The sequence below is a fragment of the Nocardia sp. PLKS1-43 genome, from assembly GCF_059510335.1.
Window position 1 is genome coordinate 56026 of the sequence record NZ_JCAJZQ010000009.1, and the last position, 229027, is coordinate 285052.

Genomic DNA, 229027 nt, shown 5'->3' on the forward strand with positions numbered 1-229027 from the left:
AGAAATTGTAACACGGAATTAGCGCAATTCTTCCGCCTGATACGCAATTAATATGATAAGGAGGGATAGGTGAGTAACTGATTTGCAATGAACGCGCTTGTTGTTCATTCCACACGAGGTAACTATTGCCTCGAAATGGAGATTGTAAGAAAATAAGATAAAGGAGCACGAAGCGCATGAGCAATAATTCACACGACAACATGATGGGATCAGAGACGACCCCGCTTGGAGTATTGCTCAAGACGCTGCGCGAAGAGCGTGGGCTGACCCATTATGCTTTGCAAGAACGCTCCGGCATCGACCGAACCAACCTTAGGCGGATTGAATCGGGTATCCTCGCGCACGTTAAACCAGCCACGCTGGAAAGGCTTGCCGACGCGCTCGACGTCGATGTCGAAGATTTCTATGAAGCCCACTGGGAGACAACAGGCCAGCCACTCCCGAGCATACCGACGTACTTTCGCACCAAACACCGCCACCTGACCGACGGCGACATTGCCAAAATCGAAGACTTCGTGCAACGCACTGAAGAAGAACGAATCAGGACCAGCGGGACATCCCAGTAGCGCCCGGTAGCAGGCCACCCTGAGCCCACCGATACCCCTTCTTTCTTACATTCTCATACTTCTCACTATCGCGACCGGAAAGGAGGTCATTATGAACCGTGCCCATATTCCACCAACTCTGACATCGCTAAGGAGACTGCTGCCACGGCGCGACGTCACTTACGGCGAGGCAATCGTTATTGCCGAGCAGCAAGCCAACCGCCTCGCTGCCGCGTGGGGTCATCGCCCTATCCAAGAACTCGACATTCTCAACCTGACACGGCTCGATATCGTCCGTGAGAATTTTGGCCACCAGACAAAGCCTGGCGGCACTGTGCATTCCGGCGCCAGCCGTTACCACAACGGCCGCTGGATGATCTGGCTCGAAGCTACCGAATCTGAAGCACGCCAACGTTTTACGATCTGCCATGAGCTCAAGCACATACTCGATTGGCCGCACCAGTCGAGTTACAAGAACCTCAGCCAACGAGAAATTGAGCGGATATGCGACCACTTCGCCGGTTGTCTGCTCATGAGTAAAGTGTCCATCTATCAGCTGTGGGGTGATGGCCTGCGTACTCCCGAAGCATTGGCCGCCACTTGCCGAGTCTCCCTGGCCGCCATGAAAGTTAGGCTGCGAATCCTCCGTCTCCCCATAAATAGTGGCACAAGCCATTCACATCTTTGTCGTACTGACCACGGGCAGTACATACAACTGTCGCCAACTTACAAGCAAATGGAGGTAGCCGCATGACTATGAAGAAACGAACCTCAGCTGATCTGCTACGCGGCCTTGCGCCGCAACGGAGCGATGAAACCGATCCTACTCGCAGGCACAAGGCGATCTCACTGTTGCGGGTGTCCACCGAACGTCAGACACATACGGCGACAGATATTGATGAAGACGGGCTCTCGATTGCAACTCAGCGCGATCATAACAACAGCAAGGCGGAAGCCCTAAACGCTGACGTAGAAAAAGAATTCATTGAACCTGGCTACTCTGGCAAGACGATCGACCAGCGCCCGATCATCCGGGAGATTATGGAGTATCTGCAAGAGCATCCGGAAATTGAGTACTTGATCGTATATATGCGCTCGCGTGCCTTCCGAAATCACTTCGATGCCGCCATCTTGCAGGTCCAACTGCAAAAGATCGGCGTCCGGCTCGTGTCCGCCAAGGAGGACTTCGGCGAAGGCCCGCACGCTGTGGCGATGGAGGGCATGCTCGACATCATGAACGGGCTGCAAAACACTTTGCAGGGTCTCGACATCTCCACGAAGATGCGCCACAAAGCCATCAACGGCGGCACCCTCGGGCAAGCACGACTTGGCTATCTCAATGTGACGGTCGAGCATGATGGCAAGAAGATCAACACCGTTGATATTGATGAAAAGCGTGCGCCGCTCGTCAAGAAAGCCTTCGAGCTGTACGCCAGCGGTGACTACACGTTGGAGCGTCTCGAAGCGACCATGGCTGACCTCGGCTTGACCGCCAGAGCCAACAGCCGGTGGCCGGAGCGGCCCGTGACATTCAAGTGGCTGCATCGAATGCTCCGAGACCCGTACTACATCGGGTACGTCACGTACAAGGGTGAGGTCTATCAAGGCCGCCACGAACCGCTCATCGAGCCAGAGCTGTTCTACCGGGTGCAAGACGTCATGAACATCCGCAGCGCCAACGGCCAACGTGATCGCGTCCTTCAGCACTACCTCAAGGGGGCTCTGTTCTGCGACCGCTGCGAACGCAACGAGCGCACCAGCCGGCTCATCTACACCGAGGCCAAGGGGCGGGGTGGCGGCGTCTACAACTATTTCCTCTGCCGTGGCCGCCAAGATGGTGTATGCGACTTGCCGTACCTCCCTGCCGAAGAGGTCGAGGCCGCCATCGTCGCCCACTACCGAACTCTTGCCCTGCCACAAGAGTTCATCGCTGACGTGACTCGCATGCTCGACGAGGCTGTGGCTGATCGTCAGGGAAGCGTCCGTGCGATGAACGCCCGACTGAACAAACGACTTAAAGAACTGGATGTCAAGGAGGAGCGCCTGCTCGACCTCGCTGCTGACGGCGAGCTTCCGCAGGGCAAGATCAAGGCACGCCTCCGCAAGATCGAGATGGAACGCCATAGTGTCCAATCCGGTCTTCTCGGCACCACGGCCGAACTCGCAACCGGCGTCGAAATCGTCAAGACGGCGCTCGAACTCGTCACCGACCCCCACGGCCTCTACGAGCGCTCACCGGATGACACCCGTCGCTTCATGAACCAGACCTTCTACGAAGCCTTCTTCCTCGATGAGAACGGCGTACGTGCTGACAAGCTCAACCAGCCGTTCGACGACTTCCATCGGGCCGCCAGGCTCCACGCCGCAGGCCAGACAACGAAAAAGGGTTCCCGCGCTGCGGGAACCCCTGATCATGATGTGGATTCTTCTTCTGGTGAGACTCGTACCTTGACCGGCATCTTTTCGGTTTCCGGTTCGAGTACGGCCTCTATGGTGGAGCTAAGGGGAATCGAACCCCTGACCTTCTCGATGCGAACGAGACGCGCTACCAACTGCGCTATAGCCCCGTGGTTCGTTTCCGAACCGACGTTGGAGAACTGTAGCAGGTAGGTGGGGGAGACTCCGAATCGGCTGGTGGGGAGGGGTTCGAAGGGGGTGACGCCGGAGGGGGTCGTAGCGTGGGATGTGGGCTGGGGTGGGGAAATTGCCGATAATTTGCGACTCGGGTGGTAGTGGGGTGTGGCAAACGTTGGTGCGCGGGGGCGGGGTCGTGTCGGATATGTCTCACAGGGCGGGTTGATAGCATGACGGTTCTGGGCGGACGGGTCCGGCCGCGCATGCGCTGCCTGCGCGAATACTTCGAAAGAGTTGTCATCCATGCAGTTTGAGATCGTCGAGCGGGACGAGACATGGGTTGCCGGGCTGCCCGTGCGGAGCCCCAAGCGCGCGCTCGGGGAACTGCGTGACCGGGATCTGGACGCGGCGTGGGGCGCGGTTCTGCATCAGGAGCTCGGCGGGCCTCTGGCCTGCGCTTATACGGACTATTCGGCGGATATGAGCACGTTCAACACGCAGATTGTCGGATATCAGTGCAGTTCGTTCGACCAGGTCACCCGCGGGCACATCGTGGCGCGGCTACCGCGGGGAGTGTATGCCCGGTTTTCCTCGGTGGGGAACTTTCCGCAGATCATGACCGATCTGTGGACTCAGATCGCTTACGCCGAGGAGCACAACCAGATCAAGCGCACTCACACCGGGGATCTGGAGTGCTATCCACACGCCTACAAGATCGATCTGTATCTGGCGGTCCACCCGCGATGAGTTACACGATCGTACTGCGTGACCAGGCGATCTACGGTGGCCTGGTGGTGCCGCGGGTGCGGCCCAGCTTCAAGGTGAGCAACAGCGAGCTGATCGAATTCCTGCGCGACCGGCTGCGCGATCGTGACGACGGCGCCGACCGGGCGTTGTACACCGTGTACGTCCCCGATCCGGCCGGAAACTACAACGTTCTGGTCAGCTACGACTATCCGGCGGTGGACGCGATTCCGGCCGGCGATGTGCTGGTCCGGGTTCCCAAGGGCGTCTACGCGCGGTTCGAGCCCAATGGCGACTACCACGATCCGGTCGAGGATGTGTGGGCCCAGGTCGACGACGCGACCGCCTCGGCCGAGATCACCCGGGCCTACCGGGAGGAGATCGAGATCTGGCGCGGGCCGAAGGTCGAGCTCTACATCTCGATCCTGGTGTAACCAGCGGAGATAGCTACCGAGTAGCCATTTTGGAACCAACCGGTCTTCTCATTCCGTCCGATTACTAAAGTCACCGTCTTGACCAGGGACAATTCAGGACCTTATGCCCCGGTTTCGGAAGATTTGCCGGATGTCTGGTCAATTCCTGCCCGATGACGGATACTGCCTTAGCGACCAACCCCGGACACCGGCCGCGATCCGGCCGTCACCGGGGAGGGTCTCGGTAGGGCGCGGGATCGCGCAGCAACGGAGTAGGAATTCATGAGAGTCGAAGCGGCCCGTCACCCCGTGTTCGCAGGGATTTCCCCGGAGTTCGCCGATACACTAGCGTCACTTCGGTACAGGTTCCAGGGCCGACCGGACGGGCCTGTCCATGAGATCATGGCGTTGGTGTTCCGTCTGAGGTATGCCGCCCGCACTACGGTCCGCAGCAGGCGGTTCCCGGTGCCGGGTATGAGTTCCCGCAGCTGACGCGATCGGAGATAAGGTGCCTCGGCGGACACTCGACTCACTGGTGACACAGGTCGCCTCGGAGTTGATGGGTGTCGACGCCACCACCCTGGTGGCGGCGACGGAGCGTGTGCTAGCAAGCCTGATCGAACATTTCGACGTGGACTTCTGTTATCTGCGACGGACCGACCGGGAGCGTCGCGCCACCATCCTGGTCGCCGAGTGGCCGCCGCGACAGTGTGTGCCCGACCCGGACCCGCTGGGCATCGTGTACTTCGACGATCCGGACCCCGCCTTCAAGGCTTTCGAACACGCCACCGAGCCGGTCATCGTGCGCCCCGGCAAGGCGTTCACCCCCTATCGCGACCTCGCCCGCCGGACGGCGGGCATCACCGATCTGACCTCCGCGGCGGTCCCGCTGCTCTCCCGCGGCGCGCCGATCGGCCTGTTGGGTTTCATCAAATTGGGCGACCGCGAGTGGAGTACTCGCGAACTCAACGTGCTCAAGGCGATCGCCTCGCTGTTCGCCCAGTTGCAGGCGCGGGTGGAGGCCGAGGAGCGGCTGCGCTACATCGCCATGCACGACGATCTGACCGGTCTGGCGAACCGCAGGGCCCTGCTGGAGTACATGGAGGAGCGGCTGCAGCCGGGCAACCCGGGGCCGGTCGCGGCGTTCTTCCTGGATCTGGACCGGCTCAAGGCGCTCAACGACTTCCTCGGACACACCGCGGGCGACAATTTCATTCGCACGCTGTCCACGAGACTGCGCGAACACCTGGATCCGGCCGATATGATCGCGCGCCTCGGCGGCGACGAATTCGTCATCGTGCCGGCCAAACCCATGGAGGCGGTCGAGGCCGAGCTAGAGGGCACCCGGTTGCAGCAGCTCATCGCCCGGCGGGTCACCGTGGGGGAGGAGTCGGTCAGCCGCGCGGCGAGCGTCGGAGTGGCGGTCGGGATTCCCGGTGAGGCGACCGTCGCCGATGTGCTGCGCCGGGCCGATCACGCGCTGCTGTCGGCCAAATCCGGCGGCGGCAACGGGGTCGCGGTGTTCACCGACGCCATGCGCGCCCAGTTCGAACTCCAGGACGACGTCGAACTCAACCTGCGCAGCGCGGTCTCGGACGGCTCGCTGCTGCTGCACTATCAGCCCGAGGTAGATCTGCGCACCGGCCGGATCGTGGCGCTCGAGGCGTTGGTGCGCTGGCAGCATCCCACCCGCGGGCTACTGCCGCCGGGGGCGTTCGTCGGGGTCGCCGAGGCGACGAACCTGGCCGGTGAACTCGGGCGCTGGGTGATCCGCACCGCCTGCTCGCAGTTCGCGCAGTGGCGGCGGCAGGGGCTGGCCTCCAATGTCGTCATCCGGATCAACGTCTCGCCGGTGCAGCTGGTGAGCCTGGATTTCGTGGAGTCGATCGAGGACACCCTGCGCAGCAACGGCATCGACGGCAGTTCGGTCTGTCTGGAGATCACCGAACACGTCGTGGTGCAGGATCTGGCACGCACCCAGCTGACCCTGCGCGGGCTCAAGCGGATGGGCGTGCAGATCGCGATCGACGATTTCGGCACGGGCTACAGTTCGCTGTCGCACCTCAAGGCCCTGCCGGTGGACGCGGTCAAGATCGATCGCGGATTCGTGCAGCGGCTCGGGGTGAGCACCGACGATCTGGCGATCGTGAAATCCATCGTCGGCCTGGCCGGGTCGTTCGGACTCGGCGTGGTCGGCGAGGGTGTGGAGACCGCGGTCGCCGCGCGCACCCTGGTCGGGCTGGGTTGCTATCGGGCCCAAGGCTTTCTCATCGCACGGCCGCTGCCGCCCGAGGCCGTGCAGACACATCTGTCGGCCGGGCGGATTCCGCTCGATCTCGAGCTTCCCCGGGTGTCCCGGGCCGCGAAACGCTAGCATCACGGGCTGCCCGCACCAGCCGGTCGGCGATACTTCCACCCCTGTTCACGCGCCGTTGCCCCGCAGGGCCGGCTGCCGCTGGACGATCGGCGCGTGCGCATCGTTCAGCTGGCCAACTTCTACGGGCCGCGGTCGGGGGGACTACGTACGGCGCTGCATCATCTCGGCTCGGGATATGCGGCCGCCGGACACGAGGTGGTGTTGATCGTGCCCGGACCGCGGCGGGACGAGCAGATCCTGCCCGGAGGAGTGCTGCGAATAACCCTGCCCGCCTTGCAGATTCCCTGGACGCGCGGATACCGGGCGGTCGATCCGCGGAAGGTGGCCGATGTGCTGACCGGCATCCGGCCCGATGTGCTCGAGGTTTCGGATCGGCTGACGCTGCGCGGCTTCGGGCGCTGGGCGCGGCGGCGGGACGTGGCCGGGGTGATGATCTCGCACGAACGTCTGGATCGGCTGCTCGGCCAGGCGCTGCCCGGACCGATGGCCCGCCGCGCCGCCGACGTGGCCAACCGGCGAACCGCCGCGGATTACGACATCGTGGTGTGCACGACCGAGTTCGCGCGGGCGGAGTTCGCGCGGATCGACGCGCCGAACGTCGAATTGGTTCCGCTGGGCGTGGATCTGGAGATGTTCGCCCCGCATCGCCGCGACGGTCTGCTGCGGGCGAGTTATGCCGCCGCGGGCAATCCGCTGCTGGTGCATTGCGGCCGGTTGTCGGTCGAGAAGCGGGTGGATCGCAGCATCGAGGCGGTCGGCGCGCTGCGTCGCGAGGGCGTGGACGCGCGGTTGATCGTGGCCGGGGACGGTCCGCGCCGCGAATCGCTGGAGCGCCGGGCCCGCGGCCTGACGCCGCTGCCCGATGGACGTCCGGCGGTTCACTTCACCGGCTTCATCGCCGAACGCACCCGGCTGGCGACCCTGCTGGCCAGCGCCGATGTCTCGCTGGCTCCCGGACCGCACGAGACCTTCGGCCTGGCCGCGCTCGAGGCGCTGGCGGCCGGGACGCCCGTGGTGGCCAGCCGGTCCTCGGCGCTGGCCGATATCGTGACCGCCGAATGCGGTGCGGTCGCGGCGAACGATCCGGCGGATTTCGCGCGCGCGGTGACCGAGGTGCTCGCGCGGCCCTCGGCCGACCGGCGGCGGGCCGCGCGCAGCCGCGCGGAGCAGTTCACCTGGCCGGCGGCGGTTTCCCGCATGCTGCACGTCCTGGGCGGATAGCAGCGGATCCGGCCCGCGCGCGGATCTACCCCGTATGCTCCTGGACAGCACGGCAACAGGTCGGGCGCGCCGAGCGCCGGTCAGCGGATCGGTTCGGCGTCCGCACGAAGCATTGAAGGAACGGTGTGCACGATCGCCTGAAATCCGTGAGCGGTAAGAATGTCCTGATCACCGGTGCCGCCAGTGGTATCGGCCGGGCGACGGCGCTGGCCGCCGCACGGGAGGGCGCACAGCTGGTGCTGACCGATATCGACGCCGACGGGCTGGCGGATACGGTTCGGGCCATCGGCGACGGCGGCGGCAAGGTGCTGCTCTCCGAGGCCCTGGACCTCACCGATTACGACGCGGTCACCGCTTTCGCCGCCGAGGTGCACGATCGGCACGGCAGTCTCGACGTGGTGATGAACATCGCCGGGACCTCGGCCTGGGGCACGGTGGAGAATCTCGAGCATCGGCACTGGCGGCGGATGGTCGATGTCAATCTGATGGGCCCGATCCACGTCATCGAGAATTTCGTGCCGCCGATGGTGCGGGCCGGACGCGGCGGCGCGCTGGTGAACGTGTCCTCGGCCGCGGGCCTGCTGGCCCTCCCGTGGCACGCGGCCTACAGCGCGTCCAAGTTCGGTGTGCGCGGGCTGTCGGAGGTACTGCGTTTCGATCTGGCGCGGCACGGGATCTCGGTGCGCCTGGTCGTGCCCGGCGCGGTGGACACGCCGCTGGTGCGCACTGTGGAGATCGCCGGGGTGAATCGCGACGATCCGCGAATCCAACGGTATATCAAGCAGTTTCAGCGCCATGCCAAGACGCCCGAGCAGGTGGCCGCGATCATCCTGCGCGGGATCGAGCGCAACAGTTTCCTGGTGCACACCTCGTTCGACGTGCGATTCGGGTACTGGTGGGCGCGAAAGTTCGCCTGGCCGTACGAGATCGTGATGCGCCGGGCCAACGACGGGTTCAACAGCATCTACGAACGCGTCGGTCGCGGGGACGCGCGGTAATTTCGGCCGCCGCTCCGGCGGTTCGCGGCCCTCGAAGTCTCACCGCTCGGCCCTGTGTCGGGCACTCGTTCCTCGCACCCGCCACGCGCCCGATCGGCGGGACGGGCCGCGAACTGTGTCTGATCGTCTCCGCTCCGGCATGTTCGCGGCCCGGGGGTCTCACCGCTCGGCCCTGTGTCGGGCGCTTGTTCCTCGCACCCGGCACGCGCCCGATGGGCGGGACGGGCCGCGAACTGTGTCCGATTGCCTCCGCCCGGCATTTTCGCGGCCTTGCGGGTCTCACCGTTCTAACCGTGGTGTTGGCCTTGTCCGGGGCGGGTGTCCGGGCGTTGTGCTCGTGGTATCGAGGTCGCTCAGGCGCCGGCTTGCTCGCCGCAGGCTTCGGTGTGCTCGTCGCAGGACGGGCCGCATTCGCTGTTCAGGTTGACGTCCAGCACCCGCGCGCCCGGCCCGTGGTCGCCGAGCCGGTCGTGGAAGTTGACGATGCGGCAGCTGGCCAGGGACAGGCAGCCGCAGCCGATGCAGCTGCTGACGCTGTCACGCAGGCGGACCAGCTGTTCGATGCGTTGATCGAGATCCTGCCGCCAGATCGTGGACAGCCGTTCCCAGTCCTTGCGATTGGGGGTGCGGCTCTCCGGTAGGGTGTGTAGTGCCTCGCGAATCTCGCTGAGCGGTATGCCGACTCGCTGCGAGATGCGGATGAAGGCGACTCGGCGCAACGTCTCCCGTGGATACCGGCGTTGATTGCCGCTCGTGCGGCGGCTGCTGATGAGGCCCTCGCGTTCGTAGAAATGCAGCGCAGACACCGCGACTCCACTACGTTCGGACAGTTGCCCGGGGGTCAGCTCCTTGGCCTGCCAGGTGGTGTGCTGCATACCTCAACAATACTCGAGGTATACGGCGTCCGGCCCGGAATCGCGCGGGTGATTCCACCCGCTGTCGCAGCACCCGCCCAGCCAATTCCGTGCCAATGACGCTGTGGCCTACTACGGTCGAATCATGGGAACCGATGGTGTGCCGGAGGGGCGACCGTTTTCCGTGACATCCGAGGTCGGGACGCTGCGTTCGGTACTGCTGCATCGGCCCGGCGACGAACTGCGGCGGCTCACCCCGCGCAACAACGACCAGTTGCTGTTCGATGCCATCCCGTGGGTGGAGCGGGCGCAGCAGGAGCACGACATCTTCGTCGAGGTGCTGCGCGGGCGCGGCGTCGAGGTGCTGCTGCTGGCGGACCTGCTGACCGACACCCTCGCCGTCAGCGGTGCGGGCCGCAGCATGGGCATCGCCTCGGCGGTGGACGCGCGCCGGATCGGATTCGCCCTCGCCGAGGAGCTCAAGGCTCATCTGCGCGGAGTGCCCGCGCCGGAACTGGCCCGAATCCTCATGGCGGGAATGACATTCGACGAACTGCCCTTCGCGCCCGACGCCACCTCGCTGGTGCGGCGCATGCATCACGGCACCGATTTCGTCATCGATCCGCTGCCGAATCTGCTGTTCACCCGGGACTCCTCGTTCTGGGTCGGCCGCAAGGTGGCCATCACCTCGCTCGCGCTGCCGGCTCGCGCCCGCGAGACCACCCTCACCGATCTGATCTACGCCTTCCATCCGCGGTTCCTGGGCGTGCGCCGGGCGTACGAATCGCATACCGCGCCGATGGAGGGTGGTGACGTCCTGCTGCTCGCTCCGGGCGTGGTGGCCATCGGCGTGGGGGAGCGCACCTCGCCCGCGGGCGCGGAAGCGTTGGCGCGCAGCCTTTTCGAGGACAATCTCGCCCACACCGTGCTGGTCGTGCCGATCGCGCAGAACCGTGCCACCATGCATCTGGACACCGTCTGCACGATGGTCGACTCCGATGCGGTGGTGATGTATCCGGCGGTGCGGGATTCGTTGCGCGCCTTCACTATCGCCGTCCGCGACGACGGTTCGGTGGATATGCGCGGACCCGAGCCGTTCCTCCCGGCCGCCGCCGAGGCGATGGGGATCGGCAAACTGCGCGTCATCGATACCGGTCTGGATGGCATCACCGCCGAGCGGGAACAGTGGGACGATGGCAACAACACCCTGGCCCTCGCGCCCGGGGTGGTCGTGGCCTATGAACGCAACGAGAATACGAATGCCCGACTGGCCGACGCGGGGGTCGAAGTGCTCACGATCCCGGGTTCGGAACTGGGGTCCGGCCGGGGCGGCCCGCGCTGCCTGTCCTGCCCGCTGGCCCGGGACGAAATGTAGAGGCGCCATGGATATCCCGGTCGACCACCATTCGGCGGTCCCACCCTACGAACAGCTCCGGCAGGGCATCGTCGCCCGCGTCCGCTCGGGCGAGCTGACCGCCGGAACCAAGATCCCGACCGTGCGAGCCCTCGCCGTCCAACTGGGCCTGGCCCCCAACACCGTCGCCCGCGCCTACCGCGAACTGGAACAGGACGGCGTCCTGGAGACCCGGGGCCGCCTCGGCTCCTTCATCGCCTCCTCCGGCGACCCTACCCAGGATGCCGCGGGCCGCGCCGCCACCGACTACGTCGCCGTCATCCGGCGGCTGGGCCTCGACGACGAGGCCGCGTTGCGCTATGTCCGGGCGGCCCTGGCGGAATAGTCCGGCCTGTTCGCTGCCGGGCGCCCTATTGCCCGGCGATCCGGCTCGTCGGAGAATCGAGGGCAAGATCATCGGCCCCGGTACGTTCCGGGTGTCGTATTGGTTCTGCTGCGATCGGCGGTGATCGGTCTTGCTGATTCGAATGTCGATACTGCGAGTCTTCTCGGCGATCATCGTGACGATCGTGCTGCTGTTCGGGGTATCCGCCGCGTCGGCCGTGGCGAGCAGCGTGGTCGCCGGCCGCGCGGTGAACGACCTGAACGACCGGGTGTTCGTGGCGCAGCGGTCCGCACTGGCGTTGTTGCGCGCCTATGTCAATCAGGAGACCGGGCAACGCGGTTTCCTGCTGACCGGTGACCCGGTATTTCTCCAGCCCTATACGCAGGGGCGGGCCGACGCCGCGCAGGCGCAGGACCGGCTGCGGCAGGTTCTGCGCGGTGACGCCCATGCCATGGCGGCACTGGATGCCGTAACGGCCGCCGCGAACGCCTGGGAGACGACGGCCGCCCAACCGGAGATCGCCGCTCGAACGACCGGCCCGGTGCCCGAGGGGCAGATCGAGTCCATGGCACTGCAGGGTAAAGGGCTGTTCGACACCCTGCGCGCCGAGATGACCCGGCTGCAGGCGGCGACCAACGATATGGCCACACGCCAACTGCAGCGGGTGTCCTCCACGCAGCGGATCGCCAGGATCGCGACCTACGTCTCGATCGCGCTGCTGCTGGTGATCGTGGCGACGGCCTTCACGCTGCTGCCGCGACTGGTGAACCGGCCCGTCACCCGTCTGATCGAGCAACTGCGGGCAGTGTCGGACGGGAACTACGCCCTCGAGATCGAACGGAACGGGCCGCGCGAGATCGCCGCGATCGCCGACGCGGTCAATCACATGCGCGCCAGCCTCCTCGCGAGCATCGATCACCGGGTGGCCGCGGAGAACGCGCTGACCCTGTACGACGAGCATGCCCGGATGGCCGCCGACCTGCACGACCGCACGATCAACCGGGTGTTCGGGCTCGGGCTCCTGCTCGCCTCGGTGGCGAGCCGGCACCCCCTCATCCGGTCGAAGGTGGAGCCACTGATCGCCGAGACCGACGAGATCATCAGCGAATTGCGCACGGTCATCTTCGACTTGAGCCGATCCGCGAATTCCGCACCCGGGGCAGACGACCGGCCCTCGAGCCTGGATCGTGACCCGCACTGACCGAAACCGCGGCGACGCACCCGTCCGCCCTCGACCGGCCGGGCGGCGCCGGTTCTCAGCGCCAGCTGGGCAGCAGCAGGTGGTTGTGCCAGCTGTCCACCGTGATCGGCAGGGCGGTCATGATGGGCCAGAGCCATGCGTAGTTCGCTATCACGATGGCGACGTAGAGGCTGACCAGGAGCAGGCCCAGGCTCTGGCGTTCGCTGGTGAGCAGGAAGCGGTGGCCGTTGGGGGCGCGGGCGAAGGGGGCGGGGCCGAGGATCTCGCCGAGGGCGATGGCCAGGCCCATCACCAGGAACGGGGCCATCGGAACGGCGTAGAAGAAGTACATCTGGCGATCCAGGTCCATGAACCAGGGCAGCAGACCGGCCAGGTAGCCGACCAGCATCGCGGCATAACGCCAGTCGAACCGGGTCACCGTGCGCCACAGCGCCCAGGCCAGCATGGGCAGCGACAGCCACCACATGGCGGGTGTGCCGATCAGCATGACCGCCTTCACGCACACCGACTGGCCGCAGCCGGAGACGCCGTTGTCGGCGTAGTAGTACAGCATCGGCCGCAGGCCCATCGGCCACGACCACGGCTTGGACTCCCACGGATGATGATTGCCGGCCGAATTGGTCAGTCCCTCATGGAATTTCAGCGATTCGCCCTGGTTGTGCCAGAGCGAGCGGAGTGCGTCGGGTATCCAGGACCAGGTTCCGCCCGTGCCGATCGCGTTGCCGACCGCGTAGCGGTCGTAACCGTCCTCGCTGGCGAACCACATGCCCCAGGTGCCCAGATAGACCAGCAGCGCGATCGCGACCAGGGCGTACAGCGCCGGGATCACATCGCGCACGATGGTGCCGACCCACGGCCGCACCACCCCGTAGGCGCGCCGCGCGGCCACGTCGAAGAACACCGACAGCAGCCCGAACGCGATGATGTAGTACAGCCCCGACCACTTCACACCGGTCGACATGCCCAGCAGCAGGCCCGCGCCGAACCGCCACCACCGCACGCCCAGCCGCGGACCCCACTGGCCCAGGGCGATGCGGCCCTCGGCGTCGGCGCGCGCGAGACGTTCGCGCACCACGTCGCGGTCGACGATCAGACAGCCGAACGCGGCGAGCACGAATCCGGCCTGGAAGATGTCCAGCATGCCGATGCGTGAGGACACGAACGTGACGCCGTCGCAGATCAGCAGGATCCCGGCGATCGCGCCGACCAGCGTGGAGCGCGTCATCCGGCGGGTGATGCGGATGACCAGCAGCACGATCACCGATCCGAACACCGCCGCCGCGAACCGCCAGCCGAGCGGTGAATAACCGAACAGCGCCTCGCCGAGCCCGATCATCTGCTTGCCGACCGGCGGATGCACCACCAGGCCGAAACCGGGATTGTCCTCGATGCCGCCGCCGGTGACCATCTGCCAGGCCTGCGGTGCGTAATGCTTCTCGTCGAAGACGGGCGTGCCCGCATCGGTCGGATAGTTCAGCATCGTGAACCGGGTGATCGCCGCGATCGCGGTCAGGAATGCGGTGACGATCCAGCCGCGGGCGCGATCGAGCGGGCCGAAATCGGCGGATGGGCGCCGCGGCGCCGGACTCGAGGGGCCCGCACCGAGCGGCGGTCGCACGTCCGTCAGCTGGGTCACGCAGACGAGTCTAGGTGGGGTGGGGCCTAGGGTGACGGAGTGGATACCAGTGTGGGCACCGGGCGGTTGATGCTGGCGGCGACGCCGATGGGGGAGATCGGCGATGCCTCACAACGGCTGCGCGACGCCCTCGGTTCGGCCGATGTCGTCGCCGCGGAGGACACTCGCCGCACCCGCGCGCTGGCCAAGGCGCTCGGCGTGGAGATCACCGGACGGGTGGTGAGTTTCTACGATCACGTCGAGGCCGCCCGCATTCCGGCACTGCTGGAGGAAATCGCAAGTGGGCGAACGGTTCTGCTGGTCACCGACGCGGGCATGCCGTCGGTGAGCGATCCCGGCTACCGGATGGTCGCGGCCTGTGTCGAGCGGGATCTGCCGGTGACCTGTCTGCCCGGCCCGTCCGCGGTGACGACCGCGCTGGCCCTGTCCGGACTGCCGATGGAACGTTTCTGCTTCGACGGCTTCGCCCCCCGCAAGAGCGGACCGCGCAAACAGTGGCTGACCAGTCTCGTCGCCGAGCCGCGCGCCGTCGTCTTCTTCGAGGCCCCGCACCGCCTGGCCGCCTGCCTGGCCGATGCCGTCGAGGTGCTCGGCCCGTCCCGCCGCGCCGCGGTCTGCCGCGAGCTGACCAAAACCTACGAGGAGGTCGTGCGCGGCACCCTGGCCGAACTCGCGGACTGGGCCGAAGTGGGGGCGCGCGGCGAGATCACCGTCGTCCTGGAGGGCGCGCAACCGGTGCCGGCCGAACCCGCCGACCTCGTGGACCGAGTGGAAGCCCTTGTCGCCAAGGGACTTCGACTCAAGGATGCCTGCGGGGAAGTCGCCGCCGCCAACGGTGTCTCGCGCAAGGAGCTCTACGACGCGGTTCTGGCTGCCCGTTCGAGCTGATCGGCCCGGCCGAGGTGCGAGCCCGCCTTCGCATACCGGGAGCCGACGGGCACGCGGTGCTCGAACGCCTTGCAGGTGAGCGCATTCCGAGCGATCGGCCGGGGCTCGTGTCCCGACGCCCGGAACCGCTCGCCGCGCGCGACAGGTTGCGCCCTCGTCGTTGCGCGACTGAGAGTGCTTGTGCGGCAAAGCAATAGGGCGCAACCTGCGATGTCCGCGACTGCGCCCTACCGTTGGATGCCCGATGATGCTTCCGCGGGACGGCGTATCGCCGCCCGGACAGCTCACTCCTTGGGTTCGACGTATTTCGGGAAGACCGGTTCGGGGGCGGGCAGGGGTAGGCCCGCCTCGATCGGGGTGGCGAGGTCGGCGAAGGTGCGGCCGGTCTGGCCGAGCAGGTCCAGGATCCGGCCCGCCGAACCCGGAATGACGGGCTGGACCAGGATCGACACGATGCGCAGCACCTCGAGGGTCACGTACAGCACCGTCGCCTCGCGCGCCAGATCCTCCGGCGTGCCCGATTTGGCCAGGGCCCAGGGCTGCTGAGCGGAGAAGTAGCGGTTCGTCTCGCCGAGCGTCAGCCAGATCGCCTCGAGCGCGAGATGTATCTGCTGCTGGTCGAATTCGGCGCGGCAGCGCTCCAGCAGACCGTTCGCGCGGTCGAGCAGTTCGCGATCGTCGGCGGTGAATTCGCCGGGTGTGGGTACCGCCGAATTGCAGTCGCGGGCAATCATTTTCAGGCTGCGCTGAGCGAGATTGCCGTATTCGTTGGCCAGATCGGAGTTGATCCGCCCGACGATCGCCTCGTGGCTGTAGGACCCGTCCTGCCCGTAGGAGATCTCGCGCAGCAGGAAGAAGCGCACCGCGTCCAGGCCGTAGCCCTCGACCAGGGCGAGCGGGTCGACCACGTTGCCGACCGACTTGGACATCTTCTCGCCCTTGTTGTACAGGAACCCGTGCACGAATACGCGTTTGGGCAGTTCGATCCCGGCGGACAGCAGGAACGCGGGCCAGTACACCGTGTGGAAACGGGTGATGTCCTTGCCGATGATGTGCACGTCCGCGGGCCAGAACCGTTGGAACGCAGCGGAATCGGTGTTCGGGAACCCGGCGCCGGTGAGATAGTTGGTGAGCGCGTCCACCCATACGTACATCACGTGTGCCGGATCGCCTGGCACCGGGACGCCCCAGTCGAAGGTGGTCCGCGAGATCGACAGGTCCTTCAGCCCGGCCTTGACGTAGCTGACGATCTCGTTGCGCCGCGTCGCGGGCGCGATGAACTCCGGTCGCGTCTCGTACAGCTCGAGCAGCTGGTCCTGATACTTCGACAACCGGAAGAAGTAGTTCGACTCCTCGGTCCACTCCACCGGCGTGCGGGTCTCGCTCGACACTCGCGTGCCGTCGTCGAGGACCGTGGTCTCCTCGTCGGTGTAGAACGCCTCGTCGCGCACCGAGTACCAGCCCGCGTAGGTGTCCAGGTAGATGTCGCCGCGCGCCTGCATCCGCTCCCAGATCGCGACGGACGCGGCATGGTGATCCTCGTCGGTGGTCCGGATGAACCGGTCGAAGGAGATGTCCAGCGTCTTGTCCATGCGCTCGAACACGTCCGAGTTGCGCGAGGCGTACTCCTGCACCGGAACGCCCGCCGCACGCGCGGCCTGCTGCACCTTCTGGCCGTGCTCGTCGGTGCCGGTCATGAAGAACACCTCGTACCCGTCGAGGCGTTTGAACCGGGCCAGGGCGTCGGTCGAGATGTACTCGTAGGCGTGCCCGATGTGCGGCGCACCGTTCGGGTAGGCGATGGCCGTGGTGATGTAGAAGGCGGGGCGTGAGGATGCGCTCATGGTGGCTCTACTCTAATGCGCGTGCCTTCGACCCCTCGCGTGAATATCCCCCGCAGTCATGTCTAGCTCCAGGCCCGCACCCGAACCGCCCGAACCGCTCTCCCCGCTGGTGGACGCGCACACCCATCTCGACGCCTGCGGTGCGACCGATGCGGAATCGGTTGCCGCCATGGTGGATCGGGCCGCCGCGGTCGGCGTCGGGCGGGTCGTCACGATCGCCGACGACCTCGATGCCGCGCGCTTCGCGGTCCGTGCCGCGCACTGGGATTCGCGGGTGTACGCGGCGGTCGCACTGCATCCGACCCGCGCGAACGCCCTGGACGACGCGGCCATGCGCGAGTTGGAGACGCTGGCCGCCGATCCGCGCGTCGTCGCGGTCGGGGAGACCGGCCTGGACTACTACTGGCCGGGCAAACTCGACGGCTGCGCCGGGATCGAGGAGCAGGTCGAGGGCTTCCGCTGGCATATCGACCTGGCCAAACGGCTCGGCAAGCCGCTCATGATCCACAATCGCGAGGCCGACCACGACCTGCTGGCGGTGCTGCTGGACGAGGGCGCTCCCGAGACGGTGATCTTCCACTGCTTCTCCTCGGCCGCGAACATGGCCCTGGCCTGCGTGGAAGAGGGATATGTGCTGTCCTTCTCCGGCACGGTCAGCTTCAAGAACGCGCGCGAGTTGCGCGAGGCTGCCAAGCTCGTGCCCGACGAGCAGATCCTGGTCGAGACCGATGCGCCGTTCCTGACCCCGCACCCGTTCCGCGGTGCTCCGAACGAACCGTATTGCCTGCCGTACACCGTGCGCGCCCTGGCCGAGGCGCGCGGGCAGGATCCGGCCGAGCTGGCCCGGCAGACCACGGCGAACGCCGAACGCCTCTATCGCCTCGGCGACTGACCGCTACAGCACGATCAGTGGGATGTGTCACACCGACACGCCTCGAGATGCGCGATTGTGTCCGGTGTCACTACGATTGCGACACCTGTTACACCCCAGCGTTGTCGATATTGCTTCGTGATCTGGAAATCGCCTGGTCGGCTACATGTAGCGACCGGGCCCTGACCTGCTCGTTATCGTATTGTGACCATGCCGGAGCTTCGGATGTCCGCACTAGCGCGGATCAACTCGTCACGATCGCCGATGCTCTACACGGCGATCGCCGCGCTGTTGATCACTTTGATCCTGGGCGCGGCTCTGGCCATCATCGACCGCAAGACGATCACCATCGTCGTCGACGGGCATGCGACGACGTTGACGACCATGGCGGGCAGCGTGCGCGGTGTGCTGAAATCCGCGGGCTACCGGATCGGCGGTCATGACGCGGTGACCCCGGCCGCCGCCTCCACCGTCGCGAACGGCGCCACCATCACCTTCGACCGCGGACGCCAGGTCTCCATGGTGGTCGACGGCACCCCGCAGATGGCGTGGACCACCGCCAGCACCGTCTCCGACGCGTTGTCCCAGCTGAAGATCCCCGACGACGTATTCGTCTCGCCGTCCCGCCCGACCTCGCTACCGCTGAACGGCGGAACGCTCTCGATCACCAGCCCGCACACCGTGCTGCTCGCCGACAACGGCCGCAAGGCGAAGTACGTGCGGCTCGCCGCGCCGACGGTGGGTCAGTTGCTGCAGGTGCAGGGTGTGCCGCTGGTCGAACAGGATTCGGTCGAGCCCGCCGCGAGCACCCCGCTGACCGACGGGATGACCGTCACCGTGACCCGCAAGCGGATCGTGAACCGGGTCGAACGGGTGCCGTTGCCGCCGACGGAGAAGGACGTCGACGATGTGACCCTGAATATGGATCGCACGGTCGTGGAAAATCCCGGCAAGCCCGGCGTGCAGGACGTGACGTATGCGGTGTCCATCGTGAACGGCGTCGTCGCGGGGAAGAACCAGGTCTCCAGCACGGTCGTCGTCCCGTCGCAGCCCAAGACCATCCGCAAGGGCGCCAAACCGGGCACCGAGGTGCCGCCCGTCCGCGACGGTGCGATCTGGGACGCGCTGGCCAAATGCGAATCCGGTGGTAACTGGGCGATCAACACCGGCAACGGCTACTTCGGCGGCGTCCAGTTCGATCAGAACACCTGGGCGCGCCAGGGTGGCCTGAAATACGCCCCGCGTCCCGACCTGGCGACCCGCAACGAGCAGATCGCCATCGCCGAGAAGACCCGCGCCCGCCAGGGCTGGGGCGCCTGGCCCACCTGCACCAGCCGCCTGGGCATCGGGTGACTGTATTTTCTGCCTCCGCTTCGCTGCGGCGTGTTCGCGGCCCCCGAAGGTCTCACCGCTCGGCCCCGTGTCGGGCACTCGTTCCTCGCACCCGCCACGCGTCCGACCGGCGAGACGGGCCGCGAACCTGTTGTCGGCGTTGTCCGGGGCCGGTGGAACCAGGTGGGTCGGATACTGTGAGTGATCCTGTCGAGTGATGGGGCCTACATCAAAGCCCCGCCGTCGACGCGGATCTCGCTGCCGGTGATGTAGCGGCCTTCTTCGGAGGCGACCATGGCGACGACGCCGGCGATGTCCTTCGGGTCGCCGAGGGCGCCGTTGTTGAGCCAGCCGGTGAGGCGGGCCATCAGGTTCCAGTCGGCGTCGGGCGGCAGTTGCAGGCCCGAGGTGATGCCGGTGTTGATGCCGCCGGGCACGATGTTCACCGCGCGCAGACCGTGTTTGACGTATTCCAGTGCGAGCGAGTGGGTCAGCGCGTTCACGCCGCCCTTCGAGGCGGAATAGGCGGCCATGTAGGGATTCGAGCCGAAGGCCGCGGTGGAGGAGAAGTTCACGATCACCGGGTGGTCGGCCTCGATCAGGCGCGGCAGCACCGCCTGGCACATCAGGAAGGTGCCGGTGAGATTTACGCCGATGACCCGGTTCCACTCCTCGAACGGCATCTCGTGGGTGTGTGCGCTGCGCATGATGCCCGCCGCGTTTACCAGCACGTCGATCCCGTCGAGGGTGTCGAGCGCTGCCGCGCAGCCCGCGCGGACCGATTCGGGGTCGGCGATGTCGATGCGGGCGGTGTGCAGCCGATCGCGGTCGGCGGCCGCCGCTGCCTCCGCGGTTTCCTTCAGGCCGGTCTCGGCGATGTCGGCGGCCACCAGCGTGGCGCCCTCGGCGAGCAGTCGCAGGGCGACGCTCCGCCCGATACCCGAACCCGCACCCGTGACGATGATCCGACGTCCCTCATGCCTGCGCTGCATTGTGTGCCAACCTCTCGACCACGGGTGAGCCGCACCGTTTTCGATGCGATCAGTCAGAAAACTAGAACCTGTATCAGTCTGAGTCAATGCGCCGAAACGACACGCCGGGAGTTCCACAATGGCTGAGTACGAGCGATCGCTACGATCGCCCCGGACTTTGTCCGGTGCGACGGTGAGGGGTTCGGGATGCGGTGGCGGGGCTGGGGACGGCTGATCGGTGCGGGCGCGGTCGCGGTGAGCGCGGTGTGGACGATGACCACGCCCGCGCACGCCGCCGTGCCGGGGAGCGTCGTCGACGTACTTCCGCAGGCCGCCGGCTGGCGGGGCATTCCCGGCGGTTCCGTCGTCGACTACTGGATGACCGGGTCGGGCGGAACGCCGCAGCGGGCCAGCGGGGCACTGTTCGTCCCGCCCGGCCGCGCACCGGCGGGCGGGTGGCCGATCATGGCCTACGACCACGGCACCTCCGGACTGGGGCCGGGCTGTGGCGGGCAGAGCGCCGCGACGAGCACGCCCGGACAGCAGGACGACAACCGCGTCGTGCGGTACTTCCTGGACGAGGGATTCGCGGTCGTGGCGCCGGATTATCTCGGCCTGGGCCGCTTTCGCACCGGCCCGCACCCGTATCTGGAGCTGAGCACCGAGGCCACCGCCACCATCGATCTGGTCCGGGCGGCCCGTGCGTCGCATCCGGAGCTGTCCCGCAGCTGGGCCGTCATCGGTGGGTCGCAGGGCGGCCAGGCGGCCCTCGGGGCCGCGCACCTACAGCATTCCTATGCGCCCGAGCTGGATTTCCGCGGCACGATCACCCTCGATCCGGAATCCGATCTCGAGTCCGTCCTGCCCGTGGCCGGCCCGTGGGTACCGAACGTCAAGGGGGTCAGCGACACCGGGACGACCGCGTTCATCGCGATGGTCCTGGTCGGGCTGCGTGAGACGCATCCCGAGGTCGAGGTGAACAGCTATCTGAGCCCGCGCGGCCGCACCCTCGTCGACGGCATCGGGGATCTGTGCCTGGGCGCCATCATGCGTCGCGCGAACGGCGCCACGGTCGGTGATCTGCTCTCCCGCCAGTTGACCACCGATCTCCTGCGCACCGCACTCGTCTCGTACATGGCCGTGCCCACCAGCGGATACGACGCCCCGATCCTGCTGCTCACCAACGCGAACGACACCACGGTCCCCGCCCCGCTGCACGCCACCCTCGCCGCGCAGCTGGCCGCCGGCGGCGTCGACTTCCGAACAATCGTCGGCCGGGGTAGCCACTGCCAGATGAACCCCGAGATGTGGTCTGCCATAAACGATTTCGCCGCCCGTATCAAGTCGGCCCCGACCCGGCCGTAACCGTTCGCCCTCCGGCATCGGCAGTTCCGGCCGAGTGGCCCGGAGCCGCGGGTAGCCGGGTCATCGCGGGCGCTGCCCTCGATGGGTGGCTGTTGGACGGGCATTGCGTGCTTTCGGGGCGTGGTCGGTGGGGTGTGTGTGAGTTCATTGGGTGGGTGTTGGACGCGCGCTGCGTGCTTTCCGGATCGTGGTCGGTCGGACGCGCATGAAGGTGAGTTCGATGGGCGGGGTTGAACGGGGGTCTTCGCGTCGGCGTTGTCCGATTCGCTGGTCACGGTAACGGCGACGGTCTCGATGACTCTGCGGCTGCCGCTGGATTCCGGCCGGTGGATGAGTGTGCACGCGCCCGGCGATGAGCGGCGGGTTGAGCCTGGGGGCGGTCTTCGATGCCCGGCTGCCGTCCGGACCTTGCTTGCTTCGGGGGCGCGGCCGGTTGGATGCGCGTGAGTGCGGCCGCTGATGGCGGGTGAGCGCGGGACCTTGCTTCGGCGTGAGTTCGATCAGCGGACGCGGCGATCCGGGTGGTCCGTGCGGCGGTGAGCGGGGCGGATGCGGGGTGTCGGGGCCGGTGCTTGGTAGGTTGACGGGCGTGTCCGAATCAGAGGTCGTTGCCCGTGGTCAGGCCGGATTGCTCGGTCCGGCCGAGGTGCGGGTGCTGGCGGAGCGGTTCGGGGTGCGGCCGACCAAACAGCTGGGGCAGAACTTCGTGCACGATGCGAATACCGTGCGGCGGATCGTGGCGGCCGCCGGGGTCGGGCGCGATGACGTGGTGCTCGAGGTCGGCCCGGGCCTGGGTTCGCTGACGCTGGCGCTGCTGGACGTGGTGGACCGCGTGGTCGCGGTGGAGATCGATCCGGTTCTGGCGCAACATCTTCCGGAGACCGTCGCCGATCGGGCGGCAGAGCTGGCGGATCGGCTCTCGGTGGTGCGGGCCGATGCGCTGCGGGTGCGCGCGGCGGAGCTGCCCGCGCGGCCGACCGCGCTGGTCGCGAATCTGCCGTACAACGTCGCGGTGCCGGTGCTGCTGCATCTGCTGGCCGAATTGCCCGGTATCACAACGGCTCTGGTGATGGTGCAGGCCGAGGTCGCCGACCGGCTCGCCGCCGAACCGGGCTCCCGGATCTACGGCGTGCCGAGCGTGAAGGCCGGCTTCTTCGGCACCGTTCGCCGGGCGGGATCTGTTGGGCGGCAGGTGTTCTGGCCGGTTCCGCAGGTCGAGTCCGGGCTGGTCCGGATCGATCGTTTCGCGCGGCCGCCGTGGCCTGTGGACGCGGACCACCGCACCCGGGTCTTCGAGGTCGTCGACGCGGCATTCGCCCAGCGCCGCAAGACCTTACGTGCCGCACTCGGCGGCTGGGCGGGCTCGCCCGCGGAGGCCGAACGCCGTCTGCTCGCCGCGGGCATCGCCCCCACGGCCCGCGGCGAAACTCTCGACACGGCCGCTTTCGTCCGCCTGGCGAACCAGGGCTGATCACTCGGCAAGCGGACGACGAAGGTGACCGAGCGTCGTATCGGCCCGGCTCCGTTGTCGTGTCACCCATGACATTCGTGACGTGCGCTCTCACTCACCCCGCACGGCGCGAGCCTTCGAGCGACGTTCGCGGCCGGCTCGGGGCCGCGAACACGCCGGAGCGAAGCGGAGGCCAATTACGCAGCCGCAGGCTGTTGCTCACCACGAAGACGCTGGACAACGCCATGGCCGCGCCCGCGAGCATCGGATTGAGCAGCCCGGCCGCGGCCAGCGGGATGGCGGCGACGTTGTAACCGAAGGCCCAGAACAGATTTCCCTTGATGGTGCGCAGGGTCCCGCGCGAGAGCCGGATGGCGGTGCCGACGGTCCGCAGGTCGCCGCGCACCAGCGTGATGTCGCCGGCCTCGATCGCGACGTCCGTGCCGGTGCCCATGGCCAGGCCCAGATCGGCCTGGGCGAGCGCGGCCGCGTCGTTGACGCCGTCACCGACCATCGCCACCACCTTGCCCTGATCCTGCAACCGCTTCACCACGTCGAGTTTGTCGCTGGGCAGAACCTCGGCGATGACCTCCTCGATGCCCACCTGATCTGCGACCGCGCGGGCGGCGGCGGCGTTGTCGCCGGTCAGCAGGACCGGGGTCAGGCCGAGAGTGCGCATATCGGCGATGGCGTCGGCGCTGGTCGGTTTGACCGCGTCGGCGATGACCAGGACGCCGCGGGCCGCGCCGTCCCAGGCGACCACGATCGCGGTCCGCTCGGCCGATTCGGCCTCGGTCTTGGCCTCGGCCAACGCCTCGGGCAGCGCGATCGACCAGTCGTCCAGCAGTTCGGTGCGACCGATCACCACCGCTCGCTCACCGACCAGGCCCTGGACGCCCTTACCGCCGTGACCGACGAACTGCCGCACCGGATCCGGGCTCAGCCCCCGATCGGCCGCGCCGGCCACGACCGCCCGCGCCACGGGATGTTCCGAGCCGTGCTCCACCGCCGCGGCCACCGTCAGCAGCTCGTCGGGATCGGTGCCTTCGGCCGCGATCACCTCGGCGAGCGTCATCGTGCCGGTGGTGACGGTGCCGGTCTTGTCCAGTACGACGGTGTCGACCCGCCGCGTGGATTCGAGCACATGCGGGCCCTTGATCAGAACGCCGAGCTGCGCGCCGCGGCCGGTGCCGACCAGCAGTGCGGTGGGCGTGGCGAGTCCGAGCGCGCACGGGCAGGCGATGATCAGCACCGCGACCGCGGCTCCGAAGGCCACCGCGACCGGTGCGCCGGTGACCAGCCAGCCGATCAGCGTGGCCGCGGCGATGGCGAGCACGATCGGCACGAAGATCCCGGCGACGCGGTCGGCGAGCCGCTGCACCGGAGCCTTGCCGGTCTGTGCTTGCTCGACCAGCGCGGCCATCTGCGCCAGCTGGGTGTCCGCGCCGACGCGGGTCGCGCGCACGGTCAGCATGCCGCCCGCGTTCACCGTCGCGCCGACCACGTGATCGCCGGGCGCGACCTCCACCGGCACCGATTCGCCGGTGAGCATGCTCATATCGATGGCCGAATTGCCTTCCACCACAACGCCGTCGGTGGCGACCTTCTCGCCGGGGCGGACGAGGAACACCTCGCCGGACCGCAATTCACCCACCGGAACGCGGATTTCGGCGCCGGACCCGCCCGCAGCGCCCGGCCGCAGCACGGACACCTCCTTCGCGCCCATCTCCAGCAGCGCCCGCAGTGCGGACCCGGCGCGCTCCTTCGCGCGCGTTTCGAAATACCTTCCGGCCAAAAGGAATACGATGACCCCCGCGGCCACCTCGAAGTAGATGTTCGAGGCCGCGGCGCCGCGCTCGACCGACAGGCTGAAATCGTGCCGCATCCCGGGCATTCCGGCGTCGCCGAAGAACAGGGCGTAGACCGACCAGCCGAAGGCGGCCAGGGTGCCCAGCGAGATCAGCGTGTCCATGGTGGCCACGCCGTGCCGGGCATTCGCCCAGGCCGCGCGGTGGAAGTCCGCGCCGCCCCAGAACACCACCGGCACGGCCAGCGCCAGCGAGAGCCATTGCCAATTGCGGAACTGCAGCGCCGGGACCATCGCCGACACGATGATCGGCACCGCGAGCGCGAGGGTGAGCAACAACCGGTTGCGCAGCCGAGCGACCGGAGACAGCGGCGAATCCTGCTGCGGCGCAGTGGCATCGACCGGCGCGTGCAGCTGTGCGGTGTACCCGGTGTCGACCACCCGCTCGATGAGTTGCGCCGGGCTCACCGAGTCCGGGAAGCTGACCGTCGCCTTCTCGGTGGCGTAGTTCACCGAGGCGGTGACGCCCTCGATCCGGTTGAGCTTCTTCTCGATCCGGGCCGCGCAGGACGCGCACGTCATCCCGCCGATCTCCAGTTCGATCGACCGCTCGGACACCGGTGCGCTCATCGCCGCGCCTCGTTCATGCTCGTGCTCTCCTGTCGTGATGGTTCTCGCACCGCGTGCCGCTTCGCGCCGCCGCGGGGTGTGGTCAGCTCGCGAGCTGGTATCCGGCCTCGTCGACCGCGGCGGCCACGGCGGCCTGGTCGACCGGACCGGCCGACTCCACCTGGACCCGTCCGCTGGCCAGGTCCACCTCGACGCCGGTGACGCCGTCGATCCGGCCGATTTCCTGCTGTACCGACGCCACGCAGTGGCCGCAGGTCATCCCGGTGACGGTGTAGGTGCTGCTCGCCATGGTCTCGACTCCTTCGAATCATACGGTGAGGGGGTATACCCGGACGACCCCGAAGATACCCCCTACGGGTATCGCGTGCAAGTGGTTCGAGCGGTGTGACCGGCGCGGCGGCGCGCTGGCGATAGCGCTGTGACCGCACATGTCGGCCGCGCCCATTACGCTTGGGGCTCGTGCTTTCTGTTGTACCCAGCCCCGTGGTCGTGCGGGCGTCCTCGAAGGTGAACCTGCACCTCGGGGTGGGTGACCTGCGTCCAGACGGGTATCACGAGCTCACCACCGTATTCCAGGCGCTGTCGCTGAGTGACGATATCGAGATCACTCCGGCCGCCTCGCTCTCGGTGCGGGTGAGCGGTGAGGGCGCCGAGCAGGTGCCGACCGATCGGATGAATCTGGTGTGGCAGGCCGCGGTGCGACTGGCCCACCGCGCCGGCCGCGCGCCACTGGTGGAGATCGCGATCCGCAAGGGTATCCCGGTCGCGGGCGGTATGGCGGGCGGCAGCGCCGACGCCGCCGCGGCGCTGGTCGGGTTGAACGAACTCTGGGATGTCGGCCTCACCCGCGACGAATTGGCCACGCTGGCCGCCAAACTGGGCAGCGACGTCCCGTTCGCGCTGTACGGCGGCACGGCGCTGGGCCGCGGCCGTGGGGAGAAGTTGCTTCCGGTGTTGTCGCGCAGCGCTTTTCACTGGGTATTGGCGCTGTCCCGGGACGGCCTGTCCACGCCGACGGTATTCCGCGAACTGGACCGCCTGCGCGAACAGGGTGATCCGCCCCGCCTGGGGGAGCCGCAGGCGTTGTTGCAGGCATTGGCCTCCGGTGATCCGGCCCAGCTGGCCCCGCTGCTCGGTAACGATCTGCAGGCCCCCGCGCTGTCCCTGCGACCCGATCTGCGCCGTACCCTGCGCGCGGGCACCGGTGCGGGCGCCCTCGCCGGTCTGGTCTCCGGCTCGGGTCCCACCTGCGCATTCCTGTGCGAGAGCGAGGAAGCCGCCATCGAGGTGGCCGCCGAATTGTCGGGAGCGGGCGTCTGCCGCAGTGTGCGCACCGCGAGCGGCCCGGTCCCGGGCGCCCGCGTCGTCGGCGAGCATTGAGCGCCGGTGCGGGGTATACCTGCTGGTCCAGGGGCGATTCGGTATTTGCGCGCAGCCTCGTGTAGTGTTGGAGACACGACGCGGGATGGAGCAGCTCGGTAGCTCGCTGGGCTCATAACCCAGAGGTCGCAGGTTCAAATCCTGTTCCCGCTACTAGCGAAAGTGGCTCGGAGGCAAAGCTTCCGGGCCACTTTCGTATCTGCGTGCCCGTGTGCTCCGGATGCGCTGCGCCGGTGCGCTCGGGGGGAGATCGGGGACTGAGCGGCGGCGTGAGAACATGAGGAGCTTGCCGAGCGCCCCGGGACGGGCTGCCACCGCGGCAGGCGATCCGATGACGAGCACACGCCACTCACACTGTTTGGCCTGAATACGGAGAGGCGGACGAGCCCATGGTGAACCTGGTCAACCTGGAACAGGTCGGCAAGAGTTTCGGGATCGAACCGCTGCTGGATCAGGTCTCCCTCGGTGTGCAGGAGGGCGAGCGGATCGGTGTCGTGGGCTTGAACGGCGGCGGTAAGACGACGCTGCTCGAGGTGATGACCGGCATCGAGGAGCCCGACAGCGGGCGGGTGAGCCGGATGAACGGGCTGCGGATGGCGGTGGTCACCCAGCGCGGCGCCCTGCCCGAGGACGCCACGGTCGGCGACGTGGTGCTCGCGGGCCTCGCCGACGCGGCGGCCGGTGGCGAACCCGTTGTGGCGGAACACGAATGGGCCGCCGATCCGCGTATTCGCAATGTCATCGAGGGGATCGGCATCGCCGGGCTGGGCATGGACGCCCCGGTCGCCAACCTCTCCGGCGGTGAACGGCGTCGCGTGGCGCTGGCCGCGGCCCTGGTGCGCGACCTGGACCTGCTTGTGCTGGACGAGCCCACCAACCACCTCGACGTCGAGGGAGTGCAGTGGCTGGCCGAACATCTGCTCGCCCGGCGCAGCGCGCTGGTGGTGGTCACGCACGATCGCTGGTTCCTGGACACCGTCGCCACCCGCACCTGGGAAGTGGTGGGCGGCAAGGTGGAAAGCTACGAGGGCGGCTACAACGACTGGATCTTCGCCCGCGCCGAACGCGCCCGCCAAGCCGACGCCACCGAAGCACGCCGCCGCAATCTGGCCCGCAAGGAACTGGCCTGGTTGCGTCGCGGGCCGCAGGCGCGCACGTCGAAACCGCGCTATCGGGTGGAGGCCGCCGAGGCGTTGATCGCCGACGTGCCCGCGCCGCGCGACAACGTGCAGCTGGCCGCCTTCGCCCGAAAACGGTTGGGGCGCGTGGTGATCGAACTCGAGGACGCGACGTTGACCACGCCCGACGGCCGCGAACTGGTGCACGATCTGACCTGGCGGCTGGCCCCGGGCGAGCGGGTCGGCCTGGTCGGGGTGAACGGTTCGGGCAAGACCACGCTCTTGCGTGCGCTCGCCGGTGACATCGACCCGGCGGCCGGCCGCAGGATTCAGGGGCAGACCATCCGAATCGGCTGGCTGCGTCAGGAACTCGACGATCTGCCGACGAATATGCGTGTGCTGGAAGCGGTATCCGATGTGGCCGAGCGAATCATGCTGGGCGACAAGGAGGTCAGCGCGGGCCAGTTGGCCGAGCGACTCGGCTTCACCCCGGCCAAACAACGCACCCCGGTCGGCGATCTGTCCGGCGGTGAGCGCCGGCGGCTGCAACTGACCCGCATCCTGATGAGCGAGCCGAACGTCCTGCTGCTCGACGAGCCCACCAACGACCTGGACATCGACACCCTGCAGCAGCTCGAGGACCTGCTCGACGGCTGGGCGGGCACGCTGGTGGTGATCAGCCACGACCGCTACCTGATCGAGCGCATCTGCGATTCGACCTGGGCGCTGTTCGGTGACGGGAAACTCACCAATCTGCCCGGCGGCATCGAGGAGTACCTGCGTCGGCGCGCCGCGCTCGCCGCGCCCGGCCGGCCCGCGCCCGCCCAGCGCGACGCCACCGGCGGACCATCGAATTCCGCTGTGCCCGCAACGGATTCGGCCGCCTACCGAGCCGCGCGCAAGGAATTCGGCCGTCTGGAACGCGCGTTGGAGAAACTCACCGAGCGCGAACAGCGCCTGCACGACGCGCTCGCCGAGGCCGCGACGGATCCGGAGAAGCTGGTCACCCTCGGCGTCGAGCTGAAGCAGGTTCAGGCGGACAAGGAGTCGACCGAGGAACGCTGGCTCGAACTCGCCGACGAGGTCGGCTGAGCGCGGCCGGCGCTACAGTGCCTTGTCCACCGGCGGCACCGGCAGACAGCAGCCCACGAAATCTCCGCCGAATCCGGTGAGAACGATGCTGCAGTAACGGATCTTGGCACGTGGGCGGCTGCGCGACAGCAGCGCACGGGCCCGCGGCTGGGCCTCGAGCAGCTGGTAGCGGGCCGGATTGTCGAGTGGTTCGGTGGTGAAGCCGATCAGGCCCAGGCGGCTCAGATTGGTCAGATAGTGGGCGGTCCGGTCGGGGGAGTTCAGTGCCGCCTCCTCGCCGATCAGGTTGAGCCCCATCTCGATTCGTTGCGTTCCGGGGCTCAGCGCGCGGCCGGTGCGCACGTCCAGGGTGGGCTGCGGGCCGTCCAGGTACAGGAACCGCAGAATCCGCGCCTCGTCGGGCGCGAGCTCGGACAGGATGCGGGCATACGCCGGGTGATCACCCTCGCCGCTGTGCACCCGGGCCGAATGCCGGAGCAGTTCCGCACCGCGCTCACGCAGATTCGGGGCCGAGTCGGCGCCGGAATCCGCCTGCGGCGCGGAGATGCCCAGCGCCTGCCGGACCGATTCGCGCATCTGCTCGCCGGCCTCGCTGAGCAGCTCGCGCGGCGGGCGGCCCGCCATGCTGCCGCGCACGACGGTCCCGGTGATGTCCCGGGCGGTGTCCACGCTCCACGAGGTCGCTTCCGCCGCGGCCGATGCGGCCACCTGCACCAACCCGGCCGCGGCGCGCACGGGGTCGCTCAAAGCCATGTTCTCGCCACTTCCGTTCCGAAGATCAGAAGATGAGCGTAACCGGCCAGGAGCCCCAGCGCGCCGCCATGGACGAACAAAAGCCATTCGTCCTGTTTGATCGCCGCACGCAGCATATCCACGAAACTCGGCGGGGACAGCGCCGCCATCTGCTTGGCGATATATCGGCTGACCTGCGTACTCTGCTGCGCGTTGAAGGCCGGATCGGCGAACGCCGCCGGCGCCAGGCTCTTGGCCTTGTCCGCGAAGGAGTCCTGCAACGTCGCGTAGTCCCGAGTGCCCATCATGAACTTCACCGGCCCGCGCGCGGGGCCCAGGGCCTTGTCGGTGGCCGGGCGCAGGGTGTCCTCCAGGACCTGCATCGTGCGATCCGCGCGCGGCCCGTTCAACAGTTCGTCCCCGACGTTGGCGACCGTGATGATCTGGGTGGCAACCAATTCCGCGTACCCCTCGGTGATCTCGGACTGCCGCTTGATCAGCAGGCCCTGCCGCCACGGGCACCACCACTTCGGATAGGCGGGCGCGAAGATCATGTTCAGGCCGATCCAGTTCACCACCCAGCCGATCACCACCCCGCCCACCGGCAGCACCACCAGGGCGGACCAGTCGGTCAGATGCAGGATGGCCACCAGCACCACACCCATGGGCGCGCCGAAGTAGAAGCCGAAGTTCTGCATGAATCGCAGCTCCTTGGCTCCCAGCACCTGAAAGACCGTGTTGAGCAGCTGCGGCCGGGACTGGAAATAGCGGATCACCATCTGCTTGACGTCGAGCAACTGCTCGATATTGTCGCCCAGCTCGACGGTGAGATCGCGCAGCACCTCGGGCAATTGCTGGCGCACCCGTTCGTGCACCACCTCGCGGACCTGGGTGGGCAGGTTGTACCAGAGTTGAGGATGTTCCCGGATCGCGATTTCCTCGACGATGTCGCGGATCTGCCCCTGCGCCAACGTGGTCAAGTGTTCGGCCAGGGCGTCGGGCTCGAGTTCGCGATAGAAATCGCTGACGCTGCCCAGTTTCGACAGACCCTTGTCGACGGCGATGGACGCCATCTTGTCCGCGCGCGAGGGGACGATGCCCTGCCAGCCCATCCGCCCGTCGTAGCGCAGCAGCGGCAGCACCTGAATCCGCTTGGGCAGGAAGTGGAACAGCCATTTGAGGCCCGGCACCGAAATGCCGTGGAAGTAGATCGGCTTGAACAACATCAGGACGCCGGTCCAGTTGGTGATGTAGCCGATGATTCCCGTGAACAGCGGGATCGTGATCAGTTCCAACAGAATGGATGGGTGGATATGAAAATAGCTGCCTAGCACGACACCCTCCTGCAAAACCGTACCGGTGATCGCCGCCTCACCGGTACTCGAAGGTACCCGTCGGCATGGGGGACCTTACTGCGGAATTGCCGAGATGGTCGAATTTGCAGCCGGATGTGGTCCGTGGCGTCCGAAGTGGGAGACTTCTCGGTAGCCGGTCGTCGTGATTGCCCGGTAGTCTTCGCACGGCCCGCCGGGCCGAGGCGCCCGGTGACCGGGTGGTGGCGATAATCTGTGAGCGGTTTCGTTCACCTGGCGAGTTTCGGAGAAGGACGTGGCAGACGACAGGAGCGGACGCGACGTCGTCCGTCCGGGCCCCCGTTCCGTGGAACGCACCTCGGACGTGGAGCAGCGACAGATCAGCAATGAGGCCCGGCTCATCCGCGGGGTGTTCCGCGCGGCCGGGCTCGCCGCGGGGACGGCGGTGCGCGGCGGACAGTGGGCGGTCGGCACCACCTACGAGGTGACCCGGCAGATCACCCAGGCGGCCCTGGACGGGGAATCCTCGACCGAGATCGCCGAGCGCGCCGGGCAGGCGCTGCAGTCGGTCGCCCGCAGTGTGCTGGGCGTCACCGAGGGGTCGGTGCGCGAGATCGTCAGCTATGTGCCGACCGCGAACGGGCATACCCCGCAAGCCATTACCGGCGGTTACGTCCGTTCCACCACCATGGACGATCTGCGTCGGCGCGGCGATGCGCTGCTGGCCCGCTCGGCCGATGTGTACTTCACCGAGGAGGTCCACCCGGCCTACGACCGGATCCTCGATCAGCTCGCCCCCGACGAGGCCCGGATTCTGCGGTTCATGGCGCAGAACGGCCCGCAGCCCTCGGTGGACGTGCGCACCAACCGGCCCCTGGGCATCGGTTCGGAACTCGTCGCCGGTGATCTGACCTCGGTGCCCGAACAGGCCGGCGTGCGCTACCCGGACCGCTCCCGGCACTACCTGATCAACCTCAACCGCCTCGGCCTGCTGATGAACTCCGACGACCCGGTTCTGCTGAGCCGTTACATGGTGCTGGAGGTGCAGCCGATCGTCGAGACCGCCCTCAAAGCGGCCGGACGCGTCCCCAAGATCGTGCGAAAGAGCTTGCGCCTCACCGAATTCGGCGAGGATTTCTGCCGCACCTGCTTCACCCTCCCGGTGGAGGTCACCCCCACCCGGCCCACAGGCAAGTAGCCGGCCGCCCGCGGCACGTGATAGCGATTCGGTACAGATCTGCCAAATCACGCGCAAGCCGGTGTCCGGATGGGATTGTTGAGGTATGGACTCCGATGCCGTCTCCGCAATCAGTCGGCTGAAGTTCCGCTACCTGCGGGCACTCGACACCAAGGCCTGGGACGATTTTGCCGACACCATGGTCCCGGACGCCACCGCGACCTACAGCGAGTACCTGCAGTTCGAATCGCGCGACGCCTTCCTGGCATTCATGCGCAATACGCTCGGCCCGCACGTGATCACCGAACATCGCTGCGATCACCCGGAGATCGACGTCGACGGTGACGAGGCCACCGGCACCTGGTATCTGGCCGATACGGTGCTCATCCCCGGCCACAACATGCTGCTGCGCGGCGCGGCGTTCTATTCGGACCGCTACGTCCGCTGTGAAGACGGCCACTGGCGCATCGCGCACACCGGCTACGAACGCACCTACGAGGTGGTGCTGTCGCTGTCGGACCTGCCGAGCCTGCGTCTCACCTCGAGCCGTTGGGGCCTGATCGGGAACGAACCGGAGCCCAGCGGCGTCGCCGGTGGTGACGGGAAGTCCCCCGATTCACCCGAAGAGACGATGGGCTAGCCGCCCCTTCGCGGGGTGCATACCCATCATCTCGCCGGATACGTCGAGGTGTTCCGCGAGTTCGGGCGGCGGCTAGTCCGCGGTCGCGACCAGGGGCTCCAGGGTCAGTTCCGGCATTTCCTTCTGGATGTACTGCAGGCGCCACTTGTCGCTGAACAGGGCCAGAATCGCGCCGTCGGTGCGGGTGAAGACCTCGACGCCGCGCTGGCGGTCGAGTTCGGGTGCGGATTGGGCGTCGGTGCGGCGGGCCAGTTGGTAGGGCAGGAAGTCCAGTTGCGTCTCGACCGTGAATTCGGCCTGCATGCGGGCAGTGACCACCTCGAACTGCATGGGACCGACCGCGGCGAGCACCGGCGAGGCGTCGCCGCGGGTGTCGTTGCGCAGCACCTGTACCACGCCCTCGGAGTCGAGCTGATCGATGGCCTTGCGGAACTGCTTGTACTTACCCGCGCTGCGGGCCCGCAAGGTGGCGAAATGTTCCGGCGCGAAGGACGGGATCGGCGGGAATTCGACCTTCTTGTCCACGAACAGGGTGTGCCCGGGAGCGAGCGCGGTCGCGTTCACCAGACCGACCACATCGCCGGGATAGGCGGTATCGACCGTGGAACGTTCGCGGCCGAAGACGGTCAGCGCGTATTTGGTCGCGAACGGGCGTCCGGTCTGGGCGTGCGTGACGACCATGCCGCGCTCGAACTCCCCGGACACGATGCGCATGAACGCCAGCCGGTCGCGGTGCGCGGTGTCCATACCGGCCTGCACCTTGAACACCACCGCGCTGAACGGGTCGGTGGTCTGCCGGGGCGAGCCCTGCACGTCCGCGCGCGGGCCGGGCGCAGGAGCAAGGGACACAAGGGTTTCCAGGAGCTGACGCACCCCGAAGTTCAGCATCGCCGAGGCGTAGATGACCGGTGAGGTCTGTCCGGCGAGGAACAGTTCCTGATCGTGGTCCTGGCCGGTGGCCGAGAGCAGTTCGCTCTCCTCGGCCGCGGTGGTCCACGCCTCGCCTTCGCGCTCGCTCGCCTGCGCGACGTCGTAGGACTCCTCCGGCGCGATCGTCGCACCGCCGGCGGTGCGGGTGAAGTGGATGTATTCGGTCGCCGCACCCTCTTCGCCGCGGCGCAGCAGACCGCGGAAATCGCCCGCGATGCCGACCGGCAGGAACAGCGGGGTCGGGGTCAGGCCGATGCGCTCGCTGATCTCGTCGAGCAGTTCCAGCGGTGCGCGGCCGGGGCGGTCCCATTTGTTGATGACGGTGATCACCGGAATGCCGCGGTGGCGGCACACCTGGAACAGTTTGAGCGTCTGCGGCTCGAGGCCCTTGGCGGCGTCGATGAGCATGACCGCGGCGTCGACGGCGGTCAGCACGCGGTAGGTGTCCTCGGAGAAATCCGAGTGACCGGGCGTATCGACCAGGTTGATCACGCAGTCGCCGTATTCGAATTGCAGCGCGGTCGAACTCACCGAGATACCGCGCGCCTTCTCCATCTCCATCCAGTCCGAGACGGTGGATTTGCGCCCGGATTTGCCGTGGATCGCACCGGCCTCGGCGATCACCTTGGCGTGCAGGGCCAGCGCCTCGGTGAGGGTGGATTTACCAGCGTCCGGATGGGAGATCACCGCGAAGGTGCGCCGCCGCGCGACTTCCTGTGCCAACCGCCCGGACGTGGACGTGCCGGAAGACGGGGAATTCACGCAGGGCTCCTGTTCACGGGGATATGCAACTCGTCAAGGTTACGTGACCCGCCATTGCCCGCATGTCCCGGTCCGGTTCAGCCGCCACCGGCCGCGACGACTCATTCACTCGAAGCCGCGTCGAACCGCTTCGCCGCGGATGCGTGGGCGTGGCGTTCCGGGGCTTCGATCCGAAGGGTTCGAAACCCTGTACATCGGCGCGCGGAACGGTAGTGTGACGGATGCGCGGTGCCCCGGTTGGGGCGCGGGGTCCGGTTCGGGGGTATTCCGGCGTGCGTGTTATTCTCTTCGGGTTGTCTCGGCGAGGGTGTGAGGCACAGATGTGCACACACCGTGATCGACGCGGCTCGGCTTTTCCGCCGTTCTCGTTCGTTCTTTCGCCCGACGAGCAGACCCTTTGCCAGGGCAGCCCCTGGCCAGTTAGGTAAACCCGCCCCGGAAAGCCGTAGGAGAAGTTCCCGCCATGTCCGACACCAGCCTTCTCGAAGCCACCGTACGCACCGAATTCGGCAAGGGCGCCGCACGCCGCACCCGCCGTGACGGTAACGTCCCGGCCGTGCTGTACGGCCACGGTGAGGCTCCCAAGCATCTGGCCGTCAACGCTCAGGCATTCGCCGCCATCCTGCGCGAGCACGGCACCAACGCCGTGGTGAACCTGGAGATCGAGGGCACCAAGCAGCTCGCGCTGACCAAGTCGGTTGTCGTGCACCCGATCCGCCGCTACATCGAGCACGCCGACCTGCTGATCGTCAAGCGCGGCGAGAAGGTCGTCACCGACGTCCAGGTCGCGCTGGTCGGCGACGCCGCCGCGGGCACCCTGGTCACCCAGGAGGCCACCACCCTCTCGGTCGAGGCCGACGCGCTGAACATCCCGGAGCAGATCGAGGTTTCGGTCGAGGGCGCCGAGGCGGGCACCCAGATCACCGCGGGCGCCATCGCGCTGCCCAAGGGGGTCACGCTGGCCGGTGACGCCGACGCGCTGATCGTGAACGTCATCGTCGCCCCGGCCGCCGAGGTCACCGAGGAAGCGGGCGAGGAAGAGGCCGAGGCTGCCGAATAAGGCTGTCCCCCAACGGTTTTCCTGACCAATCGAATGCCTGAGATGCCCGGTAAGTCGACGTCCGCCACGGAGACCGCGACCGGACCCGCGCTCGTGGTCGGTCTGGGTAATCCCGGAGCCGAATACGAGCGCACCAGGCACAATGCGGGTTTTCTGGTCGCCGACGTGCTCGCCGGGCGCGTCGGCGGCCGTTTCACAGTGCACAAGAAGTCCGGCGCGGACCTGCTGGAGGCGCGCCTGGACGGGCGCAAGGTGCTGGTGGCCAAGCCGCGTTCGTACATGAACGTCTCCGGCCGCCCGGTCGCCGCGCTGGCTCGCTTCTTTTCCGTTCCGCCGACCGAGGTGATCGTCGTCCACGACGAGCTCGATCTGGAATTCGGCGTGATCCGCCTCAAACGCGGCGGCGGTGAGGGCGGCCACAACGGCCTGCGCTCGATCTCGAACGCCCTGACCACCAAGGACTATCTGCGCGTCCGATTCGGCATCGGCCGCCCGCCGGGCCGCCAGGACCCGGCCGACTACGTGCTCAAACCGTTCGCGAGCACCGAGCGCAAGGAACTGCCCGTCATCGTCGAACAGGCCGCGGACGCAGTGGAACTCCTGCTCCGCGCGGGTCTGGAAGCCGCGCAGAATCAGCTGCACTGACGGGTCGGCGCAGGTGCCGCGAAGTCGCCGATCCGGTTCTTCCGCTCGGCGACAGCCCGATTCGAACTCCGGGTCGGCACGCCGCGCATCGCCTGCGGTGCCGCAGGCGGGAACCGCCTCTGAGTCATCGCATGCCGGCGTCGATTGCGTTGTGCCAGACCCGGATTGCGGACTGCTCGGGTGAGATCGCCGGTGGGCTGCCATGATCGGATGCGTGCAGGAGTACACGAAACTTGTCGATCGAGTCCGTGGGTCACTGCTCGGCGGGGCTGTCGGTGACGCGCTGGGGTGGCCGATCGAGTTCTACGAGCTGGACGCGATCCGGGAATTCCACGGGCCGCAGGGCGTGACCGGCTTTGTGCCGATCGGGCACGATCCCGGTGCGCCACAGCAGATCACCGACGACACCCAGATGACGTTGTTCACCGCGGAGGGGCTGTTGCGGCTGCCGCCGGGCGCCGACCCGGCCCCGGTTCTGGCGCGCGCCTATCTGCGCTGGCTGCGAACGCAGCGCGAGGACGGGCCCGGTCTCGCGCCGGACGGCTGGTTGGCGAGCCGGGCGTTTCTCTATGCGCGGCGCTCGCCCGGAAACGCGTGCGTCAGCGGGCTGGACCGGCAGGACCGGGAGTACTGCGAACCGCGTCCGCTGGGTGTGCCGGGTCCGGTCAACCCGGATTCCAAGGGCTGCGGAACGGTGATGCGGTCCGCGCCGTTCGGCCTGGCCCGCCTCGGTCCGGATCTGGCGTTCACCATGGCCGCGCGCTGTGCCCAGCTCACGCACGGCCACCCGACGGGCTATCTCTCGGCGGGCATCTTCGCCGCGCTGATCGATCGGGTGGTGGCGGGCGTGCCGTTGCCGGATGCGGTGCAGCAGAGCATCGCTCAGATCACCGGCGGCCCCGGCGCCGAGGAGACGGTGGCGGCGCTGCAACGCGCGGTCGGCGTCGCGCAGGAGGGTGAGGCCACGGCCGAACTCGTCGAAAAGGTGGGCGCCGGGTGGATCGCGGAGGAGTGTCTGGCGATCGCGGTGTACTGCGCCCTGGTGGCCGATCGGACCGCGGATCCCCGTGCGGCGCTGCTGCTTTCGGTGAACCACTCCGGCGACTCGGATTCCACCGGAGCGGTCGCGGGCAATCTGATCGGGGCCGCGCACGGCTTGTCCGCGTTGCCGCTGGACTGGGTCGGGCGGGTGGAGGGACGGGACGAGCTGGTCCAGGTCGCCGACGATCTGATCCTGGCCTTCCACGTCGGCGACCGCGGGCACCTGCCCGCCCGCTACCCGCTCGACGCGCCGGTGCACTGACCCGGCCCGGCCGGTTCAGCGCCCGGTCGCCAAACCGGTGACGGCCTCGGTGAAACGCTCCAGCTCGTCGGCGCTGACGAAGCAGTGCGGCGAGGCGCGCACCACCGAGTCCAACCGGCGGGCGGACATGTCCAGCAGCGTGGATCCGCGATGGCTCACGGTGACCGTGATGTCCTGGGCCAGCAGCCGATCGCGGATGTCCACCGGAATCCAGCCGTCGATGGTGAACGAGACGATGCCACTGTGCCGGGCGCCCAGATCGCGGACGGTCACCTCGGGAATCTGCGCGAGGGTCTTGCGCAACTGCTCGGCGTTGGCCGAGATCGCGGCGTAGACCTCGTCGGGACCGTGGTCGAGCAGGTAGCGCACCGCGGCGCCCAGGCCCAGCCGGGCGGCGACGTCGCATTCCCAGAATTCGAAGCGGCTGGCGTCGGCGGCCAGGCGGTATTCGTGCGGCCCCACCCACGCGGCGCTGTGCAGGTCCAGGCGGGTCGGTTCCATCGTCGCCGCCAATTCCGGCCGCACGTAGAGGAATCCGGTGCCGCGCGGTCCGCGCAACCATTTGCGGCCGGTCGCCGACATCGCGTCGACGTCCAGTTCGGCCACGTCCAGCGGGAGCTGACCGGCGGACTGGCAGGCGTCCAGCAGCACCAGCGCACCCACCCGGTGGGCGATCCGGGCCGCCTCCGCGACCGGGTTGACCAGGCCGCCGTTGGTCGGCGCGTGCACGAGCGAGACCAGTTTCACCCGCTCGTCGAGCATCGCGGCCAGGGCGTCGAGGTCCAGCTGGCCGAATTCGTCGCTGGGAATCCGCTCGACCACCGCGCCGGTGGCCTGTGCGCGTTGCAGGGCCGCGATGGCGTTGCTCGCGTAGTCGGCCTCGGAGATCAGGATGCGGTCACCGGGCGCGAGCGGTACCGCGTAGAAGAAATCGGACCAGGCCCGGGTCGCGCTGTCGCTCAACGCGATACCGGCCGGATCGGCGTTGACGAGTGTGCCGATCGCGGTCTTGACCGATTCCAGATCGTCCAGCCGTTCGTTCGCGGCGCGGTATCCGCCGATCTCGGTCTCTCTGCGCAGATGTCCGGTCACCGCGTCGAGCACCGGTCTGGGCGGCAGCGACGATCCGGCGCTGTCCAGGAAAACCGGTGTCGGCCAGGTGACGTTGTCGTAGGCCGGGATGTCGGCGCGAAGGCGAGTCAGATCGAGCACCCAATCGACGATAGAAGATGCCGGGCGCCGGATGTGCGGCCAACTCGCGGATTGCGGCGCGGCGAACGCGGGTGCCGGGCATGTCGTACGGCCGATCCGCGAACGGCCCCTCGTTCGGTTCCGGACGATTTGCGCTGGTCCGGTGGGGTGGTCGCGGACCCGTTATCGTTTCGTCAGATTTCTTGTCGGTGCCCGCCGCTACTCTGGTTCGGGTCGGTGAAACGAGTCCCCGGGCGCTCGCCGAAGTGCGCCCCGGCTGGATGAGGCATCCGGCTACACAGCTAGGAGCAGCACGGCTGCCGCGGCGCGAGCACAGCCCGCGGCGGAGCGGAGGTTGACATGGCAGTCACGGCGGTTCGGGCCGCGGTCGGAGCGGGGGCTGAATTGACCTCACGCGCCGCGGCCGAGGCATATATCGGCGGCGTCTGTTTCAAGCAGGGCCCGCCCTGTCTGATCGGCGCCGAGCTCGAGTGGCTCACCGAATCCGGTGAGTGTTCGGCGCCCGCCCCGCGTCCCGAGCCGACGGCGCTCGCGGAGGCACTAGGCCCCTATGCGCCGCCGACCCTGTCGCCCGAATCTCCCGCTCTACCCCTGCCCGGAGGCAGCCGGGTCACCGTCGAACCCGGTGGTCAGGTAGAACTCTCCAGCGCCCCGTTCGAATCCGCCGCCGAACTCTGTGCGAATCTGCGGGCCGATGTCCGCCATCTCGAACGCTTGCTCGAATCCCGTTCCATCCGAACGTTCTCCGCCGCGGCCGACGGCCTGCGCCCGGCGCGGCGCGTGTTGCAGTCTCCGCGTTATCGGGCCATGGAACGTTCCTTCGCCGGAATCGGCCCGTTCGGCAAACTCATGATGTGCAATACCGCGGCGACGCAGGTCAGCCTCGACGCCGGGGCCGATCGGACCGAGATAGCGGCCCGGTGGACCGCGCTCAACACCGTCGGCCCGGCCCTGCTGGCCGCCTTCGCCTGCTCACCGGACCTGCACGACGCACCGGCCGGTTCGTGGGCGTCCCAGCGGATGCGCACCTGGCTGCGTCTGGACCACGCCCGGACCAGGCCGCCGGTGCTGGACTGGCCCGATCCGGTCACCGCCTACGCCCGCTGGGTGCTGGACGTTCCGCTGCTGTGCGTGCGACAGCCGGAACAGGACGCCGACTGGGCGGCCCCACCCGGCGCGACCTTCGCCGACTGGCTGTGCGGCGCTCTCGACGACGAGATCGGCCGCCGCCCCGATGCCGCCGACCTGGACTATCACCTCACCACGATGTTCCCGCCGGTGCGGGCCGCGGGATATCTCGAGGTGCGTTATATCGACGCTCAGCCCGGCCAGGACTGGTCGGTGCCGATCCACGTGCTCGAGGCGCTGATGTCCGCGCCGGAGGTGGTCGCCGAGGCCACCCGCGCGGCGGCCCGGGTCGCGGATCGCTGGCTCGAGGCCGCCCGCTGTGGCCTGTCTGATCCCGAAATCCGTTCCGCCGCAGTCGATCTGCTGGAAATCGCCGCGGCAGCCGCGGCGCCGGAGGCGGTCGACGAGGTGCACGCCGCGGTGCGCCGATGTCGTGCCGGACTCATGCCCGGCGCGCGTTGAACCGTCTCGCGCCGGTCCAGCTTCACCCACACCTCACCCTCGGAGTTCTTCGATGACCGTTCATCTTTCCGGAACCGACCACGCCGATGCCGAGCGATTACGCGAGCGGATCGCCGCCGTGCTCACCAGGGCGCGCGAACGCACTGCCGGGCTCACCGATTGCGTCGACGAGGCCGAACTGGTCGCCCAGCATTCGCGGCTGATGAGCCCGCTGGTGTGGGATCTGGCCCATATCGGCAATCAGGAGGAACTGTGGCTGGTGCGCGAGGCCGGCGGACGGGAGCCGGTGCGCGCCGATATCGATCGGCTCTACGACGCGTTCCAGCATCCGCGTGCGGACCGGCCCGCGCTGCCGCTGCTGAACCCCGACGAGGCCCGCGACTACACCGGCACCGTGCGCGGGAAGGTGTGGGATGTGCTGGCGGACAGCGATCTTCGCGGTGATCGGCTGACTTCCGGCGGTTTCGTCTTCGGCATGATCGCCCAGCACGAGCAGCAGCACGACGAGACGATGCTGGCCACCCATCAGCTGCGCACCGGCCCCGCGGTGCTCTCGGCCGCGCCCGCGCCCACCGCGGCGGTCCCGGTGTCCGGCGAGATCGTCATTCCCGCGGGCGAATTCACCATGGGCACCTCGACCGATCCGTGGGCGCTGGACAACGAGCGGCCCGCGCACCCGGTGCGGCTGCCCGGATTCGCGATCGATGCCGCGCCGGTGACCAACGCGCAATATCTGGAGTTCATCGAGGACGGCGGTTACCGGCGTCCGGAACTGTGGTCCGAGCGCGGCTGGGCGCATCGGGTCGAGGCGGATCTGAGCGCGCCGCAGTTCTGGGAGCGCGATGGTGGGAACAATTGGTGGCGAAGGGTTTTCGGCACCATGACGCCGCTGCGTCCGGCGCAGCCGGTGGTACACGTGTGCTGGTTCGAGGCGCAGGCGTACGCCAACTGGGCCGGTAAGCGGCTGCCCACCGAGGCGGAATGGGAGAAGGCGGCCCGCTTCGATCCGGTCACCGGCCGTTCACGCAGGTATCCGTGGGGTGATGCCGATCCCGACGCGAACACCGCCAATCTCGGTCAGCGTCATCTCGAACCGGCCGATGTGGGCGCGTATCCGGCGGGTGCGTCACCGGCCGGGGTGCATCAGCTGATCGGGGACGTGTGGGAGTGGACGTCCTCGGGTTTCGAGTTGTACCCGGGTTTCGAGGCTTTCCCGTATCGCGAGTACTCCGAGGTCTTCTTCGGCGGGGACTACCGGGTGCTGCGCGGCGGCAGTTTCGGCACCGACGAGGTCGCCTGCCGCGGTACGTTCCGCAACTGGGATCACCCGATCCGGCGCCAGATCTTCTCGGGTTTCCGGCTCGCCCGCGATCTGCGATCGGACGAGCGCTGATGTGCCGTCATCTCGGATATCTCGGCCCTGTCGCGCCGGTCGGCGAGATCCTCACGCGCGGTACGCATTCGCTGTACGAGCAGGCGTGGGCCCCGCGCGATATGCGCGGCGGCGGCACCATCAACGCCGACGGTTTCGGGGTCGCCTGGTGGCTACCCGGCGGGGAGGTGAGCCGGTACCGCAACGCCGCGGCGATCTGGACCGATCCCGCGGTGCGCGAGGTGCTGCCGCAATTGCGTTCGGCCGCGGTGCTGGGTGCGGTGCGTTCGGCGACCAATGCACTATCGGTGGAACGCAACGCGTGCGCGCCGTTCCTGGGCGGGCGCTGGGCGTTCAGCCACAACGGGCGGATACCGGACTGGCAGCCGGTACTCACCCGGCTGGCCGTGGAATTCGGCTCACCGTCGCTGATCGAGGCCGAATCGCGCACGGACGCCGCGACATTGTGGGTGATCGTGCGCGATCTGCTGGAGAAGTCCGGCGATGCGGGCGAATTCGGCTCGTCGGCCGCGGACCCGGCCACGGTTCTGCCGCGGGTGATCCGGGCCGTGCTGGAACTGTCACCCGAATCGCGCCTGAACCTGCTGCTCGGTGATGGCGAAACCCTGTGGGCCACAACCGTTCACCACGCGCTTTCGGTGCTGGTCACCGAGGAGATCGCGGTGGTGGCCTCCGAACCGTACGACGACGATCCGCGCTGGCGGGCGGTAGCGGACCGGCACCTGGTGACGCTGCGGCCCGGCCACCTGTCGATCGTCCCGCTCGATACCGAAGATGCCGAAAGGGCGTTGTGATGACCGCACCGACGTTGGAAATCCACCTCACCGATGCCGATCTCACCGAGGCGTTGCGCGCGGACGCGCGGCGCGGGCTGACCTCGGACCCGAAAACCTTGCCGCCCAAGTGGTTCTACGACGCGCGCGGCAGCGAACTGTTCGAGGAGATCACCCGGCTGCCCGAGTACTATCCGACCCGCACCGAGCGGGCGCTGCTGGAACGGGTCGTCGGCGAGATCGCCCGGATCGCCCGGGCCGAGGTCCTGGTCGAGCTCGGCGCCGGATCGGCGGCCAAGACCCGTCTGTTGCTGTCCGCGCTCGATTCTGCCGGGCCGTTGAAAACCTATGTACCCCAGGATGTCTCGGAATCCGCACTGCGCGGCGCGGCCGCGGAGATCAACGCGGAGTTTCCCGGTCTGGCCGTGCACGGCGTGGTCAGCGATTTCACCGATACCCTGCACAATCTCCCCGGCGGTGGCCGCCGGATGATCGCCTTCCTCGGCGGCACCATCGGCAATCTGGTCCCCGCCGAACGCGCGGAATTCCTCGCGGGCGTGGCCGCGGTGCTCGAGTCCGGGGAGCAGTTGCTGATCGGCGCGGGCCTGGTGATCGACCCCGCGGTCCTAGTCCCCGCCTATGACGACGCCGCCGGGGTCACCGCCGAGTTCAACCGGAATGTGTTGCACGTGTTGAATTCTCGTCTGCGCGCCGATTTCGACACCGATGCCTTCGACCACGTCGCCCTGTGGGACGCGCGGAACGAGTGGATCGAGATGCGCCTCGAAGCCACCCGGGACATGACCGTCACCGTTCCCGATCTGGACCTCACCGTCCACTTCACCCGCGGCGAACAGATACGCACCGAAATCTCCGCCAAATTCCACCCCGAGGGCCTCGGTGCCGAACTCGAGACCGCGGGTTTCGACACCGAACACATCTGGACCGATCCGGACGACCGCTTCGCGCTCGTCTTGGCCGCCCGTCGCTGACGAGCGGGCGCACTCGCTCGATACCGAACTACGGCGTCAGGCCGGGGGTTTCCGGCCACGGTCCCAGCACCGGGTCCGCGGCCGGCCAGCGCCGGGTCGGTGAGGACATGGCCGCGTACATCGCGCACCGGCGGCAGCCCGAGGGCGGCTCGGCGGGCACGGCGTTCAGCGCCTCGCCGAACTGCGCGTTCCAGCCCAGGGCGTCGATCTGCCGCTGCAGTGCGTTCCCCCTGGTGAGGTGGCTCCGGCCCGGGTCAGAGCATGCCGGTGAAGACCCGCGTGATCACCAGGGCGACCTGATCCACGGCGTGCTCGATCGGGCCGATGGGCTGGAACAGGTGGCTCAGGGTGAGGCGGACGAGTATTTCGACGAGGGTGGTCAGGTCGTCGTCGGAGAGGGCGGGCAGGTCGTAGCGTTCGCGCATGGCGGCGATGAGGGCGGTGAGGGCGCGGCCCAGCACCGGTTCGGGTTCGGTGACCAGCGCGGGGAGCAGGGTGGTGTCGCCGCTGTGCCGGCCGGACAGGACGGCCTTCAGCAGGGTGTTGTCCGCGCCGGTGCGCAGGGTGTATTCGGCCGCGCGGGTCATGCCGGTGATCGGTTCGTCCGGATGCTCGGCCAGGGTGTCGACGATGCCGCGCAGGAAGGCGCCTAGTTCGCGTTCGATCAGCGCGTCCGCCAGGGCTTGGCGGGTGCCGATCTCCTTGTAGAGCACCGGCCGGCTGATCCCCACATCTTTGGCGATGCGGGACATGTTCACCGCACCCCAGCCCTCGGTGCACACCACCTCGCGGGCGGCGTCCAGAGCTCGTTCGCGCAGGAGAAGGCGCATTTCGCTCTGAAAATTCGGCGCGTCAGCCACGGCGATCATCGTACATCAGTCCCTTCAGTGACTCAGTCATTGACAACCAGCTACTAGTTGTATTCACTAGATACACATTCTGGAATTGTGTAAACGGAGTGCGATATGACGACATCACGGAGCGGCGAATCCGGGGCCGGCACGGCCGTGCCCCGGCAATGGCGCGATCGCAAGCGATACCTGTGGCTGCTGGGCCTGGTCGCGCCGACCGCGCTGCTGGTCGCGGCGGCGCTGGTCCGGGCGTTCAACTGGTTGGGCTGGCAGGCGGTCAGCCCGGTCTGGTGGTGGGTCGGGCCGATCCTGGTCTACGTGCTGCTGCCGACTCTGGATCGGTTCTTCGGCCCCGACGGGCAGAACCCGCCGGAGGAGGTCATGCAGGAGCTCGAAAACGATCGGTACTACCGGTACTGCACCTACGCGTACATCCCGTTCCAGCTGATCAGCCTGGTCTTCGCGAGCTACCTGTGGACCGCGTCGAACCTGTCCTGGCTGGGCGTCGATGGTGGTCTGAGCGTGGTGTCCAAGATCGGCCTTGCGCTGAGCATCGGCACCATGGGCGGGGTCGGCATCAACACCGCCCACGAACTCGGGCACAAGAAGGACCGGCTCGAACGCTGGCTGTCGAAGATCACCCTGGCGCAGACCGCGTACGGGCACTTCTACATCGAGCACAATCGCGGCCATCACGTCCGTGTCGCCACTCCGGAGGACCCCGCCAGCGCTCGCTTCGGCGAGAATTTCTGGACCTTCCTGCCACGCAGCGTGTGGGGGAGTCTGCGCTCGTCGTGGGAGCTGGAGAAGACCCGGCTGGGTCGAATGGGCAAGGGCCCGTGGACGATCCGCAACGACACCCTCAATGCCTGGTTGATGACGCTCGCGCTGTGGGGCGTGCTGACCGCGGTCTTCGGGCCGGCGATCCTGCCTTATCTGGTCCTCCAGGCCGTCTACGGCTTCTCGCTGTTGGAGACGGTGAACTATCTGGAGCACTACGGCCTGCTGCGGCAGCGGACCGCGGCCGGACGCTACGAGCGCTGTACCCCCGAACACAGCTGGAATTCCGATCACATCGTGACCAACATCTTCCTGTACCACCTGCAGCGGCACAGTGATCATCACGCGAACCCCACTCGGCGGTACCAGATCCTGCGCAGTATGGACGGTGCGCCGAATCTGCCCAGCGGGTACGCCAGCATGATCACGCTGGCCTATTTCCCGCCGCTGTGGCGCAGGGTGATGGACCACCGGGTGCTCGAGCATTACCGGGGCGACATCACCCGGGTGAATATCCAACCCGCACAACGCGAACGGGTACTGGCGAAGTACGGGGCGCGGTGATGGCCGCCTATCGCTGCCCGGTCTGCGATTACGTCTACGACGAGACCGAAGGTGCTGCGCGCGAGGGCTTCCCGCCCGGCGCATCCTGGTCCGACGTGCCCGACGACTGGTGCTGTCCCGACTGCGGCGTCCGGGAGAAGGTCGACTTCGACGCCGTCACCGATACGTCCGGAAGGAAATCCCGATGACCACCGACTACAAGCTTTTCCGTTGTCTGCAATGCGGTTTCGAGTACGACGAGGCGCTGGGCTGGCCCGAGGACGGCATCGCGCCCGGTACCCGCTGGGCCGACATTCCCGAGGACTGGTCCTGCCCGGATTGCGGTGCGGCGAAGGCGGATTTCGAAATGGTCGAGGTCAGCCGCGCATGACGGGCCGGATCGTGATCGCGGGCGCCGGACCGGCCGGGGCGACCGCGGCCCGGACCCTGCGTGCCGAGGGATACACCGGCCGGATCGTGCTCGTCGGCGCGGAACACCATGGGCCCTATCGCCGCCCGATGGTGTCGAAGGATCTGCTCGCCGGTACGCGCAAGTTCGACCGTTGCCTGCTCGAGCCCGAAAACTATTGGGCCGAAGGCGATATCGACCTGCGCACGGCGACAATGGTGGCCGATATCGATACCGACCGCAGGCGGCTGTGGCTCAGTACCGGCGAGGCGCTGGACTACGACGCGCTGCTGCTGGCTACCGGTGCGCGGGCGCGGCGCCTGGAACAGCATCCGCCCGTGCGGGTTCGCTCGCTGCGCGGCGTCGCCGATACCGCCCCGCTGCGTGCGGCGATCGAGAACGGCCCGCTGCTGATCATCGGCGCAGGTCTGGTGGGCTTGGAGGTCGCCGCCACCGCGCGGAGTCTCGGCGCGGAGGCGCTGGTTCTGCACGCGGGCGCGATGCTGCTGAATCGTACTGTGCCCCCCGAGGTTTCGGCCACGATCGCCGATCTGCACGCCGAACATGGTGTGCGGATCGAGAAAGACGTCCGCTTGGCCGAACTCGAGCAGATCGATCGTCGCGGAGTCGTCGCGACCGCCGCCGACGGCCGCACCTGGACGGCCTGCTCCGCCCTGGTCGCGATCGGCGCATTCCCCGACACCGCACTCGCCAGGACGGCCGGAATCGCCGTGGGCGACGGCATTCTCGTGGACGAGCGGTATCGCACATCGGCCCCGGGTGTCTACGCCGCCGGAGATGTCGCCAATCGCTTCAACCCCGCGCTCGGCCGCCACGAGCGCTGCGAACACTGGAACAGCGCACTGGCCGATGGTAAGGCCGCCGCGAAATCGATTCTGGGCCAAGAGCATACCGACATCGACACCCCTTGGGGCTGGACCACCCAGTACGGCGTGAGCATCCAATTCGCAGGCCGTCCGGCGTCATACGACGAACTGGTCGTCCGGGGTTCGATCGACTCCCGCGACTTCACCGCGCTGGCCCTGGAACAGGGCGCACTCGTCGGCGCGGTATCCATCGGCCGCCCCCGGGACATCCGAGCCGCTCGCGATCTCATCGCGACCGGCGTCGTCCGCACCACGACGGCCTGGGCCGACGAATCCACCGAGCTCGCCGTCACCGCCCCGACCCCGGTGCCAACAGCCCGCTGAACCTTCCACCACCCGCTCCCCCAGAACGTCTTCGGCCACTCGAACCTGCACTCCTGCAAGCTGTTCCGAGACCGCCCGCCCGGCTCACGAGTTGTGGCCGCCGGTCCCGGCCGCTCGTTCCCGGGCGCGGCCGGGACCGGAGTTTGCCGCGCATCACCCTGTCGCCACGGACCGCCATTGCCGTGGTGCGGGTGCCCAAGCCGCCACTGCCGCAAGGTGTTCTGCGAGCGGCTGCGTGGTTGTCGTGATGTGGTGCCGGTCCCGGCCGTTCGTTTCCGGGCGCGGCCGGGACCGGAGATTGCCGCGCATCACCCTGTCGCCGGGTGGAAGACTCCGTGGACCGGCCGGTCCTGGTGCCTCGGGTGCCGAATCTGCCACTGCTGCAAGGTGTTCTGCGAGCGGCTGCGTGGTTGTCGTGATGTGGTGCCGGTCCCGGCCGTTCGTTTCCGGGCGCGGCCGGGTCCGGAGATCGTTGCCCATCGCACCGTCGCCCGCTGCGGGCAGGGCCTGCCCGATCCTGGTCCGCCGCATCAGGTCGCAGGGCCGATGGGCGGTCCCGCAGCGGTGGCGACCCAGCCATACCGCAGCATCAGCGGGTGAGCGGGATTCGCCGACGGTGCGCTGCCCGGTCGGTTACGGCCACTCGAATAGCGACGGCTGCAACATGTTTCGTAACCGCTACTGATCTTCCGCGTGGGGCCCGGCTGGGTTCTCGAGTGGGCCGACGCCAGCCGGGCCGAGCGGTGATGTGCACGACGCGTTCGCCCGGACGCCGGTCGTCTCGGCGGTGCGGCGGCCGTGACACGGTGCGACCGGTCTCGATATCAGTTCTGTCCGGCGAGGCCGTGGTACAGCCGGCGTGCTGTCCCGGCGAAGATCTCCTCGCGATCGGCCTGCGGGACGTCGGTCAGCACGGCTTGGGCGAGGGCCAGCAGTTCGGGCAGGGACTGTTCGGCCGCGGGCAGGTTGGAGCCCCAGGCGATGCGGTGTGCGCCGAATGCGCTCAGGACCGGGTCGAGGAATCCGGCCGCCTCCCTGCCGACGTCGCGGAGGGGTTCGAGGTTGCGGTGGGTCAGTTTGAGGTGCAGGCCGGGGTGCTGGGCCAGGCTGGCCACCTCCTTGCCCGCGGCCGTGGGCGAGGAGGTGATATCGGGGTAGCCCATGTGGTCGAGCAGGACGTAGACCGAGGGGAACCGGCGCAGCAGTTCCTCGAGTTGGGCGGTCGCGGGGCCCAGCCGCATCTGCAGGCAGACGGTGACGCCCAGATCGGTGGCCATCTCCCAGAACGGATAGGTCTCCGGCGCGGCGAACCACTCGCCCTGGATCGGCACCGTGCTGCCGCTGGTGAACAGCCGGACCCCGGACAGGCCGCCCGCGCCCACGACGGCGGCGAGGTTGTCCGCGGCATCGGGCCGCAACGGGTCCACGGTCCCCACCGCGATGAACCGATCGGGCCGCCGCGCCCGGCTGTCCAGCACGTAAGAGTTGTCGTAGCCGTACGCGGTGGTGGCCTGGACCAGCACCGACCGGGCGATCCCGGCCTCGTCCATGGCCGCGACCATGCCGTCCGCGGTGACCGGGCGAGTGGACGCCCAGCCGGACTGCTTGCCGCCCAGCGGTGCGCGGGGGTAGCGGTCCGTATCGTCGGAGATGATGTGACAGTGCGTGTCGATGATGTCCATTGCTGATCTTTTCCGTTGTGGGACAGTCTTTTCCGGCGAACGCGCTCAGGCGTCGGGATAGTCGCCGTCGTCGAACAGGTTCGCGGGCTCGCCGGGGAAATCGGGGTCGAGCAGGCCCTGGTCGCGGGAGAACCGCACCAGCGCGCGCAGGCTCGCGTCGTTCGCGTGCAGGCCGTAGGGGATCGGATCGCCGTTGACCCGTTCGGCCTGTTCGCCCAGGCGCGGCAGCGCCGACCACCGCGGGTCCGCTTCCAGCTGCCGGCGCTTGGCCTCGGCGAACGCGGCGTACAGCGCGCTGGGCAGGCCGGGGTCGTTCCGGACGAGTTCGCCGCGGATCGCGATCACCGAATGCAGCGGGTAGATGCCGGTGCGCAGATACCAGTCGGTGGCGAGCACGTCGGCCTCGGGGAACAGCGGGTACGGCCCCTCGTCGCCGGTGGGCTGCTCGGGCGCGGCCTGCCAGCCGGTGCGGGGCGCGCCGGCGCGTCCGGTCCCGGCATTACCGGTGAGCGCGGCGTCGATTTCCCCGGCGCGCAACAACTCTCCGAGCGATCGGCCGTCGGTGACCCGCTCGACGTTCGAGGGCGCGCGTCCCTCGATGTGGTCGTCGTCGTCCACGACCCAGGTGATGGAGTCGGTGTCGACGCCGTATTCGTCGCGCAGAATGCCACGCACCCACACCCCGGTCGTCACGGTGTAGGCGCGCACGCCGATCCGCTTGCCCTCCAAGTCCTTCGGGACGCGGATGCCGGATTTCGCGCCACACTGGACATCGGCGTGGTGGAAGCGGCGGTTGAGGAACACCGGGATCGCGGTGAGAGCCACCTCGGCCTGCAATGCCATCAGATAGGAGGTCGGGGCGAGTTCGCACACATCGAATTCGAGGTCGCGGATCATCCGCCGGTACGCGCCGATGACGGGTTCGACCGTGACCGGTTCCACCGCGTATCCCTCGATCGCGACGTCACCGCTCAGCAGCGGCTGCGCGTGCGCGTACTTCCCCAGGACCACCGAAAGCTTGTTCATGTCTTGCCTTTTCGTTCGGATGTGGATGTGTTCGATGCGACCGCGCGGCTCAGACGTCCTCGCCGTACTGGATGCGCCGATAGGGCACGCTCAGCACGTCGCGGGTGATCCGGACGTCGATCACCGTGGGCCCCGGCGCGCGGACGTACTCGGCCAGCGCGGCGCGCAGCTCGTCGGTGTTGCGTACGGTCGCGCCGTTGCCGCCGAGTGATTTCGCCACCGCACCCAGTTCCGGGGTGGAGATCAGCGCGAGTTCGGCGTCCAGGCCCTTGGCCTTCGATTTGTGGTACTCCGCGCCCAGTCCCTCGTCGTTCATGACGACGACGAGCACGGGAAGCCCATAGCGGCAAGCGGTTTCGAATTCCGACAGGTGCATCAGGAAACTCGCGTCACCCTCGACCACGAACGTCGGCCGACCGGTGGCGACGGCGATGCCGATGGTGAGCAGCGGCGCCTGGCCGATCGCGCCGAACATGCCGTAGTTCGAGGTGATCTCGCGCGAGCGCTGGAACAGCATCGTGCCGAAGTCGGTCTGATGTCCGCTGCCCAGCACCAGTCCGATCTCGCCGGGCAGTTCGGCGTCGATCACCGAGATCGCCTCGCGCGGGTCGAGAAGCCCGTTGCCGCTGCGGTATTCGGCCGGATCGATCAGCGGCGCGGTCAGCCTGCGGTGCACCTCGGCGGTGTGGAAGCCTTCCAGCTCGACGCCGCGGGCGTCCAGGGCGGCGGTCAGTTCGGTCAGGCCGCTGATCGCGTCGGCCTGCACGTAGCAGTCGGCCACCCGGCCGTTGCCCATCACGAGGTGCGGCGCGGTGTCGATCTGCACGAAACTCGCCTCGGGGAACAGATATCCGCTCTCGATCGTGTAGTGGTTCAGGCTCGCGCCCACCGCGATCACGCAGTCGGCCTCCTGCAGCAGTTCCATCGCGACCTTGCTGCCGAACAGGCCCGCGATCCCGACGTGATAGTCGGTCTGGCCGTACAGCCAGTTCTTGGCCTGCAACGTGGTGGCCAGCAGCGCTCCGGTGCGGCGCTGCAAGCCGAGGATCTGTGCTCCCGCATCGGCTCCCCGCGCTCCGCGCCCACCGATGATGACCGGGCGTTTGGCCGCCGCGATCAGTTCACAGGCGCGCTGGATGCGCTCCGGATTCGGCAGCAGCGTCGGGGGCCGGATGAGATCGGTGGACGGGACGTAGTCGTTGAAACCCTCGAACTCCTGCAGTTGCACATCGAAGGGTGCGCTGATCATCACTGGCCGCGATTCGGTCCGCGCGCGGTAGAACGCCTGCTGGACAACGTCTTCGGCCGAGTCCGCCTTGGTCACCTGGAGGAATTCGCATTCGAGCGCGGCGGCGAACCGGCGCTGATCCAGATACTGCACGGCGGAGGTGTCGCCCAGCGACGTCTCGCCGCAGAACGCGACCAGCGGGATCCGGGCCCGGCTCGCCACGATCATCGAGGTGGCCAGCTGCGCGGTGCCGGGGCCGCTGGTCGTGGTCACCACCCCGGGACGTCCTGTCGCACGGGCGAATCCGTGCGCCATACTCAGGCCCGCGCCCTCGTGGCGCACCTCGTACAGGCGCGTCCCGTGCCCGGCCAGGGCGTTCATCCAGTGCATGTTGGCATCGCCCATCATGCCGAAGACGTGGGTCGCGCCCTCGGCGGCGAACGCGTTCGCCAGCGCTTCGTAGACCTTCACCGCGCAACCTCCTGCTGCTTCGTGTTCTGCAATGCCGCCTCGAGACGCGGAAAGACGCGTAATGCGTTGTCGCCGTAGATATCCGCGCGATCCTTCGCGGAGATCGAGTCGATGGAATCCAGAATCGCCTTGGTGTCGTCGAACCGGCGGCCGGTCTCGGGGTCCACGCTGCGCACCGCGCCGATCATCTCCGAGGCGAACAGCACGTTGCGCGCGGGAATGATGTCGGTGAGCAGTTCCAGGCCGCGCTTGTGATAGACGCAGGTGTCGAAGAAGACGTTGTGCAGCAACGCTTCTTCCAGCGGCGGGCGGCCCTGGTCGATCATCATGCCGCGGTAGCGGCCCCAGTGGTACGGCACCGCGCCGCCGCCGTGCGGGATGATCAACCGCAAGGTCGGGAAGTCGCGGAACAGATCCGACTGGCACAGCTGCATGAACACCGAGGTGTCGCCGTTGAGGTAGTGCGCGCAGGTGCCCTGGATCGCCTCGTTGCGGGACATCGCGACATGCACCATCGCGGGCACGTCGAGTTCCACCAGCTTCTCGTAGAGCGGGTAGTAGATCCGGTCGGTCAGCGGCGGCGCCTGCCAATATCCGTCGGACGGGTCCGGATTGAGCAGGCAGCCGACGAATCCGTGTTCGGTGACGCAGCGCTCGAGCTCCATCGCCGAGGTGCGCACGGACTCGGCCAGTGCGTCACCGGGCGACTGCGGCAGCTGGCACGCGCCGATGAACCGGTCCGGGAACAGCCCGCACACCCGCGCGATCAGGTCGTTGCTGACCTGCGACCACACCAGGCTGGTCTGCGCGTCGCCGTAGTGGTGCGCCATCTTTCCCGCGCCCGGCGAGAAGATCGTCAGATCCGTGCCGCGCTCGATCTGCAGCTTCAGCTGCCCCTGTTCGATGGCGGTGCGGATCTCCTCGTCGCTGATCTCGAGTTCGCTGGGCGAGACGCGCGCCCCGGAGTTCTCGAAGGCGGAGATCTGGCGCTCCCGCCATTTCCCGAGCGCCGGTGGGGCCGTGGTGAAGTGACCGTGACAGTCGATGATCATTAAATTCTCCAAATGTGCTGATCAGGAGCGGCCGGTGAGTTTGCGTCCGAGGTCGAGGCCGGGGTAGCTGCGCACCGGTGCGGACATCAGGAAGCGGTAGCCCTCGTCGAGAACCTGTTCCACGTTGGCCGCGGTGACGTGCGGGTGCCCGACCACGACGCCGTGCTCGTGGCAGATCCGCACGATCCGGCGGCGGGCCTCGACCATCAGCGGATGGTCGAGCTGACGCGGCACGCCCAGTTCCTGGCTCAGGTCGCCCTCGCCGATGAGGATGAGACCGATTCCGGGCACCTGCTCGAGGATCGCCGGCAGATTCTCGATGCCGAGCTGGTCCTCGATCTGGATCACGACGAGGATCTCGCCGTCCGGATCCAGTGGCCACACATCGGCTTTCGTGTAGTACTCGGTGTTGGAGACGCCCCAGTAGCGCGCGGCGGCCGCGGGCGCGTCGCCGCGCAGACCGGCCGGTTCGAAACGTTCCCGGCCCGGCAGTCGCGGATACCGGCACGCGGCGACGGCGTTGCGCGCCTCCTCCACGCGGGAGATGTGCGGCCAGACGATGCCGTAGGCGCCGAGGTCCAGGGCCTGTTTCGCATGCCACTGACCGAATTCGGCGCCGTTGACCGGAACCCGGACCAGCGGGGTGGGGGAGGGTGCGAGCGTCCCGGCCTCGAAGATCCGCCGCCGGTTCAGCAGATATTGCAGGCTGTCCCGCAAAGTCGTTGCGTCCCAAGGCTTGTGCTCGGCCTCGAAGACGAGGCCGTCGTAATCGCTGGTGGCGAAGTCGAGTGCGACGGCGGGCTCGGGCGCGGCGAACGCCGCGAAGGCGTGCCCGCCCGCTTCGAGTGCGCCGATCACGCTGTTCAGCCTCGTCATCGCAGGGCCTCCTGCCGAGGCTGCGGCTTGTGCGTGCGGCCGCGCAACCAGTCGCGCAGGCGAAGCCACCAGGATCGCCGTACCGGGACCACGCTGACCTGCTCATCGCCCGCGCAGCGGCGGACGAGTTCGTCGGCGAAGTCCTTGGTCATGCGCGAGATGACCGCTCCGGCACCGGCTTCGATCAGCGGAACGAGCTTGCCGGTGAGGGTGATCTCGCCCCGGACGCTCACGCGCGACGTCCCGGCCGCCGGGCCCTGGGAGACGCCGAAGGTGGCATCGGCCTTGTACCGGGTCGCGCCCTGTCCGTCGTTGCCCCGGGCGGTCAGATGTCCCTCCTGGCTCTCGGTGTCGAGATCCAGGGCGATGCGGGCGCCGAATTTCACCCGCACCGCGCCGAACTTGACCACCAGCGCGCCGTCGAACGAGCCGTCGTCATGGGATTGCCCGAGTTCCGCGCCGCGGATGCAGCCCACGACCTGCGAGGGGTCCGAGACCACCTCCCAGACCCGGTCGGGTGGGCAGGGGACGTCGATGTCTTCTGTGATCGTGATCAAGGCAAGGGACCTCGCTTGGCTCGGTGGCGTCGGACGGGCAGTGCTCGGCTGGACGGACGCCGGAGTCGGTTCTGTGGCTGAGGGAAAAGCTGTCCCAATCGCCTGGATTGAACCGCCTGGATTGTTTAACAACTTTCCATGGCACGTTAGCAGTGGCTCGTTAGATTGGGCAAGATACTTGCCGTGATGCCACAACGATGTTAGCTTGATCTCACATCTTGTTAGACAATCTGCGTTGAGAGCGATGGTTCGACCTCGCCCGCCCTCGAATTCGCATCGAAAACGTCACGCCGCGAGCGGCCACCCCGTTCGGCGCGATCGCGGACGACGGCCGGGCCACGCGCGAAATGCATTGGGAGGCTGGTGGACAGTGAAGACCTACACAGCGGCGGTTCGCGACTACCCGTACACGACGCCGGTGAAGTCCGGCGAGCGTGCACCGCGCGATTGCCGGGTCGAATTCGCGGAGATCGAACCGATCCACCGGGCGTTCGCCCCGATGGTGCGAGAGCTGAAGTTCGACTTCTCCGAACTGGCGCTGGCCACCTATCTCCAGGCCCGCGAGGCCGGTAAGGAACTCAGCCTGCTGCCGTTGTCCCTGCACGGCAACTTCCATCACCGGTCGATCTGCCGGCTGGTCGGCGGTCCGGTCGAGAATCCGAAAGATCTGGCGGGCAAGCGCGTCGGGGTCCGGGCCTATACCCAGACCACCGGGATGTGGGTGCGCGGAGCACTCGCCGAGGACTACGGGGTCGACCCCGACGACATCACCTGGGTCACCACCGAGGGACCGCACGTCGCCGAATACGTCGAGCCGGGGAATGTCGAACGAACCTCCGGATCGCTGATCGACCTCGCCCGTTCCGGTGATATCGCCGCGGTCGTGATGGGCCCGAAGGCGGTGCCCGCCGGCGCCCCGCTCGAACCGCTGATCGAGAACTATCGCGAGGTCGAGAACGCCTGGTACGAGCGGCACGCGACGGTGCCGATCAATCATCTGCTGACCGTGCGCACCGACGTGCTGCGCGCGGACCCCGAAGCGGTGCGCGGCGTCTACGAGGCCTTCGCCGCGCAGATCGACGCGTGGACCGCGAAGGCCGAGCCGGGCCCGCGCGGATTCGGCCACGGCCGCACCGAGAGCATCCGCGAATCGCTGCGACTGGCCATCGACTATGCGGCACAACAACATCTGATCGACCGCAAGCCGAGCGTGGACGAACTGTTCGCGGACTACGACCGTTACCTGGGCGAGCGATGACGGCCGCGACGGCGCCGCGGACGGCGGTGCAACCGGCCAAGCTGGCGGTCGAGGGCGTATCGCGCAGTTTCCGCTCGATGGCCGACCGCAAGCGCGCGAAATTCGTCCAGGTCCTGAAGAACATCTCGTTCGAGATGAACGAGGGGGAGATCGTCTCGGTCGTCGGCCTGAGCGGATGCGGTAAGACCACCTTGCTGCGCATCATCGGCGGACTGCTCGAACCCGACTCCGGAGCGGTCCGGGTCGACGGCCGGGACGTCAGCGGACCCGGCCACGACCGGGCCATCGTCTTCCAGCAGGCCTCGCTGCTGCCGTGGCGCACCACGCTGCGGAACGTGCAGTTCGGTCTGGAGCTCAAGAAGACCGCGAAGGAGGTGAGCCTGGCGCGATCGCGCGAGGCCCTCGAACTCGTCGGCCTGAAGGATTACGAGCGGTACTACCCCAAGCAGCTCTCGGGCGGTATGCAGCAGCGCGTGGGACTCGCCCGGGCGCTGGCGGTGGATCCGCAGATCCTGCTGATGGACGAGCCGTTCTCGGCTCTGGACGCCCAGACCCGCGAGGGATTGCAGGCCGAACTCCTGCAACTGCAGGCCACCACCCGCAAGACGATCATGTTCGTCACGCACGACCTGGACGAGGCGGTCTACCTCAGCAACCGGATCCTGGTGCTGCTACCGCATCCGGGACGCGTGCACAAGATCATCGACGTGCAACTGCCCGGCCCGCGCGGCTCGGTCGACGAGGTGAAGTCCGATCCGGCGTTCCTGGCCGCGCGCGACACCGTAGCCCACGAAATCCGAGCGGGAGGCGACCGATGACGACGATTCAGAACTTGGTTCGCGGATCCGCGGAGGCACCGGGCTCCGATCGGCCGGACCAGCCGACCGCGGAGGAGCGCGAGTGGGCCCAGCAGCAGCGCCGGGCCCGCCTGCGCCGCCTGGGCCTGGTGTGGGCGCTGCGGCTGGCCGTGGCCGCGGTACTGCTCGTCAGCTGGCAGATCGTCGGGCAGAGCAACCCGTTGTTCACCTCCTACCCGACGGCCGTCGCCGCGGCGGCCTGGGAGCAGATCACCTCCGGCACGCTGTTCACCGCCATCGGGCAGAGTTTCCAGATCCTGGCCATGGGGCTGGTGCTGGGGGTAGTCGTCGGTGTCGTGGGCGGTCTGCTGATCGGACGGTACGCGCTGGTCGCGTCCTCGGTGGAGTGGATCATGAGCGCGCTCAACGCGACACCGCTGCTGGCGATCATCCCGCTGGTGATCGTGTGGTTCGGCCTCGGGGTCGAATCCAAGGTGATCACGGTGTTCATGCTGACCGTGTTCTCCATGCTGTTCAACACCGCCGCGGGCGTGCACGAGGTGGATCAGCACGTGCTCGACGTCAGCCGGGCGTACATGGCCTCGGAGGGCCAGGTATTCCGCAAGATCATCCTGCCGAGTGCGGTGCCGTTCATCATGACCGGCCTGCGCATCTCGATCGGCCGTGCGCTGATCGGTACGGTCGCCGCCGAATTCTTCACCGGCATCTCCGGACTCGGCGGGCGGATCCAGACCTACGGCGCGGCCTATCAGACCGATTCCATGCTGGTCCCGGTGCTGACCCTGATGCTGATCGGTGTCGCGCTGACCGGTGTGGCTCGCTGGCTGGAGAAGATCGCCGCGCCGTGGCGCGACTGAACGAGGTAAGGACGACGATGACACTCTTCGATCTGCACACGCACATCATTTCGCCGGACACCGAGCGTTATCCGGCCCGCCCGCTCGGCGGCAACCGATCCACCTGGTCCTCGCAGCGGCCCGCTTCGCTCGACCAGTTGTTGCGGTCGCTGGACGAGGCGGGGATCGAGCGGGCGGCCGTGGTGCAGGCGGCGACGATGTACGGATTCGACAACAGCTACGTCGCCGATTCCCTTGGCGCGCACCATGATCGGCTGATCGGCGTCTGCTCGATCGACCTGGTCGCCGACGATGCCCTGGAGCGGATCGACCAGTGGATCGGCGATCGTGGATTCGCCGGGGTGCGCGTGCGGGCGGCGGATGGCACGACGGCGGTCGCCAATGCGGCGAGCCTGGACGATCCTCGGCTGGAGCCGGCCTGGGCGCGTCTGGCGGCGGACCGGATTCCGGTCTGCATCCAGATGCACTCCGAGCACGCGCCGGTTCTGGCGTCGGTCCTGCGCCGCCATCCCGGGCTGGTCGTCGCGCTCGATCACGGCGCTCGGCCGAATCTGGCCGGTGGCCCGCCGTATTCGGGGCTCGGCGAGTTGTTCGAGCTCACCGCGTTCGCGAACGTCTTCCTGAAGATCACCCCGATCACGATCCGCCGGGCTGCGGCCGAACCGGACGGTGACCCGGCCAAGTTGATCGCCCGGCTGGTCGAGGGATTCGGCTCCGATCGAATCGCCTGGGGTTCCAACTTCCCCGCGTCCGAGGGGGCGCTCCCGGAATTGCGCGCCTTCGTCGAGAACGCTCTCGCCGAACTCGCCCCCGAACAGCGCGCCGACATTCTCGGCGGCACGGCGACCCGGATCTATCCCGGACTCGCCGGCTAGCTGCCGCCCCCTTCTCACCTGGACTCGGAGACAGTAATGAATCATGCAACGACGCATGTCCAGCGTTCGGCCGGACGTCTGTCGCGGCGCGGCTTTCTCGGTCTGGCCGCCGGGCTGGGCGCGGCGGGGCTCCTGGCGGGGTGCGGCAGTGATCCCAACACCATCGCGATCATCAACACCTCCGCCACCGCGGCCGTCGCGCTGAACCAATTGCTCAGCGACGGAAAGTATTTCGACAAGCTCGGGGTCAAGACGAAGATCTCCAACGTCAGCTCCGGCAACCAGGTTCTCGCCGCGGTCGCGTCGGGATCCTCGGACCTGACCATGACCAGCGGGCTGATCGGCATCCTGCCCGGGATCGAGAAGGGAATGCGCCTGAAGGTCGTCGGCGGCACGCAGGTCGTGTCCACCAGCGCCCTGTTCAGCGCCGATCCGAAGATCACCTCCGCCCGCGATCTCGGCGGCAAGACGCTGGGCGTGGGCGCGGTCGGGTCGGAGCTGTACGCCGTATTCGCCGCGCTGCTGGCCAAGTACGGGATCCCCAAGGACAGTGCCACCTTCCGCAATGTCGGCAGCAGCGCGGATTCGCTGAAGGCGGCCCTGGCCGGGCAGGTCGACTGCGGATACGGGCAGGTCGGCAACAAGGCGCTCGCGGAGAAGAAGAACACCCGGATGATCGCCACGGTGAACGAGGAACTTCCGCTGTGGATGAACAACGCGGCGGTGGCTTCGACGCAGGCGATCTCCAGGAAACGCGCTGCACTGGTGAAGGTGCTGGCCGCGTACGCGCAGTTGTTCGGTTACCTGGGGACTCCCGAATCCAAGGACCCGTATGTGCGGGCGTACGTGGGCGCCGGGGGCTCGGCGGCCGAGGGTGAACTGGAATGGCAGTTCATCAACCAGAACGCGTGCTATTCGCCGACACTCGAATTCCCCGAGAAGAAGGCGGAATTCATCCAGCAACAGAACATCGCCAGCGGCACTCAGAAGAAGTTGCTCGAGTACGGCAGCTACACCGACCTGTCACTGCGCACCGAGGCGCTGGCCCTGGCGAAGAAATAAGCGCACGCAGGCGGTCGGGCGCCCGGGACACCGGGCGCCCGACCGCCTGTTGCGTTCGCGAACGACCGTCACATTGTGCAACAATACTGAACACAAGTATCCAGCCGTTCTGATGCGGGCTGGATGATGATCAAGCAATCATAGAGCAACGCTCCAGTGTTGTTGAACAACACGGCATTGTGTGCGCTGTTCTCGGGTCGCGGGGAGGTAGTGCGCCATGGTGGTGTCTCTGGGTAACGAGGTCGGCGCGGATTCGGTCGCCAACCGGACCGCGCAGGCGTATCAGGATCTGCGCACGCTGATCCTGTCCGGTCACTACGCCCCGGACTCCCGCCTCACCGAATCCGAACTCACCACGCAGCTGGGGGTTTCGCGCGGTACGGTCCGGTCGGTGATCGCGCGGCTCGCGCAGGAGGGGTACGTCAGCACCGAGGTGAATCGCGGCGCCCGGACCCGCTCGTTCACGGTGGACGAGGCCGTCGAGATCCTGGAGACGCGCGCGGTGCTCGAAGCCGCGCTCGCGGCCAAGGCCGCCGAACGCGCGACCGACGCGGACATCGCCGCGATGACCGAAACCTGCCGGCGCATGTGGGATCACCAGAAGCCCGGCGGGCGTGACGAATACGTGCGGCTCAATCACCGGTTCCACGAACAGATCCGGCAGGCGGCGCGGCAGTCCACCCTCACCAGATTCGTGGACAGCCTGCTGTATCCGCTCGTCCTGCGCCAGTACAGCAATGCGGACCGCACGAATCCGCGGCTCGATTCGGTCAAGGAGCACGAGGCGATCCTCGCCTCGATCGTCACGCACAATCCGGAGGCGGCCGCGGCGGCCATGCGGCATCATCTGTCGGCGGTCCGGCGGGCGCTGCAGCTGAATTTCACGATGCCGGACGATTCCCCGCACGCCGACAGCTGCTAGCTCGGCGTCAGTCCGGCGATGCGGCGTAATCCGTTGCGGCGGACCACTTCCGCTCGATTCCGGCGAAGCGCCAGATCAGCACGGCGGCCACCCAGGTCAGGACGAACAGGCCGGCGATGGCGTAGCCCAGCAGGTTCAGGTCCAGGCCGCCGATCCAGCCCCAGAAGCCGCCGGTCCAGCCGAACTGCCGGGCGAGCAGGCCGAGCAGTTCGACACTGCCGATGAGCAGCGCGACCACGACCGACAGACCGGTGACGGTGAGGTTGTAGTAGACCTTGCGGACCGGTTCGGCGAAGGCCCAGCCGTAGGCGAAGTTCATGAACGAGCCGTCGATGGTGTCGAACAGCGTCATCCCGGCGGCGAAGAGTATCGGTAGACAGAGGATCGCGTACCACGGCAGGCCTGCCGCGGCGCTGGTGCCCGCGAGTACGAGCAACGCGACCTCGGTGGCGGTGTCGAAGCCCAGCCCGAACAGCACTCCGACCGGATACATCTGCCAGGGCTTGCCGATCGACTTCGTCAACCTGCCCAGCACCCGGTTCATGAATCCCCGTTCGGCCAAAAGGTTTTCGAGTCGCTGTTCGTCGTAGCTCCCGGCGCGCATATCCCGGAAGACCCGCAGGATGCCGATCAGGGCGATGATGTTGACTCCGGCGATCAGGTACAGGAACGTCCCGGACACGCCGGCGCCGATCAGCCCGGTGTAGTGATGCAGTGCCGAGGAGTCGTTCTCCAGGGGACCGGCGAGGGAGCGCACGCCGAGCGAGAGCAGCAATGCCAGCGTGAACACGATCGTCGAATGGCCCAGGGCGAAATAGAATCCGACCGACAGGGGGCGTTGCCGGTCGTTCATCAGTTTGCGGGTCGTGTTGTCGATGGCGGAGATGTGGTCCGCGTCGAAGGCGTGCCGCATTCCCAGGGTGTACGCGGTGACACCGATGCCCATGCCGAATGTCTTGGTGCCCATGCCGAAATGCCGGGGAGCGACCAGGGTGGTCAGCGTCAGCCATCCCGCCAGGTGCAGTGCGAGGATCACGGCGGCCATCGTGGCGACCGAAGCCCACTCCCGCCCGTGCAACGCTGTGGTCACCCCGCGGCGCAGGCCTGCGGTTCGATCAATGGTGTTGTGCGCCAAGGGTTCTCCTCGATCGTCGGGTCGGGGGATCCACCCGCGGACGGGCGGTTGCGGGTGTCGCGATGCGTCGGGCGCCGGCAACGGCGAGACCCGCCCGGTGTGGAACCGGGCGGGCCGTCGCCGGTGGGTCAGCGAAATATGCTCCGCGGCAACCGATCTACTTCGACGGGTGGAACGGTTCGTTGATCGTGGTGAAGTACTGCGCCACGGCCGCGATCACGGTCGGGGCGGTCACCAGCAGCTGGCCCGCGAGGGTGCCCAGCGCGCCGACGGCGATGATGCCGCCCATGCATCCGATCACGGCGGCCGGAATGAACGCGCCGAACAGACCCACGATGGTCGCCGAGGCGACGGTCGCGCCCGCGATGCCGCCGAGCACGCAACCGACCGCGCCACCGCTGAGCCCGCCGACCAGGGTGCCGATGGTGGCGCCGGTGGTGATGGTGTCCTTCATCCGGTTCCAGGCCGCCTGCTCGCGGTCGTACGGGGTCTTCCACGGTGCGCTGTCCTGGTATGGCAACGCGACCGGCTTGTAGACCGCGTGCGCCATGTCGAGCTGCGGGGTGAGCGTCGCGGTGTGGTCGGCGATGTTCGCCGCGATCGGGAACTCGAAGTCATCGACCCGGAACTTCAGCGGCGTTCCGGCCAGCACCTTTCCGTTCGCCGCCTTGATCTCGAAGACGCCGTTCTCGACGTCCATCGAACCGGCGTCGGTTCTGATGATGCTGGAGGTGTTCGTGGTGCTGGTCCGGAAGTCGACCGCGCCGTCGCCCGGGGTGGCCGGGGCCGCGTTCGCGGTACCGGCGGGGATGCTCAGTGCGGCGGCGAGCAGCACCGATGCTGCGGCTATTTTCCTCATCATTGTCACTTTCTTCTCGGTTACCTGCGATACGCGAGATCAGCTTCGAGGGCGGTGATCGGACGATCCGGTCGCCGGTCGAGACGGTCGGCTCGGTGATCGAGCCCGCCGGAGGTGGATGGGGTGGCATCGAGTTGCGCCGCCGCCGCTGACCCGGCATCCGCACGTCGCGGGCGCGGGTGCCGGTATGTCGCAGGTCACATGCAGATTGTCATACAACACTTTGTTGCGCAAGGGGCTGTGTTGCGAAATCCGCAGATGTCATCAGCTATGACCTTGCGATGCTTGTGGTGCAGATCTCGCCGTGCTAGTTTCTAGTCACAAATTGTTAGACAATCTATGAGTGACCGTGTGGGACGTCATCGCGGGCAGTGCCCGAAACGTCCTGCCGGACAGTGCACTCGACGCCAGATACGAGGCTGCGGGATCCCAGTACCCGCGTGCACGTCAAGGAGACAACGATGTCGACCAGTCAGCGCGATCCGGTTGCGGAAGTGCTCCGCTTCGAGGACGTCACACTGGAATTCCCGGGAAGTCATCGACCCGCCATTCGTGATGTGTCGTTCCAGGTCGCCCGGCGGAAGTTCATCGCCGTGATCGGGCCGAGCGGATGCGGCAAGAGCACCGTGCTGGACCTCGCCTCGGGGCTGCTCAGGCCCTCGCAGGGACGGGTCTACTTCGACGGCGAACCCGTCACCACCGTCAATTCCACGGCCGCGTACGTGACCCAGCGGGCCAATCTGCTGCCCTGGCTCAGCGTGCGGGCCAATATCGGGCTGGCGCTGAAATTCCGCAACGTCCCGAAGGACGAACGCGAGGACCGGATCGCCCGCTGGGTGGAACTCGTCGGGCTCACCGGATTCGAGAATCACTACCCGCGGGAGTTGTCCGGCGGAATGCAGAAGCGCGTCTCGATCGCGCGGGCGTTGATCTACGACCCGTCGATCGTGCTGATGGACGAGCCGTTCGGGCCGCTGGACGCGATCACCCGGCTCAAACTCCAGCAGGATCTGCTCGATCTGTGGGAGGAGCAGAACGGCACACTCGTGTTCGTCACCCACGACCTCAACGAGGCGATCTACCTCGCCGACGAGGTCATCGTGATGTCCCGGGGGCCGGGGACGGTTCGCCGGGTCCTGCCGATTCCGTTCGAACGTCCCCGGCACATCGGCTCGCTGATCGAGACGAGTGAATTCGCCGAGCTCTACAACGATCTGTGGAGCCTGTTCAAGGCGGAACTGGACACCGCCGACGCCTCCGTATGAGTAAGCCAGGTCCGGCAGCGCCGAGCGCGGACCGCGAAGGAGAAGTATCAATGGGACTGCGTAAGCGGGGCTCCGCGCCCACCCGGCGGCCGCAGGTGTGGACTCCGGAGCTGCTGGCGAAGGTCGAGTGGCGCAAGCGCGCGGCCGCCGAGCCATTCCGCGGCCTGAGCACCTCGGACGGCGTTGTGCCCGGTTTGTTCCCGGTGCGCGGCACGGGCGTCGACGTCAGCGGGATGCGGCGTGCCGCCGAGAACTATCTCGCCGCACTCACCCCCGCGCAGCTGGCCGAGGGCCGCTTCGCGATGGGCGATGTGTCCTGGCGGCACTGGAACAACGGCGCACGCTATTTCCTGCGCCACGGGCTGTGTCTCGAGGATCTCGACGAGACCACCCGCGACCTGGTGTTGGAGATCCTGCGCCGCAGCCTCAGCGCGGCCGGGTATTCGCAGGTCATCGATCTGATGCACCTCAACCTCACGATCGGCGAACTGCGCGACGAGGTCGATCTGCTGCACGAGTGGATGTACTGGTTCAGCGTCTACGGGGAACCGGAGACCGGCGGCCCCTGGGGCTGGCAGCTCGACGGCCACCACGTCAACGTCAACTGCGTATTCGTGGGCGACCAGATGGTGCTCACCCCGAGTTTCCTGGGCGCCGAACCGGTGCTCGCCGAATCCGGGAAGTACGCGGGCACAAGGGCTTTCGGACGCGAGGAGGCCGTGGGCCGGAACCTGTTCGCCAGCCTGAGCGATCCGCAGCGCAAGCTGGCGACGATCGCGGACGAGTTGCCTCCGGAATTGTTCGTCGGTGCCTTCCGGGACAATTTCGAGCTGAACTACGCGGGCATCCCGTTCGGCGAGCTGACCGCCGAGCAGCATGCGATCGCGCGAGACCTGTTGGGGCTGTACGTCAATCGCGCCAACGACGGGCACGCCGCGGTGCGCATGGACGAGGTCGTGGCGCACGAATCCGACACCCATTTCGCCTGGGCCGGCGATGCCGACGGGGTCTTCTACTACCGCATCCACAGTCCGGTGATACTCGTCGAATTCGAGCATATGGCCGGGGTGATGTTCAACAACGACGTGCCGAGCCGACGCCACATCCACACCATCGTCCGCACACCCAACGGCAACGACTACGGCGTCGACCTGTTGCGCCAGCACCACGAGCGACACCATCACGGGCCGGACGGCCATGAACCGCACAGTCATGGTTCGCACCGCCATGACCCGCACGAGTGAGAACCGAATTCGAATGCTTATCGACGTGGAGGAACGATGAAACTGGTAACTGGTCGTGACGATCTCGCGGCCGCGGCGGAGAAGGCGGCCGCCCGGGCCGGGAACCCGCTGGAAAGGCTCGATGTGAAACCGGTGCACAAGGCGTCGCGCGGTTTCCTGAACGGCGGCTCGCCGGAGATCTGTGAACTGGCGATCGTGACGTTGTTGCAGGCGGTGGCCTACCGCAAACCGGTGGTGCTGCTGCCGATCACCACCCTCACCCGGTTCCAGCACCAGACCCTCGTGACGTGCGCGGATCTGTCGGTCGAGGATGTCGAGGGCCGCAGTGTCGGCATCCGGTCCTGGAGTCAGACCACCGGCGTGTGGATGCGTGGATTCCTGTCCCAGCAGTACGGCGTGGACCTGCGCAAGGTGAACTGGATCGTGTACGAGGGCGGGCACGTCGACGAATACACCGATCCCGAATGGGTCAGCCGCGCGCCGGCGGGCGAGAAATTGCAGCGCGATTTCCTGGACGGCCGGCTCGATTTCGGCATCATGGGCAACGAACTGCCCTCCGACGATCGCATCCGCACGGCCGTTCCCGACGCGCTCGACGTCGCCGCGCGGTGGTCGGCGAGTAAGGGCTTCGCCCCGGTCAACCATGTCATGGGCGTCAGTGTCGCGGCGGCGCGGGCGAATTCCGAGACCATCTGCGCCGTCTACGACGCGATGCGCGACGTCGTGGCCGAAAGTGCGGAATCCGGTGCGGCGCAACGCGATTCGGCGGGCTTCGAAGCCCTGCGCGGCCCGATCACCGAAGCCGCCGCCTTCGCGCTCGAACAGCAGGTCCTGCCCCGGGCCGTCGATTTCGACGAGCTGGTGGCACAGTCGTGCGACGCTCTCGCAGTGCCGCCCGCGCGCCTCGGTGGCTGAGTGTGATGCGTGATTCGACAGTGGCGCGGCGCATCCGGCTCGGTGCGCTCGCGGTGATTGTGGTTCTCGGCGCGGCGCTGGTGACCGCGTGCGGTGACGATTCCGACGGGCGCACAACGATATCGGTCGGCGTCGGCGGAAGTATCTTCGACACGCAGCTGCATGTGGCCGATGCCAACGGCTACTTCCGCGCCGCCGGCCTGAACGTCCAGTTCGTGACGTTGACGGCCTCGATCGGCGCGGCGGCGCTGGAATCGGATTCGGTGCAGTTCTACAACGACAGCCCGACCGACTTCCTGACCGCAGTCGGCCGCAAGATCCCCGAGGTCGGGGTGTCGATGAATGCGGTGGGCAACCCGATCGGCCTGATCGTCAGCAAGAAGTTCGCCCAGGCGCACGGGTTGACCGAGCGGACTCCGCCCGCGACGGTGGCCAAGGCGCTGATCGGTTCGACCGGCGGGGCGAGTTCGGCCACGACCAAGGGGCAGGCCGGAATCTTCATGCGCGCCTATGGTGTTCAGCCGTCCAGCGCACGCTACGTGATGTTGCCGAGTCCGGCCGCGGACAAGGCCGCGCTGAACAACAACCAGATCGACTGGTTCGTCACCTCGGAGCCGATTCCGCTGGCGGTCCAGGCGGCCGGTGACGGTGTGGTCGTCGCGAGTCCGGAAACCGTTCCGGCGTGGTCGATTCCGAAGACCGGATACGGCCAGATCGTGGTGGCCCGGCAGAGCTACGTCCAGTCGCACACCGACATCGTGCGCAGGTTCGTCGGCGCCATCCAACAGGCCACGCAGTACATGCATGCGCACGAGAACGAGTCGCTGGGCGTGGCGAAGAAGGTATTGACCGGGGTCCCGGACGCGGTGTTGCTGCGCAGTCTGAGGCAGGTCGATTGGCCCGAGAGCAACACCATGAACGATTCCGGATGGAAAACCACCATGGCATTCCTCAATGCCGAGGGTGCGCTTCCCAAGGGAACGAAGATCACCCATTCCAACTGGACAAATGAATATCTGCCGCAATGACGTTCAGGGTGGACCCGGAAGGAACCGAAATGGTAACCGCGGAGAGTATCGAACCGAAGACGAGAAAAGCAGAAACCGTCGCACCGGCGCGCAAGCGGCCGAAGGGCGCGGGGTGGAGCAACGGCATGGTCGTGGCCATGCGCATCGTGGTGATCGCCGCATTCCTGGCGGTCTGGCAATTGGTGAGCGGGAGGCTGATTCCGGATTACGCGATCAGCCGGCCGACCGAGGTGGCGGTATCGCTGTGGAATCTGCTGATCTCCGCGAAGGGATGGATCGATATCTGGGCGACCACCGTCGAGGTGGTGGTGGGTTTCGGTCTCGGAATCGCACTCGGCACGGTGCTGGGTTTGGTGCTCGGCTCGTTCAAGACGGCCGGCCGGGTTTTCGAACCGCTGATGGCGGCGATCAACGGCATTCCCAAGATCGCTCTCGCCCCGCTGTTCATGCTGTTCTTCGGAATCGGCGCCTGGTCGAAGATCACGATCGCCGCCATGGGGGTGGCCTTCGTGATGTTCTACAACCTCTATCTGGGGTTGCGGCAGACCGATCATGAACTCGTACAGGGCATTCAGATGATGGGCGGGCGCAGACATCACGTCCTGTTCTACGTGACGATTCCGACGCTCGCCGCGCCGTTCTTCGCCGCGCTCAAAGCGGGTGGCCCGCTGGCCATTCTCGGCGTCATCGGCGGGGAGTTCATCGCCTCGTCCAAGGGCGTGGGCCACGAACTGTTCAATTCCGCGATGGCGCTGGACGCCGCCGGGGAGTTCGCCGGGCTGATCATTCTGGTCGTGATGACGCTGATCCTGAACGGGATGCTCAGCGAACTGGATTCCTACGCGCTGAAGCGTCTGGGCCTGGGTGTCCGGCGTTCCGCGCAACGCACCCGGGCGTGATTTCGCACGCTCAACCGACCACGGCCGCAAGCCATTCCACGATCGGGCGCATCGTCTCCCAGGAACCGCGGATATATTTTGCGGCCCGTGGCGTTTCCAGCCAGGAGGGCGCGCCGAACTCGCGGCTGACCACGAGAGATTTGTGTCGCAGCAGGTCGATTCGGGGATGGTCGGGCGGATAGCCCTTGGGCCGGGTTTTGAGGCGGTCGCCGCCCACGGTGTATCCGGCGGCGGTCAGCGCGGCGAGGATGCCCTCGAGTTCCGGTCCGCGAACCTCGTCGTCGATGGTGCTACGCAGGCGCGAAAGTTGTTCCGGGGATGCGGAATACAGGCCGCCCGCGACGAAAAGTCCGGGGGCGCCGATCTGTACGTACCAGCCCGCGCCCGGGGCGACGTGCGCGACCGCGCCCTGATGGTTCTTGTAGGGCGTCTTGTCCTTCGAGAAGCGCACGTCGCGGTAAGGGCGGAAGATCTTGGCCGGGCCGAAATCCTTTTCCAGTTCGGCTACCAGCGCCGTCATCGGCTCGCGGACCGCGGAATCGTAGATGTGCTTGTGCGCGGTCCAGAACGCCTTCGAATTATCGGCTTCCAGATCCTCGTAGAAGTCGAGTCCGGCCAGCGGGAACCCGATGAATCGGCTCATGGTGTCAACTTAGCGCGACCCGTCGAGGGTCAGATCCCGCGGGGCGAAGTGGTACACGGCCAGGCTCACCACCGTGGCCAGGATCGAGGCCAGACTGGCCCATTTCCCGAGACGTTCGCCGCGCACATGCCCCACCGCGCCCAGGATCGCGCCGATCGGACCGAGCAGCCAGAGGCAGGACAGCAGGGTGAGCCCGGCGCAGACGAAGGCGATCGCGGAGAACAGCCCGGCGACCGGGTGCAGCGGCGACGCGGATCGAACACAGTGCGGCGGAACGGGATCCGGGCCGGGGCGTTTCCAGGTGCCGGTCGCGTCGTCGTCGGGGGAGCCGGGACGCTCGGGCCGGTGGCCGCCCGGGTACTGCCAGCTGGCGTCGGGATTGTCGGATTCCGTTCCCACGCCGCATCCCCTCGCTATCGGTGATCGTCTGTACGTAGTGGTTACCACGACAGCGCGCTGCGCGCGCGGCGACCGGTTCAGTCGCCCGGCTCGTCGACCACTTCCATCGCCGCGAGTTCGGCCGGCCGGTCGTCCTCGGCACGCTCCTCGTCCCGGTGCCGCCGCCGGGTCCAGGACTGATCGAGATCCCGGGCGATCCCCTGCCGCCCCCCGTCCTCGTGATAGTCGATGATCAGATTGCTCGGTGGGTCGGCGATGTATCGCTGGTACTCGCGCACCTCGTCGGCCTGCTCGTCATCCCCCAGGTCGTAATCGAGGTCCACCTCGTCCTCGTCGATATCCAGCACCTCGTCGACCAGTGCATCCCGCTCCTGATCCGGTCCCGATGCCGTGGTCATGGGCACACCGCCTCTCCACCGCAAGCCACCATGGCTGATAGCCCAACGCTACCGCCGATCGCCCCCGGATAGAATGTCGAGACAGCACCCACACCGAACAACAAGCAGGCTCAACACGCGCAATACGACCTCACGCGTCAGACGAGCCGTTACGGGTGAGACCACCCGGCCCCATGACGCTTTCTGCGGCCGAAGCTGTTCACCGGCCAGAGAAGCGAGCCGATACCCTGGCCGACACATCGAGTACGTCAATGTCCCGCGATGCCACAGGTGAGCCCCCGGAAACGTGGGGCCTAATGCTCAGCGGCGAAGCGTCTCTGTCGGGCTGGGAGTGGCCCGCTGAGCGATAGGTTCAGCGACGCCGACTCCAAGGTTTTCGGCGCGGGCTCGGCCTTCGGCCTTCGAAGCGCATGGCCGAAGGCCGAGTCCCGAGGGCTGAACGACGAGCCTTGAAGCGCCGAAAACCCCGCCGGAGCGAAGCGGAGGCCGAAAATCCAGCTCAGGCGTTCCCGTTGAACAGGCCCGTGACAGAGCCGTTCTCGAAAACCTCACGAATGGTCCGAGCCAGCAACGGCGCGATCGACAGCACCGTCAGCGACGGGAACTTCTTGTCCTCGGTGATCGGCAGCGTATTGGTGACGATCACCTCCTTGGCGCCGCAGGAGGACAGCCGCTCGGCGGCCGGATGCGACAGCACGCCATGTGTGGCGGCGATGACCACGTCGCCCGCACCGGCCTCGCGGAGCACCCGCACGGCCTCGGCGATGGTGCCGCCGGTGTCGATCATGTCGTCGATCAGGATGCAGGTGCGTCCCTCGACCTCACCCACCGGCCGGTGCGATTTCACCTGGTTGGGAACCAGCGGATCGCGCGTCTTGTGGATGAACGCCACTGGCGCGCCGCTGAGCGAGTCGGCCCACTTCTCGGCGACCTTGACCCGGCCCGCGTCGGGGGAGACGACGGTGACGTTCTCGGTGGAGTAGTGGGTGCGCACGTACTCCGACAACTGGACCAGCGCGTGCATGTGGTCCACCGGGCCGTCGAAGAAGCCCTGGATCTGATCGGTGTGCAGATCGACGGTGATGATGCGGTCCGCACCGGCGGTCTTGAGCATATCGGCGACCAGGCGCGCGGAGATGGGCTCGCGGCCGCGGTGCTTCTTGTCCTGGCGCGCGTACGGGTAGAACGGCAGCACCGAGGTGATCCGCTTGGCCGACCCGCGCTTGAGCGCGTCGATCATGATCAGGTGTTCCATCAGCCACTCGTTCAGAGGGGCCGGAAAGCTTTGCAGCACAAAGGCGTCCGAGCCGCGCACGGATTCCTCGAACCGGACGAAGATCTCGCCGTTGGCGAAGTCGCGAGCCGTTTGCGGGGTGATGGAGACGTCCAGTTCCTTCGCAACCTGCTCGGCCAATTCGGGGTGAGCGCGCCCCGAGAACAGCATCAGGTTCTTCTGGTTATCGGTCGAGAACGCGGTCACTCTCTGTTGCCATCCTTTTGCTCGGTTGCTTGACTCGCTGTGTCTGCGGCCTCGATCGCCTCGGCCGCGGCCTGTGCTGATGCGGTCCCTGGACGTTTCCGCTGCACCCAGCCCTCGATATTGCGCTGCGCACCGCCAGACACGGCCAGAGCGCCGGGCGGAACGTTTCTACGCAGCACAGTACCCGCCGCCGAATAGGCCCCGTCACCCACCGTGACCGGGGCGATGAACATGGTGTCACTGCCGGTCCGGACGTGTGAGCCGATGGTGGTGTGATGCTTGTTGACCCCGTCGTAGTTGACGAACACGCTGGACGCGCCGATGTTGCTGTACTCGCCGATGGTCGCGTCGCCGACGTAGGTCAGATGCGGCACCTTGCTGTACGCGCCGATCGAGGCGTTCTTGGTCTCCACGAATGCTCCGAGCTTGCCGGAGATCCCGACGATGGTGCCGGGCCGCAGATAGGCGAACGGGCCGATGGTGGCCGCGGGACCGATGGTCGCCCCTTCGGCGTGCGTGCGCACCACCCGCGCGCCGTCGCCGACGATCACATCGGTGAGCGTGCTGTCCGGGCCGACCTCGGCGTCCTCGCCGACGACCGTGTTGCCCATCAGCTGCACCCCGGGCCGCAGCACCGCGTCGCGGCCGATCCGCACGCTGGCATCGACCCAGGTGGTGGCCGGATCGATGACGGTGACACCGGCGCGCATATGCCGTTCGAGGATGTAGCGGTTCAGGGTTCGGGCGGCCGCGGCCATTTGCACCCGGTCGTTGACCCCGGTCACCTTGTTCGCATCGATCAGCCGAGCGCCGTGCACCGGATGCCCGGCCTCGCGGGCGAGCTTGAGCACATCGGTCAGATACAGCTCGTGCTGGGCGTTGGCGGTGGTGAGCCGGCCGATCATCACCCGGAGCACGGTGGCGTCGAAGACGTACACACCCGAGTTGACCTCGTTGATCGCGGCCTGTTCCGGGGTGGCGTCGGCATGCTCGACGATTTCGAGCACCCTGCCCTTCCCGTCGCGGACGATGCGGCCGTATCCGTTCGGGTCCTCCGGCTCGAAGGTCAGCACGGTGACCGCGGAGCGTTCGGTGTAGCTGCGATGTTCGTCGAGCAGCGCCGAGAGGGTGTGCCCGTCCAGCAGCGGCACGTCGGCCGAGGTGACGAGCAGATCGCCGGTGAAGTCCTCCGGCAGCGTCTCCAGTGCGCACTGCACGGCGTGCCCGGTGCCCAGCTGCTGCTCCTGGATGGCCGGGACGATTTCCCGATTCAGTTCCGCCGCAACGGCATTCACCGCGGCGCCGACCTGTTCGCGATCGTGGCCGATGACGGCGACGAGGTAGGTCGGGTCGATCTCGTCGGCGGCATGCAGCGCGTGGGCGAGCATGCTGCGTCCGGCCATCGAGTGCAGCACCTTGGGTGTCTTGGACCGCATTCGAGTTCCGGCTCCGGCAGCGAGAACGACGACGGCGGTCTGCTGTGGCATGGATCTCCCTCGGCTGGCGTCGTCGGGTGTCGTCGTCAGTATCGGATGTCGTCGTGATGTGTCGGGCGCGGACCACCATAGTCACCGCGCTCCCGAGCTCCGCCGCCAGGACTCGAACCTGGACTAACTGAACCAAAATCAGTGGTGCTGCCATTACACTACGGCGGATTGCCACACCGGCGGATCCACGAACCCGCCGCTGCGCCACGGCATGCGCGTAGATCCTCGCATGCGAGACCCCCCATCCGCCACTCTGTACCGCCTCGCTCCCCCGCCTCCCCGGGACTTCGGCGGGTCGTCGGGTGGGTGGAGGCTTGGGCGTCGGGCCGGCGGCTGGGAGCGGGGGCGAGTTCTGGGCGTACCCGGGGAGTTACCAATGTGAGTGCGAAATCAGTCGTTGCGGGGGATCGGGTCGGTTGGCGCCGTGTGATTTGCGTTGCCGGGCGGCGGTCGGGGGCGGGGAGTGGGTTCGATCCGGGGACTGGGTGGGGTGGGTTGCCGGTTATGGGGTGTGGCGCTGAGTTACTGGCGGTTCTCGGGTGGCCGGGGCGTTGCGGGAGGGGTGGGAATGGGAATTCGCACTGGGAATCGGGGGAGGGGATGTGGTGCGGGACAGTGGGGGCGAGAGGGTATGCGAAAGAGCTGCGGGGCGGTCTGCAAGAGTTGTCCAGGCAAGTTGGACGGATGCGCAGGGAGGCGGTGGGGTATGACCTCGGGTGATTCCAACCGGACGGGGCGGGCGCGCATGACCGGAACCCAGCGGCGGCAACAGTTGATCGAAATCGGGCGATCACTGTTCGCCGAACGCGGTTACGACGCCACTTCGATCGAGGAGATCGCGCAGCGGGCTCAGGTGTCCAAACCCGTTGTCTACGAACATTTCGGCGGTAAAGAAGGGCTGTACGCGGTCGTCGTGGACCGGGAGATGTCCTCGCTGCTGCTGATGATCACCTCCTCGCTGACCCAGAACCGTTCCCGGGTCCGCCTGGAACAGGTGGCACTGGCGTTGCTGACCTATATCGAGGAACGCAGCGACGGATTCCGCATTCTGATGCGCGATCAACCCGCCGCTGCGGCCGAGGGCACCTATTCGAGCCTGCTGAACGAGGCGGTCAATCAGGTCGCGCATATTCTCGCGGGCGATTTCGGCCGACGCGGTTTCGACACGAGCCTGGCCACGCTGTACGCGCAGGCGCTTGTCGGTATGGTCGCCACCGCCGCGACGTGGTGGCTGGACGAGCGCGAACCCTCGAAGGAAGTGGTCGCCGCGCATCTGGTCAATCTCTGCTGGAACGGGCTGACCCATCTCGAGGCCGATCCGCAGCTGGCGTCGGAATGGCCGAGCGGTATCCCCGAATCCTCCGGCGGCGCAACACCCTGAGCCGCGTCGCGCATCGGACGGGACGTAATCGGGGGAGGAACTGGACAGTTAACCCAAAATTAGCGACGGAGGCCGGTCTGAATGCTCGATTCCACTGGCGAGGGCCGGTCGGATGGTACGGTTCACCCATCCTTCAAGTGCTGTTCGAGCTGTGATGTCGGTCAACTTCGGGATGTCGGTCTACTTCGGGATGGCTGGATTGAGGACAGGCGGATCTGATGGCTAGGCAAGCGCGCGCGGAGATCACGCGCGATTCCGTCCTTGCGGGCGCGGCCGATGTCTTTCTGCGCCTGGGCTACGCGAACGCGAGCCTGAGCGAGATCATCGCGCAGTCCAATGTCACCAAGGGCGCGTTGTACTTTCACTTCGGCTCCAAGGAGGAGCTGGCTCGCGCCGTGGTGGACCAGGGTAACGAGCGGTTGGTCAGCGCGTGTCAGGGATTCTTCGACCCGCGGGTGCCCGCACTCGAGGCATCCATCGGAATCACCTACGTGGTAGCCGATCTCACCATGAACGACCCGATGGTCGGCGCGATGCTCAAGCTGACCCACCAGATCGGCGACTACCGCGGGGCCAGCGGCGACAACATCGCCAAGACCTGGGGCGAAACCCACCGCCTGCTCGCCGAACGCGCCATCGCCCAGGGGGATCTGAAGCCCGACCTGGATCCCGACACGATCGGCATGCTCCTGCAGGAGATGACCGCGGGCGTCCACATCACCGCCGTCGGCACCGAGTCGATCGACCAGATGGCCGTCCGCATGGAACGCCTCTGGTACTTCCTGCTGCCCTCGATCGTCCCGGAGGAGAAGGTCGCGTATTTCCGCGAGTTCGCCGCGCGGCGTTTACGCCGCTACGTGCCGTAATATCTGCCTCCGCTTCGCTCCGGCGGGGTTTTCGGCGCGCCGAAACCTTTGGGTTGGCGTTGCTGAACCTATCGCTTCGCGGGCGACTCCCAGCGCACCGAGACGCGCTTCGCCGCTGGGCGCGTTGGTCACCGCCTCGCTTCGCTTCGGCTGGTTTCAGGTTTGATGCGAAGGGCGTCGTTGTGTGGTCGAGACCTTGGCGTTCGGCCATGCGCTTCGAGGGCTGAACGACGAGCCCGCGCCGAAAACCTTTGGGGTTGGTGTTGCTGCGCCTTTCGCTTCGACTCCAGCCGCGCATAGGCGCTTCGCCGCTGACCGCGATCGACGTGGGGTGATGAACGGTCGCGCGGGCCACGGTCGGCCCGGCTGCCTGATTCGCGGATATGCTCTGCGACAGAGGTGATCGTGCAGCTGACTGCCGGGGTGGCCTGTCTGCTTCAACGGTGGTTCGGCAGCACGGGGGAACATTGGGAATGCTTTCGAGCGGAGGGATATCTCGGATGGTCATCGATGCCGGAGATGCTCGCGCACAGCTTCTCTCGTTGATCCGGCAGGTCAACGACGACCATGTGCCGGTGTACATCAGGTCTGAGCGCGGGGACGCGGTGCTCGTGTCGGCCGCGGACTTCGACTCGTGGCATGCGACCGCGTATCCGCTTCGCTGATCGGCCGACGCCGGGCGGCTGACGGAGGCGGTCGCTCGCGACCGCGCGGGGACTGGGCTCGGGGTTGTCGGGGGTGGTGACTAGACTCGGTTGGCCGCCGTCTGATGCCCATTTGCGCCAGGAGTCTGTTCATGTCCACCCAACGCCCATCTCTCGCGGGACTGGCCGCGGTGGCCGGTGCCGATACCGCGCTTGCCCAGGTCAGAGGGTTGGTGGGGCAGTCGCCGGTGCAGTTGATCGCGCCCTCGGCGGTGCGGCCGTTCGTGGCTGCGACGCTGGCCGGGGAGCGGCCGTTGGTGGTGGTGACCGCCACCGGGCGGGAGGCCGACGATCTGACGGTGGAGCTGGCCGAGATCGTCGGGACCGGCGTTGCGCTGTTTCCCTCCTGGGAGACCCTGCCGCACGAGCGCCTCTCCCCCAGTGCCGACACCGTCGGGCGGCGCCTGCAGGTGCTGCGCCGGCTGGCCCATCCGGAGGACCCGTACGTCGAGCCGCTGCGGATCGTGGTGACGACGGTCCGGTCGCTGATGCAGCCGATGGCCTCGGGCCTGGGTGATATCGAACCGGTGGTGCTGCGAGTCGGGGCCGAATTCGAATTGGACGAATTGGCCGCCCGGCTGGTCGAATTCGCGTACGAGCGGGTCGACATGGTCGGTAAGCGCGGCGAATTCGCGGTGCGCGGCGGCATTCTCGACATCTTCCCGCCGACCGCGGATCATCCTGTGCGCGTGGAGTTCTGGGGCGACGAGATCAGCGAGCTGCGGCCGTTCTCGGTCGCCGATCAGCGCTCGCTGACCGATGTCGCGGTGGAAATCGTTGTGGCGCAACCATGTCGCGAGTTGCTGCTCACCGAGGATCTGCGCGCCCGCGCGGCCGAGGTGGCCGCCGACCACGCCGCCGACGCCGCGCTGGTGGAGATGCTGGACAAGCTCGCCCAGGGCATCGCGGTCGAGGGGATGGAAGCGCTGCTGCCGGTGCTGCTTCCGCCGGGCATGAGCGGGTCAGGGCCGGAGGCGGCAGCGGAGCGTAACCACGTAGGCCCCCCGCTCATGCCCCATCGACCCGGCCTGCAACTGCTCACCGACGTCGTGCCCGCGGGAACCCATGTGCTGCTGTGTGATCCGGAGAAGATCCGCACCCGCGCCGCCGATCTGGTGCGCACCGGTCAGGAATTCCTGGAGGCTTCCTGGACCGCGGCCTCGTTCGGCGCCGCGGCCCCGCTCGGCGCGCACGGTCTGGACCTGGCGGCCTCGGCCTACCGCGATCTGGATGTCATCCACGCCGGCGCCGACGCCCGCGAACTGCCCTGGTGGACGCTGAGCCCGCTGTCCTCCGGCGATCCGGCCGAGGTCGTGCTGCCCGTCCTGGCCGCACCGGTCGCTCGCGGCTCGGAGGAACTGGTCGCCACGGTCTTCGCCTCGCTGCGCGCGCATGTGAGCACCGGCGGGCGTGCGGTCATCGTGGTCGCCGGACACGGTACGGCACAACGCGTTCTGGAACGTCTCGCCGATGCCGAGGTCCCCGCCGCGACGCTCGAACCCGGTGCGGAACCCGTGCGCGGGCTGGTCGGTGTGCTGTGCGGTTCGTTGCACGACGGGGTGGTCTTCGACGACGCGAAACTGGTCGTCATCGCCGAATCGGATCTGACCGGCAATCGCGTCACCGCACCCGGCGAGGGCAAGAAACTGCCCGCGCGCCGGCGCAACCAGGTCGATCCGCTGGCGCTGAACTCCGGCGATATGGTCGTGCACGATCAGCACGGCATCGGCCGTTTCGTGGAGATGATCGAGCGCACGGTCGGCGGCGCGCGCCGGGAATACCTGGTCATCGAGTACGCGCCCAGTAAGCGCGGCCAGCCCGGCGACCGGCTGTTCGTGCCGATGGATTCGCTCGATCAGCTCTCCCGCTACGTCGGCGGCGAGATGCCGAGCCTGTCCAAACTCGGCGGTTCGGACTGGTCGAATACGAAACGCAAGGCGCGCAAGGCCGTTCGTGAGATCGCGACCGAACTCGTGCAGCTGTACGCCGCCCGCCAGGCCGCCCCCGGACACGCCTTCGCCCCGGACAGCCCGTGGCAGCAGGAGATGGAGGACGCGTTCGCGTTCACCGAGACGCACGATCAGCTCACCGCCATCGCCGAGGTCAAGGCCGATATGGAGAAGGCGGTCCCGATGGACCGGGTGATCTGCGGCGACGTCGGCTATGGCAAGACCGAGATCGCGGTGCGCGCGGCGTTCAAGGCGGTGCAGGACGGTAAGCAGGTCGCGGTGCTGGTGCCGACGACGCTGCTGGCCCAGCAACATCTGCAGACCTTCGCCGAGCGCGTCGCCGGATTCCCGGTGACGGTGAAGGGCCTGTCCCGCTTCACCGATCCGGCCGAATCGCGAGAAGTGCTGGAGGGTATGACAACCGGTGAGGTCGACATCGTCGTCGGCACCCATCGCCTGTTGCAGACGGGCGTGCGGTGGAAGGATCTGGGCCTGGTCATCATCGACGAGGAGCAGCGTTTCGGGGTCGAGCACAAGGAACACATCAAGGCGCTGCGTACGCACGTGGACATGCTGACCATGTCCGCGACGCCGATTCCGCGCACCCTGGAGATGAGCCTGGCCGGCATCCGCGAGATGTCGACCATCCTGACCCCGCCCGAGGAACGCCATCCGATCCTGACCTACGTCGGCGGATACAACGACAAACAGGTCGCCGCCGCCATCCGCCGCGAGCTGCTGCGTGACGGGCAGGTGTTCTACGTGCACAACCGGGTGTCCTCGATCGACAAGGCGGCCAAGCGAATTCGCGATCTGGTGCCCGAGGCGCGGGTGGCGATCGCGCACGGTCAGATGAACGAGGACACGCTCGAGCGCACCGTCCAGGGTTTCTGGGAGCGCGAGACCGACGTGCTGGTGTGCACCACCATCATCGAGACCGGCCTGGACATCTCCAATGCCAATACGTTGATCGTGGAACGCGCTGACGCGCTGGGACTTTCGCAGCTGCATCAGTTGCGCGGCCGGGTCGGGCGCAGCCGCGAGCGCGGTTACGCCTACTTCCTGTATCCGCCGGAGAAGCCGCTCACCGAGACCGCCTACGACCGGCTGGCCACCATCTCGCAGAATTCGGATCTGGGCGCGGGTATGGCCGTGGCGATGAAGGATCTCGAAATCCGCGGCGCCGGAAACGTTCTGGGCGCGGAACAGTCCGGACATGTCGCCGGTGTGGGCTTCGATCTGTACGTGCGGCTGGTCGGGGAGGCGGTGGAGGCATACCGCGCCGCCGCCGACGGCCGTCCGATCGTCACCGACGAGGAGGTCAAGGAGGTGCGCATCGATCTTCCGGTGGACGCGCACATCCCGCCCGACTACATCTCCAGCGACCGGCTGCGGCTCGAGGCGTATCGCAAGCTCGCCGCGGCTCAGGACGATGCCGCGCTGGCCACGGTGGTGGAGGAGCTCGTCGACCGGTACGGCCCGTTGCCGGTGGAGGTCGGCAGGCTGGTGTCGGTCGCCAAGTTGCGGCTGCTGTGCCGCGAGTACGGACTCACCGAGGTCGGCGTCACCGGGACGACGCTCAAGATCTCGCCGATGCAGCTGGCCGATTCGAAGCAGCTGCGCCTCGAGCGCCTCTACCCGACCGCCACCTACCGTCCGACCACCGGCATCGTGCAGTTGGCGCTGCCGCGCGTGCAGGACAGCGTCGGCGCGGCCCGCGTACGCGACGTGCAGTTGCTCCAGTTCATCGCCGACATGCTGCTCGCGCTGGACGGAAAGCCCCAGGGCACAGTCGATCTGCGGGTCGCGACCGAGGTGTCGGCGGCGCGATGACGCGGTGTTGGACAACTGCCCGCAGGGCCGTGACAACGAGGGGCCGGTGACCGCGGCCCGCCGAGACGGCGTGCCGGGGCGCGCGGACGAAACTCGGCCGAATGCGGACAGCGCGGCGGATCCGGCGCACTCGGCCGATTCCGCCCAGATTGCGCACGGCCTCACCGAGGCTGTGCAGGTGATGGACCGGCTGTGGAGTTTCGGTGGCTGGGAGGTCACCCAGACGCACGACTCGCTGCGCCCGTACCTGCTCGAGGAGACCTACGAGCTGCTCGACGCCATCCAGCAGGGCGATACCGGAACCATCAAGGAGGAACTCGGCGATCTGCTGCTGCAGGTGCTGTTCCACTCCCGAATCGCCGAGGCCGCAGGCGAATTCACCGTCGACGACGTAGCCGCTGCCCTGGTCGCCAAGCTCGTGCACCGCAGCCCGCACCTGCGCGACGCCTCGATGGATCCGCGCGCCACGGTCGAGGAGAAGATCGCCGCCCAGGAAAAGGCTTGGGAGGAAAGGAAATCCGCGGAGAAGTCCCGCCGCTCCTGCCTCGACGGCATAGCCATGGCCCAACCCGCCCTCGCCCTGGCCGAGAAGGTCCGCTCCCGCAGCGCCAAGGCCGGTCTGCCCGACGATCTCGTGCCGGAACTCCTGCGGGTGATCCATCTCGGCGCCTCGGACAGCGCCGAGGAACGCCTCCGCAAGGCCACCATGTCCTTCGCCGCCGCCATCCGTACCGCGGAGGACGCCGCCGAACACGCTCGCGGACAACGCCTCCCGCTCGCCCCCGAGGACTGGCACACCTATTGGCCGCGGTGAGGCCGGTCGCGGCACAGTGCGAGAACCGATGCCCGCGACAAGGGGCGGATGCCCGATCGGCCATCACCAGGTCAGTCGCGCGGATCGCAGCTCGGCCAGCGACATGTCCCTTCGTCGGCGGGCGAGGCTGCGTAGCGTGCCGGCGTTGAGATAGCCGACCCTGGTGGCGATCGCATCCACCGTCAACGCCGTGGTGCGGAGCAGTTCCGCGGCCCGTTCCAGGCGGATATCGTCGGCGAAATCCTTGGGGGACATGCCGAGTTCGCTCTGGGTGGCGCGTTGCAGGCTTCGCTCGGTGATGCCGAGTTCGTGTGCGGCCTGGGAGACGCGGAACTGCTGCGAGATGTGTTCGCGGACCCATCGCTCGAAGGCCGCGGTGAGGGAGTTGTCGCGGGCGATGACCTCGGAGACGGAAAAGTTGGCCTGGGTCTTCCGGTTTCCGGCGGCGAGGTATCTGGCGGCCAAATCGGCGAGCGCCGGACTCTTGGCCCCCACCAGTGACAGCGCCAGGTCGAGGTGGGACAGCGACGCCCCCGCCGTCGTGACGTGCCGGCCGCGGCACAACGTGAGATTCTCCTGCAGGCTGACCTGTGGGTACCGGCGCCGGAAGCCCGGTCCCAGCCACCAGCTGGTCGTGGCCGGTGAACCGTCGAGCACTCCGGCCTCGGCCAGGAAGAATGTGCCCGTACAAGCGGCGGCGAGGTGGGCGCCGGCCGCCCGCGTATCCCTGATCCGTTGCAGCACAGCCTGATTACCGGATCCGGATACCAGGCCGATCAGTGACTCGAGGTCGAGGACGTTGACCGCGGGCACCACCATCACGTCGGGATCCCCGGCCAGGTCGTCGAGCCGCACCGTCGGGATGGTATGGCCGTGGCCCGACCGCACACTGGCTCCCAGGGAGACCACCTGCACTTGCCACGAATCCGGTGGCACCGGCAGCTCCGAGCGCAGGGCATTCGCCATGCCGAACGTCTCCAGCAGGGCGGTGAACCCGAAGTCCGCGACGCCGTCGGTCACGAAGATGGCTACACGCATGTCGGAAATGGTACGGAAAGTGTCGTATCCGACACTACTTTCCTGAATTTGCGCGGCATACGGTTTCAAGCACACGAACACCCCGCCCGTTCATCCGTTCATCCACCACCCTTGGAGTGCGCATGCCCGTCCTGGCCACCACCGGCACCCATCACATCCGCCTGACCGTGACCGACATTGATCGCTCACGCGCCTTCTATCGTGATGTCCTCGGGTTCGAGGTAGCCGCGGAGTCGCCGGGCAGCCCGGACGATCCGCAGGTACGTGCGGACCCGTTCCGGTTGTACGGCGGCTGTGTATTCCAGGCCAACGGCATGCTGCTGGGGCTGCGTCCGGTCGCACCGGCGCCGGACCGTTTCGACTCCGAGCGGGTCGGCCTGGACCACCTGAGCTTCTCGGTCGAATCCAAGAACGAGCTGCATCGCGCGGCCACCCGGCTCGAGGAGGCGGGCATCGAGCACGGACAGATCATCGATATGCCGCAGTTCGGGATCTCGATCCTGTCCTTCGACGACCCGGACGGCATCCATCTGGAACTCACAGCACCGCTGTGAACCCTGGAACGAATTCGGTGCCCGACCGCACGGGTATCCGGAAAAGGTAGACCGATGCATCACCGGCGTCCCTACAACGACACCGCCGTAGCTGCGGTATTGCCCGGCCCGAGCGCGCTGCTGCGTGCACTCGCCGGGCAGAACGCCAGTCCAGCGCGGCGGAACGACGCACCGGCACGCCGCGCCCATGCGCACGACGGAGCCGAGCGCCGGCGCGGTGGAGTGATCAGCCAAGCGCTGTGCGGCCTGGCGCGCGAACTGACCGAGGTGCATCGGCAGATGGGCGTTCACCCGAACCTGGTCGATGAGCTCGGCTCCCGCCGTGTCGTGCTGATCGCCGATATCGACGCGTGGACGATCCGGAACCTGCCGAGCCCGGCGGTGGGGGCACGACCGCACGAACACACGCTCGGCGAAACCATCGATGGCATGGCAGCGGTCGCGGCGCACGCCTTCCTGCTCCTGGCGACCGACGGCCCAACCTCCGACCGAGTGCATCGGCAGTGGACTCGGCTCGCCGAATTGGAGGTCGCCTACGGAGATCTGGCACGCGATCTGCGTGACGGCCGCCGCTACCTCCCGGTGGTGCGCGCGCACGGCCCCGATCAGCAGGTGGTAACCGCGCACGGGCCGAACAATTATCGAACCATTCCGAAAAGCCCTGTGGCGGTGGACTACTCATGAGTGCGCTGGCTTTGGATATCGGTCCTGTGACTTTCGCCGCGGGCCGGATCACCGCATGGCCGGGTATCACCGGTACCCGCCGCATTCCGACACCGGCGCACGCGGTGTGGGAGAGCTGCCGCGAACTGTTGCTCGATGTCGCCGGGGACGATGAAATCGCCGCGGTGGGCATCGCGTGTGCCGGGCCGATCCGGCACACCACGGGCCTGATCGCCCCTGCCGGGATACAGTCGTGGCGTCATGGATTCGCGCTCGCGGACGCGGTGCGGCGCATGTTCCCGGCCGCCACGGTCGAAATCGCCACCGATTGCCACTGTCTGATGCTGGCCGAGCGACACACCGGCGCGCGGGTAGATGCCGACACGATACTGGCAGGCGCGGCAATCCTCACCCGGACCGCGGGACGACCCTCTGTCCCGCCCGCATCATGCGCGGCGGGAAAGCTCGGAATCGATCGGGCCGCAACCGGTCAGCACCCGTCGTGGCATATCACGTGCCGGCACCACAGGCCGGGATGACCCGAGGATGCCCGCGCGTGATCTCCGAACCCTGTCGTGCGCGGATGCGATGCGTGGCAACAGGTGTAACGAATCATTCCGCAGTGGTAACGAAAGGCCTTGTGGGAGCGGAAGTTCGAGCGCTGGTGGTGCGGTAGCGGCCGGGAGAGAGGCCGAATTGTCTGGCGAAGGCGTGGGAGAAGGCATACGGGGTGGCGTAGCCGACCTGAGATGCTATGGCGGACAACGGGTCTTCGGTGTCGCGAAGTAGGACCGCGGCGCGGGTCATGCGCCACCAGGTGAGGTATCCCATGGGCGGCCGGCCGGCCAGGGCGGTGAAGCGACGGGCGAGCGTGGCGCGCGAGACGCCGGTCTCGGCGGCGAGGCGGTCGATGGTCCAGGGTGCGGCGGGGTCGGTGTGCAGGGCGCGCAGGGCGGCGGCGGTGATCGGATCGGTCAGCGCGGCCGGCCACAGACCGGTGCGTGATTCGGTCATCCACGCGCGGATCATGTAGATCAGCAGCAGGTCGAGCAGGCCGGGGACGGCGATGCACGAGCCCGGGCCGCGGCGGTCCAGTTCGAGTCCGAGCAGATCGATCGCGGAGCGCAGTTCGATCCGGTCGCCGATGCGGGTCGGCAGGTGGATCAGCTGCGGCAGTTCGGCGACGAGGGGGTGCTGCCCGCGGCGGTCGAGCCGGTACTTGCCGCACAGAACCTCGAAATCGGCAGTGTCCGAGGGTATTTCGGGGCTCTGCCCCGCGCGCCATCGCTCGAACGGTATCGCGTGGGTCGCGGCGTGCTCGTCGAGTGGATGGTCGGCGAGCACATGTTCGGTCCCGTGCGGCAGCAGTACCGCATCGCCGGGGCCCAGCAGCACCGGATCGCCCACCTCGGGAAGGACCCAGCAGTTGCCCCGCAGGACGACGTGGAACCCCGCGCCGTCGTAGGCGGTCAGGCGAGTGGACCAGCCGCGCTCCCGAGTGCGCAGCCGGCTCGACGACGGCTGTCCCAGGCGCATCGCGGCGATCGCATCGCTCAGCACATCCATGCAGCCAGCATAGCGATCAAGCTCATCAGTGAGATGAACACGTATTTTTTCGACGTGAGCGAGCATTGAACGACTCATATGCCCGCCATAGCCTGTGAATATGGAAAGTTCACAGAGCATCGTGCTGGGCGAGGTGGAGATCTTCCGCGTCATCGAGTGGCGGGGACAGTTGATGCCGGGCCCGGCCCTGCTGCCCGACACGACCGAGCGGACCTGGCGAGAGAACGCGGACTGGCTCGCACCGGACCACTGGGATGCCGATACCGAACTCGCCGTGGCCGCGATTCAGACGTGGGTACTGCGCAGCGGCGGCCGCACGATCCTGATCGATACGGGTGTCGGCAACGATCGCGAGCGGCCCGGACGTGAGCTGTTCCACCGGCGGCACAGTGACTTCCCCGAGCGCATGGCACGGGCCGGCGTGCATCCCGACGATGTCGACATCGTGATCAACACCCACGTACACGGCGATCACGTCGGCTGGAATACGCACGACGTCGACGGTGAGTGGGTTCCGGCCTTCCCCAACGCGCAGTACCTGATTCCGGCGGCGGACGAAGCGTACTTCGGCCCCGGCAACAACTACGCCGACGGCCGCCGCCCCGACGACGAATTCATGTACGAGGACAGCATCGCTCCCGTTCATCGCGCAGGTCAGAGCATCCTGTGGGAGAACGCCTACCGCATCGACGAGAATCTCACCCTCGAGTCCGCCCCCGGTCACACTCCCGGTTCCTCGGTGGTCCGCCTGGCATCGGGCGGCGACCGGGCCGTCTTCGTCGGCGATATGGTGCACAGTCCCATGCAGCTGCTGCACCCGTCCTGTAGCAGCTGCCTGTGCCTGAACCCTCGGGAAGCCGCGATCACCCGCCGCCGAGTCGTCGAACGTGCCTCCGACCAAAGGGAATTGGTGATACCCGCCCATCTCGGCGGCTCAGGTGCGGTCGAAGTTCGCCGCGCCGGAGCGGGTTTCGCGCTCGGCGAATGGGCGGCGATGAGCGAACCGCGCTGAATCACCAAGTGCGGCAGAGGGCGCGAAACCGTTGACCACAGCGCTATCTCGATGGATCAGCGCGAATGCTGTTGCCGCGTTGCGACATCGGAGGATTCGCGGGATCAGGCGCCGGCAGGCCTGTCGATTCCGGACAGTGCGTACTCCACGGCCTGCGCGGGGGAGTGCGCCCGGAACGATGGATCCGGCACCGGGTTTCCGGTGCTGTCGAGCAGTTGCCAGCCGCCGAGAGTGACCACGCGCGCACCTCGGCGGTGCGCGAGGGCGAATTCGGACAGTGTGCCCCAGGAACCGCCGATGACGATCACCGCGTCGGCCGAGGAGACGATGACGGCATTGCGTGCCTCGCCCATATTCGTCCGGATCACCGCCGACACACCGGCGCAGACCGCGCCCGGATCGTCGTCCGGCCGGATCCCGATCACCAGGCCACCGGCCTCGCCCGCCCCGGCGGCCACCGCCGCCATCACCCCGGTACCGCCCCCGCACAGCACGGTCGCCCCCGCCTCGGCCAGTAACCCGCCGACGACCAGGGCATTCTCCGCCTCGGCAGCGGTGCACTGCCGAGGACCGCAGACGGCGACCTGGATCGCGGGCACGGCCTACTCCTGCGCGAGGTAGCGCTCGACGCTGGCCACCTTGGCGGTCATCGCATCGCTCACCCCGGGACGCACGTCCGCTTTGATCACCAGGCTGCACCGGGAGGAGACGGCCATGACGGCGTCGGTGGCCTGCTTGATCACGGCCATGACCTCGTCCCACTCGCCTTCGACGGTGGTGTACATGGCGGTGGTCTCATTGGGCAGGCCGCTTGCGCGCACGACGCGCACCGCCTCGGCGACCGCGCGTCCGACTTCCTCGCCGGACCCGATGGGCGTGATGGAGAAGGCGGCGATCACTGCCGGGCCTCGGCCATCGTGCGTAATGTCGCCACCCGGGATTCGAGATAGTGCAGTTCGGAATCGTCCAGCACCTGGCGCTGAATACCCGTGGTGATGGCGAACGCGGACTGGTGGTGATCGTCGATCACGTCGACGTCGATGTCCACGGCGGTGTAATCCTCGGCGCCCGGCATCGGATCGGCGAGCACATGCGCCCGGCCCCGTGCGCACAACGCGACATTGCCGCCGCCCAGAATCAGCAGCGCCACCTCGGGACGCGCCCGCAACCGAGCCAGGGAACCACGATCGGACTTGAGGCTCAACAGGATTCGGCGATCTCCGGCGCGCACCGGCCAGGAGACGGGGATGGCGTGCGGAGCCGGGTCGGTCGTCACGAGAACCGCGATCGTGTCCAGCGGCCACTCCGGCAGGACGTCGAGTTCGGGATGTTCGGTCGAGGACTCGTGACGTTCTCGGGCTCCGGTTACCATCTCTGCTCACCTCACGGTCGGCTATGCGGCGGGCTGTGCCACAGTTAGCAGTGTAAGCCGTTGCGCCGCATGACCGCTGGCCGCGCACACCGGCTGCGGTCCGGTGGTATGCCTATCCTCAATTCATGACCGAGCGGTATGTGCGCCTGAGCCGGCCGCCGAACTTTCGCGGCGTTTTCGTTACCGCTGTGAAAAATGCGTTCGGACCTGCGCGGGTATGGATTGACTAATCGGTCTCGTTCGTTGCATCATTCGTAACAGTTCCTCGTCGAGTCGAGGTCTGGAGAGTTACCGGCCGATGGCCGCCCGGTGAAGTTCGCCGATGCCGCCACGCGTGGTGCATGCACGCGATGTCGGCGGTCGGCACAGCAATCAGCGACGCTCGAATGCGTCCGTCCGTGAGTGAGGTGAGAACGAATGGAATTGCGATCCTCTCGCCATCGGTTATGGGCAGCCTTTCCGAACAGTCTCACCGCGCCGGGACGAATTCGGTTTCTTCCCTAGCGCACAACGGTTCCGCTAGCCCTCCGCCGTCCAGGTGGAGGGCGCTGTGTGTTTGTAGTTCAGGGGTGTGAATGCCCGTATTCCGCCGGTTCGCCCGGCACGGGCCGATGTGGAAAACAGGAGATCGACGATGACGGAATTCGATGCAGTGGACGTGACCGGGTGGACCGACGGCCCCAGCGCGGTGCGCAATCTGTCGGTATCGGCCGCGGTGATCGACGATTTGCGTTATCTGCGTGGTGAATTCGCCGCGGCGGAAGTGCCGTACCTGTTGGTGCGCGATGCGGCAAGTAGGCCGGTGCTGGCCGTGGACTCGACGTATCGCACGGCGTTGCGGCGAGTGCTCGGAGCCTCGATGATCGCCGGATTCTCCTGTAACGAGTTGCGGCACAACGTGGTCAGGCTCGGCAGAGACGCCGATCCGGCGCATCACGTCGATATCGAGCTGTGGGATCACCACGGCGATACCGTCGAGTGCCCGCGTCCGAACGCGTTGACCCGCACCGTTTTCGACCTCGCCGATGTCACCCGCAGCACGGTCCTGCTGTTCGATACCAGCTGGCCGACCCTCGACGGCATGTTCGCGCCGCATCCTACCGACGTCGGCTTCGACATCGATATCGTCTACTCCTGGGTGGACGGCGCCGATCCCGAATTCCGTGCTCGCCGTGCGGGAATGATGGCACAGGTCGTCGTGGGTGAGGGCGATGCCGCCGATGCTCGCATCCGTCAGATCGACGAGCTGCGGTACGCGCTGCGCTCGGTGCACAAGAACGCGCCCTGGATCCGGCGTATCTTCATCGCCACCGATTCGGCCGTGCCCGCCTGGCTGGCCCAGGATCCGAAGGTGACGATCGTGCGCGCGGTGGACCACTTCTCGGATACCGCCGGGCTGCCGGTGTTCAACTCGCACGCCGTCGAATGCCAGCTGCACCACATCGAGGGCCTGTCCGAACACTTCCTGTACTCCAACGACGATATGTTCTTCGCCCGCCCGATCCGGCCTTCGATGTTCTTCACCCCGGCCGGGATCAGCCGCTTCATCGAGGCCGGTACGCGGATCGGTCCCGGCGCCAACAACGAGCGGCGCAGCGGATTCGAGAATGCGGCCCGGGTGAACCGGCAGCTGCTGGCCCGCCGCTTCGGGCCGCTGATCACCCGGCATCTGGAACATACACCGGTTCCGTTGCGCCGCAGCGTGTTGCACGAGATGGAACACGAGTTCGGCGCGGATTTCGCGCGAACCCGGGCCAGCCGGTTCCGTGCGGCCACCGATATCTCGGTGACCAATTCGCTGTATCACTACTACGCCCTGTTCACCGGCCGGGCGGTACCGCAGGAGGCGGCGAAGATGCGCTACGTCGACACCACCAGCCACAGCGGCCTGAGCCTGCTGCCGACCCTGGCCCGACGCCGCAACGTGGACTTCTTCTGTCTCAACGACGGCAGTTTCCCGGAGGTCGCCGAAGCCGAACGGGTCCGGGCGGTCTCGGAATTCCTTCAGGGCTATTTCCCGGACCCGGCCCCGTGGGAACTGATCACCGACGACGATCCGCTCGCCGCCCTCGAACCCGGTGCGGCATAACCGGATTCGATTATTCATCGAACTCGGCGGCGGGCACGGGCATCGGCTCGCCGAAGCCGGGACGCACCCTGGGTGTCACCCGTGCGTGGGCCGGTCGCTGCCCGGCCGGCTCAGCGATTGCACGCCATCGTGTCGGGCAGCCCCGGGCCGTGGCTCAGGGCACCGCTTCGCCGTCGACCTCCGGCGTCGCAGTGCGGCCGGGCAGGACGTGCGGGATGCGCCCGGCCTCCGGGATGACGATCCCGGCCTCGCGTAATCGCTGCGCCGCTTGCTCGGGGGTGACCGGGCGCCCGACGGTCGGGCCGTGGTCGAGCGGGACCACCGAATGTACGACCGTATCCGGGTAGACGTGCACGTAGTTGAAACTCTGCGCGCCGTCGCGGCCGCGCTGACCGCCGTCGGTGACGGCCAGGTCCTGGCTGTAGCAGGCCGATGACGCCACCGAAACCGGAATTCCGGCGAAGGTCGCGGTGGTCGAGAAGTGCAAGTGACCGGCGAGGATGGCGCGCACATCGGTGCCGCGCAGGACCTCGGCGAGGCGGCGCTGGTCACGCAGTTCCACTGTGACGGCCAGATCCTGAATGCACGGCACCGGCGGGTGATGCATGGCCACGATACTGCCGAACGGTGCGGGCTCGGCCAGAACCGAACGCAGCCAAGACAATTGCGCGTCGGTGAGCTCACCGTAGTGCTCACCCGGCACCGTCGAGTCCAGCACCACTATGCGAAGTCCGTCCACGAGGTGCACTCGATCGAGGGGTTCGGCCGAAGCGGACTCGTCGAGCAGGTGCTCGCGCAGTGCGGCCCGGTCGTCGTGATTTCCCGGCACCCACACCACCGGTGCGCCGAGCTGTTCGGCGAGCGGTTCGACCAGTGCGCGCAGCCGGTCGTAGGCGTCCGGCTCACCCTGATCGGTCAGATCTCCGGTGAAGACGATCGCCGCGGGGGTGATCCGGCTGGCCTCGGCCTGGGCGAGCAGCCCGCGCAACCGCTCGACCGCGTCGACGGCGCCGTAGAGCGCACCGTCGCCGACCAGATGGGTATCGCTGAAATGGAACAGAATGTGGTCCGGTCGCGGATACTCCGCGACTCTGTTGCTGGGCACCGGACTCCTCCCCGCGCTCGCTCGTCGTCGTGACGGGCACTGTGGCTTCGTCCTCGTTGCCGAGAATAGCGAAACCCGTCCACTCCACAGTGCCCGTGCCCGGTGACGACATGCTTACGCGCAGATGAGAACTTCGACTCAGCCGTGCCCCGGAAGGCTATCGGCCAGCAGCCGGGGCTCGGCCTGCTCACGCGTGTCCAGATGCGCGAAATACCGGCGCAGCATCAGTCCGGCGGTCGTCGCGAGACCCGTGGCCAGACCCCACCAGACCCCCGCCGGGCCCAGTCGCAGCGGGAAGGCGAGCAGCAGTGCTGTGGGCAATCCCACAATCCAGTAACCGATCAGCGACAGCCGGAATCCTGCCTTGGTGTCGGTCATCCCGCGCAGCAGTCCGTTGCCGATGTTCTGCGCCGCGTCGAAGAATTGCAGCACGATCGCGATCAGCAGCAGGGTGTGCGCGAGATGGATGGTGGCGTGATCACGGCTGGTCAGGAACGGGCGCAGCACGATGTCCGGCATGACGACGTACAGCACTCCCACCAGCCCCGCGACTATCGCCGCATGCCGCAGCGCCAGCCAGGCCAGGGTGCGAGCGCGCCGGTACTCCTCGCGCGCCGCAGTCCGGCTGACCAGTATCGACGCGCCGTGTGAGAGCCCCACCGCCACCTGGAACACGATGTACACCAGTTGATAGACCACGTTGTGGGCGGCCAGCGCGGCCGGGCCGAGGGTGCCCATCACCAGCGCCAGCACCGAGAACAGGCCGGCCTCCGAGCCGTAGGTCAGCGCGATCGGCGTGCCGAGACGCAATTCCGCCATCACGGTCGCCCGGCGCACCGGCCACGGCCGCAGCGGCAGGGTCGCGCCGAGTTCGTCGTCGTGGTGCACCATCAGCCAGAACGCCACGAACATCAGCAGGAACACCAGTGCGGTGGCCACCCCGACACCGGTGAGGCCCATCGCCGGAATGCCCGCCCAGCCGTGCGTGAAGGCAAGGGCCGCAACGAGATTCAGCGCAACCGAGCCGAGGGTGACCAGCAGCAGCGCCTGCGGCCGGCGCATGCCGACGGTGTACTGCCGGATCACCTGGAACCACAGGCACGGCAGCAGGCCGGGCGCGAGCGCCACCATCATCGGCCGGGCCTGGGCGAGTACCGCCTCGTCCTGGCCGAGCCAGCGCAGCGCCCAGCCCAGACCGATCAGCACCAGCCCGCCCAGAATGCCCGCGACGGTCGAGATCAGCAGGCTCGCCCGGACCACCTCGCGAATCTCGGTGTCCGCCGTTGTATTTCGCTTCTCCGCCCGGCTGACCACGGTCGCGACCCGATTACCGGTCGCGGTGATCAGCCCGACGCACATGGTTCGGATCTGGTTGAACAACACCAGTGCCAGCCCGCCGGCGGCGACCTGGTTCACGCCGAATGAGCCCATCAGGGCGATATTGGTGGTCGACACCGCGACCTGGGCCAGCTGTGTCATGGCGATCGGCGTGGCGAGCGCGGTCAGTTGCCGCCCGTCCGACCGCACCGTCGTGTTGCTCATCGTGCCGCCCCATCGGTGAGAATTGCATTCTCACTTAGGTATACCTTACTTCCGCGGTAACTTGGAAACCGTGTTCTCGTCGCGGCGCTCGGGTGACTCGGCCGGGGCGGCGGGAGCGGTGGTGAGATCATCGCGCGCCCACCAGATTCTCCGTGGCCGCGGGGGCGTAGCGGTTCAGGAGAGTTATCACCTCGGCCTCGGCCGATTCGTCGAGCAGGTCGCGCTCGCTCATCCAGGCATCGTCGAAGACCGTGTCCAGGTACTTCTCGCCGCCGTCGCACACGATGGTCACCACCGTGGAGCCCGGCGGGAACTCCTCGAGCCGGGTCAGCGCGGCGTGCACCGAACCGCCCGCCGAACCGCCGATCATGAGCCCGAGCTTGCGCGCGACGGCGCGGGCGGTGGCGAAGGCGGCCACATCGGAGACCTTCAGACCCTCGTCCAGCAGTGAATAATCCACCGCGGTGCCGATCGTCGCGCCCGGCGGGGTGCCGGTACCGGACTGCCAGTACGGACCGCCCTGACCGCCGAAGGCGATCGATCCCTCCGGCTCCACGCCGATCACCCGCGCCGGGCGGCCCAGCTCGCGCAGCCGCCGCGCGGTGCCGAACAGCGACCCGCCGGTGCCGACTGCCGACAGCAGGATGTCGACCCGTTCCAGATCTTCCAGCAACTCATCAGCGACCGCGTAGTAGCCCAGGGCGTTGGCGTCGTTGTTGTGCTGTTCGGTGAAGTACGCGTCGGGCCGGGCAGCGGCCATCTCCTCGGCGAGATCCTCCCGCGCCGAGGTAGCGAGGCCGGGTTCTATGCCGTCTGCGCGGGGGCCCTGCGTGGTTACGCAAGCTGCCTCCTCCGGGCCCTGACCGCCCAGACGGGCGTCGCCGGGGTCGGCGACATACACGAGTTCGGTTCCCATGGCTCGCATCGCGCGCAACTTGTCCTTGCAGGCGTGGTGGTCGACGACCGCGGTGAAGCGATACCCACGTTCGGCGGCCACCACCGCCAGTCCGAGTCCGGTATTTCCCGATGTGGACTCGATAATATGCCCGCCATCTCGCAGCAAACCCCGGCGCTCGGCATCGAGCACCATTTCGCGGGCTATCCGGATCTTGGCCGCGCCGGTGGGGTTGAACTGCTCGAGCTTGAGTAACAGCCGGGTACCGGCCGTGGTCGCCGCCAGTTCGAACAGCGGTGTGTTGCCGATCAGGTCCGTCACACGCGTGACGAGCGGCATTCGGGTCTCCTCGGTCCAGAGTGCGGTGAAATGTTGCGAAGGAATCTGCCGGGCGCTCATCGAGCGTCGAGCGTCCAGCGGAACCGCCCGCCGGACGTGCTGTACAGCACCACTTTCGGCGGTATCGGTAGCTGGTGGAACGCCGACTCGTTCGAATCCATCTGGTAGCCGGCGGTATTGGGGTAGACGAGCAGATCGTCGATCTCGGCGGCTCGGGGCAGCGGGATGCGCCGCCAGCTGAGCATGTCGGATTCCAGGCAGGTGGCCGCGCCGACGCTCGCCGGTGTGGGGGCGCCCGGCCGGGTGGGCCACAGCGCCGGATCGGGTAGGTATTCGCTGTCGAACCATTGCTCGGACAGGCTCAGGCTGGTCCCGTCGACGGTGAGCAACTGGTACGAGTCCCCCTGCGCGGTACGGGTTTTCACGCCCTGCACTCGAAAGACGCTGCTGCCGGCTCGATCGAGCAGGGCGCGTCCGGGTTCGATCGCGAGCCGAATCTCGTTCTCGCGCAGGCGTTGTGCCAAGTTCCGGTGCCGCAGAATCGCGCGCAGCATGTCGGGGCCGGGACAGTCGGTGTGATACGGGTAATAGGAGCCGAACCGCTTGTCCGCGTGGAAGTGTCGTGCGTCCGAGTCGGCCAGGAAATCCCGCCAGGCTGGTTCGCTCAGATAGTCCACCGCGAATCCGCCGCCGATGGAGATGGTGCTCGTGCGATGGCCCTGTTCGCGGGCGGCCAGGCACCGGTCGACCAGTGCGGCGGCCAGCTCCGCTCGGGCGATCGGATCGTAACCGGACAGGTGAAAGCTGAAGCCCGACAGGGCGACCGGGCCGAGGTCGGCGCGACCTAACGCCTCGTCGAGTTCGGTGTCGGTCATGCCGAAGCGGCTGTTCGATCCCGGCGGCAGCATGCGCAGCAGCACCCGGGCGGGCAGGCCCGCGCGCACCAGCTCATCCAATTCGCCCGGCGCGTCGACGGCGATCAGCGCGCCGTGCCGCGCGGCCAGCCACAGCAGCTCCGCGGACTTGGCCGGGCCGGTCACCATCAGGTCCTCGCCCCGGATGCCCTGTGCCAGCGCGGAACTCAGCTCGCCGGCGCTCGCGACATCCACTCCCGCACCGTGTTCGGCGCAGGCGCGAACCACGCATGCCGCCTTGTTCGCCTTCTTGCCGTAGTAGATCGCGCCGTCCACACCGGCCTGCGCGAACGTCGCGTGAAAGCCGTCTATATTGTCGCCGACCCGTTCGGGATACATCACGTGGAACGGCCCACCGACGGCGAATGCGATGTCCCGCAGCAGATCCGGGTCGGCCAGCAGTCGCAGTTCCCATTCGTCGCGATGGGCGGGCATCGCCGGAGCGGCGATCGGGCTCGTGCGCACCGATCCGGCCGCCGTGCCGATGCTCAATCCCACAGAGCCACCTCCGTACCGCGTCCGTCGGCGATCGCCCGTTCGGCGAGGGCGTGCGCGACGGCGATATCGGTGAGTACCAGACCGCTGTTGTAGACGAAGATGTGCTCGTCGTCGCGGGTGCGGCCCTCGACGCGACGGCTCAGGATCTGCGGCAGCTCGGCGTCGACGCCGCGCAGCCGCCCGTCCGGGCCCGCCATATCGGTTCCGGTGAGCGCCATCTGCTGGGCGCTGGTCGCGATCACCCGATCGGCGTCCACGAGCGTGGAGGGGGCCAGGCCGTAGCCGACCAGCACCACCGTGGAACCCGGTGCCAGATCGCTGGATTCGAGTGCGACCGAGGTGCCCGGACCGGCCGTGGCCAGCACGACGTCGGCGCTGCGGGCGGCCTCGCGCGGATCGGCCACATCCTTCAGCTCCAGCCGCGGATCGTGGGCGGCGAGGTACTCGTGCACCGCCTTCAACCCTTCCGGGTGAGTGCCGTAGAGCATCAGCTTGTCCAGCTGCGGATTGGCGGCGAGCAAGTGCGGCAACGCGTTCCGGCCCTGGGTGCCGGTGCCGATGAGCAGTACGCTGCGCGCGCCCGGACGGAGCGTCTCGCGGACCAGCAGCGAGGAGACCGCCGGGGTGCGCAACGCGCCGACCCGGGCGCAGTCCATCATCGCGATAGGCATACCGGTCGCATCGTCGTACAGGGTGATGGTGGTGTAGTAGCGCTTGGTGCTGCGGTCGTGGCTGGGATCGAATTTGTACGAGGTCTTCATCGCGACCACGCGGCGCCGGCCGTCCCGGCCCAGCATGGCGTACGCCACCGACCAGCCGTCCGGATGCGCCACGCTGAGTTTGCGCGGGTTGTCCGACTCCTGTGCTGCCAGAGCCAGATACGCCTCCTCGACCGCGCGCACCACCGCGACGGGCGTGATCGGAACGTCTGCCAGGTCGCTGCGGCTGAGCACACGCAGCGGTGTGGTTCGGGTACTCACGACAATCCTCGGTTCACTGGTCGTCTGCGGCCTCTGTCTGCCCGTGGGCTCGTGTCCCGCGGGTACCGGCCCTCCCGGCGAACGGGGTGACCGTACGTTGTCCATAGCCATTTTCCGCCGACTCGGCGGCCGGGCGATCGCGCGCCAGGCGCACGTTCACCCGTTTGAGCCAGCGATCGGTGCCGTCGTAGCGCGGCGTGAACGGCACCCGGCCGTGCACCACGACGTCGTTGTCGACCAGCAGCAGCTCGCCTGGATCCAGAACCGCTGTGTGGCAAACCCTTTCGAGTTCCGCCCCGAGATGGTCGTAGGCGCTGCGGAATTCGTCGTCGGCGTCGTCGAGCGGGGTATAGGCCGGGTCGTAGCGCAGTGTGGGACGCGACTGGTCACCGCCGACGGTGGCGACCGGTGCGGCGGGATAGCGGTGAAAGTCGGTGCCGTAGGACACATCCGGCAGGATCGGCAGGCGCGGATGGGCGAGCCGGTGATGCTGTTCGCGGCTCAGGCGCACCTGGCGGACCGAGGACACCGTCGTGCCGACCCGGTCCGGATTGCGCAGGCATCCCAGCATGAGCAGATGCGCCCGCTGCGGGTGGAACGCGTCCTCGGTGTGCGGGCACAGCAGAGTGGTGCTGCTCGCGCCGGACTGCTCGTGCTCGTGTCCGGGGGACGGGAGGATGTTGTTGACCAGCCGGCCGCCCTGCTGCCCGTGCCAGCCGAACGGCTCGCCCGCGCTGCGGGCCAGCAGCAACATGGTGATGTCCAGCCGGAACGACGCCTGGCTGCCGGCAGGGTCGCTGCTCCAGGCCGCGGCCTCGCGCCAGTCGCGCGGAGTCGGCCCGAGATCGTCCTCGAGCAGCGGTAATCCAGTGAGTACGGCGGCTCCGGCGCGGGTCGCGGGCGGGCGCACGGCACCGCGCACGGACTCGGGCAACGCGGCGGCGTGCGCGTCGACGAGATCGATCAGTCGCGGATCGGTGAGGGTGCGACAGGCCTCTGCGGACACGTTCGGCAGCGACCGGAATGTGATGACGATCTCGGTCGCGGCGGTGCGCACGGCGTGCGCCGCGGGCGCGGTGAGCGCGCGATGCTCGATCCGGTCGTCGGAGCGATGAGGTAACGCGGTGTCGACGGGGTGGCGCGGGTTACGTTCGCAAAGAACGTGATTCACCAGGGATTCCCTTCTGCGAGGCATGGTGAAGCATCAGGAGGACCACTCGTCTGGGAAGGTAGTCGCTTCAACCTTATTAAGCAAGCCTTACCTAATTTGTGTCGGCAAAGATAGCTATCGGGCATTGCGACAAAGCAGAGAACACCGTAGCTGATCGGTGTCCGATTCCACGCATCTGGATGATGGAGGGGTGCGTAGTGCGGGGACCGGTGGTCGCGTCGTTCCAGCTGGCGCCGTCGGCGGGTTCGCCCTCGTCGCGGCGCTGCTCGTGCTGTGCGGATGTGGTCTTGGAGAACGTCTTCCGCCGATTCCGGACGGGATTCCGCCCGGTCCGGGTGCGGCGGTTCCGGCGATCGATCTCGACGCGCCCGGACGCAGCGCCGCGCAGTTGCACGGCTGGGCCGCCGACCGGTCCGACGCGCTGAAAGTCCCCGTGATCGCTTTGGAGGCCTACGGTTACGCCGCGGCCGTGCTGGCGCGTTCGCGGCCGGACTGCGGAATCGGCTGGACCACCGTGGCCGCGATCGCGTACGTGGAAAGCCGGCACGGCAGTCACGGCGGCGCGCACATCGCGTCCGACGGCCGGGTCACCCCGCCGATCCGCGGTATCCCGTTGGACGGATCACCCGGTGTGGCAAGGATTCTCGACGAGGCGGCCACCGCGCGCACGGGCAGTCCGGTGTACGTACGCGCGATGGGCCCGTTCCAATTCCTGCCCGAGACCTGGCAGCGCTGGGGCGTCGACGCCAACGGCGACGGCGTCGCCGATCCGGACAGCATCGACGACGCATCCCTGACCGCCGCGCGCTACCTGTGCGCCAGCGGCGGCAACCTCACGACCGCCGCGGGCTGGCAGCAGGCCCTGCTGACCTACAACCAGTCCACCGCCTACATGGCCGAGGTCCGCCGCGACGCTGCGGCTTACGGTGTGGGTAGACAGCCGTGATTTCTGCCTCCGCTTCGCTCCGGCGGGTTTTCGGCGCTGTAAGGCTCGTCGTTCAGCCCTCGAGACTCGGCCTTCGGCCATGCGCTTCGAGGGCTGAACGACGAGCCCGCGCCGAAAACCTTTGGGGTTGGTGTTGCTGAACCTATCGCTTCGCGGGCGATTTCCAGCGGGACGGAGACGCTTTGCCGCTGGGGGCGTTGGCCATCGCCTCGCTTCGCATCGGCTGGTTAAGGTTTGGTTGAGGGGGTCGTCGTGCGGTCGAGACTCGGCCTTCGGTCGTGCGCTTCGAGGGGTGAGCGATGAGCCCGCGCCGAAAACCTTGGGGTTGGTGTTGCTGAACATATCGCTTCGCGGGCGACTCCCAGCGCACCGAGGCGCTTCGCCGCTGGGTGCGGTACGACTTGGTTGGTTGGGTGGGGGCGTTCGCCGTTGAGCGTGGTACGGCTTGGCTGGTTGGGGGCGCTTCGCCGTTGAGCGTGGTACGGCCTGGCTGGTTGGGTAGGACGCTTCGCCGCTGAGTGGGGCTTGGGGTGGGGGATTACCTCATGTTTTGGGTGCGGGTGGGAGGCCGCACCGGTTGCGTGGATCCGCATACGCTGTATGGGCTGCTGTGGGTGTTTATGCAGGTAAGGGGTGCTGGTGGGCATGTGGCTCGGGTGGACGTGCATCGCCTGGGTTACGCTCGCTGTCGCACGGGGTCACCGTGCGACCTGCTCATGAACGGCGGTGAGCAGGGCCGTCGTTGCTGCCGAAGGAGTGTCGTTTTCGTGGCCATCATCGAACAGGTCGGAGCTCGCGAGATCCTGGATTCGCGCGGAAACCCCACCGTCGAGGTCGAGATCGCTCTCGACGACGGCACGCTCACCCGCGCGGCCGTGCCCTCGGGCGCGTCCACCGGCGAGCACGAGGCCGTCGAACTGCGTGACGGGGGTGATCGGTACGGCGGCAAGGGGGTGCACAAGGCCGTCGAGGGAGTGCTCGACGAGATCGCCCCGGCCGTGATCGGCCTGGACGCGGTCGAGCAGCGCACCGTCGACCAGGTTCTGCTGGATCTGGACGGCACCCCGGACAAGTCCCGCCTGGGCGCGAACGCGCTGCTGGGCGTGTCGCTCGCGGTGGCCCGTGGGGCGGCGGAATCCTCGGGTCTGGAGCTGTTCCGTTACCTCGGCGGCCCCAACGCGCATGTGCTGCCGGTGCCGATGATGAACATCCTCAACGGTGGCGCCCACGCCGACACCAGCGTCGACGTGCAGGAATTCATGATCGCCCCGATCGGCGCGCCCACATTCCGGGAGGCGCTGCGCTGGGGTGCGGAGGTCTACCACGCGCTCAAGGCCGAGCTGAAGGCCAAGGGCCTGTCCACCGGTCTGGGCGACGAGGGCGGTTTCGCGCCCGATCTGCCCGGTGGCACCCGCGAGGCGCTGGATCTGATCGCCGCCGCGATCGGCAAGGCCGGTTACAAGGTCGGCAGCGAGGTCGCGCTGGCCCTGGACGTCGCGGCTACCGAGTTCTACACCGCCGGCACCGGCTACACCTTCGAGGGCTCGGTGCGCACCGCCGCGGAGATGACCGCCTTCTACAACGAGCTGCTCTCGGCCTACCCGCTGGTCTCCATCGAGGATCCGCTGTCCGAGGACGACTGGGCGGGCTGGGTCTCGCTGACCGACGAGATCGGCGACAAGATCCAGCTGGTCGGCGACGACCTGTTCGTCACCAACCCGGAACGGCTCGAGGACGGTATCGCCAAGGGCGCGGCGAATGCGTTGCTGGTCAAGGTGAATCAGATCGGAACGCTGACCGAGACCCTGGACGCGGTCGACCTGGCCCACCGCAACGGCTACAAGACGATGATGAGCCACCGCTCGGGCGAGACGGAGGACACCACCATCGCGGATCTGGCCGTCGCGGTCGGCAGCGGTCAGATCAAGACCGGCGCCCCGGCTCGCAGCGAGCGTGTCGCCAAGTACAACCAGCTGCTGCGTATCGAGGACGCGCTGGGCGATTCGGCCCGCTACGCCGGGGACGTTGCGTTCCCGCGCTTTGCCGTCGAGGGATAGTACCGTCGGAGTCGTTGTGGCGGCGGAGGTGTGAGAGATGACCGAACGGCGGGCGCGCGGCACCAGTCCGGGCGGACGTGGTGACCGCCGCTCGTCGCGGTCGGCCCACACCCGCCCGGAACGGACCGTCTCCACTCCGCCGGCCCGCACGGCCGCGGGAAAACGCGCCGCGCAGCGGCGGACGACGGGTTCGCGGTCCGAATCCGGCCCGGGCGCGCAGAAGTCCTCGCGCCGCACCGGCGCCCGGAACGCGAAGGACAAGCGCGAGCGCCGGTTCCTAGGTCTCTCCACCGGACGTGCGGTGTTGCTGGCGGCGGTGCTCTGCGCGCTGGCGCTGACCCTGGCGGTGCCGATGCGCACCTACCTGAGTCAGCGCGCCGAGGCGACCCAGCTGGCTCAGCAGCGCCGCGAGCTCGAGGAGAACGTCGCCCGCCTGCGCGATCGCCGTGCCCAGCAACAGGATCCGGCGTACATCAAATCCGAGGCGCGCGAGCGGCTGCGGCTGGTGATGCCTGGAGACACGGCGTACATCGTGCAGGTCCCCGGCATCGAACAACCCGCGGTGCCCGCCCCGACCGCCGCACCCCGCAAACCCGACCCCTGGTACACCGAGCTGTGGCGCAGTATGAACAACCCGCAACCGGCTCCGGCGGCCGCGCCGCAGACCGGCACGCCGCCACCCTCGACCCCGGAAGGACAGCCCCGGTGACCGACACCCCACCCAGCGCCGACGATCTGGAGATCGTCGCCCGGCAGCTGGGCCGTTCGCCGCGCGGCGTACTCGCCATCGCCTACCGCACCCCGGACGGGCAGCCCGCGGTGGTGAAGACCGCGCCGCGGCTCCCGGACGGCACCCCGTTCCCGACCCTGTACTACCTGACCGATCCGCGCCTGACCGCGGAGGCGAGCCGTCAGGAGGCCGAGGGGCTGATGCGCGGGATGACCGAGCGGATCGCCACCGATCCGGCGCTGGCCGCCGCCTACCGTCGCGCCCACGAGAGTTATCTGGCCGAGCGCGACGCCATCGAATCGCTGGATACCGATTTCAGTGGCGGCGGCATGCCCGAGCGGGTCAAATGCCTGCACGTGCTGATCGCGCACGCCCTGGCCAAGGGGCCGGGGGTGAACCCGTTCGGCGACGAGGCGGTCGCCCTGGCCGCGGAGGGGCGTCTGCGCGGCACCGCGATCCCGGCCGACTGGCCGAAATACGATCAGTACCAAGCGGATTCCACAGGAGGCTCGGATGGCGGCGAATGATCGGGTGGCCGCGGTCGACTGCGGCACCAATTCGATCCGTCTGCTGATCGCGGACGTCGCGGCCGGGTCGCCGCCGGACCGGCCGAAGCTGACCGACGTGCACCGGGAGATGCGCATCGTGCGGCTGGGGCAGGGGGTGGACGCCACCGGGGAGCTGAATCCGGACGCGATCGAACGCACCCGCGTCGCCCTGCACGATTATGTGGACCTCATGCGCGAGGCCGGGGTCTCGACGGTCCGCATGGTCGCCACCTCCGCCACCCGCGATGCCGGCAATCGCGACGACTTCTTCGCCATGACCGCCGCGGAACTGGGACGTGTGGTACCGGGCGCGCAGGCCGAGGTGATCACCGGGGACGAGGAGGCCCGGCTGTCCTTCGCCGGTGCGGTCGGTGAATTATCCAGTGCCGAAGGTCCTTTCGTGGTCGTCGACCTGGGTGGCGGGTCCACTGAGGTCGTCCTCGGCGACGCGACGGGGGTGCATGCCGCCTACTCGGCCGATATCGGCTGTGTCCGCCTGACCGAACGCCACCTGCACGGCAACCCGCCGACCCCGGAGGAGGTCGCCGCCGCGCGGTTCTTCGCCGAGCAGCGGCTGGCTCAGGCGTTCGGCGTCGTGCCGGTGGAGCGTGCGCGCACCTGGGTCGGCGTCGCCGGAACCATGACCACGATCGCCGCGGTAGCGCTCGATCTGCCCGAATACGATTCGGAGAAGGTGCATCTCACCAGGCTGAGCCTCGACGAACTACGCACGGTGTGCCATCGGCTGGTCGGTATGAATCACGACGAGCGCGCGGCGCTGGGCCCGATGCATCCCGGCCGGGTCGATGTGATCGGCGGCGGTGCGGTGATCGCCGAGGTGCTGGCCGACGACCTGGCTCGCCGGGCGGGAATCGGCGAACTCATCGTCAGTGAACACGACATCCTCGACGGAATCGCATTATCCCTGTCCTGAGTCCTGTAGTGGGGGAACGGTTTCCGGTTGCCGAGGGGGAGGCGGTAGAAGTTGTCCCGATCGGTGCGGCATGCGTGGCTGTGCGTTTCCCAGCTGGGCCCGAGACTGGTCGACAAGGCGGTCGGAATTGTCCTCGATCGGCCATTACGCTCATCTGTGAGCGTTCACATATGGATCGTTCGAGAAAGCATAATGTTCAGTCGGCCTCCTTGAAGTTTGACCTTGTGCGAGCAGAATGCTCATAGTCTGATCATCTTGCTCGGAAATATCGTCACAGACCCGGCGAACTGACTACTCTTCCTTCGGCGGCGGACCCGACCGGTTCGCATCCTGCGCCGCAACCGTCACCCTGGTTGCTGGAAAATTGCGTGTCATGGAAAGGTCGAATGCATGACGGAGGTGGGCCACCAGCCCGGACGGGCATCCGAACGCACCGTGTTCGGACATCCGATCGGCTTGGTGAATCTGTTCGGGGTCGAGCTGTGGGAACGGTTCTCGTTCTACGGCATGGTCACGATCCTGGGGTATTACCTGTACTACTCCCTGACCGAGGGTGGGCTGGCGCTGGAGAAGACCACCGCGACCGGCATCGTCGGCGCCTACGGCGGCGTGGTGTACATGTCCACTGTGCTGGGCGGCTGGCTGGCCGACCGGGTGCTGGGCATGGAGCGCACGGTCTTCTACGGCGGCGTGGTCGTCATGGCGGGGCACATCGCGCTGGCGGTATTGCCCGGGTTGGCCGGGGTGGGCGCGGGCCTGACGCTGGTCGCCCTCGGCAGCGGTGCGCTCAAGGCGAATGCGTCCTCGTTGCTGGGCACCCTGTACGAGAAGGGCGACCCGCGCTGTGATGGCGGGTTCACGCTGTTCTATCTCGGCGTCAATCTGGGGGCGTTCATCGGCCCGCTGATCACCGGCGTCCTGCAGACCGATCTGGGCTTCCACTACGGTTTCGGCGCGGCGGCGATCGGCATGGCCCTGGGGCTGATCCAGTACGTGGTCTTCCGGCGCAATCTGGGCACACACGGACGTATCGTCCCGAACCCCTTGCCGCGCAACCAGATTCCGATCGTGATCGGATTCGTCGTGGCGGTCGTGGTGGTGGTCGCGATCGCGGGGCTCACCGGAATGGTGAAGTTGTCCGCCGTCGCTTGGTGGATCACCGGTGTCATCGCCGTCGCGTCGGCCGTCTACTTCTATCTGATGCTGACGAGCCCGAAAGTCACGCCGCTCGAGCGGGTTCGGGTGCGTGCGTTCATTCCGCTGTTCATCGCCAACGCGGTCTTCTGGTCGTTGTTCCAGCAGATCTTCACCGTGCTCGCGGTGTACTCCGACGAGCGGATGAACTGGTCGGTCTTCGGCTGGACCGCGCCGTCGAACTGGATCGGGTCGGAGGAGCCGGTCTGGGTGATCGCCCTGTCGCCTCTGTTCGCACTGATGTGGACCCGACTGGGGAACCGGGCTCCGACCACGCCACGCAAATTCGCCTACGGCGTGATGGGGATGGGCGCGGCGTTCGGGCTGTTCGTCCTGCTGGCCGGATTCGAGGGCAGAACGGTGCCCGCGCTGCTGGTCTTCTTCATCCTCGGCGTCTTCGCCGTCTCGGAACTGATGCTTTCCCCGATCGGCCTGGCCGTGACCACGCAACTCGCGCCCGAGGCCTTCCGCGCCCAGATGATGGCCCTGTACTTCTTCTCCGTCGGCATCGGCACATCCATGTCCGGCGTGTTGTCCGACTACTACAGCCCGCACCACGAGGTCGCCTACTTCGGCATTATCGGCCTGGTCACCATCGTGGTCGGCATCGTCGTCCACTTCCTGGCCCCCGGCATCAGCCGCCTGATGGAAGGAGTTCACTGACTCCGTACCACTCAACCTAGGCAGAATTCCGAGACGGACGTACGACTTCGGTACGCTAACCGGGTCGCCCCCGTAGCCCAATTGGCAGAGGCAGCGGACTTAAAATCCGCACAGTGTCGGTTCGAGCCCGACCGGGGGCACCGCGACACCGCGGGTAGGCCGGATTTTCGGTTACCTCGCGGCGGGTTCGGTCCGCTGCTGGTCCGCGGCGTTGCCGAGTCCGGGGCGTCGGCGAATAGGTCTCGGGTGGTTCGGTGCCTTGGACGCCGCGCAGTCCGGCGGGTGAGGCTGTGGGATGCGGTGCCGCGGTGTGCCGGAGCGGTCTGCGGTGTCAGCCGAAGATCTCGGCCAGGAAATCGCGGGCGGCGGCGAAGGAGCGGGTGTCGGCGGCGGGATCGTATGCGACGCCGGGGATGGCGCCCGGTACGGCGTGTCGGTGGGTGAAACCGTGTTGCGCGTTGCCGTAGACGTTCAGCTGCCAGTCGGCGTCGGCGTTGTTCATCTCCTCGACGAAGCTCGCTACATCGGCCTGCGGAACATGCGGATCGGCGGAGCCGTGGCAGATCAGTAGCCGGGCTCGGATCGTGCCGGGCTGCGCCGGGGCAACGGTGGTCAGGCTGCCGTGCATGCTGATCGCCCCGGCGATCTCGGCACCTGATCTGGCGAGCGTCAGTGCGGTCAGGCCGCCGAAACAGAAGCCGACCGCGGCCGCGCTCGTGTTGGTGCCGGGCAGCTCGAGCAGCGTGGCCAGGCCCGCTGTTGTGCGGCGGACCATGAACGCGGGATCGTCCCGGAGCGCGGTGAGAGTGGTGACGACCCGCTCGCGATCACCGGCCGCGTCGCCGAGCAGATCGCATGCGAACACGACGTAGCCGAGCGCCGCATATCGTTCGGCCTGGCCCCGCGCGTGCTCGTCCAGTCCGGCGCCGCCGTGGATCAGCAGGACGCCCGGCCGTTCCCCGGATCGTTCGTCGTCCCAGCAATGCACTCCGGTGAGCTGGGTATCGAGATCGGAATAGGCGATATCGCGCGCATTGATGCTCATGCGCACAACGCTAGCAGAACGAAACCTCACCATAGCACGAAAAGTAAAGTGCCGCAACCGCTCCCGCGTCACTGCGGCCTGACGAAACAATCGACCGAGGTAGGCGCGAAGACCCGTCGCGCTCGCTCGCCGGGATGCGATGAGTGCGCTCCCGCACGTCCGGAACGGACGTCCGGTGAACGGTTCTGACCTGCGGTTTCGCGTCGCAAAGCGGGCGATTCCATTGCCGCTGTCGTGATCGCCGTGTGAGAGTGCCTGCGTGAAACGCCGGCAACACGATGCGTCGGCGCGCCGGAGGGAAATATGACGACCGAATTCGATCTCGACGTCGTTGTGCGATCCAGTGCGGATGGCACATTCAGGAATTACAGCATGTTCGCGATGTGCTCGGCGGTGTCCTGCCCGAACGGCCCGAGCTGTATCTGTGAGCACCGCAGATGACGACGACGGATTTTCGGGTGCGATATCCCGGAACGCGGCGATGTCGCAACATCACGGTGCTCGGCAATCAGTCGGTCGACGGGCGCCGGTACGTCTCGACCAGGACGCTCGAATTCCTGCTGGCCATCGCGCTTGCCGGTGGTGAACGCAGACAGTCGTCGCTGCTTCGCGATCTGTTCTCCGACTGCGCGTCGAAGTCGGCCATACCGACCCTGGCCTATCGTGCCCGGAAATTGGGCATCGACACCGAATTCATTCCCATGCGAGCGAGTTATCGGGTGCTGACCCCGATGGTCATCGATGCGGTCGAATTGCTCGCGGCGCTGCGGGCCGGTGACGTCCGCACCGCGTTGTGGCTCTATGGCGGCCCGTGTCTGGCGAACAGTCGTTCGCCGTTGGCGATCGAAACACGCGAGATGATTGATACGCGCCTGACCCGGGCGGTGCTGGCGACCGGAGACTCGGCATTCATCGACTTCGCGGCGACCAAGCTCGATGCGGTCGAACTGCGGTCGGGGCGGTAGCCGCTGATGCGCGTATCCCCGGTCCTCCCGAACGCGCCCGCGGTCCCGGAGCAGGCCGGACAGCCGGCCCGGCTGGTGGCGGAATCTACTGTCCTGCAACGACTCTGGCAAGGCGAATCGTACGGTGTGGACACCGCGACGACCTTCGCCCAACTGGCGGGACGCGGCATCCGCCCCGCGCCGGGGACCGCTGTCATGCTCACGACATTGCAGCGCCCGGCGCGGTCGGCGCTGCCGGCCCGCTCGCCGGCGGTGATCAGCGGCCGGCCGATGATGTACTGTGTCGGGCCCGGAAGTCGCAACGGGCAGCGTCTGCCGCCTGGTGCGCCGGACCCCGAGCCCGCGGCGCGAACCGCCGCGGCCGCGCTGAATTCCGGACCGTTCCGTTACGGCTCGGCGGCACAGACCATCGCGCGCATGCGCGCATGCGCCCGATGCGGAATCGATGAGATCGCCTTGCGCGTAGTGGCGGCGGCCGGTCACGGTGTCGACGAGGCGTTGAACGACATACGAGAAATACTGTCGGAGTGGAGCATTGCCGATGTCTGCTGATGAACGGCCCCTTCCGGAATCCCTGAGTGAATTCGCCGCGCTGCGCTGCTCGATCGGCGCGGTGGACCGATATCCGGATTTTCCGGCGGAATGGGGTGATATCGAGGCGATCGGCGAGCTGTGGTCGGACCCGACGTTGCGCGAGGCGGTCCTGCTGGCAAGCCCGGTACTCGCCGACCGAACCGCGCGGGCGCTCGAATCCGGGGAATCGGGAACTCCGCTCAAGAAACGGCGGCGAATTCACCGGGGGCTGCTCAAATACGCGCTGCGACTGAGTTCGCGCTGTACTCCGTTCGGCACATTCGCCGGTATGACCATGCTGCCGTTCGGAAATGAGGAACCGGTCCTGGCGAGCGAACATCGCCGGTTGGTGTTCGCGTCCAGGGCGCTGGGACGACGACTGGCCGAGAGCGTCCGCGGCGGTTCCGCGGTCGGCCTCGTCGCCAATCCGGCCGTGCTGGAACGCGGTGGGCGTTATGTCGTCGCGGTGATGCGCGGCAGTGCTTCGCCCCACGACGTCTCGTCGGTGCGGGCAACCGGGCCGGTCACTCTGGCCCGTGAGTTCGCCGCGACGCCGCGCCCGCGCCGCGATGTCGAGGACCGGATCGCGGCTCGCTATCCGGAGGTTCCGCGCGAGACCGTGGAAAAGCTCGTCACCCAGCTGATCGGCGCCGAAGTTCTGCTCAGCACCGCGGATGCCACGTTCTTCGACGTCGACGTGCTGGATCGGCTGCCGGACACCGAGCGGGTGACCGAGATCCGCGCCGCGATCGGCCGCTACGCGAGCGCGCCGCCCACCGAGTCGACCGCCGCCCTGCGAGCGCTGCTGAACGCCTGCGGGTCCGAGCGCGAGGTTCAGCAGGACGTGCGGGTGGACGTGGAACTCACTGCGCGAGGGGGCATTTCACCCACCTGCGCCCAGGACGCCGCCAAGGCCGCGCACGTACTCACCCGCACCGCGCTGTTCGGTGGCCGGGACATCACGCTGGACGAGTTCTGCGCGGAGTTCCAGGAACGCTACGGCTTCACCCTGGTTCCGCTCATGCGGGTGGTGGACGAGGAACTCGGGATAGGCTTCCCGCGCGGCTACGATGACCCCGGCAGTGTGCCCCGGCGTGTCGAGACTCCCGAGCTGCGTGCCCAGCGAGAGTTGCGGGGCCGCCTGCTGGAACGGGCTCGCCGCGCCGGCGCCGACACGGTCGTCATCACCGACGACGACCTGGCCGGCCTGCCCGAGCCCGACCAACTCGCCTCCGGATACGACATCTTCCTTCGGTTGCACCGGGATTCGGCGGGCCCGACCTCGACCGTTGTCGGAGCGAATTTCCCCGGCGGGGCGGCGGTGGGGCGTTTCACTCCCGGAATCGCTCCCGCGGACGTTCATGCGCGCCGGTGTGCGGCGTGGGAAACCCGGTGGTGGTCGACTGAGCGAACCGGCGGGACCGGCCTCGTCGCCGATATCGACTACGCGTGCAGTCGCGACGGCGTCAACGAAGTCGCCGCCACCGGACGGTTCTTCCCCGCCACCCTGGTGGTGAATTCCGATCCCACCGGGCGTTCCGGGCGCACGCTCGGCCTGGCCGACATTCATCTCGGCCTGGTGGGCGAACGCGTGCGCCTGTTCCTCGCGGACGGGACCCCGCTGCGCTGTCAGCAGCTGAACATGGTGGCGGTGGAGACCAGCGCCAAGGTGGTGCGGTTGCTTCGGGACATCTCAAATGACGGAATCGTCCGGCCGTACTGGGGGTGGGGAGATCCGGACGAGACCCTGCATTATTTCCCCGAGGTCCGCTACGGCGGCGTCGTCATCGCCGAACGACGGTGGCGATGCCCGGAAGCGGTTGCCGCCGAATCGGATACGGTGGCCGCCTGGCTGTCGGAAGCGGGTGTGGGCCGGTACCTCCTGGTCGGCGAGATGGACAATCGGCTGCATCTGGACACCCGCCACCCGCTGCATCTCGATCTCCTGGCGGAGGAAATCGCCAAGGGGCGCCGCTGGGTTCACCACGCTCCCGATCCGCAAGCGCTGGGTGTGGTTCGCGACAGCGCGGGGCGGCGGCACGCGACGGAGATCGTCGTCACCGTGGCGAGTTCGACCGAGGCGGTGAAACCGCAACGGGCCGTGCGGTATCCGGTATTCGACAGTCGTTCCGACGCCCTGCGTCTGCTCGCCCCTGGCGGGGAGTGGACCTATCTCACCGTGCGGCTCGCCGCCACGCTGACCGATCGCGTGCTCACCGACTTTCGTGCCGCGGTTCCCGAACTGGATGGGCAGTGGTACTTCGTCAGGTACCGGGAGAACACCAGCGGGCAGCTCAGACTGCGGATACGCCGGCCGCTGTCCGAGCTGGATCGCGCGTTCGAGTGGTTGACCGAGGCCAGGCTCTCGGGCGCGATCGGCGAATTCTGCCTGCCGATCCATCACCGCGAACTGGAACGATACGGCGGTGTCGGCAGCAACCCGAGCTATGAGCGGTTGTTCTGTCGCGAGACCGGCGTGATCCTGCCGTTGCTGCCGGTCATGGGCGAGCCGTCGGCCGAGCGAGCCGGAATCCGCGATGGCATCGAACGGGCCGCTGGAGTTCTGTCCGGCTGGTTGACCGGTATCGCGCCCGAGGCGGAGATGCTGCGGGCCACAGTCGGTCTCGCGGTCGCCGGATATCTCGACGAAATCGAGGGGGCGGCCCACCGCATCAAGAAGGAACTGCGCGGGCGAACCGTCGCCCGTGACGACGCCAGTGCCCGAATGGAATCCGCGGTGCGCGAATTCTGGGCGGCGCCCCCGGCCGGCGCGGTCCGGACGCCGGCGATCCTGCAGAGCGCGAGTCATCTGATGTGCAACCGGCTCGGCCTGACGCGAGCCGAGGAGTTCGCGGCGATGTGGCTGATCAACACCGAGATCACGACGAAGGGACGGAAGAACGATGCCGGGCGATAGATCGGCGACGACAGCGCACTGCCCGGTCGAACGGCTCGCGGTGGAACAGGGCTGGGAACTGCTCGAGCTGTTCCGGTCGAATGCCCAGCGGGCCAGAACGATGTCGTTCCCCTACGGGTTCGACCCCGAATTCGACATCACGTGGCAGCCGCTCGGGGTCGGGCACGGCGACCTCGGACTGGCCCTGGTGTATTCGGCCGCCGATCAATTGGATTCGGAAGGTGGCTGGGATCGCAGCGCCATGGAGCACGTGCGCGCCGCCGCGGACCGCTTCCCGGACACGCCGATGGCCGGTGTCGGATTGTTCTCGGGCACAAGCGCTCTGGCCTTCTGCCTGCGGGCGCTGTCCCGCGACGGCGAACGCTACGGCCGTGCGATCGCCGATGTGGAGGCGGTGCTGGCGACACAGCTGCGGCGCGAACTCCAGCGGGTCGACGCGCACGCCGGTGTGGCGACCGATTTCTACGATGTGATCGTCGGGCTCGCCGGCGCCGTGACGTACGTGATGACCACGGCCGCAAGGGAAACGGCGCTGGCCGAACTCGCGGTGCGGGCGATCGGCGATGTGGCTGCGCTGTCGCTGGTGGATGCGCCGGGCGGATTGTGGACTCCGCCGGAGAAGGTCGGCGAATTGGAGGGACGGCTGCGACCCGAGTTGTGGGCCGGTTATCTGAACTGCGGATTCGCGCACGGGATCGCGGGGGTGCTCAACCTCCTCGGGCAGGCATGTGATCGCGGGATCGGCGGTGATCTCGTCGTCGAGGCCACAGACCGCCTCGCGGATCAGCTCGTCGAGGTGTCCACGACCCCGGCGGCGCTGGACGTCCCGGCGAACGTGCCGCTGCATCGCTTTCACGACGGTGAACGCGAATTCTCCCGTGCGCGAACGCGTTACGCCTGGTGCTACGGCAATCTCGGGGCCGCCCTGCCGTTCCACAACAGCCGGCATCTCGCGGCCCGCCACCCCGGCCTGCTCGCCCGCCTGCTGGACACCTCCGGTCGGACCCCGGAGGACATGGGCCTGGACAATCCCACCCCGTGTCACGGCACGGCCGGAAAGCTGGTGCTCGAGCGGGCGATGCTCGGCCCGGAAACGGTGCACGACAACGTCTCCGGCCTGCTCACCCAACGAAATCCGGAGCGAGTCTTCGGCTTCGACAACGTCCAGCCCAGTTGTCCGACCCTGGATTCACCCGGACTGCTGGACGGAACCGGCGGCGCGGCCGTGGCGCTGCTGTCGCTGGCGGCGCCCCCGGATGCGTTGCATGCGGTGCGCATGTTCACCGGGCGGTGGCCGGAATGAGCGCACTGATCGAGATCCGCGACGCCGGAGTGGTTTTCGCGGGTGACATCCGGGTCCTGCGGGACGTGTCGTTGAGTTTCGAGGCGGGAGACTGTGTGTCGGTCCTGGGCCGCAACGGTTCCGGGAAGACCACGCTGCTGCGCCTGATCACCGGAAATATCCTGCCCGCCTGCGGAACTGTGCGGGTCGCGGGTTTCGCGACCGATCGGCATCGGCGGCAGATCGCCGAACTGATCGGCGTCAGTATGTATTCCGAGCGTGCCTTCTATTTCCGCCTGACCGTGGAGCAGAATCTGCGCTACTTCCAATCGTTGCGAAACCGGTTCGGCGCCGGTGCGGCCCGCGAACGCGCCGACCTGATCGAACAGGTCGGCCTGACCCCGCATACCCGGACCAAGTTCATGGAACTGTCGCTGGGACAACGCAAGCGATTGGGCCTGGCGCGTGCGTTGATCGGGAATCCGCCGGTGATCGTCCTGGACGAGCCGTTCGCCAATCTGGACGGCGCCGGAACCGCTGTCGTCGTGGACGCCGTCGAACAGCGTCGCGCGCACGGTCTGACGACGTTGTTCACCACCCACGAGATGGCCGACGTGCGCGGCGTGGTCAACAAGGTGGTCACCCTCGCCGACGGCGCGGCCGCGATCACGGATCTGGGATGCGCGCACAGTGGGGGCGTCGAGCGGGTGCGCACCGTGACGGTTGTCGGATCGCGCAAGCTGCGATTCGATCCGACCCCGCTGTCGGCCAGATACGTCACGGCGGTCGATGGGCGCAAACTCGCGATCGAGGTGCCGACCGATATGAAGATGTCCGAGGTGGTCGGTCTCGTGGAAGCGACCGGCATGGCGGTGGAACAGGTGGTCGATACCCCATGGATGCGCTAGGTACCGGGCAGAAGATGAACCGGCACAACTGGTTTCGCCAATACGGCGTGTACCTGCTGCGGTTGTACTGGGAGCGGCGCACCTACCGCACGGCCATGGTGCTCGGCGGCGTGACCAGCGTCGTCGGATTGGCGCAATTCGCCTTCATGGGGACATTCCTGCAGCGCGGCAACACTTTTCCGGAGATAACCCGATACGGTGGAAATATCGTCTCGTATTTCCTGTCCGGCACCGTGTTCACCGGATTCGTCGCGGTGGCCCTGCACGGTTTCAGCCGATACGTGCAGGAGGAACAGATGACCGGAACGCTGGAATCGGTGGCGGATTCCCCTCCGGGAATCACCCGGATGATGATCTTCTCCGCTCTCACCGGCTGCGCGGCCACCGCGATCGGGTCGTTCGCGATGATGGGACTTTTCGAGGTGCTGCTGGGATTCCAGCTCGATGTCAACGTCGGCGGCGTGGTGGTGAGCCTGCTCCTGACGTTGATCGCCCTCGGCGGATTCGGCATGGCCGGATGCGGAACCGTGCTGGTCACCAAGCGCGGCGATCCGGTGACCTGGTTCGTGGTGACGACGATGACGCTGCTGTCCGGTGTCCTCTACCCGGTGGAGGCGCTGCCCGGATGGATGCGCGCGGTGGCGCACTTCCTGCCCACCACGACCGCACTGGATCTGCTGCGGGCCGCATTGCTCGGCGGTGCGAGTATCCGCAGTGTGCTGGCCGCAGCGTTGCCGCTTACCCTGTGGGCATGTCTGAGCGTGCCCGCCGGCGCGCTGCTGCTCCGCTGGGGTCTGCGCACCAGCCGGCGACGAGGCTCGCTCGGCCAGTACTGACGTTATTCTTGCGAGCACCGCCGGCCACCGGGCCGGAACTCTCGCCACGAGCCGTACAGGGGGTGTAGTGAGCCCGATCAACGTCGCGGTCGTGGACGATCAACCGCTGGTCGCCTCGGCATTCGAGATGCTGCTGTCCGACGAACCGGATTTCCGGGTCCTCGCCGGTGGGCGGACCGGACGCGATGCGGTGCGGCTGTGTCGCACCGAACCGGTGGACGTGCTGCTGCTGGACATCCGCATGCCGGATATGGACGGCGTCACCGCGACTCGGGAGATCACCCGCGCGGGCCCGCGCCCACGGGTCATCGTGCTGACCACGTTCAACGTCGATGCCTATGTGGTGGACGCGGTTTCGGCGGGTGCCGCCGGATTCCTGCTCAAAGACTGTGAGCCGCAGGAACTTCTGGCCGCGATTCGCGCGGTGCACGCGGGCGGGGCGGTGATCTCCCCGACGGCCACCACCCACCTGTTCGACGCGTATCGGCGCGGCCACACCGCCGCCGAGCAGCCGCCCGCGGGCCGGGACACCGGCACGCATCAGGCCCTGGTCCGGCTGAGTCCGCGCGAACTCGACGTGCTCGGCTTGATCGGTACCGGGCATACCAACACCGAGATCGCCGACCGGTTGTGCATCGCGGAGACGACGGTCAAGACGCATGTCCGCAATCTGCTGGCCAAACTCGGGTGCCGGGATCGGGTCGCGCTGGTGGTGCTCGCGCACGCGGCGGGTCTGGTGCGCTGAGCACTCATCCCGTGGGAGGAGCCGGACGCCGGATTCGTCCCGCCGGATGAAGCGGCGAATCCCGGTGTGCCCAGACACTTTTCGAGTGATAGTCGATATGCAGCGGATAAGCAAGAAGTTCGGTCGCACGCAGGCGCTCGCCGACCTGACCCTGTCCGTCGCGCCAGGAACCGTGTACGGGCTCCTGGGGCCGAACGGTGCGGGAAAGTCCACGACGCTGTCCATCCTGCTCGGGTTGCTACGGCCCGACGGGGGAACGCTGCGGCTGTTCGGCAGGGAGTGGAGCCGGCAGGCACTGGCCGGTATCGGAGCGTCGGTGAACGGGCCCAGCTTCTACGGGCATTTGTCGGCCCGCGGGAATCTGCGGGTGCACGCCCACCTGATCGGCGCCGGGGACCAGGAGATCGATCGCGCACTGGCGCTGGTGGATCTGACCGCGGTCGCGGACCGGCGCGCAAGGGGTTATTCCACGGGCATGAAGACGCGGCTGGCGACCGCGATCGCATTGCTGGGTGATCCGCCGCTGGTGGTACTCGACGAACCGCAGAACGGCCTGGACCCCGCCGGTATCCGGCAGATGCGCGAGCTGATGCGGTCCATCGCCGCCCAGGGGCGCACGGTATTGTTCAGCAGCCATGTGCTCTCGGAGGTCGCCGCGACCGCCGACCACATCGGTTGTATCGTGGCCGGGCGCACCGTCTTTCAGGGCACCCTGGCCGAATTCGCACCTACCGGGAATATCGAGGATTCGTACTTCGAGCTGTGCGGGGTGCGGGCATGAATCCGATGGGTGTGCTTGTTCCCGGCCTCTCCGAGGCACTGCGGTCGCAGGCTCGAATATGGCTCCACTCAACGCTTCTCGCGCTGCCGCTGACCGCGGTGGTCTACGTCGCGCTGGCGGTCGGGTTGCAAATGGCCACCGGCACAACGACCTGGACCGGTTCGCTCACCCATCTGAACATGTGGGTGGTCGCGGTGGGACCGCTGTTCGTGGCCGTCCAGACCGGTGCGATGGCCGCGTTCGACCGCCGTTCCCGGTCGGGCGGAGTCGAATTCCGTGCCGTGGCGCCCTCGACGCTGCGCACCGCCCGGTGGGCGGTGACCGCGGCGTGGTGTCTGCACGCCCATGCCGTCGTGGTGATCACGACCTGTGCAGCGGGCGTGCTGTCGGGGCAGGCGGGCACCGGCACGGCCGTCCTCGACGGCGCGCGGTTGCTGCTCGCCCTGTGGGTGTCCTATCTGGGCTACTGCGCGGTGCTGACCGTGCTCGGCGAAATCGCCGGTATGGCCGGATGCGTTGCGGCAGGGCTGGTCTTCAGCACGTTCGGCACGCTGTACGCCGAGTCGCCGAACTGGTATCTGGTCCCGCCGGCGTGGATCGTCCGCCCGGCCCTGCCGCTCATCGGTACCCACGCGAACGGCGTCGGCCTCGGCGGCGATCGGATAGCCCACGGCTGGATGGCGGTTGTGCTCGGCGTCCTCGGCACGCTGATCGTGCTGCTGCTCGCGCCCGGCGTGCGCGCCACCGCCGAAGCCGTGCGGTATCGCCTGCCCGGACCGTTCACCCGGACACGCCGCCGCAACCGAAACCATCTGCACCACAGCCCGGTTCGCGCGTTGGCGCTGATTCTGCGCAGCGCCTGGGCGGGCGCGCTGGTGGTGGCCGCGGTGCTGGCGGTCATCGTGGCGCAGCAGCGGTATCAGCCCGGCGTGGCATACGAGTTCTTCGCCCTGCTGATCCTGCCGATGGGCTGTGCGGTCCTGCCGGCGATCTGGATTCCTCGCCTGCGCAACGGTTTCCGGGCTCTTGCCAGCCGCCCCTACGATCCGCGCAAGCTGGTCGTCCGGTTGACGGCGATCCTGCTGGCCGCCGAGTCGCTGGTGTGTGTCGCGGTCGGCGCGGGTGCGGTGGTCGCGGGGCAGCGACCCGCACTCGCGGTGCAGTGCACGTTCGTCGCGGCGGTGACCGGAGCGATGCTGGTGATGCTGGGCGCGGCGGTCACCGCGGCAGCCGGGCGGTCGGCCGGGCTGCTGGTCGGCGTCGTGGGAACGGTGTTCGGGGCGCTCGTCGGCGGCAGTGGTCTGGCCGGGCGGCTCGGACTCGTCGTTCCGTGGGCGTGGGCGGTCCTGCCGGCTCGGGCGATCATCACCGTTCCGATCGCGATGGCGATCGCGATCGCCTGCGCGCTGGCGGCCCATCGCGCATTCACTCGGCGGGCGGCCGGAACGTGAAGGGCGTCAACGGTTTCGAATCGAGTATCACCAGGTGTCGACGGGGCCGGCGTCCTGGACGTCAACCGGCAGCCGCGCCGTCAAACGGACCCCGGTCGCGGTGGCGGCCACGTCCAGCGTGCCGCCGACCGAGGCCATCCGCTCGCGCAGTCCCGCCAGGCCCCGACCGGCGTCCAGGTTGTGCGGGACGACGCCCACGTTCTCGATGACCGCGACGCACTCTCCGGACTCCAGTGCCACCGTCACTCGCATGGTGGCCGCCGGTCCGGCATGTTTGATGACGTTGGTGACCGCCTCGCGGACTACGCGCAGAACGGCCAGGCGCGTTGCCGCGGGCCAAGCCCGCTGCCACGTCGTGAGCGTCTCGTCGGAGGGCAGATCGTCCTCGACGGTGATTCCGGCGGCACGCGCCCGCCGGACGGTGTCGCGCAGGTCGGTGAAGGAGTCCGCGGACGCGGTCCCGTCGTGACCATCGCGCAGCAGCCCGACCAGGTGCCGGACGTCGCCGAGGGCGTCCTTGGAGATGTCGGCGACCGTCCGCAATACCTCGGCGGTCGATTCACCGCGGCGCTCGGCGACCACGAGTCCCATGCTGGCCTGCGCCCGCACCGCGGCGAGGGTGTGGCCGAGCACATCGTGCAACTCGGCGGCGATGCGACTGCGTTCGCTGGTCCGGGCGGCCTCGAGTGCGCGCTCGTGCGCGGTGCGCACGGCACGACGGCGGCTGCCCCAGATGTACGCGGCCGACAGCACCACGATGTGGTAGGCCATCGACCACTGATAATTCTCCGTCCTGATGGCGGGACTGCCGAGACTTTCCACGATGCCCACCATCAGCCCCGCCGGACCCCACCACCAGGACCGCGCGTATTCGGTGACCGCCATCAACGAGATCGGGGCGAAGATCAGGATCGGCGGCACGCTCAGATAAACCGGCGACAACTGCGCGGTGAGCGCCATGCCGCCGAACAGTGCGCAGGTGACCACGAATGCCGGAACGGGCCGGATGCGCCGAATGAGGACGGCCGGCGCCACGCCGGTGGCAAGCACGGCAAGACCGACGTACTCGATCGGATGGCCGTGCACGGTCAGGGCGACCAGCAGCCACGACACTCCCGCGCACAGCAGCGCGATGATCCCCAGCACGATGTCCGCGCGCGGGATCGCGCGGTACGCGGCGCCCATCTTCCCCCCGGTTCCGGTGATGAGTTGTTGTCGGAGGAAATGATAAGGGCGGCCACCGATCCGGCAGCCGCCCTCACGCGTCAGCTCACTTGCTGATCGGGCATCCGCAGGTCGCCGTCTGCGCGGGGCAGGTCTGCAGTGCGCCGGTGACACAGCCGGGAGTGCACAGCGAGACGCTGGTGACCTGCTTGGCCGGGCCGTCCAGGCCGATCGAACGCACCTGGAAGTCGAGATCGAAGTCCGACATGATTTTCTCCATCAATTGTATTCGCGGAAGCGCTTTTTCGCTTCGACAACCAGCCTTCCAGCGCTCGTTCGCATCCCGATCACACCGCAATCGCAGATCTCATCCCGCGCTCTGGACCGGGTCGGACCAGGTCTGGATGCGGCCGCCGAAGTTGCTCGCCGTCACGACGCAGACCACGTTCTCGCGCTGTGCGGCATCGGCATTCGGCAGGTCCGCGGCCGTCGCCCCGACAATCGGCGTCAATCCCGGCAGGGTCCCCATCCAGGTGATGGTCGACCAGCCGATGGATGTGCTCGACGGCCGGCGGCCGCGGACCTGATCCCACTGCGGCATATCGCAGTGCAGTGACCCGTTGGTCCGGCGGACGACCGGCTTCGCCACGGGGAACGGTTCGAATTGGCCGAGCCCGCCGAAGATCCAGTCCTGGAACGCGGTCGCGTCGGCGAAGGCCGCGATCGTCGGTCCGCACGGCCTGCCGAGGGTTTCGCCTCCGAAACTGAACAGGCCCGACAGTTCCGGCCGTCCCGCACGGTAAGTCACCGCGGGACTGCCGCTGTCGCGCCAACAGGCCCCGACCGCGTGGAAGGTGCGGTCCTGGGCGCACATCACCGACTTCTCGTCGACCTTCGCCGGTGTGGCGGCCGCGCAGTCGCGCTGCGAGACGACCGTCAGATCACCCCGATTCAGCGTGTCATCGCGGTAGCCCGGATCCTCGAAGCCGACCGCTTTGCCGGTATTGCCGTGAGCGAAGAACGAAACCGCGGTGCCGGGCGCGGGACGACTCGGCGCGATCGGCAGCACGGGCACGCCGGTGACCGGCTGATCGAGCAGAATCACCGCAAGGTCGTTGCGAGCGCTGCCGGAATTGACGGTGGGATCGACCGGGGTCGGCAGGATCTCGTAACCCGGAGCCGTCGCGACACCCCGCACGCCGCGTACGATGCCGGGCTCCTTCGACAACACCCGGGCGTTGACGTGTATTCGCATCCGGCTGGGATCCATATCGGCCACACAGTGCCCGGCGGTGACCACACGATCCGGACTCACCAGCGCTCCACCGCATTCGGCGGTGTCGAACAGCGAACCCGTGCCGACCGGATCGATGGTGGCGACCCACGGCGCCGCGTTCGGGTCGGTCACGGGGGTCCCGTTCGCCATGGCATGCGCGATTCCGGTCGACGGCAGCAGCGTGACCACGGCCGCGAGCCCTACGGTGACGCGCCGACGCGCCGAATTCTTGCGGTTACCGATCCATCCCAGCCTGGTCTTCATGTATCCAGTATCGAAAAGCGCTGCGCCGCAACAGTTCCTCCGGTGGAAGGAAGTTCGGGAACGGGCTCGTCCCGCAGGAGGAGTCCGGCGGGACGAGCATCCCTCCGGCCGCGAGGCGCGCATCCCGGACGGCAGATACGCGAAGTATCCCCGGCAACGAGCGGGCTCGTCGGTGCGGTGGAACCGGAGGTTACCGCGCGGCCGGTTCGATACCGCCGCCACCTCGGCATTCGTCCGGAACGATTCATCCGGATCAGGTGTACGGTCCGGACCGCGCGGCTACGTCAGCGCATCCTCCATGATCAGCGCGCGCAGCCGCCGCCGGTCGAGTTTGCCCGAGGGCAGGGTCGGGATGCGATCGCTCGCGCAGAGGTGCCATCGAGTGGGGACCTTGTAGGCGGACAGTTGTTCGCGGGTGCGAACGCGCAGCGAGTCCAGGTCGATCTCCGGTGTGGCCGGGACGACGACGGCGCAGACCTGTTCGCCCCGAGCCGGGTCCTCGATGCCCAGGACTACGCATTGCCTTACGTCGTCGAAGGATTCGACGACGGCCTCGACCTCGCGGGGCGAGACGTTCGCGCCCGCGGATTTGATCAGTTCGCTGGTGCGGCCGACGTAGAACAGGCGAGGGTCGCCGCTGATGCGGTACACCAGATCGCCGGTGTGGTACCAGCCGTCCGCGTCGAAGACCTCGGAGCGTTCGCGTTTGTTGTATCCGGCCATCACGCCGGCGCCGCGGATGAGCAATTCGCCGACTTTCCCGTCGGGTGCGTCCGCGCCGTCCGGCGTGATGATCCGGATGTCGGTGTACGCGAAGCTGCCCGCGGTCTCGGTCAGGCTGCGGTGTACCGGAAACTGTTCCGGCACACCGGACATCGCGATATCGAGCGGTCCGTCCACGAGCATGGGCGCGCTGGACAGATCGCGTTCGCCGAAGGTGGGGTGCTCGCGCAGCCGCTGAGTGAACGCGGGCCAGCCGATCACCCCGACCGCGCGTTCGCGTTCGATGAGATCCAGTGCGGCGCCGGGATCGAGCCGGGGCAGTACCAGCAGCGTGACCGGTTCGTGCAACGCCCCCGTCGCGGCCAGGACGCCGCCGATCCAGAACATCGGCATCGCGCACAGGACGCTCGGCGTGCCCGGCGTTCCGGTGACGTGCCGGATCGCCGCGGGCCAGGTGCTGGTCTGCCGGACCAGGGTGCCGTGCGTGTGCAATACACCTTTCGGGTCGGCGGTGGAGCCCGAGGTGTGGATCATGATCGCCGGGTCCGCCGGGGACACCTCGTGTTCGACCGCGGCCAGGATCTCCGCCGGCGCCGCGGGCAGCTCGTCACTCCACTCGGTCGCCCAGTCGCGGCCGGGTCCTGCGGTCAGGATGATCTCCCGCAGATACGGCGTCTCGGGTAGTTGCAGTGCGCCGGCCGTGGCCGAGCCCAGTCCGGGCAGTGCCGCCTCGAACGTGTCGGCGGTATCGGTGGCGAGTACGCGCCCGGGCGCGACGAGCAGCTGAACATCAGCCAGCCGCAGCACTTTCCGAATCTCGGCCGGGGCATACATCGTGCTCAGCGGCACCGCCAGCGCGCCGATGCGGCCGACCGCGAGCCACCACGTCACCCATTCGGGGCCGTTGGTGAAGAACAGCCCGACCCGAGCGCCCTTGCCGATCCCCTTGTGCAGCAGGTGACGTGCGATCCGCGCGGAACGTTCGTCGGCCTCGGCGTAGCTGAGCCGCTCGTCCGTGGTCACCACATACGGTTCGGGCCCGACCGCCCGCACGCAGCGCCGAAGCAACTCGGGAATGGTCGGATCCGGCTCGAGTTCTGGACTGGACACCGGCCTATCTTAGAGCAGCATTCTTCTATTTGGAGAATGTAGTTCTAGCAAGAGGTGTGCGCGACGGCATACGTCGGTGCTTGCGGGTGCGTCCATGGACGTGCGGTGATCGCGGCGCAGCAGGGCGCGTGATCCGTACCGCGGCGCCCATCGACGCGGCCGGCGCCTCGCCGATGAGGTCCTGGCCCGCCGGGCAGGTGGGTGGCGATCGCGCCGGCCGGCGGTGGGGGTTATCGCCCCGGACGATGCTCATCGGCAGGTCTCGCGGCGGTGATCGCCCGGGTCGGTGTACTGCGCCACGACCGCGTCGGCGACCTGTTCACCGCGCGGTCGCCCTCGGCGAGTTGAGCTGCCGCAAGCGATTTCGGCGTACGCGACGCCGAGGGGCGCGGCTCGTACTCCCGCGCCCCTCGGCGAATTCCAGCGGTTCGGCTCAGTCCTCGACCAGTGCCGTTGTGGCGAAATCCGATTCGGCCAACTCTTCCAACGGCGTAGTGCCGGAACGGTTGGGCAGCAACAGGGCGGTGACGATCACCAGCACGGACAATCCGGCGGAGACCAGGAATGCCAGGCGCAATCCGTCCAGATTCGCCGAGATCGGATCCGAGCCGTGCGCGATCAGCGAGGTCGCGCGGCTGGACATCACCGTGATCACCAGCGCGGTGCCGAACGCGGCCGCGACCTGCTGCAAGGTCCCGAGCATGGAACTGCCGTGCGAGTACAGATGCTGCGGCAGCGCACCCAGGCTCAGCGTGAACACCGGCGTGAAGGCCGCGGCCAGCGAGAGCATCAGCAGGATGTGCAGGGCCAGCAGCATCCAGTACGGCGTGGTCAGCGACAGTTGCGTCAGGCCCGCCAGCGCGACGGTGATGCCGATCGAGCCCGGAATCACCAGGATTCGTCCGCCGAACCGGTCGAACACCCGCCCGATGCTCGGGCCGAGCACGCCCATCGCCAGACCGCCGGGCATGACCAGCAGACCGGTCTCCAGCGGGCTCAGATGCCGCATATTTTGCAGGTACAGCGGCAGCAGCATGGTCGCGCCGAGCATCGCCAGGAAGGCGACCGACATCAGGATCAGGCCCTTGGTGTACGCGCCGTGCATCAGCGTTCGCAGATCCAGCAGCGGAGTCCCGTTGCGCTGCAACAGGGTCTGCCGCCAGGCGAACGCGCCGATCAGTGCGATTCCCGCGACGACGACCAGCACCGGCTCCGCGACGCTGCCCTGTCCGAACAGGCTCAGCCCGTACACCAGGCCGCCGAACCCCAGCGCGGCGAGCACCACGCTGATCCAGTCGATCGAGCCGGTCTCCGTCTCCCCGATGTTCTCCAGCTTCCGCATCCCCAGCCAGGTGACACTCGCCGCGATCGGCAGCACCAGCACGAAAAGCCAACGCCAGGAAGCGATCTGCAACACCAGGCCGGAGATGACCGGCCCCATGGCCGGGGCCACGGAGATGGCGAGGGTGACGTTGCCCATCACCCGGCCGCGATCGTGCTCGGCGACCACCGTCATCAGGGTGGTCATCAGCAGCGGCATCATCACCGCGGTGCCGCCCGCCTGGACGACGCGCCCGACCAGCAGGAACGCGAAGGAGGGGGAGACCGCGGCGATCGTGGTGCCGGTCAGGAAGACGCCCATCGCGATCGCGTAGGCCCGGCGGGTGCTGACCCGCTGCAGGAACCAGCCGGTCACCGGAATGATCGCCGCCATCGCGAGCATGAACGCCGTGGACACCCACTGGGCGGCGATCTCGGTGACGTGCAGATCCGTCATCAGGCGCGGGATCGCATTGATCATGATGGTCTCGTTCAGGATCACCACGAAGGTCGCGAGCACCAGGAGCCGGATGACGACCGGCGTCCGCCGCTTCGTTGGACGAACGTCTAGTTGGGCGGACATCGGGTACCTCCGGGGCGACAATCGGGCGTTGAACGATGCGTGGCCCGATGCCGGTGATCCGGCGTCGATTTCGGTGCCACAGGAGTACGGACGGGATTGATCCCCACAACTCATCGGTCGCGCGAAAGTATTCCAGCGCTGCCGGACGGAGTCACTCGATTTTCCGGCGCCGCGCTCGGCGCGGTGCGCTGGGAGATTCGACCGACTCCGTTGCCCGGCGATAGCATGGATCTCTGGCTCGCCTACGCCGGACCTTCGACTATCGGAGCAGATTCATGGCCGCAGAGTTCTCCCGGATCTCGGGCTTGGACAGCAGCGTGGCCGAGCGCGGCCCGACCGCGCTGCGCATCGTGGTCGGGGGACAGTTGCGCAAACTGCGCCTCGCGGCCGAGGTCAGCCCGGAGCAGGCCGGCGACCGGATTCGCGGTTCGCATGCCAAGATCAGCCGGCTCGAGTTGGGGCGCACGGGTTTCAAGGAACGTGACGTCCGGGATCTGTTGCATCTGTACGGGGTGAGCGATCCCGCCGAAATCGAGCCGTTCATCGAACTGGTTCGCCGGGCCAACGAACCCGGCTGGTGGCATCGCTACGGCGATCTGATGCCCGCCTGGTTCGAGACCTACCTCGGCCTGGAACACGCGGCGCGATCGATCCGAACGTTCGAGGCGCAATTGGTGCCGGGGCTGTTGCAGACCGAGGCGTATGCCCGCGCGGTGGTCGCGCTCGGCCACGAGAACATCGAGGCGGCTCGCCGCGTCGAGCTGCGCAGGCGTCGTCAGGAGCTGCTCGATCGGGACACCGGGCCGACGCTGTGGGCCGTCCTGGACGAGTCGGTGTTGCATCGCCCGATCGGCGGTGTGAGCGTGATGCGCGCGCAACTCGAACATCTGCTGCGGATGTCGGAGAATCCGCGCGTCACCATCCAGGTGCTGCTGTATTCCGCGGGTGGGCATGCGGCGATGAGCGGTTCGTTCACGATGCTGCGTTTCGCCGAGGACGAACTCCCCGACGTGGTCTACGCCGAGCAGCTGACCAGCTCGCTGTACCTCGACCGGCAGCACGATCTGGAGAACTACCGCCGCGTCATGGACCGGGTGAGCGTCCAGGCCGAGACCCCGGACCGCTCGCGCGAAATACTGCGCGAGGCGGCCGCACAACTCTGAGCCGGTTCACACCGGACGGTTCTCCCCCGAGCGCCGGAACACCACCCACCGCATCGCGCAGTACATGAACGCCGCCTCGCAGGCCCCGGCGACCAGGCGGGCCAGATGATATTCGACGCCGAGGGCCGAAAGTGCCGCGGAAACCCCGAGGATGAACGCCAGATAGTTCAGGACGACGGCTCCGATGTACACCGCGAGCTGCGGTCCCACCGCGGAATGCGAGCGAAAGTTGAGCGTCCGGTTCAGCACGTAGCTCACTGCGAACGCGCAACCGTACGCCACGGTCACCGCGACCGGCACCGGCCACCCCAGCCCGCTCCGCAGCAGCGTCAACAGCAGCAGATCGATTCCGAACGTTCCGCTGTTGATCACCGCGAAGCCCAGAAAAGTCGGCGCCACAAGGGAATTCAGCCCGAACGGGAGCCGCGCGACCACCACCTCGCAGGCTCGGTGGAACCGCTCGACCGCCCGCGCCGTTTCCGGCTTCGCCACAGCGTGCACGCCGCCAAGCTGCCAGTGCGAGGTTGTCTGCGGGTGTCCGGCTCGCGAACGACATCTGAACTGGCGTCCAGGTCAGCCGTATCGCGGGGGATACGACCAGGTCCGGCGAGTCGCACGACTGGCGATGTTCGATGCCTTCGATGGTGAGTTCGAACACCCGCGCGCGGTGATGCCGGGATCGCGGTGGCGCGTGCGCCGCTTCGTCGAGCGAAGGTATGGGATCCGACGCGTCTCGCCGGGACCGGCCGTTGCCGCGAGGCGCTGCTGTGTACTTCGTCGCGATCGGGCCGTTCAGCCGAAAGGCGTTACCAGCAAGGGGATTCGGCGTAGGTCATCGAGGGTGTAGATGCCTGCGAGTGCACTGATCGCGCGCATGCAGACGGCATAGTCGGCGTTGCCCGGGTCGAGGTAGTCGAATGCGACGGTTCCGGCTGCCTCGAACGCGGCGCGCAGGTCGGCCGGCATGTCGGCGAGGTCGGTCTCGAGTTCGAGGTCGTCCACATCGACCCGGACGAGTTCGTCGCCGTCGGCGCAGTAGGTCAGGCTGGCGTCGGCGTTGATGGAGAAGTAACTCATGGCGGCGATCCGCCCTTCGGCCGAGAGTTCCGCTACCTCCTCGGTGGCGCCGAAATCGTCGTAGACGAAGGTCCATTCGCCGATTCGGCCCGCCAGCAGCGCGGCCGATGCACCGTCTCGGGACTCCCCGAGCGCGGCCTGTGGGAGGGACATCCTCGCCGGCTTGTGCTCCGGCAGCTCGCACGGCCGGAACAGGCGCGGCTTCGCGCCGAGTGCCTCCAGCGCGCCGGCCGGATCGAGTCCCTTGACCACGTGCACGCAGTGGTTGGGATCCTCGTCCTCCAGGCCGCTGATCCACAGCGGAAAACCTTCGTCGTCAAGCGTATTCGGCGGGAAGCCGGGCGTTGGCATAACAACCTCATCTCTTGATCGACCGGGACCATACCCGAGGGTTGTGACAAGTTCGGGCCCGTGCCGGGCGGCCCCTGGCCCCGAATGCCCCGCATTCGGCTCGATTCGCTCGGCCTCGGAAACAGCCCCGGAGGCGCGGTCCCTTCGCCGCCCGCGTGCGACGCCGGATGTCCGGCACTGTCTCCAATTGCCTTGCAGGAACGATTATCTCGCAATGCGGTTTCCCCATCGACATTGACGCCGGTGTGTGTTCGCAGCATTCGGCTGGGCGGAAGCTTGCCTCGTCATGTGATCGGGTGGTAGCCGAACGGTCCGGCCAAGGCTTTGGCGGTAGTCGACTATCCGGTCGCGTCGCTCGGGCTCCACGGTGAACTCCGCACTCGCGGCAGATCCGAGCGAGATGTGGGAAGCATCGGTGCGTCGGTGGACCGGTAGGTATCAGCGGTGATGCCGAGTTCCTCGAGCCGTTCAGGCCCCGGGCGACACTCGTGAACGCAGGTTTCGCACCGAAGCGGGCAGGAGTGGTTCGGGGTTGCGGGGGGTGGTCAGGACATACCACGCGACGAGTACCACGCTCAACCACACATAGGTGTCACCGTAGACGTGTTGCCATGCGGTCCAAGCGAATTCGCGGTTGTCGTCGCCAGGCAGCTGGTTCTGGGGACCGATCACGAAGATCGTGGCCGTGCCCAGGACCACGGCATACCAGGCCAGGGCCGTGCGGAGGGGGAGTTTGGTGGCCGCGCCGACGGCGGCCAGCAGGGCGGGGGCGATCCATACCCAGTGGTGCGACCAGGAGATGGGAGAGACCAGCAGGGTGAAGACGGCGTTGAACGACATCGCCAGCGGCGGGTTGTCGATCGCGCGGCGCATCGCCGCGACGACCAGCACCAGCAGGACCAGGCTCAGCACCAGCCACAGGCAGGTGAAGGCCGGTTCGGGGACCCGCAGACGTGCCAGGACGCCCTGGATCGACTGGTTGGTGTGGAACGCGGAACCGCTGAGCCCGGACACGTTGCCCATACCGCCGAACCAGTACCGCATCGATTCGCGCGGCATCAGCGCGAAAGCAAGGGCACTGGCGGCGGCGCCGGTGATGGCGGCGGTGATGGCCGCCTTGTAGTCCCGGCGGACCAGGAAGTAGAGAACGAAGGCGGCCGGGGTGAGTTTGATAGCGGCCGCGAGACCGACTCCGATGCCGCGCTTCCACTTCGGGCGTTCGGTCAGGCAGTCCGCGGCGACGAGCACCATCAGGATCAGATTGACCTGGCCGAAGTCCAGCGTCGAATGGATCGGTTCGAGCAGCATGCCCAGCGGCGCGGCGCAGGCCGTCGCCCACAACACCAGTTCGGTGCCGCCGTAACCCCACAGGCGTCGCGCGGCCAGATAGATCGTGACCGCCATCGCCAGTGTCGAGACGACGAAGAAACTGAGTTGGGCGGCATTCCACGGCAGCAGCGCGAACGGGCCGAGTGCGATCGCCGCGAACGGCGGGTAGATGAACGGCAGGCTGATGTCGAGTGTGGTCTTGGGCAGCGAGCCGTACATGTCGACCCCGTGCATGGCGGCCTGCACACCGAGCCGATACACCTGCAGATCGATGAATCCACGGCTGATCGGCTTCAACGGCCACGACGGAAAGACCAGCCATAGCACCGAAACGGTGAGCAGAGTCGGCGGAGCCAGCCAGGCGACACGACGCATGCGGCGCGTGGCGGGTGGCTGACGAACGGAGGCCGTGACACTAACCATCCGGTAAGAGGTTACCTGCTGTCCACCGGCCCCACCGCACCCCCGTCCGATCGATCGCACCGCTCGAGCGAGCGGGTCGGACCCGTAGCATCGGAATGGCTATGACGATCATCCGACCACGGCGCCGGACCGATGAGGCGCCGCTGGTGCTGACGACCGAGCCGCCGCGCAGCCTGTCCTTCGCCGACCAGACCGCCTTCTGGGCGAACCTCGGGGTGAGCCTCATCGGGTTCACCGGAGCGGTGTACGTATTACAGCCCGCCGGGCATCCGCAGTTGCCGATTCTGGGCGCGATGCTGGCGACGATTCTGGGGACCGTACTCGGCACCGGAATGGTGGTGGCGGCCGGTGCGGTCGGGGCGCGCACGGGTGCGCCGGCGATGGCGAATTTCCGCGGGTTGTTCGGAACGAAGCTGTCCTACCTACCGACCGTGGCCAATATCGTGCAGTGCATCGGGTGGGGCGTATTCGAGTTGACGGTCATCGCGGGCGGAGTTCTCGCGCTGACCCACGGACGGATCGCGCACGCGCCGGTGATCATCGCCGCGGGCGTGCTGTGCACCGCGATGTCGATCTGGCCGCTGCGGGTGCTGCATATTCTGCGGCGATATGTGACCGTGGCAGTGGCGATCTCGATGCTGTACTTCACCGTGCAACTGCTGCGCAATCCGCTCCCGGCGGTGCACGGCACATCGTGGAGCGGATTCTTCCCCGGGGTGGACACCGCGTTGGCCGTTGCCGTGTCCTTCGTCCCGCTGGCGGCGGACTACACCCGGCACGCACGGTCCGCCCGCGCGGCCTCGGGCGCTGCGATGCTCGGCTATTCGGTGGCTCAAACCTGGTGTTATCTGCTGGGGGTCGTCGCGCTGATCCAGGTCGGCGGCGATCCGAACCGGATCTTCGACACCTTCCTGGGCGTCGCGGCGGGGTGGGTGTTCTTCGCGATTCTGGTTCTGCGCGAATCGGATCAGTCCTTCGCCAACGTCTACTCCACGGCGATGTCGCTGCAGAATCTGCTGCCCCGGGTGGACCGCCGGCTCCTCGCGGGGGCGGTCGGCGCGCTGGCGACCGTGCTCGCGCTGGGCGTGCGCGATTTCACCGGATTCTCGAATTTCCTGGGGCTGATCGGCTCGGTATTCGTTCCGCTGTGCGCGGTGCTGGTGGTGGACTACTTCTTCGGGCGCGGTCGGCACGGCTGGGATCTGGACGAGCGCGCTCCGGCCCGCCCGCTCATGCTGCTGCCCTGGCTGCTCGGTTTCGCCGTCTACCAGCTGCTCAATCCCGGATCGGTCAGCTGGTGGGCGCGGCTGTGGACGCATGCGCAGAATCTCCTGCACGTACATCCGGGCTGGTGGTCCTCGGCGTCGCTGTTCTCCTTCGTCGCCGCGGGCCTGTCCACCGGTGCGCTGGCCCTGGCCGAACGCCGGTTCGCCCGTGGCTGAAGGCGGCGATCACCGGGTCTTCGGTATGGGAATGTCCCCGACCGCGGAACCCGACTGGCCGCCGCTGACCGTAGCGGAGATCAATGCTGTTCTGCGGGAATCCGTTTCACGGAAGAATCAGCCCGAGATCGCGACAACAGATCCGTCCGATCACCGCGATCACCCGAGTTCCGCCGACCCTCGACAACACCAACCCAAAGGCCGCGGCCCAGGTCGATTCTGGACTGACGGAGCGGGGGAGCGAAGCGGAGGAGCGGAGGAGGGAAGAATCGGCCCTTCGGGGGCCGCGGCCCGCCGGAGCGGAGCGGAGGCCGAGGACATCGAATGGCACAGTCCGCGTCCGCTGTCGACGACCGCCTTGGTTCGTTTCGCGGACGGTGCGCGGCGGGTGGTCAAGCGGGTACCGGTGGCCCTGCGTGACGCCGATGCGCTCGCCGAGGAACATTCGTTCATGAGATACCTTCGTGCACAACGCATTCCGGTGCCCGAGGTGTGGTCGTACACGGGATCGGAGTCCAGTTACGAATTCCAGGTTCCGGGCGCGGGAGTCGATCGTTATCGGGGGGCGTTCTCCTGGTCGCCGTATCTGTCGGGGGCGCACGCCGCCGCGGCGGGCGCGATGTTGGCCCGGATGCATTGTGCCGCTGCGGGTTACGATGCCCCGGCCCGGCCGCTGCGACCGCTGCAAGCCGCGCTGTGCTGCGATCCGGTCGTCGCGGTCGAACGTCACTGCGCCTCCCGCCCCGCACTCGCCGAGTTTCTGGCCCAACGCGATTGGCGTGCGGATCTGCGCGCGGTCGCCGCACCGGGCGCGGTGGATCTCACGGGCCTGAAACCGCTGTGGACGCACAATGATTGGCACGGCACGAATCTGCTGTGGCGTGGCGACGAGATCACCGCGGTACTGGATTTCGGTCTCGCCGACCGCACCACGGCGGTTTTCGACATCGCCACCGCGATCGAACGTTTCGCGATAGATTGGCTCGCACCGTGCCGAGACGAACCGGTCCGCGTCCACACCGGGCAGCTCGCCGCATTCCTGCATGCCTATCGCGAAGTCCGCCCGCTCTCCGAACGCGAACGTGCGGCCCTGCCCGAACTCTTCCCGCTCGTCCACATCCATTACGAACTCTCCGAGATCGACTTTTTCCTTTCGGTACTGCCCCGGCCGAATCGCGAAAACGCCGAAATCGCTTATCGCAGCTATTTTCTGGGACATCTGCGATGGTCGGCATCGGCTCAGGGCCGGGAATTCCGAGCGCTGCTCGGCGAACTTTCGCGCTGAGCCCGCAGCCGGGCAGCAAACCTGGGAATACGGACCACACCGGCTCTGCTAAGTTCGGGCCTCATGTGATCGTGTCGCGGCGGCGGCGCAGAGGGAGGTAGTGACGTTGGTTGACCAGCCAGAACAGCGGGGGACCTCGAGCGCACCGGCCGGGCGATGGGCGGCGCTGATCCGCACGAAATCGGTCGAACAATCGATCCGCGACACCGACGAACCGGATTCCAAGCTCCGCAAGGACCTCACGGCCTGGGACCTGACCATCTTCGGCGTGGCCGTGGTGGTCGGTGCGGGCATCTTCACCCTCACCGCGCAGACCGCGGGCAGCGTCGCCGGTCCGTCCGTCTCGCTGGCCTTCGTCTTCGCCGCGATCGCGTGCGGGCTGACCGCGCTGTGCTACGCGGAATTCGCCTCGACGGTTCCGGTCGCGGGCAGTGCCTACACCTTCTCCTACGCCACCTTCGGTGAGCTGGCAGCGTGGATCATCGGCTGGGACCTGATCCTGGAATTCGCCCTGGCCGTCTCGGTGGTGGCCAAGGGCTGGTCGCAGTATCTGGGCGAGGTGATGGGCTCCTACAGTCCGGTCGCGCAGTTCGGCTCGGTGTCCTTCGACTGGGGCGCGGTGCTGCTGATCGCGGTGCTCACGGTGCTGCTGGTGATCGGTACGAAGGTGTCCTCGCGGGTGTCCGCGGTGGCGGTGGCGATCAAGCTGGCCGTGATCGCCGTGGTGGTCGTCGTGGGCCTGCGGTATTTCAAGGCGTCGAATCTGAGCCCGTTCATCCCTCGGTCGAAGCCGGGCAGTGCCGGATCGGGCATCCACCAGACGTTGTTCTCCTGGCTGACCGGCGCCGGGAACAGCCAATTCGGCTGGTACGGGCTGCTGGCGGCGGCGAGTCTGGTGTTCTTCGCGTTCATCGGGTTCGACGTCGTCGCCACCACGGCGGAGGAGACCAAGAATCCGCAACGCAATGTCCCGCGCGGCATCCTGGGCTCGCTCGCGATCGTGACCGTGCTGTACGTGGTGGTCTCGCTGGTGCTGACCGGCATGGTGCCGTACACCGATCTGGCCGCGAAGGACGCGACGCTGGCCACGGCGTTCGCGGTGCACGGGGTGACCTGGGCGAAGAATCTCATCTCGGTCGGCGCGCTGGCCGGTCTGACCACCGTGGTGATGGTGTTGTTCCTCGGACAGACCCGCGTGCTCTACGCGATGGCCCGCGACGGACTGCTGCCGCGCGGACTCGCGCACACCGGGAAGAAGGGCACACCGGTGCGGATCACCGTGATCGTCGGTGTGATCTGCTTGCTGCTGGCCGGTTTCGTGCAATTCGGCACGCTCGAGGAGATGGTCAACATCGGCACGCTGTTCGCGTTCGTGCTGGTGTCCGTCGGCGTGCTGATCCTGCGGCGCACCCGTCCGGAACTGCCGCGCGGATTCCGGGTTCCGCTGGTGCCGGTCATTCCGATTCTCGCTGTGCTGGCCTGCGTTTGGCTGATGCTGAATCTGTCGGTGGAGACCTGGCTGCGATTCGTGATCTGGATGATCGTCGGGTTCGCGCTGTACTTCACCTACGGTGTGCGGCATTCCTTGCTGCGCAAAGCTTCTCGATGAGCGGCAAGTGACACCACCTGCCGCCGAGCGTCATCGGGCGGCCGGAAAGCCCTGCCGCGTCGGCGGCCGGCCCGCGCTGCGCTGCGGGACCGGCTCGGCGGCCGCGTACGCGGCGCGGGCCAGTGCGCAGGCGCGGTCGAGCTGATCGAGAATGCTCTCCCAACCGGGGTGGGCGACTTGCGTTCCGGGACTGTCCAGTAGATCGCGATGGATGCGCAGCAGGGTGCGGGTGACCTCGGCGGTATATGCGGCCGCGGCCAGCGGCGGCGGGACCGCGTCGAACTCGCCGTAGAGTTCGGCGATGCGGTCGGTGAGCCAGTACGCCTCGAAATGCGCTTGACCGTACAGATCCTCGCCGCGCACCGCGACCGCGCTGGGACCGGCGGCGCGGGCGCGGTCCTCCAGGCTGCCGACGTCGGGGGCGGTGGCCAGCGAATCCCGCAGGTCCGCGCCGATCACCCGGTACAGCAGTCCCGCCAGCATGGCATGTTCGACTCCGGTGCTGTCCGCGCCGGCCATCGCCCGCTGCCACACCTGCTCCTCGACGGCGTCGGTATCGGCGTGCAGAATCGCCAAGACCGCCCTGAGCTGTCCGTTCGTAGCCATTACTACCTGCCTCCCCGCCGTGTATTGGGCACCACACCATCCGACGGGGCGGGGGGGCCGCCCTGTCGTTTCGAAAGGCTACCTTTTAGCAAACAATTTGCCCATAGGTGCGAGGCGGCAATTTTCGAAGCTCTTCGACTAATGTGCTGATATAGAAGATCGCTGGCCGCTTCGGCGGGATTATGCAGCTTGGCTATCTCGCGTGCTGTCCGATTGCTGACCGCATCGTCGAACTCAGGAAGCGGCGGCTTCGGTCGGCGGGTACATGCGCTGCACGATCAGCGCGGCCGACAGCAGCCGGGAACCGGTGGGTTCATTCGGATCGGTACCCGTAAGCTCGGCGATCCGGCGCAGCCGATAACTGAAAGTATTCGGGTGTACGTGGATTTCGGCCGCGGCGGCCTTGCGATCCGAGCCGTGCCGCAAATGTGCGTCGAGGGTTTCCAGCAGATGCGGGCTGCGCAGCAGCGGGGCCACGCGCTCGGCGAGCCGATCTCGCGCCGCGCCCGGACGGGTGAGCTGGTATTCCAGGAGCAGATCGTCGAGCAGATAAGCGCCGGTGGGGCGCCCCAGTAGTCGTGCCAAAGTTGCCAGCTCGGTCGCCAGCTGCGCCGCGTCCGGCACGGAATCGCGTGCGACGCTGGGGATTTCGGCGATCACGACGTACGTGCCGAATCGCGCGGCGAGTTCTTCGGCCAGTGCTGAGGATGCGTGCCCGGCGCCCTCGGAACCGCCGGGCAGCAGGATCGTGCCGTGCGAGCCGTCGAAGGTGTTCAACACCGCCACCCCGGCGAGTTGATCGAGGGTCTGTTGCAGCAGGCGGATGCGTCGCCGGGTGAGCAGATGCGCCGCCGCGGCGGGGTGATCGTCGGGCGGCAGCTCGATCGCGAGGACCGAATACCGTTCGGCGAGTGCGATTCCGGCGCGAACGGCGAGCTCACCCGGCGCGATTCCGCGCAGCAGGGCACGGCACAGAGCCCGGCGCGCCTCGCGTTCCGCGTGATGGATCGACAGCTCGGCCTCGGCATAGGACTCCACGGTGATCGCGTTGATATGCATCAGCAGGCCGAGCATGCGATCGCCGAAATCCACCAGTTGATCCATATCCTCCGGTTCGCTCAATGCCACCGCTTCCCGCAAGACCTGCCGCGCCGAGGCGTGCACGGCCTCGAGCAGCAGTCGCAGCGGAAGCCGGTCCTGGGCATGGCGTTCCACCACCGGGACGATGAATTTCGCGGCCTCGTCGTGCGTGAATTCCCGCTGTTGATCCACCGAACGCAGAAAGGCGTGCGCACAGCTGTGAATGGCGGGCAGAACCTCGCGGAAATGCCCGTCCGGAAGATCCGTGGCCGGTGGCGTCGCACCCAGACCCGATGCCAGGATTCGCTCGGCTATCAAGGGAAGTTGGTCGAGCATGCGGATGGCGAGGCCGGCGCGTCGAGGCGGGGCGGAGCTGGCGTCGGACATGCCGCCGATTGTTACCGGAAACAGCAGGCCGGGCAAGGTTTCGTCCGCACCGCACGAGATTTTGTATTGCGAGACAATCCTATCCGGATTATCTGTACATATGAGGGCAGTGACAGTGCCCGGTTCCTCGGCATACATTTCGTCCCGAGTTCACGGAAGGGGCGTTATGGAGCGCACATTCGAACGTCGGATATCCGCATCCGGTCGTTTCGGCGCGCGGCGCGCGGCCGAATGTCGTGGTGCCGATCGGGAATCGGCGCCGTCTGTTCGATCCGCGGTTCGCCGGTGAGGGAGCCGGTGGTGCGAGGGCACCGGCCGCTGCGGCCCGATCGTGATCCGTTCTACCGGCCACCCGCCGGATTCGAACATCGACCGCCGGGTGCGCTGCTGCGCAGCCGCGTGGTCGATGTGGCCGTGTTCGGTGTTGTGCCGCTTCGTGTTTCGGCGTGGCAGCTGCTGTATCGCAGTTGCGATCTGAATGGCGAGCCGGAGGCCGCGGTGACCACCGTGCTGCTACCGCGCGGTGCGGCGCCGGATCGGCGGCGTCCGCTGGTGTCCTTGCAGTGTGCGATCGACGCCATAGCGCCGCAGTGTTTTCCGTCGTACGCGTTGCGGCGGGGAGCACGGGCGCTGGGGGCGATTCCGCAGTTGGAGGTGCCGCTGATCGTCGCGGCATTGGCGCGCGGGTGGGCGGTGTCGGTACCCGACCACGGCGGCGCGGGCGGGCGATTCGGCGCACCGCGCGAGCCCGGATACCGTGCGCTGGACGCGATTCGGGCCGCCTTGGCGTTCGAACCGCTCGGCCTGGATTCGAGCACACCGGTTGCGCTGTGGGGTTATTCGGGTGGCGGGCTGGCGACGGTGTGGGCCGCCGAAGTGGCCGCGCGGTACGCGCCGGAGCTGGAAATCGTCGGCGCGGTGGCCGGATCGCCGGTCGGCGACCCGGGTGCGGCATTCGTGCGCTTGAACGGCACGCTGTACGCCGGATTCGCCATGGTCTTCCTGGCCGGTCTGCGGCGCGCTTATCCCGGCCTGGAGCCGCTCGCCCGCACACACCTGCGCACCGGATATCTGGATATGCTCGCGAAAGCCGAGGTGAGTGCGACACTTCCGCTTCTCGCCCGCCTGGCGCGCAGGGATGTCGGCAGATATTCCGAGCACGACGTCGACGCCCTGATGCGATTGCCGGAGATGCTGCCCGTCATCGCGGACATCCGGCCCGGCGCGGTGGCGCCGGATATGCCGCTGCTGATCGTGCAGAGCGTCAACGACGAGATCATCGCCGTCGCCGATATCGACGCCCTGGTCGACCGCTACATCGCGGCCGGAGCCCAGGTGCACTACCTCCGCGACCGCCTGAGCCTGCATCTTCCGTTGCAGTTCATCGCCATTCCCGCCATGCTCGACTGGATCGCCGACCGCTTCGCCGCTGTCCCGGCCACCCCGGGCATCAGCACCGTTCGTTCGGTCGCCGCCACCCGCCGGGCTCTGCGCGGGCACCGCGCCATGGCCCGCCTCACCGCCCGTCTGCTCGCCGCTCGTCCGATTCGCTCCGAAGCCCCCGGCACACAACCTGTCCGGCCGATTCGGCACGCCGACCGGATTCGTCCCACCGGAACGTGACCCCCACCGCGCCGAATCGCCGGGTTCGGTGGGTTCGCGTCGCGGTGCGGCGAGCAAGCGATCAGCCGCCTCGGGCCGTCCGGCGGGCGATTTGGTGTGTCTGCCTGCGCGGCGGCTGGCAAATGCGGTTCAATAGGAGGGATCGACGAGTTCTTCCTGCATGTCCCCGCCGCATCTCTGCGACATTCGGGCGGGTGGTCACGCCAGCATCACCTCAGCATCCGAGAGGACAACGAACGTGAGCATGGTTCTCGCCGCACATGAGATGTACACGACTGTGCTTGCCCAGGTCGGCAACCCCACTCCGGAGACACCGCCGGCGGCGGACAAGCTGCTCAAGATGGTCCGGTATTTCACGTGGTTCGTATTGCTCTCCGGCGTCACGGCCGTCACCTACGGCGGCGGTAAATTCGCCTGGGAGAAGTGGAACGGCGGCTCTCTCGAGTCGCCGAAGCAGGTGGCGGGCGCGATGATCGGCGGCGCCACCGCCACCAGCGCCGGAACCATCATGAACGCCGTCATCGGCAGTTGAACGAGCCGCTCGCGGGAAGGTCCCGGTTGCGGGGGACCTTCCCGCGAGCGTGTGATCAGCTGCGCAACATGTCCTGCATCTGGGTGATCTCCGCCTGCTGAGCGGTGATGATGCCCTGCGCCAGCGCCTTGACCTCGGCGTTGCTGCCCTGGGCCGTTTCGGTGCCGGACATGGTCACCGCGCCCTTGTGGTGCTCGATCATCATCTGCAACCACATCTTGTCGAACGCCGCGCCCGACGCCTGCCGCAGCGCCGTCATCTGACCCTGTGACATCACACCGCCCATCGGGTGATCCATCATGGCCGACGGGGCCGGTTTGCCGAAGCTGTGCAGCAGATCGGCGAATTTCGTCATCTCCGGCGCCTGCGCCGCCTCGATCTTCGCGGCCAGCGCGATGAGCTGCTGATTCTGCGATCGGCTCGGTACCATCTTCGCCATCTCGACCGCCTGTGCGTGATGCGGGTACATCATCTGCAGGAACGTCACGTCGGCGGCGTCGAAATCGGTGCGGGCGGGCGCGGTCGAACTCGCCGAGCTGTGGCTCATACCCGGCATATCGGCCATCGGGGTGGTCGTGCCGGAGGCTGAACTTCCGGAGTCGCTACTGCAACCGGCGACCAGCAGGGCGACGGCGATTCCGGTACCCGCCACGGTGATTCGTGCACGTGAGATGAACATGGTTGTACTCCTGGGGAATTGCGAAGGTCTGAATCGAGGTCTCGGAAAACCCGTGTCCGCGTGCGGGTTGCACGCCGGCACGGCGGTCCGTCAGATCCGCAGAATCGACAATTCGGCCAGTGAGGGCGTCGTCCATGGCGGCGGCCGGGCATACCGGGCCGCCCAGCCGCGCACCGTTCGGGTGGACGCGTCCGGTCCGTCACCGACCCGGCCCAGAAATGCCAAGCCCAGCAGCAGGATCAGTGCGGTGAGGATGAATACGCAGGCATGCGTGCCGCCGGATATCGGGCAGCAGCCGTCGGCGCAGCCGGGCCCCATACCGTCGCCGCGCATCGTCATCGAGGTAAGGGCCGCCATCATGCTCGGCTCATGATGCCCGGTGGCGGGCGCGGCGGTCGTTTCCGGCATCGATGGCACGGCAGCCGCCGCTTCGGTGAACGTCGAGCGCTGCTCATGGGAGTCGAGGGCGCTGTGCGCGGCCATCGGCACCGCGGGATCACCGGCGGTATCGCGTGCGGTCGAACGATGCGTGATCGACTGTGCCGCAAGCTGTTCGGTCGCATGGCCGGTCGTATGGGCGGCGATGAGCACGTGCATCACCGCGATCCCGATCAACAGCGTGAGCAGACCCGCCACCCGGACGTATCCGGTGGCGAGATGTTCGGGCCGACGGCTCACGCGGACAGTGTAGCGGGCCATAGATACCCCCTGCCCGTATACCCCGGATAGGGGTCGCCGACCGCGTTCGTTGCCGCTCGGCGAGGCGAGGCTGCGAGTCGCGACCGGTCGCCGGTTCGGACTCCGCTAACAGCGGACGAAAACGGCGATGGCAGCCGCGAGGAGCCGGAAGAGCCGGGGTTCGGATGTCGGGTGGTGAGCGTTTCGCAGGATCCAGCTTCGCATCAGCAAACCGGCCTCGGCGCAGATCGGCGCACCGCGACGGACGCCCGGCTGGTACTGGTGGGGCGGATGGTGGACGGGTCAACCAAAGGGGTCGGCGTGACGGCATGGCAACGATCTAGCACACTGTAGGTGTGCACGAGGTCGACGACGTACTGGGCCGGCTGCGGCGATACCCCGACGTGGAAGCGGTGAACTTGTATGCGGTCGATGCCGCCGACCGGCTGATTCTCGATGTCGCGGCCGATGCGCTGACTGCGGCGGGCGACGGCCGGGTCGCGGTGGTGGACGACGGTTACGGCGCGCTCACGCTGGGCGCCATCGCCGCGCACGATCTGCGCGGTGTGCGGGTGCATCAGGATCTGCTCACCGGTGAACTCGCGTTGTCGCACAACGCTCGCGCGGTCGCGCTCGCCGACCGCTACACCACCCATGGCCTCGATCGCGACCTGCTCGACGGCGTGCGGGTGGTGCTGCTGCGGTTACCGCGCGCACTGTCCGGTCTGGCCGAGATCGCCGACGCCATAGCCCGTTACGCCGACCCCGAGGTGCGGGTGTTCGCCGGCGCGCGGGACAAGTACCTGACCCCGGCGATGAACGAGGTACTGGCCGAATCGTTTTCGTCGGTTCAGGCCAGCCGGGGGCGGCAGAAGTCACGGATTCTGCTGGCGCGCGGGCCCAGAACCGTCGGCGAGCCGCCGTATCCGATCCGCAAACAGCTCGGCGAACTGGATCTCGAGGTCGTCGCGCACGGTGCGGCGTTCTCCGGTCCGCGCCTGGACATCGGCACCCGATTCCTGATCGAACATCTGCCCCGGATGAAACCCGATGCCCGCGATGCGATCGATCTCGGTTGCGGCACCGGGATTCTCGCGGTGGCGCTGGCCAAGGCGCGGCCGCACGTGACCGTGATCGGTACGGATCAATCCGCGGCGGCGGTGGCCTCGGCGCGGGCGACCGCGACGGTCAACGGCGTCGCGGACCGGGTGCGGGTGGTGCGCGACGACGCGATGTCGGCGGTGCCGGACAACAGTGCGGATCTGGTGCTGTGCAATCCGCCGTTCCACGTCGGGGCCGCCGTGCACACCGGGTCGGCGATCAAGATGTTCACCGAGACCGGGCGGGTGCTGCGGCCGGGCGGGGAGCTGTGGACCGTGTACAACTCACATCTGAACTACCGGGGTGTGGTGGAGCGTTTCGTCGGAATGACCGACGTGGTGGGGCGCAACCGGAAGTTCACGGTGACCCGCTCGGTACGCGGACTCCGGGACGGCCGCCCGGACTAGGTTTCGTGCGCTTCGATTTTCCGGACGGTACAGTCTGATTTGTCCGATTTCTGTCCGGTTGGGAACTTGCCTTCCGCGCGGCACGTTGGATACTCAGAACGGCCACGATCGCCGTGGACCGCGACTTCCGGAAAGGCACGAGAACGGTGCGCACAACAAGCAACCCGATCTTCAGAAACTTGCCGCAAAATCAGCGCGGCGGAGGCTACGCGGGGTTCGGCTCGCCGACTGCCGGCGCCGCGCAATTCGACCAGTACGGCCGGCCCTATCAGCAGCCGTACCAGCAGCAGCCTTACCAGCAGGCCCCGGCCACCCGGCCGATGACCATCGACGACGTGGTGACCAAGACCGGCATCACGCTCGGCGTGGTCACCGTCATGGCGATCATCTCCTACGCCCTGACCTCGATGAACAATGGCCTCGCCGGCCTTTTCGTCGGAGTCGGCGCGCTGGTCGGCTTCGTGCTGGTGATGATCGCGAGCTTCGGCCGCAAACAGGACAACCCGGCCATCGTGCTGAGTTACGCCGCCTTCGAGGGGCTGTTCCTGGGCGCGCTGTCGTTCGTCTTCACCAATGTGAAGTTCGGCGGCGTCGGCGGGGCGAGCCTGATCGGTGAGGCCGTCCTGGGCACCTTCGGTGTGTTCTTCGGCATGCTCGTGGTCTACAAGACCGGCGCGATCCGCGTCACGCCGCGATTCACCCGCATGATGGTCGCCGCCATGATCGGTGTGCTGGTCCTGCTGGTCGGCAACCTGATCGCCGGATTCTTCACCCCCGGCGGCTTCGGCCTGCGCGACGGCGGCCCGCTGTCGATCGTGTTCAGCCTCATCGTGATCGGAATCGCCGCCTTCAGCTTCCTGCTGGACTTCGACGCCGCCGATCAGCTCATCCGCGCCGGCGCGCCGGAGCGGGCGGCCTGGAGCGTTGCTCTCGGCCTGACCGTCACCCTGGTCTGGCTGTACATCGAGATCCTGCGCCTGCTGAGCTACCTGCAACGCAATTAGCGCGAGATCGCACTGATCCGCACAACGGGTGGTCGCCGAATCGGCGGCCACCCGTTGTGATATCCGGCTACTCGAGTGCGGCTCGGCGCTCAGGCCGCCGCCTCCGCGACGAAGTCGTCCGCGTGCCGGCGCGCGAAATCCGCGAATGTGGTCGGCTCGACCCCGAACTCGCGATGAGTGGACAGGTCCACCCGGCACTCCGGCGACGCGTACCGGCCGCGGTAGATCTCCTCCAGCAGATCCACGACCTCCGGCGGCAGCCCCTCGGCGGTGTGCAGCGCGCGCTTGCGTTCGAGCGTCACCTCCTCGTAGCCGAACGTGCGGCCGGTGGCGGCGCTGATCCGAGCGGTGATCTCGGACATGGTCAGCCCCTCGGGCCCGGTCATGTCGAACGCCAGGCCCTCGATGCCGTCGGCTTCCATCATGGCCACCGCCACCCGCGCGATATCGGCGATGTCGACGGGCGCGAGCCGGCTCTGGCCGATCGGCATGACCAATGCCCGGCGCTTCGGATCCACTCCGGTGAGTGTGCCGGGCAGATAGGCCTGCATGAATTGGCTCGGGCGCAGATGTGTCCAAGCCAGTCCCGAATTCTCCAGATAGTTCTCGATCTCCAGATGCCAGCGGGTGCCGCGGAATGCCTGCGGATCGAAGGTGGTTCCCGAGTCCTTGCCGCTGAACTTGACGATATGCCGCACTCCGGCCGCCGCTGCGAAATCGATGAAACGGCATTGGGTTTCGACCATATTGCCGCGCGGCGACGAGATCATCAGCACGCGATCGACGTCGTCGAATGCGGTGGTCAGCGATTCGGCCACGGTCATATCGCCGCGCACGACTTCGACATTCGGCAGCTCGCGCAACCAGGGTGCGGCGTCCGGATCGCGGACCAGGACGCGAACCGGAACCGCCTGTCGGGCGAATTCCCGGACGACGATGGATCCGGACAGGCCGGTGACGCCGGTCAGAAGATACATGGTGTGCTCTTTTCTTGTGGGGGAACGAGATTCGATATGGTGTCGTCCGGCGCCAGATAGGGCAGGCCGACGCGCGGAAACAGGGCGGGGTCGTGGATCATGTCGATTCGCGCGATCCCGCCCGGGCCGACGGTGAGCAGCTGCAATGCGTGGGCGCGGTGAACGCCACCGTGGCCCCGGGTGTACAGGCCGAAGGCCGGTTGCCCGTTCGCGGCGGCGGGTACCAGGATCCGGCCATCGGGTTCGGTGAGCCGGGTCGCCAGAAATCGCCCGATGTGCTCGCGGCCCCGGAACCAGGACGGCACCGGCGGCATCTCGAAAACCGCGTCCTCGGTGAGGATTTCCATCAATCCGTCGATATCGCCGTGGGTGAAGGCGTCGGCATAGCGGTCGAGCAGGTAGCGCCGGCGAGCATCCTCCGGTTCGGCCAGGTCGTAACCGTTCGGTGTGGTCTTGGCCAGTTGTGCCCGCGCGCGTTGCAGTGCGCTGTTGACCGCCGCGGTGGTGGTACCGAGCAGATCGGCGACCTCGTCGGCGTGGAACATCAGCACCTCGCGCAGGATCAGCACCGCACGCTGGCGACCGGGCAGATGCTGTAGTGCGGCGATGAACGCCAACCGCAGCGTGTGCCGGGCCACTGCCACCTCCGCCGGATCCAGCTCGGTATCGGAAACAGGTTCCACCCAGGCGATTTCGAGCCGACGCGGATGCAGCGGCCCGGTCGGGTCGGTCACCGGGCCGCCCAGACCGGACGGATACGCGCGACGCGTTCGGCGCTCGATCGCCCGCAGGCAGGTGCGGGTGGCGATCCGGTACAGCCAGGTCCGCAGCGAGGAACGGCCCTGGAACCGGTCGTAACCCCGCCAGGCGCGCAGGTAGGTTTCCTGAACCGCGTCGTCGGCGTCGTGCGGTGAGCCGAGCATGCGGTAGCAGTAGGCGAACAGTTCGGTGCGATACCGCTGCGCGGCGATATCGAACGGGTCGGTGGTCACCGCGGCAACCGAGCGGTATCGAAAACGACTGTGTCGGAGGTGATCCGACCGCCTCGCACGGTGACGTGGTCGACTGCGCGCAAGCTGCCGAACGGGCCGGTGTGCATGTCGTAGACGACCACCGCCCGGTCGTCGTCGCCGAATGCGTCGATGATCTCGACCCCGGTCATCGCCTCGGCGAACGCCCCGATGGCGGCGGACACATCCGCGACGCCGGTGAGATGCGTTCGGGGACTGTCGAATACCACGTCCTCATGCAGTAGGGCGGTCACGGCCGGCAGGTCCCGCCGTCCGAAGGCTTCGATGTACGTCATCGCCACGGCGACGCTCGCCGGGACGGGACGGTACGCGCCGATCACCGTTGCCACCTGCGCTTCGGGGGCGGTGATCACCCGCGATCCGATATCGCGCTGGAACCGCCGGAAGGCGTCGAGCGCCGACAGCGCGTCGCCGGTAGCGGTCGCGGTGTGCACGAACTGCCCCGACTCTTCCAGCTCGAAGGCGGAGTAGGTCACGCCGGCGGGCTGCTCGCGATGCAACTGCGCGAATACCTCCTCGATCAGCCGCCGATTCTCCGCCCTGGCGTCATCGCGGGTTCGATATCGCACTACAACTGTTCTGTCCACGTCGAACTCCTTCGGATCTGTACCGGTCACCGATATAGATCCGCAGGGGTGCGCAAACTCATCGGCGGGTGCGTTCACGTCTTCGCCGTGCCGGTCGGGACCCCGGGCTGCCTGGGAGATCGGCTGGTCGCCCACAGTAATGTTGACGGTCGGCCGATTTGCGGGCGTGTGAGGAAGGAGTTCGGCGATGCCGTATGCGGAGGCCGCGGACGGGGTGCGCATCGCCTATCAGAGCGAGGGGGACGGATTCCCGTTGTTGCTGCTGGCCGGGCAGTCCAACAATCACCACTGGTGGGACGGCGTTCGCGAGGACTTCGACGGGTCGCATCGCACCATCACGTTCGACTATCGCGGTACCGGTGACAGTGCCAAGCCTGATATCCCTTACAGCACAAGAGGTTTCGCTGACGATGCCATGGCGGTGCTGGACGCGGCGGGAGTCGATCGTGCCGATGTGTACGGCACCTCGATGGGGGGTCGGGTGGCGCAGTGGATCGCGGCGGAATATCCCGGCCGGGTGCGGGCTCTCGTGCTGGGCTGTACCTCACCGGGCGGGCGGCACGGCGTGGATCGCGGAAACGATATCCGCCGTCTGCTCGCCGATCCGGCCACCGCACAACGGACGCTGCTGGATCTGATGTACACACCGGACTGGCTGGCCCGCACCACCGGGCCGTATCAGACGCTCGGCGACCCGGCGATGCCCTCGTACGCGCTGCGCCGGCACCTGATCGCGAGCCATCGGCACGACGCGTGGGACGTGCTGCCCACCATCATCGCGCCGACACTCGTCGTGCACGGCGCGGACGATCGGTTCAACCCCGTGGCCAACGCCCCGTTGCTCGCCGAACGCGTTCCGGGCGCGCGACTCGAGCTGATTGCCGGAGCGAGGCATGCGTATTTCGAGGAATTCCGTTCCACCGCAAGCCCTTTGGTGCGGGATTTTCTCGCCTCGGCCGTCGCGTGAGGGAGTGTTTCCGGACATCCGCCACCCGGCCGGCCCGCACCGGCGCCCCTGGCGGTCGGCGGTGAACCTGGTGTCGCCCAGATTGGCGCAAACAAGTGTTGGTCCTCATCGACAGGGCATGCCAAGCGCGGTGTCGTGCTCGGCGTCGGCAGTGCTGGGCGAGGCCGGGCCGCCGTGGCGGGCGTGACGACGACGGTTGTCGACCGCGCCGATGGATTCTGATCGTGGTGCCGGGTTGCCGGGTTGCTCGAGCGTGGCGAAGGGCGGCCGCACGAGGCGACCGCCCTTCGTCGAACGCGCTTCGCGATCGCGGCCGATCGCCGCGAATCGGCAGGAAGAGCTAGCTCAGGCGCTCGAGCACCATCGCCATGCCCTGGCCGCCGCCGACGCACATGGTCTCCAGACCGAACTGCTTGTCGTGGGTCTGCAGGTTGTTGATCAGGGTGGCGCTGATCCGGGCACCGGTCATGCCGAACGGGTGGCCGAGGGCGATCGCGCCACCGGAGACGTTCAGCTTGTCCAGATCCATCTTCAGCTCGCGCGCCGAGCCGAGCACCTGCACGGCGAAGGCCTCGTTGATCTCGTAGAGGTCGATGTCGTCGATGGTCTTACCGGCGATCTTCAGTGCCTTGCGCACGGCCTCGATCGGACCCAGGCCCATGATCTCCGGCGACAGACCCGACACGCCGGTGGACACGATCCGCGCCAGCGGGGTCAGGCCCAGCTCCTTGGCCTTGGTGTCGCTCATGATGACCAGCGCGGCGGCGCCGTCGTTGAGCGGGCACGCGTTACCGGCGGTGACCGTGCCGTCCGGGCGGAAGACCGGCTTGAGCTGCGAGATCTTCTCGTAGGTGGTGCCGGGGCGCGGGCCGTCGTCGGTGGAGACGACGGTGCCGTCCGGCAGCGTCACCGGGCTGATCTCCCGCTCGAAGAAACCGGCCTTGATGGCCTCCTCGGCGCGGTTCTGCGACCGCACGCCCCAGTGGTCCTGGTCCTCACGGGAGATCCCGGTGTGCTGAGCGACGTTCTCGGCGGTCTGGCCCATCGCGATGTAGATATCGGGCAGCTCGCCGCTCTCGCGCGGATCGGTCCAGCCGCCGGAACCGCCTTCGGCGCGCTTGACCGTGCGGGCCTCGGCCTCGGCGAACTGGCCGTTGTGGGTGTCGGGCCAGCCGTCGGAGGTGCCCTTCGGGAAGCGGGAGACGGTCTCGACGCCGGCGGAGATGAACACATCGCCCTCACCGGCCTTGATCGCGTGCAGCGCCATGCGGGTGGTCTGCAGCGAGGAGGAGCAGTACCGGTTCAGCGTGACGCCGGGCAGGAAGTCGTAACCCAGCTGGGTGGCCACGACCTTGGCCATGTTGAAACCGGCCTCGCCGCCGGGCTGACCGCAGCCGAGCATCAGGTCGTCGATCTGGGTCGGGTCCAGAGCCGGGACCTTGTCCAGGGCGGCGCGGACCATCTGCGCGGCGAGGTCGTCCGGGCGCATGCTCACGAGGGAACCCTTGCCCGCGCGGCCGATGGGGGAGCGGGCGAAGGAAACGATGACGGCCTCTGGCATGAGGACTCCTTTGTCGGGCGAGTGAACGACCGGCCGGTCATTCGGTACTCGAGTGCGGAATTCCCCTCCGAATTTACGTCGCCTGGGTCGAGGGTCCGACACCCGGTATGCGGTAATCGGACCATGCCTGGTCCGGCGTGTCGGCCACGGCGGGCTTACCGTCCGAGACCGTGGCCATGGCGTGGGCCTCGCGATCGGCGATCTCCCGCAGCACCGCGGGAAGCAGATGTCCGGCCGCGAGTTCGTATCCCGCGGCCGACGGGTGGAAACCGTCGGCGGAGAACAGGATCTCGGGGGTACTGCGGAAATCGGGACCCAGCAGATCGCCCATTCGCACGGCACATCCACCCGCGGCCCGGGTCGCCGCCGCCTGTGCGCGGGCGAGCCGGACGCTCCAGCTGTGCACCAGGGTGCGCAGCGGTTGCGGGATCGCCGCCACCGTACCCAGATCCGGGCAGGTGCCGACCACGACGACACTTCCGGCCTTGTACAGGCGTTCGACCGCGCTGCCCAAGCGATGGGCGGACTGCAGGACCGAATGTTTCTTCGTGACGTCGTTCGCCCCGACCAGGATGACCGCCACGTCGGGCGGCGGCCCGGCCACGAACATCGCATCCACCTGTCCGGCCAGGCCTTTCGAGGTCGCGCCGGAAATGGCCTTGGTGCTCAACCGGATTCGCCGCCCGGTCGCCTCGGCCACACCGCGGGCGATCCGCACGCCGAGCACCTCCTCGGCGCTGCGGCAGCCGACACCGGCCGCCGTGGAATCGCCGAAGATCATCAGATGAATGTCGAAAGGTGTTCCGGTGCGCCATGTTTCGGGTGCGATACACCCCGCGGTGTACACGCCGTCGGCCTCCGGAGGTTTGGAGGTGTCCCGCCCGATCACCGTGCGCGCGGCCTGCGCCTGCGACATCAGCAGGCGGTAGGTCGCCCACGAGGCGGTTCCGGCCCCGGAACCCGCCACGACTGTCGCGGCACTCGTCACCGCGAATGTGCGCCAGCCCTTTACCACGGCAGTGCCTCTCCGTCCTCGTTATCCGATTAGTCCCTGTTCATCGGCCCGCTCGACCGTTCGCATCCATGGTGCCCCATCACCCGCCCGCGAGCACCCCTCGAATTGTCAGCCGCACCCGTTACCCGGCTTCGCACATCTTCCGCGCGTTGTATCGGGTGCGGATCGAGCGACCATATGCGCCGGCCTTCTTCCAGCGGCACCGGCAGCAGACCATCCAACGAACTGTTCTGAGCGCTGCCGGATCGACCAGCGGGAACGACCCGGCCCAGAGCGTTGACACCCCGGCCGGTGACGCAGCCCGTCCGACCCACCTGTCCGAAAAGTCGAGAGCACCTCGTCCGGCAAACCGGACGAGGTGCGGAATCTGCGGAAAATCTGCTGGTCAGTGTCCGGGAGGCGCCGGGACGTCGAAGGTGGCGTGGCTGGGGACGCTCAGGTTGTCGGTCGTCACAGTGACGTCGATCCGGCCGGGGCCGGTGTTCTGGTACACGGCGTAGAGAATGCTGCCGTAGATGCCCGAGACGACGTTCACCCGCCACTGACCGGTGGCGCCGGTGTTCAGGTTGCGCCAGGCGACGGTGGTGTCCACATTGCACAGCGGGGCCAGCGGGTACGAGCCCGAGCCGAGGCCCTGGATGGCGAGAGCCTGAACGTTGAACACGGCCCGGCCGGCGTAATCGGGGCTGGTATCGGCCCAGGTCCGGATATTTCCGCCGCAGAGCCCGCCGTGGAACAGGCTGGGTGTCTGCGGGAATTCGACGCTCTGCGCGCCCGCGACGGCGGACGACGCGATCACGGCGGCGGCTCCGAGGGAGCCGAGCAGAATTGCGGCATTGCGGGCAGTCCGGGGCATCCTCACGCCGGAGATGATAGGGCAGGAAGCGGCGCTCCGGGGCGCGAGCGTAAGCCGGGGTCACAGCAGCACTGTCGGCTATCTCTGGAACGATGGGCGTCATGCGCATCGCGAACCATGTCGTCGAGCTGATCGGCAACACCCCGCTCGTTCGGTTGAACTCGGTGGTGGGGCCCGAATCCGGCCTGGTGGCGGCCAAGATCGAATATATGAACCCGGGTGGCAGTTCCAAGGACCGCATCGCGGTCAAGATGATCGACGCCGCCGAGGAGCAGGGGCTGTTGTCCCCGGGCGGCACGATCGTCGAGCCGACTTCCGGCAACACCGGCGTGGGCCTGGCGCTGGTCGCCCAGCAGCGCGGCTACAAATGCGTTTTCGTGTGCCCGGACAAGGTCGGCGAGGACAAGCGGAACGTGCTGCGGGCCTATGGCGCGGAGGTCGTGGTGTGCCCGACGGCCGTCCCGCCCGAGCATCCGGACAGCTACTACCAGGTCTCCGATCGTCTGGTGCGCGAGATCCCGGGTGCGTGGAAGCCGGATCAGTACTCCAACCCCGGCGGCCCGGCCAGCCACTACGAGACCACCGGCCCGGAGATCTGGCGTGATACCGACGGCAAGGTGACGCATTTCGTCGCGGGCGTCGGCACCGGCGGCACCATCACCGGCACCGGCCGGTATCTCAAGGAGGTCTCCGGCGGCAAGGTGACGATCGTCGGCGTGGATCCGGAGGGTTCGGTGTACTCCGGCGGCAGCGGCCGGCCGTACCTGGTCGAGGGCGTCGGCGAGGATTTCTGGCCGACCGCCTACGACCCGGCGGTCCCGGACGAGATCATCGCCGTCTCCGACGCGGACTCGTTCGAGATGACCCGCCGCCTGGCCCGCGAGGAGGGCCTGCTGGTGGGCGGGTCGTGCGGTATGGCCGTGGTGGCGGCGTTGCGCGTGGCCGAGCGGGATCCGAACGCGGTCGTTGTGGTGCTGCTGCCCGACGGCGGCCGGGGCTATCTGTCGAAGATCTTCAACGACCAGTGGATGAGTTCCTACGGCTTCCTGCAGTCCCGTCTGGACGGCAGCACCGCCGAGTCGACGGTCGGCGATGTCCTGCGTGGCAAATCCGGCGCAATTCCCGATCTCGTGCACACCCACCCCCAGGAGACGTTGCGCGACGCCATCGAGATCCTGCGCGAGTACGGCGTGTCGCAGATGCCCGTCGTGGGTGCGGAGCCGCCGGTGATGGCCGGCGAGGTCGCGGGCAGCGTCAGCGAGCGTGACCTGCTCTCGGCGGTCTTCGAGGGACGCGCGCATCTCACCGATCCGGTGTCGAAGCATATGAGCCCGTCGTTCCCGCTGATCGGGTCCGGCGAGTCGGTCTCGGCGCTGACCAAGGAGCTGGAATCCACCGACGCGCTGATGGTCGTCGAGGACGGCAAGCCGATCGGTGTCATCACCCGGCACGATCTGCTCGGCTTCCTGAGCGCCTCCGGGATTCCCGCCGTGCACTGAGTGCGCGATCGCCTTCCGGTTGCCGGATCCTCGACACGGTTCGAGGGTCCGGCTTTTTTCGTTACCTGGCCGTGTCCGAAGCTGCGCGAAAACCGGACAAAACGGGTACGTCCATCACGACACGCTAACTTTTTCTGTGATCTGGCGCACTCGCCGCTACCGGTCAAACTCCCCGCTCAGGGCGTGATAGCGAGAGTTGATCATGCATAAACGCTCGCAGAAACACTATCTGTTCATCTTTAGTTAAGTTTACGGTAACCTACCGCAATCATCCTGTGACCTCGTTGGTTATCGGACCGCATGTCCGGATTACACGAGGAGTTGTCAACGCTATGCAGGTTACGACCGCGCTTGTCGCGCCACTCGGCGCCACAGCCGCAGCGTTTGCTGGGGCTGCGCTCGTCCGCCGCGTAGCCGCGCCACCCGGCAACCGCTGAGGCGCGTCGCATCAGCGGGGAGTCCCGTCTCCCCTCTTCTGAGCCCAACAGCATGCAGCGCTCGGGCGAGCCTACCGAGAAACAACGGTGTTCGCCCTGTTCCGTGCTGCCTGCTGCCAGGCCGGCAACGGCCGAAACCCAGAGTAGGAACCCACTTCGAATGTCCAGCAAGAGCATGAGAGTCAAGTCGGTCGCACGCACCGCCGGTGCCGCCACGCTGGCCGTGGCCGCCCTCGCCGCCATCACCTCGGCGGCCGGTCAGGGCACCGCGCACGTGGAGCCCGTCGCCCTGGCTTCGACGATCGACCGAGCGACCCACCCGGCCGCCGCACCCGCACCTGCCGCGCCCGCCGCGCCGGTGCAGGCCGCGGCCGCCGCCATACCGGCTCCCGCGCCGATGCCGGCACCTATTCCCGCGCCCGCGCCTGCCCCGGTTCCGCCCCCGCCGCCCGCGCCGAGCTATCCGGACAATCTGGACGGCTGGATCCATCAGGCCATGGACATCATGGCCGCGCACGGCATTCCGGGCAGTTACGAAGGCATTTACCGGAACGTCCTGCGCGAATCCAGCGGGAACCCGCAGGCGATCAATCTCTACGACTCCAATGCCGCGGCCGGCATTCCGTCCAAGGGTCTGTTGCAGGTGATCGATCCCACCTTCCAGGCGTATCACGTCGACGGCACTTCCTGGAATGTCTGGGATCCGGTCGCCAATATCGCCGCGGCGTGCAACTACGCCGCCCACCGGTACGGCTCGATGGACAACGTCGATTCGGCCTACTGACCGGTTTCTTTCACTGACATCTGCCGATCGCCGAAGCCGTGCGTTGTAGGGGATCAGCAATATCGGCGCAAATTGCATAACGTGATGATTCACCGGGGTATAACCGGGCATGGAGTGTTTCGGCACCCGGGCTGGGACACGTGATGAGGGGGTGTTCCGTGCAAGCGATGGACACGATGTGGATGCAGGCCGGGGCGTGGTGGCCGAAGGTCGCGAGCGCGCTCGTCATCGCCGGTCTCGCGGTCATAGCGGGCCGCGCGATGATGGCCCCGATCGCGAAACTCCTCCGCCACCCGGCCCGGGGGCGCATGCTCGGCCGATACGCGGCCGTACTCGTCTGGGGCCTCGGTGCGGCCGCGGCGCTGCGGCTGGTCGGCGTGCCGGCGTCGATCACCCTGCCCATCCTGGGCACGGTCCTGGTCTTCGTCGGCGCCGTGCTGGCCCTGGCCATAGGTCCGAATCCGCCCGCATGCCGAGCCGGCGGATCGGCGCCGGCCGGGGAGCGAGTCTCGGCCCGGCACGGAAAGTCCGAGGTGGCTCGACCCGGCCGTGCGAATGCCCTGTCCCAACAGGGGCCGCCGCACGATCGGCGGTAGCGTCAGTCCCGATTCGTGTCGAACAGGCAGATCGCGGCCAGCCGCAGCGGCAGCCAGTCGGCTCGCACCCACCCGGTCAGGTCGCGCGGGGCGATGATCTCGTCCCGGCTGGAATTCTCCACCAGCCCGCGTGCGTATCCGGCCAGCAGGACGGCCGGCGGAACCGTGACGGAATGCTCGGCTCCGCGTTCGACGAGGTCGCGGACGGCGGCGCCGTGTTGATCCAGCGCCGCGCAGACCGCCGGTGATCGTTCGGCCGCGATAATCGCGGGCACTCCGTGCGTTTTGTACAGGCGATTCAAAGTCTTACGCGCTGATACTTCGAGCAACGCGGAGCCGAGCGAAAACACCGGGACAGATTAGCAACTTCCGGGCATTTTCGGCAGCATCGAACGAAATCCGCGACCGGCGGCGATATCACGCCGAAACACGTTGTCAGCGAAATGCTTTCGATCCGGTCAATGCCTCACCCAGGACGAGTTGATGAACCTCGGCGGTGCCCTCGTAGGTGAGAACCGATTCCAGATTGTTCGCGTGTCGCAGCACCGGATAATCCAGCGTGATGCCGTTCGCGCCGAGAATGGTCCGGCATTGCCGGGCGATCGCGATCGCCTCCCGGGTGCTGTTGAGCTTTCCGGCACTGACCTGTTCCGGACGCAGCTCACCCCGGTCCTTCAACCGGCCCAGGTGCAGCGCCAGCAACTGTCCCTTGCCCAGTTCGACGGCCATATCCGCCAGTTTGGCCTGCGTCAGCTGATAGGCGGACAGCGGCTTGTCGAAGACCTCGCGGGTGCGCGCGTAATCGATGGTGGCGGCCAGGCAGTCCGCGGCAGCGCCCAACGCGCCGAAGACGATGCCGAACCTCGCCTCGGACAAACAGCCCAGCGGCGCGGAGAGCCCCTTACCGTCGGGCAGTAGCGCGTCCCCCGGCACTCGCACCCCCGACAGATCGAGTTCGGCGGTGATCGAGGCGCGCAGCGACAGTTTGCGAAGCATCTCGCGCGCGCTGAAGCCGGGGGTGTCCGCGGGAACGAGGAAACCGCGCACCCCCTCCTCGGTGCGCGCCCACACCACCGCGACGTCGGCCACCGATCCGTTGGTGATCCACATCTTCGAACCGTCCAGCACCCAGTCCGAGCCGTCGCGGACCGCGCGGGTGCGCATACCGCCGGGATTGGAGCCGAAATCGGGTTCGGTCAGTCCGAAGCAGCCCAGCGCCTGCCCGGTCGCCATCCGCGGGAGCCAGTGCTGCTTCTGCTCTTCGGATCCGTACTTGTGGATCGCGGTCATCGCCAGCGAACCCTGCACCGAGACCATGCTGCGCACGCCCGAATCCACCGACTCGAGCTCCATGCAGGCCAGTCCGTATTCGGTGGCCGAGGTGCCAGCACAGCCGTATCCGTCCAGATGCATGCCCAGCAGACCGAGCGCGCCCAGTTCGGGCGCGAGTTCGCGGGCCGGGAACGTGCCCTGCTCGAACCATTCGGTCACATGCGGTCGCAGACGCTGCTCGCCGAACGCGCGCACGGTGTCGCGGATCTGGCGTTCGGTATCGGTGAGCAGGGAATCGATGGCAAACAGTTCGTCCACGGTGACCATGCGCTCACCCTATGGCGCGGAGACCTGGGTAACAATGGCACCCGGCCCCTCGTACGGGGAGTTTGCGCACGGATTTAGGCTGGTCGGCATGACCGATCAGCTGGGGTTCTCCACCCGTGCCGTGCACGCCGGATTCGATCCCGATCCGCAGACGGGCGCGGTGAACGTGCCGATCTACGCCAGTTCCACCTTCGCCCAGGACGGCGTCGGCGGACTGCGCGGCGGCTTCGAGTACGCCCGCACCGGCAATCCCACTCGCACCGCGCTGGAGGCCAACCTGGCCGCGCTCGAGTCGGGGCGGCACGGCCGGGCCTTCTCCTCCGGGATGGCGGCCACGGACTGTGCGTTGCGTGCCACGCTGCGGCCCGGCGATCACCTGGTGATCCCCGACGACGCGTACGGCGGCACGTTCCGGCTGATCGACAAGGTGTTCACGCAATGGGGCATCGAATACTCGGTGGCGCCGGTCTCCGACCCGGATGCGGTGCGTAATGCGTTGCGCCCCAACACCAAACTGGTGTGGGTGGAGACGCCGACCAATCCGCTGCTGAACGTCGGCGATATTCCGGCGCTGGCCGATGTCGCACACCGCGGCGGCGCGAAACTGGTGGTGGACAACACCTTCGCCTCGCCGTATCTGCAGCAGCCGCTGCTGCTCGGCGCGGACATCGTGATCCACTCGACCACGAAATACCTTGGCGGACACTCCGATGTGGTCGGCGGCGCGCTGGTCACCGACGATCCCGAACTCGACGCGGCATTCGCGTTCCTGCAGAACGGCGCGGGCGCGGTACCCGGGCCGACCGATGCGTTCCTGACCCTTCGCGGCATCAAAACCCTTGCGGTGCGCATGGATCGGCACTGCGACAACGCCGAGACGATCGCCGAATTCCTGTCCGGGCATCCGGCCGTCGCGCAGGTGATCTATCCGGGGCTGCCGCAGCATCCCGGACATACGGTGGCGCAGAAGCAGATGCGCCGTTTCGGCGGGATGATCTCGGTGCGATTGCGGGGCGGTCGCGATGCGGCGCTGAAGTTCTGCTCGAGCACGAAATTGTTCACCCTCGCCGAATCGCTGGGCGGTGTGGAGTCGTTGATCGAACATCCGGGCGCGATGACGCACGCCTCCACCGCGGGTTCGGCACTCGAGGTGCCCGACGACCTGGTGCGCCTGTCGGTGGGCATCGAGGACATCAGCGATCTGCTCACCGATATCGAGCAGGGGCTGTAAGTTCGGCCTGCGCTCCGCTCCGGCGTGTTCGCGGCCCCCTGAGGTCTTACCCACCAGCGAGACGGGCCGCGAACCACGTGCGGGCGTTGTGCTGGGTCTGCGGACCCGGTTCGCGTTCTGAAAACAGCGGCGGCCGCACCGGTGTCGGTGCGGCCGCTGTGTCGTTCCGCGCGGTCGGCCTGCTGCCGGCCGACCGGGGCTCAGCTGTGGTACGGCTCCGCGCTGACCAGGGTCACCTTCATGATGTTGCCGTTGGGCAGGGTGTACTCACGGGTCTCGCCGACCTTCGCGTTGATGAGCGCGCCGCCCAGCGGGGAGTTCGGCGAGTAGGTCTCGAGATCGGACCCGCCCAGCCCCTCCTCGCGCGTCGCGATCAGGAAGGTCTCGGTATCGGTCTCGTCGCCGTCGTAGTAGACCTTGACGACCGAACCCGGCAGCGCCACGCCCGACTTCGTCGGAGCGACGCCGACCTTGGCGTTGTTCAGCAGCTCCTGCAGCTGGCGGATGCGGGCCTCCTGCTGGCCCTGCTCCTCGCGCGCAGCGTGATAGCCGCCGTTCTCCTTGAGGTCGCCCTCCTCGCGTCGCTCGTTGATTTCGGCCGCGATGACCGGACGATTGGCAATGAGCGCGTCGAGTTCGCCCTTGAGCCTCTCATGCGACTCCGGTGTGAGCCAGGTCACTTGTGTCTCAGTCATCTCGATCACTCCCTAGTAGTTGTTCCCGGCGAACCGGGATTCCCAGATACCCGCAACCGCGCACACCCATGTGGGTGCGCACAGCAACAGACGACGGCTAGAGCGATCCCTGGGGGATTGTCGTCGAACCCCGACAGGCCCTGTTCCCTTGTGGCATTGTGTGCCGGAAACCGTCAGCGCTGGCCGTCAATGCAGCAAACACGGCTCCGAGCGTTCGGAACCGTGTATCGCATCATTTTAGCACGATTTACAAAGATGCAGGTCGGAGCCGTGATTGCAAGGCGTTTCGCCGGGATCGCCCGGTAGGGCGGCTCAGCCGGCGCGCAGGTAGGCGGGTACCTCGCCGCCGCAGCCGTAAACATCCGTCGCCGCCGGTCGGGCCACACTCCGCACGATCGTCTTCAGTTCGACGGTGCCGCTGGTCGAGGGGGCGATCAGCACCTCGCGGCGGCCGACCTCGTTGCCGTCGGTGTCCATCGCCCGCACGAAGCAGAACGCGGCCTTTTCGGGATGGGTCCGGGTCACCTTGAAATGCGCTTCGATGGTCGAATCGTTGACAACCGTATATCCCAGCTGTTCCGGATCGATATCCTTCGGCCCGAACTGCTTGTAACCGATGAACGCGATGACCAGGCCCAGCACGACCACCCCGGCGCTCAGTACGGGAAGTACCCAGCGGCGGCGCGTGGGTATCCGGCCGTAGCGATCGCCGACTGATCCGGACCCTGGCCGAGCCGCGGCGCCGGAACGCTCGGGTGAAGGCTCGTCCGCACTGGTCGTGCGCTCACCGCGCTCGCTCATGATCTGCTCGCTCCCGCAAGTATTTGGCCTACCTCACCTTTGCAGGGGGTAGCTCGGAACAAAAGAGGGTCGGATGGAACTATAGGGAGACAGGTCCGACACCCCCTGCCCGGATGGCGGCGGAGAGCGATGAGGTGAAGACGGTGAGCAACGAGGCGGAGGCGTGAGCGAGATGGTGGAGTCGTGACCGGTCTGCGTCTCATGGCGGTGCACGCTCATCCCGACGACGAGTCCAGCAAGGGCGCCGCGACGACCGCGAAGTACGCCGCGGAGGGCAACGACGTTCTCGTGGTCACCCTCACCGGCGGTGAGCGCGGGTCGATCCTCAATCCGGCGATGGATACCCCCGGCATCCTCGAGCGCATGGACGAAGTGCGCCGCGAGGAGATGGCCGAGGCCGCCAAGGCGCTCGGCGTCCGCCAGCGCTGGCTCGGATTCGTCGACTCCGGGCTGCCCGAGGGCGATCCGCTGCCGCCGCTGCCGGAAGGCTCGTTCGCGCTGGTCCCGCTGGAGGAGGCCACCGAGGCGCTGGTGCGCGTGGTGCGCGAGTTCAAACCGCACGTGATCACCACGTACGACGAGAACGGCGGCTATCCGCATCCGGACCACATCATGTGCCACAAGGTTTCCGTGGCGGCGTACGAGGCCGCGGGCGATCCGGAGAAGTTCCCCGGCGCGGGCGAGCCGTGGACGCCGAGCAAGCTCTACTACGACCACGGATTCAGCATTTCGCGAATGGAGATCTTCGCTCAGGAGTACGAGCGGATCGGCGAGCCGTTCCCGATGCAGGAGTGGCTGGACCGGTTCCGCAAGGCCGCCGAGGAACGCGGCGACATCATGGGCCGGGTGACCACCCAGATCGAGTGCTCCAAGTATTTCCCGCAGCGTGACGAGGCATTGCGCGCGCACGCCACGCAGATCGATCCGAATGGGGCGTTCTTCGCGATTCCGCTGGAGATGCAGCAGCGGCTGTGGCCCACCGAGGAATTCGAACTCGCCCGGACCCGGGTGCGCACCGAGATCCCGGAGACCGATCTGTTCGCGGGTATCGAGGATCCGCAGATCGAGGTCGCGGACCGATGATTCTCACCGTTCTCGCTCAGGGCACCACCACCAACCCCACCGGGCCGGAATTCGGCAAGGCGTCCCCGCTGGGGCTGGTCATCGTGTTGATCCTGCTGGCCGGCACCGTGCTGCTGATCCGTTCGATGAACAAGCACATCAAGGGCCTGCCGGCGGATTTCTCCCCGGAGCATCCCGAACCGGATCAGGCGGCCGACGAGGGCACCGATCCGGGTGCGGCCGAGGCGGAATCCCATACCGACTCCGAATCCCAATCTCCGGCCGAGGATCCCGTCGAGGTCGACGAGTCCGATGCCGCGAGTTCCGGCGGTTCGAAGTCGAAGCCACCACGGAAATCCTGATCCCGCACCGGCGCGCTCAACAGCAGGACATCGATTCGCCTCCGTTTCCGATCTCGGGAAACGGGGGCGAATTGCTGTGTGCCCCGGGGAGTTACGTCTACCGGTTCGTGTTCAGTACGGCCGCTCGTGATGACGGTGATGGCAGATATCGCAGTCACAGTCGAAATAGCCGATTCCGGCACTTCCGTGCGCGCCGCGGCGTTCGGCGTCCTCGAGATCGGCGAACCAGGGCCGGCGTTGCGCCGGACCGGGTCCTGCGGTGTTGCTCATACCGTGGGGATACCCAGCCCGCGGCGTCCGGGGGTCACGGTTTCGGCACGTAAGACCCGACGCGGCGCGGTTCCCCGGCGGCGAGTCGACGAGATCAGTGCCGCAACGGCTTTCGGGGCGGCGAGCCATTCCCGAACGGTATTGCGCACCCATGTCCTGCGAGTGCACTCGCAGTAGGCGTCCACGCCGTTCGCATCGATGCCCGCACCGCGGCACAGGGCGATCGCGCGTGGCGCGTGCTGATTCTGCGTGACGATGATCGCGCGGTCGATGCCGAACAGATCGTGGGCCCGCTCGCAGGTCGCACGGGTGGACAGGCCCTCGGGGTCCGCGCGGATCAGGCCCGGGCGCACGCCGTGCTCGACCAGATACTTTCGCATCGAGGCGATTTCGTCACCGGAGTGCCCCTGCGCATCGCCGGAGATCAGCACCTCGCCGGCCTTGTGCGCGGCGAGCAGTTCGATCGCGATGTCGAGTCGTCCGCGCAGGTACGTCATCGGCAGCCCGTCCGGACCGATCCGCGCCCCCGGCACGATCACCACCGGTGCCCGGGGCACCGTCGACACGGTGAAACGCCGTCCGGCAGAAACCATTCGCAAACACGCGTTCGCGCCGACGACGAACAGGGGCGGTGCCGCCGCCGCGAGCGCGCCCCGCATCGACCACCGTGACCGCTGCTTTCGCACATCGACACTCTGCCAGACGATCGAGCCGGCCGGTCGGCCGGCACGGGACATCTTGCGAGGCAGCGGGTCCGGGCCGACGGCCTCCGCACACTCGGGGTAAACCTTTTCCCCGATTACGGTTTCGTAACGGAATCTCGCAGCCTCTCTCCGTCGTCGCCATGGGTCCGGTTGCATGGCAGGCAGGGCCGAAGTGACCGTCGCGAGCGGTCGGTGCCCCGGTCGAGGCCGGGGTGAGCGTCAGTCGGCCGAAGGAGGGTTGTGCCGTGCGGATTTGGTCGATCGAGGTCTGCGGGGGCGTATAGGCGAGCGTTCGGATGGTCGACATCTCGACCGCTTCCCCGAGTCATGTCGAATGCTCGTCACATTTTGCATGCTTCGCGAACAGATCATCGCTTCGAAGCTTCTTCCCGCAACCGCGGTTCCGAGTATGTGAGTTTCCTGCGGAATAGCGCTGAATTCAGGTCGGCCGGGCTCGTTTTTCCGGACGATCAATTCCTCATGCCTTTTCTGTAATTCATCCGGGTGATTGTTTGAAACGCGTTCTATCATGCTCGAATGCAATAACTTTATTTCCGGATTCATCGGTGCGATATCGTGATCCAACCGATATGCTGTGGCAATGTTCAAACCGAGACTGGGTGTCCGGGCTCGTATTCTGGCCATTGCACTCGTCCCGAGCCTCGTATTGCTCGTCATCGGTGTCAGCGGCGCAGGATATGCCGTGACCCAAGGTAGGCATGCACGGGATTGGTCGAAAGCCCTGGCAGCCGCAACCCCGCAGACCAGGGAATTGGTTACCGCGGTACAACTCGAACGGCAATATTCGGTTGTCCGGCTGGCGAGCGGCGGCGGCGATCCCGGACCGCTCACGCAGGCCAGGGCCCGTTTCGACGCCATCTCGAGTGCGCTCGACCAGACCTCGCCCGAGTTCAGCAAGATCGGGCATTCCGAGGTGACCGGCAACATCGGCGGTATTCAGACCGCGAAATCGCGCTTGTTGTCGGTACGTGCTCAGGTCGACGCCGGAACGCTGCCGATCGCCGACGCGTACAACTACTTCGGCCATTTCCTGGACGCGATCTCGGTCGGCAGCGAGATTGTGGAGGCCGATGCGCCGACGCCCCAGGTGGCGAGCGCGGTGGCGACCGCGCTGACGATCGTCTCCGCCTCGGAAATGCTGTCGCGCAGTGCGGCGCTGGGCGCGGTATTGACCCACAACGAAACGTTGTCCCCGGCGCTGGCCATCGAATTCTCGCGGCTGGTCGGCGGATATCGCACCAGTATCGAATCGCAGGCCGCGCAATCGGCGGAGATCAAAGCGGTCACGACGAGCCAGGACTGGCTGCGATTGGTGATGATGGAGAACACCCTCCTCGCGCGTGCGCTGGACCCGATCACCGCGGCGCCCAGCAAATCCGGTGCGACGCCGACCCCGGCCCCGATGGCGTTCAGCGCCCAGGACTGGGCCGATACCACCGCCCAGGCCGACAACGCGCTGCTCACGCTCTGGGACGGCCAGATGCTGCGTGCGCACAATCTGGCGGCGGACACCGCGGATGCCAAAGCGCGCGACGCACTCTTGGTCGGCGGTCTGCTGCTGGCCGCCGCGGTGGCGGCCTTCGTCGTGTCGTTGCTGCTGGCCAACCGGGTCATCGCGCGCCTGGGCAGGCTGCGTAACGAGACGCTGGCGCTGGCCAACGAGCGGCTGCCGCGGATCATGCAGCGTCTGCGCGCCGGGGAGGCGGTCGACGTGAGCGCCGAGTCCGCACCGCTGGCGTTCGGCAGCGACGAGATCGGCCAAGTGGCGGACGCGTTCAACCATGCCCAGACCGAGGCCGTTTCCGCCGCCGTCACCGAGGCCGGCACCCGCGAGGGCGTGCGCAAGGTCTTCCTCAACATCGCGCACCGCAGCCAGACCGTGGTCCATCGCCAGCTCGAACTCCTGGACGAGGCGGAATCCACGCAGGAGGATCCGACGCTGCTGGATATCTTCTTCCGCCTGGACCATCTCGCCACCCGCGAACGGCGCAACGCGGAGAACCTGATCATTCTGGCCGGCGGCGAGCCCGGACGCGGGTGGCGCAATCCCGTTCAGTTGCTCGAGGTCGTCCGAAGCAGTGTCAGTGAGGCGGTCGACTTCAGCCGGGTGAAGATCGTCCGAGCCCCCGATCTGATGGTCGCAGGCAGTTCGGTGGCCGACCTGGTGCACCTGCTCGCCGAACTCATCGACAACGCCGCCAACTTCTCCCCGCCGCAATCGCAGGTGGAGGTCCGCGCCGGCATCGTGGGCAAGGGGGTCGCCGTCGAGATCGTGGATCAGGGCGTCGGGATGGGCGAGGAACAGCTCGCCCGGCTCAATGCCGTGCTGGCCGATCCGCCCGACTTCGGTGTCGGCACCTTGTCCGAGGACTCGCGACTGGGCATGTTCGTGGTGGCCCAGCTGGCGCGGCGCAACGACGTCGCGGTGCGGCTCGCGGAATCCGATTACGGCGGTGTCCGCGCCATCGTCGTCATCCCCTCGAAACTGGTTGTCGCCGATGCGTTCCCGTCCACCGGAGCGTGGCGGGCCGCCGACGCGAGAGGGTCGGCGGCCGTACCCGAGCTGTCCGGTCAGGTCGCGCAGCCGTTGCCGGCGGCAGCGCGGGCCGGCGACACCGGGATCGGATTCGACGCTCCCGGACAACTCCCGCCGTATGGCGGTTCCGGCGACAACGGCCGCGCCGAATCGGGCGCCCGGCCGCGCCCTTCGCTGCCGCGCCGCCGCCGTCAGGCCAGTCTGGCGCCGGAGCTGGCGAACGACGGCGCCCAGCCGCAGCCGCAGGAGCAGTCCGCACCACCGGTGCGAACCGCCGAACAGGCACGAGACATGTTGTCCGCCATCGAGATCGGAACCATGCAGGGCCGCCGGGCAGACCCCGGCGCACCTGGTTCCGGTAGCCCGACGTTCTGATAGAGGAAGCACCGATGACGAACCCGCAAACCAATGATCTGAACTGGTTGCTGGACGATCTGATCGAGCGACTGGTCGGCTCCCGTTATGCGGTGGTGCATTCCACCGACGGGCTGCTCCTCGGTCGGTCCTCGTCCCTGTCCCGGGACGACGCCGAGCACTTCGGCGCGATGTCCTCGACGCTGTACGGCCTGGGCCGCAGCGCGGGCGCCCGGTTCGACGGCGGCGGCGTCCGGCAGGCCATCATCGAGCTGGATCGCGCGATCCTGTTCGTGACCGCCGCGGGCAGCCATGCCTGTCTGGCGCTGCAGGCCACCGCGGACGCGAAACTCGGAATGGTCGCCTACGAAATGAATCTCACGGTCCAACGCGTCGGAAGTCTGCTGTCCACGACACCGCGCTCGCAGCTGACCGGACAGGTCCTCAACCAGCGACTGCCATGAACCCCGACTCCAGGAGGTGGTTCGACGAGGCGGCCGGGCCGCTGGTCCGCCCGTACGCACGGACCGGCGGACGGACGTCCGGTCGAGTCCACACGCTCGACATGCTCACCATCGTCGCGGTTTCCGCCGCGGCGCCGCCGTTGCGTCGCATCGAACTGGAATACGGTCAGATCGTTCAGTTGTGCCAGCAGCCGCTGGCTGTGGCGGAGGTGTCCGCCGCACTGCGGGTGCCGCTGGCGGTCACCAAGATCCTGATCGGCGACCTGATCGCCGACGGCATACTCGTTTCCCGTGCTCCGGTCGCCGCGCACCATGCCCCGGCCGAGGACCTCGATCTCTTGCGAGCGGTACTAGATGGCATCAGAAAGCTCTGATTCGAACAAGCCCATGGCGACCTCGGTGAAGATTCTCATCGCGGGTGGATTCGGGGTCGGCAAGACCACGATGGTCGCCACCATCAGCGAGACTCCCGCGCTGTGCACCGAGGAGTTCATCACCGAATTGTCCACGGGCGTAGACGATTTGAGTGGGGTAGAGGCGAAGGTCACGACGACCGTCGCGCTGGACTTCGGTCGCGTCACGATCGACGACAGCCTGGTGCTGTACCTGTTCGGTACGCCCGGGCAGGACCGATTCTGGTTCCTGTGGGACGAATTGGCGCGCGGCGCACTGGGCGCCGTGGTCGTGGCGGACACCAGGCGATTGGAAGCGGCCTTCGCCCCGATCGACTACTTCGAACGCCGCGGTACCGCATTCGCGGTGGCGGTCAACGCTTTCGAGACCGCACCGCACTACACGCCCGGCGAAGTGCACGAGGCCCTGGACCTGAACGAGCAGACGCCGGTGCTGCTGTGCGATGCCCGCGACCGGGATTCGTGCAAGCGCGTGCTGATCACCCTCGTCGAACATCTCATCCAGCGGATCAGCGCCGCGCCGACCGCTCATCGAGCTCGATAACGACTGCGCGACAACGTAATAACCGAATACACCCGAACAGAAGGAATTATGAAGCTATCCGTGGACCCCGCACGCTGCCAGGGGCACACCATCTGCGCGATGGTCGCACCCGAGCTGGTTCGGCTGAGCGATCTGGACGGCCACGCCACGGCCGTCGACGGCGACGTTCCGGCCCAGGCCGAAGCCGGGGCCCGGGAGGCCGTCGGCTCGTGTCCCGAACGCGCGATCTCGTTGAGCTGAAAGGGCCTCGACCATGACTGTGGAGAATGTCCGGCCGGAGTCCGACCACCGGCGCAACACCTATCACTTCGACCGGCACACCCCGGAGTACCGGCATCGCTTCGGCGAGATCACCCGGGAGATGCACGAGCGGTGCCCGATCGCATGGACCGAGACGCACGGCGGCCACTGGGTGGCCGCCGGCAACCGGGAGGTCTTCGAGCTGGCCCGCTGTCCGCACATCTCCAACGATCGGGATGTGAAGGGGGAACGGCGGGGTTACCAGGGCATCACCATTCCCTCGGACGGGCAGGCGATGCCGATCCGCAACGGGATCCTCGAGATGGACGATCCCGAACACGGTCAATTCCGTTCGGTGCTGAACCCTTATCTGTCGCCCAGCGCGGTACAGCGCTGGATTCCGTTCGTCGACGATCTGGTGCGGGCCTGCCTGGACGAGAAGATCGAGTCCGGGCGGATCGACTTCGTCGATGACCTGGCCAACGTCGTACCCGCCGTGCTGACGCTGGCGATGCTGGGTGTTCCGCTGCGCAAGTGGTCGATCTACTGCGAGCCTGCGCACGCCTCGGTCTACACGCCACCGGACTCACCCGACATGGACCGGATCAAGGAACTGCACCTGGCGATGGGGATGGATCTGTTCGCCAATCTGCAGGAGATCAGGGAGAACCCGCGCCCCGGCTTGATCGACGCGCTGGTTCGGCTGCGGATCGACGGCGAGCCGGCCGACGACATGGACCTGCTCGGCCAGTTGGCCCTGCTGATCGGCGGCGGGTTCGACACGACGACCGCGCTCACCGCGCACGCTCTCGAATGGCTCTCGGAAAACCCGGCCGAGCGCGAAACGCTCAGCCGCGAACGCGAGCTGCTGCTGAACGCGGCAACCGAGGAGTTCCTGCGCTACTTCACCCCCGCCCCCGGTGACGGCCGCACCTTCGCGCAGGACTGCGAGATCGCCGGACAGCAGTTCAAGGAGGGTGAGCGGCTCTGGTTGTCGTGGGCGATGGCCAACCGGGACCCGGCGGTGTTCCCCGACCCGGACACTTTGGTCATGGATCGAAAAGGCAACCGCCACTTCAGTTTCGGTCTCGGCATTCATCGCTGCATCGGCTCCAATATGGCCCGTATGGTGTTCAAGCGGATGCTCGTCGCGGTTTTGGATCGGATGCCGGATTTCGTCTGCGACCCCGCGGGCACCGTGCACTACGACACCATCGGAACCATCCAGGGAATGCGGCATCTGCCCGCGACCTTCACCCCCGGCCCGCGCCTCGGCGCCGGCCTGGCGGAGACGATCGACGCCTGGCAGCGCCGCTGCGACGAGGAAAACCTGGCTGAACCGGTCACCGCGCGCGGACGCGAGTCGAACTGAGCTCAGCTCTTCCACTTCGCGAACGTGAAGAACAACACCCACATCGCAAGGCCGATAGTCGCTACGACCTGGACTTTCCGGCGAGCGAAGACCGGCGGACCCGACATCATCGGCTGTGATCGCCGACCTGTCGGTTCCGCCAGCCGGGCGACCCGGGAGCGTCCGTACAGGTTGGTCAAGACGTAGAGCGGGATGATCCCGAACGAGACGATCAACCACCACCCGCCGACCAGGGTCTCGGACATCGCCTCCCGGAACGTCGCCAGGCCGCAGGTCCGGCAGTACAGGCCACGCCATTGCTTCACCGTCCAAGTCGCGATGATCCCGGTGATACTCGAGAACCTCGCTTTGGCCGCGGGCGTCGCACCGCACACGCGGCATTCCGGGGCCCCGGCGGGCGGCGGCGCAGCAGTGGCGTACCCGGGCTGCTGGTAGCCCGGTTGCGGCGAATAATGTTGCGCCGCCGCCTGATAGGGCTGGGGCGGCGCTGCGAACCCGCCTTGTGGCGCGAACTGTGCGGGCGGAACCGCCGGTGCGGGTGCGTACGTCCCCGGCGCAGGTTGATAAGGCTGCGGCCCACTGTGCAGCGGTTGACCGGGCTGCTGTGGTTGGCCGGCCCACTGTCCAGGTGTTTGTGTCATGCTTCCCCCTCCATAGCGCGCAAACGTCGCCCGATACTACCGAATCCTCCAGCCGTCCGCCGAACCGCACCGGTGCGGCAGATGGCGCGAGATCGGTTGCTATGCAACTTGTTCCGATACGGCCCCGGTGTGACTACCGCGTACCGGACGCGACGGCACCATCTCTGCGGGCCCTGCGCATGCCCAGGCCGATGGCGCCGACCGGCCGGGAGTCGGCGAAACGCCGAAGACGAGTCTCGATCCGGTCACCGCGCCGGCAGTCGGCTCCCCCTCGTCGCCGGGCAGCCGTACGCCGCGCGCAAGGCGCAAGCCCGGGTGGACAACGTGGTGCCTGGCTGCTTGAGGCAGGCGCGGCCGTTTCGCGCTATCACCTGTCGACCATCTGGCCCGACACGCGGGATGAGCCAGGGCATCGACTGTGGGAGGCTGGCTGTGTGAACCAATTGGCCAGCGCGACCTCGCCTTATCTGCGTCAGCATGCCGACAATCCCGTCGATTGGCGGCAGTGGGGCGCTGATGCGCTGGCCGAAGCGGTGGCGCGGGACGTGCCGATCCTGCTGTCCGTCGGATACGCCTCGTGTCACTGGTGTCACGTGATGGCGCACGAGTCGTTCGAGGATGCGGCCACAGCGGAGTTGATGAATGCCAACTACGTGTGCGTGAAGGTGGATCGGGAGGAGCGGCCCGATATCGACGCGATCTATATGTCGGCCACGGTCGCGATGACCGGGCAGGGCGGGTGGCCGATGACGTGTTTTCTGACGCCGGAGGGGGAGCCGTTCTACTGCGGGACGTACTACCCGAAGGCGCCGCGGGGTGGGATGCCGTCGTTCACGCAGGTGCTCACCGCGGTGGCGGATACCTGGCGGACGCGGCGGGCGGAGGTGGACGAGGCCGCGGGGCAGGTGGCCGACGCGTTGCGGGCGCAGGCGGGCGGGCTGCCGGACAGTGATCTCGCGGTCGGTCCGGAGTTGCTGGATCACGCGGTCGCGGCGGTGCTGCGTGATGTGGATCCGCGATACGCGGGATTCGGTGGGGCGCCGAAGTTTCCGCCGTCGGCCCTGTTGGAGGGGCTGTTGCGGCATGTCGAGCGCACCGGCGACCGGACGGCGCGCCAGGCGGTGCTCGATACGGCCGTCGCGATGGCGCGCGGCGGTATCTACGATCAGCTGCGGGGCGGATTCGCCCGGTACGCGGTCGACGCCGCCTGGGTGGTACCGCATTTCGAGAAGATGCTCTACGACAACGCCCAATTGCTGCGTGTCTACGCACATCTGGCTCGATCCGGCGCGCAGGAGTCTGCCGCGGAACAGCTTTCGCGCGGTGACCTGCCGGCCCGGGTGATGGTGGAGACAGCCGCGTTCATTCTCGACGATCTGGGGACCGAGCAGGGCGGATTCGCCTCCGGTCTCGACGCGGACACCCACGTCGATCCGGACGGGCCGGGAGTCGAGGGCGCGACCTACGTCTGGACTCCCGCGCAACTGAACGAAGTTCTCGGTGCCGACGACGGAGCCTGGGCGGCAACGGTTTTCGATGTGACCGCGGACGGGAATTTCGAACACGGCGCCTCGGTGCTCACCCTGCCGGTGCCCGCGGGCCGCGCCGACATCTCGGGCCCGGTCGATCCCGAGCGTTTCGATCGGGTCCGGACCCTGCTGCGGCAGGCCCGCGACGCGCGTCCGCAACCCGGGCGTGACGACAAGGTGGTCACCGCCTGGAACGGCATGGCGATCACCGCGCTGGCCGAGGCCGGGGCCGCCCACGCACGGCCGGATTGGATCGAAGCCGCGGCCCGGTGCGCGCGAATGTTGTTGTCGGAACATGTGATCGACGGCCGATTGCGGCGCGCCTCGCTCGGCGGTGTGACCGGTGCGGCCCCCGGCATTCTTGAGGACTACGCCTGGCTGGCCGGCGGTCTGCTCGCGCTGTATCAGGCCACCGGCGAACCCGGTTGGCTCGACCGCGCCCAGGAACTGCTGGATATCGCCATAACTCGGTTCGCCGATCCGTCCGCCGCGGGCGCGTGGTTCGACACCGCCGACGACGCCGAATCGCTCATCTCCCGCCCGCGCGACCCGTTCGACGGCGCAACCCCCTCGGGCGCTTCGTCATTCGCCGAGGCTCTGCTGACCGCTTCGGCGCTCAGCGATCCGGATCGCGCGGGCCGCTACCGCGAACTGGCCGAATCCACCCTGTCCCGCAGCGCGATCGTGCTCGCCCGCGCGCCGCGATCGGGCGGTCACTGGCTCACGGTCGCCGAGGCGTCGGTCCAGGGCCCGCTGCAGATCGCGGTCGCGCTCCCCGAGGGCTTGGACCCGGCCACGGCCGAATTGCTCACCGCCGCACGCTGGTCCGCCCCTGGTGGATCGGTAGTACTTGCCGGACAAAAGGATTCGGCCCCGTTGCTGGACAGTCGCCCTCCGGTCGACGCCCGCCCGGCCGCCTACGTCTGCCGCGGCGCGGTCTGCGATCTCCCGGTGACCGATCCGCAGGCACTGCGCGCGTCTCTCGGGTCGAGCGCATCGAGCGGGAAGTGATTCCTCACCCCATGTGGTGACCGGCCGGCCGCGCGATCGGCTCGGTGACGGTGGCCCGGCCTGCGACATCCCGGTCGATGACAGGCAGCCTCTGCGCTCATCCCGGGCGCCTCGGCCGTCAGGTGATCTCCCTGGTGCGTGGGATGTGCCGGGCTCGGCTCCGAGCGGTTCGGACGGCGATTCGGGATGCGGTCTGCCGGTCGTTCCCGTATGTGCCGCGCTCGCCGGGCGCATGGGCCGACCACCGACCGATGCCACGGGATCGGCCGCGTTTCCCGGGTCGGCCGCGGATCACCGTAGCGCCCGGGGCGTGGTCAGGGATGCCCGGGTGACGCGCCGTGCTCGAGAAAAGCCTGGCAGCGGGACATGTATAGCATGTGGCTATGAAGTCTCACCAGGTTGGCCGAGGAGGCTTGCCGACTGCGGCGAGTCCTTGCAGGATGGCGTGCAGAAAGCGGTCGTCGGGGTCCGGATCGACCGCTTGGACAGGGAGTTCATGTGACCATGCAGCCTCGTAGGAACCGTTCGTACCGACCGTCCGGACGCGGTGCACTGGCGCTGACCGCCGGCCTCGCCGCAGTGGTATTTGCCACTGTAACGGGCGCGGGCCCGGCGGCGGCGCGGCATATCGGGGCCTTCGACGTCGGCGGCGCCATCGAGAAGGCATACGATCGCGCGGGCGGCACGAACTTCTTCGGCAATCCGACCACCGCCGAATCGGCCGCGCAGGGCGGCCGGTTCCAGGTCTTCGAGCGCGGCTGCTCGATCTACTGGTCCGTCGGCACCGACGCGCACGACGTCTGCGGTCTCATCCGCGACAAATACGCCGCGCTGGGTTGGGAGCGCAGCCCGCTGGGCTTCCCGGTCTCGGACGAGTCCAAGGCGGGTAACGACGGCGCCGGACGCTACAACCTGTTCCCCGGCGGAGTGATCTACTGGTCCGAGGAGACCGGCGCGCATCCGGTCTGGGGCAATATCGCCGGAGTGTGGCAGGGCAACGGCGCGGAGAAGGGCCGCTACGGCTACCCGACCAGCGACGAATACGACTACCGCGGTGGCAAGGCGCAGGACTTCCAGGGCGGCAGGATCACCTGGCACCCGTGACCTTGCATCGAAAGTGGTTGCGGCGCAGCAGGTTCGGCGGAAAGCGGCGGCTGGCCGGTGTTCGATCGCGAGCCGTACGGCCGTCGCGATTCAGCGAACCGTGCGGCCGTCGGGATGCGGGGACGACCACCGCGTCGATGCCGATGGCCGCTGTAGCGGTCCCGCCCGCTACGTGTTGAGCTGCACATTCGTGACGTTACGTCGGCGCCGCACCCCGGCGAGGTCGCGCCTGGCAACCTAATCGGCCGCTCTCGTCGCGGCGTCCGATGTGGCCGAGGCCGAGGCAGGTGAGGCGCCGTTGCCGTCCGCGGCGCTCTTGTTCCGGCCGCCGCCCGGCACGGCAGGGGCGATATCGGTCCAGCAGTCCGTCGGCTCCTTGCGGCCGCGCAGGTGGATGGTCTCGTGCAGTTCCCAGGCCGCGCTCTCGTTACCCGAGGCGGCCTCGACGACGTTCTGGCTCACCAGGATTCGCCGGGCCACATGTTTGGCCTCGGTGGTCAGCCGGGACGCCTCGTTCACCGCGTCGCCGATGACGGTGAATTCCAGGCGGGTGTCCGTGCCGACGTCTCCGGCGAACACCGATCCGCGCGCCACGCCGATGCCGATATCGAGCTCACCCCCGGCGGCCACCTCGTCGCGGATCCGGCGGGCCGCGCGCAGTGCGGGAGTCGCGTTGTCGCGCAAGGCGATCGGCGCGCCGAAGATGCACAGCGCGGCATCGCCCTCGAATTTGTTCACCAGTCCGCCGTTGTCCTCGGTGGCCGAGACGACGATCGACAGCAGCCGGTTCAATTTGGCGACGAATTCGCGCGGCGCGAGTTCGGTGGACAATTCGACCGAACCCACGACGTCCACGAACAGTGCGGTCACCACGCGAACGTCGCCGGTGAGGTCCATGCTCCCGGCCAGGGCGCGTTCGGCGACCTCGGTGCCGACATGGCGGCCGAACACATCGCGCAGCCGTTCGCGTTCGGACAGGTTCTCGGCGAGCTCGTTCACCGAATGCTCGAGCCGGCCGATCTCACTGGCGCTGCCGACCGGCACCCGCACCTCGAGATCGCCGTGCGCGATGCGGTCCAGGGCGCGGCGCAGCATCCGCACCGGCGCGGCGACCGCTCGGGCGAGCGTGGCGGTGGCGATCGCGCCGACCAGCAGCCCCACCAGGGACATGTACAGCGCGGTGTGGATGCGGTCGCCCGGTGCGGCGACCGGATCGGCGAGCACGGTGATCAGCATCAGCAGCGGCATCATCCCGGAGACGGTCCAGGACAGCACGACCCGGTTGAGCACCGTGGAACTCCAGTGCATCGTCCCGCCGAGCACCGTCGCGACGAGCGGGATCGCGGGCCGGATCAGCCGGTCGACGATCAGCAGGGTGAAACCGGCCGATTCGAACGCGCCGAGGGCGAACATCGCGCCGACCACCGCGATCGCCCGCGACGGCACGACCTGTGCGAACAGCAGCGTCACGATGATCACGCCGGGCAGCCAGATGGCCAGGGCCCGAAGTGTGGTCGCCATCGGCAGGTTCAACAGCCGCCGCGCCTCGGCCTCGGTGGGTTTGCGGCCGGTGTCCAGCCAGCCGAAATAGTGGCTGCGATCGCGCACGGCGATCGCGACGCCGACCAGCGCACCCAGGATCGGGTAGATCGCGGTCTGCGCCAGCGCGCTCATCCAGTCCGGTCCGAGCCGCCCGAGGAAACCGCTCAGCCACAGTTCGATGATGATGACCGCGAGCCCGCTGACGTGGCACAGCAGCACCACGCTCGACAGCCCCCAGCGCATCCGCAGCGCCCACAGGATCAACCGATTGATCATGGCGTGGAACTTGTGCGGCAGCGCGATATCGATTCGTAGAGCACGAACGAGGAGCATAGAACCCGAGCGCGCGGCGTCGTCGGTTTCGACCGGATCGTGTCCGGTACGTCACAGGTGCGCCGTGCGATCCGGGCGGTTATCCCAGCACGACCAGCCACACCGCGACGTAGTGGCACAGGGCCGCGAGAACCGTTGCGGCGTGGAAGAATTCGTGATGTCCGAAGACGGTCGGCCAGGGGTCGGGCCACTTGGCCGCGTAGAGGATCGCGCCGATGCTGTAGGCCAGCCCGCCGACCAGCAGCAGGATCATCGCGGGCACGCCGACGTGGTGCGTCATGGGCGCCGCGACCGGCACGATCGCCCAGCCCAGCAGCAGGTACAGCGGCACGCCGACCCAGCGCGGCGCGGTCGGCCACAGCAGTTTGAGCGCGACCCCGGCCAGCGCGCCCGCCCAGACCACGGCCAGCAGTGTGGTTCCGGTGCGACCGGGCAGGCCCAGCAGTGCGAACGGCGTGTAGCTGCCCGCGATGAACAGGAAGATCATCGAATGGTCTGCCCGCTTCATACGGATGCGGGTCCGCGCGCTGGTCCAGGTCACCCGGTGGTAGGTGGCGCTGACCCCGAAGACGCCGCAGACCGTGAGCCCGTAGACCAGCGTGGACAGGCCCGCGGTCGCCGAGACGGTCGCGGACACCGCGGCCAGCGCGATTGCGGCGATGGCGGCGATACCGACCGCCCAGGTGTGTATCCAGCCCCGCATACGCGGTTTGACCGGGATGTTCGCCGCGAGCCCGATTGGGCCCAGGGCGGCGGGCATGGGCGTCACCGATTCGGACAAGGCTTACCTCCTGAGTAACCTACGGTACCGTAAGTTACCGATCTCGCCATCGCGATGCCGATGACACGTCAGCGGTCCGGTTCCCCCCGATGTACGCGGCGTGCCGATATCTCCGGGGCGTAGGGTTGCTCTCCGTGAAGCTTGCAAGTCAGGTGCGTGAGCTGCCGTATCGCATCTATCAGGCGCGGCTGTCCAAACAGCTCGCAGGCAAACAACATCCGCGTCACGTGGCCGTGGTGTGTGACGGAAATCGCCGCTGGGCGCGGGAGAACGGCTTCACCGACGTCAGCCACGGGCATCGCGTCGGTGCGCTGAAGATCGCCGAACTCGTCGGCTGGTGCGAGGCCGAGGGCATCGAGATGGTGACGGTGTATCTGCTGTCCACCGAGAACCTCAACCGCGATCCGGACGAGCTGGAAACCCTGTTCGAGGTGATCACCGACGTCGTGGAGGAACTCTCCGCGCCGGAGCTGAACTGGGGTGTGAAGATCGTCGGCTCGCTCGACGGACTGCCGGAGGACGTCGCGCGCCGGATGCGCAAGGCCGCCGACGAGAGCCACGGCCGCACCGGCGTTCACGTCAACGTGGCGATCGGATACGGCGGCCGCCAGGAGATCGCCGATGCGGTGCGCTCACTGGTCCGGCAGGAGATGGCGGCCGGCGAGACGGGCGAGGACCTGGTCCAGTCGATCACCGTCAACGCGATCGGCCAGCATCTGTACACCTCCGGGCAGCCCGATCCGGACCTGGTCATCCGCACCTCGGGCGAGCAGCGGATGTCCGGATTCCTGTTGTGGCAGAGCGCTTATTCGGAGATCTGGTTCACCGAGGCGTACTGGCCCGAATTCCGCCGGGTCGACTTCCTGCGCGCACTGCGCGATTACGCCGCCCGGCACCGGCGTTACGGCGCCTGAACCCGGGTTCGGGGCATTCGGGTTTGGGCCGGCGAATAACGGCTCGGCCCAGGATATGTTGCATTACATGATCATCCGGATGTGCGCGGTCGCGCTCGCGTACCGTCCAGTAGATGAGTGAGTCCGGGCAGCGCTGCGCGGTGACGGCCGCGACGCCGTACATCAGTTACGAGGAATTCGGCAGGCGATTCCTGGAATACGCGGCGTCCCCGGCGCGGATCGCGGGCGCGTTCTCCCGATTGACCGGCGCTGCTTTCGATTTCGGCCCGATCGGGGTCGGCCCCGGCCGGCTCGCCAAGGTGAGCGCGCAGGTACGACTCGGTGAACCGGTGCTGGTGCGCAACCTCGGCGAGGAGATCACCTTCGAACTCATCATCCCGCTGAAGGTCGATCTGCTGCTGGACCTGACCGTGGACCGCCACCGTTTCGACGTCGACGGCGCGGTCCGCGTCCACCTGATCGTCCGCACCGCCGAACCGCTGCGCGTGATCATCGATATCGCCGAACCGCGCCCGAGCGACGTGCGCGTCAACGTCGCCGCCGCCACCCGGCGCGGTCGGCTGCTACGCCTGCTGGCCAGCGTCGATCACGAGATCCGCCGCTTCATCGCCCGTTACGTAGCCCGCGAGATCCGCAAACCGCATATCGCCGCGGTCCGGGAAATAGACGTCGCCACCAGACTGGACGCGGCTTGGCGGATTTGACCTACTTCTCGAATTTATAACTTGCGCAGGCGGATTCGGTTGATGCTGTGGTCTGAGTCCTTGCGTAGCACCAGGGTTGCGCGCGGGCGGGTGGGCAGGATGTTCTCCACGAGATTGGGGCGGTTGGTCGCGTTCCAGATCTCCTGGGCCGCGATCGTCGCCTCCTGATCGTTGAATCCGGCGTAGTGGTGGAAGTGCGAGTTCGGGTCCGCGAAGGCCGTCTTGCGCAGGGACAGAAAGCGATTGACGTACCACTTCTCGATATCCTCGATCCGCGCGTCGACGTAGACCGAGAAATCGAACAGGTCCGAGACCATCAGGCGCGGCCCGGTCTGCAGGACGTTGAGGCCCTCCATGATCAGGATGTCGGGTTGGCGTACGCAGTGGAACTGATCGGGCAGGATGTCGTAGGCGATATGTGAATAAATCGGCGCGCAGACCTCGGACGCACCGGACTTCACCTCGGTCACGAAACGCAGCAGCTTGCGGCGATCGTAACTTTCCGGAAAACCCTTGCGATGCATGATTCCCCGGCGGGTGAGTTCGGCTGTCGCATAAAGGAATCCGTCGGTGGTCACCAGATCGACCCGGGGGTGGTGGTCCCAGCGGGCCAGCAGCGCCTGCAGCACGCGCGCGGTGGTGGATTTTCCGACCGCGACGCTACCGGCGATACCGATGACGAAGGGGACCTGATGGTCCGGATGCGTCTCGCCGAGAAAGGTCGCGGTGGCGGCGAACAATCGCTGTCGCGCCGCGACCTGCAGATGGATCAACCGGGCCAGCGGCAGATAAACCTCGGCGACCTCTTCCAGATCGATCTGCTCGCCGAGTCCGCGCAGGCCGATCAGTTCCTCCTCGGTGAGTACCAGGGGAGTGGACTTTCGCAGGGTGCGCCATTGTTTCCGGTCGAATTCCACATAGGGACTCGGCTCACTCATCCGTGCCATTTACCCACGCTCTCGGTTCGGTGCACATGACGCATTCGGTCCGGACGCCGTGTCGAGGATCCCGCGCCGTCCGCGCGCCCGGCGGGACGGGATCCGGTGGGCAGTCCTGGCATAGGCGAATTCTCCTCGGCGGGAAGGCCGCCCCGCACACGGGGTGTTATTACTCGCCAGTAACCATAAGTGACATTTCTCTCCCGGCCTCGGGGTTTGGCAAGCGGGCCCACTTCCCGGACTGCGTGAACGCCCGGTCGCGGTATCGTCGGCTGTCATGAACGCGCATCCGCTCGTGAGCGATTATCTGCGGCTGGGACTGGCTTTCGATCGCCTCGAACCCGGGTTCGTCGATGCCTACACCGGAGATCCCGCGCTGCGGCGCGAGGTGCAGGAGGGGCCCGCGCCGCTGCCGGGCGAGTTGGCCACGCGGGCCGCGGCATTGCGCAAAGAACTGCCGGAGGCGGGGTTGTCCGGCGAACGCACCGAATTCCTCGATGCGCATCTGCGCGCCCTGGAATGTTCCGCGCGCAAGTTCGCCGGTGAGCGGATTTCCTTCATCGACGAGGTGCGCGCCTATTTCGACGTGGATATCGCACCCGGCGACGAGTCGGACTATCGCGACGCGCATCGGCAGATGGACGAGGTCCTGGCCGGCGACGGCACGCTGTTCGAGCGGGTGAGCGCGCACCGCAAGGCCGACGAGATTCCGCCGGAGCGGCTGAGTGAATGCGTCGCGGCGTTCTCCGGCGCGCTGCGCGAACTGGTCCGGGCGCGTTATCGGTTGCCCGATCACGAGCGGGTGGAATACGAGGTCGTCGGTGACAAGCCGTGGTCCGGGTTCAACTACTACCTGGGCAACTACCGGTCCCGGGTCGCGATCAACTCCGACCTCAAACAGCATATGGCGCATCTGCCCGCGCTCATCGCGCACGAGGCCTATCCCGGTCACCACACCGAGCACTGCCGCAAGGAGGCCGGGTTGGTCGGCGCGGGGCAGGCCGAACAGACGTTGTTCGTGGTCAACACCCCGCAGTGCCTGATGGCCGAGGGGCTGGCGGATCTGGCGTTGCGTTCCATCGTCGGGCCGGGCTGGGGCAAGTGGGCTCAGGAGATCTACGCCGACCTCGGCCTGCGATTCGATGGTGAACGGGCGGAACGGCTTTCGAACGCGTCGGCGCAACTGCTCGGGGTGCGCCAGGATGCCGCGCTGCTGCTGCACGACCGCGGCCGCAGCGCGGACGAGGTCGCGGATTTCCTGCAGCGCTGGAGCCTGGCCACCCCCGAACGTGCCAGGCAGTCGCTGCGCTTCCTGTCCTCACCGCTGTGGCGCGCCTACATCAGTACCTACGTGGAGGGCTATCGCCTGCTCGGCGGCTGGCTCGACCGCGCGGTGGACGAGGACGACCGGGCCGATCGTTTCCGTCGCCTGCTCGACGAACCGCTGACCCCCGGAGCGGTCCGCCGCATGTGAGCGACAGGCTCACATAGGCCACACGCAGTGCCCGCCGGAGGAAATCGTGCAGACCAGGTGCGAGAGTTGCAGCAGTAGCGCCTGAATCGGATTCGTCGGCACGTAGATCGGTTGCATGGTGAATTACCTTTCGGTGTGATCGAGTTCTGCGCGTCCCAGTCTCGGCCGGTGGGCCGCGCGCCGGTACACCCCGATTCAGGTGCCGGGGAAATCGAGGGCGCGCCGGGCCAATACACTGGGTCCGTGACCCAGACGACCGCCGCCTCTGTGAATTCTCAATCGCTCGCCGAACTCGATCCCGAACTCGCTGCCGCGATGGCGGGCGAACTCGCCCGGGAACGCGACACGCTCGAGATGATCGCCTCGGAGAACTTCGTACCGCGCGCGGTGCTGCAGGCGCAGGGCAGTGTGCTGACCAACAAGTACGCCGAGGGCTATCCGGGCCGCCGGTACTACGGCGGCTGCGAGCACGTCGACGTCGTCGAGAACCTCGCGCGCGAGCGGGTCAAGGCGCTGTTCGGCGCCGACTTCGCCAATGTGCAGCCGCATTCCGGCGCGCAGGCCAACGCCGCGGTGCTGATGGCGCTGATGAATCCGGGTGAGAAACTGCTCGGCCTGGATTTGGCGCACGGCGGTCACCTGACCCACGGCATGCGGCTGAACTTCTCCGGCAAGCTCTACGAGGTGCACGCCTACGGGGTGAGCAAGGAGGATCACCGGGTCGACATGGAGGCGCTGCGCGAGCAGGCGCTGTCGGTTCGGCCGAAGGTGATCGTGGCGGGCTGGTCGGCGTATCCGCGGCATCTGGATTTCGCGGCGTTCCGGGAGATCGCGGATGAGGTCGGCGCGTACCTGTGGGTCGATATGGCGCATTTCGCCGGTCTGGTCGCCGCGGGACTGCACCCCTCGCCGGTGCCGCACGCCGACGTGGTGTCCTCGACCGTGCACAAGACCCTCGGCGGTCCGCGTTCGGGCCTGATCCTGGCCAAGCAGGACTACGCGAAGAAGCTGAACAGCGCGGTGTTCCCCGGTCAGCAGGGCGGCCCGCTGATGCACGTGATCGCCGCCAAGGCCGCGGCGTTCAAGATCGCCGGGACCGAGGAGTTCAAGCAGCGGCAGGAGCGCACGCTCTCGGGCGCGAAGATCCTCGCCGAGCGGTTGAACTCGGCCGATGTGAAGGACAAGGGCATCACGGTGCTCACCGGCGGCACCGATGTGCACCTGGTCCTGGTGGACCTGCGTAACTCGGTGCTGGACGGCCAGCAGGCCGAGGATCTGCTGCACGAGATCGGAATCACGGTGAATCGCAACGCCGTTCCGTTCGACCCGCGCCCGCCGATGGTCACCTCCGGCCTGCGCATCGGCACCGCCGCACTGGCCACGCGCGGCTTCGGCGACGCGGAGTTCGGCGAGGTCTCCGACATCATCGCGACCGCCCTCGCCGGCGGTGCGGATCTGGACGCGCTGCGCGCCCGGGTCAGCAAGCTCGCCGCCGACCGGCCGCTGTACCAGGGCCTGGAGGACTGGGGGCTGCTGTAAATTCGGCCCCCGCTCCGCTCCGGCGGGGGCGGGGCCGCGCCATCAGTCCAGAATCGCCCCGGGGCCCGGCCTCGGTGTCGTCCAGGGTAGGCGGGGTCACCAGAGCACGAAGCGACGTGTGCCGCCGGTGAGTTCCGGCGCGTCGGCGGTCACGGTCGCGACCAGTTTTCGCGGCGCGGGGTTGACCCAATGCCGTTGGGCTGGGCCTGTTTTCAACACCACGGTGGGTACGGTCTCGTTGCCGTCGGCCACCGACCGCACGAATGCCGCGGCCTGCGGGTCGGCCCAGATGTCGACCTCGCGGTGAATGATCCCGTGGCGGTTCAGCACTCGTCGTAGCCGGGCGCAGTACGGGCAGCCTGGGCGGCGATAGACGACCAGTTCGGGGGAGATGTCGTCGGACATACGCGATGAGTCTATTCGCCGTGCCGGCGTTCGCCGGGACGGCCGAACGATTGCTCGGCATCCCGGGCGGTCACCCGAGGTGAATCCTGCTCGACCAGGGGATGACGTTATCGGGAGTTCTTGGTGAGAAAGCCCGTTCGACCTGGGCCGCTTCCGGTGCGGAATGGCACGATGAAGGCCGGACGGCAGGCTCGACGAGAACAGGGATAGCGGCACATGACCGACGTGCGGACCGGTCGTACGAATCGCAGGTCTCGCGAGCGGCCGGTGCGAGTGATCAATTCGTGGTTGATCGGCGCTGCGCTCGCGGTCGGGGCGTTCCAGCTGTTCCTGCTGCCATCGACGCTGCTGCCGCGCGATCCGGCATGGGGTTGGTCGCTGCTGGTGCCGGTGCTGCTGACCACGCCGTTCTGGTCGCTGATCCACGAGGCCGTGCACGGCTCCCTGATCCGCGACCGCGAGGTCAACGACCGGTGCGGGCGCGCACTGGCGGTGCTGTACGGCTCGCCGTTCGCGATGCTCAAGATCGGCCATCTGCTGCACCACCGGTACAGCCGCACCCGGGAACGCACCGAGATCTACGATCCGGCGACGTCGAGCTGGGCGAGATCCGCACCCGGTTACTATCTGCGCCTGTGCGGCGGTCTCTACCTGCTCGAACTCGCGGCATTGCCGCTGGCCGCGCTCCCGGTCGCGGCGATACGCGGACTGGGCCGGCGGGCGGCGGCGCCCGATTCCGTCGCCGGACCGCTCTTCGAGCGGATCGCGCAGGCCAAGGTGCTGCGGCAGTTCCGCGTGGACGCGGCCGCGATCGTGATGCTGCACGCCGCGGCGTTCCTCGCCTACGGCCGCCACGGCTGGATGCTGCTCGCGGCGCTGGGCGGACGGGCGTTCGTGATCTCCCTGTCCGACAACGCCTACCACTACGGCACCGAACTGGACGCACCGCTGGAGGCGCTGAATCTGCGTCTGCCCCGCATCCTGGAACAGGCCGCGTTGAGCTTCAACCTGCACGGTGTGCATCATCATCACCCGGGGCTGCGCTGGTACGAGCTGCGCGCGGCGTTCCTCGACGAGGGCGGGCGCTACGACCTGGGCTGGGCCGCCGCGGCCGCACGCCAGTTCCGCGGTCCCATCGAACTCGGGTGAGCGCCGCGGCGATCCGCACCCGAGCCGATCGAGGCGATTCCCGCCGCCGGGATGTCTCGGCGGCGGGACGCCCCTGACTAGTCCTTGTGCACCAGCGGGCTCAGCGCCTTTCCGGCGAGTTCCAGCACGCCCGGCTCGTGGCCGTTGGTGACCATGTTGACGATGATGCCGTCCACGCCGTGGTCCAGTACGCGGCGCTGCACCTGCTCGGCGACGTCGTCCGGGGTGCCGACGAACTGACGGTCGCTCAGATCCGCGCCGGGCTGCCTGGCCGCCACTTCGGCCTGGAGCTTGCGGGCGCGGTCGCCGTCCTCGTCCACGATGGCGAAGCCCAGGAAGCTGGTCTCCAGGGTCTGCGGATCGCGGCCGTTCTCCTCGCACCGTGCGCGCACCGCATCGATCTTGCGCGGCAATTCGCTTGCGTTGCAGATGATGTTGAGGTGATCCGCGTAGCGAGCGGCCATCCCGAAGGTCTTCTTCTCCCCGCCGCCGCCGAGCATGATCGGCAGGTCGTCGCGAATGCGCGGTTCGTTCAGCGCCTCGCGGGTGTGGTACCACTTGCCCTCGAACGTGGGGTGCTCGCCGTGCAGCATCGGCGCGATGATCGCCAGCGCCTCCTCCAGACGTTCGAAACGTTCGGTGAAGGTGCCGAATTCGTACCCGTACCCGATGTGCTCGAACTCGAACCAGCCCGCGCCGATCCCGAGTACCGCGCGCCCGCCGCTGACCACGTCCAGCGTGGTGACGGTCTTGGCCAGCATCGCCGGATTGCGGTAGGTGTTCCCGGTTACCAAGGTGGACAACTGGATTCGCTCGGTCGCGGTGGCCAGTGCCCCGAGTGCGGTGTACGCCTCCAGCATCGGCTCCTCGGGCGCTCCGAGATTGGGCAGCTGGTAGAAGTGGTCCATCACGAACGCGGCGTCGAAACCCGCCGCCTCCGCCGCCCGAGCCTGCTCGATCACCGAGGGGAACAGCTCCCTCGCCGACGCCGCATGACTGAAATGCGGCATCTGATACCCCAGCCGGATCCGCCGCTTGCCGGCCGATCCGGAACCTTGCGTCTGTGCGTTCGTCATGGGTGAAACGCTATGACCTGGAGTGCACTCCATGTCAACGGGAACCGGCGCGGTTTCGCTGTGAGTGATCACGGGGTCACGCGGACGCCCGTCATCCGTGTTCGGTGAGGTACTCCACGTACAGCGGCCGCAGGATCTCCGCGATGTCGCCTTCTCCGGCGTGCACGTAATCGTCCAGCATCGGCAGCACGTATTTGATGTCCGCGGCGCTCTCGCCGACATTGCCCGTCGCGGCCTCGGCCGCGGGGATCTGCTCCAGCAACCGCCACAGGAAGCGCACGTCACCATGGCGCACGGCGTACTTGACGGCACGGTCGTGCAGTTCCTTCGACGAGAGCTTCTCCAGTTCCACAGCATCGGCCATACGACGACTCTATCGGCTCGCAACGTGCGGGTCTCGCGCGTCGCGGCAATTCGTGCTGCCATGGAGGTATGGCACAGCAACCGTCGATGAGTTTCGCGGTGAAACGCGTCTACGACGCACCAGACCCGGACGACGGCCGGCGTGTACTCGTCGACCGGCTCTGGCCGCGCGGTATCAGCAAACAGCAAGCGCACATCGACGAGTGGTTGAAGGAGGTCACCCCGTCGAACGATCTGCGCCGCTGGTTCCACGCCGACCCCCGGCAGCGCGGCGCGGAGTTCGCCGACAGGTATCGGACCGAGCTCGAGGACTCCGAACACCGGCAGGGCCTCGAGCATCTGCGGGAGTTGCGCGCGGCCGGTCCGGTCACTCTGGTGACCGCGGTGAAAGACCCTGCGCACAGCCACATTCCGGTGCTGCTCGCGCAATTCGGCGCGGAACTCGCCTGAATGCCCGGAATGCCCGGGATCGCAGTCGGTTCGGCCGCGCGCGGTGCCGCGCGGTGTCCGAAACCGCTCGAGCAGCGGATTTTTCGTGATTCGGCAGCCGATCGCGCGAATGACTCACTGAGATACATATCACACCGAGGCATCGGGCTCGCATCCCCGGTCCAGCCGCACGTTAACGGGAACTTCACCAACACGCTTGCCGAACCGGCGAGCCGGATCGGCTGAACCGCAGTAACGTCGGATGTGCGGGCCGCGTAGGTGTGGTTCGTGCGGGAGGTCCTGATCGTGGCTGAGCAAATCAGTGCGAGGGGGCCGGCACCCGGCCCTCGGGTCGAATGACCCCGGGTCGGACCGGTCCAGCGAGATAGGTCCGGGCGGGTGTAGCCCGGACAACAAAGGAGCCCACCGTGACTGATGCACGCTCCGTCATCGCTTCCTCGAACGCCCGCTCCGATGTGAGCGGAGGCTCCGGAAAGGGAGCCCACACCTCCGGGTCCGGTCGGAAATCCGGATCGAAAACCTTCGTGATCGACACCTCCGTACTGCTGTCGGACCCCTGGGCCATCACGCGCTTCGGCGAGAACCAGGTCGTCCTGCCGCTGGTGGTGATCAGCGAACTCGAAGCCAAACGGCACCACCACGAGCTCGGCTGGTTCGCGCGGGAAGCGCTTCGGCTGCTGGACGATCTGCGAATCGAACACGGTCGGCTCGACGAGCCGATTCCGATCGGGTCCTTGGGCGGCACGCTGCACGTCGAGCTCAATCACACCGATCCGGAGGTGTTACCGGTCGGATTCCGCACCGACACCAACGATTCCCGCATCCTGGCCTGCGCGCTCAATCTGGCTGCCGAGGGCCGCACGGTGGTGCTGGTGTCGAAGGACATTCCGCTGCGGGTCAAGGCCGGTGCGGTGGGTCTGCAGGCCGACGAATACCACGCGCAGGACGTCGTCACCTCCGGCTGGACCGGGATGACCGAACTCGATGTCGCCGCCGACATCGTGGACCGGCTCTACGCCGAATCCTCGATCGATCTGGACGAGGCCCGAGACCTGCCCTGCCACACCGGAATTCGCCTGCTCGGCACGAACGGCAGCGCGCTGGCCCGGGTGACCCCGGACAAGCGGGTGCAGCTGGTGCGCGGCGATCGGGAGGCGTTCGGGCTGCACGGCCGGTCGGCCGAACAGCGGGTCGCGCTGGATCTGCTGCTGGACGAGAGCGTCGGCATCATCTCCCTCGGCGGCAAGGCGGGCACGGGTAAATCCGCGCTGGCGCTGACCGCGGGTCTGGAGGCGGTGCTGGAACGCCGGTCGCAGCGCAAGGTGGTGGTCTTCCGCCCGCTCTACGCGGTCGGCGGACAGGAACTGGGCTATCTGCCCGGATCCGAGAGCGAGAAGATGGGGCCCTGGGCGCAGGCGGTGTTCGACACCCTCGACGGGCTGGCCAGTCCGGAGGTGATGGAGGAGGTGCTCAGCCGCGGCATGCTGGAGGTGTTGCCGCTGACGCACATTCGCGGCCGGTCCCTGCACGATTCGTTCGTGATCGTCGACGAGGCGCAGTCGCTCGAACGCAATGTGCTGCTGACGGTGCTGAGCCGGTTGGGCAGCGGATCGCGGGTGGTGCTCACCCACGACGTCGCCCAGCGCGACAATCTGCGCGTCGGCCGGCACGACGGGGTCGCGGCGGTGATCGAGAAACTGAAGGGGCATCCGCTGTTCGCGCACGTCACGCTGACGCGCAGCGAGCGGTCGCCGATCGCCGCGCTGGTCACGGAGATGCTGGAGGAGTACGGTCCGCACGCCTGATTGCGGATAGTTTGCAGTATTCGACAATCTCGAGGAGTCGGCAGGTATATTGCGCCGAGATACCTGTTCGGCGCGATTCAGTTGAAACGTCAGTGATTCGCTGAGTCGTAGCAGGGCACCGGCTCCGGGTTGCCGACGGTTCGTTCCGCGCGGGCCGTCGGCAACCTCTCTCGAGAGGATGGATATGAACCACTTCGCTCGACGGTCGGCCGCGACGACCTTGACCCTGGCTGCCGCGGCATTGCTGTTCACCGCCGCGTGCAGCAGCGACAACAACAACAGTTCCGCCGCCACCTCCGCGGCCACCAGTGCCGCGAAGGAGTCCGCCGCGAAGGAGTCCGGCGCAAACGAAACCGGTGCGAACAAAACCGGTGCGAACGAAACCGGTGCGAACGGGGCCGCGGCGGAGACCAAGATCCAAACCCCCGCCGGCGAGATCACCGTCGCCGGGCACGTGCTGACCAAGTACAACGAAATGGGCGGTCCCGCGGGCACACTCGGTGCGCCGACCGGCAACTCCATGAACGGCCCGAACGGCGGCTCCTGCCAGGAGTTCGTCGGTGGCGCGATCTGCTGGAGCGAACAGACCGATGCGCACGTGGTCTGGGGCGAGATCCGCAAGGCGTGGGACGGCAACGGCGGCATCAACGGCAAACTCGGCTATCCGACCAGCGACGAGAAGGACATCGCCAACGGCAAGCAGAGCGATTTCACCGGCGGCACCATCACCTGGGTGAACAACCAGACGTCGGTGACGATGAAGTAGTTCGCATCGTGGTGTGTGACAGCCCGGGGACGATGTTCCCGGGCTGTTGTACGGTAGATCCCCGTTTCGGTCCCCGAGTAGGTAGGTTGTCCGCGTGCGAACTCTCTTGACCGATCGTGAGCTGCTGGAATCGCTTGCGGCGGAGGCGGAAGAAAATCTTCGGCGACACATCGCCACGGTCGACGGCTGGCAGCCGCACGATTACGTGCCCTGGGACGACGGTCGCAACTTCGCTTTCCTCGGCGGAACCGATTGGGAGCCCGGCCAATCCGGCCTCGGCGAGGTCGCGAAGCTGGCGCTGACCGTCGGTGTGCTGATCGCCGACAACCTCCCGTCGTACCACCGTGAGCTGGGCAAGTACCTGCGCACCGGCCCGTGGTGGCGCTGGGTCGGGCGGTGGACCGCGGAGGAGAACCGGCACGCGATCATGATCCGGAACTATCTGATGGTCACCCGCGCGGTGGATCCGGTCGAACTCGAGCGGATGCGGATGTCGCATATGACCACCGGCTTCCGCCGGCCCGCACTGCATCTGCTCGATGTGCTGGCCGCCAGCGCGTTCGAGGAGCGGGCCGCGGCGATCCGGCACCGCAATATCGCGGCGCTGGACGAGAATCCGATCGTCACCGCGATGTCCGAACGCATCGCCGCCGACGACGAACTCCAGTCCGAGTTCTTCGCCGATCTCGTCGCGGCCGCGCTGGATCGCGCGCCCGACCAGACCGCGCGCGCGATCGCCGACCGGGTCGCGGACTTCGCGGTCCCCGAGATCACCCTCGCCGACGGCCGCTCCAGCACCGCGATCCTGGCCGAGGCGGGCATCTACGACCCGGCGCGCGAGCCCGAACTCGTATTCGGCCCGCTCCTGGCCCGGTGGAACTTCTTCACCCGCACCGACCTCGGCGCGGACGGCGAGAAGGCCCGAGCCGAGCTGTCGAACCTGCGCTAACGACGTTTGGAGGCGGGGGAGCGCACCGCGTTCCAGAGGCCGGTCGCCGTGCCGCGCAGGAAGTTCTCCCAGCTGAAGTGGTCGTGCCAGAGGGTGATGCGGCCGTCGACGAGTTCGAAGGTGCCGCACACCCAGAAGGCGATCTCGACCGGGCCCGCGCGCAGATAGTCGGTCCGCTCGGTGAGGACGGTGTCGCCCTCGGAGACGGGGCGGCCGTCGGCCTCGATGGCGATGTGGTGCATATCGACGCGGAAGCCGAACGATTCCCGCGACAGGCCGCGCAGCAGGCCGCCGACGCGGCTGACGCCGCGCACATCGGGCAGTGAGGTGTTCTTCCAGACGATATCGGGGTCGAGCAGTTCGAGCGCCTCGTCCACCGCGCTCATCTCCAACGCCGCGAAGAATTCGCGAACCGTGGTGATCGCATCCTGCCGTAGCTCGGGTTTTTCGGACATGGTCCGACTGTATGCCGCGGCGGGGTCCGAATCCACGGAATCGGGGCCCGTTCGGCCCGTCGTGTTCGCCGCTTCTGTGCGTTTTGTTCGCCAGGGGCCGCGGATATCGCCGAAGCCCTGGTACTGATCGGGTCGGTTCAGCGTGCGGGCGGTGGTTCGGAACCGGCGCCGTCGAGCTTTCGGGCCGCGATGAGGGCCGCGAGGCCGTCGAGGATGCGATCGATGCCGAAGTGCAGGGCGTTGTCGCGGGCCTCGGGTGCGACGGGTTCGCTGAAGGCCGCGAGGGTGTGCGGATAGCGATCGGCCCGAGCGGCCAGGGTGCGGGTCAGCTGATCGGCCATCTGATCCTCCAGTCCGTCGCTGCTGCCGCCCAGGGCGGCGGCGTGGGCGAGGGTCTGCGCCTGGCCGGAGAGCGTTGCGAGGGTGTCCAGACGTTCGGGACCGGTGAGGCCGCTGTCGGCCAGCGGCGCCAGACCTGCCTCGAACCAGCCGATCTCGTTGGGGCCGAGGGGGCGTGCGGTGACCAGGATGCCGAGCATCCAGGTGTGTTCGCACAAGCGCTGATAGGTCGTCAGGCACCAGGCGCGCAGTTGGGCGCGCCATGGCGGTTCGGCCGAATCCTTCGTCGCCGCAACGAGATCGGGCGCATCGCCCATCGCGGCGTCCAGCATCAACGCGGTCAGTTCGGCCTTGCCGGGAACGTAGCGGTACAGCGCCATCTTCGCGCAGCCCAGGCGCTCGGCCAGACGCTGCATCGAAAGGTTGACCAGCCCTTCGGAATCCGCGAACGCGATCGCCTCGGTGACGATGCGCTCCAGTGACAGCGAGGGCTTGGGCCCGCGCTTGGGCCGATGCGCGGTGCCCCACAGCAGTTCGATAGCGGTCGGTGCGGTCATTTCACCATCCTTGCCGATCGGGTCTTGACTCCGAAACTGTGTCCACCGTACGCTAAATTGCGTCCAACAGACACAGTTAAAGGAAAGCCGAGTTCACCATGCGTAATCAGACCGTTCTCATCTCCGGCGCCAGCATCGCCGGGCCCGCCCTGGCCTACTGGCTGCACCGCTACGGCTTCGAGGTGACAGTCGTCGAGCGCGCGCCCGAGCTGCGCCCCGGCGGTCAGGCCATCGACTTCAAGGGGCCCACCCATCGCGCGGTACTCGAGCGCATGGGCGTGTGGGACGAGATCGTGCGGCAGCAGACCGGTAAGACCGATATGGTCTTCGCCGACGACGCGGGCCGCGAATTAGCCGTGATATCAGGCGATTTCACCGGCGGTGACGTGGAGATCCTGCGCGGCGACCTGGCGCGGATCCTGTACGAGCGGACCGCGGGACGCTGCGAATACCTGTTCGGCGATTCGGTCACCGCGCTCACCGACACCGCCGAGGGCGTCCACGTCGAATTCGAGCATGCGCCCGCGCGCACCTTCGATCTTGTCTTCGGCGCCGACGGGATTCATTCCCGGGTGCGCCGCCTGGCCTTCGGTCCGGAATCCGATTACGTCCACCACCTGGGCTACTACTACTGCATCGCCGGTGCGCCCGGATGGGGGCACGATCCGAGCGGGCCGCGGGTGCGCGGGCGGGCGTCGGCCTACAGCGCGCCGGGCAAGCTGGCCGTGCGCGGCGGCGCGAAGGCTGCGCACCACTACATCTTCGCCTCGCCGGTGCTCGATATCGGCCGCGACGATGTGGCCGCGCAGCAGCGCCTGATTGCGGAGCAGTTCGCCGGGCTCGGCGGGCCCATCCCCTCGATGATGGCCGAACTGCCCGGACTCGACCCGTTCTACCTCGATTCGATCAGCCAGGTCCGGATGAAGGGGCGCTACACCAAGGGGCGGGTCGCGCTGGTCGGCGATTCGGCCTACGGAAATACCTTGGGCGGCTTCGGAACCGGGCTCGCGGTCGTCGGAGCCTATGTCCTGGCCGGTGAATTGGCTACCGCCGGTGGCGAATACGCGGGTGCGTTCGACCGCTACGACGAGGTCATGCGCCGCTACGCCAAGATCGCGGGCAACTCCAACGCCGGCCGGTTCCTCGCGCCGCGGACCGCACGCGGTATCGCGATGCGGAACTGGTTCGTCGGCTCACGCACCTTCGGTCTCATGACGCGCTTCGGCGACAATGCCGCCAAGGATATCGATCTGCTGAATTACCCGGCAATGGCCGGCGCGGCCGAGTGAATCGCGGGGGCGGCATTGTTCCGGGGACGGGTACGGCGCTCGAGCTATTTCCGGCAGGTCATCGGCGAATTCGGCGGAACATGAAACATTCGAGCTGTTACCGACGATCAACCATATGACCGCGCAAAGTGGCAGAGAGAAAGGAAAGCGCAATGGTTATCGGAGATCTTTCCCAGCTCATCAATATGGCCGTCGGGTGGTTCGACCAGGTCCGCCACGTGATCGGAATCTGACGCAGCCGCTTGCCGCGAGCAATCTCGAAAGGAGGAAACAATGGTCCTCAACGATATATCGCAGGTCATCGACTTCCTCGTGCACCTGTTCGATCAGGCGCGTTCGATCGTCGGCGTGTAGTGCGCGGCGCGCGCTGACACGACCTTATCTCGCGGCTCTCGGCTGTATCGTTCGGCAGGCGGATAATCATCCACCCGAACGATCAGCCGGGGCCGCCACAGGAAATTGTCTACTCGGTCTCGGTCACCTTCGCCATGGACAATACGTCCAGTCGGCGGTCGAGTTCTTCCAGGGACAGTTCGTCGCCGATCAATCCGCGGTCGATGACCGTCTGGCGAATGGTTTTGCCCTCCTTCAACGCCTCTTTCGCGACCGCGGCCGCCTCCTCGTAACCGATTGCCGAATTCAACGGCGTGACGATCGAGGGCGAGGACTCGGCCAGCGTGCGCAGGCGCTCGGTGTCGGCGACGAGCCCGTCGATGCACCTGTCGGCGAACAAGCGGGATACGTTGGCCAGCAACCGAATTGATTCCAGTACATTGCGAGCCATCATCGGGATGTAGACGTTCAACTCGAACGCGCCGTTGCCGCCGCCCCAGGCGATCGCGGCGTCGTTACCGATCACCTGCGCCGCGACCTGGGTAACCGCTTCGGGCAGAACCGGATTCACCTTTCCCGGCATGATGGAGGAGCCCGGTTGCAGATCCGGAAGCCGGATCTCGGCCAAGCCGGTCAGCGGACCCGAGCCCATCCAGCGGATATCGTTGGCGATCTTGGTCAGCGAGATCGCGACGGTGCGCAGCGCGCCCGAGACCTCCACCAGTCCGTCGCGAGCGGCTTGGGCCTCGAAATGGTTTGCGGCCTCGGACAATTGGTCGAGACCGGTGGAGCGGCGGAGTTCGGCGACCACGCGTGCGCCGAAACCGTCGGGTGCGTTGAGTCCGGTGCCGACCGCGGTGCCGCCGATGGGCAGCTCACCCAGCCGCGCCAGCGTCGCGGTCAGCCGGTCGATACCGGCCTCGACCTGCCGGGTGTACCCGCCGAACTCCTGTCCGAGGGTCACCGGCACCGCGTCCATCAGATGGGTGCGGCCGGACTTGACCACGGTGCGCCATTCGGTCGCCTTGTCCAGCAAGCGAATTCGCAGATGATCCAGAGCCGGTACGAGATCGCGAACCACGGCCTCGGTCGCGGCCAGGTGCGTGGCGGTGGGGAAGGTGTCGTTCGAGGACTGCGACATGTTGACATCGTCGTTGGGGTGCACGGTCACTCCGGCCGCCGCGGCCAGGCCGGCGATCACCTCGTTGGCGTTCATATTGGAACTGGTGCCCGAGCCGGTCTGGAACACGTCGATCGGGAACTGATCGTCGTGAGCGCCCTCGGCGATCTCGTTCGCCGCGCTGATGATCGCCTCGGCCTTACCGGAATCGAGCAGCCCCAGATCCCGATTGACCGCCGCGCAGGCCGCCTTGAGCAGCCCCAACGCCCGGATCTGTGCCCGCTCGAGCCCCCGACCGCTGATCGGGAAGTTCTCCACGGCCCGCTGCGTCTGCGCCCGCCACAACGCCGTCACCGGAACCCGAACCTCACCCATCGTGTCGTGCTCGACCCGATACTCCGTCTGCTCAGTCATAATTCCGAGCCTAGGCCCGCACAAACTCCCAGCGGGCAGCCACGCGTGAGTCATTTCGCACATGCCACAGAGGAATACGCCCCCGCAGAATCCCCGACGTCGCAGGCAAGAAGTGAAACACCCATGACCGCCCTCTCGCGACCCGGACCGCCCTCGCGTGGCGCGCTGATCGGCAAGGCGTCTCTGTGCGCTGGGTAGTCGCTCGCGAGGCGAACTGTTCGGACCGTCATCTTGAAGGTTTTCGGCGTGGCTTGCGCCGCCCCAACCGATGCGAAGCGAGGCGATAACCAACGCGCCCAGCGGCGAAGCGTCTCCGTCCGGCTGGTAGTCGCCAGCGAAGCGATAGGTTCAGCAACACCAACCGCAAAGGTTTTCGGCGCGGGCTCGTCGTTCAGCCCTCGAAGCGCATGGCCGAAGGCCGAGTCTCGAGGGCTGAACGACGAGCCTTAAAGCGCCGAAAACCCGCCGGAGCGAAGCGGAGGCCAAAATTACGGCATCGGCGGGACCGCGTGCTCGTCGCCCACGAAATTCACCGACGAATACTCCCGCAGCTTGGTCAACCGGTGGTAGGCATCGATCATCCGCACGGTCCCCGACTTCGACCGCATCACGATCGACTGCGTCGACGCCCCGCCGGAGAAGTACCGCACCCCGCGCAGCAGATCACCGTCGGTGACCCCGGTGGCGCAGAAGAACACGTTGTCCCCGGAGACGAGGTCCTCGGTGACCAGGATGCGGTCCAGATCGTGTCCGGCATCGAGTGCCTTCTGGCGTTCCTCGTCGTCCTTGGGCGCGAGCTTGCCCTGCAGCGACCCGCCCATGCAGCGCAGGGCGGCGGCGGCGATGATGCCCTCCGGCGTACCGCCGATGCCGATCAGCATGTCGGTGCCGGAATCGGGGCGTGCGGTCGCGATCGCCCCGGCGACGTCACCGTCGGAGATCAGCCGGATTCGCGCTCCCGCATCGCGCACCTCCTGGATGTGCCGTGCGTGGCGCGGCCGGTCCAGCACGCATACGGTCAGGTCCGAGACCGAGGATTTCTTGGTCTTGGCGACCCGGCGCAGGTTCTCCGCGATCGGCACGGACAGATCGATCACATCGGCCGCCTCCGGCCCGACCGCGATCTTGTCCATGTAGAACACGGCCGAGGGATCGAACATGGCACCGCGCTCGGCCACCGCGAGCACGGAGATCGCGCCCGGCGAGCCCTTCGACATCAGGGTGGTGCCGTCGATCGGGTCCACCGCGAAATCGACCTCGGGGCCGGTGCCGTCGCCGACCGACTCGCCGTTGTAGAGCATGGGCGCCTCGTCCTTCTCGCCCTCGCCGATCACGACGACTCCGCTCATCGACACCGTGGCCACGAGCTGGCGCATCGCGTCCACCGCGGCACCGTCGCCGCCCTCCTTGTCGCCGCGGCCGACCCAGCGGCCCGCGGCCATCGCGCCGGCCTCGGTCACCCGGACCAACTCGAGTGCGAGGTTGCGGTCCGGGGCCTCATGGCGGCTCGTTGCGGGTGTGGGTGCCGTCATCTGCGGTGCCTCCTCGTTGTCTATTGCGTTGAATTGTCGCAGAACGGTCAGAACATCCCGTCGGGTACTGCCGTTCCACTTTGGTCCGAACGCACCCGGTGCTGGTCCGCGCGCTGTGATATCGGCCTCGTTGCCGAGCGGTCCTCGGCCGCGTTGTGGCAGCCGCCCTGGTCGGCGCACCCCTCCGGAGCGAAGTGCGCAGAATGCGGCGCGGCATACTGGGGGCGTGGCAAATCAGAAACCCCGGATCCTCAACGACTATCGGGACCTGCTCTGGTCGTTGATTCCGTTGCTGTTGATCTGCGTGGTTTTCGCCGCTCTCGCCCAACAGTGCAGTTTCTCGCCCGGCGCGCCGACGACCGGCAATATTCCGCATTTCGACGTCAAGGCGGCCCTTCAGGACGACGCGCACACCCTGCCCTTCCCGATCCGCCAGCCGAGCCTGCCCGAGCGCTGGACCGCCAATTCCGGCAGCCGCGACACCATCAGCGGCGCGGGCGGCGGAACGCTCAGCACCGTCGGGTACATCACGCCCCAGGGCACCTATATGCAGCTGACTCAGTCCGACGCATCCGAATCCGCACTGGCCGACCACATTCTGCAGACGCGCAGTCCCTCGGGCGCGCAGAAAGTGGGCGATCAAACCTGGACGGTCTTCCACGTCCAGGGCAGCGAACCGGCGTGGATCACCGATTTCGGTTCCGCCCGGGTGCTGATCAAGGGTGCGGGCAACCAGTCGGCGTATATGACTCTTGCCGGTGCGGTGGACGCCGCGCAACCCCTGCGTTCCTGATTTCACCTGCGGATTCGTGATCTTGGTTTCGGCTTGCTGAGACCCGATCCGGGTAACCGCCAACGACTCTCGCTGCTTTTCGGCTAACGTTGCCCGGGTGGATCGTGCGGACTTGGCTTGGCTCGAGCGGGTGCTGGATCGACCGATCATCGAGGCGGCGCCTGCCGAATGGGGAGTCGGTGACAACACCAGTCTGGTGACCGTCGCCGATGGCAGCGGCGTCGTCGTGCAGCGATACCGGCGGGGCGGTGAGGCCGACCGCCGGATGCGGATCATGAATGCGTTGCGAGATCCCGCCGCGACCAAGGGAATTACCATTCCGGCTATTCGCGCCGCAGATATCGACGCGCAGCCTCCGTGGATCGCCTTCGATATGCTGCCGGGCGCGCCGAGTGCCGAAACCCCCATGGACGGACCGCATTTCCCCACGCTGGCGCGAGCGATGGGGGCGATGCTCGCCGATTTCTCCGAATTGCCCTGTGCCGATGTGGAACTCGACGATATGTGGGCACGGCCCCGATATCTGGCCGCCCGCGCCGATGCCTGGGCCGAATGTCTGGATCCGGCGTTGTCGGCCGCGCAGAGCGCCGCCCTGGAGCGGGTCCTCGCGGATCTGCCCGAGCTGTTCGACGGCCGCCCAGCGGTTTTGGCGCACGGCGACTACGCACCGGTGAACATCCTCGTCGAGGACGGCACGATCACCGGACTGCTGGATTTCGAATCGGTGCGCGTCGCGGATCCGCTGTACGACCCGGCGCGCTGGGCCTGGTCGGTCGGCTTCGCCGGTCGCGACGCACTGGCCCGATCCTGGCCCGAATTCCTCGGCGGAGCCGGTATCGATCCGGCCGAACCCGCACTGCCGGAACGTATTCGGTCCTTGCAGGTGATCTGCACGATGGAGATGCTCGCCGACGCGGATCTCGCGCCGGGACTGTGGCGGATCGTGCACGACCGGCTGGCCGGCCTGCTGGGGTGAGCCGGGCGCGGCTACCGGTCGAACGTTCTGGTGGTGGCGAGCGTGGTGATCCGGTTGTCGTTGCCGGAGTCGCGCAGTTCCACCCGGCCCAGGCCGTGCCGCGCGGTGGCGGTGGCGATCACCGGGCCGACCCGCGCGGCCTGCAGATAGCGCAGGCCCAGGAAGCTCAGGCCGTCCGAGGGGCCGAGCGACAGTGTCGCCTCCTCGGCCGCCAGCGCGATCAGGCCGCCGTTGACGGTGCCCGCGGCATTGAGTCCGTCCTCGTGACGGGGCAGCACCGCGACGCCCGGCTCGCGGCGTTCGCACCGGGCCCGTTCGGCCAGCGGAACCGCGAGCCGCCGGTCGCTCGGCGGCATATCGATACTGAGTTTGCGCGGCAGCTGCACGTCCGGATTCGGTGCGGCCATGAAGGAGGTCGCGCCGAAACCGATCGGCACGTCGTCGACGGTGAACTCGATCTCCGCGACGAAGACCGACCGGCCCGCCTTGACCGTGCGGCCGACCGCGCGCACCTCACCCGCTCCGGGTGCGGGCCGGAACAGGTTGACGTCCAGTTCCAGCGTCATCGGCACCCGGGGGTGCAGGACCAGCGAGGCCAGCAGCCCGCCCATGGTGTCCAGCCAGATGGCCAGGATGGAGGTGCGCAGATGGGTGGTGCCCGGGACGTGCATGTGCGGGGTGATCGTCGCCGAGCCGTGTAGCTCGTCGCCGACCCGCCGAGTGGCGAAACCCAGTTCGAGCAGGATGTGCCGGCGTCTGTCCAACGGGCGGTCGACGGTGGTCACGGCATCTCCTCCGGCTCGGCGGAGCGGGCAGCGCCGCTCGGCATCCATTCAGACAACCGCACCATGAGCCGTTGTGCAAGTATCGTTTTCGATTTCGAGAGTGACATTCTGCACGCGGCGGTATCAGCAGGCCCCAGGATACGCCCGCGCACAACGGCTACTCCGAGTCGGCTTCGCGGCGGGACAACGCGTCCTCCACCCGTTTGCGCGCCCCGGCCAGATGCTCCTCGCAGCGGCTCGCCAGGGCCTCGCCGCGTTCCCACAGGGCCAGCGAATCGTCCAGATCCATACCGCCCTGCTCGAGCATCTTCACGACGTTGACCAGTTCATCGCGGGCGCGTTCGTAGCCGAAACTCGCGATCTCGGCGAGATCACTCTCGGTCATGCGGGGACTCCTTCGTAATGATCCGACTGGCCAGTGCGGCCGCGCTGATCGCGCCGTCGGCGACCCGGATGCGCAACTGGGTCCCCGGCGGGGAATCCGCCACCTCGTGGATGACGTGCCGCTCCTTGCCCGAAACACGTTGCACCACAGCGTATCCGCGAGCGAGCGTGGCGGCCGGGCCGACGGCGGTGAGCTTGTCGCGCAGATGCCGGGTCGCGGTGGACTCGGCGGTGAGGGTGTGTTCGACCGCCCGCCGGGCCGCGGTGCGCAACCGTTCGGCCTCCTCGTAGCGCTGGTCGAGCTGGCGCAGCGGATCGGCCAGCACCGGTCGCGAGCGCAGTTGGTCCAGCGCCCGAAGTTCGCGTTGCACCCAGCCGCGCAGCGCCGCGGCCGACCGCTCCTGCCACTCCCGGACCATGGCCAGTTCCGCGGCCGCGTCGGGGACGATGCGCTTGGCGGCGTCCGTCGGCGTGGCAGCGCGCAGATCCGCGACATAGTCCGACAGCGGATTGTCCGGCTCGTGCCCGATCGCGCTGACGATCGGCGTCGTCGCGGAAACGATGGCGCGGCACAGGGTTTCGTCGGAGAAGGGCAGCAGATCCTCGACGCTGCCGCCGCCGCGGGCGAGCACGATCACCGCCACGTCCGGGTCGCGATCCAGTTCGGACAGGGCGTCCAGGATCTGCGGGACCGCCGTCGGTCCCTGCACCGCGGTGTTGCGGATTTCGAAACGCACTGCGGGCCAGCGGTTCCGGGCGACGGTCAGGACATCGTGTTCCGCGGCGCTGGCGCGTCCGGTGATCAGGCCGACCGTCCCGGGCAGGAAGGGAATCGGCCGCTTGAGGCGCGGATCGAACAGTCCCTCGGCGGACAGCAGTGCCTTGAGCCGTTCGATGCGCGCGAGCAGTTCGCCGATCCCGACGGGCCGAATCTCGGTGATGCGCAACGACAATGTGCCGCGTCCGGTGAAGTAGGACAACTTGCCGTAGACGACGACGCGGCTGCCCTCCTGCAACGGAATCGCCGAATCGCGTAGCAGCGCTGGATCACACGTCACCGACAGGGACATGTCCGCGGCCGGATCGCGCAGCACCAGGAAGGCCGTGCGAGTTCCCGGCCGCACGTTCATCTGGGTGATCTGACCCTCTACCCAGACACTGCCGAGCCGGTCGATCCACTGCGCGACCTTCAGCGCGATACTGCGCACCGGCCACGGGTTCTCCGCCGAATTCGAGGGCCGGGCCGAGGCCGGGTTCCGCTGCCCGCCGGAGCCCGCCGCGTCGCCGGGTGCGTGTGTGCCGGGGTCGGTCACCGTTGCGCCTCAGCGGTATTCGGCGCTCGGTCGCGGCCGTGCCGGGGCTCGGTCACCGCTGCGTGTCGCCGTTCGGCGCGGCGGCGGCCCGCGGGCGCGTGGGTGTGGGTGCCGTGGGTGAATTCGGTCACTTGGCCTGCACGGTGGCAATCCGGTTGGTCAGCATCGTCACGAAGGCCGCGCGGTCCCGGGTGTGTCGCTCGTACTCGAGCAGCGCGGTCAGATCCTCGACGGTGAACATCCGCAGGCGTGCGCGCAACTGGGCCAGCGTCATGTTCAGGTAGTCGTAGCGGGCCGCGACCTCGGGCTCGGCGACCTCGTCGCCGGCGCCCGGCCCGTTGCTGGAAGACGTTGCGGCGGTTTCTGTTTCGTTCTGCACCGGCTCGGGCGCGGCGGGCTCCCCGGTCAGCGCGGGCACGACGGGCTCGGGCGCGGCATACAGGTCGAAGCGGCTCAGCGATGCCTCGCGGGCACTGGTGAAGACCGGGTCGGGATCGTCCTCGTCCTCGTCGAAGGTGGCCCAGGCGGGCTGTTCCTCCGGACGATTGGTCAGCTGGTCGAACACCTGGTCGCCCTTCAGCGCGAGACTGGTCACGAATTGCTGGGCGTGCATGGTGGTCTGCAACAACTGGCTGATCGCGGTGATCGGCAGGTGCATCGCGGTGGTCGGCAGCCGACGGGCTTCCTCCAGGGCGTAGACGGCTGCCCCGGCGGCGACACGGGCGAAGAACGGCGGTCGAAACATAGCCCTAGCCTGCCCGATTCGCCGTGTGAAGCAAAGGAGGGGATCCACGTGCGCCATTCTCGTCGCATCTGTTCGTCGTCATGTCGTCGGGCCGTACCCACCGCGCGGGGTGAGCGGACTCACAATTCGCCACGCCCGTCTGCCACGATACCGGCCGCGACCGCGCGCGTGTCGCCACCTGTGCGCACGTAAGCTGGGGGCCATGTCCTCGGCAATCCCCTTGAACGTCGGAATCGCCCGGTCCGCGGGCCCCAGCGCGGCCGGTGCCGCCAAGCGTGTCCTGCTCGCGGAGCCCCGCGGCTACTGCGCCGGTGTGGATCGCGCGGTGGAGACCGTCGAGCGCGCCCTCGACAAGCACGGTGCGCCGATCTACGTGCGCAAGGAGATCGTGCACAACCGGCACGTCGTGGAGACCCTGCGCGAGCGCGGGGTGGTCTTCGTCGACGAGACCACCGAGGTGCCCGAGGGCGCGGTGGTGGTGTTCTCCGCACACGGCGTGTCGCCGATGGTGCACGAGGCCGCCGCCGCCCGCGGCCTGCACACCATCGACGCCACCTGCCCGCTGGTCACCAAGGTGCATCAGGAGGCCAAGCGGTTCGCGCGCGACGATTTCGACATTCTGCTCATCGGCCACGAGGGGCACGAGGAGGTCGAGGGCACGGCGGGCGAGGCACCCGATCACGTTCAGCTCGTCGACGGTCCCGACGCGGTAGACGGCGTGCACGTGCGCGACGAGAACAAGGTGATCTGGCTTTCCCAGACCACGCTGTCCGTCGACGAGACCATGGAGACCGTGCAGCGGCTGCGGCAGCGCTTCCCGAAGCTGCAGGATCCGCCGAGCGACGATATCTGCTACGCGACCCAGAACCGGCAGATCGCGGTCAAGGCGATGGCGCCCGAATGCGATCTGGTGATCGTGGTCGGCTCGCGCAACTCGTCCAATTCCAAGCGTCTGGTCGAGGTCGCGCTGAACGCCGGCGCGGGCGCGGCCCATCTGGTCGATTTCGCCCGCGAGGTCGATCCGGCCTGGTTCGAGGGCGTGCGCTCGGTCGGCGTCACCTCCGGAGCCTCGGTCCCCGAGATCCTGGTGCGCGGTGTGCTCGACCTGCTGGCCGAACACGGCTACGCGGACGTCCAGCCCGTCACCACCGCGAACGAGACGCTCGTATTCGCTCTGCCGCGCGAGCTGCGCGCCGCGCGTCAATAGCTCGATTCGTCATCCGCACCGGCGTGTCGGGCCGGGTGGCACACCGGGCCGGTCGGTCGGACGAGGTGTCGTGGCTACGGCGGTGTATCCGACCGATCTGTATCCGGTCGGCCGGGAAACGTGCGGTTGCCGAGGCTGTCGCGGTCGACCGACAGCTACGTTTCGCCGTCGGAGTGATCCAGCGGCGGTGTGCGATATCACCACCGGCGGCCCGCGGTCGAAATCACATGGAGTCGGTCGGTATCACACCGAGCATCGGCGACCGAGCCGGAAGGGCCGGTGTCCGAAAGACTTTCGTGCCCCCCGACGCCGGAGACGCTCGGGTGGCCCCGGATCGCCGGTGAGTCTTCGTGATACGTCCGATCGCTGGTGAACCCCCGAGGTACCCCGGACCGGTCGATGAGTCAGTGCTCGATGCGGCCCGAATCACGTTCGCGGTAGCGGACGTTCGGGCGCGGATGCGGCGGGACGTCGCCGTAGTCGGCTCCGCGTGCGCGGCGCTGCGGCGGCGGTTCCGCGGAACGCTGGCGCGGCTCCTGTGCGCGCCGGCGAGGCTGCTGTCCGGTGGACGGCGCGGCGCCGCGCTGACGGGGCTGCGCAGGCGGCTCCGCGGCCCGGCGGCGCGGCTGTGGTTCGGCGGGACGCTGACGGCCGGATTCGGTGGGCCGCTGCCGGGGCGGAGTGTCGGCCTCGGCGCGCTGGCGGGCGGTGGCGGCGACCTTCGCGCGCTCGGCGGTGCGTGCGCCCGGGGCAGCCGAGACCCGTGGCGGGCGCTCGGCGACCCGCCCGGTGGTCTTGCGGCTTCCGCGTGTCGGCTTCGTGGCGGTCTTCTCGTCCGTTGCGGACTGTGCGCGGGTGCGGCTGCGGAGGGAGTCCGGCGAGCCCGTGCCCCGGCCGCGTCGTGAACGGCTCGCCTCGGCCCTCGTACCCCAGGAATCGCCCTTGCGTGCCCGGCTGCCGCGCGCCCGCGGCCTGGCGTCCTCCAGGCGGCGGTGCAGCACCAGACGACCCGCGCCGATCGCCAACACGATCACGGTCGCGATGGCCATGACCGGGAAGCGGTTCACCAGCGGGATCCCCTGGTTGAGCAGAATGTCCTTCATCGAGGACGACGTATGATCCAGCAACTGCCCGTAGGCGACCGGCACGGCGATGAACAGCAGCAGCGGCGGCGTGACCATGGTGGTGAACAGGCCGCGGTAGCGCACCGCCAGCGCGGCCAGTGCACAGCCGATGATGTACGCACCGGCGAACACTCGGGTCAGATCTCTGCTGCCGCCGCTTGCGTCGATGAAAAACCCGATCAAAGTGCACGCCACCGCGATCAACACCGCCGCACCGGCCGGGATGCCGGGCACCGACGGGATGATCGAACGGTGCGGTGCGGGCACCTCGGATCGGTCGCGTTGGGTAGCTGCCACGTAAAGCACACTATCTGTCGCAACCGGAACGTGTATCGAGGCTGGGCGGATGAACCGGTTACTCGTTGATGTCCGAGAACCCCGCGGCGCGTGGTCGCGACTCGATGTACCGGATTGCCGGGACCTCTTTCTCGCCGATGTCCAACTCGTGCAATCGCCGCGCGGTGACCAGTACGCGTGACTCCACCGAGCCCGCTGTCTGGTTGAATGCGTCTACGGCCTTTGCCAGTTGGCCGCCGAGCCGGTCCAGATGGCTACCCACGACACCGAGCCGGGCGTACAGTTCGCGGCCCAATTGCTGGACTGTTGCCATCTCTTTCGAGATGGCGTCCTGTCGCCAGCCGTATGCGACGGTGCGCAGTAGTGCGACGAGAGTTGTCGGCGTTGCGAGGATCACGTTTCTGGCGAATGCGTACTCCAGCAGACCGGCGTCCGCGTTCAGCGCGGCGTCCAGGAAGGGTTCGCCGGGCACGAACAGGACCACGAATTCGGGCGCGGGATCGAAGGCCGCCCAGTACGCCTTCTCGGCGAGCTGATCGATATGGGCGCGCAGGTGTCTGGCATGACGGGTCAGATGTTCGGCCCGCGCCCGCGGGTCGTCCTGGGCGGCGGCGTCGAGATAGGCCGTCAGGGGCGCCTTGGCGTCGACGACGATATGGCGGTCACCGGCGAGGCGCACCACCAGATCGGGCCGTACCGTGCCGTCCCGGCCCGCGCGGGTGACCTGGGTGTCGAAATCGCAGTGCCGCGACATTCCGGCCAGTTCCACCACCCGTTCGAGCTGGATCTCGCCCCAGCGGCCGCGGACCTGTGGCGCGCGCAGGGCCGAGACCAACTGCCCGGTCTGGGCGGCGAGCCGATGGGACAGCTGCTGCATGCCCGCGACCTGTTCGCGCAGGCCCGCATAGGCGTCGATGCGGCGGTGCTCGACCTCGGCGAGTTGCCGATTCAGTGCGCCGACCGCCTCCCGCAGCGGCGTCACCAGCGTGCCGATCGCCTGTGAATTACGCTGCGCGGCATCCTCGTTCGCCGCGCCGAGAGAATGTCGCAGCAGATGCTCGTTGGCGCGCAGCGCGGCCAGCTGCGCCTCGGCTCGCCCGGCTCGCGCGAGATGACCGAGCCAGCCGAGCCCCAGCCCGGCGCAGAACACCACGAGCATCGCTAACAGTGTCGGTGCGGTCATGACTGCAGATAGTGCCGCATACCACCGACAAGTTCGGCGTCGCGGCAAATACCCAGCGCTTGCTCGGGTGTTCGTGACGGTCGCGGATCGGTCGGTCGCGAGCCGATCGGGAGCGGAATTTTCTGGGCCGGTCCCGGGGTGGCGAATTCGAATCTGTCGGTGCCATCGCCTACGGTTTCGCGGCATGCGGATGCTGCACACCTCCGACTGGCATATCGGGCGGACCTTCCACGGTGTGGATCTGCTGGCGGATCAGGCGCGTTCGCTCGAATCGCTGGCCGAGATCGTGGCCGAGCAGCGGGTGGACGTGGTGCTGCTGCCCGGTGACGTCTACGACCGGTCGATACCCAGCGCCGACGCGATCGCGGTGTGCAACCGGGGATTCGAGGCGATCCGGGCCGCGGGCGCGGTGATCGTGGCCACCTCCGGCAACCACGATTCGCCGACCCGGCTCGGCGCGCTCGGCAGTTTCGCCGCGGCCGGCGGATTGCATCTGCGCACGTCCGTGGCCGATCTGCGGCGTCCGGTGATCTTGCGCGACGAGTACGGCGAGATCGCCTGCTACGGTATTCCGTACCTGGAGCCGGAGATCACGCGGGTGGAACTGGGTGTGCCACAGGCCCGTTCGCATGCGGAGATCCTGGACGCGGCGATGGGACGGGTGCGCGCGGATCTCGAAGCGCGCGGCGGTATGCGCTCGGTGGTGCTCGCGCACGCCTTCGTCGTCGGCGGGGAGGCGACCGGCTCGGAGCGGTCCATCTCCGTGGGCGGGGTGGAGACGGTGCCGATGGGTGCGTTCGAGGGGGCCGATTACGTGGCCCTGGGACACCTGCACTCACCGCAGATCCTGTCCGAATCGATCCGGTATTCCGGTTCGCCGCTGCCCTATTCGTTCGCCGAGCGGTCCCATCGCAAGGCGGTGTGGATCGCCGATCTGGGCCCCGAGGGACTCACCGGCGTGGAGCGGCACGACCTGCCGCAGGTGCGTGGCCTCACCCAGCTCACCGGCGCGCTGGAGGATCTGCTCGGTGACCCGGCCCACGCCGAGGCCGAGGAACACTACGTCTCGGCGAACCTCACCGACCACGCCCGCCCGGTCGATGCGCTGCGCCGGCTACGGCAGCGTTTCCCGCATGCGGTCCACGTGGAATGGGTTCGCCCCGAAGGCAATCCGGACCTGCGCTACCGTGAACGGGTGCACGGCCGCCGCGACACCGAAGTAGCGCACAGCTTCCTCACCGATGTGCGCGGCGAACCCACCGACGCCGAAATGGACTGGCTGGCGCGCGCGTTGGTCGCCGCCACCGCCGAACGCGAGGTCGCCGAGGCGCAACCGGTCAACGCGGCGGAGCGCACGGCATGAGTGACCGGGGCAGTGGGAGGGTGGCCGGATGAGGCTGCATCGGTTGGAGTTGACGGCGTTCGGGCCGTTCGCCGATACCGCGGTGGTGGATTTCGATGTGCTCGGGGGTGATGGGCTCTTCCTGCTGCACGGGCAGACCGGTGCGGGGAAGACGACGGTGCTGGACGCGATCGCGTTCGCGCTGTACGGCAAAGTTCCGGGGGCGCGCGGGGACAGCAAGCGGCTGCACTCCGATCACGCGGACCCGCAGACGCCGCCGCGGGTGGCGCTGGAGGCGACGCTGGGCGGGCGGCGGCTGCGGCTGACCCGCTCGCCGGAATTCCGGCGGCCCAAGAAGCGTGGCGAGGGCTGGAAGGACGAGCAGCCCAAGGCAACCCTGGAATGGCTGGACGGTCGCGGCCAGAATCTGTCCCGGCTCACCGATATCGGCGATGAGGTGATCCGGCTGCTCGGGATGAGCGCGGACCAGTTCTTCCAGGTGGTGTTGCTGCCGCAGGGCGATTTCGCGCGATTCCTGCGCTCGGAGAACGAGGATCGCGAAAAACTGCTCGAAAAGCTCTTCGACACGGAGCGATTCGGCACGGCCGAACAGTGGCTGACGCAGCGTCGACGGGACAGCGCGGCCGAACTCGATACCCAGCGGCAGAGCATCGACCGGCTGATCGGCCAGGTGGCCGTCTGCGCGGGGGTGGGCGCGACCGATACCGCCGGCATTCTGAAGGCGACCGAATGGTCGCAGCAACTTCTAGCCGCCGCCCGCACCGATCTGGCGCACACGAAGGCGGAACTCGCACAGCGCCGTGCCGATTCGACCGTGGCCCAGGCCGCCGCCGAGCAGCAGCGCCGCCTGCACGAGCTGCACCGCCGCATGTCCGCGGCGCGTGCCCAACTGGACGACTACGCCTCCACCGCGGAACTACGCGCTCGCCGCCGCATCGAACTGGATCAATCCCGTCGCGCCGAACCGGTCGCCGCCGCCCTCGACGAGGCTCGCACCGCAGCGAAGATCCTCCGCCGCCGCACCGGCGAATCCCGCGACCTCGCCGAACGTCTCGCCACCCGCCTGCTGGAGCCGGCCAGCGCCGAACTCCCCGGAACTGCCTGGGCCGCAGCCGATCTGGCCGCCGCGGAACTCGCCGACTCCGACCTTGCCGCCGAACTCTCGGCAATACCGCCGACTCCGGAACCGAGTCGGAGTTGCGGAATGGATTCCGGCGATCCCGCCGGGACTGCCGGGGAGCACGCTGCTGGCCCGCTTCCCGCGCGCGATGGGAACGCGGCCGGTGATGCCTCGGACCCGCTGAGGCAGGCGGGACGCGAGGTGTCCGAGGCTGACGAAAAGATGCCCGATGGTGCGGCGGCGGTCGGTACTTCGGGGGAGCCGGACGATCCGGCGACGGTCGGTTATGTCGAACTCGAGTTGTTCTCCATCGATCCGGCCCCGGCGGCCGCGGGTGCCGAGCCCGACGCGGGTGGACAACGGAAATCCGCCGAGGGCCGGGAGAGTGCCGGTCGGCGAGGAACGGGTGAGAACGCCGGGCGGCGCGGGAGCGGGCCTCGCAAGCCGGCCAAGAGCGCTGCGGGGGATCGGCCGCTGCGCGTGCTGGACTCGGCGGCCGGTTGGGCTGTCGATGACAGTGAGCCCGGGTTGTTCTCGGTGGAGTTGCCTGCCGCGGACGGGTCTTCGCCGGGCGACTCGGATGACTCCACGGTTTCGGCAGGTGAAACCGGTGTGGTCACAGACGCATTCGATGATGTGGCGGGTCCGGGCTCGCAGAGGGTTGCGGCCGAAGCCGGGCGGAGCGTCGAACAGACCGCTGGAGTCGAGGATTCGAGCCAACCGACCCTCGCTGAGCCGGAACGGGAACAGCCGGGCGGCGATCGGGGCGCCGGGTCCGAGGTGCGGGAGACGTTCCGGGACGAAGAACCCGAGGCCGAGCTCACCGGCATCGATATGGCTATTCAGCGGTGGGCGGCGCAGATCGGTGCGCTGGACGAGGTGCGCGGCGACGCCGAATCGGCGCAGCGGCTGAGTGTCGAACTCGCGAGGTTGCGCAAGGAGCGGTCGGCACTGGAGTCCGCGATGGACAAATTGTCCGCCGACCGGTCGGCGATGCCGGAAATGATTGCCGCACTGGATGTCCGGGTACGCGAGGCCGAGCAGGCAGCGGCTGGGCTGGCCGGATTGCAGGCGGAATGCGAACGGCTGCGCACGGCTTCGGAGGCGGCGACCGAACTGGCTGCCCGGCGCACCGAACTCGCCCGCGCCACAACCGCGTTCGAGTCGGCGCGGGCGGCGCACGCCGATGCCCGCGAACACACCCTCGCGATCCGCGAGCGCAGACTCGCCGGAATGGCGGCCGAACTCGCGGGTGCGCTCGCGGACGGACAGCCGTGCAGCGTATGCGGTTCCGCGGAGCATCCGGCTCCGGCCCAGCCGACCGCGACCGCCGCGTCCAAGGCCGACGAGGAACGTGCGGTCGCCGCCGAACGGACCGCCGAATCCGCCCGTGACCGCACGAAGGCCCGGTTGTCCGAACTGGAGAACGACATCGCGGTGCTCATCGCTCGCGGCGGTGAGGGCGATCGGGCCGAGCTGTCCGCCGAACTCAATGTCGCCACCGAGCGATACAAATCCGCCCGCCGCGCCGGCGCCCGCGTCGAGGAGCTCACCGCCGAGCTGAACCGTTTGCGCGCCGACGAAACGCGCCTGCAGAGCGAGTTCCGTGAACTCGACGTCCGCAACAGCGCCGTGGTCGAACGTGTCATCGCCGCCGACCGGCGGATGGCCGAGCTGACCGACCGACTGCGCACCGCCGCGGGAGCGGATGGCACGGTGGATCGTCGCCGGGCCCGCCTGGATGCGCTCGTGCGCGATGCCACCGAACTGCGCTCGGCCCGAACCGAATCCGATGCCGCCCGCGAGCAGGTCACCGCGGCCGCGCGCCGAGTGGAGCAGCTGGCCCGCGCGGCCGAGCTGGTCACACTCGCGGATGTGGTTGTGCCCGAGAGCGGTTCGGAGCCGGACTACGACGTGCTGGCGGCATATGCGAAGGTCGTCGACGCCGCCACCCGTACCCCGCAGCAGCAGAGCGAGATCGAGCGTGAGCTGAGTGCGGCCGACAGCAGGCGCGCGCACGCGGAGGCGGTCCTGGCCGAACCCGATATCAAGACCGCCGCCGATGCCGAACTCGACGACCCGCGGGAGCTGGAAACCCGAGTCGCACAAGCGCGTACCGCGCTGGACGCGGCTGTGGCCGCCCACTCCCAGGCCGAACACCGGGTGCGGCAGCTCGAGGAGCTGGGCACGCAACTGTGGGCCGCGGTGGATCGCATCACCCCGATGCAGCGCGCGCACGACGAACTGGCCGCGCTGGCCGACGTCGTGGCCGGTCGCGGCGAGAACAACCGCCGGATGTCGCTGCGTTCGTACGTACTCGCGGCCAGGCTCGAAGAGGTGGCCATCGCCGGTTCCGCGCGCCTGCGCCGAATGTCCGGTGGCCGTTACGAATTCGTGCACACCGACGTCGCGGGACGCAACGGCCGGCGCGGCGGCCTGGGCCTGGACATCCGTGACGACTACACCGGCGCGATCCGCCCGGCCAAAACCCTCTCCGGCGGCGAAACCTTCATGGCGTCACTGGCTCTGGCGCTCGGCCTGGCCGATGTGGTGGCCGCCGAATCCGGCGGCCTGGTCATGGACACCCTGTTCATTGACGAGGGCTTCGGCAGCCTCGACGCCGACACTCTCGACGCGGTCATGGGCGTCCTGGACGACCTGCGTTCCGGAGGACGGGTGGTCGGCATCGTCAGCCACGTCGACGAGATGCGCCAACGCATCCCCAGCCGCCTCCACGTCATCCGCCAACCCACCGGGTCTCACTTGAAAACCGTTGTCGCGTAACTGCTTCCCGATCAGGACGCGGCTGCCGCGGCCTGCTCGTGCCGCAGCAACCGTGCCTTCACATCCAGCCCCCAGCGGAATCCGCCGAGTGTTCCGTCGGTGCGCAGGATGCGGTGGCAGGGGACGAAGAGGGCGGCGGCATTGCGGGCACAGGCGTTGGATGCGGCGCGGACGGCTTCGGGGCGGCCGGAAAGGGCGGCGAATGCGGTGTAGGTGATCGGATTTCCGGCCGGGACGGTACGCAGCACGTCCCAGGCGTGCAACAGGAATGGGCCGGACACCTGACGCACCGGGATGGTGTCGATCGCGAAAACCTCACCGGCATGGTACTTCTCGACCGCGCTGGTCACCTCGCCGAGTGAACCGCGTTGCCGCAGTTCACCGGGTCGCAGGCTGGGATGTACGAGCCGTCGTAATCCCTCGGAATCGGCGGTCCATCCGGCGGCCAGGACCACGCCGTCCGCGTCGACGACCGTGGTGAACGGCCCGAGCGGCGTCGAAGTCGTCGCGAATTCGCCGGTACTCATTGTGCTGCACCTACTTTCGCCGACTCATCGGCTGTGAGTTCATCGGTGTGGCCGGGACCCGGCACGGCGGGAACGATCATTGGACCGCCGCGGTGACCGCGTTCGCGACCCGAGCGGGCGCGGGCGGGGCGGGCGCGGGCCGGGCCGCGAGTGCCTGCTTCCACAGATGCATGGACAGATAGGACCGCCACGGCGACCAGCGCGCGGTATCGGTGAGGTCGATGCCCAGCAGCGTCGCGCCGCGCCGGACCACCAGATCGGTATGCATCAGCACGTCCGGATCGGCGAGTAGCCGCATGGTCACGTAATCCGCCGTCCACGGCCCGACCCCGTCCAGGGCGAGTAGATCGCGGCGCAGGTCGGTGGCGGTGCGGCCGGCATGCAGGGACAGTTCACCGGAGGCCAGTGCGCGCGCCGCCGCCACGATGGACGCCGTGCGCCGCGCCGGTCCGGTCAACACCCCGGCACCGTGCTCGGCGATCGCCTCGGGAGTCGGGAACAGCCGCGGCACGGGGCCGCCGATATCCTCGCCCAGCGCCTCGACGAGGCGGGCGGTGTGCGTGGCGGCCGCCGCGACCGAGATCTGCTGACCGATCATGGTGCGCAGCAACAGTTCCGGGCCGTCGATACAGCCGGGGACGCGAATGCCGGGACCGAATGCCGGTCCGCGCCCGGACTCCCGGCCCGCCGCGGTGAGCGCTTCGTCGATGCCGACCGGGTCGGCGTCCAGGTCCAGCAGATGCCGCAACCGCGCCACCGTCGGCGCGAGGTCGCGCATGTCGTGCAGGGACAGGCCCGCTCGCACGTGGCCGGGCTGCACGCTCAGGCGCACCGTGGCATGCCCGTGCGGTGTGCGCAGTCCGCGCGTGTAGTGGCCGTCTTCCCACGAGTCCAGTCCCGGCACCGCGTGCGAGGACAGGAACCAGGTCAGCCAGCCCGCATCGAGCGGTTCGCGATAGGGCAGCCGCAGGGTGAGCACACCGTTCGTCGCGGGCAGGGTATCGCCGCGCAACCGCCGCGACTCCTCGCGCAGCACCGTCGGGCTGACCGCGAACACCTCGCGCACGGTGTCGTTGAACTGGCGGATGCTGGCGAATCCGGCGGCGAAGGCGACGTCGGACATCGGCATTCGCGTGGTCTGGATCAGCAGCCTGGCCGTGTGCGCGCGATGCGCACGCGCCAGAGCCAGCGGCCCCGCGCCCAGCTCCGTGGTCAACACCCTGGTCAGCTGACGCTGGGAGTAGCCGAGCGATCCGGCCAGCGCGGGCACGCCACCGCGTTCGATCACCCCGTCGGCGATCAGTCGCATGGCGCGCGCGGCCAGATCGGCACGGGTGTTCCACAGCGGCGAGCCGGGTGCCGCATCGGGCAGGCAACGACGGCAGGCGCGGAATCCGGACTGCTGCGCGGCCGCGGCGGTCGGCAGGAACGTCACGTTCGCGCGCTTGGGCGTGATGGCCGGACACGATGGGCGGCAATAGATTCCGGTCGTGCGGACGGCGGTCACGAACTGCCCGTCGAAACGGGCGTCGCGGGTCGTGACCGCGCGGTAACAGCGCTCGAACTCGAGACCGTGTGCACTCACGCGATCCACCCTGTCAGGCTGCGCGTCCGCACGCTAGCGGAAAACGGACGTATATGCTCAACAGCAGCGGGTGGCCGGATTGCGTTCGGCGGCGGCATACCGGTCGCGCCAGTATTCCCGTTCGGTCGGGACCGGATGCCCGGGATGGTTGCGCCGCAGATGTTCCACGTACCGCGCGTAATCCCGCCCGCCCAGAATCGCATTGACGTATCCGGCCGCGGACCGGGCCGCGCGCAGCAGAGCGCGCGCGGCCCGCATCGTGTTCGGCCGCGCTCCCCGGACTCCGGGGCTCGCGTCCGGGATCGGTGCGCAGGTCATTCCGCGGCCACCGGATGCGCCGCGCCGGGCACGGTGACCTTACCGGCCTTCACCAGCTCGTCCCATTCTCGCTGCACCTCCCGCTCGGTCTTGGAGGCCACGAAACCGCTGGGCCCGAAGATCTTCGAGGGCACCTCCGCGGTCTCGGTGGTCTCACTGCCGCCGCGCCGCAGGGCCCGGATGCACACCAGCACACCGATCACCGCGACGATCAGCACCAGCACCGCGAACACGATCGACAGCGTGCCCTGGATGAAGCTGTTGCGGATGACCTTGTCCATATCGTGCATGTTCTTCGCCGGGGAGAGGACCTTCCCGGCGTCGCGGGCGGCGCTGTAGACGCTGTGCTGCTTGAAGTAGCCCAGATTCTTGTCGGCGGAGAAGATCTTCTGCCACGACGCGGTCATCGTCACCACCAGATCCCAGATCAGCGGCAGCGCGGGAATCCACGCCCACTTGACCAGGCCCTTCTTCACCACGATGACCAGCACCACGGTCAGCGCGATCGCGGCGAGCAGCTGATTGGCGATGCCGAACAGCGGATACAGCGTGTAGATGCCGCCGAGCGGGTCGGTCACGCCCATCAGCAGCACCGAACCCCAGCCCGCGACCACGAGCGCCGAGCAGAGCCACGCGCCCGGCCGCCAGGACGGATCGGAGAATTTGCGGGCCGGCCCGCCGAGGTTGCCCAGGGTGTCCGAGAGCATGAACCGCGCGACGCGCGTACCGGCGTCGATCGTGGTGAGGATGAACAGCGCCTCGAACATGATCGCGAAGTGGTACCAGAACGCCTTGAGCGAGGAGCCGCCCAGAAACCCTTGCAGCACATGGGACATGCCGACCGCGAGCGTCGGCGCGCCACCGGTTTTGGACAGCAGCGAACTCTCGTCGACGCTCTTGGCCTCGTTGATCAGATCGGTGCCGGTGATCGGGGCGCCACCCAGATTCATTCCGTTGATCTTCTTGGCCGCGGCGTCGGCGGTGGCCTGCGCGATCTGGGCGGGCGAGGCTCCGGCGGGCAGACCGGGCGGCGTGGCGGTCAGGCCGCCGGTGTTGATCGCGAAGAACACGTGCTGGTCGATGATGCTGGCCGCGATGATCGCCATCACCGCGACGAACGACTCCATCAACATGCCGCCGTAGCCGATCATGCGTGCCTGGGACTGTTTCTCCAGCAGTTTCGGCGTGGTGCCCGAGGACACCAGTGCGTGGAATCCGGACAGCGCGCCGCAGGCGATGGTGATGAACAGGAACGGGAACAGGCCACCGGCGACGGCCGGACCCTTGCTGTTACCGGCGAACTGGGAGATCGCGGGGGCCTTCAGCACCGGCATGGTGATCAGCACGCCGACCGCCAGCAGCACGATGGTGCCGATCTTCATGAATGTGGACAGGTAGTCGCGCGGCGCGAGCAGCAACCACACCGGCAGCACCGAGGCGACGAAGCCGTAGATGATCAGAATCCAGGAGATCGTGGTGCCGTCCATCGTGAAAGCCGAACGGCCCCAGCCGGAATCGCCGACCCACTTACCGGCCACGATGGCGAGCAGCAGCAGCACGAAACCCGCGATGGAGATCTCGCCGACCTTGCCCGGCCGCACATAGCGCAGATACAGACCCATCAGCACGGCGATCGGAACCGTCATCGAGATCGAGAACACGCCCCACGGGCTGCCGCCGTGCAGGTGCCCGTCCGCGCCCTTGGTGGCGGCCAGGGCGTTCACCACGACGATGCCGAGGACCGCCAGCAGGATCACCATGATGGCCAGCACCGCGACCAGCGCCGCGATACCGCCGACCACGCCGAGTTCGTCGCGGGCCATCTGCCCGAGACTGCGGCCGCGGCGTTTGACCGAGGCCCACAGCACCAGATAGTCCTGCACCGCACCGGCGAGTACGACGCCGACCACGATCCACAGCGTGCCCGGCAGATACCCCATCTGCGCGGCGAGCACCGGTCCGACCAGCGGGCCCGCACCGGCGATGGCGGCGAAGTGGTGACCGAACAGCACCCGCCGGTCCATCGGCATGTAATCGGTGCCGTTCTCCAATTCCTCGGCGGGCGTGGCGATGTCGTCGCGCGGCTGGGTGATCCGATTCGCGATCAGCCGGGAGTAGAACTGGTAGGCGATGATGTAGGTGCACACCGCGGCCACCACGATCCACACCGCGTTGACGTTCTCGCCCCGGCTGATGCCCAGCACCGCCCAGCCGACGGCGCCCAAGATCGCGATGACGAGAAATATCGCCTTCTTCGCCGGGCTGATGGGTGAGCGGTCCACGACCCCGACCGGAGGCAGGTCGGGGTCGGTCCGGAGGTATTCGATCGTCGCCATGCGAGTAGCTCTCCCGTGGTCATGTACGGGTCCGACATTCGGAAATCGGACATGGGCAGTTTGCCACGGCGGACCGACAGGCAGGGGCGGTAACGAGTGGATCCGGTGCGGGAAGCGTTGTCCGTGCGTGTGCTGCTTCGGGATATTCGGGCTCGACCGTAAGCTGCGCGTGCTGTTCTATTGGATTGCTGATGTTTTGCCCGATCGGGTGCGTCTGGGCCGGCCGATACCTCGCCGCCGATCGGGCCGACGAGGAGGTCCGTGATCCCGGTACGCCGCCGAACCCTGCTCGGATCGATGCTCGCCGCACCGATCCTGGCCGGTTGCGGCGGCGCCGACGAGGACGCGGTGACCTTCTTCTTCCAGGCGCGGCCGCAGGAGGCACGCGCCCGTATGCGGGTGATCGCCGCCTTCGCCGAACAGCATCCGCAGATCCGGATTCGCACCCTGATGTCCGGTCCGGATCCGTTGCAGCAGATGCTCACCTACTGCGCCGGGGGCAAATGCCCGGACGTGCTGATGGCCTGGGAACTGCTGTTCGCGGGCCTGGCCGACCGCGGGGTGCTGCTGGATCTGCGCTCCATGCTGGATCGCGATCCGCACCACGCGGAGACGCTGCGAGCGGACAGTTATCCGACGCTGTACGAGACGTTCGACTACGGCGGCGGGCAGTACGCGCTGCCCGAGCAGTGGTCCGGGGTGTTCCTCTACTACAACCGGAAGCTGTTCTCCCAGGCCGGAATTCAGCCTCCGGCCCGCTGGTCGCAGCCGTGGACCTTCGAGCAGTTCCTCGCGGCGGCACGGGCTACCACCCGCCGGGACGGTCGCGGGCGGGTGCGGCAGTGGGGTTTCACCGACGCCTGGGTGCCGTACTGTTCGGCGGCCTGCTTCGGAATGAACAACGGCGCGCAGTGGTTCAGCCCGCCGGAAGCGCCGACCCACACCGATATCGGCGATCCGCGCTTCGCCGAGGGCCTGCAGTTCTACGCCGATCTCGCGGTGCGGCACGGGGTCGCGCCGGATGTCGGTGATCGGCTGTCGGATTCGGCCGCGGATCTGTTCGCCCAGGGCCGCGCGGCCATGGTGCTCGGCGGGCATTGGCTCTATTCGGAATTCGTCGAACAGGACGATCTGGATTTCGACATCACCGTGCTGCCGGTCGGCCCGCACGGCGGGCCGGGTGCGATCACCGACGTCGGGTGCACAGGACTGGCGATCGCAGCGAACAGTCCGCGAAGCGAAAAGGCCTGGGAGTTCGTGAAATTCGCGACCGGGCCGGTCGGGCAGGCGATCATCGCCGAATCGGGGCTGTTCGTTCCGGTCCTGCGTTCGGCCATGGACTCACCGGGATTCGCCGCGGCGCACACCCGGATCGGCAATCTCGAGGTGTGCACCGGCGGGCCCGCGGCCTCGCGCACGATGGTGACGACCCCGGCGTGGGGGAAGGTCGAATCGCTGATGTCGCGCGGCTGTGACCGGGTATTGCGCGGTGCGGCGCAGGCGGATTCACTGGGCGCGATGGCCGGGGACATCGATGCGCTGCTGCGAGCGCCCACGTGAGCGGTGCGCACACTCGCGCCCGGCCGGCACGCCGCCGGTCCGCGCTGGACCGGCGGCGATCGCGAGCCGGAATATCCTTCATCGCACCGAATCTGGTCGCGGTCGGGCTGTTCATGCTGTTCCCCCTGGGCTTCTCGCTGTATCTGAGTTTCCACTCGTGGGACCTGTTCGGGCCCATGCGATTCACCGGGCCGGCCAACTACCGCGAGCTGTTCGCCGATCCGATGTTCTACATCGCGCTGCGCAACACCGCGATCTTCACGGCGCTGACGCTGGTTCCGACGGTCGTGATCAGCCTCGGCGTGGCGGCCGCGCTGAACCGGAAACTGAAGGGAATCGTGCTGTTTCGCACCGTGGTGTTCCTGCCGCTGGTCGCCTCGACGGTCGCCATGGCGGTGGTGTGGCGATTCCTGTTCATCACCGACGACGGTGCGATCGACATCGCGCTGGGCTGGATCGGGGTGCGGCCGGTGCCCTGGCTCACCGATCCCGGATGGGCGCTGCTCTCGTTGAGCATCGTCACGGTGTGGAAGGGCGTGCCGTTCGCGACCGTGATCCTGCTGGCCGCAATGCAAGCGGTGCCCGAAACGCTGTACGAGGCCGCGACGATCGACGGGGCCGGGCCGTGGCGGCGGTTCCGGTCCATCACGCTGCCGCTGTTGCGCGGCGCGCTCTCGTTCGTCGTCGTGATCACCGTGATCAACACGGTGCAGGCGTTCGATCAGGCCTATGCCTTGACCGATGGGAACGGCGGGCCCGAAACCGGCACCTATGTCTTGGGAATCATGTTGTTCCAGAACGCTTTCCGATTTTATCACGTCGGTTATGCGGCCGCGCTGGCCTGGGTGGTGTTCGCGCTGCTGCTGGTGCTGACCGTGCTGCAACTGCGACTGTCCCGGCGCGATATGTGATGCACGGCACACGCCGGCGGCTGTCACGAATCGCGAACGGCACCTATCTGCCGTTCAAACCCATCGGCGGAATCCGCAAGGGACGGCCGAACGCGGAAGATCTGGCCGCCGCGCGCGTCTTCGCCGAAGGGCTGCGCGATCGGATCGCCGCCCGGCCCTGAGATGCGGCGCTCGAGCCGACCTGGCGTGCCGGTTGTGAGCCTGCCCGAACGGCGGCGGAGATAGATTGAACGTGCCATCGGGTGAGCGGGAAATCGTCGAGCGAGGAGGCCCTGTGACCGAGGAGACGACCGGGTGGGGCGGAGGCCTGTGGGCGGCGGCCGATCTGGTGACGCCGATGTCGATCCGGGTGGCCGCGACCCTGCGGCTCGCCGATCACATCGCCGCGGGCACACGCACGCCTGATGCGCTGGCCGAGGCCGTGCATGCCGATTGCGACGCGCTCAGCCGGGTGCTCGCCCATCTGGTGTCCGCCGGAGTCCTGATTCGCGCCGAGACAGGCGAATTCGACCTCACCTCCCTCGGCGAGCATCTGCGCGACGACGATCCGCAGGGCCTGCGCCCCTGGCTCGATCTGGAGGGTGCGATCGGTCGCGCCGATCTGTGCTTCGTCCAGCTGTTGCACACCGTCCGCACCGGTGAGGCCGCATTTCCGCGGCAGTTCGGGCGGCCGTTCTGGGACGATCTGGCGGCCGATCCCGCGCGTGCGGAATCCTTCGACGCCATCATGGGCGCCCGTCTGGTCGCGGACGCGGATCTGGTCGCCGCGGCCTATCCGTGGGGTGAGCTGGAACATGTCGTCGATGTGGGCGGCGGCAACGCCAGTCTGCTGATCGCGTTGTTGCGCGCCCACCACGAGCTGCGCGGCACGGTGGTCGACCTGCCCGGACCGGCCGCCCGCGCCACCGAGACCATCACCGCGGCCGGCCTGCAACACCGGGCCGACGCGCTGGCGGGCAGCTTCTTCGAACCGCTCCCGTCCGGCGCGGGCGGTTACGTCCTGTCCGGTGTCCTGCACGACTGGGACGATCCGCACGCCGCCCGCATCCTCGAACGATGTGCCGAGGCCGTGGCCCCGACCGGCAGGGTTCTGCTCGTGGACCACATCGACGCCACCCGCGGCGGCATCCCCGATACCGAGGGTGACCTGCGGATGCTCTGTTATGTGAACGGTCGCGAGCGCACCCTCGAACAACTGACCGCGCTCGCCGCCCCGACCGGCCTGCGCCTGGGCGAGGTCGTTCCAGCGGGAACGCGTTCGATAGTCGAGTTCCGCCCGAATTCCTGAGCGAGATCGTGCCGGGCGCAGCCCTATCGACCGGCCGCCGCGCATCGGCTGCGGTACGGGAGCCGGACGCGCCTGCGGCGCTGAGGTTTCCGGGAAGACCGGTGCACACGGGACGGCTCGGTCGCGTCGCCGGGGCGTATGCCGTGCGTGGATCGAATGGCGACTCGGCCCGACTACTCCTGTGGCACAGGGATTTGCGGGCCGGAGGTCCGGGCCCGGAGTTGGGCTTCGTAACTGTAGGCGAGGTGTTCGCGGGATTTGAGCGTGTCGGGGTGGTCGGGACCGAGCAGGCGTTCGCGGTCCTCGGCGGTGCGCGTGTGCGCCTCGATCGCCTCGACGAAACGGCCCGCGTCGTGATAGGCGACCGCGAGGTTGTTGCGGGCTATGAGGGTGTGCCGGTGGTCGGGGCCGAGTTGGCGTTCGCAATCGGCGAGCAGGCGTTCGAACAGTTCGGCCGCCTCGTTCGCGCGGCCGACCTCCGCATACCCGTGAGCCAGGCCGATGCGGGCGCGCTCGGAGAGCGGGTGATCCGGGCCGAGCACCCGCTCGCTGGTACTCAACGCCTGTTCGTACAGATCGGCGGCTTCGCTCGCGCGATTCGCCGCGGCCCGGTCCGAGGCCAGATTGATCGTGGAGTGCAGCGTATCGGGATGTTCCGGGCCCAGTACCCGCCGCCGGGCGGTCAGCAGCCGTTCGTCCAGCGCGGTCGCCTTGGCCACCTTGCCGGCCTCACGCAGGCAGGAGGCCAGAGAATCACAGGTGATCAGGGTGTCGCGGTGGTTGGAGCCGAGTAGCCGCTCACTGTCGGCCAGGCAGATCCGGTACAGCTCGATCGCGTCGTCCAGCCGCCCGTCCTCGCGATAGGCCAGGGCGAGGTTGTGCCGCGCGGTGAGCGTGTTCTTGTGGTCGGGTCCGAAGCCCTGCTCACTGTCGGCGAGGGTGCGTTCGTACAGGTCGATGGCTTCCACCATGCGCCCGGCCTCGCGATAGCAGCGCGCGAGACTGCCACGGAAGATCAACGTGTCGAGATCCTGTGGGCCGAAGGTGTTCTCGCTGTCGGTGAGCACCCGCTCGTACACGTCGATGGCCTGGGAGGACCGGCCCGCTTCGCGATACGCGCGGGCCAGATTTCCGGCGGAGATCAGCGTGTGCCGATGCAGCGGGCCCATCGCCCGTTCCCGGTCGACCAGGATCTTCTCGTAGCGCGCGATCACCTCGGCGTGCTCCTCGTCCAGGTCCGAATACGCACCGCCCGGGGCGATTCGGTCCGGTTCGGAGGCCGCGCTCGTCTCCTCGGGCCTTCTCGGGATAGGTGCGGTCGGATTGTCCTCGGGGCCCGCGGTTTCGGGGCCGGGTTCGGCCGTGGGTTCCGCTGCCATGGACTGTGGGTCGGCTCGGTGCCCCGCGGGCGTACCGTCGACGGGCGCGGTGGATTCGCCCGCGACCGCTGCCGCCGCTTCCGTCGTGTCGTCCAGGACCGGCTCGTCGATCGGATCGGACGGGGCCTGTGATTGCGCCGGCGGAGCATCCATGGGTTCGGAATCGGTTTCGCCATGCGATGTTTCGAGGCGGGTGGTCGGGGTGTTCGCGGTAGGTCCATCGGCGTCGGATGTCGCGGTGCCGAGGCTGGGTGATTGCATCGGTCCGGCTGCCGTGCTCCGGGTGATCGCGGTGGGCTCGCGGGCGACGAGCGGTTTCTCCGGTTCGGTCACGGTTGCGTCGGCGGCCCCGGGAGGTTCCGAATATGACTCGGCACTGGCCGTTTCCGGCAGTGCGGCGGCGGCATCCTCGGCGGCGAGGTCGGTTGGTCGCTGCGATCCGGTCGCGGTTGCCTCGGCGGCATCCGTATCTCCAGCCGACGTTTCGCTCTGCAACGTGTCGGCCTGCGAAAATTCGGCCACGGGCTCGTCGGTGATAGCGGGATGCGGCTCCGGCGCTGCCGGCTCGATGTCAGCTGTGGCGGTCTCGGAATGTGTCTCGTCGTACGGCGCTTCGAACTGGGCGGCGGTGGCTCGGACGGATTCCCCGGCGGGTTCGCCGCCGGGGGTGTCGTAGCCGGACTGCGTTGCGGCCGTACCGCTCCGGGATTCGGCTTCCGCCGCGGGCTCGTCGTGCGAGAGCAACTGGGAAGCCTTGTGGCGCACCCGCGTCACGAGGCCGGGGCCGGACTCCCCGGCATCGGGCGGTGTCGGTGACCCGGTGCTGGGTTCTTCTCCGGTCACGGCTCCGGAATCGCGCTCGCCCAGCGCTTCCGGAGCACCTGCCACAGCAGTCCGGACCGGTGCAGGCGACGCCGGCGCCTCGTCGCCGGACGCGGCCATGGCGTTGTGCGCATCGGATGCCGGCGCGGCGGAGGCGAGTTCGGAATCGGCAGCCGGTTCCGGGCCGGCACTGTGCTGGAAAGCTGCCGAGTCGGTATGCCAATGCGGCTCAGCCGATTCCGTCTCGGGAATGTGCGCAGGTTCGGGAACGTTCTCGCGCAATGATTCCGCCGATTGCGCGCCGGTATCCGGGAACGGGATCGACAGGGTGTCGGCGTTGTTCTCCTCCTGCGACTCCGATTCGGGGACCACCGCGAACTCGCCCCGAGCCGGCTCGCCCAGAAGGGGTTGCAGGGTGAGTTTCAGTGTGTGCGTGGTGGTTCCGGCGGTCTCGGGCGTCTGCGGGCCGACCACGTGGAAGCGCGGCTCGCCCGCATCGGTATCGATCAGCAGCCGTACGGTCAATTCGGCCGCGCGCGCCTCGTACCCGCCGGCCGGATCATCGGTCATGGCGGTGAGTTCCCGAGTGAGCGCCCGTAGCACGTCGGGCAACGGAATCGTCTCGGTTACCGCAATCCGGTCGTCGGTCATGATCATCCCCTTGCCGGAACTCGAGTGGACATCCGCAGGCGGCGGTCGTTCGAGTTTATCGTGCCGGGTGCCCGCGGCCGCTCGCCGAGGACCCCAAACAGACTGTACGGCAGGGGTTCTCGGGCCGATAGCGCTGCGTGTGGTAGTGGCGGTCGTTTGGCAGCTCAAGGGCGTTGTTCACCCGCCGGGCGCAACGGGCCGGTGAGCAGGGCGTGGCGTGATCTTCCCAGTGCGGAGCGGTTCCGGGCATCGGCGCAGACTTGAAGCAACGAAACCGGGATGAGGGTGACCGGCGCGGAAGACGAAGTGGTGGTGAACGGACCTCGTGGTGCTGATCTCCGATGATGTTGCGCAGGCGGCGATCCGGGCCGCGGAGGACCTGAGCAGCCGCTTCACGAGAGTGGCGGAGGCCGATGCCGAACACTGCCTCGGCCCCGTCGCCCGCCGGGCCGAGGACGCCGCGCGCCAACTGTCCGAAGCCGACAAGGGCATCGGCGCGGAGCTCGACGAGAACTCGTCGCTCACACATCGCAGCCGCTCAACCGACGGCCCGGTCGGTGGTTCGCACGATACCGGCGAACCGAACAGCGGCTCCTCGGAGCCGTATCCGAAGATCGAGCTGCACGTGCACCTCGAGGGGACGATTCGGCCGAAGTCGTTGCTGGACATGGCCAGACGCAACGGCGTGGAACTGCCCGCGGACAACGTCGAAGCGTTGTCCGAGCTCTACCAGTACCGCGACTTCGGCCACTTTCTCGAGATGTGGCGCACCACCACCGGAACCATGCGCACCGAAGACGACTTCCGCAGAGCCGTCGTCGATTACGCCGCGGAGGCCGAATCGCACGGCGTGCAGTACATCGAGGCGACCTTTTCGCCCATCAATCGCAACAAGTGGGACGACATCCCCTATCCCGCGATGTTCGACGGTGTCACCGACGGCATCACCGTGGCGGCCGAACGATACGGAGTCACCGTGCGAGCGATGCCCAGCTTGATCTGGGGCGTGCCGGGCGACCTGGCCGAGGACTGTGCCACCTGGGCGGTGCGGTATCGGGATCGAGGCATCGTCGGCCTGGACGCCGGTGGTAACGAACTCGCTCGCGGTGACATCGCACAGTTCGATCGTGCCGTGGCGATAGCCCGTGACGGTGGGTTGGGGATCGTGCCGCACGCCGGTGAAGCCGGGGGAGTCGAGGCCATCCGGGATGTCCTGCGCTGGAGTCCGGACGGGCTTCAGCACGGGATCGCGGCGGCCGCGGATCCGGCGCTGATGGCCGAACTCGTGGATCGCGGCATCGTGCTTCGCGTCACCCCCACCTCGAACGTGGGTACCCGGGTCGTTGCCGACATCTCCGAACACCCGCTTCCGCGACTGCGCGCGGCGGGTGTTCGTTGCAGCATCGGCACCGACGACCCGGCTCTGTTCAGTACCAGTCTGGACAAGGAATACGAGCTGGCCGAGCGACTCGGTGTCAGCCCTGCCGAGGCCTACCGCGCCGGAGTCGACGGCGCCCTGTGCGACAGCGAGGTGCGGCAGCGGTTGTACGAGGTGGGCGAGGCCGCGTTCGGTGAACGCTAGGCCGTCCTGAGCCCTAGCGCAGCAGGATCGCGCTGAGCCGCTGGGCGGCGGACCGGACGGCGGCGCCCAGGGTCTCCTCGTCCGCGGGGCCGGGATCGATGGGGGAGACGCCGATACTCGCGATCGCGGCCGAACCGCGGCCCGGGACCGCGGCCGAGACACCGCCCACGGACGGGACGAGTTCCCCGTGCGATACCGCGTACCCGCGCTCGCGGGCGCGGGTGACCTCCTCGCGCTCGCCGGGGACGGGAGGAAGCGCGGCCAGGATTGCCAGGCCCGCCGAACCACGGTCGATCGGGTCGAGCTGTCCGGTCTGGAAGGCGACGTGGATCCGGGCGTCGCGAGGTTCGACCACCATCAGGGCCCGCACCTGGGTCTCGCTCTCCCGGACGACCAGGTGCGCGGTGGCCCGCACGCCGTCGGCGAGTTCCTCCAGGACGGGACGGGCAAGGGCGCGCAGGTCCTGTTCCACCGGTTCGGCCAGGCGCACCAGGCCGAGCCCGAGGAAGACGCGCTTGAAATCGTCGCGCCGGCACAGGTGGTGGTGCTCGAGCGTGCGCACCAGCCGGTGCGCGACCGTGCGATGCACCCCGACCTGGTGCGCGATCTCGGTGATCGAGATGCCCTCGGTCCTGCGCGCGAGCAGCTCCAGGATCTGCAGTCCGTTGTGCAACGTCTTCGACATATCCGACCCGACATCGCCGCTGGTGGCCGCCGATTCCCCGGACGCCCGTAACTGAGGCATAGCTGAACTCCTTGACCGCTGTGACCTGAAGCACCTACAGTGTTCACATTTAACATGTTGCGTGCGATTATCGCACACTTTGGAGTTCTTGGAAAGTGATGTCACCGATTCCCGCCGTCGACGCAGGCACGGTCGCGGCCATTCATCAGCTCTATGCCCGGCAGAGCCGGGCGATCGACTCCGGCGCTGCCCAGGAGTGGGCGCGGACCTTCACCGCGGACGGTGAATTCCACTCGCCGACCTATCCGGACCCGGTAGTCGGCACGGCTGCCCTGACCGAGTTCGCGGCCGAATTCGATCGCGCGGCCCGTGTGGCCGGCGAGCGCCGCAGGCATGTCCTGAGCAACCTTCTGGTCGAGCGGGTCGACGCGCGGACCCTCGCGGTGAGCGCCTATCTGCAAGTGGTCACCACCCGCATCGGGGGCGAGGCCCGGCTCGCGCGTGTCACCACGATCGACGATCGGCTCACCCTCGTCGGCGATGACTGGAAGATCACCCGCCGCGCGGTCGAGCGGGACGACGCGCCGCGCTGAAAACCCTTCTGCCCCCGATTATTTCAAAGGAGAACACCCATGGCGACAGCAACCGGAGCCTCGAACCCGGGCCGGGTCGAGCACGATCGGATCGAGGTCGTGCACCCCGACATGGTGGGCAAGGCGGCGGTCGTGACCGGCGCCGCACGCGGAATGGGCGCGGTGTTCGCGGCCGGACTCGCCGCCCGCGGCGTGGACGTGCTGGGCGCGGACATCAACGACGAGCAGATGACGACCACCGCCGCCGCGATCGACGCCGACCTCGCGAACTCGGGCGTCGAGAAGCCGGGTCGCGTGCTCGCCGCGCGCGTCGACGTGACCTCCGCCGACGACCACGAGGCGCTGGCCCAGCGCGCGGTCGCCGAGTTCGGGCGACTGGACTTCTGGATCAACAACGCGGGCATCTTCCCGTTCGCCGAGGCACAGGACATCTCGCCCGAGCAGATCGCCGCGGTACTGGACGTCAACGTGGAGGGCGTGCTGTTCGGCGCGCAGGCCGCCGCGCGGCACATGCGTCCGGGCGGTGCGATCGTCAACATGTCCTCGGTGTCCGCGGTGCGGGTGCGCCGCGGCCGGGGCGCGTACTGCACCTCCAAGGCGGCCGTCGCGCATCTGACCGAATCGCTCGCGGTCGAACTGGGAGACAAGGGAATTCGGGTGAACTCGATCGCCCCCGGCTATATCGACACCGAGATGACCCGGTGGGTGCGCGAGGATCCGGCGGCGCTCGCGCACGCGCTCGACGTCGTGCCGCTGCATCGGCTCGGCTCGCCCGAGGAGGTCCTGGGCCCGCTGCTGTTCCTGCTCTCGGACAGCGCCCGATACGTCACGGGACATTCCATCGCCGTGGACGGCGGGTCCCGGCATGTCTGAGTCGCGAAGCATCGAAACGTATCCCGACGTCGTGCTGATCACCGGCGCGGCGCGGGGTATGGGCGCCAACCACGCGCGGGCGCTGGCCGCGCGCGGTGTGCACGTCTGCGTGGCCGACATCATCGACACCGCCGAGGTGATCGACGAGATCGAAGGTGCCGGCGGCAGCGCCTCGGCCCACCGGCTGGATGTCGCCGATCCGGCGGCCTGGGCCTGCGTGATCGACGAGATTCGTTCCGGCCCAGGAACTCTCGGTGGGTTGATCAACAACGCCGGCATCTCGCGCCGCCTGGAATTCATGGACACCCCGGACGAGATCTGGGAGCAGACCATGCGGATCAACCTGTTCGGCCCGTTCTACGGAATCAAGGCCGCGGCGCCGCTGATGCGCGAGCGCGGTGGTGGCTCGATCGTCAACATCTCCTCCATCGCGGGTCTGATCGGATATTTCTCACCGGCCTACTCGTCGAGCAAATGGGGCCTGACCGGACTGTCGAAATCGGCGGCCGGAGATCTCGCGAAATGGGGGATCCGGGTGAACTCGGTGCATCCGGGCCTGGTAGGCACGGATCTGGTGCGGGGAGCGGACGAGTTCGTCGCGGCCTCGCTGCGGAGCATTCCGGCGGGCCGAAAGGCGACCCTGGACGAGGTCACCGATGCGGTGCTGTTCCTGCTCTCGGACCGCTCCGGCTACATCACCGGCACCGAGGTCACCGTGGACGGCGGGCTGATCTCCAACGGCCTGTACCACCGCGTGCTCGCGGATGCGGAAGGAAAACTGTCATGAGCGAGGACTCCTGGGACGTCATCGTCGTCGGCGGTGGCGGCGCCGGACTGGCCGCCGCCGTGACCGCCGCCGAGCACGGCGCGACGGTGCTGCTGTTGGAATCGGAGACCGAACTCGGCGGTTCGACGCAACTGTCGGCGGGGTTGTTCACCGCGGCCGCGACCAGTGTGCAGCGCGCCCTCGGCATCGAGGACGACGCCGAGCGGTTCTTCCAGCACTACATGGACCTCAACCACTGGATGCTCAAACCGGGCCTGATCCGCACCTTCTGCGGACAGTCCGGACCGACGCTGGAATGGCTGATCGGCCTGGGTGTGGAGATTCCGGCCCGGATCTCCTCCAATGCCCACATGCCCGGTCTGTGCCAGGCCGGTGTGGAGGATGTCTGGCGTGGACACGTGCCGAAGGATCAGGGGTACGGCCTGATTCAGGTCCTGGACAAAGCGCGCCGGGCACACGGTATCGAGACCGTGCTGGCGACCCGGGCGCAGTCGCTGATCCGCGAAGACGGCCGCATCGTCGGCGTGGTCGCCGATGACGTCGAGGTGCGCGCGAATGCCGTGGTCGTCGCCAGCGGCGGCTTCGCCCGGGACGCGTCGCTGGTCGACGCGTACTTCCCTGCCGCGCGGGCGGCGGGGGAATCGCTGTTCGTGGTCGCGGCCCCCGGCAGCCGCGGCGACCACATCCGATTCGCCGAGGAAATCGGGTCGTCGGTGACCGGCCAGGGCTGGGGGCTGCTGCTGCCGACCGCCTACTTCCAGCGTCATCATCACTGGACCTCGGGATTTCCGCCGAAATCCCGGATCTACGTGAACGGCCTGGGGCGCCGGTTCATGGACGAGGACGCCTCCTACGCGGTCTCGACCGGGATCATGGCCGCCCAGCCCGGCGAGGTGTGGGCCGTATTCGACGAGACCGCGCGGCTGGGGCTGCCGTCGGGATACACCGATTGGATTCCCGAACGCGTTGCCGCCGAGGCCGACGCCGGGCGGACGCTGCGCGCGCGAACGCTCACCGAACTCGCCGACCGGATGGGCGTGCCCGCCGAGGCGTTGACGCACACCGTGACGCGCTGGAACCAGCAACTCCCGCACGGGAGTGACGAGGAATTCCTCCGCCATCACACCCTGGCGAACAAGGGGCCCTCGGCCGATCCCGCTCCGATCGCCCAGCCGCCCTACTTCGCGGTGCGGATGCTGCCCGCCGAATTGGTCTGCACCCATGCCGGTATGGAAATCGACAGCGCCGCAACGGTTCTGGACCGGAACGGTAATCCGGTGCCGGGCCTGTTCGCGGCGGGGGAAGCCGGCGCCGGAGTGCTCGGCCAACGTTACGTCGGCGGCGGAAACGCCGTCGCCAACGCACTCACCATGGGCCGGATCGCCGGCCGCAACGCCGCGCGTCTCGCGCGTCGTGGGACCTCCGCGGGCCGGGCACCGGCCGGAGTCTGATCGCATCGGGCCGGGCCCGATGGCAGCAAGGAATATCTCATGCACGGAATCGACACCCCCACATCGTCGTCGGACGCCGAATCCACTGCCGGACAAGGTAAGTCGATCGCCAAGGTCGTTCGCGCGGCCGTGGTCGGCACTGTCGTCGAGTACTACGACTTCGGTATCTACGGTTATATGGCGACCACCATCGCCGCGCTGTTCTTCGCCAAGGGCGATGACACCGCGGCGCTGCTGGGCACCTTCGCGACCTTCGCCGTGGCCTTCTTCCTGCGGGTGCCGGGCGGCATCATCTTCGGCCACGTCGGCGACAAGTACGGGCGCAAGCGCGCGCTGTCCTGGACCATCCTGCTGATGGTGGCCGCCACCGCGCTGATGGGATTGATGCCCACCTACCTGACGCTGGGCATCTGGGCCACGGTGGCCCTGGTCCTGGCGCGCTGCCTGCAGGGTTTCGCGGCGGGCGGCGAACTCGGCGGTGCGAACGCCTTCGTCTCCGAGTCCGCGCCGACCCACCGGCGCGCCACCTATACCGCGATGGTCAACTCCGGGACCTACCTCGGCTCGCTCGTCGCGTCACTGATCGCGCTCGCGATGACCTCGCTGTTCACCAAGGACGAGATCCTGCACTGGGCGTGGCGTATCCCGTTCCTGCTGAGCCTGCTGATCGGCGGGGTGGGCATCTGGATCCGCAACAGTATGGAGGAGACGCCGCAGTTCGACGAGATGGCCAAGAAGGGGGAGACCAAGAAGGTGCCGATCATGGAACTGCTGCGCAGTTCCGGCGGGCCGCTGGTGAAGATCGTGTTCCTGGGCGCCTTCATCACCGGCGGTTACTACATCGCGTCGGTGTACGCCGCGACGTATCTGCAGAAGAGCGGTCATCAGTCGTCCTCGGTGGCGTTCCTGTCCACCTCGCTGGCGCTGGTTCTCGGCGTCGCCACGCTGCCCATCGCCGGCGCCGCGGCCGACCGCTACGGCCGTCGGCCGGTGCTGATCGGCGGCAGTGTGGCCGGTGTGGTGCTCGGTGTGCCGATGTTCATGCTGATGGCCGGCGGCAGTGTGTGGCAGGCGATATTCGGGCAATCGGTGCTCTTCATCGCGGTGTCGGTGGTCAACGCGGCCTCATATGTGAGCTATGTCGAGATGCTCAAGGCATCGGTCCGCTACAGCGGTCTGGCATTGGGCAACAACATCACGAACATGCTGCTGGGCGGCACCGCGCCGTTCATCGCGACGTGGCTGATCGACGTCACCCGCAATAGTCTCGCGCCCGCGGGCTACTTCGTGTTCTGCGCTGTCCTCACCCTCGCGGCGGCGCTGTTCGTGCGGGAGACCAAGGGGATCGAGCTGGCGGTGGACTGAACCGGTTGTCACCGGATCCGGACCGGGCGTTCGTGAGGGGGCACCCGGTCCGGCGGCCGTATTTCCCAGTGGACGTGTCCCGGCGCATGGCGTGTGGGGGTGAACCGGCTCTTACCGCGCCCTTGATGTCGCTCTCGGCGGGTGTGTTCTCGGGGGTGCCCGTCGAAATACCAGGTGTTTCCGGCGAGGGATCTCGAGCGAGATCTCCGGCCGGGAGGTCGCATCACCCGGTGAACGCGCCGATCTCCCGAACCGCGTCCAGCAGCGGCTGCCGTGCGTTGCGGACGGTGTCCTCGTGATTCGTGACGATGTTGATCGCCGCGAGCCCGCCCCATCCGGGCAAGGGCGCGGCGATGGCGTGCGCCCCGGCGTTGAGTTCACCGTGGGTTACGACGAAGCCCTGCGCACGCGCGGTCGCGACCCGATCGGGCTCACCCGGTTGGGGCGGTCCGGCGGCGAGGGCGGCGACCCCGCCCGCGCCGCGATCGAGCGGATCGCGATTGCCGAGTCGATAGGAGAATCGCGGGCCGTAGCTCGGCGGTTCGGCGACCAGGGTGGTGACCGCGTATCCCTCGGCCACCTCCACCAGTGATGCGGTCGCGTCGACCGTGCGGGCCAGGCGTTCGAGAACGGGCTGGGCCACCTCGCGCAGCCGCGGGCGGGCCAGGCCCAGCAGATCCGATACCGCCGGGCCGATCCGGTAGGCCCCGGCGTCGTCGCGCACGGCGAAACCGGTGCGCTGCAACGAGGTCAGCAATCGTGTGGTGATGGAGCGATGCAGTCCGCACGCCGTGACGACCTGTGCGGTGGTCAGACCGTCGGGATGACGGCTCAGCTCGACCAGTACCGCCAGGCCGCGTTCCAGCGTCTGCGCACCATCGTTCGGTTCTGCCCGTGTCACGGGGGCCATTGTTCTCTCTCCGTCCGTTCGCGCGATCTTCGGTCCTCGGGGCGGTGGATCGGCTGCTCGGCTTCGGTCGCGGTCGGGACGGTGGTCCGGCGTCGACGTGGTCGGGTCGTACCGGTTGTTCGACGGGCGAGTAGTTCGAGCACGGTCGCTCGCCGGGGGAGGTCGAGCGTCGAGTTATCCGGTAGTGGTCGAGATGTTCAGTCGTCGAGCAGTCCGAGTGCGGCCAGGTCCTCGTAGGGTTCCACGACGCTGCACGAGCCGTAGGAGATGAACAGCGTTCTGGGGGTCGCGTCGGCGGTATCGCCGAGTGCGCCGGCGAGCGTTGCGGGATTCCGTTCGGCGAGAAGCGCTGTGAGCGTGTCGTTTTCGGCGTCGGCGAGTGCGGCGCGTGCGGCACCCAGCACGTTGAGGAAACCGTGCTGCTCGAATCCGGTTGCCGCGTCGGTGTGCCGGAGCGCATTGTGCAGTCCCGCAGTGCATTTGAACGGTGTGTCATGGCGCGCGGCGTCGCCGATCCAGGTCGCCAGTTCGGACTCGTCCGGGAACGCGTCGGCCTGGGTGCCGCCGGTGCGGAATTTCAACCGCAGGCCGTTCGCGGCGACGGCGGCGAGGACTTCGGGCCACTCCGGATGAGTCGGGCGCGGCACTTCGACATACGTCGTGATGTCCCGGCGATCGTGCTTCGCGATGGCGTCGACCTGCGGAGTCAGTGGCCGTGATCGGTCCAGTTTGACCTCCAGCGCCCGCACCGCCACGCGATGCCCGCCAGCCGTGCCGATCGTTTCGGCCACAGCGTCCGGGGTCGGGACCACGATGCTGACCGGCAGGGGTTCGGGAAACACCTCGGGCGTCGCCAGCCGTGCGGCGGCCGCGACGTCGCCGGTTCCGAGCACGAATGGGCCCACGAGCGCTTGCGGGCGCGAATTCCGATGTGCGGCATGGGCGATGACGGCCTCGGGCAGCGGCAGCGATCCCGGCGGATAGATCGCGGCATCGTCGACGAGGGCGGCAAACAGCTTCGGGATTGACATGGGTCACACTCTAGCGCAGTATGGTCGATAATAGGTCATCTTATGACCGTTTATAGAACACATTCTGTCGAGCATCGAGGTGAGCTATGGCGTACTACCGACGCGTGGGGGACGTACCGGGCAAGCGGCACACGCAATTCCGGGACAGCGCGGGTGCGCTCCGATACGAGGAGCTGATGGGTGAGGAGGGGTTCACCTCCGACTCCTCGCTGCTGTATCACCGCACGATCCCCTCGGCGATCGTGGGCAGTGAGGTCTGGGACCTGGGGGACCAGTCCACCCGGCCGAACCATCCGATGAAACCCCGTCACCTGCGGCTGCACGATCTGTTCGACGTCGGCGCGGCCGCCGGGATCGATGCGGTCACGGGCCGGCGGCTCGTCCTGGGCAACGGCGATGTGCGGATCGGCTACGTGGTGGCCGGCGTGGCGTCGCCGTACTACCGCAACGCGATCGGCGACGAATGTGTCTACGTCGAGTCCGGACAGGGGGTCGTCGAGACGGTGTTCGGCGTATTAGCTTATCGTACAGGAGATTTCGTCATCATTCCGCGGGCGACCACGCATCGGTGGGTGCCCGATACCGCCGAGGGGCCGAGCCGGTTGTACCCGATCGAGGGCAACAGCCACATCGCGCCGCCGAAGCGCTACCTGTCGCGTTTCGGGCAGCTGCTGGAGCACGCGCCGTACTGCGAGCGCGACCTGTACGGGCCCCGGCAGCCGCTGCTCGTCGACGGTACCGATGTCGAGGTGCTGATGAAGCATCGCGGCGCGGACGGGATCGTCGGTACCCGCTTCACCTATGCCGATCACCCGTTCGACGTCGTGGGCTGGGACGGCTGCCTCTACCCGTACACGTTCAACGTCGAGGATTTCATGCCGATCACCGGCAAAGTCCACCAGCCGCCGCCGGTCCACCAGGTCTTCGAGGGTGAGAATTTCGTGGTCTGCGCGTTCGTGCCCCGCAAGGTGGATTACCACCCGCTGTCGATCCCGGTGCCCTACTACCACTCCAATGTCGACTCCGACGAGGTCATGTTCTACGTCGGCGGCGATTACGCGGCCCGCAAGGGCTCCGGTATCGGGAGCGGCTCGGTGTCGCTGCATCCCGGCGGCCACGCGCACGGGCCGCAGCCGGGCGCGATGGAGGCGTCGATCGGCGTGCAGCAGGTCGACGAGCTGGCGGTGATGGTCGATACGTTCCGCCCGCTCGACCTCGGTGAGGCCGCCACCGCGAGCGACGACGGCGGCTATGCCTGGGCGTGGGCCGGACGGACGATCGAGTGAGCGCGAACGATCCGGAGCGTATGAACAAGCGAACTCGTGGAGAGGTGACCCGATGACCGCCGCCGAACGCCTGGCGACCGCAGGCTTCGACATCAACCATCTGCCGTACGGATCGTTCTCGACCGCCGAGTCCGGCCCGAAACTCGGTGTGCGCCTGGGTGATCACGTCTTGGGTGTGGCTGCGCTGCTGGGCCACGCCGGTGCCGCGCCCGATGACGTCGCGGCCACGAATGCCGCCAATCTCGACACGCTGCTCACCCGTGACCGGGCGGCCTGGGATCGGGTCCGTACCGGTGTCGTCCGGGCTCTGACCGATGCCACTGTAGCCGAAACCGTTGTTGCCGAGGCGATTCCGCTGTCGGAGGTAATGCTGCACCTGCCGTTCACCGTCGCCGACTACGTCGACTTCTACGGCAACGAGTTCCACGCCGCCAACGTCGGCCGGATCTTCCGTCCCGGACAGCCGCCGCTGACCCCGAACTGGAAGCATCTCCCCATCGGCTACCACGGCCGAGCGGGCACCATCGTCCCCAGCGGCACGGAAATCCCGCGCCCGAAAGGGCTTCGCCCCGAACCCGATGGGACACCCACCTTCGGGCCGAGCCGTCGCTTGGACATCGAGGTGGAGATGGGTTTCGTCCTGGGATCGGCTGTCCCGCAAGGGCAAGTGCCACTGACCGACGCCGACGACCACATCTTCGGCCTGACCCTCACCAACGACTGGTCCGCCCGCGACATCCAGGCCTTCGAATACGTCCCTCTGGGCCCGTTCCTGGCCAAATCCTTCGCCACCTCGATATCCGTCTGGGTGACTCCCCTGGCCGCGCTCGACCGGGCGCGCACCGCCCCGCCGCCACGAGACACACCCCTGGCTCCCTACCTGGACGACTCCGCCACTCCCGCCTGGGCTTTCGACATCGAGGTCGATGTCGTCCTCAACGGTGAAGTGGTCTCCACCGCCCCCTACGCCACGACCTACTGGACCGCGGCCCAGATGCTCGCCCACATGACCGTCAACGGCGCAGGCCTGCGTCCGGGCGACTTCTTCGCCAGCGGCACCATCTCCGGTCCCCGGCCCGACCAACGCGGCTCCTTCCTCGAAATCACTTGGGGCGGAACCGAACCCCTGTCCCTGTCCGACGGCACCGAAATCTCGTTCCTCCGGGACAACGACGAAGTAACCCTCCGAGCCCGAGCCGCCGGGGCCGACGGCACAACCCTCACTCTCGGCGAAACCACCGGACGCATATTGCCTTCTCGCTGAACGGGTTTCGTGATCTCGCCGAGCGCGGAACCCGGCTGCAGTTCCGGGCGGATGTGCCCGATACCTTCCGCCTCGGCGAAACCAATGCTTGCGTATTACCTTTTCGCTGAACGGGTTTCGTGATACCGCCGGGGCGGAACCCTGCGTCAGCTCAGGGGTCGGATGTGCCTGATCGGGTCACATCGTGAGGACCATGCGGTAGCGGGCGCGTCCCTGTTCCATATCCGCATAGGCTTCGGCGGCCCGCTCCAACGGAAGTTCCTGGGTTCGGGCCCGCACGCCGGATCGGACCGCGAAGTGCATCGTTTCCTCGACATCGCGGGCGGTTCCGGACGGGTGGCCGACAATGCTCAGTCCCGCGGTGATCAACTGCATCGGGCTGATCGGCAGTGGGTCTGCCGTGACGCCGATGGTGATCAGTTCACCGCGCGGCGTGAGTCCGCCGACCGTCTGGGCCATGGCCTTGCTGCTGGCCGCGGTGCCGAGGACGACGGCCGCACCGCCCAGTCGGCGCAAGGCGTCGCCGACGTCCTCGGCATTCGAATCGATGTAGTGGTGGGCGCCCAGCTCACGGGCATCCTCGGCCTTACCCGCTCCGCGAGCGATCGCGATCGTCTCGAAGCCCATCGCACGAGCGAACTGGACGCCGAGGTGCCCGAGCCCGCCGATGCCCAGGATCGCGACGCGGTCGCCGGGCGTCGCCCTGCTCTCGCGAAGCGCGTGGAAGGTGGTGACTCCGGCACAGCCCATCGGCGCGGCCTCCGGCAGCGAAAGGCCGTCCGGGATGCGGGCCAGTGCGTTGGACGGCACCGTCACCGACTCGGCGTATCCGCCGGGGTAGTGCCAGCTGGGGACCTGCATATTCGCGCAGTGGATGAAGTCGCCCTTGCGGCACGGAACGCATACGGCACAGTTGCCGCCGAACCAGCCCACCGCGACCCGGTCGCCGACGGCGAAGTTGTCCACCCCCGCCCCGACTTCGGCGATGGTTCCGGCGATCTCGTGCCCCGGCGTCAGCGGCCAGGACAGCCCCGGAAATCCGCCACCGACGAACGCCCGGTCGGTACCGCAGACCCCGCACGCCGCCACTTTGATGCGCACATGATCGCGAGCCGGTGACGTCGTATCGACATCGGCCAGTTTCAGCGCCTCACCGGCGGATCGGACGTGAACAGCCTGATGAGTGGACATCTGCAATCCTCGCTTTCCTCGGGGAACTGGTAGGCCTTCGAGGAGCGGCGGGCGTCGGCGGAGGGACCGGATTACCGAACTCCCGAAGGACGTGGTGTTACTCGGCAATGCGGGTTGACAGTTGTTCCTGGACGATTATCCGCCGTCGGACCGCATCGGCCGCAGGTTCCGCGTCCTGTGCCGAAAATGAGCTCGTGACCTCGTTGTCGCCGGATCGCCGTGTCAACCGCCCGGTGAGCGTCCGCCGCACGGATCACGTGAAAGACTGGTCGACAGGAAGCGCCACAGGTTCGACGTAACGGCAGCGGGATCTTCCGGCAGGCTCGGAGGGACCTCTGCCCCGCCAGGTGAAATCTGCATCAGGAGCTACCGTGAGACGATCGATCGCGGCGATCGCCGCAGCAATCACACTGACCGGGCCGGGAATCGGCGCCGCGAACGCGAGAAGCAACGAACCAGCGGTCGGCCCCGGAACCTCGATCGGGCTGTGCACCATCACCACCGCCGGCCACGACGCTCACGGCAACGCGGTTGCGCTCACGGCCGGACACTGCATGCTCGGCGGCGGCGAGACGGTCTATGCGCTCGGCATCGGGAAGATCGGCCACTACGCCACCTGGAGCTCGAAATGGGCGCCACTACAGTCCGACGGTTCCGACGACTGGGCAGTTATCGCGCTGGACCGAGGTGTGCGCGTCTCGGCCGTGGCGCCGAACGGTGCGAAACTCGATCACTTCGCTACGCCGGTGGTCGGCCGGCGAATGACCAAGTACGGCCAGATCAGCGGCACCACCACAGGCACCCTCGCGGTGATCGCCAACAACGTCCTGGAGTCCGGCACCGCTTCGCTCGTAGGCGATTCGGGCGCCCCCGCCTACCAGGGGACCGGGATCGTCGGACTCATGTCGGTCATCACCCCGCTCACGCCCGCCCACCTGTTCTGGTACTCCGGTATCGCGGGCATCCTGCGCGAGCTGAACTCCCGGCCCGGCGCCGTCGGCTACGGATTCACGATCGGATGAGCTTGTGTGAGTGGGGATTTCCCGCTGAGCCGAGGGTGGCGGATGTCATTGCGGGGCTGCCGGTGTGTCCCGAGTCGTCGATGATCTCTAGTTCGGCATCGGGCCGGACTGGGGCGAGTTCCCCCTGGTTCCACTGGATCCGATTGCCGTCGCCGACATCCAGCGGTCCCGACTCATAGGGCTTGATCACGGAAACGGTTGTCGCGCTTTGGGAAGGGACGCAATCCGCAACGGTAGTCGTGCGGCTGCGGTGTGCGCATCGATCGGAGTGACGTGGCCGCGCTGCGCCCGGAGCCCGGGGCGAGGCGAGGCGGCATTGCCCTGGTAGATGCGGCGACTCTTGACAACCTACAACCGATTGGTTGTATATTATTCCCGTGACCGAGTCGGACGAGGAGGACAGGGCCGACGCTCTGTTCCACGCGCTCGCCGACCGCACCCGGCGCGACATCATGCGCCGGGTGCTGGCCGGAGAGCATTCGGTCTCCGCTCTCGCCGCGAAGTACGACATGAGCTTCGCGGCAGTGCAGAAGCACGTCGCCGTCCTGGAGAGGGCCGGCCTGCTCAGCAAGCGGCGCGACGGTCGCGAGCAGTTGGCCAGCGGCGACGTGACGGCAGTGCGATCGGTGGCGTCCATGCTCAGCGAATTGGAGCAAGTCTGGCGTGGCCGCATCGCGCGCATCGACGAGCTGATCGCATCCGACCCCCCACCGCGCCACAGTCAGAAGGAGTAACAATGCCCGTCATCGACGTCCAGCACGACCTGGACTCCCGCACCCTGACCATCACCGCCGAATTCGCCGCCGCGGTGCAGCGGATCTGGCAGATCTACGCCGACCCGCGTCAGCTGGAAAAGATCTGGGGCCCACCGACATACCCGGCAACCGTCGTCGACCACAACCTCACCCCCGGCGGCCTGGTGACCTACTTCATGACCAGCCCGGAGGGCGAGAAGTTCGCCGGCTACTGGAAAGTCACGGCCGTCGACGAGCCGCACAGCTTCTCGTTCGAGGATGGATTCGCCGACCTGGATTTCAACCCGAACACGGATCTGCCTGTCTCCCAGAACCTTTACACGTTCACCGAACAAGACGGCCGAACCCGCGCCGTATACGCGAGCACCTACGAAACCGCGGAAGGGCTGCAAAAGGTCCTGGAGATGGGCATCATCGAGGGCGCCAGCGCCGCGATCGGCCAGATCGACGACTTCCTCGCCGCCTGACCCCCGGACAGCCGGTCGCGCAGCGAAGCTCTACGCGGCCGGCGCTATCGCGGGCCGGTGTTCCGATCATTGGCGAGTAAATACGAAAGCCGTTGAGTTCCAGCTCATCTCGGGCATGAACTCAACGGCAGTTTTTCTTGTGCCTCGTGACATGTCGTGCGGTCGAGCGGACTCGGACTTCGGGCGAGGAGCCGAAGTACTCGCGCAGCGGATCGGTGTATGCCCGACGCTGTCGGCCGGTCGCAAAGCCCAGCAACGGGCGAGATCCGTACAGGTCGTCGCCGTGCTGCCCTCAGCAGGTGCCGTTCTGCACCGGATAGTGGATGACGACCGCACCACCGGTGGCGTAGTTGGCGACATCGGCAGTTACCTGCCGGCCCTGCGGGGACTCCCTCGCCGCGGTCATTGCCGCAGCGTCAGCGAACTCGGCCTCGAAAACCGCGAAGTACGGCGTCTGTCCCTGCGTCGCCGCCACTTCGAAGCTGTAGCGATACGCGAGCAGGCCGGGCATGCGCGCGACCAGCGGGAGGTGATTGTTCACGTAGTAGTCGCGGAAGTGGTCGGGATCTGCGGGCTCGGGATACAGGACCATCAGCTTGTGCATGACAACCTCCGTTCAGCGGCGAGCGACCGTCACACCCGGAGTGCGCGATCAACGCGAAGTGGACGGTAGATCAGACTCCACGCCAAGATCAAGTGCATTTCGGATGAGCCGATCATCGGACCGGCGACCCGGCAATTCGGCGCCACGAACGCACTCATCTGCCGCATGGCGCGCCGACCGAACCGGCCAGTGGCGGCGCCGACAGAACGACCGAGCCCCCGCCTGGACGCCGGATAGGCGCTCAACAGAGTCTCTACGAGCAGCGATATATGTGCTTCCTGACTCCTTCTCAGACGCGGATCCGCTTCTGAACTCGACCCCCTGACATCGATCACCGGGCCTGACGTTGGCCGACCGAGCTGCGCTGGGCCTCAACCACACTGTCATGCCGATGAGCATGCGTTGTACCGATCGTTTCCGAGGGGCCATTGTGCTGTCCGAAGCTGCTCAACGGGCGTCTGGTGGAATCGCCCAGAGTCGATCGGCGTCGCCCGCGTCGAGCCGACCTCGATAGACAGCGAGTTTGTGGTCGATGAGCTCGAGGTTTTCTCGAAGCTCGGTAAGTTTCGCGATCACATCGGCGCGGTGGGCTTCGAGCAGGTCCAGTCGTTGCTGCTCATTACCGTGGCCGGTGGCGACGAGCTGTGCATAGCGCCGGATGGTCTTGATGGGCATGCCGGTAGCCCGCAGCTTCGTGCATACGGTGATCCAATCCAGATCGAGTTGCCGGTACCGGCGACGACCGCTGGAAGTCCTGTCGATGGTGGTGACGACCAGACCGGCGCGTTCGTAATAGCGCAGCGTGTGCACACTGACCCCGGTGCGGCGGGCGGCCTCGGCGATGCTCACGCCGACCTGCGGATTCGATTGGGCGGATTCGGGTCTCGATTGCGGTTTGACTTCGAGCACGCTCTAAATTCTAACGTCGCGGTATGACAACAACATTGATCACCGGGGCCAACAAGGGGCTCGGCTACGAGACAGCCCGCCGACTCGTTGCGGCGGGCCATACCGTCTACATCGGCAGCCGGGATGTCGACCGCGGTCGCAGCGCCGCCGAACAGTTGGGCGCGCGGGCCGTTCAGCTCGATGTCACCGACGATGCGTCTGTACTTGCCGCAGCCGAGACCATCGAGGCAGACGGTGGGCTCGACGTGCTGGTCAACAATGCCGGCATCGCGCCGGAATGGACGGCCCCCGACGCCATTGTCGGCGCTGGCGAGGTGACCGCGGAGTTGATGCGAAAGACGTTCGAGACCAACGTTTTCGGCATGGTCCGCGTACTGCACGCGTTTCTGCCACTGCTGCAGCGCTCCGCCGCCGCGGTGGTGGTCAACGTCAGCAGTGGGCTGGCATCCCTGACCCGGGCCTCCATCGAAGGCACAGCGGCACACGCCTACCCCGGCATCGCCTACCCGGCATCCAAGACCGCCGTCAACGCCATCACCCTGCGCTACGCAAACGCGTTCCCCACCATGCGGATCAACGCCGTGGAGCCCGGATTCACCAGCACCGACCTCAACGCCGGAACCGGCACGCAAACCGTCGAGCGGGGCGCCGAAATCATCGTGCGCATGGCCCGAATCGACAAAGACGGCCCTACCGGCGGATACTTCGACGCCGAAGGCACCGTCCCATGGTGATCGAAAAGCCAAGTGCCCCATAATCATTCCGATAGCGATTTCAGCTTCACCTTAGCGAGAACAGCGTCCAGCAGTGCCTCGGTTTGTTCCCTATTGCGACCGAAATCTCGAGTAATATTTCCTTCAGCAGCTTCATCCACTACCGCCGCCACTTCAAGTAGCGCACCCAGGTACTTCTTGTCATCCCACAAGAATTTATTGAACGAAGCCAGCGCTCTCTCGGCTATCGCTTCTTTGCTTGCCACCTTATCAACTTCTCGCGTTCCAGTGAACGCCGTTCGAATACCGGCAAGAAGATGGTAGCGTGCGGGCTTGAACCTACGGTCAATCTGCTCATTGCGAAAGAACTGATCGAGTTTGCAGTAGGCATATGCAGCCGAATAGAAGTATGCCGGATGATTTGTAGCGGTGAAAACTTCGCTTCTCGCGCGGTCGCGAAGATCCGTGTAGTAGCGAGCAGCCGTGTGTGGGATTTTCTGATACATGGCGGCATAGGATTGGAGCAGGTTGCGAAGAGTTATAACACGCCATGCTCCACGGACTTGTTGCGAGCCGACCCACTGCTTGGATCTGCGCTCGTAGTATATGCGATGCCCGTCGTCGGACTTATATGTGTTGAAGTACTGCTCGATCGCCTTCTGCTCGTCCAGTAGCGCGAGAAGGTTCTCTTTACTTACTTGCGTTTGCTGATTCGTAGCA

Annotated in this window: 211 protein-coding genes, 4 tRNA genes and 1 pseudogene (1 of these 216 cut by a window edge); 124 read left to right on the forward strand and 92 right to left on the reverse strand. The window is 67.6% G+C overall.

Annotated elements, in window-relative coordinates; genetic code table 11:
- The first annotated feature begins 176 nt into the window (after positions 1–176).
- From AC5WS7_RS27705 to AC5WS7_RS27715, 3 genes and pseudogenes are all read left to right on the forward strand, one after another.
- A complete protein-coding gene (locus AC5WS7_RS27705) occupies positions 177–566 on the forward strand; it encodes a helix-turn-helix domain-containing protein (protein ID WP_495957531.1) in 390 nt (129 codons plus the stop codon).
- Between the two features lie 91 nt (positions 567–657).
- Positions 658–1299 (forward strand): ImmA/IrrE family metallo-endopeptidase, encoded by a 642-nt coding sequence (locus AC5WS7_RS27710; protein WP_495957532.1) that lies wholly within the window; start codon positions 658–660, stop codon positions 1297–1299.
- Positions 1300–1301: 2 nt separating this feature from the next.
- Positions 1302–2387 (forward strand): annotated as a pseudogene (locus AC5WS7_RS27715) (recombinase family protein); the annotation flags it as partial.
- A 390-nt stretch (positions 2388–2777) separates the two neighbouring features.
- On the opposite strand, the gene AC5WS7_RS27720 reads toward AC5WS7_RS27715, so the two are convergent.
- The gene (locus AC5WS7_RS27720) at positions 2778–2960 is read right to left on the reverse strand and encodes a hypothetical protein (RefSeq protein WP_495957533.1); all 183 of its coding nucleotides are present in this window, start codon (positions 2958–2960) and stop codon (positions 2778–2780) included.
- Positions 2961–3036: 76 nt separating this feature from the next.
- Positions 3037–3112: transfer RNA gene (locus AC5WS7_RS27725), tRNA-Ala, on the reverse strand.
- Between the two features lie 310 nt (positions 3113–3422).
- Here AC5WS7_RS27725 and AC5WS7_RS27730 point away from each other — a divergent pair.
- The 5 genes from AC5WS7_RS27730 to AC5WS7_RS27750 all read left to right on the forward strand — a co-directional run bounded on the left by AC5WS7_RS27730 (position 3423) and on the right by AC5WS7_RS27750 (position 8872).
- Positions 3423–3866, forward strand: a complete 444-nt coding sequence (locus AC5WS7_RS27730) for a GyrI-like domain-containing protein (RefSeq protein WP_495957534.1) — start codon at positions 3423–3425, stop codon at positions 3864–3866.
- Positions 3863–4297, forward strand: a complete 435-nt coding sequence (locus AC5WS7_RS27735; protein WP_495957535.1) for an effector binding domain-containing protein — start codon at positions 3863–3865, stop codon at positions 4295–4297. The genes AC5WS7_RS27730 and AC5WS7_RS27735 overlap by 4 nt, the downstream gene beginning before the upstream one ends.
- A gap of 538 nt (positions 4298–4835) precedes the next feature.
- On the forward strand, positions 4836–6650 hold the full coding sequence (locus tag AC5WS7_RS27740) for a putative bifunctional diguanylate cyclase/phosphodiesterase (RefSeq protein ID WP_495957757.1): 1815 nt from the start codon (positions 4836–4838) through the stop codon (positions 6648–6650).
- Positions 6651–6746: 96 nt separating this feature from the next.
- Positions 6747–7874 carry a glycosyltransferase gene (locus AC5WS7_RS27745; RefSeq protein WP_495957536.1) on the forward strand — a complete coding sequence of 376 codons (1128 nt, stop codon included), beginning with the start codon at positions 6747–6749 and terminating at the stop codon, positions 7872–7874.
- A gap of 137 nt (positions 7875–8011) precedes the next feature.
- Positions 8012–8872, forward strand: a complete 861-nt coding sequence (locus tag AC5WS7_RS27750) for an SDR family oxidoreductase (RefSeq protein ID WP_495957758.1) — start codon at positions 8012–8014, stop codon at positions 8870–8872.
- A gap of 353 nt (positions 8873–9225) precedes the next feature.
- On the opposite strand, the gene soxR is transcribed toward AC5WS7_RS27750, so the two are convergent.
- Entirely contained in the window at positions 9226–9747 is a 522-nt protein-coding gene (gene soxR, locus AC5WS7_RS27755) for a redox-sensitive transcriptional activator SoxR (RefSeq protein ID WP_495957537.1), read from the reverse strand.
- Between the two features lie 124 nt (positions 9748–9871).
- On the opposite strand from soxR, the gene AC5WS7_RS27760 reads away from it, so the two are divergent.
- The 3 genes from AC5WS7_RS27760 (at position 9872) to AC5WS7_RS27770 (ending at position 12666) form a co-directional block, all read left to right on the forward strand.
- The gene (locus tag AC5WS7_RS27760) at positions 9872–11101 is read left to right on the forward strand and encodes an arginine deiminase (RefSeq protein WP_495957538.1); all 1230 of its coding nucleotides are present in this window, start codon (positions 9872–9874) and stop codon (positions 11099–11101) included.
- A 7-nt stretch (positions 11102–11108) separates the two neighbouring features.
- A complete protein-coding gene (locus AC5WS7_RS27765) occupies positions 11109–11465 on the forward strand; it encodes a GntR family transcriptional regulator (protein WP_040827954.1) in 357 nt (118 codons plus the stop codon).
- 142 nt (positions 11466–11607) lie between these two features.
- Complete coding sequence (locus tag AC5WS7_RS27770; protein WP_495957539.1) at positions 11608–12666, forward strand: CHASE3 domain-containing protein; 1059 nt, start codon at positions 11608–11610, stop codon at positions 12664–12666.
- Between the two features lie 55 nt (positions 12667–12721).
- Here AC5WS7_RS27770 and AC5WS7_RS27775 read toward each other — a convergent pair whose 3' ends face one another.
- Complete coding sequence (locus tag AC5WS7_RS27775) at positions 12722–14302, reverse strand: dolichyl-phosphate-mannose--protein mannosyltransferase (protein WP_495957540.1); 1581 nt, start codon at positions 14300–14302, stop codon at positions 12722–12724.
- A gap of 69 nt (positions 14303–14371) precedes the next feature.
- On the opposite strand from AC5WS7_RS27775, the gene rsmI reads away from it, so the two are divergent.
- Positions 14372–15190: a 16S rRNA (cytidine(1402)-2'-O)-methyltransferase gene (gene rsmI, locus AC5WS7_RS27780; RefSeq protein WP_495957759.1), complete on the forward strand. Its 819-nt coding sequence runs from the start codon at positions 14372–14374 to the stop codon at positions 15188–15190.
- Positions 15191–15474: 284 nt separating this feature from the next.
- On the opposite strand, the gene metG is transcribed toward rsmI, so the two are convergent.
- Positions 15475–17034 carry a methionine--tRNA ligase gene (gene metG, locus AC5WS7_RS27785; RefSeq protein ID WP_495957541.1) on the reverse strand — a complete coding sequence of 520 codons (1560 nt, stop codon included), beginning with the start codon at positions 17032–17034 and terminating at the stop codon, positions 15475–15477.
- A 58-nt stretch (positions 17035–17092) separates the two neighbouring features.
- On the opposite strand from metG, the gene AC5WS7_RS27790 reads away from it, so the two are divergent.
- Both AC5WS7_RS27790 and AC5WS7_RS27795 read left to right on the forward strand, forming a co-directional pair.
- On the forward strand, positions 17093–17926 hold the full coding sequence (locus AC5WS7_RS27790) for a TatD family hydrolase (RefSeq protein WP_495957542.1): 834 nt from the start codon (positions 17093–17095) through the stop codon (positions 17924–17926).
- Positions 17927–18130: 204 nt separating this feature from the next.
- The gene (locus AC5WS7_RS27795; RefSeq protein WP_495957543.1) at positions 18131–19258 is read left to right on the forward strand and encodes a resuscitation-promoting factor; all 1128 of its coding nucleotides are present in this window, start codon (positions 18131–18133) and stop codon (positions 19256–19258) included.
- Positions 19259–19461: 203 nt separating this feature from the next.
- Here the strand turns inward: AC5WS7_RS27795 and AC5WS7_RS27800 are convergent, their stop codons facing one another.
- Positions 19462–20229 carry an SDR family NAD(P)-dependent oxidoreductase gene (locus AC5WS7_RS27800; protein ID WP_495957760.1) on the reverse strand — a complete coding sequence of 256 codons (768 nt, stop codon included), beginning with the start codon at positions 20227–20229 and terminating at the stop codon, positions 19462–19464.
- Between the two features lie 186 nt (positions 20230–20415).
- Between AC5WS7_RS27800 and AC5WS7_RS27805 the strand changes: the two genes are divergently transcribed.
- Both AC5WS7_RS27805 and rsmA read left to right on the forward strand, forming a co-directional pair.
- The gene (locus AC5WS7_RS27805) at positions 20416–21573 is read left to right on the forward strand and encodes a lipase family protein (protein ID WP_495957544.1); all 1158 of its coding nucleotides are present in this window, start codon (positions 20416–20418) and stop codon (positions 21571–21573) included.
- Between the two features lie 589 nt (positions 21574–22162).
- Complete coding sequence (gene rsmA, locus AC5WS7_RS27810; RefSeq protein ID WP_495957545.1) at positions 22163–23044, forward strand: 16S rRNA (adenine(1518)-N(6)/adenine(1519)-N(6))-dimethyltransferase RsmA; 882 nt, start codon at positions 22163–22165, stop codon at positions 23042–23044.
- A gap of 94 nt (positions 23045–23138) precedes the next feature.
- Here rsmA and AC5WS7_RS27815 read toward each other — a convergent pair whose 3' ends face one another.
- Both AC5WS7_RS27815 and AC5WS7_RS27820 read right to left on the reverse strand, forming a co-directional pair.
- Positions 23139–25460 (reverse strand): heavy metal translocating P-type ATPase, encoded by a 2322-nt coding sequence (locus AC5WS7_RS27815; RefSeq protein WP_495957546.1) that lies wholly within the window; start codon positions 25458–25460, stop codon positions 23139–23141.
- Positions 25461–25542: 82 nt separating this feature from the next.
- Positions 25543–25749: a heavy-metal-associated domain-containing protein gene (locus tag AC5WS7_RS27820; RefSeq protein WP_495957547.1), complete on the reverse strand. Its 207-nt coding sequence runs from the start codon at positions 25747–25749 to the stop codon at positions 25543–25545.
- Positions 25750–25919: 170 nt separating this feature from the next.
- Here AC5WS7_RS27820 and AC5WS7_RS27825 point away from each other — a divergent pair, with 170 nt between their 5' ends.
- The 3 genes from AC5WS7_RS27825 to AC5WS7_RS27835 all read left to right on the forward strand — a co-directional run bounded on the left by AC5WS7_RS27825 (position 25920) and on the right by AC5WS7_RS27835 (position 29050).
- Positions 25920–26840, forward strand: coding sequence for a 4-(cytidine 5'-diphospho)-2-C-methyl-D-erythritol kinase (locus tag AC5WS7_RS27825; RefSeq protein ID WP_495957548.1), 921 nt, complete (start codon positions 25920–25922; stop codon positions 26838–26840).
- A 79-nt stretch (positions 26841–26919) separates the two neighbouring features.
- Positions 26920–26993: transfer RNA gene (locus AC5WS7_RS27830), tRNA-Met, on the forward strand.
- A gap of 236 nt (positions 26994–27229) precedes the next feature.
- Positions 27230–29050 carry an ABC-F family ATP-binding cassette domain-containing protein gene (locus AC5WS7_RS27835; protein WP_495957549.1) on the forward strand — a complete coding sequence of 607 codons (1821 nt, stop codon included), beginning with the start codon at positions 27230–27232 and terminating at the stop codon, positions 29048–29050.
- Positions 29051–29062: 12 nt separating this feature from the next.
- Here the strand turns inward: AC5WS7_RS27835 and AC5WS7_RS27840 are convergent, their stop codons facing one another.
- Entirely contained in the window at positions 29063–29803 is a 741-nt protein-coding gene (locus AC5WS7_RS27840) for an Abi-alpha family protein (protein WP_495957550.1), read from the reverse strand.
- A complete protein-coding gene (locus AC5WS7_RS27845) occupies positions 29794–31116 on the reverse strand; it encodes a hypothetical protein (protein WP_495957551.1) in 1323 nt (440 codons plus the stop codon). The genes AC5WS7_RS27840 and AC5WS7_RS27845 overlap by 10 nt, the downstream gene beginning before the upstream one ends.
- Positions 31117–31390: 274 nt before the next feature.
- On the opposite strand from AC5WS7_RS27845, the gene AC5WS7_RS27850 reads away from it, so the two are divergent.
- The gene (locus AC5WS7_RS27850; RefSeq protein WP_495957552.1) at positions 31391–32293 is read left to right on the forward strand and encodes an Abi-alpha family protein; all 903 of its coding nucleotides are present in this window, start codon (positions 31391–31393) and stop codon (positions 32291–32293) included.
- An 85-nt stretch (positions 32294–32378) separates the two neighbouring features.
- Positions 32379–32912, forward strand: coding sequence for a nuclear transport factor 2 family protein (locus tag AC5WS7_RS27855; RefSeq protein ID WP_495957553.1), 534 nt, complete (start codon positions 32379–32381; stop codon positions 32910–32912).
- Positions 32913–32984: 72 nt separating this feature from the next.
- On the opposite strand, the gene AC5WS7_RS27860 is transcribed toward AC5WS7_RS27855, so the two are convergent.
- Positions 32985–34604, reverse strand: coding sequence for a peptide chain release factor 3 (locus tag AC5WS7_RS27860; protein WP_495957554.1), 1620 nt, complete (start codon positions 34602–34604; stop codon positions 32985–32987).
- 463 nt (positions 34605–35067) lie between these two features.
- Between AC5WS7_RS27860 and AC5WS7_RS27865 the strand changes: the two genes are divergently transcribed.
- From AC5WS7_RS27865 to AC5WS7_RS27875, 3 genes are all read left to right on the forward strand, one after another.
- Positions 35068–35664, forward strand: coding sequence for a 50S ribosomal protein L25/general stress protein Ctc (locus AC5WS7_RS27865; RefSeq protein ID WP_495957555.1), 597 nt, complete (start codon positions 35068–35070; stop codon positions 35662–35664).
- Positions 35665–35706: 42 nt separating this feature from the next.
- Positions 35707–36309, forward strand: a complete 603-nt coding sequence (pth, locus tag AC5WS7_RS27870; protein ID WP_495957556.1) for an aminoacyl-tRNA hydrolase — start codon at positions 35707–35709, stop codon at positions 36307–36309.
- Positions 36310–36523: 214 nt separating this feature from the next.
- Positions 36524–37612: an ADP-ribosylglycohydrolase family protein gene (locus AC5WS7_RS27875; RefSeq protein ID WP_495957557.1), complete on the forward strand. Its 1089-nt coding sequence runs from the start codon at positions 36524–36526 to the stop codon at positions 37610–37612.
- 15 nt (positions 37613–37627) lie between these two features.
- Here AC5WS7_RS27875 and AC5WS7_RS27880 read toward each other — a convergent pair whose 3' ends face one another.
- Complete coding sequence (locus AC5WS7_RS27880; RefSeq protein WP_495957558.1) at positions 37628–38824, reverse strand: aminotransferase class V-fold PLP-dependent enzyme; 1197 nt, start codon at positions 38822–38824, stop codon at positions 37628–37630.
- A 339-nt stretch (positions 38825–39163) separates the two neighbouring features.
- Here AC5WS7_RS27880 and egtA point away from each other — a divergent pair, with 339 nt between their 5' ends.
- From egtA to egtD, 4 genes are read left to right on the forward strand one after another with little or no spacing between them, the layout of a single operon-like run.
- Entirely contained in the window at positions 39164–40414 is a 1251-nt protein-coding gene (gene egtA, locus AC5WS7_RS27885; RefSeq protein ID WP_495957559.1) for an ergothioneine biosynthesis glutamate--cysteine ligase EgtA, read from the forward strand.
- Positions 40415–40466: 52 nt separating this feature from the next.
- The gene (gene egtB / locus AC5WS7_RS27890; protein ID WP_495957560.1) at positions 40467–41807 is read left to right on the forward strand and encodes an ergothioneine biosynthesis protein EgtB; all 1341 of its coding nucleotides are present in this window, start codon (positions 40467–40469) and stop codon (positions 41805–41807) included.
- Positions 41807–42601: an ergothioneine biosynthesis protein EgtC gene (gene egtC / locus AC5WS7_RS27895; protein ID WP_495957561.1), complete on the forward strand. Its 795-nt coding sequence runs from the start codon at positions 41807–41809 to the stop codon at positions 42599–42601. The genes egtB and egtC overlap by 1 nt, the downstream gene beginning before the upstream one ends.
- Positions 42601–43572, forward strand: a complete 972-nt coding sequence (gene egtD / locus AC5WS7_RS27900; RefSeq protein WP_495957562.1) for an L-histidine N(alpha)-methyltransferase — start codon at positions 42601–42603, stop codon at positions 43570–43572. Before egtC ends, egtD begins: the two co-directional genes overlap by 1 nt.
- A gap of 254 nt (positions 43573–43826) precedes the next feature.
- Here egtD and AC5WS7_RS27905 read toward each other — a convergent pair whose 3' ends face one another.
- Positions 43827–44432, reverse strand: coding sequence for a TetR/AcrR family transcriptional regulator (locus AC5WS7_RS27905; RefSeq protein WP_495957563.1), 606 nt, complete (start codon positions 44430–44432; stop codon positions 43827–43829).
- Between the two features lie 105 nt (positions 44433–44537).
- On the opposite strand from AC5WS7_RS27905, the gene AC5WS7_RS27910 reads away from it, so the two are divergent.
- The 4 genes from AC5WS7_RS27910 to AC5WS7_RS27925 are packed head-to-tail and all read left to right on the forward strand — an operon-like array spanning position 44538 to position 47366.
- The gene (locus AC5WS7_RS27910) at positions 44538–45767 is read left to right on the forward strand and encodes an alkane 1-monooxygenase (protein WP_495957564.1); all 1230 of its coding nucleotides are present in this window, start codon (positions 44538–44540) and stop codon (positions 45765–45767) included.
- Positions 45767–45955, forward strand: a complete 189-nt coding sequence (locus AC5WS7_RS27915) for a rubredoxin (protein WP_495957565.1) — start codon at positions 45767–45769, stop codon at positions 45953–45955. The genes AC5WS7_RS27910 and AC5WS7_RS27915 overlap by 1 nt, the downstream gene beginning before the upstream one ends.
- Entirely contained in the window at positions 45952–46137 is a 186-nt protein-coding gene (locus tag AC5WS7_RS27920) for a rubredoxin (protein ID WP_495957566.1), read from the forward strand. The genes AC5WS7_RS27915 and AC5WS7_RS27920 overlap by 4 nt, the downstream gene beginning before the upstream one ends.
- Positions 46134–47366, forward strand: a complete 1233-nt coding sequence (locus AC5WS7_RS27925; protein WP_495957567.1) for an NAD(P)/FAD-dependent oxidoreductase — start codon at positions 46134–46136, stop codon at positions 47364–47366. Before AC5WS7_RS27920 ends, AC5WS7_RS27925 begins: the two co-directional genes overlap by 4 nt.
- 824 nt (positions 47367–48190) lie before the next feature.
- On the opposite strand, the gene AC5WS7_RS27930 is transcribed toward AC5WS7_RS27925, so the two are convergent.
- The 6 genes from AC5WS7_RS27930 to AC5WS7_RS27955 are packed head-to-tail and all read right to left on the reverse strand — an operon-like array spanning position 48191 to position 54258.
- Positions 48191–49048: an amidohydrolase family protein gene (locus AC5WS7_RS27930; RefSeq protein ID WP_495957568.1), complete on the reverse strand. Its 858-nt coding sequence runs from the start codon at positions 49046–49048 to the stop codon at positions 48191–48193.
- A 45-nt stretch (positions 49049–49093) separates the two neighbouring features.
- Positions 49094–50074 (reverse strand): substrate-binding domain-containing protein, encoded by a 981-nt coding sequence (locus AC5WS7_RS27935; RefSeq protein WP_495957569.1) that lies wholly within the window; start codon positions 50072–50074, stop codon positions 49094–49096.
- A gap of 49 nt (positions 50075–50123) precedes the next feature.
- Positions 50124–51773 carry a thiamine pyrophosphate-binding protein gene (locus tag AC5WS7_RS27940; protein ID WP_495957570.1) on the reverse strand — a complete coding sequence of 550 codons (1650 nt, stop codon included), beginning with the start codon at positions 51771–51773 and terminating at the stop codon, positions 50124–50126.
- A complete protein-coding gene (locus AC5WS7_RS27945; RefSeq protein ID WP_495957571.1) occupies positions 51770–52825 on the reverse strand; it encodes an amidohydrolase family protein in 1056 nt (351 codons plus the stop codon). The genes AC5WS7_RS27940 and AC5WS7_RS27945 overlap by 4 nt, the downstream gene beginning before the upstream one ends.
- Before the next feature lie 21 nt (positions 52826–52846).
- Positions 52847–53701: an HpcH/HpaI aldolase family protein gene (locus AC5WS7_RS27950; RefSeq protein WP_495957572.1), complete on the reverse strand. Its 855-nt coding sequence runs from the start codon at positions 53699–53701 to the stop codon at positions 52847–52849.
- Positions 53698–54258 (reverse strand): SRPBCC family protein, encoded by a 561-nt coding sequence (locus AC5WS7_RS27955; RefSeq protein ID WP_495957573.1) that lies wholly within the window; start codon positions 54256–54258, stop codon positions 53698–53700. Before AC5WS7_RS27955 ends, AC5WS7_RS27950 begins: the two co-directional genes overlap by 4 nt.
- Before the next feature lie 370 nt (positions 54259–54628).
- On the opposite strand from AC5WS7_RS27955, the gene AC5WS7_RS27960 reads away from it, so the two are divergent.
- The 6 genes from AC5WS7_RS27960 (at position 54629) to AC5WS7_RS27985 (ending at position 60050) form a co-directional block, all read left to right on the forward strand.
- Positions 54629–55516, forward strand: coding sequence for an ABC transporter substrate-binding protein (locus AC5WS7_RS27960; protein ID WP_495957574.1), 888 nt, complete (start codon positions 54629–54631; stop codon positions 55514–55516).
- The gene (locus AC5WS7_RS27965; RefSeq protein ID WP_495957575.1) at positions 55513–56334 is read left to right on the forward strand and encodes an ABC transporter ATP-binding protein; all 822 of its coding nucleotides are present in this window, start codon (positions 55513–55515) and stop codon (positions 56332–56334) included. The genes AC5WS7_RS27960 and AC5WS7_RS27965 overlap by 4 nt, the downstream gene beginning before the upstream one ends.
- Positions 56331–57191 carry an ABC transporter permease gene (locus AC5WS7_RS27970; RefSeq protein WP_495957576.1) on the forward strand — a complete coding sequence of 287 codons (861 nt, stop codon included), beginning with the start codon at positions 56331–56333 and terminating at the stop codon, positions 57189–57191. The genes AC5WS7_RS27965 and AC5WS7_RS27970 overlap by 4 nt, the downstream gene beginning before the upstream one ends.
- 17 nt (positions 57192–57208) lie before the next feature.
- On the forward strand, positions 57209–58066 hold the full coding sequence (locus AC5WS7_RS27975) for an amidohydrolase family protein (RefSeq protein WP_495957577.1): 858 nt from the start codon (positions 57209–57211) through the stop codon (positions 58064–58066).
- A gap of 36 nt (positions 58067–58102) precedes the next feature.
- Positions 58103–59128, forward strand: coding sequence for an ABC transporter substrate-binding protein (locus AC5WS7_RS27980; protein WP_495957578.1), 1026 nt, complete (start codon positions 58103–58105; stop codon positions 59126–59128).
- A 217-nt stretch (positions 59129–59345) separates the two neighbouring features.
- Entirely contained in the window at positions 59346–60050 is a 705-nt protein-coding gene (locus AC5WS7_RS27985; RefSeq protein WP_495957579.1) for a GntR family transcriptional regulator, read from the forward strand.
- A gap of 7 nt (positions 60051–60057) precedes the next feature.
- Here the strand turns inward: AC5WS7_RS27985 and nicT are convergent, their stop codons facing one another.
- Both nicT and AC5WS7_RS27995 read right to left on the reverse strand, forming a co-directional pair.
- On the reverse strand, positions 60058–61185 hold the full coding sequence (gene nicT, locus AC5WS7_RS27990) for a Nickel transporter NicT (protein WP_495957580.1): 1128 nt from the start codon (positions 61183–61185) through the stop codon (positions 60058–60060).
- Positions 61186–61342: 157 nt separating this feature from the next.
- The gene (locus AC5WS7_RS27995) at positions 61343–62044 is read right to left on the reverse strand and encodes a DUF8020 domain-containing protein (protein ID WP_495957761.1); all 702 of its coding nucleotides are present in this window, start codon (positions 62042–62044) and stop codon (positions 61343–61345) included.
- 461 nt (positions 62045–62505) lie between these two features.
- Between AC5WS7_RS27995 and AC5WS7_RS28000 the strand changes: the two genes are divergently transcribed.
- The 5 genes from AC5WS7_RS28000 to AC5WS7_RS28020 are packed head-to-tail and all read left to right on the forward strand — an operon-like array spanning position 62506 to position 67395.
- Positions 62506–63309 (forward strand): ABC transporter ATP-binding protein, encoded by an 804-nt coding sequence (locus tag AC5WS7_RS28000; RefSeq protein ID WP_495957581.1) that lies wholly within the window; start codon positions 62506–62508, stop codon positions 63307–63309.
- Between the two features lie 50 nt (positions 63310–63359).
- Positions 63360–64553, forward strand: coding sequence for a DUF3500 domain-containing protein (locus tag AC5WS7_RS28005; protein WP_495957582.1), 1194 nt, complete (start codon positions 63360–63362; stop codon positions 64551–64553).
- A 36-nt stretch (positions 64554–64589) separates the two neighbouring features.
- A complete protein-coding gene (locus tag AC5WS7_RS28010) occupies positions 64590–65468 on the forward strand; it encodes a hypothetical protein (RefSeq protein ID WP_495957583.1) in 879 nt (292 codons plus the stop codon).
- Positions 65469–65473: 5 nt separating this feature from the next.
- Entirely contained in the window at positions 65474–66496 is a 1023-nt protein-coding gene (locus AC5WS7_RS28015; RefSeq protein WP_495957584.1) for an ABC transporter substrate-binding protein, read from the forward strand.
- A gap of 29 nt (positions 66497–66525) precedes the next feature.
- On the forward strand, positions 66526–67395 hold the full coding sequence (locus AC5WS7_RS28020) for an ABC transporter permease (RefSeq protein ID WP_495957585.1): 870 nt from the start codon (positions 66526–66528) through the stop codon (positions 67393–67395).
- Positions 67396–67405: 10 nt separating this feature from the next.
- Here the strand turns inward: AC5WS7_RS28020 and AC5WS7_RS28025 are convergent, their stop codons facing one another.
- The 6 genes from AC5WS7_RS28025 to AC5WS7_RS28050 all read right to left on the reverse strand — a co-directional run bounded on the left by AC5WS7_RS28025 (position 67406) and on the right by AC5WS7_RS28050 (position 71970).
- Positions 67406–68038, reverse strand: coding sequence for a DUF2461 domain-containing protein (locus AC5WS7_RS28025; RefSeq protein ID WP_495957586.1), 633 nt, complete (start codon positions 68036–68038; stop codon positions 67406–67408).
- 9 nt (positions 68039–68047) lie between these two features.
- Positions 68048–68437 (reverse strand): hypothetical protein, encoded by a 390-nt coding sequence (locus AC5WS7_RS28030; protein WP_495957587.1) that lies wholly within the window; start codon positions 68435–68437, stop codon positions 68048–68050.
- 77 nt (positions 68438–68514) lie between these two features.
- Entirely contained in the window at positions 68515–68835 is a 321-nt protein-coding gene (locus AC5WS7_RS28035) for a hypothetical protein (protein ID WP_495957588.1), read from the reverse strand.
- Positions 68836–69334: 499 nt separating this feature from the next.
- On the reverse strand, positions 69335–70315 hold the full coding sequence (locus AC5WS7_RS28040) for a ribose-phosphate diphosphokinase (protein WP_067892778.1): 981 nt from the start codon (positions 70313–70315) through the stop codon (positions 69335–69337).
- Positions 70312–71802, reverse strand: coding sequence for a bifunctional UDP-N-acetylglucosamine diphosphorylase/glucosamine-1-phosphate N-acetyltransferase GlmU (gene glmU, locus AC5WS7_RS28045; protein WP_495957589.1), 1491 nt, complete (start codon positions 71800–71802; stop codon positions 70312–70314). Before glmU ends, AC5WS7_RS28040 begins: the two co-directional genes overlap by 4 nt.
- 97 nt (positions 71803–71899) lie before the next feature.
- Positions 71900–71970: transfer RNA gene (locus tag AC5WS7_RS28050), tRNA-Gln, on the reverse strand.
- 577 nt (positions 71971–72547) lie between these two features.
- On the opposite strand from AC5WS7_RS28050, the gene AC5WS7_RS28055 reads away from it, so the two are divergent.
- From AC5WS7_RS28055 to AC5WS7_RS28075, 5 genes are all read left to right on the forward strand, one after another.
- Positions 72548–73183 (forward strand): TetR/AcrR family transcriptional regulator, encoded by a 636-nt coding sequence (locus AC5WS7_RS28055; protein WP_495957762.1) that lies wholly within the window; start codon positions 72548–72550, stop codon positions 73181–73183.
- Positions 73184–73401: 218 nt separating this feature from the next.
- On the forward strand, positions 73402–74049 hold the full coding sequence (locus AC5WS7_RS28060) for a TetR family transcriptional regulator (RefSeq protein WP_495957590.1): 648 nt from the start codon (positions 73402–73404) through the stop codon (positions 74047–74049).
- Positions 74050–74549: 500 nt separating this feature from the next.
- The gene (locus tag AC5WS7_RS28065) at positions 74550–74714 is read left to right on the forward strand and encodes a type II toxin-antitoxin system Phd/YefM family antitoxin (RefSeq protein ID WP_495957591.1); all 165 of its coding nucleotides are present in this window, start codon (positions 74550–74552) and stop codon (positions 74712–74714) included.
- A gap of 131 nt (positions 74715–74845) precedes the next feature.
- Positions 74846–78535, forward strand: a complete 3690-nt coding sequence (gene mfd, locus AC5WS7_RS28070; RefSeq protein ID WP_495957592.1) for a transcription-repair coupling factor — start codon at positions 74846–74848, stop codon at positions 78533–78535.
- A 181-nt stretch (positions 78536–78716) separates the two neighbouring features.
- Positions 78717–79349 (forward strand): nucleoside triphosphate pyrophosphohydrolase, encoded by a 633-nt coding sequence (locus AC5WS7_RS28075; protein ID WP_495957763.1) that lies wholly within the window; start codon positions 78717–78719, stop codon positions 79347–79349.
- Between the two features lie 63 nt (positions 79350–79412).
- Here the strand turns inward: AC5WS7_RS28075 and AC5WS7_RS28080 are convergent, their stop codons facing one another.
- Complete coding sequence (locus tag AC5WS7_RS28080) at positions 79413–80387, reverse strand: GlxA family transcriptional regulator (protein ID WP_495957593.1); 975 nt, start codon at positions 80385–80387, stop codon at positions 79413–79415.
- A gap of 122 nt (positions 80388–80509) precedes the next feature.
- Here AC5WS7_RS28080 and AC5WS7_RS28085 point away from each other — a divergent pair, with 122 nt between their 5' ends.
- The 3 genes from AC5WS7_RS28085 to AC5WS7_RS28095 are packed head-to-tail and all read left to right on the forward strand — an operon-like array spanning position 80510 to position 82143.
- A complete protein-coding gene (locus AC5WS7_RS28085; protein WP_495957594.1) occupies positions 80510–80941 on the forward strand; it encodes a VOC family protein in 432 nt (143 codons plus the stop codon).
- Between the two features lie 54 nt (positions 80942–80995).
- Positions 80996–81625: a hypothetical protein gene (locus AC5WS7_RS28090; protein ID WP_495957595.1), complete on the forward strand. Its 630-nt coding sequence runs from the start codon at positions 80996–80998 to the stop codon at positions 81623–81625.
- Complete coding sequence (locus AC5WS7_RS28095) at positions 81622–82143, forward strand: ROK family protein (protein WP_495957596.1); 522 nt, start codon at positions 81622–81624, stop codon at positions 82141–82143. The genes AC5WS7_RS28090 and AC5WS7_RS28095 overlap by 4 nt, the downstream gene beginning before the upstream one ends.
- Before the next feature lie 73 nt (positions 82144–82216).
- On the opposite strand, the gene AC5WS7_RS28100 is transcribed toward AC5WS7_RS28095, so the two are convergent.
- Positions 82217–83170: an AraC family transcriptional regulator gene (locus AC5WS7_RS28100; RefSeq protein WP_495957597.1), complete on the reverse strand. Its 954-nt coding sequence runs from the start codon at positions 83168–83170 to the stop codon at positions 82217–82219.
- A gap of 100 nt (positions 83171–83270) precedes the next feature.
- Here AC5WS7_RS28100 and AC5WS7_RS28105 point away from each other — a divergent pair, with 100 nt between their 5' ends.
- Positions 83271–84182: an MBL fold metallo-hydrolase gene (locus AC5WS7_RS28105; RefSeq protein ID WP_495957598.1), complete on the forward strand. Its 912-nt coding sequence runs from the start codon at positions 83271–83273 to the stop codon at positions 84180–84182.
- Between the two features lie 104 nt (positions 84183–84286).
- Here AC5WS7_RS28105 and AC5WS7_RS28110 read toward each other — a convergent pair whose 3' ends face one another.
- The 3 genes from AC5WS7_RS28110 to AC5WS7_RS28120 are packed head-to-tail and all read right to left on the reverse strand — an operon-like array spanning position 84287 to position 85554.
- Positions 84287–84781, reverse strand: coding sequence for an SLOG cluster 4 domain-containing protein (locus AC5WS7_RS28110; protein ID WP_495957599.1), 495 nt, complete (start codon positions 84779–84781; stop codon positions 84287–84289).
- Positions 84782–84784: 3 nt separating this feature from the next.
- Complete coding sequence (locus AC5WS7_RS28115; protein ID WP_495957600.1) at positions 84785–85081, reverse strand: MTH1187 family thiamine-binding protein; 297 nt, start codon at positions 85079–85081, stop codon at positions 84785–84787.
- Positions 85078–85554, reverse strand: a complete 477-nt coding sequence (locus AC5WS7_RS28120) for a pyridoxamine 5'-phosphate oxidase family protein (protein WP_495957601.1) — start codon at positions 85552–85554, stop codon at positions 85078–85080. Before AC5WS7_RS28120 ends, AC5WS7_RS28115 begins: the two co-directional genes overlap by 4 nt.
- Before the next feature lie 634 nt (positions 85555–86188).
- Between AC5WS7_RS28120 and AC5WS7_RS28125 the strand changes: the two genes are divergently transcribed.
- Positions 86189–87643: a stealth family protein gene (locus AC5WS7_RS28125; RefSeq protein WP_495957602.1), complete on the forward strand. Its 1455-nt coding sequence runs from the start codon at positions 86189–86191 to the stop codon at positions 87641–87643.
- Positions 87644–87797: 154 nt separating this feature from the next.
- On the opposite strand, the gene AC5WS7_RS28130 is transcribed toward AC5WS7_RS28125, so the two are convergent.
- The 6 genes from AC5WS7_RS28130 to AC5WS7_RS28155 all read right to left on the reverse strand — a co-directional run bounded on the left by AC5WS7_RS28130 (position 87798) and on the right by AC5WS7_RS28155 (position 95087).
- On the reverse strand, positions 87798–88748 hold the full coding sequence (locus AC5WS7_RS28130; protein ID WP_495957603.1) for a phosphodiesterase: 951 nt from the start codon (positions 88746–88748) through the stop codon (positions 87798–87800).
- Between the two features lie 138 nt (positions 88749–88886).
- On the reverse strand, positions 88887–90290 hold the full coding sequence (locus tag AC5WS7_RS28135; protein ID WP_495957604.1) for an MATE family efflux transporter: 1404 nt from the start codon (positions 90288–90290) through the stop codon (positions 88887–88889).
- A 127-nt stretch (positions 90291–90417) separates the two neighbouring features.
- Complete coding sequence (locus AC5WS7_RS28140; RefSeq protein WP_495957605.1) at positions 90418–91524, reverse strand: PLP-dependent cysteine synthase family protein; 1107 nt, start codon at positions 91522–91524, stop codon at positions 90418–90420.
- 56 nt (positions 91525–91580) lie between these two features.
- Positions 91581–92936 carry a type III PLP-dependent enzyme domain-containing protein gene (locus AC5WS7_RS28145; RefSeq protein WP_495957606.1) on the reverse strand — a complete coding sequence of 452 codons (1356 nt, stop codon included), beginning with the start codon at positions 92934–92936 and terminating at the stop codon, positions 91581–91583.
- On the reverse strand, positions 92927–93889 hold the full coding sequence (locus AC5WS7_RS28150) for an ornithine cyclodeaminase family protein (RefSeq protein WP_495957764.1): 963 nt from the start codon (positions 93887–93889) through the stop codon (positions 92927–92929). The genes AC5WS7_RS28145 and AC5WS7_RS28150 overlap by 10 nt, the downstream gene beginning before the upstream one ends.
- A 40-nt stretch (positions 93890–93929) precedes the next feature.
- The gene (locus AC5WS7_RS28155) at positions 93930–95087 is read right to left on the reverse strand and encodes a TauD/TfdA family dioxygenase (RefSeq protein WP_495957607.1); all 1158 of its coding nucleotides are present in this window, start codon (positions 95085–95087) and stop codon (positions 93930–93932) included.
- A 190-nt stretch (positions 95088–95277) separates the two neighbouring features.
- Between AC5WS7_RS28155 and AC5WS7_RS28160 the strand changes: the two genes are divergently transcribed.
- The 7 genes from AC5WS7_RS28160 to AC5WS7_RS28190 all read left to right on the forward strand — a co-directional run bounded on the left by AC5WS7_RS28160 (position 95278) and on the right by AC5WS7_RS28190 (position 102299).
- Positions 95278–96033 (forward strand): lytic transglycosylase domain-containing protein, encoded by a 756-nt coding sequence (locus AC5WS7_RS28160; protein ID WP_495957608.1) that lies wholly within the window; start codon positions 95278–95280, stop codon positions 96031–96033.
- A gap of 767 nt (positions 96034–96800) precedes the next feature.
- Positions 96801–98090 carry a phosphopyruvate hydratase gene (gene eno / locus AC5WS7_RS28165; RefSeq protein WP_495957609.1) on the forward strand — a complete coding sequence of 430 codons (1290 nt, stop codon included), beginning with the start codon at positions 96801–96803 and terminating at the stop codon, positions 98088–98090.
- A gap of 37 nt (positions 98091–98127) precedes the next feature.
- Complete coding sequence (locus tag AC5WS7_RS28170) at positions 98128–98799, forward strand: FtsB family cell division protein (protein ID WP_495957610.1); 672 nt, start codon at positions 98128–98130, stop codon at positions 98797–98799.
- On the forward strand, positions 98796–99347 hold the full coding sequence (locus tag AC5WS7_RS28175) for a DUF501 domain-containing protein (RefSeq protein ID WP_495957611.1): 552 nt from the start codon (positions 98796–98798) through the stop codon (positions 99345–99347). The genes AC5WS7_RS28170 and AC5WS7_RS28175 overlap by 4 nt, the downstream gene beginning before the upstream one ends.
- Positions 99334–100302: a Ppx/GppA phosphatase family protein gene (locus AC5WS7_RS28180; protein WP_495957612.1), complete on the forward strand. Its 969-nt coding sequence runs from the start codon at positions 99334–99336 to the stop codon at positions 100300–100302. The genes AC5WS7_RS28175 and AC5WS7_RS28180 overlap by 14 nt, the downstream gene beginning before the upstream one ends.
- Before the next feature lie 390 nt (positions 100303–100692).
- Positions 100693–102159, forward strand: coding sequence for a peptide MFS transporter (locus AC5WS7_RS28185; RefSeq protein ID WP_495957613.1), 1467 nt, complete (start codon positions 100693–100695; stop codon positions 102157–102159).
- A gap of 66 nt (positions 102160–102225) precedes the next feature.
- Positions 102226–102299 (forward strand) — tRNA-Leu (locus AC5WS7_RS28190).
- A 191-nt stretch (positions 102300–102490) separates the two neighbouring features.
- Here AC5WS7_RS28190 and AC5WS7_RS28195 read toward each other — a convergent pair.
- The gene (locus AC5WS7_RS28195) at positions 102491–103204 is read right to left on the reverse strand and encodes a dienelactone hydrolase family protein (protein WP_495957614.1); all 714 of its coding nucleotides are present in this window, start codon (positions 103202–103204) and stop codon (positions 102491–102493) included.
- Positions 103205–103507: 303 nt separating this feature from the next.
- On the opposite strand from AC5WS7_RS28195, the gene AC5WS7_RS28200 reads away from it, so the two are divergent.
- The 10 genes from AC5WS7_RS28200 to AC5WS7_RS28245 all read left to right on the forward strand — a co-directional run bounded on the left by AC5WS7_RS28200 (position 103508) and on the right by AC5WS7_RS28245 (position 113662).
- Positions 103508–103645, forward strand: coding sequence for an FDLD family class I lanthipeptide (locus AC5WS7_RS28200; RefSeq protein WP_495957615.1), 138 nt, complete (start codon positions 103508–103510; stop codon positions 103643–103645).
- 17 nt (positions 103646–103662) lie between these two features.
- Complete coding sequence (locus tag AC5WS7_RS28205) at positions 103663–104169, forward strand: hypothetical protein (RefSeq protein ID WP_495957616.1); 507 nt, start codon at positions 103663–103665, stop codon at positions 104167–104169.
- Between the two features lie 6 nt (positions 104170–104175).
- Entirely contained in the window at positions 104176–104721 is a 546-nt protein-coding gene (locus tag AC5WS7_RS28210; protein ID WP_495957617.1) for a hypothetical protein, read from the forward strand.
- Positions 104711–107659 carry a lantibiotic dehydratase gene (locus AC5WS7_RS28215; RefSeq protein ID WP_495957618.1) on the forward strand — a complete coding sequence of 983 codons (2949 nt, stop codon included), beginning with the start codon at positions 104711–104713 and terminating at the stop codon, positions 107657–107659. The genes AC5WS7_RS28210 and AC5WS7_RS28215 overlap by 11 nt, the downstream gene beginning before the upstream one ends.
- Positions 107646–108962 (forward strand): lanthionine synthetase LanC family protein, encoded by a 1317-nt coding sequence (locus AC5WS7_RS28220; protein WP_495957619.1) that lies wholly within the window; start codon positions 107646–107648, stop codon positions 108960–108962. Before AC5WS7_RS28215 ends, AC5WS7_RS28220 begins: the two co-directional genes overlap by 14 nt.
- Positions 108959–109849, forward strand: coding sequence for an ABC transporter ATP-binding protein (locus tag AC5WS7_RS28225; protein WP_495957620.1), 891 nt, complete (start codon positions 108959–108961; stop codon positions 109847–109849). Before AC5WS7_RS28220 ends, AC5WS7_RS28225 begins: the two co-directional genes overlap by 4 nt.
- A complete protein-coding gene (locus AC5WS7_RS28230; RefSeq protein WP_495957621.1) occupies positions 109837–110685 on the forward strand; it encodes an ABC transporter permease in 849 nt (282 codons plus the stop codon). The genes AC5WS7_RS28225 and AC5WS7_RS28230 overlap by 13 nt, the downstream gene beginning before the upstream one ends.
- A gap of 67 nt (positions 110686–110752) precedes the next feature.
- Positions 110753–111430 carry a response regulator gene (locus AC5WS7_RS28235; protein WP_495957622.1) on the forward strand — a complete coding sequence of 226 codons (678 nt, stop codon included), beginning with the start codon at positions 110753–110755 and terminating at the stop codon, positions 111428–111430.
- Between the two features lie 85 nt (positions 111431–111515).
- Positions 111516–112211 carry an ABC transporter ATP-binding protein gene (locus tag AC5WS7_RS28240; RefSeq protein ID WP_495957623.1) on the forward strand — a complete coding sequence of 232 codons (696 nt, stop codon included), beginning with the start codon at positions 111516–111518 and terminating at the stop codon, positions 112209–112211.
- Entirely contained in the window at positions 112208–113662 is a 1455-nt protein-coding gene (locus AC5WS7_RS28245; RefSeq protein WP_495957624.1) for an ABC-2 family transporter permease, read from the forward strand. Before AC5WS7_RS28240 ends, AC5WS7_RS28245 begins: the two co-directional genes overlap by 4 nt.
- 27 nt (positions 113663–113689) lie before the next feature.
- On the opposite strand, the gene AC5WS7_RS28250 is transcribed toward AC5WS7_RS28245, so the two are convergent.
- From AC5WS7_RS28250 to AC5WS7_RS28270, 5 genes are all read right to left on the reverse strand, one after another.
- Positions 113690–114847, reverse strand: a complete 1158-nt coding sequence (locus tag AC5WS7_RS28250; RefSeq protein ID WP_495957625.1) for a sensor histidine kinase — start codon at positions 114845–114847, stop codon at positions 113690–113692.
- 85 nt (positions 114848–114932) lie between these two features.
- Positions 114933–115094: a gallidermin/nisin family lantibiotic gene (locus AC5WS7_RS28255; protein WP_084525506.1), complete on the reverse strand. Its 162-nt coding sequence runs from the start codon at positions 115092–115094 to the stop codon at positions 114933–114935.
- Positions 115095–115193: 99 nt separating this feature from the next.
- Positions 115194–116366 carry a S1 family peptidase gene (locus AC5WS7_RS28260; RefSeq protein WP_495957626.1) on the reverse strand — a complete coding sequence of 391 codons (1173 nt, stop codon included), beginning with the start codon at positions 116364–116366 and terminating at the stop codon, positions 115194–115196.
- Between the two features lie 279 nt (positions 116367–116645).
- On the reverse strand, positions 116646–118199 hold the full coding sequence (locus AC5WS7_RS28265) for a class I adenylate-forming enzyme family protein (RefSeq protein ID WP_495957627.1): 1554 nt from the start codon (positions 118197–118199) through the stop codon (positions 116646–116648).
- Between the two features lie 433 nt (positions 118200–118632).
- Positions 118633–120102: an MDR family MFS transporter gene (locus tag AC5WS7_RS28270; protein ID WP_495957628.1), complete on the reverse strand. Its 1470-nt coding sequence runs from the start codon at positions 120100–120102 to the stop codon at positions 118633–118635.
- A gap of 275 nt (positions 120103–120377) precedes the next feature.
- Here AC5WS7_RS28270 and AC5WS7_RS28275 point away from each other — a divergent pair, with 275 nt between their 5' ends.
- Positions 120378–121265 (forward strand): Sco1979 family transcriptional regulator, encoded by an 888-nt coding sequence (locus AC5WS7_RS28275; protein ID WP_495957629.1) that lies wholly within the window; start codon positions 120378–120380, stop codon positions 121263–121265.
- Between the two features lie 6 nt (positions 121266–121271).
- Here the strand turns inward: AC5WS7_RS28275 and AC5WS7_RS28280 are convergent, their stop codons facing one another.
- From AC5WS7_RS28280 to AC5WS7_RS28290, 3 genes are all read right to left on the reverse strand, one after another.
- Positions 121272–121766 carry a GtrA family protein gene (locus AC5WS7_RS28280; protein WP_495957630.1) on the reverse strand — a complete coding sequence of 165 codons (495 nt, stop codon included), beginning with the start codon at positions 121764–121766 and terminating at the stop codon, positions 121272–121274.
- Between the two features lie 291 nt (positions 121767–122057).
- Positions 122058–122693 (reverse strand): DUF6461 domain-containing protein, encoded by a 636-nt coding sequence (locus AC5WS7_RS28285; RefSeq protein ID WP_495957631.1) that lies wholly within the window; start codon positions 122691–122693, stop codon positions 122058–122060.
- Between the two features lie 468 nt (positions 122694–123161).
- On the reverse strand, positions 123162–124445 hold the full coding sequence (locus AC5WS7_RS28290) for a glycosyltransferase 87 family protein (RefSeq protein ID WP_495957632.1): 1284 nt from the start codon (positions 124443–124445) through the stop codon (positions 123162–123164).
- 101 nt (positions 124446–124546) lie between these two features.
- On the opposite strand from AC5WS7_RS28290, the gene AC5WS7_RS28295 reads away from it, so the two are divergent.
- From AC5WS7_RS28295 to AC5WS7_RS28305, 3 genes are all read left to right on the forward strand, one after another.
- Positions 124547–125887 carry a purine-cytosine permease family protein gene (locus tag AC5WS7_RS28295; RefSeq protein ID WP_495957633.1) on the forward strand — a complete coding sequence of 447 codons (1341 nt, stop codon included), beginning with the start codon at positions 124547–124549 and terminating at the stop codon, positions 125885–125887.
- A 31-nt stretch (positions 125888–125918) separates the two neighbouring features.
- A complete protein-coding gene (locus AC5WS7_RS28300; protein WP_495957634.1) occupies positions 125919–127172 on the forward strand; it encodes a phosphotransferase enzyme family protein in 1254 nt (417 codons plus the stop codon).
- A 106-nt stretch (positions 127173–127278) separates the two neighbouring features.
- A complete protein-coding gene (locus AC5WS7_RS28305) occupies positions 127279–128781 on the forward strand; it encodes an APC family permease (RefSeq protein WP_495957635.1) in 1503 nt (500 codons plus the stop codon).
- Positions 128782–128811: 30 nt separating this feature from the next.
- Here the strand turns inward: AC5WS7_RS28305 and AC5WS7_RS28310 are convergent, their stop codons facing one another.
- Together AC5WS7_RS28310 and AC5WS7_RS28315 are read right to left on the reverse strand one after the other, a co-directional pair.
- Positions 128812–129387 carry a hypothetical protein gene (locus AC5WS7_RS28310; RefSeq protein WP_495957636.1) on the reverse strand — a complete coding sequence of 192 codons (576 nt, stop codon included), beginning with the start codon at positions 129385–129387 and terminating at the stop codon, positions 128812–128814.
- Positions 129388–129621: 234 nt separating this feature from the next.
- Entirely contained in the window at positions 129622–130992 is a 1371-nt protein-coding gene (locus AC5WS7_RS28315) for a PucR family transcriptional regulator (protein ID WP_495957637.1), read from the reverse strand.
- Between the two features lie 162 nt (positions 130993–131154).
- Between AC5WS7_RS28315 and AC5WS7_RS28320 the strand changes: the two genes are divergently transcribed.
- Both AC5WS7_RS28320 and AC5WS7_RS28325 read left to right on the forward strand, forming a co-directional pair.
- Positions 131155–132477 (forward strand): lipase family protein, encoded by a 1323-nt coding sequence (locus AC5WS7_RS28320; protein WP_495957638.1) that lies wholly within the window; start codon positions 131155–131157, stop codon positions 132475–132477.
- A 244-nt stretch (positions 132478–132721) separates the two neighbouring features.
- Positions 132722–133009, forward strand: coding sequence for a hypothetical protein (locus AC5WS7_RS28325; protein ID WP_495957765.1), 288 nt, complete (start codon positions 132722–132724; stop codon positions 133007–133009).
- A gap of 55 nt (positions 133010–133064) precedes the next feature.
- On the opposite strand, the gene AC5WS7_RS28330 is transcribed toward AC5WS7_RS28325, so the two are convergent.
- Both AC5WS7_RS28330 and AC5WS7_RS28335 read right to left on the reverse strand, forming a co-directional pair.
- On the reverse strand, positions 133065–133688 hold the full coding sequence (locus tag AC5WS7_RS28330) for a DUF305 domain-containing protein (RefSeq protein WP_495957639.1): 624 nt from the start codon (positions 133686–133688) through the stop codon (positions 133065–133067).
- Positions 133689–133778: 90 nt separating this feature from the next.
- On the reverse strand, positions 133779–134366 hold the full coding sequence (locus AC5WS7_RS28335) for a DUF6153 family protein (protein WP_495957640.1): 588 nt from the start codon (positions 134364–134366) through the stop codon (positions 133779–133781).
- Positions 134367–134722: 356 nt separating this feature from the next.
- Here AC5WS7_RS28335 and AC5WS7_RS28340 point away from each other — a divergent pair, with 356 nt between their 5' ends.
- Complete coding sequence (locus tag AC5WS7_RS28340) at positions 134723–135874, forward strand: class I SAM-dependent methyltransferase (protein WP_495957641.1); 1152 nt, start codon at positions 134723–134725, stop codon at positions 135872–135874.
- A 146-nt stretch (positions 135875–136020) separates the two neighbouring features.
- On the forward strand, positions 136021–136878 hold the full coding sequence (locus AC5WS7_RS28345) for a Bax inhibitor-1/YccA family protein (protein ID WP_495957642.1): 858 nt from the start codon (positions 136021–136023) through the stop codon (positions 136876–136878).
- Between the two features lie 89 nt (positions 136879–136967).
- Here AC5WS7_RS28345 and AC5WS7_RS28350 read toward each other — a convergent pair whose 3' ends face one another.
- The 3 genes from AC5WS7_RS28350 to AC5WS7_RS28360 are packed head-to-tail and all read right to left on the reverse strand — an operon-like array spanning position 136968 to position 139473.
- On the reverse strand, positions 136968–137855 hold the full coding sequence (locus tag AC5WS7_RS28350) for an NAD(P)H-binding protein (protein ID WP_495957643.1): 888 nt from the start codon (positions 137853–137855) through the stop codon (positions 136968–136970).
- The gene (locus tag AC5WS7_RS28355) at positions 137843–138847 is read right to left on the reverse strand and encodes a sigma-70 family RNA polymerase sigma factor (protein ID WP_495957644.1); all 1005 of its coding nucleotides are present in this window, start codon (positions 138845–138847) and stop codon (positions 137843–137845) included. The genes AC5WS7_RS28350 and AC5WS7_RS28355 overlap by 13 nt, the downstream gene beginning before the upstream one ends.
- On the reverse strand, positions 138844–139473 hold the full coding sequence (locus tag AC5WS7_RS28360; RefSeq protein WP_495957645.1) for a nuclear transport factor 2 family protein: 630 nt from the start codon (positions 139471–139473) through the stop codon (positions 138844–138846). Before AC5WS7_RS28360 ends, AC5WS7_RS28355 begins: the two co-directional genes overlap by 4 nt.
- Before the next feature lie 187 nt (positions 139474–139660).
- On the opposite strand from AC5WS7_RS28360, the gene AC5WS7_RS28365 reads away from it, so the two are divergent.
- Entirely contained in the window at positions 139661–140440 is a 780-nt protein-coding gene (locus tag AC5WS7_RS28365) for an alpha/beta fold hydrolase (protein ID WP_495957646.1), read from the forward strand.
- Between the two features lie 340 nt (positions 140441–140780).
- Here the strand turns inward: AC5WS7_RS28365 and AC5WS7_RS28370 are convergent, their stop codons facing one another.
- The 3 genes from AC5WS7_RS28370 to AC5WS7_RS28380 form a co-directional block, all read right to left on the reverse strand.
- A complete protein-coding gene (locus tag AC5WS7_RS28370) occupies positions 140781–142001 on the reverse strand; it encodes an acetyl-CoA C-acetyltransferase (protein ID WP_495957647.1) in 1221 nt (406 codons plus the stop codon).
- Between the two features lie 73 nt (positions 142002–142074).
- On the reverse strand, positions 142075–143016 hold the full coding sequence (locus AC5WS7_RS28375; RefSeq protein WP_495957648.1) for an SGNH/GDSL hydrolase family protein: 942 nt from the start codon (positions 143014–143016) through the stop codon (positions 142075–142077).
- A gap of 385 nt (positions 143017–143401) precedes the next feature.
- Positions 143402–143872 carry a hypothetical protein gene (locus tag AC5WS7_RS28380; RefSeq protein WP_495957766.1) on the reverse strand — a complete coding sequence of 157 codons (471 nt, stop codon included), beginning with the start codon at positions 143870–143872 and terminating at the stop codon, positions 143402–143404.
- A 101-nt stretch (positions 143873–143973) separates the two neighbouring features.
- Here AC5WS7_RS28380 and AC5WS7_RS28385 point away from each other — a divergent pair, with 101 nt between their 5' ends.
- The 3 genes from AC5WS7_RS28385 to AC5WS7_RS28395 all read left to right on the forward strand — a co-directional run bounded on the left by AC5WS7_RS28385 (position 143974) and on the right by AC5WS7_RS28395 (position 147188).
- Positions 143974–145371, forward strand: coding sequence for a cystathionine beta-synthase (locus AC5WS7_RS28385; protein WP_495957649.1), 1398 nt, complete (start codon positions 143974–143976; stop codon positions 145369–145371).
- 597 nt (positions 145372–145968) lie between these two features.
- Positions 145969–146592 (forward strand): transglycosylase SLT domain-containing protein, encoded by a 624-nt coding sequence (locus AC5WS7_RS28390; protein WP_495957650.1) that lies wholly within the window; start codon positions 145969–145971, stop codon positions 146590–146592.
- A gap of 167 nt (positions 146593–146759) precedes the next feature.
- Positions 146760–147188 (forward strand): hypothetical protein, encoded by a 429-nt coding sequence (locus tag AC5WS7_RS28395; RefSeq protein WP_495957651.1) that lies wholly within the window; start codon positions 146760–146762, stop codon positions 147186–147188.
- Positions 147189–147190: 2 nt separating this feature from the next.
- On the opposite strand, the gene AC5WS7_RS28400 is transcribed toward AC5WS7_RS28395, so the two are convergent.
- Both AC5WS7_RS28400 and AC5WS7_RS28405 read right to left on the reverse strand, forming a co-directional pair.
- Positions 147191–147463, reverse strand: a complete 273-nt coding sequence (locus tag AC5WS7_RS28400; RefSeq protein ID WP_495957652.1) for a DUF6401 family natural product biosynthesis protein — start codon at positions 147461–147463, stop codon at positions 147191–147193.
- 160 nt (positions 147464–147623) lie between these two features.
- On the reverse strand, positions 147624–148787 hold the full coding sequence (locus AC5WS7_RS28405; RefSeq protein ID WP_495957653.1) for an acyl-CoA dehydrogenase family protein: 1164 nt from the start codon (positions 148785–148787) through the stop codon (positions 147624–147626).
- Between the two features lie 88 nt (positions 148788–148875).
- Between AC5WS7_RS28405 and AC5WS7_RS28410 the strand changes: the two genes are divergently transcribed.
- Positions 148876–150018, forward strand: a complete 1143-nt coding sequence (locus AC5WS7_RS28410) for a cystathionine gamma-synthase (protein WP_495957654.1) — start codon at positions 148876–148878, stop codon at positions 150016–150018.
- A gap of 200 nt (positions 150019–150218) precedes the next feature.
- Here the strand turns inward: AC5WS7_RS28410 and greA are convergent, their stop codons facing one another.
- Both greA and AC5WS7_RS28420 read right to left on the reverse strand, forming a co-directional pair.
- On the reverse strand, positions 150219–150713 hold the full coding sequence (gene greA / locus AC5WS7_RS28415) for a transcription elongation factor GreA (protein WP_067892962.1): 495 nt from the start codon (positions 150711–150713) through the stop codon (positions 150219–150221).
- 312 nt (positions 150714–151025) lie between these two features.
- Positions 151026–151514, reverse strand: coding sequence for a DUF4307 domain-containing protein (locus AC5WS7_RS28420; RefSeq protein ID WP_495957655.1), 489 nt, complete (start codon positions 151512–151514; stop codon positions 151026–151028).
- A 201-nt stretch (positions 151515–151715) separates the two neighbouring features.
- Between AC5WS7_RS28420 and mca the strand changes: the two genes are divergently transcribed.
- Together mca and AC5WS7_RS28430 are read left to right on the forward strand one after the other, a co-directional pair.
- Positions 151716–152597, forward strand: coding sequence for a mycothiol conjugate amidase Mca (gene mca / locus AC5WS7_RS28425; protein ID WP_495957767.1), 882 nt, complete (start codon positions 151716–151718; stop codon positions 152595–152597).
- A complete protein-coding gene (locus tag AC5WS7_RS28430; RefSeq protein WP_495957656.1) occupies positions 152594–152938 on the forward strand; it encodes a hypothetical protein in 345 nt (114 codons plus the stop codon). The genes mca and AC5WS7_RS28430 overlap by 4 nt, the downstream gene beginning before the upstream one ends.
- Before the next feature lie 111 nt (positions 152939–153049).
- On the opposite strand, the gene AC5WS7_RS28435 is transcribed toward AC5WS7_RS28430, so the two are convergent.
- Both AC5WS7_RS28435 and AC5WS7_RS28440 read right to left on the reverse strand, forming a co-directional pair.
- Positions 153050–153208 (reverse strand): hypothetical protein, encoded by a 159-nt coding sequence (locus AC5WS7_RS28435; protein WP_495957657.1) that lies wholly within the window; start codon positions 153206–153208, stop codon positions 153050–153052.
- Complete coding sequence (locus tag AC5WS7_RS28440; protein WP_495957658.1) at positions 153205–153765, reverse strand: SanA/YdcF family protein; 561 nt, start codon at positions 153763–153765, stop codon at positions 153205–153207. Before AC5WS7_RS28440 ends, AC5WS7_RS28435 begins: the two co-directional genes overlap by 4 nt.
- A gap of 850 nt (positions 153766–154615) precedes the next feature.
- Here AC5WS7_RS28440 and AC5WS7_RS28445 point away from each other — a divergent pair.
- The 6 genes from AC5WS7_RS28445 to AC5WS7_RS28470 are packed head-to-tail and all read left to right on the forward strand — an operon-like array spanning position 154616 to position 159856.
- On the forward strand, positions 154616–156844 hold the full coding sequence (locus AC5WS7_RS28445) for a sensor histidine kinase (protein WP_495957659.1): 2229 nt from the start codon (positions 154616–154618) through the stop codon (positions 156842–156844).
- Between the two features lie 14 nt (positions 156845–156858).
- The gene (locus AC5WS7_RS28450; RefSeq protein WP_495957660.1) at positions 156859–157287 is read left to right on the forward strand and encodes a roadblock/LC7 domain-containing protein; all 429 of its coding nucleotides are present in this window, start codon (positions 156859–156861) and stop codon (positions 157285–157287) included.
- Positions 157284–157661 (forward strand): DUF742 domain-containing protein, encoded by a 378-nt coding sequence (locus tag AC5WS7_RS28455; RefSeq protein WP_495957661.1) that lies wholly within the window; start codon positions 157284–157286, stop codon positions 157659–157661. Before AC5WS7_RS28450 ends, AC5WS7_RS28455 begins: the two co-directional genes overlap by 4 nt.
- A 13-nt stretch (positions 157662–157674) precedes the next feature.
- The gene (locus AC5WS7_RS28460; RefSeq protein WP_495957662.1) at positions 157675–158244 is read left to right on the forward strand and encodes a GTP-binding protein; all 570 of its coding nucleotides are present in this window, start codon (positions 157675–157677) and stop codon (positions 158242–158244) included.
- 48 nt (positions 158245–158292) lie between these two features.
- On the forward strand, positions 158293–158484 hold the full coding sequence (locus tag AC5WS7_RS28465; protein WP_495957663.1) for a ferredoxin: 192 nt from the start codon (positions 158293–158295) through the stop codon (positions 158482–158484).
- Positions 158485–158497: 13 nt separating this feature from the next.
- The gene (locus tag AC5WS7_RS28470; protein ID WP_495957664.1) at positions 158498–159856 is read left to right on the forward strand and encodes a cytochrome P450; all 1359 of its coding nucleotides are present in this window, start codon (positions 158498–158500) and stop codon (positions 159854–159856) included.
- A gap of 2 nt (positions 159857–159858) precedes the next feature.
- Here AC5WS7_RS28470 and AC5WS7_RS28475 read toward each other — a convergent pair whose 3' ends face one another.
- Positions 159859–160497 (reverse strand): hypothetical protein, encoded by a 639-nt coding sequence (locus tag AC5WS7_RS28475; protein ID WP_495957665.1) that lies wholly within the window; start codon positions 160495–160497, stop codon positions 159859–159861.
- A 434-nt stretch (positions 160498–160931) separates the two neighbouring features.
- Between AC5WS7_RS28475 and AC5WS7_RS28480 the strand changes: the two genes are divergently transcribed.
- Together AC5WS7_RS28480 and AC5WS7_RS28485 are read left to right on the forward strand one after the other, a co-directional pair.
- Complete coding sequence (locus tag AC5WS7_RS28480) at positions 160932–163037, forward strand: thioredoxin domain-containing protein (protein ID WP_495957666.1); 2106 nt, start codon at positions 160932–160934, stop codon at positions 163035–163037.
- A gap of 579 nt (positions 163038–163616) precedes the next feature.
- Positions 163617–164141 carry an LGFP repeat-containing protein gene (locus AC5WS7_RS28485; protein ID WP_495957667.1) on the forward strand — a complete coding sequence of 175 codons (525 nt, stop codon included), beginning with the start codon at positions 163617–163619 and terminating at the stop codon, positions 164139–164141.
- A 237-nt stretch (positions 164142–164378) separates the two neighbouring features.
- On the opposite strand, the gene AC5WS7_RS28490 is transcribed toward AC5WS7_RS28485, so the two are convergent.
- Positions 164379–165959, reverse strand: a complete 1581-nt coding sequence (locus AC5WS7_RS28490; RefSeq protein WP_495957668.1) for an adenylate/guanylate cyclase domain-containing protein — start codon at positions 165957–165959, stop codon at positions 164379–164381.
- Positions 165960–166095: 136 nt separating this feature from the next.
- The gene (gene trhA / locus AC5WS7_RS28495) at positions 166096–166776 is read right to left on the reverse strand and encodes a PAQR family membrane homeostasis protein TrhA (protein ID WP_495957768.1); all 681 of its coding nucleotides are present in this window, start codon (positions 166774–166776) and stop codon (positions 166096–166098) included.
- A 110-nt stretch (positions 166777–166886) separates the two neighbouring features.
- Between trhA and AC5WS7_RS28500 the strand changes: the two genes are divergently transcribed.
- Positions 166887–167711: an isoprenyl transferase gene (locus tag AC5WS7_RS28500; RefSeq protein WP_495957669.1), complete on the forward strand. Its 825-nt coding sequence runs from the start codon at positions 166887–166889 to the stop codon at positions 167709–167711.
- A gap of 113 nt (positions 167712–167824) precedes the next feature.
- On the forward strand, positions 167825–168415 hold the full coding sequence (locus AC5WS7_RS28505) for a hypothetical protein (protein ID WP_495957670.1): 591 nt from the start codon (positions 167825–167827) through the stop codon (positions 168413–168415).
- 14 nt (positions 168416–168429) lie between these two features.
- Here AC5WS7_RS28505 and coaA read toward each other — a convergent pair whose 3' ends face one another.
- Positions 168430–169362, reverse strand: coding sequence for a type I pantothenate kinase (gene coaA / locus AC5WS7_RS28510; protein ID WP_495957671.1), 933 nt, complete (start codon positions 169360–169362; stop codon positions 168430–168432).
- A gap of 268 nt (positions 169363–169630) precedes the next feature.
- Here coaA and AC5WS7_RS28515 point away from each other — a divergent pair, with 268 nt between their 5' ends.
- Positions 169631–170827 (forward strand): DUF885 domain-containing protein, encoded by a 1197-nt coding sequence (locus tag AC5WS7_RS28515; RefSeq protein ID WP_495957672.1) that lies wholly within the window; start codon positions 169631–169633, stop codon positions 170825–170827.
- Positions 170828–171070: 243 nt separating this feature from the next.
- Complete coding sequence (glyA, locus tag AC5WS7_RS28520) at positions 171071–172366, forward strand: serine hydroxymethyltransferase (protein ID WP_495957673.1); 1296 nt, start codon at positions 171071–171073, stop codon at positions 172364–172366.
- 96 nt (positions 172367–172462) lie between these two features.
- Here the strand turns inward: glyA and AC5WS7_RS28525 are convergent, their stop codons facing one another.
- Positions 172463–172771, reverse strand: coding sequence for a glutaredoxin family protein (locus AC5WS7_RS28525; RefSeq protein ID WP_495957674.1), 309 nt, complete (start codon positions 172769–172771; stop codon positions 172463–172465).
- 216 nt (positions 172772–172987) lie between these two features.
- On the opposite strand from AC5WS7_RS28525, the gene AC5WS7_RS28530 reads away from it, so the two are divergent.
- A complete protein-coding gene (locus tag AC5WS7_RS28530) occupies positions 172988–173920 on the forward strand; it encodes a fatty acid desaturase (RefSeq protein ID WP_495957675.1) in 933 nt (310 codons plus the stop codon).
- Between the two features lie 77 nt (positions 173921–173997).
- Here AC5WS7_RS28530 and AC5WS7_RS28535 read toward each other — a convergent pair whose 3' ends face one another.
- Together AC5WS7_RS28535 and AC5WS7_RS28540 are read right to left on the reverse strand one after the other, a co-directional pair.
- Complete coding sequence (locus AC5WS7_RS28535) at positions 173998–174996, reverse strand: LLM class F420-dependent oxidoreductase (RefSeq protein WP_495957676.1); 999 nt, start codon at positions 174994–174996, stop codon at positions 173998–174000.
- A 91-nt stretch (positions 174997–175087) separates the two neighbouring features.
- The gene (locus tag AC5WS7_RS28540) at positions 175088–175360 is read right to left on the reverse strand and encodes a hypothetical protein (protein WP_067892974.1); all 273 of its coding nucleotides are present in this window, start codon (positions 175358–175360) and stop codon (positions 175088–175090) included.
- A gap of 86 nt (positions 175361–175446) precedes the next feature.
- On the opposite strand from AC5WS7_RS28540, the gene AC5WS7_RS28545 reads away from it, so the two are divergent.
- The 4 genes from AC5WS7_RS28545 (at position 175447) to AC5WS7_RS28560 (ending at position 179329) form a co-directional block, all read left to right on the forward strand.
- Complete coding sequence (locus AC5WS7_RS28545) at positions 175447–175809, forward strand: DUF488 domain-containing protein (protein WP_495957769.1); 363 nt, start codon at positions 175447–175449, stop codon at positions 175807–175809.
- A gap of 524 nt (positions 175810–176333) precedes the next feature.
- Positions 176334–177614, forward strand: a complete 1281-nt coding sequence (gene phoH2, locus AC5WS7_RS28550; protein WP_495957770.1) for an RNA 5'-3' helicase PhoH2 — start codon at positions 176334–176336, stop codon at positions 177612–177614.
- A gap of 184 nt (positions 177615–177798) precedes the next feature.
- Positions 177799–178380: an LGFP repeat-containing protein gene (locus AC5WS7_RS28555; RefSeq protein WP_495957677.1), complete on the forward strand. Its 582-nt coding sequence runs from the start codon at positions 177799–177801 to the stop codon at positions 178378–178380.
- 94 nt (positions 178381–178474) lie between these two features.
- Positions 178475–179329, forward strand: coding sequence for an acyl-ACP desaturase (locus AC5WS7_RS28560; protein WP_495957678.1), 855 nt, complete (start codon positions 178475–178477; stop codon positions 179327–179329).
- Here the strand turns inward: AC5WS7_RS28560 and AC5WS7_RS28565 are convergent.
- On the reverse strand, positions 179326–179784 hold the full coding sequence (locus AC5WS7_RS28565; RefSeq protein ID WP_495957679.1) for a limonene-1,2-epoxide hydrolase family protein: 459 nt from the start codon (positions 179782–179784) through the stop codon (positions 179326–179328). The genes AC5WS7_RS28560 and AC5WS7_RS28565 overlap by 4 nt on opposite strands.
- A gap of 137 nt (positions 179785–179921) precedes the next feature.
- Complete coding sequence (locus AC5WS7_RS28570) at positions 179922–180680, reverse strand: TetR/AcrR family transcriptional regulator (RefSeq protein ID WP_495957680.1); 759 nt, start codon at positions 180678–180680, stop codon at positions 179922–179924.
- 98 nt (positions 180681–180778) lie between these two features.
- Between AC5WS7_RS28570 and AC5WS7_RS28575 the strand changes: the two genes are divergently transcribed.
- Entirely contained in the window at positions 180779–181969 is a 1191-nt protein-coding gene (locus AC5WS7_RS28575) for an FAD-dependent monooxygenase (protein WP_495957681.1), read from the forward strand.
- A gap of 463 nt (positions 181970–182432) precedes the next feature.
- On the opposite strand, the gene AC5WS7_RS28580 is transcribed toward AC5WS7_RS28575, so the two are convergent.
- A complete protein-coding gene (locus AC5WS7_RS28580) occupies positions 182433–183836 on the reverse strand; it encodes a class II fumarate hydratase (RefSeq protein WP_495957682.1) in 1404 nt (467 codons plus the stop codon).
- Between the two features lie 488 nt (positions 183837–184324).
- Positions 184325–185368 carry a class II fructose-bisphosphatase gene (gene glpX, locus AC5WS7_RS28585; RefSeq protein ID WP_495957683.1) on the reverse strand — a complete coding sequence of 348 codons (1044 nt, stop codon included), beginning with the start codon at positions 185366–185368 and terminating at the stop codon, positions 184325–184327.
- Between the two features lie 226 nt (positions 185369–185594).
- Between glpX and AC5WS7_RS28590 the strand changes: the two genes are divergently transcribed.
- Positions 185595–186161, forward strand: coding sequence for a DUF4245 domain-containing protein (locus AC5WS7_RS28590; RefSeq protein WP_495957684.1), 567 nt, complete (start codon positions 185595–185597; stop codon positions 186159–186161).
- Positions 186162–186258: 97 nt separating this feature from the next.
- Positions 186259–187137, forward strand: coding sequence for an aminoglycoside phosphotransferase family protein (locus tag AC5WS7_RS28595; RefSeq protein WP_495957685.1), 879 nt, complete (start codon positions 186259–186261; stop codon positions 187135–187137).
- An 11-nt stretch (positions 187138–187148) separates the two neighbouring features.
- Here the strand turns inward: AC5WS7_RS28595 and AC5WS7_RS28600 are convergent, their stop codons facing one another.
- The 4 genes from AC5WS7_RS28600 to AC5WS7_RS28615 all read right to left on the reverse strand — a co-directional run bounded on the left by AC5WS7_RS28600 (position 187149) and on the right by AC5WS7_RS28615 (position 190364).
- The gene (locus AC5WS7_RS28600; RefSeq protein WP_495957686.1) at positions 187149–187922 is read right to left on the reverse strand and encodes a hotdog domain-containing protein; all 774 of its coding nucleotides are present in this window, start codon (positions 187920–187922) and stop codon (positions 187149–187151) included.
- 157 nt (positions 187923–188079) lie between these two features.
- Positions 188080–188307 carry an exodeoxyribonuclease VII small subunit gene (locus tag AC5WS7_RS28605; RefSeq protein WP_495957687.1) on the reverse strand — a complete coding sequence of 76 codons (228 nt, stop codon included), beginning with the start codon at positions 188305–188307 and terminating at the stop codon, positions 188080–188082.
- A complete protein-coding gene (gene xseA, locus AC5WS7_RS28610) occupies positions 188294–189514 on the reverse strand; it encodes an exodeoxyribonuclease VII large subunit (RefSeq protein ID WP_495957771.1) in 1221 nt (406 codons plus the stop codon). The genes AC5WS7_RS28605 and xseA overlap by 14 nt, the downstream gene beginning before the upstream one ends.
- 232 nt (positions 189515–189746) lie before the next feature.
- Complete coding sequence (locus AC5WS7_RS28615; RefSeq protein ID WP_495957688.1) at positions 189747–190364, reverse strand: lipid droplet-associated protein; 618 nt, start codon at positions 190362–190364, stop codon at positions 189747–189749.
- Positions 190365–190566: 202 nt separating this feature from the next.
- Between AC5WS7_RS28615 and AC5WS7_RS28620 the strand changes: the two genes are divergently transcribed.
- Positions 190567–191571 (forward strand): 4-hydroxy-3-methylbut-2-enyl diphosphate reductase, encoded by a 1005-nt coding sequence (locus tag AC5WS7_RS28620; protein WP_495957689.1) that lies wholly within the window; start codon positions 190567–190569, stop codon positions 191569–191571.
- A gap of 404 nt (positions 191572–191975) precedes the next feature.
- Here the strand turns inward: AC5WS7_RS28620 and AC5WS7_RS28625 are convergent, their stop codons facing one another.
- Positions 191976–192992, reverse strand: a complete 1017-nt coding sequence (locus tag AC5WS7_RS28625; protein ID WP_495957690.1) for a DUF6542 domain-containing protein — start codon at positions 192990–192992, stop codon at positions 191976–191978.
- 58 nt (positions 192993–193050) lie between these two features.
- Positions 193051–194175: a DNA recombination protein RmuC gene (locus AC5WS7_RS28630; protein ID WP_495957691.1), complete on the reverse strand. Its 1125-nt coding sequence runs from the start codon at positions 194173–194175 to the stop codon at positions 193051–193053.
- 184 nt (positions 194176–194359) lie between these two features.
- On the opposite strand from AC5WS7_RS28630, the gene AC5WS7_RS28635 reads away from it, so the two are divergent.
- The gene (locus AC5WS7_RS28635) at positions 194360–195538 is read left to right on the forward strand and encodes an exonuclease SbcCD subunit D (RefSeq protein WP_495957692.1); all 1179 of its coding nucleotides are present in this window, start codon (positions 194360–194362) and stop codon (positions 195536–195538) included.
- Positions 195539–195566: 28 nt separating this feature from the next.
- A complete protein-coding gene (locus AC5WS7_RS28640) occupies positions 195567–199442 on the forward strand; it encodes an AAA family ATPase (protein WP_495957693.1) in 3876 nt (1291 codons plus the stop codon).
- Positions 199443–199453: 11 nt separating this feature from the next.
- On the opposite strand, the gene AC5WS7_RS28645 is transcribed toward AC5WS7_RS28640, so the two are convergent.
- The 4 genes from AC5WS7_RS28645 to AC5WS7_RS28660 form a co-directional block, all read right to left on the reverse strand.
- Entirely contained in the window at positions 199454–199969 is a 516-nt protein-coding gene (locus tag AC5WS7_RS28645; RefSeq protein ID WP_495957694.1) for a methylated-DNA--[protein]-cysteine S-methyltransferase, read from the reverse strand.
- Positions 199970–200045: 76 nt separating this feature from the next.
- Positions 200046–201554, reverse strand: a complete 1509-nt coding sequence (locus AC5WS7_RS28650) for an AlkA N-terminal domain-containing protein (protein WP_495957695.1) — start codon at positions 201552–201554, stop codon at positions 200046–200048.
- 57 nt (positions 201555–201611) lie between these two features.
- Complete coding sequence (locus tag AC5WS7_RS28655) at positions 201612–201872, reverse strand: YbdD/YjiX family protein (RefSeq protein WP_495957696.1); 261 nt, start codon at positions 201870–201872, stop codon at positions 201612–201614.
- Positions 201869–204208, reverse strand: a complete 2340-nt coding sequence (locus tag AC5WS7_RS28660; RefSeq protein WP_495957697.1) for a carbon starvation CstA family protein — start codon at positions 204206–204208, stop codon at positions 201869–201871. Before AC5WS7_RS28660 ends, AC5WS7_RS28655 begins: the two co-directional genes overlap by 4 nt.
- A 297-nt stretch (positions 204209–204505) precedes the next feature.
- On the opposite strand from AC5WS7_RS28660, the gene AC5WS7_RS28665 reads away from it, so the two are divergent.
- The 4 genes from AC5WS7_RS28665 (at position 204506) to AC5WS7_RS28680 (ending at position 207967) form a co-directional block, all read left to right on the forward strand.
- Positions 204506–205768: an ABC transporter substrate-binding protein gene (locus AC5WS7_RS28665; protein WP_495957772.1), complete on the forward strand. Its 1263-nt coding sequence runs from the start codon at positions 204506–204508 to the stop codon at positions 205766–205768.
- Entirely contained in the window at positions 205765–206679 is a 915-nt protein-coding gene (locus AC5WS7_RS28670; RefSeq protein WP_495957698.1) for a carbohydrate ABC transporter permease, read from the forward strand. The genes AC5WS7_RS28665 and AC5WS7_RS28670 overlap by 4 nt, the downstream gene beginning before the upstream one ends.
- Entirely contained in the window at positions 206679–206840 is a 162-nt protein-coding gene (locus tag AC5WS7_RS28675; protein ID WP_495957699.1) for a hypothetical protein, read from the forward strand. The genes AC5WS7_RS28670 and AC5WS7_RS28675 overlap by 1 nt, the downstream gene beginning before the upstream one ends.
- A gap of 113 nt (positions 206841–206953) precedes the next feature.
- Complete coding sequence (locus AC5WS7_RS28680) at positions 206954–207967, forward strand: methyltransferase (protein ID WP_495957700.1); 1014 nt, start codon at positions 206954–206956, stop codon at positions 207965–207967.
- Between the two features lie 173 nt (positions 207968–208140).
- Here the strand turns inward: AC5WS7_RS28680 and AC5WS7_RS28685 are convergent, their stop codons facing one another.
- On the reverse strand, positions 208141–210819 hold the full coding sequence (locus tag AC5WS7_RS28685; protein ID WP_495957701.1) for a tetratricopeptide repeat protein: 2679 nt from the start codon (positions 210817–210819) through the stop codon (positions 208141–208143).
- Positions 210820–211147: 328 nt separating this feature from the next.
- Between AC5WS7_RS28685 and add the strand changes: the two genes are divergently transcribed.
- Positions 211148–212401 (forward strand): adenosine deaminase, encoded by a 1254-nt coding sequence (gene add, locus AC5WS7_RS28690; RefSeq protein ID WP_495957702.1) that lies wholly within the window; start codon positions 211148–211150, stop codon positions 212399–212401.
- A gap of 13 nt (positions 212402–212414) precedes the next feature.
- On the opposite strand, the gene AC5WS7_RS28695 is transcribed toward add, so the two are convergent.
- The gene (locus tag AC5WS7_RS28695; RefSeq protein ID WP_495957703.1) at positions 212415–213146 is read right to left on the reverse strand and encodes an IclR family transcriptional regulator; all 732 of its coding nucleotides are present in this window, start codon (positions 213144–213146) and stop codon (positions 212415–212417) included.
- A 98-nt stretch (positions 213147–213244) separates the two neighbouring features.
- Here AC5WS7_RS28695 and AC5WS7_RS28700 point away from each other — a divergent pair, with 98 nt between their 5' ends.
- The 5 genes from AC5WS7_RS28700 to AC5WS7_RS28720 all read left to right on the forward strand — a co-directional run bounded on the left by AC5WS7_RS28700 (position 213245) and on the right by AC5WS7_RS28720 (position 218155).
- Positions 213245–213679, forward strand: a complete 435-nt coding sequence (locus AC5WS7_RS28700) for a nuclear transport factor 2 family protein (RefSeq protein WP_495957704.1) — start codon at positions 213245–213247, stop codon at positions 213677–213679.
- 111 nt (positions 213680–213790) lie between these two features.
- A complete protein-coding gene (locus tag AC5WS7_RS28705; protein ID WP_495957773.1) occupies positions 213791–214552 on the forward strand; it encodes an SDR family NAD(P)-dependent oxidoreductase in 762 nt (253 codons plus the stop codon).
- Entirely contained in the window at positions 214545–215339 is a 795-nt protein-coding gene (locus AC5WS7_RS28710) for an SDR family NAD(P)-dependent oxidoreductase (protein WP_495957705.1), read from the forward strand. The genes AC5WS7_RS28705 and AC5WS7_RS28710 overlap by 8 nt, the downstream gene beginning before the upstream one ends.
- Positions 215336–216790 carry an FAD-dependent oxidoreductase gene (locus tag AC5WS7_RS28715; RefSeq protein ID WP_495957706.1) on the forward strand — a complete coding sequence of 485 codons (1455 nt, stop codon included), beginning with the start codon at positions 215336–215338 and terminating at the stop codon, positions 216788–216790. The genes AC5WS7_RS28710 and AC5WS7_RS28715 overlap by 4 nt, the downstream gene beginning before the upstream one ends.
- 39 nt (positions 216791–216829) lie before the next feature.
- Positions 216830–218155 carry an MFS transporter gene (locus AC5WS7_RS28720; protein WP_495957707.1) on the forward strand — a complete coding sequence of 442 codons (1326 nt, stop codon included), beginning with the start codon at positions 216830–216832 and terminating at the stop codon, positions 218153–218155.
- A 223-nt stretch (positions 218156–218378) separates the two neighbouring features.
- Here the strand turns inward: AC5WS7_RS28720 and AC5WS7_RS28725 are convergent, their stop codons facing one another.
- Together AC5WS7_RS28725 and AC5WS7_RS28730 are read right to left on the reverse strand one after the other, a co-directional pair.
- Positions 218379–219056 (reverse strand): IclR family transcriptional regulator, encoded by a 678-nt coding sequence (locus tag AC5WS7_RS28725; RefSeq protein ID WP_495957708.1) that lies wholly within the window; start codon positions 219054–219056, stop codon positions 218379–218381.
- Between the two features lie 206 nt (positions 219057–219262).
- A complete protein-coding gene (locus AC5WS7_RS28730; protein ID WP_495957709.1) occupies positions 219263–220096 on the reverse strand; it encodes a hypothetical protein in 834 nt (277 codons plus the stop codon).
- An 86-nt stretch (positions 220097–220182) separates the two neighbouring features.
- Here AC5WS7_RS28730 and AC5WS7_RS28735 point away from each other — a divergent pair, with 86 nt between their 5' ends.
- Together AC5WS7_RS28735 and fahA are read left to right on the forward strand one after the other, a co-directional pair.
- Positions 220183–221382 carry a homogentisate 1,2-dioxygenase gene (locus AC5WS7_RS28735; RefSeq protein WP_495957710.1) on the forward strand — a complete coding sequence of 400 codons (1200 nt, stop codon included), beginning with the start codon at positions 220183–220185 and terminating at the stop codon, positions 221380–221382.
- A 52-nt stretch (positions 221383–221434) separates the two neighbouring features.
- Positions 221435–222646, forward strand: a complete 1212-nt coding sequence (fahA, locus tag AC5WS7_RS28740; protein ID WP_495957711.1) for a fumarylacetoacetase — start codon at positions 221435–221437, stop codon at positions 222644–222646.
- 177 nt (positions 222647–222823) lie between these two features.
- Here fahA and AC5WS7_RS28745 read toward each other — a convergent pair whose 3' ends face one another.
- Complete coding sequence (locus AC5WS7_RS28745; RefSeq protein WP_495957712.1) at positions 222824–223837, reverse strand: alcohol dehydrogenase catalytic domain-containing protein; 1014 nt, start codon at positions 223835–223837, stop codon at positions 222824–222826.
- A 371-nt stretch (positions 223838–224208) separates the two neighbouring features.
- Between AC5WS7_RS28745 and AC5WS7_RS28750 the strand changes: the two genes are divergently transcribed.
- From AC5WS7_RS28750 to AC5WS7_RS28760, 3 genes are all read left to right on the forward strand, one after another.
- Positions 224209–224859 (forward strand): chymotrypsin family serine protease, encoded by a 651-nt coding sequence (locus tag AC5WS7_RS28750; protein WP_495957713.1) that lies wholly within the window; start codon positions 224209–224211, stop codon positions 224857–224859.
- Positions 224860–225236: 377 nt separating this feature from the next.
- Complete coding sequence (locus AC5WS7_RS28755; protein WP_495957714.1) at positions 225237–225593, forward strand: ArsR/SmtB family transcription factor; 357 nt, start codon at positions 225237–225239, stop codon at positions 225591–225593.
- A gap of 2 nt (positions 225594–225595) precedes the next feature.
- On the forward strand, positions 225596–226081 hold the full coding sequence (locus AC5WS7_RS28760; RefSeq protein WP_495957715.1) for an SRPBCC family protein: 486 nt from the start codon (positions 225596–225598) through the stop codon (positions 226079–226081).
- A gap of 292 nt (positions 226082–226373) precedes the next feature.
- On the opposite strand, the gene AC5WS7_RS28765 is transcribed toward AC5WS7_RS28760, so the two are convergent.
- Both AC5WS7_RS28765 and AC5WS7_RS28770 read right to left on the reverse strand, forming a co-directional pair.
- Positions 226374–226685: an EthD family reductase gene (locus tag AC5WS7_RS28765; protein WP_495957716.1), complete on the reverse strand. Its 312-nt coding sequence runs from the start codon at positions 226683–226685 to the stop codon at positions 226374–226376.
- A gap of 447 nt (positions 226686–227132) precedes the next feature.
- Positions 227133–227594: a MerR family transcriptional regulator gene (locus tag AC5WS7_RS28770; protein WP_495957717.1), complete on the reverse strand. Its 462-nt coding sequence runs from the start codon at positions 227592–227594 to the stop codon at positions 227133–227135.
- A gap of 23 nt (positions 227595–227617) precedes the next feature.
- Between AC5WS7_RS28770 and AC5WS7_RS28775 the strand changes: the two genes are divergently transcribed.
- The gene (locus tag AC5WS7_RS28775; protein ID WP_495957718.1) at positions 227618–228328 is read left to right on the forward strand and encodes an SDR family NAD(P)-dependent oxidoreductase; all 711 of its coding nucleotides are present in this window, start codon (positions 227618–227620) and stop codon (positions 228326–228328) included.
- 23 nt (positions 228329–228351) lie between these two features.
- Here AC5WS7_RS28775 and AC5WS7_RS28780 read toward each other — a convergent pair whose 3' ends face one another.
- Positions 228352–229027 carry the final stretch of an AIPR family protein gene (locus AC5WS7_RS28780; protein WP_495957719.1) on the reverse strand. 1049 nt of this gene lie beyond the right edge of the window, so only the last 676 of its 1725 coding nucleotides appear in the window; the start codon falls outside the window, past its right edge — the gene reads right to left on this strand; it ends in the stop codon at positions 228352–228354.

Coding starts and splice junctions, on each gene's coding strand:
- AC5WS7_RS28615 (WP_495957688.1), bottom strand. CDS start 190,364: ATGTTTCGACCGCCGTTCTTCGCCCGTGTCGCCGCCGGGGCAGCCGTC.
- AC5WS7_RS28215 (WP_495957618.1), top strand. CDS start 104,711: ATGTCTGCTGATGAACGGCCCCTTCCGGAATCCCTGAGTGAATTCGCC.
- AC5WS7_RS28100 (WP_495957597.1), bottom strand. CDS start 83,170: ATGGATGTGCTGAGCGATGCGATCGCCGCGATGCGCCTGGGACAGCCG.
- AC5WS7_RS27835 (WP_495957549.1), top strand. CDS start 27,230: ATGGTGAACCTGGTCAACCTGGAACAGGTCGGCAAGAGTTTCGGGATC.
- egtA (WP_495957559.1), top strand. CDS start 39,164: ATGGCAGTCACGGCGGTTCGGGCCGCGGTCGGAGCGGGGGCTGAATTG.
- trhA (WP_495957768.1), bottom strand. CDS start 166,776: ATGCCCGCCGCCCTGGGCCCAATCGGGCTCGCGGCGAACATCCCGGTC.
- AC5WS7_RS27710 (WP_495957532.1), top strand. CDS start 658: ATGAACCGTGCCCATATTCCACCAACTCTGACATCGCTAAGGAGACTG.
- AC5WS7_RS28575 (WP_495957681.1), top strand. CDS start 180,779: ATGCGTAATCAGACCGTTCTCATCTCCGGCGCCAGCATCGCCGGGCCC.
- AC5WS7_RS28730 (WP_495957709.1), bottom strand. CDS start 220,096: ATGTCAATCCCGAAGCTGTTTGCCGCCCTCGTCGACGATGCCGCGATC.
- AC5WS7_RS28565 (WP_495957679.1), bottom strand. CDS start 179,784: ATGTCCGAAAAACCCGAGCTACGGCAGGATGCGATCACCACGGTTCGC.
- soxR (WP_495957537.1), bottom strand. CDS start 9,747: ATGCAGCACACCACCTGGCAGGCCAAGGAGCTGACCCCCGGGCAACTG.
- AC5WS7_RS28025 (WP_495957586.1), bottom strand. CDS start 68,038: ATGAGCCGATTCATCGGGTTCCCGCTGGCCGGACTCGACTTCTACGAG.
- AC5WS7_RS28775 (WP_495957718.1), top strand. CDS start 227,618: ATGACAACAACATTGATCACCGGGGCCAACAAGGGGCTCGGCTACGAG.
- AC5WS7_RS28525 (WP_495957674.1), bottom strand. CDS start 172,771: ATGTCCGACGACATCTCCCCCGAACTGGTCGTCTATCGCCGCCCAGGC.
- AC5WS7_RS27950 (WP_495957572.1), bottom strand. CDS start 53,701: ATGACGAGGCTGAACAGCGTGATCGGCGCACTCGAAGCGGGCGGGCAC.
- AC5WS7_RS28365 (WP_495957646.1), top strand. CDS start 139,661: ATGCCGTATGCGGAGGCCGCGGACGGGGTGCGCATCGCCTATCAGAGC.
- AC5WS7_RS27945 (WP_495957571.1), bottom strand. CDS start 52,825: ATGATCATCGACTGTCACGGTCACTTCACCACGGCCCCACCGGCGCTC.
- AC5WS7_RS28430 (WP_495957656.1), top strand. CDS start 152,594: ATGATTCTCACCGTTCTCGCTCAGGGCACCACCACCAACCCCACCGGG.
- greA (WP_067892962.1), bottom strand. CDS start 150,713: ATGACTGAGACACAAGTGACCTGGCTCACACCGGAGTCGCATGAGAGG.
- AC5WS7_RS27800 (WP_495957760.1), bottom strand. CDS start 20,229: ATGCAGCGCAGGCATGAGGGACGTCGGATCATCGTCACGGGTGCGGGT.
- AC5WS7_RS28410 (WP_495957654.1), top strand. CDS start 148,876: ATGACCGATCAGCTGGGGTTCTCCACCCGTGCCGTGCACGCCGGATTC.
- AC5WS7_RS28570 (WP_495957680.1), bottom strand. CDS start 180,680: ATGACCGCACCGACCGCTATCGAACTGCTGTGGGGCACCGCGCATCGG.
- AC5WS7_RS28075 (WP_495957763.1), top strand. CDS start 78,717: ATGGACCGGCTGTGGAGTTTCGGTGGCTGGGAGGTCACCCAGACGCAC.
- AC5WS7_RS27930 (WP_495957568.1), bottom strand. CDS start 49,048: ATGGACATCATCGACACGCACTGTCACATCATCTCCGACGATACGGAC.
- AC5WS7_RS28295 (WP_495957633.1), top strand. CDS start 124,547: ATGACGATCATCCGACCACGGCGCCGGACCGATGAGGCGCCGCTGGTG.
- AC5WS7_RS28455 (WP_495957661.1), top strand. CDS start 157,284: ATGAACCCCGACTCCAGGAGGTGGTTCGACGAGGCGGCCGGGCCGCTG.
- AC5WS7_RS28515 (WP_495957672.1), top strand. CDS start 169,631: ATGAACGCGCATCCGCTCGTGAGCGATTATCTGCGGCTGGGACTGGCT.
- AC5WS7_RS28260 (WP_495957626.1), bottom strand. CDS start 116,366: ATGAAGACCAGGCTGGGATGGATCGGTAACCGCAAGAATTCGGCGCGT.
- AC5WS7_RS28000 (WP_495957581.1), top strand. CDS start 62,506: ATGTCGACCAGTCAGCGCGATCCGGTTGCGGAAGTGCTCCGCTTCGAG.
- AC5WS7_RS28395 (WP_495957651.1), top strand. CDS start 146,760: ATGGACACGATGTGGATGCAGGCCGGGGCGTGGTGGCCGAAGGTCGCG.
- AC5WS7_RS28660 (WP_495957697.1), bottom strand. CDS start 204,208: ATGGCGACGATCGAATACCTCCGGACCGACCCCGACCTGCCTCCGGTC.
- AC5WS7_RS27985 (WP_495957579.1), top strand. CDS start 59,346: ATGGTGGTGTCTCTGGGTAACGAGGTCGGCGCGGATTCGGTCGCCAAC.
- AC5WS7_RS28475 (WP_495957665.1), bottom strand. CDS start 160,497: ATGACACAAACACCTGGACAGTGGGCCGGCCAACCACAGCAGCCCGGT.
- AC5WS7_RS28505 (WP_495957670.1), top strand. CDS start 167,825: ATGAGTGAGTCCGGGCAGCGCTGCGCGGTGACGGCCGCGACGCCGTAC.
- AC5WS7_RS27970 (WP_495957576.1), top strand. CDS start 56,331: ATGACGACGATTCAGAACTTGGTTCGCGGATCCGCGGAGGCACCGGGC.
- AC5WS7_RS28745 (WP_495957712.1), bottom strand. CDS start 223,837: ATGTCCACTCATCAGGCTGTTCACGTCCGATCCGCCGGTGAGGCGCTG.
- AC5WS7_RS28420 (WP_495957655.1), bottom strand. CDS start 151,514: ATGAGCGAGCGCGGTGAGCGCACGACCAGTGCGGACGAGCCTTCACCC.
- AC5WS7_RS28555 (WP_495957677.1), top strand. CDS start 177,799: ATGAACCACTTCGCTCGACGGTCGGCCGCGACGACCTTGACCCTGGCT.
- AC5WS7_RS27765 (WP_040827954.1), top strand. CDS start 11,109: ATGGATATCCCGGTCGACCACCATTCGGCGGTCCCACCCTACGAACAG.
- AC5WS7_RS27980 (WP_495957578.1), top strand. CDS start 58,103: ATGAATCATGCAACGACGCATGTCCAGCGTTCGGCCGGACGTCTGTCG.
- AC5WS7_RS28630 (WP_495957691.1), bottom strand. CDS start 194,175: ATGACCGCACCGACACTGTTAGCGATGCTCGTGGTGTTCTGCGCCGGG.
- AC5WS7_RS28700 (WP_495957704.1), top strand. CDS start 213,245: ATGTCACCGATTCCCGCCGTCGACGCAGGCACGGTCGCGGCCATTCAT.
- AC5WS7_RS28200 (WP_495957615.1), top strand. CDS start 103,508: ATGACGACCGAATTCGATCTCGACGTCGTTGTGCGATCCAGTGCGGAT.
- AC5WS7_RS28685 (WP_495957701.1), bottom strand. CDS start 210,819: ATGACCGACGACCGGATTGCGGTAACCGAGACGATTCCGTTGCCCGAC.
- AC5WS7_RS28180 (WP_495957612.1), top strand. CDS start 99,334: ATGGCGGCGAATGATCGGGTGGCCGCGGTCGACTGCGGCACCAATTCG.
- AC5WS7_RS27770 (WP_495957539.1), top strand. CDS start 11,608: ATGTCGATACTGCGAGTCTTCTCGGCGATCATCGTGACGATCGTGCTG.
- AC5WS7_RS27730 (WP_495957534.1), top strand. CDS start 3,423: ATGCAGTTTGAGATCGTCGAGCGGGACGAGACATGGGTTGCCGGGCTG.
- AC5WS7_RS28715 (WP_495957706.1), top strand. CDS start 215,336: ATGAGCGAGGACTCCTGGGACGTCATCGTCGTCGGCGGTGGCGGCGCC.
- AC5WS7_RS28635 (WP_495957692.1), top strand. CDS start 194,360: ATGCGGATGCTGCACACCTCCGACTGGCATATCGGGCGGACCTTCCAC.
- AC5WS7_RS28090 (WP_495957595.1), top strand. CDS start 80,996: ATGCATCACCGGCGTCCCTACAACGACACCGCCGTAGCTGCGGTATTG.
- glpX (WP_495957683.1), bottom strand. CDS start 185,368: ATGACGGCACCCACACCCGCAACGAGCCGCCATGAGGCCCCGGACCGC.
- AC5WS7_RS28370 (WP_495957647.1), bottom strand. CDS start 142,001: ATGCCAGAGGCCGTCATCGTTTCCTTCGCCCGCTCCCCCATCGGCCGC.
- AC5WS7_RS28275 (WP_495957629.1), top strand. CDS start 120,378: ATGGCCGCAGAGTTCTCCCGGATCTCGGGCTTGGACAGCAGCGTGGCC.
- AC5WS7_RS28035 (WP_495957588.1), bottom strand. CDS start 68,835: ATGACCACGGCATCGGGACCGGATCAGGAGCGGGATGCACTGGTCGAC.
- AC5WS7_RS28545 (WP_495957769.1), top strand. CDS start 175,447: ATGAGTTTCGCGGTGAAACGCGTCTACGACGCACCAGACCCGGACGAC.
- AC5WS7_RS28490 (WP_495957668.1), bottom strand. CDS start 165,959: ATGATCAATCGGTTGATCCTGTGGGCGCTGCGGATGCGCTGGGGGCTG.
- AC5WS7_RS27915 (WP_495957565.1), top strand. CDS start 45,767: ATGGCCGCCTATCGCTGCCCGGTCTGCGATTACGTCTACGACGAGACC.
- AC5WS7_RS27805 (WP_495957544.1), top strand. CDS start 20,416: ATGCGGTGGCGGGGCTGGGGACGGCTGATCGGTGCGGGCGCGGTCGCG.
- AC5WS7_RS27925 (WP_495957567.1), top strand. CDS start 46,134: ATGACGGGCCGGATCGTGATCGCGGGCGCCGGACCGGCCGGGGCGACC.
- AC5WS7_RS28380 (WP_495957766.1), bottom strand. CDS start 143,872: ATGCCCCGGACTGCCCGCAATGCCGCAATTCTGCTCGGCTCCCTCGGA.
- egtC (WP_495957561.1), top strand. CDS start 41,807: ATGTGCCGTCATCTCGGATATCTCGGCCCTGTCGCGCCGGTCGGCGAG.
- AC5WS7_RS27820 (WP_495957547.1), bottom strand. CDS start 25,749: ATGGCGAGCAGCACCTACACCGTCACCGGGATGACCTGCGGCCACTGC.
- AC5WS7_RS28195 (WP_495957614.1), bottom strand. CDS start 103,204: ATGAGCATCAATGCGCGCGATATCGCCTATTCCGATCTCGATACCCAG.
- AC5WS7_RS28135 (WP_495957604.1), bottom strand. CDS start 90,290: ATGAGCAACACGACGGTGCGGTCGGACGGGCGGCAACTGACCGCGCTC.
- AC5WS7_RS28325 (WP_495957765.1), top strand. CDS start 132,722: ATGGTTCTCGCCGCACATGAGATGTACACGACTGTGCTTGCCCAGGTC.
- AC5WS7_RS27995 (WP_495957761.1), bottom strand. CDS start 62,044: ATGAGGAAAATAGCCGCAGCATCGGTGCTGCTCGCCGCCGCACTGAGC.
- AC5WS7_RS28500 (WP_495957669.1), top strand. CDS start 166,887: ATGTACGCGGCGTGCCGATATCTCCGGGGCGTAGGGTTGCTCTCCGTG.
- AC5WS7_RS27735 (WP_495957535.1), top strand. CDS start 3,863: ATGAGTTACACGATCGTACTGCGTGACCAGGCGATCTACGGTGGCCTG.
- AC5WS7_RS28310 (WP_495957636.1), bottom strand. CDS start 129,387: ATGGCTACGAACGGACAGCTCAGGGCGGTCTTGGCGATTCTGCACGCC.
- AC5WS7_RS27865 (WP_495957555.1), top strand. CDS start 35,068: ATGTCCGACACCAGCCTTCTCGAAGCCACCGTACGCACCGAATTCGGC.
- AC5WS7_RS28390 (WP_495957650.1), top strand. CDS start 145,969: ATGTCCAGCAAGAGCATGAGAGTCAAGTCGGTCGCACGCACCGCCGGT.
- AC5WS7_RS27795 (WP_495957543.1), top strand. CDS start 18,131: ATGTCCGCACTAGCGCGGATCAACTCGTCACGATCGCCGATGCTCTAC.
- AC5WS7_RS28330 (WP_495957639.1), bottom strand. CDS start 133,688: ATGTTCATCTCACGTGCACGAATCACCGTGGCGGGTACCGGAATCGCC.
- AC5WS7_RS28640 (WP_495957693.1), top strand. CDS start 195,567: ATGAGGCTGCATCGGTTGGAGTTGACGGCGTTCGGGCCGTTCGCCGAT.
- AC5WS7_RS28255 (WP_084525506.1), bottom strand. CDS start 115,094: ATGTCGGACTTCGATCTCGACTTCCAGGTGCGTTCGATCGGCCTGGAC.
- AC5WS7_RS28060 (WP_495957590.1), top strand. CDS start 73,402: ATGGCTAGGCAAGCGCGCGCGGAGATCACGCGCGATTCCGTCCTTGCG.
- AC5WS7_RS27965 (WP_495957575.1), top strand. CDS start 55,513: ATGACGGCCGCGACGGCGCCGCGGACGGCGGTGCAACCGGCCAAGCTG.
- mfd (WP_495957592.1), top strand. CDS start 74,846: ATGTCCACCCAACGCCCATCTCTCGCGGGACTGGCCGCGGTGGCCGGT.
- AC5WS7_RS28405 (WP_495957653.1), bottom strand. CDS start 148,787: ATGGTCACCGTGGACGAACTGTTTGCCATCGATTCCCTGCTCACCGAT.
- AC5WS7_RS28385 (WP_495957649.1), top strand. CDS start 143,974: ATGCGCATCGCGAACCATGTCGTCGAGCTGATCGGCAACACCCCGCTC.
- AC5WS7_RS28450 (WP_495957660.1), top strand. CDS start 156,859: ATGACGAACCCGCAAACCAATGATCTGAACTGGTTGCTGGACGATCTG.
- egtD (WP_495957562.1), top strand. CDS start 42,601: ATGACCGCACCGACGTTGGAAATCCACCTCACCGATGCCGATCTCACC.
- AC5WS7_RS27705 (WP_495957531.1), top strand. CDS start 177: ATGAGCAATAATTCACACGACAACATGATGGGATCAGAGACGACCCCG.
- egtB (WP_495957560.1), top strand. CDS start 40,467: ATGACCGTTCATCTTTCCGGAACCGACCACGCCGATGCCGAGCGATTA.
- AC5WS7_RS27740 (WP_495957757.1), top strand. CDS start 4,836: ATGGGTGTCGACGCCACCACCCTGGTGGCGGCGACGGAGCGTGTGCTA.
- AC5WS7_RS28765 (WP_495957716.1), bottom strand. CDS start 226,685: ATGCACAAGCTGATGGTCCTGTATCCCGAGCCCGCAGATCCCGACCAC.
- AC5WS7_RS28620 (WP_495957689.1), top strand. CDS start 190,567: ATGTCCTCGGCAATCCCCTTGAACGTCGGAATCGCCCGGTCCGCGGGC.
- AC5WS7_RS28695 (WP_495957703.1), bottom strand. CDS start 213,146: ATGCCTCAGTTACGGGCGTCCGGGGAATCGGCGGCCACCAGCGGCGAT.
- AC5WS7_RS28020 (WP_495957585.1), top strand. CDS start 66,526: ATGGTAACCGCGGAGAGTATCGAACCGAAGACGAGAAAAGCAGAAACC.
- AC5WS7_RS28705 (WP_495957773.1), top strand. CDS start 213,791: ATGGTGGGCAAGGCGGCGGTCGTGACCGGCGCCGCACGCGGAATGGGC.
- rsmI (WP_495957759.1), top strand. CDS start 14,372: ATGCTGGCGGCGACGCCGATGGGGGAGATCGGCGATGCCTCACAACGG.
- AC5WS7_RS28120 (WP_495957601.1), bottom strand. CDS start 85,554: ATGGTAACCGGAGCCCGAGAACGTCACGAGTCCTCGACCGAACATCCC.
- AC5WS7_RS28210 (WP_495957617.1), top strand. CDS start 104,176: ATGCGCGTATCCCCGGTCCTCCCGAACGCGCCCGCGGTCCCGGAGCAG.
- AC5WS7_RS27920 (WP_495957566.1), top strand. CDS start 45,952: ATGACCACCGACTACAAGCTTTTCCGTTGTCTGCAATGCGGTTTCGAG.
- AC5WS7_RS28225 (WP_495957620.1), top strand. CDS start 108,959: ATGAGCGCACTGATCGAGATCCGCGACGCCGGAGTGGTTTTCGCGGGT.
- AC5WS7_RS27855 (WP_495957553.1), top strand. CDS start 32,379: ATGGACTCCGATGCCGTCTCCGCAATCAGTCGGCTGAAGTTCCGCTAC.
- AC5WS7_RS28185 (WP_495957613.1), top strand. CDS start 100,693: ATGACGGAGGTGGGCCACCAGCCCGGACGGGCATCCGAACGCACCGTG.
- AC5WS7_RS27720 (WP_495957533.1), bottom strand. CDS start 2,960: ATGATCAGGGGTTCCCGCAGCGCGGGAACCCTTTTTCGTTGTCTGGCC.
- AC5WS7_RS28580 (WP_495957682.1), bottom strand. CDS start 183,836: ATGACTGAGCAGACGGAGTATCGGGTCGAGCACGACACGATGGGTGAG.
- AC5WS7_RS28125 (WP_495957602.1), top strand. CDS start 86,189: ATGACGGAATTCGATGCAGTGGACGTGACCGGGTGGACCGACGGCCCC.
- AC5WS7_RS27935 (WP_495957569.1), bottom strand. CDS start 50,074: ATGAACAAGCTTTCGGTGGTCCTGGGGAAGTACGCGCACGCGCAGCCG.
- AC5WS7_RS28300 (WP_495957634.1), top strand. CDS start 125,919: ATGTCCCCGACCGCGGAACCCGACTGGCCGCCGCTGACCGTAGCGGAG.
- coaA (WP_495957671.1), bottom strand. CDS start 169,362: ATGGCACGGATGAGTGAGCCGAGTCCCTATGTGGAATTCGACCGGAAA.
- glmU (WP_495957589.1), bottom strand. CDS start 71,802: ATGCCACAGCAGACCGCCGTCGTCGTTCTCGCTGCCGGAGCCGGAACT.
- AC5WS7_RS28290 (WP_495957632.1), bottom strand. CDS start 124,445: ATGGTTAGTGTCACGGCCTCCGTTCGTCAGCCACCCGCCACGCGCCGC.
- AC5WS7_RS28065 (WP_495957591.1), top strand. CDS start 74,550: ATGGTCATCGATGCCGGAGATGCTCGCGCACAGCTTCTCTCGTTGATC.
- AC5WS7_RS28735 (WP_495957710.1), top strand. CDS start 220,183: ATGGCGTACTACCGACGCGTGGGGGACGTACCGGGCAAGCGGCACACG.
- AC5WS7_RS28720 (WP_495957707.1), top strand. CDS start 216,830: ATGCACGGAATCGACACCCCCACATCGTCGTCGGACGCCGAATCCACT.
- AC5WS7_RS28085 (WP_495957594.1), top strand. CDS start 80,510: ATGCCCGTCCTGGCCACCACCGGCACCCATCACATCCGCCTGACCGTG.
- AC5WS7_RS28230 (WP_495957621.1), top strand. CDS start 109,837: ATGGATGCGCTAGGTACCGGGCAGAAGATGAACCGGCACAACTGGTTT.
- AC5WS7_RS28760 (WP_495957715.1), top strand. CDS start 225,596: ATGCCCGTCATCGACGTCCAGCACGACCTGGACTCCCGCACCCTGACC.
- AC5WS7_RS28605 (WP_495957687.1), bottom strand. CDS start 188,307: ATGACCGAGAGTGATCTCGCCGAGATCGCGAGTTTCGGCTACGAACGC.
- AC5WS7_RS27760 (WP_495957538.1), top strand. CDS start 9,872: ATGGGAACCGATGGTGTGCCGGAGGGGCGACCGTTTTCCGTGACATCC.
- AC5WS7_RS28220 (WP_495957619.1), top strand. CDS start 107,646: ATGCCGGGCGATAGATCGGCGACGACAGCGCACTGCCCGGTCGAACGG.
- AC5WS7_RS28315 (WP_495957637.1), bottom strand. CDS start 130,992: ATGTATGCCGAGGAACCGGGCACTGTCACTGCCCTCATATGTACAGAT.
- AC5WS7_RS28285 (WP_495957631.1), bottom strand. CDS start 122,693: ATGCCAACGCCCGGCTTCCCGCCGAATACGCTTGACGACGAAGGTTTT.
- AC5WS7_RS28250 (WP_495957625.1), bottom strand. CDS start 114,847: ATGGGCGCCGCGTACCGCGCGATCCCGCGCGCGGACATCGTGCTGGGG.
- AC5WS7_RS27790 (WP_495957542.1), top strand. CDS start 17,093: ATGTCTAGCTCCAGGCCCGCACCCGAACCGCCCGAACCGCTCTCCCCG.
- AC5WS7_RS28710 (WP_495957705.1), top strand. CDS start 214,545: ATGTCTGAGTCGCGAAGCATCGAAACGTATCCCGACGTCGTGCTGATC.
- AC5WS7_RS27840 (WP_495957550.1), bottom strand. CDS start 29,803: ATGGCTTTGAGCGACCCCGTGCGCGCCGCGGCCGGGTTGGTGCAGGTG.
- AC5WS7_RS28540 (WP_067892974.1), bottom strand. CDS start 175,360: ATGGCCGATGCTGTGGAACTGGAGAAGCTCTCGTCGAAGGAACTGCAC.
- AC5WS7_RS28245 (WP_495957624.1), top strand. CDS start 112,208: ATGAATCCGATGGGTGTGCTTGTTCCCGGCCTCTCCGAGGCACTGCGG.
- AC5WS7_RS28170 (WP_495957610.1), top strand. CDS start 98,128: ATGACCGAACGGCGGGCGCGCGGCACCAGTCCGGGCGGACGTGGTGAC.
- AC5WS7_RS28655 (WP_495957696.1), bottom strand. CDS start 201,872: ATGACCTGCGCACCGATCCCGGACGCGAGCCCCGGAGTCCGGGGAGCG.
- AC5WS7_RS28675 (WP_495957699.1), top strand. CDS start 206,679: ATGCACGGCACACGCCGGCGGCTGTCACGAATCGCGAACGGCACCTAT.
- AC5WS7_RS28010 (WP_495957583.1), top strand. CDS start 64,590: ATGAAACTGGTAACTGGTCGTGACGATCTCGCGGCCGCGGCGGAGAAG.
- AC5WS7_RS28435 (WP_495957657.1), bottom strand. CDS start 153,208: ATGAGCAACACCGCAGGACCCGGTCCGGCGCAACGCCGGCCCTGGTTC.
- AC5WS7_RS28535 (WP_495957676.1), bottom strand. CDS start 174,996: ATGACGAACGCACAGACGCAAGGTTCCGGATCGGCCGGCAAGCGGCGG.
- AC5WS7_RS27910 (WP_495957564.1), top strand. CDS start 44,538: ATGACGACATCACGGAGCGGCGAATCCGGGGCCGGCACGGCCGTGCCC.
- AC5WS7_RS28645 (WP_495957694.1), bottom strand. CDS start 199,969: ATGAGTACCGGCGAATTCGCGACGACTTCGACGCCGCTCGGGCCGTTC.
- fahA (WP_495957711.1), top strand. CDS start 221,435: ATGACCGCCGCCGAACGCCTGGCGACCGCAGGCTTCGACATCAACCAT.
- AC5WS7_RS27975 (WP_495957577.1), top strand. CDS start 57,209: ATGACACTCTTCGATCTGCACACGCACATCATTTCGCCGGACACCGAG.
- AC5WS7_RS28465 (WP_495957663.1), top strand. CDS start 158,293: ATGAAGCTATCCGTGGACCCCGCACGCTGCCAGGGGCACACCATCTGC.
- AC5WS7_RS28015 (WP_495957584.1), top strand. CDS start 65,474: ATGCGTGATTCGACAGTGGCGCGGCGCATCCGGCTCGGTGCGCTCGCG.
- pth (WP_495957556.1), top strand. CDS start 35,707: ATGCCCGGTAAGTCGACGTCCGCCACGGAGACCGCGACCGGACCCGCG.
- AC5WS7_RS28665 (WP_495957772.1), top strand. CDS start 204,506: ATGCTCGCCGCACCGATCCTGGCCGGTTGCGGCGGCGCCGACGAGGAC.
- AC5WS7_RS28350 (WP_495957643.1), bottom strand. CDS start 137,855: ATGTATCTTCTGACCGGCGTCACCGGCCTGTCCGGATCCATCGTCGTC.
- AC5WS7_RS27815 (WP_495957546.1), bottom strand. CDS start 25,460: ATGAGCGCACCGGTGTCCGAGCGGTCGATCGAACTGGAGATCGGCGGG.
- AC5WS7_RS28270 (WP_495957628.1), bottom strand. CDS start 120,102: ATGTCCGCCCAACTAGACGTTCGTCCAACGAAGCGGCGGACGCCGGTC.
- AC5WS7_RS28460 (WP_495957662.1), top strand. CDS start 157,675: ATGGCGACCTCGGTGAAGATTCTCATCGCGGGTGGATTCGGGGTCGGC.
- AC5WS7_RS28005 (WP_495957582.1), top strand. CDS start 63,360: ATGGGACTGCGTAAGCGGGGCTCCGCGCCCACCCGGCGGCCGCAGGTG.
- metG (WP_495957541.1), bottom strand. CDS start 17,034: ATGAGCGCATCCTCACGCCCCGCCTTCTACATCACCACGGCCATCGCC.
- AC5WS7_RS28530 (WP_495957675.1), top strand. CDS start 172,988: ATGACCGACGTGCGGACCGGTCGTACGAATCGCAGGTCTCGCGAGCGG.
- AC5WS7_RS28080 (WP_495957593.1), bottom strand. CDS start 80,387: ATGCGTGTAGCCATCTTCGTGACCGACGGCGTCGCGGACTTCGGGTTC.
- AC5WS7_RS28055 (WP_495957762.1), top strand. CDS start 72,548: ATGACCGGAACCCAGCGGCGGCAACAGTTGATCGAAATCGGGCGATCA.
- AC5WS7_RS28140 (WP_495957605.1), bottom strand. CDS start 91,524: ATGCCGCTCGTCACGCGTGTGACGGACCTGATCGGCAACACACCGCTG.
- AC5WS7_RS28095 (WP_495957596.1), top strand. CDS start 81,622: ATGAGTGCGCTGGCTTTGGATATCGGTCCTGTGACTTTCGCCGCGGGC.
- mca (WP_495957767.1), top strand. CDS start 151,716: ATGGCGGTGCACGCTCATCCCGACGACGAGTCCAGCAAGGGCGCCGCG.
- AC5WS7_RS28470 (WP_495957664.1), top strand. CDS start 158,498: ATGACTGTGGAGAATGTCCGGCCGGAGTCCGACCACCGGCGCAACACC.
- AC5WS7_RS28105 (WP_495957598.1), top strand. CDS start 83,271: ATGGAAAGTTCACAGAGCATCGTGCTGGGCGAGGTGGAGATCTTCCGC.